The organism is Haloarcula hispanica ATCC 33960 (assembly GCF_000223905.1).
GTDB lineage: Archaea > Halobacteriota > Halobacteria > Halobacteriales > Haloarculaceae > Haloarcula > Haloarcula hispanica.
The window spans coordinates 1-226434 of the sequence record NC_015943.1 but is presented as its reverse complement, the minus strand read 5'-3'; the positions used below and the strand labels follow the sequence as shown (position 1 = coordinate 226434).

The following is a 226434-nucleotide window of genomic DNA, read 5'->3' as shown; positions in this document are numbered from 1 at the left end:
GACGGCCCTCGCGGTGCGTCGGGCCGTCCCCGCGAACCGGCCACCAGGCGACCGGTTCCACCGGTAACTCCCACCGGGCTAGCCAGCGGTGTGAGTGGCGACGCTGTCGCGTCGGCGACTGATCGCCGCCGACAGCGACCGTTGTCCGTCGATCCGCCTAATGATACTCTCGTTGAGACGATCAGTGCAACCGCTCCGACACAGAACTCAGGCTTCAGAAACAGCTAGCCGGGGATGCTTTGTGAGGTACTGAGGTTGACACACAAATTCGGTCCGCAGTGAGGATGCCCCATCAGAGGAATTCAGACACCCGAGCGGATTGTGAGTTGAGGTTTGGCTGTTTCTTCAGCAAGCGTTTTTTGAACAGACCCAAAGACTCGCTCTCGCACTGACGGTTCGGTCTCGCCGAGGACAACAAAGTCAAAGTCAGAAACACGCGAGAGGACTACATCAAGCCGTTTATTTTCCGTCGATTGTTCCCACTTGATTCGGTCGGGATCGATACCGAGTTCCGCAAGTCGATCTGCGAGGCCGCGGAGCATATACTCTGTTGCATCATACAGACGTTCATTGTCGTTCGTTGCGGCGTGAAAGAGAAGGAGTTCCACATCACTATCGGCAAACAGGGCTCCAAGGGTAGTGACAATCCGATTGAGATCGGCATTCGGTTTCACCAGAACAAGTCCACGTCTCGTCTCCGACGGCGACGATGTTGTCCCCGGAAGGAGGATTGATTCACACTCGTACTTGTTCGCGGCCCCATTGATTGATTGGTCCTTATCATTTGTAAATACCAATCGAGTCTGCACCGTGGCACCCTCATCGGTAAAACGGCGTGCCACTGTCTCAAGTCGCTCCTGAGCTTCCTCTTCGAACTGATTACGGACTTGGCTGGGGGCCGATTGGTCCGGAATTGGCCAGTATCCCAGAAGGATAACCTCTGATGATTGCACTATCTGAGTGTCTATCTCAGACCGAGATGTTGAATCGGACACATCAATCGGAATCAAGACCCTGTTGAGCGATTCCGGCATAACGTACGAAGATACGCTCCCCAGCGCTTATTTGTGTTTTCCCTGTCACCTCAGTGAGTCCAGTGGCTACATCACGTGGGTAGTTGTGCAACAGGACAGGCCCGACCACGGTTCACAGGCAGTCGAGACGGATGCCACGAGGCTTGACTCCGAGGTGATTGATTAGCCGCCTAGCCGCGCATCAAATTCATGACCTCATCGACCACGTCAGGTTCGACAGCGACGACGTAGCTGCTCCCTGGTGTCAGGGTCGTGTCGGCACGAGCGATTTGCTCACCGTTCGCGTCGGACACGACGAGGGTTCCCTCGGGAAAGCGTACGTCCGAGAGCGCTTTCCCAGCGGCCGGAGCGCCGTCAGCAACGCGAATAAGCATGATATCGAGGGAGCCCGTGACGTCGGCAAGTGTTTGGACATCGCTACCCAGGATTTCGTTGGCCGCCACTCTCGAGCCGGCCCGTTCGGGAAAGACCACCGCGTCGACGAATCGGGTGTAGGCCTCACCGCCTGTGCGGTCAATACGCGCGACCGTCCGGATGTCGGGTGTCAACTCTGCGGCAGCTAAACAGACCGCGAGATTTAATCCTGTTTCACCCGTAAGCGCGGCAATTACGTCCGCTCGCTCAAGGCCTGCCTGTTCGATGATATCCGGATTTGTCGCGTCACCCTGGATAACAGTCGCTATCCATTTATCGGCGATATCCGAGACAATCCGGTCATCGCGTTCGATAATCGTCACGTCGTGACCGCGGTCAGCGAGTATCTCGGCTGTCTGGAAACCGACGCGTCCACCGCCAGCGATGATAATGTCGAGGTCACTAGTCATGGTTAGTCTTCAGCTTCAGGTGTTATTTCAGTGGCGGCAGCCGCCTGTTCGCGGTCCGATTGCCCTTTGACCCGTTTAAGCGCGAAATACACGAGGGCTCCGAGCAGAATCCACGCCATGCTGAGTGCCAACGCCAATGGATCTGTTCGGAGCAGGTACTCCACGAGCACCCCTGTTAGAAGCAGATTGAGCGCGATACCAATCAGTGGTGGTGCCGGGTAGAACGGCATCTCGTACGGCCGGTTCATGTTCGGGCGCTCCCTGCGGAGTCTGATGACGGCGACGTTGACGATAATGAACGACAGCAGGAAAAACAGGCTCGACATGTTGCCAGCACTTTGTGTCGGCAGTGCCACTGACCCGAGCATCACGACTGCGCTGGCGAGGATTGCGACGAACGGCGTCCCGTAGCGGTGGTGAATCTGGCCGATCGACGGGAGCAACTGTCCTTCACGTCCCATCGAGAACGCCACGCGTGACGACGCGATGACGACTGCGTTGAGGGCGGTGAGTGTCGAGAACACGGCCCCGAAAACAATGAGTGCACCACCGTTCTGGATAATCGGTAACCCGGTCGGCATGAACGATGTTGCTGCCGTTGCGATGCCGGCTTCGCCAGCGTCGGCGAGTCCCTCAGCCCCGAGCGTCCCGATGGCGACTGTCACAACGGCCAGATAGACGACAACCGTAACGGCGAGACTGATGAATATCGCCTTGGGGATGTTTTCACGCGGGTTCTGTACCTCCTCGGTGACGGTGGTGATGAGGTCGTACCCCTCGAAGGCAATGAAGGTTAGCCCCATCGCCGGCAGAACCGCGGCCGCCCCGCTGCTCTGTGGAAACAGCGGCTGGAATTCGGCCCCGGAGAACATCGGAGACGCGAGTCCGAACGCGACGAAGACCACCAGAATGGAGACTTTGATGATGGTGAAAATCGTCTCAACACTGCCGCTGGCGGCCGTCGAGACAGCGTTGAGCGCTACGAGCCCGAGGACGGCCACGAACGCCAGCACGAAGGCCAGCGGGAGCGCCGCGTCAATGACTGGAACCGCGACAGCTCCCACTTGATCCGGTGGCGGGACCACACCGTAAACGTGCAGCAATTCGAGAAAGTTCGGTGCAAAACCCAGCGCATACAGCGCCCCCGCAATCATGTAGGCAAACCAGAGCATCCAGCCCATGATGAACGAGGCGAAGTCGTCGAATATCTCTCGCACGAAGGCGTATCCACCGCCGCTTTTCGGAATCGAGGCGGCAAGTTCCGCATATGAGAGTCCTGTGAACGCTGTGACGACGCCATTCAACGCAAAGACAAGAATCGCTGCCGGACCAGCGATTTCGGCAGCCAGTCCTGTCAGCACGAAGATACCGGCCCCGATCATCGCTCCCATCCCAATCATCGTCGCGTCAAGTAACCCGAGTTCAGCCTCAGGTGATCGAGTCTGGCTCTTACTCATTGCGTCCTGTTTTTATTCGGCGTGCCATCAATCGTACGCTGTATGCACTTTGTTCAGACCATTTGAGTACCGGGGAGAGTTCTTCCATTGGAAGAACGGTGAGTGGATTTTTTAAAAGCTTATTATAGCTGTTCCCCGGTACAATAGTGGTATTCTCGACCCATTAGAACTGCCGGGGCATTGAACATGACGCGTTTTAAACAATACTGCAATGACCCGAACAAAGCGATTTGTCATCGCCGGTGGCGGCCGTGTCGGGAAACAGACCGGCGAGAATCTCGCGGATCAGGGTCATGACGTACTGCTAATCGAATCCGACGAGGAGCGTGTTGAGACATTGTCCGATGCGTACATCGGCCCCGTTATCCACGGCGACGCCACAGCCCGTCAATTCTTGAACAGGCCGACATAGCCGATGCGGACGCCATCGCCGCACTCACTGACCAACCGGGCACGAACCTCGCAATCTGTATGGAGGCCCAGCAGTACGCCCCGTCGATTCGGACCATCGCGAGAGCGGAGACGGGGACGGAGCAGGAGTACGACGAGGTGGTGGATGCGACGCTGCTACCCGAGTATCTTGGTGGCGACTATGCGGCAGATATACTGACCGGCGAGGATATCCGCACCCTCGTCTATCCGACCGCTGAGCTCGACATCCTCGAAGTGAGTGTCGCCCCATCGGCCCCCGTTGCGGGGCGCCGTCTCGATGAAATCGCTCTTCCGTCCGGAAGCCTGTTGATCTCGACGGCGGACCGGACGGAACTCGCAGGAGCTGATACGGTGCTGGAACCTGATGAGCGCTATATTCTCGCTATCGAAACCGACGTGGTCGATGAAATGCTGAATCTCATGCGTGGCTAGCATTATAGAGATTAAGACAGAGTACAACCACGAGTGATTGGAATTCTATATATAACCGATAGGCGACTTCTGAGCGGTTCAGCCATCGCATAGCTTTCGACCAGGCTAGCGGAATATTTCTTCAGAGAACAGGTCGTATCGTAACCCAGCAAATATTCTACCTGCGGTATAAAAAGTACCGGCATGAACCCAGGGGTGGACGTCACAAGTCGGTTTCAGGGTCGAGGTACCTGAGATCCTCACGAGCCTATTAACGATTGTTTGGGAGTGGCCAGTGGCCCTGCCACGAAGACTCACATCCGCCATTGAGTATACCTAAGACTATATAAGTTGAAATAGTATCAGGAACTCTTTTCAAATCATAATAACTATACTGGTAGCACCCACCGATGGTTGACCCTCTGAAACGACTGACTAATATCCAGCTTTCTCGGCGAGACCGCCTCGTCACCTATTACCTCACCGGGCTCGCTGCATTGATTGTTGTCTATACGGTCACGTATAATTTCGCGCTGGCACAATTAGAGGGGGTCAACCAATCGATATTCGCGTCGTTCGAATTTATCGTCCAGACAATGACGACGACTGGATACGGCCAAGATTCGGGTATCTGGAGCCATCCATTGATGTTCTTGTTCGTTGCAGCGACACAGATCTCCGGCATCGCGCTCGGGTTCTTTACACTCCGGCTCATCATCATCCCGCTGTTTACTGGTGCAGAGGTCAATCTTGACAATCGTCTCACCTCCAAGCAGGACCACGTCATTATTTGTGAATACCGTCGGGATTCGGCCGTACTACTCGACGAGCTAAGAGAGCTCGGCATCGAGTATGTCCTGATCTCCTCGTCCGAAGAGCACGCCAAGGAACTCGCTGACGACGGGTACTCCGTCATTGACGGCTCACCGCAGGATACGTCGGCGTTCGAACGAGCCAGCATCGATTCCGCACGGGCCGTCATTACAGATGCCGGTGATGCGAACGTCAACACTATTCTGACAGTGCACTCGATCGACCCGGACATAGAAATCATCACCCTTACCGACGACAGCGATATGCGTGATATCCTGCTGGATACGGGCGCCGATACCGTGCTGTCACCACACGGCGTTCTCGGTCGCCGACTCGCTGAAAAGGCCATCTCCTCGTTCAGTTCGGACTTGACGGATACAATCGATATCGGCGGTGAGATAGAGGTCACAGAAGTCCCAGTCCAGCAGGGGAACCGACTCATCGGGACGCGAATCCGCGACTCGAAAATCAGGGAAGAGACCGGCGCAAATATCATCGGTGCGTGGATCGACGGGGAGCTACAACTCCCACCTCACCCGGATGCGATTATCCGCTCGAATACGGTATTGCTCGTCACGGGCGCCCACGATGCCCTAGAGGCGTTCAGTGACTTTACCCAGCCGGCCCGAACGCTCCGGAAACACGAGCGTATCATCGTTGCCGGACAGGGAGAAGTCGGCCAGGCTGCACGTGACGTTGTGTCCGAGAGAGGGCTTGATACCGTGACGATTGATATCGAAGACCGAGATGGCGTGGATGTCGTGGGTGATTCCGGATCTGACGAAATCTTGGCTGAAGCGGGTATCGAGAGTGCTGGTGCTATTATTATTGGTCTGCCGGATGACTCTGCGGCACTACTGACAACCGTGTTAGCTCGGTCGTTGAATCAGGATATCGAAATCCTCGTTCGGGTGAGTGACACCGATGCGACCCGGAAGGCACTCAGTGCTGGAGCGGACTACGTGCTGTCGGTTCCACGGGTGAGCGCTCGAATGGTCGCCAGGGAACTCCGCGGCGAGGATGTCCTTGCACCAGCGAGTCAGATTCGGCTACTCCGTGTTCCCGCCACACCGCTGGCTGGGTCGACACTCGCCAAGTCAGGCATCTACGAAAAAACGGGTTGTCGCGTCATCGCTATCGAGGACGAGTCTGGGTTCACCAGCGCGGTTGATCCACAACGGAAGTTCACTGGAACCGAGCACATTGTCCTCGTCGGCTCCGATGAGTCAGTCCAGCAGTTCAGAAAGCAGTTCGACGTCTCACCGATAAAGTCTTAGAGATAACAGCCTGGGGGGTATCTAACCCTGCTGTTCGATGGGAGTGGATCTCTCTGAGGCCGATGATTGCGCCACAGACCGACCCAATATCGAATCGATACCTGATCTGCTGTCAATCCGTAACCGACCGGTCTTATTACAGTAGACAAGTGAATGTAGGATACGGATTCTCATGACGGACCCGGATCCACTACGAGTCGAATACACGACAGTGAGAGAGCTGATTGATTTTCTCATGTATACGGTCGAGAGCATCAGCCTTGGCTTCGATCGGTGGGAGGAAGAGCACATCCGCGGCCCTGGATTGTATTTCGTTATCGTGACTGGGGTCCACTCCGGGGCATATGCTGACTCATTAGGCGAGAATATGTGGCCGACCGAAACCTGTCAGGTCGTGTCGGAAGATCTTGATAGACTCGTCGAGGCGGCACGCACGGTTGGGTTCACACGTGATGGTGCTGTTATCATCAGCACGGACGGCACCATCCAAGAGCAGATGGTCCGAATCAAAAGCCAAAGTGACGCCGACGAAGACACACCGCTTGATTATGCCGACTGGATGGGAACAAAGCATCTGAGCGCCATTGAGGTCTCGGTTCGTTCAGAGGTCGTTGCAGCTATCACACTCAGCGAAGAAGACGGACGGATGTCGCTTTTCCAAGATGGCAGTTACGAGGATTACAAGCGCCACGAATTAGGTGGTGTGTGGCGTCCATCAGACTAATCAAATCGTCTTTGTCCCCGCTCACAAGTCGATTCCAATTTCACTACCCCATAAAAAAGGCAGTTAGCTACCTCTACGACGGATACATATCGTCGGACGGTATATCGGAGACCAGAATTGCTTCGATCCCTCAGCGAGTATTTCCGTCGGTTGCGGTTGCTCGTGTGGAACCAGCAAAAGGAGGATGACACCCAGTGCGACTCCGATCGACTGGACAGCCGCCCCGATATCACCGCCCCCAAGCAGCAGTGCCGAGGCGATCATGAGGTACACCGCGATGACGAGGTCCTCGTAGACGAGCGTCCCCAGCATCGGTTCGGCCTCATCGTTGGCGATCCACCCGATGTCGATGAGGGATTTCATAATGATGGCCGACGAGGAGATGTAGACGATTCCCGCCACCAGAAACGCCGGCAGGAACGCCCGAAAGAGGACGAACCCGAGCACCAGCCCGCCCCCGAAGTTGACGACGAGGTCGACCGTCCCGGCTTTGCCGATGCGGCTCCGGTTGGCGAGCAGGCGATTGAGGTTGAACTCAAGCCCAAGGAAGAACAGCAGGAACACGATACCGAGTTTTGCTCCCAATTCGACGAACTCGGTCGCGTCAAGCGCGTAAGGACCGAGTCGCCTGGCAACATTTGGACCGAGAAGGATGCCAGCGCCGATATAGAACGGGACGACCGACTGCCGGAGCTGGCTGGCGATGCTACCGACGAGTGCAACCGCGGCAAATAACACTCCGAGTTCGAAAAGCGCCACTTCACTGACCACACCACATCACCTCCAGTTCGTTCGCCATGGAGTCACTCTGAGTTAGCGGCGGCGTTGGAGAGGAACGAGTCGAACTTCTGCAGATCCTCCTGGGAGCCTAATAAAAACGAGCGAGTATCCAGTGAAAATCAGACTATTCGCTCCGTCGGTGTCGTCAAATCGACCCCTGTCGATGGCACTAAAAACTAGGAGAACGGTAGTGGGCAATCATTATTTTTGACTTATTTGCTTTCCACAGTTTGGACAATACCTGACAGAGGACAACACAGGATGGAGAAATTTCACTTCGAATTCGTAGTCACAGTGTGGACAGGTATTATCGGGCGGTTCACGCATCCAAATTCGGAGATTGGGCTCTGGTTCCTTCTTTTGAATCCTCCCAGCCATGGTGAGACTTCGAAGGATCGACCACATGTTACCGAGAGATGTACCGATGCGGTCTGCCAACTCTCGGGTAGTATAGGGTACGAACGGTTCCATTTCCTCGTAGACCGTTTCATCTGAGATCTGTCCAGAATCGTGGTTGTCCGATGGGGGATCAGTGGGCATTTGATAGCAGTACACTCCGGACCGTTGTAAACGCCTATATTCACAGTGACTCCCTCAGATGGCGTTCATGACTTCTGAGAGGATATGGGTACTAACAAAGAGCACGACGTGGTCGCCAGGCTTGATAATGGTCTCACCCCGAGGGACAATGAACTCACGGCCACGGGTGACTGCGCCAATCACAACTTCGGATGGAAGGTCAGTGATGCTTTCGTTGATCGGACGGTCCGCGAGAACACTCTCCTCAGTGACTTCGATCTCGATAACCTCTGCTTGACGATTCTCAACTAAAGAGAGATTCTCGATCTGTCCTTCTTGAGTGAAGCGGATAATTTCCTCGGCAGTAACTTCCCGCGGGTTGACTGCGACGTCAACGCCCACCGCCTCAAACAACGGGGCGTACTCCCCGTCTTCAACGATTGCAACCGTCCGCTGGACGCCAACATCCTTGGCCAGCAAGGAAACGAGAAGGTTCTTTTCGTCGCTATCTGTCGCTGTGATGAGTGTCCCCACCTGGCCAGCGCCGACAATCACTACTTGCATTGGCTTCCGGGAACCGTTCATGCTCTGATTAATAGACGACACCCACTAATGGTCGTTCTGCATATCCCAGTTTGATGACGTATACTATATGGGGCTCTCGGCAGCATCGGGAGACGTGAAGACTTTTTATACTCCTCTCAACATGGTGATGACGGGAAGTTAAACGGAGAGAGTTGATTCTACTATGAGAAGCTACGTCGACTGGCGATCTGGGTTTAGCTTCGTTGGGACAATCCTGCGGAAACTATCTATGGCCCCGCTCGTTCCGGCTCTGGTTGCAGTGTATTACGGTGAGAATATACTCCCGTTTATTGTCACCACAGTAGCTATGTTTGGAGCTGGTTTCGTACTCGAACAACTTCGTGATGACCGGGAACTCGGCAAGCGTGAGGCGTTCCTAATGGTGAGTGCTACATGGCTAATTGTTCCTATTTTTGGTGCCATTCCGTATCTTATCGCTGGTCAGGGGACAATCGCACAACCCGTGAATGCCCTGTTCGAAAGCATGAGCGGATTTACGACGACCGGGTCAACTGTTCTGGCAGAAATCTCTTTTGAACAGCACTCCCACTCGATTTTGTTATGGCGACAACTCACACAGTGGATTGGGGGAATGGGGATTATCGTTCTCATGGTCGCAATTCTCTCTGAACTGTCTGTCGCTGGAGCACAAATCATCAACGAGGAAGCACCCGGTTTTTCACTTGAGAAGTTAACGCCACAGATTCAGGAAACTGCACGAGCACTGTGGAAGATCTATCTCGGATTCACTGTTGCCGCCGCTCTCGTTTATTATGCTTTGCACTTCGCCGGGGTCGCTCCAAACATGGGTGCTTACAATGCCGTTGCACACGCTCTTACGACAATGCCGACAGGTGGTTTTTCGCCCGAAGCACGGAGTGTCGAAGCCTTCGCTCCCATCGTCCAGTGGGCAGTGATGCCGTTCATGATCGTTGCCGGAACCAATTTCGCGTTATTGTGGTACCTCTTCAACGGTGAACCGAGACAACTAACGAAGAATCCAGAGTTCCGAACGTATCTCCTCGCTGTAGCTGCCATTGGCTCGCTCTTATCTGTCCTCTTAGTAACTGGATTAGGGATAGCGGAGATTCCGACCAATATCGGTCAGCTTTCCGGGGATCTGGAAAATTCGCTACGCCAGGGACTCTTTCAGACAATCGCGATCATCACGACCACGGGGTATGCCAGTATGGATTTCAATACATGGGGAGAGTCAGCTCAACTGGTTCTTCTGTTCGCCATGTTTCTCGGCGGGTCAGCTGGCTCAGCAGCGGGGTCTGTCAAAATCATTCGCTGGTATATTGTCTCCCGAGCGATGGGTCGACAGTTGTTCACGACAATACATCCGTCGGCTATTCGACCAATTCGTCTGAACGACGATACAGTCAACGAAGAGACTGTTCGAGACATATTTGTCTTTATATTCACATTCGTCTCGATATTCGTGTTTTCAACCGTGTTAATCTATTTAGACGCACTCCGTATCGGCCTCGATATCTCCGCACTCGAAGCAATCAGTGCCACGATTGCCACACTCGGGAACATCGGTCCGGGTGTGGGTATCGTCGGCCCAATGGACAACTTCCGGCCGTTCTCTGCGCCGGCCAAGCTCTATATGGTGGTTCTAATGTGGATCGGGAGACTTGAGATTATATCCGTGCTGGTAGTCTTCACGCCGAGCTTCTGGCAGCGATAGGAGTGAACCGCCTCGGGGTCAAGCTCCGAGGCACTCAGCCTGTCCCGCCTGTAGAGCACTCTGGATTACCGTATTACTCTCTTTGACTTCAAAATTCGCTGACCGATTTTCGAACGAGTATAGAAACTGTGCTCTCTGTAGATACATCCTATCTCCAGAAAGCGTCGTTGAGACAGAATCCGCTACCGATAGGCCCAGTATGAAACAAACGATAGGAAATGAGAGTTCACATAAGGATCAAAAAAATTGAATCGCCTGCGGGAGGGTAACTCGAAGTACTGCCCCGCTGCACCCGAGACTAATGAAACCAAACAGGATAGCAAGCTGTGATTTATCATCCTCTATCCCGACCAACATCTGGTACAAAACGAACGATCCGGAACTCTGTAGCATAAATAGTCCCATCAGTGCCCCACCACTTACAAAAAATGGGTCTGCTTCGAGTGAAAAGACTGGATACGATAGAGCAGGCCATCCGAGCAAAATTGCAGATATACCTGTAATGACGTAGAGAAAGAACGGGGCCAATACTACAAGAGTGGCACGGACCCCCATAGCTAAAGTGAATTTGAGAGACGCCTCCAGAAGAGTAGCTATCATGGCCATCCGTGATTGAGGCGAATCCAGCGTATCGGACACAGCTATCTCGTATCGGCGTTATGTGGGGAGAGCTTATCAAAATACTGTAACGACTGTATACCTATCGAAAAACATCAAACTGGTGAAATTTTTGCCTTGTAGTATTGAGTTGGCAGAGCCGCAATTCGTCATAGACTGGCCCCACACACTACGGAACTGGATACACACTCTTAACAGATAGTGGATGAACCTACCAGTATGAGCAGTGAGACCGACGACGAAGATATCCTTGCACACGTGCTTCTTCCCGTCGCTCACGAAGCCGACGCGTTAGCGACGGCAACCGCGCTTGAACCATACGGGCCAGCCAATGTGACCGCCCTTCACGTTGTAGAGAAAGGCGGTGGCGTTCCGGACAAGACGCCAGTCGAACAGTCCGAAGAACTGGCCGAGGAGGCGTACGCTGCCGTCCGGTCAGTGTTCCCCAATACCGGCGAACATACCGCATACGGTCGAGATGTCGTGGAGAAAATATTCGAGGCCGCTGACGAGGTCGACGCCAGTGCCATTGCCTACCGTTCCCGCGGCGGGAATCGCCTCATGCAGTTTCTGTCCGGCGACATTTCGGTGAAGCTGGTGACCCAGGCAAATCGCCCCGTCATCGCGCTCCCCCGAGAGGAAGAGTCATGAGCGAGGAAGACCTCGCCAAGGACCTCGGACCACTCGCGGCGCTGACCATCGGTGTCGGAACGATGATCGGTGCAGGCATCTTCGTTCTGCCGGGCGAGGCTATCCTCAAGGCTGGGTCGCTGGCGTCTGTGGCGTTCGTTTTGGGTGGCATCATCGCCATGTTCACGGCACTGTCTGCCAGCGAACTCGGCACTGCGATGCCCCGATCAGGTGGGGCCTACTACTACGTCAATCACGCGCTGGGGCCGATGTTCGGGTCGGTCGCTGGCTGGGCCAACTGGCTCGGACTGGCCTTCGCCAGTGCCTTCTACATGGTCGGGTTTGGCCGGTACATTGCCCGCATCTTCGGTCTCTCCGGTAGTGTCGGTGTCGGCCCGATATCGATCACCGTAGTGAAGATAATCGCGCTCGTCGGTGGCGCCTTCTTCGTCCTCATCAACTACGTCGGTGCGAAGGAGACCGGCCGGCTTCAGAACATAATCGTCGTCCTGCTGATTGGTATCCTCACGGTGTTTACGTTCCTCGGGACGCTCCGAGCCGAACCGTCGAACCTCCCGGCCGCGACGGACGTGGTCACCACCCTAGAGACGACGGGCCTCATCTTCGTCTCCTATCTCGGCTTCGTCCAGATTACGAGCGTCGCCGAGGAAATCAAAGACCCTGGCAAGAACCTCCCGCGAGCGGTCATCGGCAGCGTCGTCATCGTGACTGTCATCTATGCGCTTGTCTTGGTGATCATGAGCGCAGCCGTCCCACAGGGCTTCATCGCGGACATCATCAGCTCTGACGCCGAGAACCCCATCGCTGTCGTCGAGGTCGGGAGCTACATCCAGGGGGCCGCGATGGGTGGTGCACTCCTGTTCGGCGGCTTGCTCGCTACCGCTTCCAGTGCGAACGCCTCTATCCTCGCGTCCTCGCGTATCAACTTCGCCATGGGACGCGATCGGATCGTCACACCAGCTCTCAACGAGATACACCCGAAGTACGGAACGCCGTACAGAGCCATCGGTATCACTGGCGGTCTGATTCTCCTGTTTATCGTCATCGGGGACTTAACGCTGCTTTCGGGCGCTGCATCGGGACTCCATCTCATCATCTACGGGTTGCTGAACCTCGCACTCATCGTCATGCGGTACGTAAACCCCGAGGAGTACACGCCCGACTTCGTCGTCCCACTGTATCCCTTGATGCCAATTCTCGGTGTCGTGCTCTCCTTTGCGTTGCTGGTGTTTGTCGCCGGAGACGCCCTGTTGCTTTCGTTTGGTATCGCCGCCGCGGCGGTACTATGGTACGGACTCTATGCCCGCTCACGTACCGAAAAACAGGGGATCCTCTCGAAACACATCATTTCACGGTCCGAGAAGATGCCCGACGCGGCCGTCAACGCGGCGGCCGGCGTCCAACCCGATGGCGGACAGTACCGTGTGATGGTGCCCCTGGCCAATCCCGAACACGAGAAGGACCTCATCACACTCGCCAGCGCTGTCGCCAAACAGCGCGGCGGGAGTGTAATTGCCACCCACATCGTCACGGTGCCTGACCAGACGGCGCTCTCGGCCGCTGCCGAGCGGTCCGACGAGATAGACAAGAGCTCACAGCACCTGCTTGATAGCGCCCGTGAGGACGCTGAAACCTTCGGCGTCGATGTCGAGACACATACTATCCTTTCGCACAAATCCTACGAAGCCATCTTCGATGCCGCCCGCACACACACCGCCGACCTCGTCGTGATGGGATGGGGCCCGGACTCACACGGTTCACCAGGGCGGGCCGAATCGGCTATGGACGAACTCACCGAGGCGGTCCCCTGTGACTTCCTCGTCCTCCGTGACCGCGGGTTCGACCCCTCGCGTATCCTCCTTCCCACAGCTGGCGGCCCAGACTCTGAGCTGTCAGCCAACATTGCGAAGCTGCTCCAGTCCGAATACAACTCCGAGGTGACGCTGCTCAACGTCAACGACGACCGCGGGGCAGGCGAGCAGTTCCTCCAGGATTGGGCGGCCGACCAGGGATTAGAGGACGCCGAACTCCTCGTCAAATCCGGTGACGTCGAAACAGCTATTATGAATGCCGCTGATGACGCGACACTCCTGCTCCTTGGCGCGACTGAGGAAGGGTTACTTCGCCGACTCGTCTCCAGGTCGCTCGTGTTAGACGTTGTTGACGACGTGGAGTGTTCGGTACTGCTGGCGGAGAAACACCGTGACCGAGGCCTGATTGAGCGACTGTTCTGAATGGGGGACCTCCCCACATTATCCGTTCGGTTGTGCTAAAACTCGTTGAAATAGCGATTCGAAGACGTATGCATTGAGAGCGCCAGTCTCAACTAGCAGCCCCAAATTCTGACCTCTAAGAAACAATATATTAGCATAGATCGTGCAGGAGACCAAGATGGACGTCTGATGCGTGAGAATTTAGCCGTCTCAGCGGTTACAGTGGGCTGAGAATGAAGCAAGGTTGGTTCATGATAGGTTATATTTTAATACCTGCGAAGAAATAACAAATATGTGACTGATAGTTTTGATAAGCTAGGGGGCGAATATCTGCGTATCAAGTTGGCCCTTGTAGTGTGGGCATTTGTTACAGTTGCTGCTACCCTGATAGTGGAGATGTTCATCAAGAATGTATTTGATTTAGTTCTATCTCTGATAGTAGGAATTATATTCGCGTTCGTCACATACCGAGGAATTTAGATTTTCTTGACTTCCGATCTGACCTTCCCAAAGTGATCAACTTCATGATCGCACATTTATCCAGCTTGGTGACCTTCCGAACTGTTGAGAGGACTTCTTTGGTTTTCTCGTGAAGCGGTTCGAATGCTCTTGCACAGGTCGCGGCTGTGTGGGTCATCGTGACAGCTGATGACCCACACGCCACTCAGCCATTCATGGAAATTGACGGTTACAACAGTGCGTTCGTTCAGTTATCCGTCGAATCACACGCATTAGGAGCGTCATTCTGGACTACATATATGGGTCTTAGACAAGCATCTTAGATAACTGTCTTAGCTAACTGTCTTAGCTAAGACTCTTAGATTAGTTGTCTGACGAAGTTACTTATCTTAGAGGGACACAGAAGAACATATGCTGAGCTACACAGTGTACTCTGAAGCGGGGGGCGTCGGCAAGACATCGCTGACCGCGAACCTCGCCGTCGCACACGCCCGGGCCGGTCTCGATGTCCTGACCATCCCACTCGATCCACAGGATGGTGACCTCTCCAGACTGCTGGGCGTCGACGACGACCGCGCCGACAGTAGCGCCGACAACCTCGTCCGGCATATGGTAAACAGCCCCCGAGGACCGTTCGAGGATCTCATTTGTACCGCCGACGGCGTTGACGTGGTCCCAGAGCACAATATGCTTTCGGACCTCTCGGACCACCTATCCCGTGAGCAAGACAAAGCTGAGGATCTCGGCGACGCGTACAACATCTACGCGCAGTTGCAGCGTGTACTTCGTGACGCCGGCGTTGCCGACAAGTACGACATCCTCATCTGTGACCCACCGGCAACTGAGTCGGACCACCTCTACAACGCAATCTACGCGACGCGGAATCTCGTCATCCCCGTCGAACCTTCCTGGAAGGGGCAGGCCAGTGTCGAGGGGCTTGCCGAGCTCGCTAGTAACTTCGCTGACCAGCTCAATATCGATGTCGGCGTCCTCGGCGCCGTCCCGAACGGTGTCAAAAACACGAGCGACCAGCGCGAGATGCTCGATGACATCGAGTTCGCCACGCCAGAGACAATCGGCGACAGGACATCGCTCATGGAAGGCTGCTGGAAGCAGCAGTGCTCTGCATTCCGATATGTCCAAGAGCATCGCGACCGCCGCCGCGACTACGAGGTCGAGACGCTTGCTCAGTTTGACCGTCTCGCCCGGTTCTTTGAGGCCGAAGCCGGCGTCGATGCACCGAGTCCGCCCGAGCCCGGCGCACTGGAGGAAACAGCATGACGGGCTTCAAGAGCGGTGCGAGTAATGACGACCCGCTCGGCAACGATGATGATAGCGACGGAGACGACAACGATACGCCGGCGATGACCGACGCGGAGATATCTATAGAGTCAGACACCGATGTCACGGAAGAGCCGTCTACGTCAAGCCTGCCGTGGATCTACGCGCGCAATGGAATTACCGATGGCCGCGCACGGACCGTGCAGCTCCACCTGCAGCAATCGACTCTCGATAAGGAGCAAGCCGCGCTGCGAGACGTCGATATCACTGAATCAGTTAATAAAGCCGACCTCCGCGAAGCAGCGTATTTAGTGGGTCTTGCCAATTTAGACGCCGTCGCCGGCCAGTTACGGGAGTGGGGCTACGACGCAGAGTAACCAAGGGATATCTTGGAAAAATATACACCGGTCTCTCAGTTGCGGCAGTATGTACAGGACGATCAAAGCCGGCGCTGGCTTCGTGTTCGTTGGGACAATCGGCGTAATTGTCGAACAGACAATTTTGAGCACCAGTATCGAAGTTACCTCCGGACCGTTTTCAGGCGCAATCAGGGCCGTGGCGGCGCTGCCACAACTGAGTATCGTCGCCGGGTGTGCAGTTATACTGGCCTCTGTTTTGACAGATTGATTTATCAGAACCGGAAGCTCCTACTCTGGCAGCTCGCAGCAGACGGACGCTCGTTCTGTGGTATCCAGTTTATCGCTCGGGAGCGCGACTTGCAGGACGCTTCTATCGACGAGCAAGTCCAAGCCTTCGTCGACGATATGCTCTCTGACGGAAAGGTCCGGCCAGAGTACGACACGATGGCGGACTGGGAAGCCCTGGAAGCGAACCACGGCGACACCGCCGACCAGTACCTCTAGATCGGACTCCGCCGCAGGGCGATTTTGTGTCGCCTCCATGGCTGGAGGCTTTCCAGTATGTTGCCGACAACCGAACCACCGTTTGACCCGATCTTCGTCGATGAACCACTGCTTATCCCAAACTACAAAGAGACGATCATCAGCAAAGTCGGCTTGCCATTCTACGCCGACGTTGAGCGCCCCAATGAAGCGCCCGCTGACGAGCGCGAGCGAACCATCGACCTTGCGGAGCGAATCCTGCGCGCCGGCGGCGTCCGAACCGGCTTCGGACACCACGAGGAAGTCCGAACCTCAATGGAGTCGTGGGCTCCCGATGCCGACGAGGAATGCGACGCTGACCCCGGCTACTGGCGGTCGTCAGTTCTCTTGATGGCTCCCCAAGAGATGAACTTCGGACAGCTGGACGGCGAACCCGAGCAGAAGCACAAGAAGGCCAAGACCGTGCTTGCGTGGGCCGCCGACTGTATCGACAGCGACGTCCTTCAGGAGATCGAGCGGTCCCAAGCCGAGGACATCAAGCAAGCGTGGCGCGACGCCGCAGAAGCCGAGCTGACTCAGCGCGAAATCGAGCAGTTCGCCGAGGACCCGCCGGAAGCGCTCGATGGGTGGACGAGACTTGACGCCAACCACGACGCTGTCAAGGTCGCATACGTCGCTGACAACCACGGGACGCCATCGGTCGCGGCCGTCTTTGAAGACGCTGACAGCGAGTTGGAGGCGCTTGAGTTTACGCTGGAAGAGTGGCAAGAGAACGACGGCAATCCTCGTGAGGCCCGGCTGAACCGGTACTGCGTCACCACTGACGGCGACGGGGCCTACGCCCAACTTCGGTCGCATCTGCTGACATTCGAGGTCGAGCCGATGGAGCCACTCGAAGTGTAGGCCATTCCTGCGCTGAGCATGGTCACATCCCAGGTTCACCACACCGTGTGTCGAGTGTAAATACTACTGTAGTCTAGTGGTTTTCACCGGAAGCGGTGGTGTGTATGCACGCGTGAGCAGTAGTGGTTTGATGATGGCAGTGCTGGATCAAATATGTTGTTCAGTGTCAATTAACGGATTGTACCTTGGCGGGGTCGGTTTTCGGTAGCTTCAGTGCTCGGTGGACGCGTTCAACTACCTTTCTGGCGTGGCTAACTCCCACCAAGCACCCGCTTGAACAGGGTAAACGTGAGCAACGTGAACAGGAGTCCATTGAGCATCCCCTGACTCGCCGCGAGGAGCTTCGCTCCCCACCCGATAGGACCGATTCCGCCGTAGCCGATGGTAGAAAAGGAAATGTATGAGTAGTAGATGCCATTTCCTACTACTGCCAGCTGGTCCTCGGCATTCCAGACAACGCCTGCCCCAGTCTCCAAGGGGCCTCCGAAGACATACAAAATACCGTATACGAGTGGAAGAAGAAACGTAAGCGCAGCAATCCGCGGGAGTCGATTCCCGTAGCCACAAGTAAACTGCATCACACGGTTCAGGACGACACTAGCCCCCTTCTTTGCCTTCGTCGTTGCGTCCAGCGAGTATTCGTCTCTGATGAGACTGAGATTTTTTCGCCGGTTGTAGTGGAACCGCTTGTATTCGAACTCGCGACTCGCGGGCGTATCGCCGACGTCGTTGGCACTCGTCATTGCTTTCCGGTAGGTCTCTTCAATCACCTCGGGAGTCATTTCCACGCTGAAATCGCCGGTCGCGTTGTTCCCACTGAACTCGTGTAGAACCCAGTCGTTCCGCTCTAAGTACGAGTGGTGATCCGAGAAGTCGAAATGGTCGAAGTCAGTACGGCAGAACCGAAACTGATCAAGCAGTTCACCGGACCCGTTCTCGCTTCCCAACTGGACGTTTCCGACCGTGGCCTCGGTGAAGTCGAATGGAATATTGGAATCGCCGGGTTCGACGATTTGGCCGCCACTAATACTCGCTCTGACGAAATTCATATAGATATCATCGTCAAGCGCGTGGAGACGGATATGCACCTCACCAGTAACGGTCGCGCCGGTGAAATCAACCTCGACCGCGAACCTAGTATCCCATAGAGACAGGTTCGTGAACGTAGCCTCCCGAAACGTAGCGTTGGTCTCGAAGACCGCCTCCTCGAATGTAGCGTTATCTTCGAGCGATTTTGCTTCCCCCTCAAAGAGCGCACCCACGAAGCTGGCTTCGGACTTGAACGTCGCTCTCTTGAAGCTCACGTCCTCGTGAAACCGCACTTCATCGAAGGTCGCAGGCCCACCAAATGTCGCGTTCACGAAATCCGCGTCGCCGTAAAACTCCGTTTCGAAGGCACTAACAGAGCCCTCGAAGGTGGCGTCGTGGGCATGTACAGGATCGCTGAACACCGCCCGGTCGAGACAGAGGTCGCCGAGCACATGCATATCATGGCAGTCGACCCGGGCTTCGAACTCCGCACGGTCGAGGTTGAGCCGCCCATCGAAGGTGGTTTCGCTGAAATCAGCGTACCGGAACCGGGCTAGCTTGAAATCAGCATCTCCACGGAAATGCGCATTGTCGAATGCGATATCATCTTCAACGGTACGGGCGCCGCCATTGAACTCGGTTCCCCGGAAGTTGGCACGTCCATCGACAGTAACGTCGGTAAACGTAGCGTCTTCGTTGAACGTGGCCTCATTGAACGTTGCTGACCGGCGGAACTCTGTAGTCGCGAATGTGGTGTCATCGCCGAATATCGCGTGGGTAAACGTCGCATCATCGTCGAATTGCGTGTCGGCAAACGTCGCACACTCAACCGCTGCGCGATTGAACAATGCGGCTGACTCGAAGTGAGCGCCAGCAAAGGAGATATGATCGTCTAACTCGTGGCTGGAGCCACGTGCGGTGATGTTCCGAAATGAGGTCTCCCCGGTAAATGATGCGTCTCGGAAGCTCGTATCCTCGTCGAAGGTCGCTTCATCGCAGTCGACACGACCGTGAAACTGTGCCTGAGAAAAGCGGACATCTTCGTGGAACGTCGTCTCATTCGCCGAGAATTCGTCGGTGATCGTGACTGCTGTCGCCTCAAGAATACCCGATAGGATGGCATCGTCGAGCTTGAGACTGCCAATGGTCGCCTCCCGGAGATTGATTCCTTGCGCAATGTGGCCGTGGGTGACGTCTAGTGCCGCGATATCGGCATGTTGAAAATTGAGCAGATGGTTTGTCGCCCCGTCGATTTGCTGATATGTGAGCGACATTGTGGGAAGGTCGGCCCCGACGTACTCGTTACTTCGCGGGTCCTGGGATGTGAGGTTCTCACGGAGTGTCTGCACGATATCGTCGTCGGTCACATCGAGTGACCGGCGCTCGGCACGCGACATATGGAAGATGCAGTTGTCGCTCTCTGCGTGAGACTCGTGTGGGCACTCCCATGTTGTCTCGATATACGCGTCTGTCTCGTTTGACGGGTCAAAGCGATACGAACATGTCTCGGCGTCGGGGACTGAGCTCATACGTCGCTAGGGGAGAGTGAACTGGGCATTGGAGCAGCTATTCAGTAGCGTGATTGTTTATTTGGAGCATAGTCGTTCAAAAAATCTCACGCCGTTCCTCCGGAGTGAGCGATGTATCCGGGGCGGAGTGTGCGCAGTGTTCGCACTCGTAGCTGCCGCCCCCTTCTTCGTACGTAATGATTGGTGTCCCCAGTATGAAGAACGCCTCCTTTTGTTGGCGTTCGATGATCGCATCAGCGGCTTCACCACACCCTCGACACCAGTCCTCATCCTCGGCAACCGACTGATAAGTCACCTTCGCGCGGCCGAACGTGACCGCGCTGTACGCTTCGTCTTCGGTCGTCTCAATGAGATCGTCGGCCGGAAACGGCTGCACGTCGATCGTATTGTCGAACCCGGTTTCGACGGCCGTGTCGACGTCGATGTAGGGACCCAGGTCGACTCGATTGTCCCGACCGACAATATGGACCTCGACAGAGGCATCGCCGCGAACAATGAGTTCGTTGTTCGTCCCAATGAGATAGCAGCTGACACTGCCTGTCGCGCCTGTCACGTTAACGGTGGACTGACAGCCTGAGAGAACGACCCCAGTGTTGGGATCCGTTACCTCTCGCTGTTGTTGCCAGCCACTTACCGTGACGTCGTAGGTTGCGGGGTCACGAGACGGCGCATCGCTTGTGCCGGCGTCAAAGACCTGTTCGGGGCCACGCGCTGAGAGTGCCCCATCGACAGCGCCGTGGGCGATGAACACGTCTTCGGCTGTGCCAACCGCGAGGTCACCATGGACGCCATCCGGTTCCGTGTAGCCATCCTCCAGCGTACCGGTGATATCAGTCACCGGGTCAGCCACGTCAGCAGCCGGTGTGATTGGCACGCCGGTGAAGACGTACTCGACGTTCCGCAAGTCGAGATCGCCGTCAATCGAGTCGGGCTGTACATACATGTCTTCCAGTCCGGACATCCGAACCGGTGTCTCTATGCCGCCGTTGAGAGTCACGTCGCCTGTGTACTCGCTCATGGTGTGAATCGGTCCGTTAGATGCTAGTCGGGGCCCAGTACTGCGCGATGCTTGTGGTGGTAACCACCAGCAAGTCGTGCTCTGGGTAGGTGTGGTACGTCTCGAACGTCCTGTCGTCGGTCGTGATCGCCGTATAGGCACGTGGCCCGAACTCGTAGCAAAGGTCGTAGTCCGCTTCCGGGTCAAATTCCGATAGTGGGAGAGTCATTGCCATGCTAGACACACCGTGTGGACTCGCAAGTGAGTCCGTACAGCCCTGTTCGAGCGGAATTACCTCGGTATCCCGTTCGGAGATGGGTTTGCACGAGCAAATTTCATGGAACCCGAGCGAGTCGGCAGTAACGGCGTGTGAGTTGCCGATGACGCGGAAGGTAGCTGTCTCCCCACAGAAGGGGAGCGTCTGCGCTTGCTTTACATCCATCGCGTTGAACGACGGCGGCACATCAGGATGTGCCAGATAGAGTTCAGTCGTGGTCTGGTGTGTTGTGTCGCCCATTATTTAATGAGGATATCGTAGTTTGGATGGAACACGCTATTCGGCCGGACACCGGCGTATCTCGGCGTGTCTACCCACTCAACCGCTTGGTAGCGGTGCTGATAGCGGTTCATGTATGCTGTGCCGTTATGTGGCGAAAGCGAATCGCGCGGTGCCGGTGCGAGCAGTGTGAACCGCTCGACGCGCTCTGTCTCGCCATCTGCGTCAATATCTTCCCATGCGAAATACGGTGCTGCACTCGTCAGGCCGGCTTTGTGAACCGTGTTGTAGTACGCGGTTCTGTGCTGGGCGTAGCTGTACCGTGAATACGTCCACGTCGCGATCACGCCGTCTGCTGTAAGATGCTGGCGCAGCTGACTGTAAAACTCCACAGAGTATAGCGGGAGCTGGTCGTCGTCGGTCGCCCCAGGGATGTCCAGCAAGATTACGTCATAGCGCTGCTCGGACTGCTCGAGGTACTGGAACGCGTCTTGCACGCGCGTCGATTTGTTTTCGTATCGGTAGGCTCCATCGTGGTACTGCGCAAGGAACGGATCGGTCTTCGCCCGCTGCATGAACTCGCCGTCGATATCGACGTGGTCGACACTAACCCCGTGGCGTTGCAGTCGGTCCATCGCCGCCCAATCGCCCCCACCGATGAGGAGAACCTTCGTGTCAGTACTATTTTCGAACATCGACAGCGGGACGTCGACGAGCCCTTGATGATAGCTGTCTGCCCACGACTCACAGAGTTGGACAGCGGAATCCAATCTGAGACAGTGTTCCGTGGTGGCACCGAAGTACGGGTTGTCGCCGCTGCCGGTCCACGTTCGGTTGTACTCCGTGACGCGTTGGTACCTCGTCGTCCACGTGTCTGTGACAGCAACGTCCATCGCCCCCGGAGCGTACTCCAACTCAAATTCTCGTTCGAAGTAGTACTCAGAGACGTCCTCGCCAACCGGGCCCGCGTTGACAGCCGCGGCACCCGTGCTTGCTGTGACGAGCAGGCAGACTGCGAACAGCGCCTTCCCCGTTGATCCTACTGGCTGTGGGAGTCGGCTTCGAAGCGTTGGTCTGTGTGTGTTCGCCGTCGTGCTCGCGAAGATTAGCGCAGCGACGCCGTTCAGGAACGCAAGGACGAACACCGACGGTATGAGTCCAACTGCCGGATAGAGGAAGAACACGTAGACAAGTGAGCCGACTAACCCGCCAAGGTAGTCAAAGCCCAATACTGCTGCATAGGCACTTGTTTCATCGGCTGGGTCGCTCGGCTTGCCCTCTCGCCGCTTGATGCTAAAAGCGGCGCCCAACACCACTCCAAAGGCCCGATTCAGATGGCTGGTGAGTCGCCGAACCCCGCGGGCGATACTGGAGGGGGGCCGCGCCGTATCCCGAACGGATTCCGATAGTGTGGTCAACAGCGGTAACTCGAACCCTGAGAGGAACCCGATTGTGACAATCGGGAGCCGGGCAATCGCGCCGACTAGTGGCGCGTATGCAGCGGGGTATCTGAGCGTTCCGAGCAGGATGACGAGGAGGAACCCAAGCGGTGCAACGACGGCGAGGTACGTTTCGACACGGAAGAAATTCGACTCGGGGTCTGTCTCCAATCGGCCTGAGAGGAACGATCCTAGCCCCAGCGACGAAAAGAACAATCCGATGGTGAGGCCGTACTGAGTGACGCTTCCGCCGAAGACAACTGTGTAGAGCTCGGCAAAGACGAGTTCGTACGCAAAGCTACACAGCGCAACGATAAACGTGAGCGCGTGCAGCAGCGGGACGCTGTGGCGCGGATGGTGCGGTCGTGGTGTCATTGGGGACTCAGGGCGACGAACGGCGGACGGGCGAGCTGCGGGTCAAATTCGGGGTGAAACCTTCCACTTCTGGGCTATGCTGTAGGTATCATTGTCGTCCTTGACGAGGACATCGACGGCCTCCCAGCCGAGATTAGTGCCGTCGGCTGCGGTAGTGTGTGTGCCGACTCGGTACCAGCCTGCGTTCGTGACGTCGATACTAACTGTATCGTCGGGATTTTGCCACGTCTCATCCCACGAAACTGGCCCTGGCGCAGGCAGCTCCTCGTCGGTGTCGCTTACTGGGCCGATGCGGGCAATGCCCACCTCGGAGATTTCGGTTTCGGCCCGGCGCACCTCGTCATCGTGGTCATCGTACCACGTCCCAACGTAGGCGCCACCGTGGTACTTGGCACGGCCTCGTCCAGTACGAGGCGCATCAGAATAGGAGGAGCCTCGGCCACGACCAACAGCACCGCGGCCACCGCCACCACCGCCTTTCTGTGCTTGGGCCGCTCCAACGGGACTCAGCGAGCCGATGACCGACAGTCCACTCGGTGAATCCTTGGCGTTGCTGTCGAGTGACTGCGCGTTCTGTCCATTTATTGGGACGCCGTCTCGTCTGGTGGCTACCCACGGGTCGTCAACGAGCTCAGCCAGCAGTTGGGCGCTATCGATTGTAACTGTGCTGAGGACTCGGGACCGGCGTGGTGGCGGGCTCTCTGAGCTACTACAGCCAGAGAGTCCGACCAGACCGGCTGTCGGAAGGAGGGCTGCGCCATGGAGGAATCTACGTCGGTCCACAGTGGGCCTTTGTCGGTGCGTATAAAGAGTTTTTTGTTCAGAAGCGTGTTTCCTGCAAGGATACTCTTCCGCGCATGAAACTAGTGAATAGAGACGAATCCCCGAGCCGTCGGCTCTCGTGGCGAAACTGTGAGACGACGTGGCGTCGCGGGACGCAGTACTTTCACGGACTCATTCGACCTGGGAGCAACAAATCCATCCCAGGAATCGCAAGCATGGTTGGTATGAAATAAGAGAACCTTGAACGATTCGTCCGAGAGAGTGCTGGGAGTACGAAAACGTTGCGCAGCACCTTCGACAGACAGCGCCCGAGGCGGCTCTGTGCGACGCGTGGCTCTCGCCGCACCGAGGCGTCTCAAAAGATAAGTTCACGCCATATCTCAAAGCTTTCCGACTTCGCCGCCGAATCTTACGTTAACCTGGTCGAGAAGCTCTCAAAGAAATCGTCCGAACCGTTCTCTGACTCACCAGTAACGTGCTTCATATGAGCGTAGAGATTAAGTACAGCGAACCGTCACTATCGATTCCGTGCTAACTCGGATGAATCGGTCCGTTAGTAGAACTGCTCACTGAGAGCAAGTGGGGTTCAAGCTATACTGACCGTCAAGAGTAATTGTGGGAATTAATTTCTGCCGTCCTGCGATTTCGCTCACAATCTATCCGGATCCTAAGTATATACTACCAGTTGTTATTAGAGCAGATTGGGATTCTGTACCGTCAAAGCGTTCCTGGGAGCAGATATCCCGATTCGGCAATGTTCAACTGACGGGTAGCATAAGAGTGGACGGTAACTTCAGCGAATGAAGCCGGCAGGCGTCCCTGATAGGTATCCCAGCCGTTTCTCCGAGTGTGATGCAATCGAACCGCTCGCTGCTCGCACGACTCACGAACGAATATCCGGTTGTGTTGTTCTCCGCACTGGCAATCGGACTCTCTTGGGCGGTGTGGATCGCGACGTTTTCGATAACTACCTCACGGTCGGGACTATGGATGTTGGGAATAGTCCTCGGAGCCTTCGGCCCTGGAGCCGCGGGAGCGGTCGTGACACGCCTCCGTGGTGAATCAGTCCACGCTTGGCTCGCAACGATTTTCGATTGGCGACGACCACTCCGCTGGTACGGACTCGCAATCGCCGTCCCGGTGGTTGGGGCCCTTGGAGTCGCTGTCGTCGTCTTCTCGCTCGTGGGGCTTCCCGACAGCAGTTCCCTTGGGCAACTGGCCCCGCTCTTCCTGTTTAATCTGGTGTTGGCGACACTGTTCACCGGTGGAAACGAGGAGTTCGGGTGGCGGGGATTCGCACTCCCACATCTCCAGAAGCGGTTCAGTGCGCTCACCGCGAGTGTTCTCGTCGGTGGCGTCTGGGCACTCTGGCACGTCCCGATGTTCGTCTACGACGTGTACCCCCACTCACCGGTTCTGTACACTGCCAGCGTGGTCTGTTTTGCGGTCATCCTCACGTGGTACTACAACGCGTCGGACGGATCTGTTCTCGGTGCCGTACTGTTTCACGGGACGCTCAACGCCGCGGTGAACGTCCCCGGGCAGGCTGTCGGCGGCGCGGAAGCAGTGCCGGTCCCATACGCGGCGATTCTGACCGGCACGTTCGGGGTCCTCGCTACCTTGTTCGTCGTCCGCTACGGTCCTGAAACGCTTTCACACAACGAAGCCGTCCAGCCGCGCTGGACAGGTTCCCGGTCGACTGACGGAGCCGTGTCCAGTAATCCCTCCAGCGATGGACACGGAACTGAACCGTCCGACTGATACGGACTTTTGTAACGAATTACCGGTCATCCTGACCCCATCTCCGGCGATGACCGGCAATTGACTACAAAAATTCGTGTGACGCCCTGACCCAATCGTCAAATTCAATGTTCGACAGGCGGTATCAGTCCCGCCTCGGGGTCCACAAGCCGTAGAGAATCAGTCCCAGGCCGGCAAACTCAGGAATCTGAAGGAGGCTATTGAGTAGCGGGGTGGGGAGTTCCAGAATGTGAATAAATATCAGAGCCAGCGGAGCCTGCACGAACAACACCAGTATGAATCCGATCGCTATGTACAACATCGGGCGGCTCCGGTTTTGCCGGTACGCCGTGTAGGCAAGATAACTGATTGCCAGTCCGAGAATCATCGGAACTATCTCGCTGACCTGGCGGACTGTTCGTAACGTTTCGAGATCGAGTTGGAGTATGGCGAGCATATCAGCTACCCTCTACGAACTGTGTGAAGCGGTCGACCATCCGGTCCCGACGCGAGACCGTGATGTCGAAGCCGTCTTCGCTGAGATCGAGTTCGATGCCATCGAGTTCTGTCCGATAGAGTTTGTAATTCTTCCCATCGGTGACTGGCTGGATATCTTCGGTGACAAGATCGTACTCTCGGAGCCGTTCGAGTCGGCGGTAGACTGTCGGCTCCGAGACCCCGGCGCAGTCGCTGAGCTCTGCCGCCGAGCGAGGCTTCTTTTTCGCCTCGACGAGAATCGTGCGCACACACTCGTCACCGAGCAGGTCTGCGAGTGCTTCAGGATCTCGCACGTCGGACACTGTGAGCGGGCCATCTCTTGGTTCGTCAATATAGGTTGTGCCGTTCTGGGCTTTCTGTCTGGCTTCAGTCAGAGAAGTCATAAGAAACTACCATCCATATCCGCGCTCACGTTTCGAGTAGGGATGTCGAACAGACAGACACGCACGCCAACAAGTGTACTCCTCCCGACGGTGTCTTGGACCGCCGCCTGCGACGACGTCGCCGCACAGCTAGGTCCCGAAGACGAACTCCTCATCATCCACGATAGCAAGGACGACCCGGTTGTGGACCGAAAACCGCTCTCGGAGAACGTCCAGTTTATCCCTGCCGGCGACCCTGTCGGGTGTTCCGGGAAAGCAAATGCTATTGCCGCTGGGATGGAAGCCGCTAATCACGACCGTCTTGTCTGGACCGACAATGACTTTCATCACCCCCCGGACTGGCTTGACCGCCTCCACAAGGACTACGCCGAATACGGCCCGACAACAGAGTTGCCGGCGTTCGTCGGTCAAGATCCGCTTGCAGTCCTGTTAGAGCCTGTTTATGTCCTTGGGGGCACGCTCGGGACATACATCGGTGACCACGCTTGGGGCGGGGCTGTCATATTTGACAGAAGTGATCTTGACGAGGAAAGGTTCCTTTCGGAGCTCCGACAGACGATCAGCGACGATGGTCTCCTCGGGGAACACATTAGTGTGACATCAGTTCAACGCGTACGCCGGGTGCCAATGGGTGGAAGTCTCCGGCAGACGCTTGAACGACATATCCGGTTCAACCAGATTTTCTCAACGCATGATCCAACGGTAGCGAAACTCTCATTTGGTGTATTGGTCGCTGTTCTCATCGGTTGTGTCTTCTTCCCGCTCCTCGCGGTGGTACTAACGGTACTGACAGCCGGTGTCAGTGCTAGCTTCGGGGTTCGACGAGCCTCGCTACTGCTAACGGTACCAGCACTTGTAGCCGCTGTCCCCTTGGGGCTGTATGCTTTCGCCCGGGACACATTTGTTTGGGGAGGGCGACGGTACCGTTGGCACTCGAAGTTTGATGTTGAAGTACTGAACGAGTAGCGTTCTTTGGGCCACGTTAATCTGCGCAGATATCCGTGCCTGCCAAATCTGCTTGACTCTCTGGCTGTTTAATCAGCCGTAGTATGTTGGCCTTAGAACATACGCCATACCCCCTCTGTATAGCACAATGGCAACGATTTACCCTGGTTCTGTCAGGAACATCGTGGACCCGGAAGCTGTAGTCAGCAACAATCGTTCACCGGTAGCCGCCAGTACAGCGACAACAAACCCGACGAGAACCGTGAGACCCATCCAAGCAAACCAGAGTTCAAGATTGATAGAAGTCGAGTGCTGCATACAGAGCCAGAGCATGTGTTTAACGAAGGGAGATGCCGATAGTAGCATTTCAGCCAATGAAACAGCGGCTAGGTCTTTTTGCGTATGATGAGCGAAACACGATACTGAGACATGAGCGAACGATCCTGTCCGGATTGTGATGTCCTGATGGAGCAGACAAACGTAACTGCCGAAGGCGTCGGTGACCTCTACATCGAAACTGAGAGAGACGGCGGTATCCTCGACCGCCTCGGTGTCGGGTATCAAGCCCCACTTTCTGCATACCTCTGTCCGGAGTGCGGGTTTACTCGACTCTATGCGGACCTTTCTGAGTAGTCGGGTGAAGCGTGTGCTCCATAGAGTCGTTCCCGACGAAACGCGGCACAGCACGGCTCACCGAGGATTACGTGTACTTCGAGGAGTCGTTTTGGGGGTACATTAAGTCACTCTACCGAGACTACTGGCAGCGCGGAACGTGGTGGTCCAGCAGTGCCCTTGTCGGCTATTTGTTTGCGTTTCCAATCGGCACCTGGTGGGTAGTCAGCGCGGTCCGCGGTGGCAGCTTCCTCCACATCGCCGTCATTGGCGGGTTGACCCTCGTACTCTGGGCGGTGAATTACGCATGTGGGTTCCGATCACCAGACCGAATTCGACTTGCTACGATTGAGCAGGTCTCTGCAACAGATGGCATGAAGGGACTGACACGTCCTCGACTCGTCATTAGGTACACTGACGGGGAACAACCTGTAAACGCCGCGTGAACCTCCCGTCACTTTACACGAGCGGTGGAGAGACAGTATACGAACGGGCACAGGAAGCGTTTGCCGAGCGCGGATTCTGAATGGCGCCTTTTATTTCGAGAAAGTATACTTGAGAAAAAGGCAGTAATGCTGAATATGCGCGTCGTATCTTGCACGGCTATCAGAACATCTCTCTGAGTTGGTAGAACTCTCGGCGGTCAATTCGCAGGTCTACCTTGCGGCTGTTTCACTCGTCTCCACAGGTGAAGAAACTATATTCGGTGGCTGATGTTATAGACCAAGACCCATTTTTTGATCCCCCGGTCGGGTGCGGGGCGGTCCAGTGAGAGCGTCCCCGACAGTACCCATGGCATCGAAGACCACCAACAGCGATCAGACCGGAGAACAGCACCCAGCATCCAGCGAAGCGCAGTTCCCAGACCTTACAGTCCGCGCCGAGGGGACCGCAAACCGACTTCGGCGCGTGAATGAACCCGGGAAGGCCGATTGTCTCGAAACAATTGAGGTTAAGCCGATAGGGGCGGCTGAAAACTTGAAAGCGTGATTATAAATGCCGTCGCCAAGGGAGCATTCACCATGATATTTAGGTTCGTTCATTATAAATAATAAACTGGTTGGCTTGATTCCAGCGGGACTGTCCGAAAATCATAATATATAAATAGTTTTTAGGCCAGCCTAAAGTATGCAGAATAAAGATATCTTGGACTGCTGTCAACGTCGGAGGGAAATTCTGAAAGCTGGCTGTAGTATCGTTGGCGGCGGGATAGTTGCCGGTTGTCTCGGTACCACCGACGACTCGTCGTCGGATGACACCACTCCTACGTCCCCATCTGGTGAAGAGTCAATGACAGAAGCTGACGATCCAACACCGTACGAAGTGACAGTCAAACCAGCCGGGACCCATACGTTTGACTCAGTGCCCGAAACCTATGCAAGTTTTCCCGGAGCTTGGATGGATATTGCGATGGCATTGGGTATCAAGCCATCTGCAATGATGTCTCTTGAGGAAGAGCAGCTGAAATACTACAAAGCACTTCCTGACGTTGCTGTCGATCTGGGTTCCGTAGAGACTCTTTTGGATTCCAATGATTCGGAATTCGACAAGGAAGTGTTCTACGAGGTTGATGCTGACGTACACCTGATGGACCCGCGGATTCTCAAGCGGTACTCGGGGTGGAACGATGACGATCTTGAAGAGATAGAGCACAATGTCGGTCCGATACTGGGATCGATGATCCGCTTCCCATACGAACGTGATCCCTACTACACACTGTACGAAGCTGTCGAGAAAGCAGCAAAAATCTTCCAGCGGCAAGAACGGTACGATGCATGGGTCGATCTCAAAGACGAGGTGTTTGCCGAGATACAGTCTCGTCTGCCTGATGACAAACCGACTGTCGGCGCATTTATCATCGATTTCGATATTGAAGGCAAAAGCCTGCGGGCGGCAGAGATCGATGCATTCCGAAACGATACCAGAACCTTTCGTAAACTGGGCGTCAACAGTGCGTTCAAAGGGGACACCTACGTCCGATACAAAGAGATCGGTTACGAGAAACTCCTCGATGTCGACCCGGAATACATCGCACTCATCGATAATCTGACGACGGAAAATAACGAGTCCTTCCAGCAAACCCTTCAGGCAGCCAAGAATCACGAAACGTTGAGTGAGTTGACTGCAGTCCAAAACGAGAACTTCGTTCGGTCGGCTGGGACGAATATGGGACCGATCATTGACCTATTTTCGGTGGAAGCGGTTGCGATGCAGTTGTACCCGGATGAGTTTGGCGAGTGGCCTGGGTCTGTCGGCGACGTTCCCACCGAGCACCAGTTATTCGACCGACAGCGGGTTGCTGATATCATCAATGGAAGGGTGTAAATCGGCGATTGGGGGTGGCTCGTCTCCACAGGAACTGTGAGACTCTTCTCTGAAACAGCATCCCGATAAGAACTCGCGAACGAATTGTGGGGGTGTCGTTCGTCCTAACTTGAGATTGGAATTTCGACGCTATGTCAAAGAGAATACCAAGTATAACTGTATCAGTTATTCGTTTCGTTGTGACAGATCACTTCGACGCCATGGGATTCGAAGGCGTCGGACATCCCATCCAGATGTTTGTACCCAACAGACACCCAAATCTGGGTGTAGTCGTGTGCCGTCGCATCTTGTATTGTACGGTTCACCATCTCAATGTCCCGCCGCCCGAGTGTAGCACGAACAACGAGCCCGTGAGCCACGAACCCGGCGAACGCGAATGTGAGAGGAATAAAGTTCAGTGGGAGTAATAATAAAATTCCACCCCAGCCCAAAAGGACCGCAAGCGGCCGTTCATAATCCGATTCCTTACGGGCAAGATAGGTTAGACCGGTACCGAGTAGCAGAATTAGCACGAGTGCAAGTCCAACAGCAATCGGCTGTAACCAAAGAAATCCTCCGAATACTATCCACGAAACTCCGGTCCAAATTAACGAGAGTTCTGGAACGAGGTAAGAGGGGTGTGTATCGATTCGGGTTACTGGCGTGTCAGCCGCCGCGGCGAATTCTTTGATGACCTGGTTTTCTGCACCTTGTTGGTGGCCGCAGGTTAGTGCAACACGTGGGCCATAGATCATTTGCGTGACGAACACACCGACTACATAGAGTGGATTTCGAAGAGCCGTCTGTATATATCTCTTCATTCCTGGTACTTCTGATGGGAGCTCGTGGTAGAACGCGTCAATGTCGACGGAGGCGGTCAGTTTCTCAAGAGAGCGTTGTACAGCCTCATATGACCGAAAGTGAGATTCACCATGCAGATGGACTGTCAAATCAGTCGACTCCGAACCCATGAAAACCGATTATCCTACTCAAAGTCAACGTTTTTGTGGATGCTTTCACCAGTCATCACTGACTTCACTCTCGTCACAGAAGATGTCCTCATCAAGATAATCAACGAGTAACCGAGCAGGTCATGCTCACAGCCTCTTCCGTGTCGTCTGTATAAATATTGCCGCCGATCAGCGTGATGACGCCACGCAGTGGTGGACAACACGGGCGGCGAGTAGCCAACTCGTCCAGTTTCGCTCTCTGTCGGTTTGTGCTTCCCTCGGGGCCGGAGTTTAAATACGATGACGAACGCAACCAAGCGTGTGACTGACCGAAATCCTGAGTACGATCCCGCTGATATCCTCGGCGCAGCGAGTTCCGATCCTGAAACGAGGGGGAACGGACGGGAACGAGTCCTCGAATCCACCGGCTATCCCGACCGTACAGAGGATGAGACTCGTACCTGTCGGACCTGTGGACAGGATATCCCACGGGATGAACGCCAGTGTCCGTTCTGCGCTCAAACCGGCGTCCCCGAGACTTCGTCCGACGATCAAGGTAGTAGTCCACTTGGGGAGTGGACGTTCGGTCGGGTAGTACTCGCACTCGTCGAAGCGAACACTGATTTCCATGCACGAGCCCTCGGCGCTGCGGCCTTCTCCGTTTCCGACAGCATCGCAAGCGGCGAGGACGTCTCCCATGGAACCGTGAAGTGTCGAGCAGCCTTCGGGACCGAGCCAGCCGCCACTCTCACGAAGGGGTGGCCCGACCTGCCGACAGAAACCACGATCGACGAGGAATCCGGACAGGCGCTTCTAGAGACAGCCGACGAACAGACCAACTGGGACGGGAATGGGGACGACGTCCAGTCACGGATCTACCTCGAGGACGGGTCGCCGGTCACCGACCGCTCGGAGTTCCAGCAGCTCACGGATGAGTTCCGGGAGGCTGATGGGACGTACTGGCTTGTGCCCGGCGTTGTGAAGCGCCATCAGGCAAGAGCCGAACCGGAGATAGTTGGAATCGGGTTCCACTGTCGCCAGTGTGGCGCCGTGACGGGACACGAATCTCACGGGCTCGATGGCTTCGAGTGCCACCCACACCTTGACCGCATGATCTGGACCTGCAGAGAGTGTGGGCAGCACCGACACGAGCCCGAACAGGAGGATGACACGGAGGAAGTCACAGGGTATGAGCATCTTCCCGACGGCGTCTCACCCGAGGACATCCACGGCGACGAGCCAGACTTCCAGGAGCAAGAGTTTCAGGACCAGATCAGTGCCTATCGCGAGCGGAATGGCTTCTTCCCGTGGGAGCGGTAGCTGTCGAGTCAGCAGAGCGTAACGGTTGTTCAGGGTACCATAGAACCATTCGTAGCTCACATTGTAGTTCTCGCTGAGCAGTCGGTACAGAGTACAGCTTTACTCGGGTAAGAAAAACATCAGGAGCAAGGTTAGGAACCCGATTGCGACTGCTCCCGCAGAAACAAGGTAGAATCTGCTTCTTCCTGGCCTGTCCTCGTCAAATATAACGAGCCCAGCCTGTGCGCTTCGACCCATATGGATAAGGAGAATTCCACCCCAACTGATTGCCATCCACAGTGAATTCGTATCAAACATTGGTTGGATACGAGCAGTATACGAATCTGAAAGCAGTTGAGGAGCATACCCAACGGCGATGACGAGTAACAACTGAATGACTCCGACAAAGACTAAAAGATGTCCATATTCCGAATCATCCATGTACAGGGAAGAGAGGCTTCACGCAAAATAGCTCTGATGAAGTAATCGGTGGCTATGTTGCCGGAAACACACCAATCCTTGCCGTTGGAGGTTTCATATGTGCTGGAACTGTTTTAGGCTGTGCGATTAACGATGCAATTCGGGAGAACACTCCCTGTGGTGCCCAAAACCTTGAGTTCTATTGGAATGAGACAACTCCGAATCATCCACTGGTGGTCATGATAGAATGTACGGACATTTCTAAAGATGAGAGAGAACAGACCGCCGAAGACTTTGGAGAAGATCTGCAGGGTTTCGCTGACGATGCCGCTGACGTGACTGTTGAGGTAGGACAAGAAGCTGCTGATGAAATAGACGATCTACTTGATGAAGGAGCCGATGAAATAGATGATATAATAGATAAGGGTGAAGGCATCCTTCTCGGGTAACAGGATACCGTAATTAAATTCCCCACCACTCTACATATTGAACCAGATGGTTTCAAGAAATACATTAATGTGGATGACTGGATACCTGCTCTGCCTGCTCTCGGCGGCTGTGATGGCATTACCCCAGACGACCGGTTCCAAATCAGATGCAGTACTGCTAATAGCAGCGGCAATCGTCGGTCATATTCTGCATGGATTGCGGGTACGGTATTTTCGATAACGCCCGGGGACCTATTACCGAGGTGTCCGGATTCACAACGACGGCTAACTCGGCAGTAGCCGATCCAAAACGACACTCGTCCCGTCTTCGATCCGGGGCACTGTATTCTCCAGCAAGTGCTCATCATTTTCGTCGACGTCGAGAATGCCGGGTTCGACGAGACGGGGACCATCCTCCCGTTCGGCGGTGAGGGTCAGACACAGCTGGCCGTCAACCTTCCCACCAGCAACCAAGATCGTCGCAACTGCGTCGGGAAACGAGACGGTCGTCCAGCCATCTGGTTTCCGGACCCGCAATTCGGTCATCAGTTCTTCTTCTCTCGGCAAGCAGCATCAGCGCTCTGGCTGGCGTACGAGCCATTTTGTGTCTCCCTCGGAGCCGGAGGAGAGCATGAGTACGACAGCACCTTCCTTCGAGGAGTATGACTTCGACCACGGCGACCACGTTCGAGCCGACTGGACCGAGGGAGACGGCCCACTCGATGCAGTTGTCGGAACCGTTACAGAAATTTCGTGTTCCGGCGGCAACGTGATCGTCGCTGTCGAGGCTGACGACGACCAGTATCCCGAGCGCTCGATCTACGGCGGGACCCACGATTGCGCTCCCGAGTGGGTCGAGCCACTAGAGCAATCATAGTCTGACAGCAAGGAAACTCGCCCGTATTTTGTGAGCCTCCGTCGGGTGAGAGGCGGTCCAGAGAAAGCCTATCAGCCATATCCGAACAGGCAGGCGACCCAGACCAGTACCAAGATGGTTCTGTCACACCCGTTGTGACCACTGGAATCGCTGTGGTCGCTCCGTTCGTGTTACGAGTCCTCACTATACTCCTGACAACAGGGGGTCGCTCCCGGTTGCTGCAGCTAGCAAACAGCGGCGTCGACGGCGGCAGGGCACGTACCACCGCGTCCAGTAGCGTTGGTTCAGTGTCGGTTCGTGTCCTATCCGGCGTGTGTCACAGGGTTAGGGCGTGGACTCCACCACAACGGGTGTGACGCCACCTGTGGCGGCTTTGTGGTCGCTATTCTCTAGGAGATCGAGGCCGATGTAGCGTTTTTCGAGCAACCCTTCGGCTGTTGCCATATCCATCGCGAGAATGTCGGTTTGGGTCTGGTCCCGGCCGACCTGTCGGGTTTTCTCGACGACGTCGTCGCCGCCAATCTCGACCAGTGTCTCCCAGACGCGCTTGATCGTCTGGCGATGGGGTTCCTTCCCGAGTTCCGCGGTCAGGGCTGTCTGCAGGTCAGCTTTCGTCATGAAGACGCCGCTGCCGTCGGTTCGCTTCGTGGCAAATTCCGGCCAGCGCTTGGCGATGCTGATGGCGCGATAGGTGTTCTGGCGGTTCGACCGTTCGACAAACATCGTCTTGACCTTCGATTGGCGGCAGTTCGCGAAGAAATCCAGCGGCGAGGTGCTGGGTTCGATTCCTTCGGGGAGCTGCTCGGCGTCCTCTTGGCGGTCGGTGTCGGCTTCGAGTTGCTGGGCTTTGGCGATGGCACTCTTGGCGACATCGCGGGTGGTTTCCTGCTGTGATTCGAGGTCGTCAAGGCGCTGGTCGTTCGTGGCGGCGTCACCGACTGCCGTGGTGGCAACCTCGTGGGTCTGTTCGAGGTCGGCCTCTAGTTCGGTGACGCGTCCGTGGAGGTCATCGATAGTCGCGACCAGCGTCTCAAGAACACTCGAAACGAGGGGTGAGACGTCGCCGTCGAGGTCGTTGACGAGCGCTTGGAGTTCGTCGGTATCCGTCTCATCCTGTCCGATATCCATGTCGAGGTTGTCGGCGAGGGCTTGATCGGTCTCGTTGTCGTCGGGGTTTGTTTGTCGTGGCATTGTGACCACAGGACCCGTGCTCGGAATCGAACCGAGCAGTGCTGACCACAGCACGGGCTACCGGTGACGGAGCTGGCGCTCTCTAGACGCGGCGGTTGGCTCGTGGCAACCCCGCTCCGTCTAGTGGATTTGTGTCGTGGCACCGCGCCGACGACGAGCAGTGCGTGTATGCTGCCGTCGCCCGGACCGGCGTGACACTGGGTTCACCGGTCGCGGGACACCCCCGCTGGTGGCAGTGGTACAGTTGTGGGCGACACTGTGGGGGCTTCGAGTGGCTGGGCGGCCAGATGCGGATGGCCGTGGAGGTAGGCCGGGCAGTTTGATCGGTGCGTACTCATTGTGGGCCTCCGCTGACGGCGAGGAGCACCTGTCTGGCTTCGCGTGTTCGTCTGGTTGTGGTGTCTGTCTGGGCCAGTGCAAGTCGGGCTGCGCAGGCGTCGAGGCGTGCTTGGGTGTAGCTGCGCTCGTAGCCCGGCGGATCGAGGACGGTCTGGCAGTACTCGATGACGGCGGCGTCAGTGTCGGCGTTTGATAAGAGGCACTTGGCTGTCGATAGTCTACGCTCCTGGCGGTCCTGTGCGGTATCGTTTTGTGGTCTGATTGCTTCGGTCATGATGCCGTGCGCGACCGGGTCAGCGGGGCCCTAACCCCGGTGGCTCGATTTTGGTAGCCTATTGTTCCCCGGCGAGTCGCGCATATTCGGTGATGTACCATCACAAGCACTTAGTGGTTGGCATCGTACTGTGACAAATACAGTAGAACAATGCCACAAGTCATAGAACAAGGTATGCCCGACAAATCCGGCGGAAATAACAGCAAACCCGATGAAAATAGCAGTATGGGTAAGGAGGAAAGAGTGAGACAAGTGCTGGGTCTGTTGGTCGAAACAGAGCTTCACCTCCCGCCAAACGTTATTTTCCACAACTGTAAGGAGAGAGGTGCTACGTTCGAAAGACGGACTGTTAATCGATATCTGAAGGAACTGCTTAAGGAAGGATACGTAGAGAGAGTTGAGAGTACTGATGGGTTCTACAAAGCGACTGAAAAGGGACGAAGATACTACTACGGAGACCAATCTTAGCGCTTCTTTTTGGCATAGTACTATGACAAGCACTAAGTAGCCGGAAGCCGTGACTATTGAGTAGGAACAGACGCGCTGCTGGGCGATTTCGTGCCTTCGAGAACACGAGTTGCCCACCGTGGTCACAACACGGCAGGCGCGTCGGTTCCTGGAAGAACCATGAGTAAGTCTGCCTCGCCGACTAGTAAATCTGTCGGCACGACTGACGCACATCCACAGGAACGTATCGCTCGCGAACTGCTCACGCAAGGCCGCCCGCTCTTCTTGGGCGTCGACGGCGAAGGCGCGGCACACTACTGGGATAGCTATGAGTTCGCTGTGGCCGTCGTCGTCAGCGAAGACCACGCCGAGAAAGTCGCACTTGCCGAGACGCCGTATGAAACACTCGCAGGCTGGTGCGAGTACACGCAGGACGAACGCGGCTGGGCCGTCGGCCCGTACGTCGGCGGCTCCATCGTCGACGATCTCGCTCGGGGGCTGAACGCATGAGCAAGAGCGTTCGCTGTACGGTCGAGAACCGCCAGCGCGTTCGGCGGGCCGCCCGAGCGCTACGAGAGACGGCCCCGACCGCCGTGGTCGGGACGACGCCACCGGTGCGCTCCGAGTACGATGCTTGGACGCTCGACGCCGTACTTCGTGAGGCCGAGGGCGTCCCGCCGGAAGTTCTCCGGGAGCTCGCGCTGGCCGGGCTGACGCTCCAACCGACGCCCGCCCAGAACGAGCACCAGCACGTCGTGGCGACGGCCTAAGCTGGGTAGCTATACCTCTACCTTTTTGCTGAGTTGCGTGCGTACTTTGCATGGGTTGCGGTGGTTTCTGGACTTAGCCGCTGACTGACCGCGACCCCGCGCCGGGCCTGTTAGAGGCAGGTCCCACGACGGCGCGAGTGTGTATTCATAGCTGACGAGCGACTGGTATCTAAACCCCCCTTGGACTTCCGGGGTAGGAGCGTGTTGCTGAGATAAGCGGTTTCTAGCAGTCCTCAGACAGCGTGGTCGGCGAGTTCGTGGATCCAGTCGGGAGGCGTGGGTTACGTTTAAACACCAGATAGTCCTCATACGAATAATGGCTGAAATATTAGTTTTCACGCTCCTCGCCGCTGTTGCCGCTGTTTATCCTGTACTTCCACGGTACAAACAGCTGAGAGTTCGCTATAATCTATGGACCAAAGGGCGTCTGCTGTTTATTGCGAGTTTGATTCTCCTGATTCTCCTCTCCTATGCAGTCTCAGTGTATCTCCAGAGTATTGAACAAAAGTCTATTGAGGTGTCATATTTGATGGGGAGTATCACAATTACTCCGCTACTCGTTGAATACACTCAGTTGGGTGCAGTCGTCGGAATTGTCGCTCTTTTTTCGGTTGTTTTCCTCAAGTCCAATGTCCGTATTCAGAACGAAGAGAATCTGTTAGAGATACTCCGTAATTTGCAAAGCCAAGAAAACTACTCTACACTTACAAACCTCATAGAAGACAAATATCGGCCATTAGTAAATCATCCTCCTGCTCCAGAAAACCCAGAGAATCTGGCAGCGTCGTTCAAACGGGCACATAGAGAAGACTACGAACCGGTTGAAGGATGGAGGAAACTAGCTCGTGAGAAGAAGCGTTTAGTTAATTATTACCTTGGACGGATCGGATATAGATTGAAAGAGACAGCAGAGAGGTCATCGGAGTACACGAATGCTCTCTTGCTTGATTCAGATTTTTCCAAGCAATACCCAAGTGTTGCCACCGAACTAGGATTAAGAATATTGCGTGACGACTCGCTGAACGGGCGTCCGAGGAAAAAAGTTGTACATCGTTATTTAAGGGAATTGCTGAAAGTCGAGAACAGTTTGCTGTACCGCGATCTTGAACAGAACACCAATCAAGACGGGTTGTATCGGTACGATTTGGAGGAGCAAAATCGTCTATTATATGCATTATTCTCTGATTTCAATAGGGCAGTCGAATTAGACGTTTACAAGCCAGTCGGCGATAAAACTAAAGAAATTATTCGAGATCAGCGGAGAGAGGAGATTGATAGGTATAACGATCAGCGCCTAACGAACACAGATATTTCGGACGAGTATATTTTCAGTGATCCAGTTTTTCTCGGCGTTCAATATTTTGACGTGTTGGTGACGGAAGCATTTCATCAGAAGATCGACTGGCATGTGTGGCTCTCATATTATGAGTCGTTCACTCGTGAAATATGTCGGAATTACGAAATAAACGAATATAGTGACCCAGATGCAGAGTGGCCGAATGACTACTCCCGGCTCTTGTATGAGATGATCAGTAACATGCGGGACTGGATTAAGATGATGGATGAATACCTCAAACCGGACGTTGACAGTGGCGTCAGTGGACCTCCCTACCACCTAGATGTTGTTCCGGAAGATGTGGATGGAACACCTTCCAATAGCGAATCGCATGTTGATGATGCCGCTGGTGGAGAGGACGATTCCGATGAATCCGATGACGAAGACAAGCAAGAGGAGTACGGTGACCACGTTCGATTAGGGCGAATGAGTACAGGTAGGGGTCAGAGGAATATTCCGGAGATGACAGTGATTATCCTGTTCTCGTGCCATGAGAAAATTCTGTCAACGTCCGAGATTCCGCTACAGTTCAAAGCCTACATTACGAAGATTGTGTTCATGTGTCTGTTAGACCTCCGAGAATACGAGCAAGGGTCACTTCAGTGGGAGTACAGCGAGTTTATGCTGTATTGTCTTGAAGATAACCTAACTGGTAGGGCTTCAAAAGCGTCGTATCGAGAAGTCCTGAAGCAGGTTTATCAGGGCGAGTATGGTGGCCAGTCTGAATACGGTGTTCGACACGAAGTCCACGTCAAAGACACACAGATGACGGGTCTTGTGGATGCTTTAGATGATATCATCTAACTCGTAGAGACACTGTTCGAGGAATATCCACGCCGCCACAACTGGCAAAGTCCGGACCCACTTGAGGTTGGTCACGCAATCAGCGTCCAACACAGGGCGCCAGACACTCTTGGAGCGCTACCAGATAATCTCGAAACGTATCGCAGCTATCCGAACCCGCGAGCAGATATGTCTGAGCGACGCTGGGATATTGCAAAGAACCCATACAGGTGATGGCACTCTACCTCGCCACTCCTTGGCACCGCCTCTACAGTCTCAGTTTCCCATCAATTGAGCTCAACCCAAAATGACCAAGACGGACTACTCCTCTTCCGGGATGAAATCAGTGAGTGTCGTTGGTTCGGGCTCTGCTTCCATTTCGTTTTCAAGTGACTGTGGATCAGGAGCGGGGAAAACCATTTCAGGCTCATCTGCCGTGACCCCATCAAGCACTGATCGCATCTCATCGAACGCGTCGCACGAACCAGTCCCAGTAACGTGACACCACCCACGAGTCCGAGTCATCGCGACAAAGGCCTGATTGCGTCGCCGGACCAGTGATTGCCCACTAGAGACATTGTCGACATGCTCTAACCCAGAAATATAGACCATTGCCGCTTCGTTCCCTTTCGCACGGTTGATCCGAGTAACGGTTACTTCATCGTCGACCGCGAACACGCTCGATTCACCGTCCCACACTCGGTTGAAGACGATATCATCAGCCGTGGCTTCATCGAGACGATCCGTCGGCTCATCCGCATTCTCCTGTGTTTCTCGATCCAAGAGAATGACCATGATCTGCTCTGGGTCAAGCCCGTGAGCCGTAATATCCTGTGAGATACTCTCAGCAATCAGTTCTATTTCCTCGCGTTTCGTCTCAGCAGCGGAGAAGCGGACGAATGGACGAGCCTCTTCGTGTTCGCTCAGCGGATGTGGCGAATTCTCTTCAGGGCGACGAATTCGGACATCCTCGCCTGTGCGGCGGAAGTCACCATCAACGACCTCGTATCCGAGATTTTCCCAGCCGGGCTTTGTTGTGATCGCTTGCACGGCACCCTGCTCTCGTTTCAGTCCCATTCCAAAGTAGTGGGCCGCCATGAGAACCTCTCGCGGTGAGCGGTACGCTTTCCGCATTATCTGGGACTTCTGGATACCACCCTCATATGACCCGCTCAGATCAACAAGCAACTCGCCATCGTCGTTAGTCCCGAAGATATTCTCGGATCGAGGTGCCGTGAGTGAGTTCAGGCTCTGGGCCTCATCATACGCCCAGACAAGCCGTTTGGGCTCGCGAAGTGCTTCGCGACACATTTTGAAGAAATTCGGGAGGAAATCTTGGGCCTCGTCGATCAAGACCGCATCGAACATCGTGGGGACTTCTCCCGATTCGATAAGAGAGCCACAGCAGGAATCAAGCAAGTCCGGTGTTTTTTCGAATCGGCCAAACCGAGCACGAGCGTCGCCGACGTTGAGGAATTCGTGTGTTTGCGTGTTCTGTGAAAGAACATAGTACATCCCATCAAGCACTGTGTGGCCACCCCAGCCGTGGAGCAGTCGCAATTTGTTCCAGTTTGGCTCTTCCTCTGCGAAATGCCAGTAGAAGCGAGAAATAAGACTCTGGATCTGGGGATAGAGACTCTTGGTCATAAACGTGACCGCAATATCCCACTCTGGATGTTTTGCGTGCATCCGGGCTGCCTTCATCGCCATCAGAATGGTTTTGCCAGAGCCTGCAATACCCCGGATTCGCTGAGGGCCAGGGGGAATCTGAATCCCGATCTCCTCCTGTTTTTGATCAAGCTTCGGGAGGCGCTGTTCAACTGTATCATAGAACTCTCCTTTGGTAGTTGGATCTGGTGGTGCAGCAGTTCCCTCGTTGCCGATGACGGTTCCACCACCGAGGACTGACCGAGCAGCACGGAATTCCTCACTGGAGAGTGCCTCCATCTTCGGTGTCTTGTTTAACTGGTCACGAAGTGACTGGGGTGAAAGGTCGTCTGAGGTGAGTACCCGCGGTGTCGACGGGAGTTCATCATACCCGCATTCGGTCCACTCCTCACGCGAGATGTTGGGGAGCGCAATGAACACGTTCACTGGAATCTTACACCGGCCCATCTCGTCAGTGAGTTCGCTTTCCCGAGCGAAATACGACCGAATCTTAAACGCCTGATCCCGGGCTTGTGGATGAGGTTTCGCCTTCGACTGGGTTAGTCCCTGGAGATTCCATACCTGTCCTTGGATTGTATCAATGTGGTCAATCTGGTAGCCTTTACACTCGATAACAATGAGCCCCAGCTCTTGATGCAGAACCACAAAATCAGGTTCTCGAACATAGTCCTCACCGCTCTTGTCGATGACTGGATACTTGTAGTAGGCTATACCCAGATCGTCCGCTCCGAACGCGCTTTTGATTGCATCCCAGACCGGCAACTCAGCCTCACTACCTCTCTGCCCTGTATCGACTTCGGTCGGTATGAAATCCACAGTAATACGTCTATATATACACGGTAAAAAGTTGCCATGAAATGTATAAAAAATGCTATTTCATTACCGTACGAATTCCAGTAAGACTAGATATGACTACAGTGAGTACAGGAGAGCACTAGTAGTGTGGTGAGTTACGCTTGATTACCTCCAAGCGACTAACAGGCTGTGAAATGCTTCACAAACTCAGTATCCTTCTTGACTGGTGAATTGATCCGAGAATCAGCGGTTAGATCTGGTTGAGTTCAAATCAATGCAAGTGGATCTCTTGCCGGAGCCGGTTTATATCGTGGGCCAGTCGCTACTCTACTGGATTTCAGCAAATTCCGTCGATAAAAGGTGTGGTGTGGGAAAATAGGCGCTACTCCGCGATCGTTCTCTTATCTTAGCACCTATCCGAATTCAATCTCCGGGTCTGGCTCATCCAAGACTTCTGCTGCTACATCCTCTGTAACAGCCAAGTTGTACCCCTTTTTTGCGAGGGTTTCGGCTGCATATGCAAGTCCGCTCAGATCAATCTGCCACATTTCATCTTCGGAATCCCATTGTCTGTGAGTCTCACTCCAGTCCAAATCTTTGAGTGCGCCTTTAGCTCTGTATGGGCAGGTGACATAGACTTTATTACCGTACTCGGTACTGTGGGGTTCGCAAAAACATATGATTGAGTCGATCTGTGGAACTCGTGAGACGATATCTATCTTCCTCATCGCCATCTATAGCTGCCCTACGTGTGGCATCTTTTGATTATTGTAGAGATGCGATTGGAGGGGCTCACTGTTTGTAGATCGCGATTGTTCGTTCCGCTCAGGCTCTTCAAAGATTCCGTTGAGACCGGTCTCCGCACAAAACGTTCCAATTGCCTCTTTTCTCCTATCATCAAAATCCTGGCTTAGTTTCGATAGGAGCCACTGTACCGCGTGCAACGTGCGCTCAGAATACTCACTCATATTGATCTCAACATGACGAGCTTCCCCCAATACTGTTCTTTCTATCTTCGCTCTTGCGAGGTAGATTGTTGATAGCGAGAGCTGCAGCTGAAAGTCGAAGAGGGCAAGGGCACCGCGCCAGCGGTGCCCGATATGTTCCCACTACGCCGGTTCGTGTCGGAATCGGCTGCAGCGGACCTGCTCCAACAGGTTCGCTGGCGTGATGGCGTTGAGTGCCCCCGCTGCCGTTCTGACCTGACGGTCAGAAACGGCAGCTATCGGGTGTATCAGCGGTATTTGTGTAAGAATTGCGGTCGGACGTTCAACGACAAGACCGACACGATCTTCGCTCACTCGAAACTAAAGCTCAAAGAGTGGTACTTTACGATTTACGTGTTCTTACGGTTTAACACGAGCATTCGGCAGATTGAGGCCGAACTCAATCTTTCGTACAGAACAGTGAGACTGCGCGTCGAGCGCTTCGCCAAGGCGCTCGACGCGCCTTCGATCACGCTGTCTGGGCCGGTCGAAATCGACGAAGTGTACGTCTCTGCTGGGAAGAAAGGCCGCGAGCGCGACCGAGAGTCGCGCTCGCGTGGCCTGTCCACGCGTGGGCGAGGATCGTACGCCGGCGATAAGCCGCCGGTGTTTACGTTGGTCGATCGTGGCTCGGACGATCGGTACGTCGTGCCAGCGAAATCCGCCGACGAATCGACAATTCGACTCCTGCTCGAAAATCACGACGAGGAGTCACTGACTGTCTACACAGACGGATTTCGGGCGTACGAACCGCTCGAAGAAGACGACGCATTCACCCGCAAATACGTCGTCCACGGCGACGGAGAATACGCTGACGGCGACATCCACGTCAACACCTGCGAGAGCCACGCGTCGCTGACGCGACGGTGGCTCTCGCCCCACCGAGGAGTGTCAAAAGACAAGCTAACGCCGTATCTTAGAGCCTTTCAGCTCCGCCGCGAACTCTACAGAAAACCAGGTGAAGAAGCGCTCAAACTTGCTCTCAACGCCGTCCTCTGAAAATCAACAACGTGCTTCACAAGAGCGTTCTATCTTTGTTGCTTCTCTTTTTATTAGCTCATCATCCCGCTTCGTTTCAAGCCTGAAATCATCGTTTGTAGTCGTGCGATTATTTGTTTCAAGAACCATATATTTCTCTAAAGTATACAGCTGTTCGGTAAGTATACCCAGTTGGATTATTGTCTGACTGAACTGCTCACCTTCGGTTATGTAATTAAGAACTTTAGAGAATTGGGGCTTCGCTTCCAACGTGTTCTTTTGATAGCTGAATGAGACGGGATCGACTTGCTCACTCATTTTTATACTTGCTATTTATAGAACTGTAGTTACAATAAATGTTTGCCATGTTCCGAGATAATATCTAATATGATAATCTTGGCGCGGCCATTATTAACACTACACTCACGATTTCTAAGTGCTAAATTTATAGATCGCAGCTACCAGTTTTTCTAACTGAAATAAGATGGAAACGTTAAAATAAGACATAGCGGACACTACTCGTAATAAATCCGGATCTACAATCTAGATCTTATAATTGATAGCAGACGTAAGAAGTAGAGCAAAATATTTTTCGTATAAAATGATAATACGACATATACATGAAAACCACTCAAGATAATGCAGTGTTAATGTAGCATCCTTGTTATAATGACACTATCCAATCTTCCAATCGGGATTGACCTCGGCACTACCAACAGTGTCGTCGCAACCGTCTCCGACGGCGGATTTGAGGTTGTCCCAAATGCGCGTGGAGACAAGAAAACGCCCTCAGTCGTCAGCTACGATCAAGACTCCCAGAGTGTGTTTGCCGGCAGGCAGGCCGATAATCGAGCCATTCACCATCCTGAGAAGACGGTCAAATCAGTCAAGCGCCACATGGGGACAGACGAAACGTTCTCACTTGGACCAGATCAATATCATCCCGAAGAAATCAGTGGCCTCATCCTCAAGAAACTCATTGAAGACGCCGGAAATGAACTGAATCGACCCCTCTCTAACGCCGTCATTACCGTCCCAGCATATTTTTCAGATGCACAGCGCCGCGCTACCAAACGAGCCGGGGAAATTGCTGGGATCGATGTCGACCGCGTGCTTCCAGAGCCGACAGCCGCCTGTCTCGCCTATGGACTCCAATCTACAGCCGGAAAGCGGGTCCTCGTTTACGACCTTGGCGGTGGCACCTTCGACTGCTCGGCCGTGAAGATCGATGACGGTGTCATTGAAACTTTAGGCGTCGACGGAGCGACTGATCTTGGGGGCGACGACTACGATAGTCTCATAGTTAATTGGGTTGCTGATACCATTGCAGACGAATACGGGAGTCCTCCTGCTCTTAATAATCCGAAGGTTAATCAGCGACTATTCGGAGCAGCGAAAGAAGTCAAACACGAGTTATCGAGCCGAACATCGGCAATTCATCAACTCCCCTTCCTTGAACTTCAGAATGGGGACACCATTGATTATGAGTTGAACATAACCCGGGGAGAATTTGCTGAGATCACTGCCGGCCCAACTCAAGAAACAATCGACATCATGAACGGATTCCTCAACGACCTTGGACTCACCCCCAGTCAATTCGACGACGTCCTCTTGGTTGGCGGAGCTACTCGGATACCCGCCATCAGGTCTGCCGTCGAGCAGTTCTTCGGGCAGGAGCCTCGGACAGACCTCAACCCAGACCAGATCGTTGCGTTAGGGGCCGCTACACAGGCAGCCATCTTGAATGACATCGAAGTTCCAGCAGTTTCTACCACAAATATTGTTCCATCTACCGAAGTATCCCAAGGGGAAGCCGCTATCAACGAGGGTTCAAACCCAATCCTTATTGATGCACTGCCCCGGACACTTGGCGTTGAGCTTCAGGAGCCAAAAACGAACGATACCTACTTCCAACCGCTCATACAAAGCGGGGAGTCAATCCCAGCACGTGCTGAAATCAACGTCACCCCTGTTCGAGCACACCAAACTAAAACGAGGTTCACAATCTACCAGGGGGACGAAGGGACACTCGAAGGAAACGACGAAATCGGCGAACTCGTTCTTGGCCCGTACCCGCCGAAAGAATTAGACGAGTACAGCCAGCGTGCCACTATGGAGATCGATTCTGACGGAATTATCACTTTCACTGCCGTTTCACTTGATGCAGATGTATCGGACACGACCGAAATCGAAACTCGATTTAATAGAGAAGAAGAGACGCTCGGGGGCACGAATCCTGACCTTCCCGCTCTTCACCGATAGCTATCGATGGACAGTAATACAGCGCGTAACGTACTTGACCTCCCGCAGAATAGGTATCTCGATGACGACGATATCCAAAAGGCATTCAGGGAGAAATCAAAAGAATACCACCCGGATACGTCAGATCTGCCAAACGCTCGCAAGAAGTTTCTGGAAGTGAAAAAAGCACGCAAGGTTCTTCTCGCCGCTGAAACATCCAAATCATCACAATCCAACTCATCCACAACTCAGGGTGGCAATACCCAGTCAACCAGCCCCACCGGTAACGCTACGGACGCTCACAACTCGTCACCAAACTCTCGATCGGAGTCAAGGACGGAGAGTAAATCGCAAGCCACCCAGTCAAGCTGGCAAAACGAAACCCACGGCCAGACACGTAATCGGGAAGTCAGTAACGACTGGCGTACTAACAGAGCAGGTAGCTCAACGGGTAACCAAGAGTCTGCGAGTGACAAAGAACAGCATCAACGAAAGCAAACCAGCTCTGAGACGAAAGCGGAAACAGAATCTGGTGAGAAGACTGTTGACGACAGGACAAAGATACATCAACAGGCTTGGGAAGAGTTCACAAGCTGGGAGCCATTTTATGGCTTCAGGGGAGGGGGCTACCTTGGCGTCAAAGCGTTTCCAAAACGACCTCCTAGTCGGTCAAGGATTCTCCATCTCTTTGCAGTTATAGTTGGCTGTATCGCTACTGCGTTTCTCAGTAGGGGGCAGTACAACGCGCTGAGTGATTCAACTGCTGCATCAAGAGTCATTGAACCGGACATATCGCTACGTTTGTCGTTCACTATCCCATCGGTACTAGCTATCACAGGAACGTTTCGGAAAATAAAAGTCCTCTGGCGATTTCTCCGTCTCCCCCGAGTCTTTTTATCTATTCTAGGAGGAGTCGCAGCACCGATTACTGTCCAAAGTGTAGTGACAGACCTTTCAGTACCAACAGCCACTCTAGTTGCAGCCGCTGGGTCAGGGGGGCTGATGAGTGTTCTTGCAGTGAGTCGATATCCAAATAAGGACCAAGATATCCCAACTGTTGACGAATGGCTGAATATCTCACCGACCCTGACGTGGCTCCCCGGCGGTGTCTTCTTTCTACTAGCACTGCACACGCCGGTTTACATGGCTTCCCAGTCCTTCCATCTACTATACTATGGATCATTCAAATTCTATTTCGTCTTGATTGGTCCATCTCTCGCTCTGGCCTACACATACACAAGACTCATAGGGGGCAGAGAGGTCCCAACAGGAACTACGTTAGTCTCGATGATGGTTATCGGTCTAGTCGTTCACTTCCCATGGTTCGAGCCTATCATGCCTGGCTATCTACTGTCTGAGGGAGGTTACTATGCCGTCTCAAACGGGATCAGACCCCGTGGTATCCTACTAACTATCTTAGCACTGAGCTGGCACTTCCTCTTCGCAGCAATTGTCGAAGTACTATTCATGGGATGGGATGTCGGCTGGCACAAAATCCCATCTAAACAACAGATTCCATATACTGTCTGGAGCGCACTTACTGGCGCTGGAGTCGGTGTCATCATCTGGGCTATGTGGCCCACATATCAAGCGCCAGTGGCATATCCATTCGCTCACCAGTATCTCATCGGTGGGGTAGCGATATTCGCATATGTATACGGTATTATAATCGACCCCATCACCGATTAACCTGCTGCGTTGAATAGCGATCTAATCGGTGGTTATCACGGGTTAGAAGGACGAAGCCGAGGAAATCTGCTGTGTTGAATAGCGGGATCTTCGTGTTCGGTCGCAATTTGATTCGTCTTGTGAGCTGCTGACAGTGGTGGATTCAAGACCAGCATAGCTTCACCACGGTTCAGAGACCGCTATCAACACGGCGCTTAACAGGATGTCTGAACTAATTCAGGGTATGTACCAGCCTATGTTGCCGCTATATCTAAAACCGAGGCATATATTTTGATACTGATTTCATAGTAGTTCCGCGCATCTCCGGGGGTTCCAACCGGCCTGTTGCAGCCACTATTGATACTGGTCGGTGTCCGCGCTGTCACCCTTTAGGGATCGCAAGAGTGAGTAAAAACACTCCAACAACAGTCAAAATATACGATTTTAACCGTTGCCCATCGTATAGTGTGTGGTCCTCACCGGATCCGGGATAGATCAACCAAGAGGACGCAAGAATCACTAGACACCCCACAGTATATACTCCAAGGTCAAGGGTTGAGATATTTCGAAACTCCAGAATAACGCCGGTGATGAATGTGCCTACTGCGAGTATCGCGACGTCTTTAGCTACAGATTTGACATTAGGTTTCGACATAAATGAATCACTGCATGAAATGTTACATTTTAATATCAAATACAGACTCTTGTATATATCGACTCAGTGTTCATAGAGCTCAGAGCGGGCCAGACAGCCTCGGCTTTGGCACGTACACACGCAACCATCCTGCATACGTGAAAGAGCGCGTTGAGGCGCATCAGTCTCTAGCAGCCGGCGTCGTGGGCAACGTTAGGCGAGCCCGCCACATCGCTCGCGAGTACCACGGCTGGGATCTACCAGACGAAAGTGAGCTCCGTCACCAAGCGATGGAGGGCGATGCGTGATGTCTAGTGACTCGTCTCAGTATATGACCTGCAGAACCGACGAGTGCGACGCGCCGATCTTCGACGCCGAGCGCATCGCGTCTGTCGACGGAGCGTACGGGCCCTGCATGGCTGTCGGGCGTCACGCCGGCGTCTGTTCCAGCGGTCATCTCTCTGTCCGGGACGTCGCTGAGGCCTGAGTCCCCGTCGGCCGCGTACTCGCCCGTATTTTGTGTCCCCCCGAGAGGGCGAGGGGTTTCCCGAACATGAGCACTGAACAGCAGTCCGTCGACGAACAGTCTCCAAGCACCAAAGCCGACGACCGACCGGACATTCGTTCCCAGCACCAACGAGCACAGACGAGTGGCGAAGTTTTTGCGGGTCGTTCCCGTGGTGGGCAATGAGTTCCCAGATAGTCAGTGAATGTCTCTGTCGACGTATCCCATCTTGATAGGTTGATTTACACACGAACTCTCATTCGATTCGTGGTCACTGGGGGTCAGTACACCGGCTCATGAGACGACCAGCCACTAGAAAGCAACAGGCAGATGGATATGTGTCGATAAAAAATAACGACTCTGAATGACCGCCCTCCGTTCCCTCCAGAACCGAATCCGATCAAGTCGGGAAGGAGGAGTTCCGGCACCATTGTGCTACGTCTGCCGCATAAAGGATGCTAGTCAGTTTCCGTGACTCTGTGTGGTCATCTGGATACAGGTATTCGGAGCCTCTGGTGATTCCCTCGCCCGCACCGCCTCTCGGAGCCACTGCCGACGTGGCTGAGAGGTCCTGGGCCGTGTTGTCGGTCACGGATGACCCTGACTGGGAGTCGTCGTAACGGTCGCCGACTTTGGCTCAGAGCCACGGAGGACTGCGATTGTGTCAGAGTTCTAGGTCGCGCCAATGCCGTCGCCGACGATGTTGAGTTTCCCGATGCCTTCGACCCGGTATTCGGCTGGTGGGTCTTCGCCCATGTTGAGGTAGATGTCCCGTATCTGGGCCATCAAGTGTGACATAATCACGTCGGCGAATTCCTCTTCGTAATCGAACCCATCGGCGAATTCCAGTTCCGGCATCGCGAAGATGAGTTCCTTGTTGGGATAGGATGGCAGTGGGCCAGTGCGATGTTCGCTGCCGTCGGTGAGTTTGTAGTGGATACCCACATCTGAAACGTCGAGTACCTCGCCGTCATTGAAGTGCACTATCACATTGATGATGATAGACTCTTCGTTGACGGGACTATCGTCGATGTACTGCATCGGGTCTCGAAGGGCGTCGTAGTACTCCCGGAAGTCGTTGAGGAACTCTTCCATGGGATAGTTGCTGAACGCTTCGATGCCGGCCTTGATGTGGTCTGGCCGCCACATCGGGCTCAGGATATCCGCGTCCGGGAACTCCTGTTGGGCGGCGAACCGTGCTCGAGCCTCGACCTGGGTCATTATTCGTTGTTCTTCGTCTGTTCGGTCTTCGCGTTTGTGTGGATAGTCGCCAGTTCCGTGTTCCCACACTTGCCCGTCCCAGGACATGGTCACTGCATGGCGGTTCCCCCGTTCGTCAAACACTTCCACACCACAATCCTCCTCGTCATGACCGATGATGTTAGTATCCATATTCATTCGAATTTCGTGGTTTTGTCGGCGTTCCCGTCACCAGCACCACCAGATTGGACTCCACCGGTAACGGCATCGTATCCAATTTTGACGTCACTGGCCCACATATCAGCTTTGGTGGTGACGGTATCGACAGTGTCGTTGAATCGAGTGCGGACGCCGTCGGGCAGGCGCTTGGCGAGACCGCCGCCGTATCGCTCGACGCCTTTCTGGGTGGCCCAGCCTGCAGCGCCGCCAACGACTGTGCCGACTGTCTTTGCCGACGACGGATTTGAGCGCTTCGGCCGCCAGACTCTGGCCCACAGAGCCGTCCTCGTGTTTGCTGTTGTGTTCTAGGTTGCACCAATGCCGTCGTCGAAATCGAATACGAGCGAGAAGTATCTAGTTGAATATATTCATTCGTGATTTCATCATCTTTTCAGCTACTATGCGTAAATACATTTCTTCAGACACAATGTACCCGTCTGGAGTCTGTCGATATTTGTAGAAGTAATGTGATTGTAAACGCATATATTTCCGGAAACACTAAGTCGGTATGAAATACAAATTGATCGTTAGGATACATAATCAACATGCGACAGAATTTCGTTATTTAATGACACTGTCGCGTAATCAGAGATTCTCTTATCCAAGAGTATGACAGCGTATCAAGTTTCGTGGTCGGAAATGTCCGCTTATTCCTTTTCTTTGCTAATGATAGCTGGTCTGATATATGTTGGTGAGACAGCATTGGCAATGTTATATATTTCAGCAATAGCTGTTGGGTTATGCTTGTACGTTATGAGAACAAGATATATGCAATGAGTCAAGATTCGTTTTCAAGAGCCACCAACAGCCCAATCAACCGTTTTGTCGACAGACGAAACCGCTTCGTTACATCTCTGTATCAGGTCGAGCATCCAGACGTTTTCGTCAAAATGTAGTTGAAATATTGTACCGGCCAGTCTGGTGACGGTACTACCCCTCAATTTTGTGTCCCCCCGAGAGAGTGAGGGGTTTCCCGAACATGAGTACCGAACAGCAGTCCGTCGACGAACAGTCTCCAAGCACCGAAGCCGACGACCAACCAGACATTCGTACCCAGCACCGGCAGGCACAGACGAGTGGCGAAGTTTTTGCGGGGCGTCCTCACGGTGAGCGATGATACCCTAGATTGTTACCGGTTCCAAACAGCGGCAGTGTGTGTCCAGAAGTCCTATCTCGATAGGGTGATCTACGATCCGATCACCTGGGGAAGAAACACAGTCACTCACTCTGTTCATGATGTACATCGGCCAGTATAGAGAGCTATCCATCGCCTCTACAGATAGGTAAGGCGAGTGCCTTGGGGATTTACCCCGAGGTTCTTTACCTGAATTGAGAGAATTCCTTTACGGATTCATTTTCGATCGTCGCAGCTGCACCGGGAGTGAGCGTCAGCAAACTCCACAAGATATTGGTGGATTTCTTCCGCCAAGTCGTGCATTGCCATGGCGAAGTCTCGACCGGGCCGGTCGATGTCATAGTAGAAGCGTGCCCGATGTTCCGAGCGGAAGGCTTCGATCCGACCAGCGACGTCCTCGTCGGAGAAGACGTTTCGCACTGCGATGTCGTCGAATACTTCCTCGTGTTTAATGTAATCTGCTGACTCCGCCGCCGTCATCTCTACAAGGTAGAACTGGAACGAGCGCTCGATGGCGTTGAACGACAGTTCGACGATGCTCACGTAGTTGTTCGTTCCCTGCCGAAGCTGCCGGCACGTCCCCAGCATGGCACAGGCCTTCCCGAGTTGGATGTCAGCGTCGTCGTCAGCCCGCTGCCAGGAGAGCGAGTCCTGTGCCGGCCCGGTTTGGTCATCCTCTAGCAACTGTTCGGCGTGTTCGAGTGCGGCGACGACTTCATTCAGACCCATTTCCAAACACCTCCTGTTTTATCGCGTTGAGTGCTGGCGACTCTCGGAGCGTCAGCCCTTCGGCAAGAATGTTGCCGATCTGGTCGTGGTTCGCGGCCGACTCGCGGGGTTCGACGACGATATGGGCCTCGTACCGATCGCCGTCAAATTCCTCGTCGGCGATCTCCTGTTCGATGGTGTGGGCCTCACGCTGTGCCTGCATTCGGTCGCCCTCGACAACGACGAACAGGTCGATGTCGCTCGTTCGATCAGCGCTCCCTCGTGCGACGCTGCCGAAGAGGACGACGCCGATTTCGTCGGTAACCCGTTCTTCTAGTCTACTCAGAATTGCTCTGACTGGTGCGTGATACGCTGCTTGTGGAATGGTCGTCACTGGATCATCGGCCTTGACAAGCATTGCTGAATCCATCTGAACAGCATTCGCCCGGCCAGATCGGTCGACGGTAATCACGCCAAGTGCTTCGAGCGTATCGACGGCGGCATTCACGCTACTCAGTCCTTTTCCCGTCACCCGGTGGAGCTCTCGATTCGTGAACCTTCGATCTGGGTTGTCGACGAGGATATGGAGGATATCAGCAGTTGCCCCATATCGGAAAGCGTCGGGCTCACCGAGCGGGATGGGGAGCCGAACGTAAGATCCCTCTTTCGGATTCTCACTTTGAACTGCGTCACCATTCATGGCTGGTCTAATGGTTCAAAGGGCCAAAAATCTTGATACTGAAGAGATACAGAGTTCTCGGAGCTGTCTCGACCTATTGCATCGGCGACGCAGCTGCCGAATCGACGAGCGAGTACTTTCGGTCTCGACTCGTCCTCTCCGCCTCGAGGAGGTTGTACTGCGTCATTTTGGAGAGGTACGTCCGGACGGTCCGTTTCGTCCGTGGGTCGTCTCGGTGGCGTGAGAGTCGAAGAGAATTGCGAGCCGGACCGGATGCTCCCGAAGGACAGCTTGGAGGCCGTCGAGATTAAGGGTGGTCTCAGTCGTGGTCGAGTCCGCGTATCTCACTACTCGAAACGCGCGATTGGAGACGAGAGGGACACGACTCCACTCGCGCTGGCAGTCGGTCCCTCTCAGCGTGGGGCAGACGGCCGGGCGAAACAGAGGTATACCTGATTACGGTGTCATGGAACAGTTCATAGGGTAGTTTGTTTCACCACTCTTGAGAGAGAACTACCTTCTCAGTAAGTATGCGGACTAATTAGTATGGCAACTCGGGTCATCAATTGGACACTCAGCGTTATGCGCGTAAAATGATGTTCTCTGGTCCCGCCGTACTTGAGCTATGACACCTACACAGCCGTCTCTATCTTCTGTCTTGAAGTTATTCCACTCTCCATCTTGATGACGGACCATTACCGTTAAGGGTGCATCTGGCCAGACACAATCGATGATAATCCAACCAGGGTCTACCGTCAGTTCACGAGTCTCCGTATGAACTATTTCACCAGTATCAGTGTGTTCTATCCGTAATTCCACTGGAACCACAGTAGATCCTGTGTTTACCAAACTGAATTCCTGCATCGTCGCATACCCCTTACTGCCAGTAGAGGAACAGCCCGTCAGAAAGCCGATTCCCCCACCTGCAGTAACACGAAGGAACTGCCGCCGCTTCATGACTTAGCCCTCCGGCGACTCCGGTAAGTGCTTTGCCTGTACTGACCGTTTGTTGGGAGAGTCATGAGTGGTGTGGGGAACGTTGTATGGCACCCTCGGATGCCTGATGGATAGCAGCGTGGGGCTGGCAGGCGGGCTGAGAGCGCGAGAGACGAGTGTGTGTCAGCGTGGGACTGACGGCCGGGCAGATACGGGTGGCTGGCTGGTGTGACGCCTGACCGCCGGGCAGCCGCCGCTGGGCGGCACGCTCGCTCTTGCCGGAGCCGGTGCGTAGACCGAAGGCGGACAGAGAGGGTACAGGTGGCGTGTGTCTCGTGTGTGGCGGGCAGGAGGTTCTGGAACTGCTGGGGATGGAGGCGAGTCCTGTGGCACTCGTGACGATGGCGTGGGAGGCGACGGTTCGGACGGCGGGACTCGTGGGACTGCTGTGGGCGGGACTGCTGGCTTCGACGGGACTGCTGGGACCTACGGCACTACTCCGAACAGCATCGCGACGGCGGACTCGGTGTCGGCCCAGCAGCTCTTGAAAGCCCCACGCCGCTGGCGGTCGCTCAGCGACATATCCTCACTACGTTCGGATAGGGGCCGCTGACCCGACTACAACAAGCGCCAGCGGCGTGCCCCTTTCAGTCCCACCCGACTGCTACGGCACAACACAGCAGAATCGAACGCACGCGTCGGAGTCGCGCGCGATCCGGCTGAGGAACCCGCGCGGCCGGCGCTCCCTCGCCGGAACGAGGACGGGCACTGCGTGCCCTGTGTTCCGGGCTGCTCACTTCGTTGCGCTGCCGGGCTTTCACCCATCCGGCACTCGCTTGGCCGCGCGGGATGCTGGCTCACCGCAACCGCACACGATGGGACCGCCCGCCGGGGTGTCAACCACCTACGGTCTTTATATACTATTCTCTCTTGAAACGCGAAACACAAGACGCCGCTTAGAAACCACTCAGACACCCGAATATTGCACTTGAAACAATCCAAATGGTCCGTTATCTTTAAGTAGTCGGCACCCATGCCTTTACGTACGGAAAGACACGACGCACGCGGCGCTGGCAGGGCAGTTTCACGCCGCAGAAATCGGGTGCGGGAACACCCGACAAGTGTCTTTCCGTACGAGCTATGAAAGACAATGTACGCTAGCAATTCCAGCGGTAAGAAAGCATCGGCAAGCAACCAGACGGTTTCCCTTTCGGCCCACGTCGACGGTGGCCCCGAACAGCTTCTAGAGGCGGTTGCAGAGACCGAACACGGCGACGAACTCGATTTCAGGATGAATCGAGGTAGCGATAGCCGTGGCAACTTCTACGCCCGGCAGGAGGAGGCATATGATTGGACCCGCTCGACCGAGGTTGGTCCGGACCGGCGCTTTGGCGAAACGCTGGAACAGCAGGAAGAACGCCACGGGCGCGAAGCCGAGCAAGCCCGACACTCCGAGGTCGCACGCGCCCACGTCGACGGTGCCGACCGCGAAGCCTCGGCTCGCCAGCTCACCGACGCCGAAACCGGACGGGCTGACGGGTTCCGCTCTCCGGCTGACCCTCGGCAGTGGATGGACCGCGACACGCTGGCGCGAGTCAACCAGCAGGCCGCGACGCTGGCAGACAAAACCAGTCTGTCGCAGGCGGCGGCGAGCCGCCGACTTGCGGCCCTTGTGTCCGGGCAGATGGGCGACTGTAACAGCCTGTATGAGGCTTCCTTTACTGTCTTGGACGAGGCCCAGAACGAACTGGCAACTCCCACGCCTATCGCGGATGTCTCGCCCTACGGCTACGAGTGTACGGTCGAGGGCGAAGTGACCCACATCATCGCGGAGCCAGACGCCCGCAATCAGTATCAGGTCCTCTATATCGAGGACGACGAGGGAACGAGCGCGAAGGTCACGGTCTGGGGCAAGTCCATGCATGGCGGCGAGATGGTGCGCACGCTCCACGAGGGCGACCGGGTGCGAATCTCCGGGGGCAAGCCCGACGACTACAACGGTATCAAGACGGTGGCCGTCACGAGCGACACGCTCATGTGCATCATCGAGCGCGGCGACGGTCCCGCGCCCACCGGACACGGGGGCGGCTCGTTCGGTTCGTCCGGCGATAGTCGAACGGCGGCGTCGTGGGAAGCAGAATCAGACACCCATCAGTGGGCCAACGAGCGGGATTCTGACCGCGCGGTCGCCGTGACGCTCGGGAAGGCCCGCTGTCCTGAACCCGGATGTTCGGACCTGTTCGACACTGAGCATGGGGCCGCCACTCATCAGGGCATGGTCCACTCAGACGACGAGGCTGAGAACGAAGGTGATGGGCCGGTGACGGTCTTCACCTCGACCTACCGGGATGTGAAGAACGGACAGACGGCCGACTGACGCCCGACACCGGGGGCGTTCCCCATCGAGCGGGGGGCTTCCTCAGGCGGTGCGACGGTGCTCGCGCACGCGGCCTCGCCGCCGCCTCCGGCACAGCGGGCGGCGGCGAGACAACCGCGCGCACGGACTGGCACGCCACCGCACCAGCGCGTCAACGTGGGTCAGTCTGGTGGGGGCTGTGAGAGAGCCGATGTTCTGGTGTGTGTGTGAGCGTGGGCCAGCCGGCCCGGGAGAAACCGGGCTGGGTGGTTGGTGGGTCGCGACAGCGCGCGACGCCACCGACAGACTCCCGCTGGTCGTCTGTCGAGCCCTCGTTCGCTGTCGCTCACGAGGACGACGGGACGCTCCGCTCGGCGCTATCGCGCGCCTCGCGGCGGTCCATCGTGCCTGCGGTAGCGGGCGCGATCCCGGCCTGCCGCCGGGAAGTGGACGGGAACCGATCTTTCGCTAGTCCGTCTGCAGCGTGTGGCCCTTACTGGAGTCAAGTATCTGAGATAGCGGCGGGAAGAGCATCTCATAGAATAGTTCTCAGGCCTATCTGTCCGAGTATTGTCAAGATTGCGTGCAAGATCAAGGCTCACAGCCAGCACAAGATGGAAGTAAACGCAAACAGTTGATTGGTGAAGTATATTCGCGGCGATCAGTCAAGAAAGAGTAAATACTGATCCAATTGGCTTCTATTTCCAAACTACTACGAAAACATCGAAGACCTCTATCGGGAGAATATCTACCGATTTGTGATATAGCTAAATTCGGAACAGACGTTCAAGTTTTTCTTGGACCTCTTCCATCTTCTGCGGCGGAACTTTTCCGAGACGCCACGAATCCGAATCATCGCCCTCCGGTCTCACTCGCCCCTCAAATGATACAGTGGTTATCAAATTCAGAATAGCTACTGAGTCACTGTCTAGCCCATCAATTGTTCCAGGAAGTCTGACTTCACGAGAGAAGCTCTGTTTGTCACGCGATGAAACTGGGGCAACGACCACTGCCCTGTCATCGGAATTCGTATATTGGACTACAACTGCTGGATGAGGGTCCTCAAATTCGCCCGGCTCGGAGTCTTCAGAAGGTGTAAAGTCAACGTGAATGAGGTCCCCGTATTCTGGGAAACTCAATTGCTAATCACCTCTGCACCCATTTCGGAGACGCGTTTAACCATTTCCTCATCTAGCGACTGCTCGTCATCCTCTCCGTTTCCCCCCGACTCTAGTTTCTCCATATCCTCTATTTCTGGGTCCAATCCTACTGACTCTCTCCTCTCTGCCAGAGAGTTGAGCTCGGCTTTCCATGAGCCGTTCCGGTATTTTTTCGCATTCGTCTCAACCTTGGGACGAAGCTCATCAACATTCTCTCCCCTCATCGTCTCAAGAGAGATTTCTTGGCCCACGAAGTCCCAGACTGTGTTATAGAACTTCCGAATAGCATTATTAATAAAGGCTTGCTGGCTCGATGATAGTTCCTCTTCTGCGTCAGCTTCTGAAATAATACTGGTCAGCAACTTCCGGTATTCTTCAAGCGGCTCTAGAGTGTGTTCCAAGGAGTCAAGCTTCGCTATTTCCTCACTCACCGGAAGGAACTTCTTGTCCAGTTCATAATAGAACTCTGTCGAGTTCTGATGCCAATCTTTCCCGCCCCCAATTGCATCAAGTGTTTGTTGGAGGCGTGCGCTGGCCTTATATAAATCAGTAAATCGAGTGGCATACTCATCTTTTGGCGCATACTCATCGTAGAAGTCTACCAAGTAGACTTTCGTCTCCTCTGTAGTCACGATTCTATCAAATTCGTCGTCAAGTTCTCTCAGGAAATAGTACGCAAATGCTTCTGTCGAAAGATGGTCTTTGCTCGGCAGTCTACTTTCCTCTAAGTGTGCGATGTCATCTCCCGGCTGTGGACCTAACGCTACTCCGGTGTCTGTGGTAACATCCTCAGGGGCAGGACCGTATTTGAACCAGCCGAAAGTTAGCCCCAAGTCGCGGTCCTCGTTAACAATATACTGGAGCTTGTTCAGACGGATCTTATCGAGATAGATTTCGTCTTCAGTAAATCGCCCCTCCTGTTTACCGAGATAGAGTGCATACTGGATTCCCTCTTTTATATCCAAAAGAAGGGATTCCTCGTCTCCGGGGGTGAGCATATGTCTACACCTTAGCACCGAATCACTTTATCTCTTTCATCGTATTTCTTAGCCGGATATGGATGCTTCAGGGTCTCCAACCCATATTATTCTCTTTGTATAAGGGCTCGGCGGTTGGCAGGTATCAACATCAGATAGCCGCACATCAGGTGAAGTTATATATTGAGTACGGGGTGTGCCTACTAGTGGATACTGAATTTCGGGGTTCGACAGGCTTCTATTTCCGACGCTATCTGTTGCTGCATAGAAGCTCTATATCTTGCACTGGCTTTCATACACTCTCTATCTCAATACTTCCTCAGCCAGGGTGCGCCAAAGTAAATCAGCTGTGCATATTTCTATGACCCTCTCTCGAAAAGTACGCGACAAGCTCAGACCCGACCATGTGGTTGTGCTCGGAATCAGCGACGAGCGTGGGGATGCCAACCTGCTCTAACCCACATTAATCGGTTTGACCCCGCTCGTGTTGGTTAGCTGTTTTCTGGGCCCGGTGTCCCGGACAGTACTTGATTCAATTTTGTGTGGCCGCAGGCAGGTGGCGGCCAGACAGGGCCGCCGGGAGGTGATTTCTCAAATGGGAGACGTCCAGTGTCCACGCTGTGAGGAAGTCTTCAATACCCGGTACAACCCCGTGCGGTTTCGCGCCGGGTCCTTCTACGACCCAGAGCGCGATGAAGAGTACGAGCAGGTCTGTGAGGACTGCCATCGAGAACTGACAGACAAGTAAATCAGTCGTCTACTCCCCAATTTTTTCTCGTACTGGATCGGGTATCGTTCCGAGTTCCATCTTCAGGAGGCGTTCTGCTTCATCAGTGTGGGTATCCTCTTCGATCAGGAAGGCTTCGACGGTTTCCCGATCACTGTGATACTGGATTGCTGTCTCGTATCCATACCGGGTGTTTACGCCTGGTGCTGAGCCGTGCTTGACACGCACCAGAAACTCGCGATCCTCCCATGTTTTGATTTTCACTGACCGCGGTGCATCGAGTTCTTGCCGGGCGATGTCGATCACTTCGTCGACGACCGGCCCAATCGCTTCGATACTCGGAATCTGGCGCTGGTCGGATGGCTGTTGCTCTGGAGAAAGGTGTGGCTGTGACATGAGAACGGTGCGATGCACACTTGTCCGTCATCGCTCAAAAAGCTCCGGGTTGGGCTGGCTCCAGCTGGCACACGTCGAGGTCCTGATTCCACGAGTCCCGGATGTATCGCAGGCGTGGGTCTGTCGGCCGGGGCGCAACTGGGCTGGATGGCTGGTGGAGTGTCCCAGCGCGCGACGCCACTGACAGACTCGCGATGCTCGTCTGTCCTGTCCTCGTTCACTCTCGCTCACTCGGACGACGGGGCGCTGCGCTCGGCGCGGTCGCGCGCCTCACGCCGGTCCACTCGTGCCTGCAGTAGCGGGCGCGATCCCCGCCGGGAATCGGACAGTCCCCCGGCTGAATGCCGCACTAAATTACGATACCACGAAGATGCGAAAACAAGGCGTGTTGTACTTGTTGGGATTCGGATACAAAGCTCCGGACAAAGTGGTGTGGTCGCCGGCCAGTGGCTGCCGGGTTGTGCGCCACGAGGGCCGAAGCGAGCGAGGGTCGAGCGTGGGTCTGCCAGCGCTGGCTCAACTCGAGTGTGGTCGTGATCGGCGTGGCCCTAGACGTGCGTGGCCGGCGACGTGCGTGGCACAGTGGACTCGCATGACACTCGGTGGGGCTGGCCCGCCATGTGCAGTCCCGGTCGGACTCTGGGGAGTGAGGTGAGATATATCTGTTCTCCAATAGTTATAGCCGGGGCTGAGTGGGCGGGTTTTATTCTACCTGAAATCCGCTGTTCGTCACCGACTCTTATGTTTTATTTCTTATGTACCGCTGCTTCCAGCGCCCGCCTCACGACTGAATCTCCAAAGGACAAGATAAAGAGTGTGTTACATCGGCGGTTTTCGGTGAATAATTCGACCGCCGTCTTGCGATTTGGGTTTGTGTCAGTCGGGGGTGGTGATTCACTGCCGGTGATTCAGACCGGGTGAAAACCGCCGCAGTCTTGCGATTTCAACGATATAATGGTAGCAATAAAGGTAAGTGTCGAAATTTGATAGAATTGGAGATAGACGTTCTTGCAATCCACTCTTACCAGCGGCGTAGAGAGAATTACAGTCACAGAACAGCACAAAAGTATTAGATATTCTATACAGAGGAACGAGTTCACAACGGCGGATTACATGAACTCAGATACGTCGCGCTCTTCCTCTTTTGACTCAGTTTCGTCCCGCTCTTCAGTCTCGTTTGAGTCCCCCTCTGCATCTGATTCAGTGGGTGATTCACCACCTTCCTGCTCGGCAGATTCCGTCCCTCCTAAGCTGGGATCTGGGTCCGGCTCAGAGAAGAGTCCGCCAGTGTTGTCGTCGGACTGCTGGTCGTGATCGCCACCGTCATACTCATCTTCTGAATCTGATAGGTTCGGGTGATCTGTGTCCGGAGACGTGACGGCAGTGTTTGCTGTTGTCTGGTCGAGTGGGTCGCTCGACTCGTCGTCGCCCAACCCGTCTGTCGCGTCGACGGTCGGCTCGACTTCGGGGTCACGATCCGGGCCACTCTCTCTGGACTCATCGTCGTCGTCCTCACCAAGTGACCCATAGAGCACATCATCAAGTCGGGCCCGAGTGAACGAGAACCAGCTGTCACTCTCGATGTCGGTATCATCCTCGGTGGGTTCCGGTTCCGAACTGCCCGGTGACTCCGCACCTTGCGCCGGAAGGCTATCGCGAACGTCCGCCAGTTCATAAGACTGCCCGTGGACCCACGTCGTCCGAGAGACGGCAACGCACTCACCGGGCTGGAAGTCTCGGAGCAGGCCGGATGTGACCGGCGTCTTGTCCTTCTCTTTGTACGTGTCCCGAGCCTGTGTTCGGGGGTTCTCGCCGCGTCCCTGGTGGCTCATCGACACCATCTCGGAGCGATCATACTGCCGACTCTCGCCGAGTTCGTCGAGGATGAAGTCCGTCGACTCGCTGTCACCAGGTCCGAAGTAAACTCCCTGTGGACAGTTGCCGACAATGCCAGAGATTGTACTGTACGTGTCCTTGAGCTGGCCGATTGTTTGCACGCCGACTAGTGCCCGAGCCTTGTGTTTCCGGCCTCGGGCCGTGAGGTTCGTTACCTGAGTAAGCGCCGGCAGCGCGTCAATCTCGTCGAGGATATGGACCGTCGGGTTCGAGGCATTCATCGCGTAGCGGATCGACCAGTCCGCGAGCAGCTGATACATCGGCCCAAGCGTTTCCAGTTCCGTTGGGTTCGAGTCGATAATTAGGACCCGGCCTTCCGGGTTCTCGATGTACTCTTGCAGGGAGAACTCCCCGTAGTCTCCGAAGTCACCAGTGAAGACGGGATCGACGTTCTCTTTGATCGTCTGGTAGACGTTCTGTGCGCCTTTCCCCTTGTCAGGGTCGATGTGACCCGAGTCCAGCCGGTCGAATTCGTCAAGGGCTTTCTTGAGCGCGATGTGGCCCTCGTTGAGCAGCGAGACGATATCGGCATGACAGAGCGCGTGACGGCGACTGTTCTTTTTCGCGCTGAGATGGAGGTACATCAGCATCTCCGCGAAGGTCTGTTTGGCGGGCCGATGGAATGGGTCGTGGCCGTCGGCTTCGCCGAAGATCGCGCCGGCGACCTCGCGGAAGTCCGACTCTGAATCGGCGTCCTTGAACAGATTCCAGACTACGTCGCTGTCTTCGTGGCGGATGCGCTGAACGTCGAAGCCCAACTCCTCGTAGAATGCTTGAAAGTCCTCGCCGGTGTCGTGGGCGATGACTGCCGTGTTACTGTAGTACGGGAACTGGTAGGCCAGCAGCTTCATCATCGACGTCTTCCCACTCCCGGTTTCCCCTACGACGGCTGTAGAGACATCCTGATCGAGCGTGAACGGCATCTCAGCCTCTTCGTGTTCGTGAGAGACCTCTTCGAGTGGGACGACGGACTCTCCGTCGTCGTGGTCCCACTGGTTCATCGCGAGCATTTCCGGCGAGGTCCGGCGGAGCAGTTCCCCTGAGAACACGATACCGATTGAGATGGCATACAGGAGCACCGTGGTCGAGTACGAGACCATCGGCAGCGATAGCCCCGGCACGGTGAAGTCAGCGAATAGTGTTCCGACTGAGATGGCAGCCAGAACGTGTGCGAACGGGAACAACAGCGCTGCGCTGGGTGTCTGGACAAGCACGTCATAGAAGAACGCCGTGCTGATGAGTCCGAACCCGAGGTAGATGTAGCGCCACGCCCAGAACCGCTTCGGAAGGACCTTGTCACTATCGACGATCATCGGTGGGAACAACAGCATGAACCCGGCCCAGACGAACCCGACGACGTTGTCGTACTTGAGGCTATTCGGAACCTCTCCGGAGCGTTGTCCCGGTGGTGCAGAGGAACTAGAACTCACTGCCACCACCCGACTTCGCGTTCGGGTTCCTGCTCGCGTTCAAGCGCAGCTTCGGGTTCGCGTTCAGTTGCCGCCTGTTCTTCGGCTCTCTCCGCAGCACGTTCTGAGAGTGGCTCAGTTTGGCGCTCATCGCTCGCTTTCTCAGCCGTGGGTTGTCCGACGTCTTTCTGCTGGCCCTTCTCAGTCGCGCGCTTGAGGGCTTTTTCTGCTTCGGGGTTCAGCGACAGTTCTGCCTCGTGGTACTGCTCCCGAGCTTCTTGATCCACGACTCGGCCAATGTCCTCCGGAGCATCGCGAGGGGCAGCCGTTGGGTCGCGTGTTCGAGCGGGTTCTTCAAACGCGGTCGCTGCCTGTTCGCGCATCTGCCGGATATCTTCCCGACCCATTTCTAATTCCGCACGCTCGCCAGTCGCCGCGATATGTGCATGGGGAAACTCTGTGTCTCGGTGAACGCCATACACGCAGTCGGTTGTCGGCTGTTGAGCCAGCCCGCTATTCACCAGCTCCCGAGTGTTATCACGGACTTCTTCTGGCGAATATTGTCCTGTAGGGTCTGGCGAGACGATTAAATGCCGCTGGAATCCGAACTCGCGGCTCTTGTCGACAAACCGATTCACCTCTGAGTCAGACAGTTCTCGCCCGGCGGGGTTTCGGAGGTCGACCGTCGCGCCGGCGTCCTGTTCGCGATCACGCTGAATGTAATCGACGAGGTTCCCTGCACCACCCTCCTGATAATCTGTTTTCAGCATCATGCACTCTCACCTGCCGATTCAGCAGCGGTCGAGGCATCTGACTCAGGGTTGCTTTCCTCGTCTGGTGTTTGCGATTCTATGTCTGGATCTCTCCCAACATGCTCGCCGGCAAATTTCAGCGCAAGCCGTCGCTGTTCAGCTGAGTAGTCATCTTGAATCAGTTTCCAGATCGCGATGGTGTATGCCGTCCGGACTTTTTGGACGGTTTTTACCTCCTCCATTGTTCCAGACTCAAATTCTTCTAACAGCTCTGTCACCTCGCGTTTTGCCTCCTCCAGCAGAGCTTCGATTTTTGTGTTAGTGCTGTACCGCTGATACTGACTCTCTCCAGTCTCCCATTCAACGTAGTCCTCGATAACCTCGTGTCCATATTCGGAGGTGGATGTCCCCGCGGCGTCAGCCAGCTGGTCAAACAATTTTTTGTTCTCTTCGGTCGTGTAAATCTGGAGTAGAGTGCGTCTCTCAGTCATTCCTGACCCTCCTTGTTTCGGATGGTTTCAACCTCTTCCTCTAGTTTACCAGTCGCTTCCTCCATCGCAGTAGCGCGCTTGTCTGCCGGGAATTCTGAGGAGATTAAATCCCACAGAGCGACCGAGTAGAACAGTTCCTGATCCGTGTCAACGTTTGTTGCTTCCTCAACGTCTTCGACGACGGCATCAGCGATGTAGTCCAGTTCCGATCCAAGATTTAATTCCCCCGCACGCTGTTCCTGTAGTTCACGAGATATACGCTGTTCCGTAGCTTTCAGAATGTACTCTGAAACCCCTTCTCCCGTTTTGTTAGCCTGCTTCACGATCTCTTTTCGCTGCTCTGCACTCAACCGAACTGTAACTGTTTCATCCATGTGAATTACTCCGTAGTGTCAAACTCCGCATCAGTCTCTGCCTCGATACCACCGTCAGCGACAACTGCTTCTGGCTGTGTCTGGTCAAGCGCTACAGACACCACATCCACCAACTCGTCTTCGCTGAGTCCGTTGAGGACGTGTTCAGCCTTCTCAGGCGATAATCCGTGATTCGTTAGCTCTTGTTCGACTGCTTTGGAATGGACGAACTCTTCGAAATCAGCAGCGCGGGAGTCAGCCTCGTGAGCAACAACGTCGAGCGCATCTTCCGCGTCAGCGTCGAGGTCAATGATCTGCTTTTCCTCCCACGACGTCTTGATCGTCAGCGGGTAATCGCCATGTTCGTCGACGCGAACCAGTGCTTGCGAGTAGCCCTGTCCGTCGCCCAGCGACTCCTTGCCGGCTTCGGCGTGCTGGATGTAGGACTGCTGTTCGTCCGTCAGGCCAGCGCTTGTTGCGGTTTCATCGCCCAGTTCCGGCTCGCGGTGATGCACCTTGATCGGGCACATTCCTGCGATTTCCTCAGCGGCTCCCTTATCCTCGAACTCAGAGAGCGTCTGGGACAGCATCACTAGCCGGAGTCCAGCGTGGCGCTGGTGGCGAGCAATCTGGTTCAGCGACTCCAAGTTCGCGTCGTCGTTGAACAGGTAGTGAGCTTCGTCGATGATGATCTCGACCTTCTGCTGCATATTCTTGGCCTGCTGGTACAGCGTGCTCAGCAGCAACTGCATGATGAACGATTGCTTGCCGAGGCCACTGCCCGAGCCTTCGACCTGCTGGAGGTCCAGATAGACGGCCTTGCTGCTGTCGTCGATCAGCCGCAGGTCCGACTCTTTCGAGAGGTTGCCAAACGTACTCCCCGGTCGGAACGGATGCAGCGCAATCGAGAGTTCGTTTGCGTACTGCTGGATTTTCTGCTGGGAGGACTCCGTTGTCGCTCCGGGGAACATTCCCGGCTCTTCCTGGAGACGGTCGACCACTTCGAGGAAGTCACTCAGGTCCGGCGAGTTCTCCGGCGTGTGCGTCGACGGGTCCGCTGGGTCGATATCGGACTCGGAGAATATCGTGTCGATCAGGAACGTGATGAGGCCGCTGTGCATCTCCAGATCGACATCCCGCGATTGCAGGAAGTTCTCGATGACCCCGTACACTTCGTCTTTCTTGGCAGAGACCGGCTGCATATCCGGGGATTGTTCGAGGACATGCTGAGGCGTCGGATGCATCTCGCACGGGTTCAGCGGCGTCTCGCCGCTGATTGTGATCGTCTTTGCATCCAGCATCTTCGCGCTGCCGTGCATATCCCCGACCGGGTCGATGTAGATCTGCTTGACGTCCGACCGCTTTTTCAGCATCCGCATCGCCCGAGCCTGCGTGCCGTGGGTTTTCCCGCCGCCGGGCATTCCAGTCACCAGCTCCGAGTGGCCAGTTTCCAGTTCCCACGGGTCGATCAACAGCGAGGAGTCGTTGTGCCCGTGCAGTCCGTACTCGATGCCGTCCTCCATCCGCAGGTAGTTCGACGAGAACGGGAACAGCGACCCGAGCGCTTCCCCGGTCATTGAGGAGAGTCGGTTTTGTCCGAGTTCGTTGGCCCCGATCGGCGAGACAGTCACCAGTCCTGCTTCCTGCCGGCGGGTCGTTCGCTTGACGCCGCAGTTCGACGGCGAGTCGCGCAGCAGCGTTTCGAGCCGGTTCGTTTGCTTCCGGAGGTCTTCTTCGGTCTCAGCCGTCAGCCGGATGAACGCTCCGACACGGAACAGCGACGTGTGATTGCGCCGGACCATCTGCCGGATGTACTTTGCCTGGTTGACTTCCTGTTCGATATCCTCCGCTTCCAGCTCCCCCTTATCGTTTTGCAGCATCTTCAGGGAGGAGATCCACTCTTTCATCACCGACACTGCTGTATCAGCGTCGTATGGGTCGATGTGGATTGAGACGTCGACGGCAAGGTCCGTATCCAATAGCAGTTGCTCCAGCATCCCACTCGTCGGATGCTCGGGATACGTCTCGATCCAGAAGCACCGGGTGTACGTCTCTTGGTCGATGAGGGCGTGGTCGGCTTCCCACTCGATATCTGTCGGCGCGACCAGTGACCGATGGTTCTCACCGGGCCGGTGGAGTTGGGAGACGAAGTCGGTCTCGTCGACCTCGTAGTCGGTCCCACCGACGTCGTCGGTGTCCATCCCCTCCGCAGCGTCATGGGCTGCGGCACCCTCGCCGTGCTTGATGAGTTCCCGTGCCGAGTACGTCACCGGGGAGACGGAGGCCGCCTCTTCGTACTCCCGCTCGGACCGCGTTTCGCAGGCCCAGTAGTCCTCGGTCAAGTGCGCCAGTTCGTGGGGGCTGACCGACCGGCTACGGCACCGAAACATATTGTTGACTGCTCTGTCGACGGTTTCGAGCCGGTCGTGGAGCTTCTTGGCTTTGAACTCCTCTCGCTCGGCGTCAGTGAGCGTGTCACTGTCGAACCGAGTGAACAGCCGCCCAATGACCGGTATCCCAGTCAGGTAATCCGCGATGGAGTCGCTGTTCATCTGGAGATCATGGATATCGTCGTCAGTGACCCAGACGACGATGTAGTACTTGCGCTGGAGTTCAGTCTCAGTCTCAACGTTGCCGCTGTCGTCGGTGTAGCGGTTGACGAACTCCATGAGGACGCCCCGGAAGATCGAATGGCTCTTCGCATCGGGGTCGTCGAGTCGGTCGACGTGTGCCTGAATGTGGGACTCGTTGTCGACTTCGGCCGTCGTGACATGGAGTTTCGCCCGCCCAGTCAGGGATTCAGACAGGCGTGTGAGTGACTTGACGGCTTTGTCCCATTTCTCGTCATCTTGTAGCGACATATTGGCGGGCTCGACTTCGACCGCACCGACGTACGCTCCGTCGACGCGCTCAATGCCGTGGGGCATAACCCGCTCTAGTCGCGTGACCTGCCGAGTATCCTGATTCCCCTGGCCGTGAGTGTACTGGCGCTTTTTGACGAGCCAGAACAGTTTGACTCGCAGCCACTCAGTCAGGCGATAGTGATCTGGCCGGACTTTGTGCAGGATGTACAGGAAGACTTCCACGACCGCTGTGAGTGCCAACGTGGGGAAGAACAGCGCCGCCGGCACGAACGGCATCCCCATCGCAACGAGGAAGCCAAACGGCGGGATGAGGAACAGGATAAGTTCCCCGAGTGTGTAGTCGCCCCAGAAGTTGGTCGAATCTCCGAGGGATTCGTGGATAATGTTCGTATTGTACTCTTCTTCTGAGTCAGCCATTAGTCGTCATCCTCCTTGTGCGGCAGGCCGTCGCGGTACACATCCGGCCCTAATATATCGTCATCAGTCGCAAACACATCCTTGAGCGAGTCGTACGACTCGGACCCACCAGAGTCGGTATCGGTCCCGTTTTCGTCGGGTTTCCCATCCGAGAACGGCGGGTCTGAGTCAGACTCGTAGACTCTGGTATCGCCAGAGTTGATCTGCGTCTGGCGCTCCATCTTGGTTTGCTGCTCCATCTTCGTCTGGAGTTCACTAATCGGGGTGTCGTCACTCTTAGAGTCGCCGGACGAGCCGGACGAACCACCGTTGGTGAATCGGCTGTTGAGGGGACTTCCACTGCCGCTCCCGCCGCCAGAGGGCGGTGAGCCACCAGATCCACCAGACCCGCTACTGCCACTGCCGCCGCCAGAAGGCGGAGCGGAACCGCCTGAGCCACCGCCGCCGGAGCCACTGTTGCCGCCACCTCCGGAGCCGGTGGGACTACTGCCGCCACCGGAGCCGGTGGGGCCGCCGCTAGAACCCCTCTTCATGCCAGCGGGGTTAGCTGCCATCTGGCGGTGGACCATCTGGGCTCCCGTGGCAGCACTGCCGACACGCCCTTTTGCAGCGCCTGAGGCAGCTCGAATCGTGCCACCCGTCGCCATTGCTGCGCCGGGGCCGCCGACCGCGCCAGCGCCGGCTGTCGCCGCCGCACCACCAGCCGCCGCACCGATCTTGAGTGGTTTTTTGCCGCCGGCGAGCGCCTGTTCGCTGACTTGGATTGCCACACGGCTACTGCGCTGGATGAGGACCTTCTGAGACTTCGCCGCCAAGTACAGCGTCACGAGGCTGATGAACAGCGATAGCTTAGAGGGAAGTCCCCAGTTTGTCGCCTCGAAGCTCATGCGGATCAAGATTGCAGGCGGGATACCCGCAGCGAGGACTCCGGGATACGCGCCGGCGACCTGTTTTGCCAGTCCCGAGAAGCGGTTCAGCGGCCAGACTTCGACTGCCCAGAACGTCGCAACCAGTGGCATCGACAGCGTCAGCAGGAAGACCAGCAGCCACCGAGTGATGAAGATGAACGCCGCCTTGAGGTAAACGTACAGTCCGACGATCATCAGAACGACGAAGATCCCAAGGCTGAGATCCGCAATCTGCTGGGCTGAGCTGATTAGTGCAGCAATCTCTTCTTTCGACTGACCGGAACGGTAGATTACATTTCCGATAGCGTCGAAGAACTGCGTCCCCAGCGAGGCTACCGGGAGCCAGAAGAACAGCGAAAGAAATGCTACTCCGAGGCGACGTAGGAGTTTCTTCCGGATAATCGGGTTCATCGACCCGTATCTAAGCCCAATCATCGCCAAGACGATGAACTGCAGTCCGAGTGCTAGCCCGACTACCCCCTCAAAATAGATACCCGATATTAGCGAGTCCCATGGGACATTACTCGCAGACTCAAATGCAATGTCGACGGGGGCTGCTGAATTCGGTCCTTCAGGAGCAGGCGTCCGCACCATCGGATCAATAATGGCTTGGAAAAACCCATCAAGATAATTGATTATCTGCGTTTTAAGTTGAGCAAAGAAGCCGCTGATACCAGCTGTAATTGCCGATGAGAGTTCTCCAACCACTCTCTCGACAACCTCCTTCACGATTTCCCCAGCAATTCCCGACTGCATTGCTACGTCTCCGTCTCCGTCTTTGTCGGGGTTGTGGTGACCTCTTCTGGCTCACCAGCTAGGGTTCGTTTGCACCCGTTACCGGTGCTGTCAAACCTGTCAGTATACTTGATAGGTTGGATGACAGTAACCGGGTCACTCCAGAGGAATCCAACAGTCAATTCCTCCTCTCTTAGAGTCGTTTCTTCGACTTTTACGCAGTGTGGGCCATCGGAGAGGAGAAAAGTAAATTCGACAATCCCGGTTTCACCCGGCTTTATTGGTTCAAATGCTTTGCTGTCTTTGTTTTCTCCATTGAGGATTGTCCGCGTTGCTGCGCCAGTTCGCTGGCCCACATTCCGGACAACCACCCCTAAGCTATCGTCGCGGATCTTTTCGTGCTCAGTCCCAGGAACGGCTTCTTCAAACTCAAACGTGGTGCCCAGTTCGAGTGGGAGTTTAGTTTCGACGTCGTCACCACGGAGATAGAGTGTGTGCTGGCCCCGAGGCAGCGGCTCATTCGAGTCCTCGCCCTCTGTTAGCGAAAGGCGTGTCCGGGTTTCACCGGGGCTGAAATAGTCGCTGACGAACTCCCGCCCGGACTCTGTGATGATGCTGACCGATGAGGGCTCGATCTCATCGGTCACAGCCACTTCCAGAGCCAATTGACGGCCGTTCTCGACAATCTCAATCGACGTCTCTTCGATGTAGTCGGACTGCTCTTCTGGTGGGCCGGCGCTTCCGTCACCTCCGTCACCGCTATTAGACAGCCCGCCACTGCAGCCTGCAAGCGCGGCAAGGCTCCCGCTAAGGAGTCCAAGCACTGTTCTGCGGTCGATACTGCTATTTCGTGGTATATTTTGCTTTGTCATGGATTATACCAACCAACAAATTTGCCTCTCGTCCAGACGTCGTAGCCATACAGCGCCAGCACAGCCGGCAACACCGTCAGGAGCGTCACTACAGCGAGGTCGATGAACTCCGCAAGGTCGGGGAGATTCACTTCGTAGGCGACCCGCTCTTGGGTGTCTCGTACCGGGACAGCACGCCCTTGCTCCCACCAGATTTGGGCCGGACGATACGTGACTATCGCCGAGGAGACTTCGCCCTGGTCGACGGTGACCGTAATCTCATCATCGCCAGACAGTGGCCGTTCGACCCGGGACTGTCCCGTTGCGACGGTAACGTTCCCTGCCGCAATCGGGAAGCCAGCCGTCGGTTCGACCCGGACCAGCAGGTCCGTCGAGTTGTCAGTCGAGTTGACGACCTCAGAGGTGATGTTGACCTCGCGGATTAGCGTCGGGTTCGTCGAGTCCGCTGGCTGTTCGATGCTGTTCCCGCGAACCAGTCCGTTGATCTCGAAGTTCTCTGTCCGGAGTTGTTCCGCACTCCGTATCGTGAACCGATCTGCCGTCGTGAACGTCTCCGAACGGTTGATCCGAATCTCCGGCGGGAGCGTCGTCCTGTTGGTCGCGTTCGCCGTCGTGTTCACAGTCGCATTCGTCGGATACGTCGCTTCGAGCGACGGCACGAACCGCCAGCCGTCGGAACTCTCATTTTGGACGCGGTTGACCGTGACTGCCGGACCTTCCGTCGTCCGGACAGCATGGGTTTCGAGTGGCCGTACTGGCGTGGTCGTGTTCTCCGACCAGTTCGCCCAGCCGGGCGGTGAGCGGGTATAGAACCGCCACTTGCTCTGGACCTCGTATCCGCCATCGAACTGGACGCTCTGCCAGCTGCCGGGGATTACGGTCCCGATCCGATAGTCGTCGGTCGTGGCCCCTCTGCCGTTCGGGACGACGCCGGGCTCGACGACCATCTCCCGCTCGGAGAGGTTTTCCACCTGGACCGTCCGCGAGTCCGTAACCGTCAGTTCGTACTCGTCAATCTCGTCATCGCCAATCTCCGAGAGATTCGTCGAGATCGTCGTGACCAACTGGAGTTCCGTGGTCCCGTTGATCTCCGTGTAGTTGAGCGTGGGCTGGGCGGCAGTGCTGTTGTCCATCGCAGTGCCGTTGGCGTACAGCGTCGTGTTCGTCGACGTATTCAGGACGCGGAAGTCGTCCTCGAAGAACTCCGAGATGTACACCCGGTAGTCGTGAATGGCACGCACGGTCCCGTTCGCACGGACCAGCCGTTCCGTACCCGACTTTTTGTGGACGACCGTTGATGGCTCGATGCTGAAGAACGCGACGTAGGCGTCACGAATCCAGATGCCAGAGCGAGTGTCCGTGACGTTCACTGGGTGCGAGGCGTTCTCGATGCCAGTCCGGAACGAGTCGTGTTCGGGCCGGTTCCACAGCGTTGTGTTCGATGGTTCGCGAGAGACCATATCTCCCGTGCAAGAGGGGAGGACGGCCAGCGTGCCGTTCTCAGCCCCGGTCCGGTCGGCCCGCGTAAGGTTCGGATGGTCAGGGTCGCCAGACCACAGCGCACGGAAGAACGTGTGGTTGTGGTGGTAGGACCGGTTCGGGGGCACAACGCCTGCTGTCGCGTTTTCTCCCACTGACGCATTGGCCGGCGGGTTCGAGGCGTTCTCGTAGCACGAGACTTTCGCGCTGAGGTTCTGCCTTGCTCCGAGTTCGACGGATCTGTTTGCTTCTGTTTGGTTCGCCGCTGGCCCTCGATCAACGGACTCGTTGCCCTCGGTTCCGTTGGCTGTTGTCCTGTTGCCTGCTGTCTCGTTGCCTGCTGGGTCTTGGACGCTGGAGTCGTTGTTGTCAGTGCGATTCGTCTGTGTTCCCTCGCTGTTGGAGCCATTCGGCGCGGTGGCGTTCTGTTGGAGTATCCCCACGCCACCGTGACTCGCGTCGGGAAGGGAGTGTGCCGTCCCCCGCTCAATTTGGGCTGGGTTGCTGCCAGTGGCCGCCGGCCCCGCAGCTGCGGCTGTCGAGAGCAGCGAGCAAAGGGCCGCGATCATCAGCAGTGAGCGGAGTGATGGCATCGTATCTTCAGAATGGCGTCACGCAGTCAGAGAAGCCGAAACCGACGTTGTCCCCGAACTTCGTGATGAGTTCTGGAGCCACGATTGCCAGCACGACGACGCCGAGGCCGACCAGCGAGAGGATAAGGTCCCGGCGAGCCTCGTTTTGCTGGTTCGGGTTGCCAGAGGCTCGCATATACGACAGGCCACTGCGACCGACGAACACCATCGTCGCTGGCAGGCCAAGACCAGCCAGTGCGCCAAAGACGACGTCGACGCCGTCCTCGACAGCAGTGTCACAGTAGATGTTCCCGACGTCGGTCTGGCCCATCGCCGAGCCAGCAAACAGCGTGAGGATCAACAGCAGTTGGGTCGCCTGTCGCACGCCGGGCGTGAGCCACGCGTCAGCAAACCGCCGCTTCGCGTGAGTGTAAAGTGTTGGTTGTGTGTTCGATGCGTTCGATTCGTTGGTTTGCGTTGACATAGATGTCTCTGGTTTTGCGGTCTTGCTTGCCCACCGATTCCCCACAGGTGATCCGCTACCGCTGTTGTGTTACCTTTCTTACACAGTTGGTGAATCCTATTCTGAATTCGCCAGCACGTATTGACAGTGAGACTATCAAAAAACTTGTGAACAAGATGAAGGGTTCTAGATTGTGATAGGTAGTCTTACTCGGCAATGCCTTAATTTTCGAACCGCATGAATCCTAATGCTAAGTGGAATACGTATTAGTACATCAACTAGTAGTCTTGTTAACTATTCATTCAGCCTCAGAAATCCCAGATACTATGTCAGATATTACGGTAATTAAAGAGCTAATATTGACGGTGTCTGCTGGTGGTATATTTAACATAATTGGGTCAGCCAAAGATGACTGCAGTGAAGCTATAGAATCGGATCAATAGAACAGTCATTAGGTTAGTTTCATAGAAAGACAAAAGCGGGGCAGTAAACGAGCCAGATTGAAATCAGAGCTTTGGGTCGTCCATGTCGTGGACCACTCCCATGTCATCAATGTCGCCGCACACACCCCCATGTCGTCAACTCTGGGCGCCGGTAAACGATACCACAAGAGAAGTAAAACCGAGGAACTGGACCATAGTGAGTACGAAACCAAATCGGACGCGGAAGTGGCTGAAAGCCTCGGTCTGGCGCATCTCCCCGAAGCAGACCAGTCGGACAAGGAGCCAATTCCAGAGCTCGTTGACCGACGCACTGGTGAGGGCCTCGCCGGCTACGAGAAGCGTGTGGGTGAAGAAGCCGACCACACCCGGTTGGCCAATGAGACACGAGCCATCGTGGAATCCAGCGAGACGACCACGGCGGAGGCGTCCACGGAGGAACCCACCTTCGAGACTACCAAGTACACCGCAGCGTGGGTCACGGACAACAGCCGTCCCGACGAGGTTGACGAGCAGCAGGATGAGCTTCCGGACAACGTCCCGCCGAAAGCCACAGTCACGATCAAGGAGATCAACGACAACCGCTATTATTACTGGCAGTGGCGGGAAGACGATAAGGTAATCTCCAAATATAAAGGGCCAGTCAACCCGGACGAATAAGACGACAACTGTTGTTATTTCGTCGGATCACACCCCCCGTGTGCGAAGTGAATTCGCCGACGGAGTCGAGGTAGGGCTCCCCGTGTGCGATATGATTTTGGTCGCTTTCCGCGTGGACCCCGTGTGAGAGCTGAATTGACTGATCAGTCTAGAGGAGACACCCCGTGTGCGAAATGAAATCTTGCGTACTGTTGTCAGACATACTTAGTCATTCTAATAATACGCTCACCGAGGCCACTCCCCTGTGTGCGAAACGAATTTGATGCCGCCGTCGGCGTCTCTTCGTGTTAGTTCCCTTCGAAGAAATCGTCTATCTGCGCGTTGACAACAGATTTGACAAGATCTTCCTCGTGTTCAGCACCCTCAAGTCGGAAGTCAGTCTGGAGTGTCTCGGCGACCACTTCCGGATCGTCGACAAATGTGTACTCCTTGTGGACACCACTGCCGTAGCCGCGCCCACGTTTCTCAGACGTGACGAAATTATAGGTTTCAGCCTCATTCATATATCGCAAATAGGAGTCGCGCGATTTTTCAGCAGCATCTAGAATGTCGGTGAGATACTGGTACACTCGGAAGGCAACCGTACTGGGGACGGCATTCAAATTTCGCTGCGAGTAAACAGGAACAATCGCGGTGGCGTAAAGTGAGAGTTTCTTCTGCGTTGATAATCCCTGCATCTGCGTTAGCGTTCGGTCCCGTTCGGCCTCTTTCTGAGCATCGCGAACATGCGCTTCACGGACCGTATCTTCTTCAGCTCGGTCGGCGATTTCACCCGCCTTTCGGAACAGATCGATTGCTTTCCGTGCGTCACCGTGATCCTGAGCAGCAAATGCGGCACTGATCGGAATAATTCCGTCCTCAAGGACGTTGTCTTGGTACGCGTCGCGACGGCGTTCGAGAATCGCCTGCAGTTGGTTCGCATCGTAGTCGGGAAAGACGACGTCCTGCGGATTGAACGAACTCTCTGCCCGGCCGTCGAGATCCTCCATGAACCGGGGGTCATTCGTAAGCGCAGCAACGGATACGTGCCCCTCGATGCGACCAAGCTGGGAGGCTCGCGACAGTTGGTAGAGCAGTTTCGAATACGCCGGCTCATCGTTCGGATCACGTTGCCGACCCACTAGGAGGTCGACCTCGTCGAGAATGATGATAACTGAGTCGAAGTTATTGCTCAAAATCTCGTAGAATCGATCAAGCTTCTGGTCAGTCGAAATCCCACTCTCTGGGACGCCGACGTCGACGCCAGCTTCTTCAGCCGCGTTCTTCACAAGTCGATAGACAGCCCGATCGTGGGATTTGATCGTCTGGCAGTTGATTTTGATGACACCGAACCGATCTCCTTGCGAGGTCGCGAGTTCGAGAACCTGCTGACAGACCGCATTGATGATGAGTGACTTGCCGGTTCCCGACGGCCCATAGAGGAGCATATTGGGTGGTCGATTCCCCTGCAGTGCCGGTCGTAGGTAGGTGATAATGTCGTCCAGTTGGTCATCGCGACCGACAATCCGGTCCTCATCGATGACGGCATCCGGGTCGAGAAGTCCCTTATCTCGAAAGACAGAGTTCTGAACGCCCTCCTGAAGACGGCCTTTAATAGATTGTGAGAGGGATTCTTGATCGTCGCCGTCAGGCATGTTTGCGCAGTTAGGGCGAAACTATAAATAAATAGTGATACCGTGTGCGAGGTTAAATCATCCGAATTCAAGAGGTAGAGTGCATTTAGGCGAGGGTAGTAGATGAGATTGGGTAACCGCGGGCGAAATCAATTGGTCGTAGTCACCCCCCGTGTGCGATATGAAATCCCGAATAATTCATCAAACAGCTGTTGATGTCAAGGCGAGTCAAAAGAACTCGGCGGAGGCACCCCCCGTGTGCAAGATGAAATATCAGACGTAGTCTCGGGCCGGATAGTACCAAGAATATCTCTCGGCTATCCTGAGTGAGATGGGATCTCGTCACTAAGCTACCCCCACACCCCGTGTGCGATATGAATTTAGCGAGAGGGGGAACGGAGATGAATCATCTGAGGAACTTGGTATTCGCCCGGAGAACCCACGAGAAGACACAGGACCGGCAAAGACCGTCAACCCAGGAAAAAGCAAAGGAACAATTGAGAGTTGTTATGTCACGAGATATACTATTCCATTTCGACAGACCCTAGTTCCGGTACGGATATAGTTGACAGGGTAGCTATATAAAGATTTCCATAAGATGTAGTCAGCTTAATATTGCTGTCTTTGAGAATTCTTTTCCATGAAATCGCGGATTTCTGGTGTTTCGTTGTCTATCTCTTCGACCACCCCCTCCCACTCTCCTCCCGATTTCATATCGCACACGGGGTGTGGGGGTTCGACCTCGTGAGCCTCAAAATAACCAACAACCCACTCCGAACCACTCTCGTGCTGGTTAAAGACGTAGACGCCGACGAGATTTCGTCACGAGTCAACAACTCCGGCAACGACGATCCCCATGTCATTGAGCTGCTGGACCACGAGCAATCGGCCTTGGTGAGTTCAGTTCGGGATAGCTGTCGTGGTTCCTCGTCGCTACTCCATCCGTAAGCAACTGCCGAATCAACGAACGATCATTATCGGCTCAAATAGCGTCCTCGGCTCCAGGGAGGTTGTATCATCTTCTCTGAAGTGAAGAATATTATCGACATGGCCGATAGGATTGTGTTACTCGGTTTTGCGGAGTTGGCCATCGACCTCGTAGAGCCAGCCACGGTCAAGAAGCCGATCGATTACGTATACTGCATCAGTGTGCTCCTCGATATGCTCAGACTCAGCCAGAAGGAACTCATGTGCTTCACTCTTGGGGAGTTCGTCAGTGCCTGAGGCGTACGCCCTCTCCAGTGTCTGGTAGGCACTTTGGATCCAGTCTGGGAATGGGGGTTGACCTGTGTGTTTCATGGGCATAGTCAGTCAACTATATACTGTAATTGAGAGCCTGCAACTTTATTCCCCGGAGGGTTGGATAGGTAACTCTACTTTTGAGACTGAGACACTCTAAGTGTAAGATCTTGATTACAGAGATAATCACGATCAGTACGAATCGCCTCGCCATTGTCGGTGGATCACGAATCGTGGTGCCGGATTATCCCATAGACTGAACGTGCTGAGGTCCGCTCACAGAAGTCAGTCTCCCTGGGCATGGTAGTGTTGATCCCGAGTTAGATATTTATGAAAGGTCTGAAATACATATAATATTTTTATACTAGTGGTCCGTGTTACGGCATATGAACCGTCAGACGGAAGGCACTGATTTAATTGGTGCCTCTGTTTCGCTTCCGATACCCACTTCAGATCCAGATTTATTCAAACACAAAGCAACGAGCGATATTCTTCTATTTTTAACTAACCACCGATTTAGCGACTTTTCCTTGAGAGAACTCGCGACACAGATCGGCCATTCACACCAGTCCGTGCGACGAGCAGTAGATGTTCTCAGTTCGAATGACCTGGTGATTGAATCTCCCGAAAGCAACCAGCGACTCGTACAGATCAACAGGGACCGACTGTCTATCCCAGACGATCCTATTCTTCGGATTCCCCAACCGGAGTATCACAAGCCGGTCAAAACGGCGGTCACGAAGCTCCGTGACACCATCAGCGACGTTGTCGGAATCATCCTGTACGGTAGCGTTGCTCGGGGCGATGCTGACCGACGGAGTGATATCGATATCTGGGTCCTCACTCGTTCCGGGCGGGCAGAGAGCCAGCGGGAAGCGAACGCCGTCGCCCGGGACCTCGAAGACATGGTATTCGATGGGGACCGGTACGCCTACGATATCGACGTTGAGGCTGTCCAGGCGATTCCAGCCTACACGGATGATATTCGGGAAATTATCGTCTCAGGCATTCCGGTCTACAAGACGAGCGACTTCGAAACCGTCGAAAACCTCCTTCTAGAGGAGGGTGCCGACAATGAGTAACGGTTCGGACCCTGCTGCCGTGCTTGACGCCATTGGACGGGCGCAGGACGCCTTCGAGATGGTCGGCAGAGGGAGGACGGTATTCGAAGAGGGAATCAGCGCCGACGCAGACTGGGAGACGCAGCTGACCAAAGCCTGTCGGCTCCTCGAAGTCGTCGACACACTCCAAGCACAGGACGGGTACTACACAGCCGTCATAGAGGTCTGCTTCGGGGCGATAGAACGGTCAATAGAGGCGTATGCGCTCTCGATGACCAACGACACGCTCCAGGATTTCCAAGACCACCAGTTCAGCTACGACCGGGCACACCAGATCGGACTATTCGAGAGAGATACGGCTGTGGAAATGAAGGAACTCTACAGCGAGAATCGAACTGAGAGTTATTACGGTGGTGGTCGTCCGACCGAAGAACAAGCCGAAGCAATGACCGAACTCGCAACTGCTGTTCACCAGTTTGTGGTGAGCCAGATTCGAGAGGGTGGCGTCTGTCTCTGTGCCTGAGTCTCTTTGTCTTCTAAGAGAGTGCTATGTGCCCGAATACACTATCAGACCGAACAAGAGGAATTTCCATCAACGAATCCATTGAACGCTACCTCCAAGACAAAGGGAAAGGGCGTGGTGGCGATGGCGGGAACTACCGACGAAATGCAGCCAGGGAACTCGAACGGTTCACTCAGTGGGCTACCGGTGACCGTGGCCGGAGCGAGTGGGCGGGTATAGTACCAGATGATATCGACAGGGACCCGAATTTCGAAGATCTTGATGAACGAGTATTCCGGACATACGCCCGATACCTCGGCGGTGACCGCGCGCTCAAGCAAAACACCATACACACGTATTACCACTATATTTCTGCATGGTGTGGCTGGTGCGCGAACGAGGGATATCTTGAGGGGCACTATGCTTGGCGGGCAAGCTCGATGGCACCGCTCCCAGAGGACGACGGTCGCAAACCCGGCGACCAGCAGATATGGACACCCGAGCAACGCCACACACTCACCCGGTACGTTGATGACCGAGTCAACGATGCAATCGAGACGTATAGAGCCCTTTCAGATGATGTCGATTCGCTCGACAGGCAGCGAGCACGATATATGATTCTGAAGGCGGCTCGTGACCGTGCTCTTGTCTTTGTTATCGCATACACAGCTGTTCGAGTTGGTGAAATCCTTCGTGACCCAAACGACCCACGCCGGCGTGGGATCCAGTGGGGAGAGGTTTCGTTAGACGACGGGAGCATGGATGTCTACCGAAAGAAACAGCAATGGGACGTTGCGAGCCTCCCCGAGCCAGTGATTGCGCCACTCCGGAGCTATCAAACGCTGATGGACCCACCAACGGTACAATGGCCTGTGTTCCCAACGTTCGACCAGCGGACGCTCGCAACGCTCGTGCGGGACGAACTGGGCGAGCAAGGCGCAATAGATGACTACCGTGATGAGTACGCTCGGGACTTCTTGTTGGCTCTCGACGAGGATATCCACCCGCCATCGATTACGACAGATGGGGCACGGTCGATTCTCCAGCGGCTCTCAGAGGCAGCGGAGGTCGACATTGAGCATCCGAAACACGATTATCTCGCTCCTCATGGAGGCCGACGGGGAATGGGAGAAATCCTTGTCCGTGGGTTCGGATACACGGTTGCTGCTCGATATCTCGATAACTCGGAGAAGATGATTCGCAAGCGCTACTCGCACATCGAGGCCGATGAATTGGGTGCGCTCGCGACCGAAGCAATCAACAAGATAGATTGCATCTGACGAGGCTGAGAACGCGATTGATAGCCGGTCAATCGTGTCTATACGGTTGAATCCACCTGCATGCTACGATAATCACGACCAATAGGGCTATTCTCTCTCAAATTGATGTTATTGGTGTATAATATTTTTCAATACCACCTGTGTTTTTTATTGTACCAATATATATTACAGATTGTATGATTGGTAACGGTGAGTCATCCGAGTGCGTGTAATGGCTCATTTGTCGGCACGCACGGATGCAGCTTATCAGAACGATTATCACCACAAGCTCCGTGGCCGGCTCTGGGACGCGCTTGACGATACCAAGTATGACCAACGCCATGACGACGGCGAGCCGCCGGGATTCGTCTACTCCAACCCGTTTCCTCCCCACGATATGGAGGCAGGTGATGACCGGAAGCTATTGGTCGCCTCGCCAGAGGAGGAGCTACTGGCACACGTCGCTGCTGACTTGCTGGAGGAACCGGAACTGAACATCGGCGAAATGCCGTTTCGCGTTGACGACGTCACGTCGCTAGCGCCCGATGTCGGCGAACCGGGCACGCGCGGGACGATTGAAACCGGAACCGGTCTACTGGTTCGGATTCCACCGTGGCGATGCGAGGAATACGGGATCGACCATCCCGGCGGTGACACCGCCGTCTTTTGGCGGCCGGAACATTCGATGGCACCGCTCCGGAAGCAGCTGGAGGACAATCTTGATCAGAAACATGACCGCTTCGCCCACGATCACCTGCCGGGTCCGAGCGATGTTGACGGCGATCTGTTCGACGGCTACGAACTGCTCAAGACGTTCGCCGTCCCCCTGACTGTCACCGAGGGCCAGGAAATGACCTACGTACTGAGCAAGTGGAAATTCGAGTATACAGTTCGGGACGACCACCATCGGCGGCATCTCAACCTCGCGTTGGACTGCGGCCTCGGCGAACGGAACTCTCTGGGGCTCGGATTTATGAACGTCACGGAAAAAAACCCAGCCATATTGACTCAACGGAAGTAGTCTATTAAAATGAACTGGGATCGGGACAATAGCCCAAGGACTTCAACCCAACCTTTGTTCATCTGGAATGTCCCCGACCCAGTAAAACTACATTGTCTCGGGTAGCTATATATGATTGAGGGAGTTCTCCTATACTCCTGATCGTGGCTGGCATGAGTGTTTCCAAGGACAGATGCCAGCCAGAGTATCATCTTCTCATGTGATCACCCTTCTTGTCAACACATTCAACCGGCACTCACAAAATATTTTCCCTTGTGCTATACCCTAGAACTATATATGATGCGACAGAATATACGATTAGACGTCACTATGTGGCCAACCACAAATCAAAAAATAAAATGTTGAAACCAGAGAAATTCCGCGAGGAGTATCCTGAGAATCAATTAACCGATGAGTTGCCAGATTCTCCTATCGGTTCACTTCGGGACCTCCAGTATCTCTACGGGAAACTCTACACCCTCGCTACGACAGGCGGTGGAGAGTATGCTCCGTATCTCACACCCGACGCTGCTGGCGATCTCGTTGACACCAATAATAGCCTAATCGTGGCTCGGGTTGACGTGTCCGGTGATGAGCCACAACTGGCTGACGACAAACTCGGCCCGATACAGGTGACGAGATACACTGACGACCTGATTCAGCAAGTCGGTCACTGTAAGTATCCAGCCGCCCGCGGAATCGATCACAGTGTGACACATCAAGCTGGGCGAAACAGCGATCCGGAGAAATTAGCCCGCTATGCGAAAGAACGGCTAACCAAGTGGGCCACTGACGACGTGGTCACCGAAGCTGCCACCGAACATCCTGACGGCTGGATAATCGACCAGCTTGCCGAATTCAGTGAGAACGAGACCGCACTGGATACGATTACAGAAACACTCACGCGAAAACTGGGTGGTGAGTCGACAACCGCGCTGCTGACAGTGCAAGTGAAGACAGAGCCTGACGGCGAGTACCAATGGCCCGGTGACATAGACGTATTCCGCGAGGCCATGCGGCAGCGGAAACTCTCGAAACTCGTTACCAAAAATAAGGCAGATGACTCGTCCGGAGACGCGACCGATCTCGTCACAGGTTCGCCAGCTCGAACCGTCGGTACGTCCGAGGATCCGCAAAATTACTTCCTCGGCAAGCAGCTTGAGAAGTTTCCGGGACTTGATATCGAAGAAGCTTGGCGGTCACATCCGATTTCGGAAGATGCCGCAATCACGGTAATGAAAGCTGAGACGTTTGTTGAAGCCTGCACTTACCGGACGTTCGGTGCAAAAGTATACTACCTTCCGTACGTATTCGGTCGCTTGGCTCCTGAGAAGGTTTATCGATTATACGAATTGCTCTACCGGACTGTCGAAGACGAAGAGACGACACCAATCGAAGACGCATATGAGGAGGAACGTCGAAAAACCATTGAGGAGCAGGATTTCCGATTCTACGTCTCGGCCGTGATGCCGCATCAGATGTCTCGATACGACGTATTCGGCGAGACGCTGAACGGCCGCCTCCACTATCCTAAACAACTCGCAATCGCACACAACGAGTTCGTCCAAACCGTCTCGGCGTTTAATAGGGACCACTACACGAAGTGGACGGCACCGCTTCCAACCAATCAAAATTGGGGGCTGCTGGAAACGAACGACGAGCAGTTGCACGCGGTCTCGACTGGCTGGTATTTCAGACAGACCTTCGCCGAACGTGATGACGATAACGCTGATGCTGACGATCCGCGAATCGAAGCTCTCGTCAGCGTGCTGAGTGGCAAACAGATAGCCGTCGATGTGTTGCTCGAAGAGTACGTGAACCGAATCATTGACGATCAGACCGATGACAGCGAGCATGAAGGATTCCCCTCGTTCCTCGTTGCCAGTCAGTTCGCACAACTCTGCGTGCTTGCGGATGAAGACCTCAGACTACTGCAGACGACCGATGCGTCAAAAAACCAGATTACACAGCAACCGAGCTATGATACGAAAAGTATGCCATCAGTAGATGAAATCCTAATCGCGGATGGGGGACACCCCGCCGCACCGAAACTCGAATCGTTCATCAACGAAACACCTGCACTGTCTCCCGACCACGACGACGATCCGGACTCCGTAACGAGTCAGCGTCGTGGAGCGTTCCTGCTTGGTGCGCTTGTCGGCGACATCGGTAGCTATCAAGAGTACAGCGAGGATCGGTCGACAACGCTTGTCGATCAGTACCCGGTCAAATCGATCACGCGCTCACGGATCAAGAAGGTGACACAGGAAACCGTCGCCAAGACGCTGACCTACACGCGTCAGGAAAAGAAACAGCAGGGGAACTACCCCGGCACGAAGGCGGATCATATCGTCGACCGACTTCGTGATACGATTCTCAATCCCGATCCAGAAGAGTGGGAGATCGAAACCGACGATCTCCGCTTCTACTACGCCCTTGGCGTGACGTACGGGATGAACGACCACCCGTGGAACCGAGATGAAGCCGACGCTGACGACTCAACTTCCGAGGAGGAACATTAATATGTCCGACACAGTTGACCCCGTAACGAACCGCTCAGAAATCGTCTTTCTGTATGATGCCGTCGATGCCAACCCGAACGGCAATCCGCTGTCCGGTGCCAACCGGCCACGAATCGATCCACAGACACAGCAGGCCATCGTCACTGACGTTCGTCTGAAGCGGTATCTCCGCGATCAACTTGACGACGACGGCCACGGCGTCTACATTCGAAACGTGCAGGAAGACGGCGATCAGTACACGCGCGGCCAGCTCCTCGAAGATCGCCTCGAAGAGGTCGATCCCGACGACTACGATCTTGATGACGATGAGGAAGTCGAAGAGTTCCGCGACGATATCTTCGGCGAGTTTTTGAACCAGAGCGTCGATGTAAGGTACTTCGGCGCGACCATGTCTGTGGATACTGACGAAGCATATGCTAAGCACCTGCCAGATCATTTCACCGGTCCAGTTCAGTTCTCACCCGGCAAATCGATGCACGCGGTCAACGAAAACGAGGAGTACGATAGTCTGACGAGCGTAATCGCCACGCAGGAGAACAAACAACAAGGAGGATTCGATCTCGACGACCATAGGATTCAGTATGGGTTGATCCGGTTCCACGGACTCGTCGACGAACACGGTGCTGCCGATACAAACCTCACCGCAGCGGATGTCGAACGGCTCGACACTCTCTGCTGGCGGGCGATTAAAAACCAGACTATCAGTCGGAGCAAAGTCGGCCAAGAACCGCGACTCTACTGTCGCATTGAGTACGCCGATGAGAGTTTCCACCTCGGCGGCCTCGACCGCGATCTCGAAATCGACGGCGAGCATTCGAAACCCGACGAGGAACTTCGAACGGTTCGTGACCTCACGCTTGACGTGACAGATCTTGTAGACCGACTCGATGGGGCGAGTGACCGAATTAAACGTGTTCGAGTTGTCGCCAGCGACGTGCTCCAGCTCTCCTACGATGGCGAACTCGGAGGACCATCGATACTTTACGGTGCTCTCGAAGACGCAGTGGGAGCGGATGCCGTAGAGGAAATCGATGTCTATGACGAACAGACCGCGACACTCCCGAGTGACGACGACACGGCGTAACGATGTCACAACAATCGCTGGACAGCTGGACGGCAAACGGAAACGACGGCCAGCCTGACCGCTGTCTCTCGTTTACCGTTCGCGGCCCGTGGGGTCACTTCCGACGGATTGAGGGCAATATTGTCAAGCAAACTTATCGAATCATACCCCGGACCACCGTTGCTGGGCTCCTAGCAGCCGTTCTTGGGATTGAACGGGATAGCTACTACGACCTGTTCGCGCCCGATAGCTCGGCAGTCGCCATCGAACCCGTTCGGGAGATTAGGACGGTCAATATGCCGATGAACACACTGTCGACCGCTGATGGGAACTTACAGACGCTGAACAGCTATGGGAAGATCAGTGTAAGACTCCCAGATCCAACCACACTCCGGCAGCAACACAACTATGAGGTACTAGTCGATCCAGCCTACCGAATCGATGTTGCACTTGCCGACGAGCAGTGGTATACCGAACTGCGCGAGACGCTCGCCGCAGGCGAATCACACTACGTACCGAGTCTTGGCCTTTCGGAGCATCTCGCTGATATCGAGTATCACGGCGAATTCGATATCGCGGATGGACCGCTGACCGATACTGTGGAAGTCGACTCGGCTGTCCCAAATGCCGTTGACGATGTCGTTCTGGACGCAGGAACACGCTGTCAGATCGAAGAATCACCCGCGTTTATGGAGTCCGATTCCGGTGGTCGGACGACAACTGGATTCACGAACTACGCCTACAATCCTGATGCCGACTCGCTTAACGTGCGAGATACGACAGCAGCCAGTGTCGACGGTCGAACCGTGGTGTTCGTCTGATGACTATGTACTCTCATCCACCCGAAGAGGGCTATGAGGGTGTCTATCTTCGGACGCATCTGGATGATGTTGCCCGACGGGCCAACGAAATCGTTCCCGCTGAAGCGACAACACCTGATGATGAGTCGCTACAGCGAGTCGTTGAGACGCTTGCCTACGTTCACGACTTCGGGAAAGCGACGACGTTCTTTCAGGAGTACCTCCGACACAATACCGAGCCCGAGTACAAGCCGTGTCGGTATCACGCTCCAATCGGCTCGTTCGCCGCCTACTACGCCCTCGATGCACAGGGGTTTGAATCTGAGACCTGTCTGGCCGGCTTCGTCGCGGTCGCCAAACATCACGGCCGGCTTCCAGATGTGACCCAGTATATCCACGACCGTGCGTACAACTCAGAGAACTCAACGGCTGGAGCCCAAACCAACGCCGAACAACAACAGGCAGCAATCGCTATGCAGCTCAACAATATCGAGGAACACGTCCCCGAGCTTGCGGCCGACCTCTTCGTTGCTGCAACTGATAACGATGGATCGTGGGACGGATTTCGGCAGTCGTACAAAGAGCTTCTTGATGAAATTGCCGCTGCCGTTGCCACAGAGAGCGGGACGACAATCAATCGAGAGTCGCTCTCAGACTCTTGTTATGGTCTAGTCCTCGAAATATGGGGATCGCTCGTGCTCGCAGATAAGACGAGTGCAGCAAGTCGCAGTGAGAATACTGCCTCGGAGTCGGCGTACGAAGCAGTGCAGCCGTCACTACAGGTGTTAGACGAATATGTAGGGGATCTGGAAGCGTCCTCGCCTGCTGATCCGGACGGTTCCAGAACGGAGCGACTCAACCACTATCGTTCACGCGCACGGGCAGCTGTTACAGAAAACGCGAAGCAATTTGCGGAGGATGGCGGTGGCGTAGCGACGCTCACACTGCCAACCGGAATGGGGAAAACACTCTCCGGGCTGTCGGCCGCACAGACGGTTCGTGACGAACTCGACGGCGAACGTGTCGTCTATGCACTTCCGTTTACTAGCATCATCGATCAGGTCGTCGATGAAGTCAAAGATATCTACGAGACCGATACATTAGGACGATTACTGACGGCTCACCACCATCTTTCGGAAACCAAGATCGTTGACGAAGATGACGTAGACGCCGACAAAGCGGATAAGAACGACGACGTTGCTGGGATTCTCGCCGAAAGTTGGCGGGCTGGGCTCACAGTTACAACGTTCGTGCAGTTGTTCGAGAGCCTTGCTGGGCCAGCCAACAAACAGTCGATGAAGATTCCCGCTCTCCGTGACAGTGTAGTTATCCTTGATGAGCCACAGAGCTTGCCGCTCGACTGGTGGAAGCTCGTCCCCCGTCTTGTTGCAATACTGACCGAGCGGTACGATGCAACGGTCATCGCTATGACTGCAACGCAACCACAGTTGTTCGATGAAGCAACCGACCGAGGAGAAGAGGTGACTGAATTGGTCGACGAGCCTGATGTGTACTTCGAGGCCACCGAGCGCGTCCAGTACGAACTTGACGAGTCGACTGAGCGGTATATTGAGACCCAAGAAATCCCGAAACCATACGCCGACGCGAGTGCTGAACTGCTGACTGCAGTTGACGCAGGGGCGTCAACGCTTGCGGTCTGTAACACAATCGATAGTGCACGAGCACTCTTTGACGAACTCATCGACATCCAAGACTCGCTTCTTAATGTGGGTGATATCTACGCTGACGAACTCAGCAAAGTTGAATCGACAGCGGACATCGATCCACAAACTCTTGCAACTCGTATCACTAAGCGAAGCGATCAGTCGATTCTCCACCTGTCGACACGACTCCGTCCAGTGGATCGCCTCAAACTGATCGAAACCGCAAAAGAACTCACCGACAACGGACATGGTCTCATCACGGTCTCGACACAGCTCATCGAAGCCGGCGTCGACATCAGCTTCGACCGCGTCTACCGTGATCTGGCTCCAATTGACAGTATTGTCCAAGCAGCCGGTCGCTGTAATCGGTCGTTCGAGCGAGAACAAGGACGTGTTATTGTCTGGTGGCTTGATGTGCCGGATGAGCAGCAAAAAACGCCTGCAGAGGCGGTCTACAATCGAGGGGCGACACTGCTTCCTGTGGCGGCTGAAACGCTCGACACTGTTCGTGAAGCAGATGAATCGCTCTCCGAGACCACTGTTGCCCGCACAGCAGTTACAGAATATTACAAAAAACTACATACTGACAAGAACGTTGGCAAGCAAGAGTACGCCGAGTATGTCGACAATGCACGCGGGGACAAACTGGCGGAGTTGTCGCTGATCAACCAGCGTAACGCTGTGGACATCATCATTTGCCGAACTGAAGCCGAACGGCGGCAAGTAGAACAGGTGCGCGAAGCGTGGAAGCGGTACGAGTTCGACCGTGTCCGTCGGTTGATGGATGGACTCAAGGAGATACGAGTCTCGTTCCCTATCTATCACGGTGAGTCTGATAAAAAAGAAAAGCTGGGGCAATTGAATCCAGTCCATTCCGATACGGATGTACTGTGTCTTGATGTCCGCAAACACGGGTTGAGCCAGTATTTTGATCAGAATACCGGGTTCGTCATACCGGACAGCACTGCTGAGAGGCGGATCTTATGACCGATGCAGATCCAGTCAACCGCCTCCTCGCAACCGCTCGCGGCGAGCCAGTTGACGAACCGTTCCGCGTGACCGGCGTGATGGTGCAGTACTACTACGTTTGCAAACGCGAACTCTGGTTCGAAAGCCGAAACCTCGAAATCGACCGCGAGAACGCGACCGTCGTCCGTGGCACCCGTGTTGATGAGACAGCCTACAGCGACAAACGCGAGAACCTCCATCTCGGAATGATCTCACTGGATCTGCTTGACGACGGCCGTGTCGTTGAGGTCAAACCTTCATCAACGCTTACCGAACCCGCTGAAATGCAGTTGTCATACTACCTCTGGTATCTCGACCGCGTCGCCGATATCCAACGAGACGGCGTCTTGGCTCACCCACGCGAGCGGAAGCGTGAGCCGGTCGAACTTACGACGGAGCGGAGTGAAAAAGTCGAAACTGCGATCCGCGGAATTCACGATATCGTCAATCAGTCATCGCCACCGCCAGCCGAGGAGAAACCATTCTGTGACTCCTGTGCGTACCATGACTTCTGTTGGTGTTAACAATGGATAGGAACTACCACGTCTTTTCCGACGGTCGACTCGAACGCAGTGACGACACGCTCAGACTCGTCCCTGACGACGATGGGGACAAGCAATACATTCCAATCGAGAACGCTGAGGCGTTCTTTTTACACGGTCAGATCGATTTCAACACGCGGCTGATGTCGTTCCTCAACGATCGGACGGTCGCGCTACACATCTTCGGCTGGGAGGATTACTATGCTGGCTCGGTGATGCCGAAACGCGGCCAAACCTCTGGGAAAACTGTAGTCAACCAAGTTCGAGCATATGAGGACAGTCAACACCGACGACAACTGGCCGCCGCGATTGTGAAGGGGAGTATCCACAATATGCGAACCAATGTGGTCTACTACAACGGCCGAGATCACGATCTCGACAGTGTAATTGAGGACTTGGAAGCCGCAGCAACACGCGTTGACGAGAGTCTCCCGATTGACGAACTGATGGGTATCGAGGCGACCGCAAAAAAGGCCTACTACCGTAGCTTCAACCAAATTCTTCCGAGTGAGTTCCAGCTCTCCCAACGGGAATACAACCCACCACCGAATGAGATTAATAGCCTCATTTCGTTCGGCAATTCGATGGTCTACGCCAACTGCGTCTCAGCAATTCGAGCCACTGCACTCGACCCGACGATTAGCTACCTACACGAGCCCGGTGAGCGGCGGTACTCGCTATCTCTTGATATCGCTGACTTATTCAAACCCGTGCTCGCAGACCGGGTACTATTCCGGTTGGTGAATCGGAATCAAATTTCGGAAAGTGATTTCGAGACCGAGCTCGGCTCCTGTCTGTTGAACGAAGCTGGTCGGAAAACGTACACGAAGGCGTTCGAAGAAATGCTTGAACGTACTGTTGAACACCCGACGCTCAACCGAAAAGTTAGCTATCAGTACCTGATGCGTCTCGAAGCATACAAACTGAAAAAGCATCTCCTCACCGGAGAAGCATACGACTCGTTCCAACGGTGGTGGTAAAATGTACGTGGTGATGGTATACGATTTGGAAGCGGATCGAACGCAGAAAGCGCTCAAAATTGGTCGGCGATATCTGACTCACGTACAGAACTCAGTTCTTGAAGGCGAAATCTCCGAGGGTGACCTTTCTAACCTCAAGAATGAGATTGATGATTTGCTGAAACCAGGTGAATCGACAATTATCTACGAGCTGTCTTCTGATACACTGCTCAACCGGACAGTCTACGGCGACGATCCAACTGAGGATCAGCGGTTTCTATAGTCGGTTTCCGTCGACCCCCCGGGGGGAAGCACCTTATTGATGGTCGACGGAAGGTCTTTACTGTGACCCGCCGTTAGCAGCCTTATGGCCCGTATATCGGGCATGGTTTCAGACGAACCCTCGTGGGGTTGAAGCTTGCTTTCTGCCATCAGTCATCGCCTCCGATAACGTTGTTTCAGACGAACCCTCGTGGGGTTGAAGCGTCGAGAATCGCGTCTATATCCATCTGATCTGCCTGGTTTCAGACGAACCCTCGTGGGGTTGAAGCGAACGTCATTGCCGGCGGCCGGCGCGGACCTGCAGGGTTTCAGACGAACCCTCGTGGGGTTGAAGCACCTCGTTGTCGTGATCGGCGGTGGTTCCGCCGAGAGTTTCAGACGAACCCTCGTGGGGTTGAAGCCCTATCTCGTCACAGAACCACGAGAGCCAGATCGGAGTTTCAGACGAACCCTCGTGGGGTTGAAGCGCGAGTAACTCAATACCAATGGCAACAACGCTACTGTTTCAGACGAACCCTCGTGGGGTTGAAGCCTCGGCGGGAGCATGAACAAGACCGCCGCGCTCGTGTTTCAGACGAACCCTCGTGGGGTTGAAGCTACACTGGCGGTCTGGCAACGGAGGAGTAATGCCGGTTTCAGACGAACCCTCGTGGGGTTGAAGCGCCATCGGTGGCTTCGTCGCCGGGTTGCTCTACCCGTTTCAGACGAACCCTCGTGGGGTTGAAGCTGTGACGGCTGTGGTGAGGTGGCGATGGCGCAAGTTTCAGACGAACCCTCGTGGGGTTGAAGCCTCGCCGCACTGGCTGGTCGCCAGACCCATCACAGTTTCAGACGAACCCTCGTGGGGTTGAAGCAAGTACACGAATCTGAACGTTACGGACTGGTCGAGTTTCAGACGAACCCTCGTGGGGTTGAAGCTCGGCACACACAGTCTTACTTCGCGCTGGTCGATAGAGTTTCAGCCGAACTTTTGAAAGGCTGAAACTACGTCAGTGCTCCTGCCGTCCAAAGGTAGTGCTTTCTACGGTCCCGTATAAACCGCACCTCCTCATATACTCAACCGTCGCCGCAGAAAGTATATACAAAACTGGAATCTAAACTTGCATCGTGGTAGCATCCCAAGACCCGCAACGATTCAATTGGCGTTGGAGTTTGTCCTAAACACACGATTGGCTAGAGATCCACGCCTGGACAGATATCATCAACGGAACCGTGACCGACCGGGCGATAAAGAATGTCGCCCTCGTAGAGATACGCCTACAAGTCCTGTGGCATCACTGCTTTCAAGGATAATAATCTGTGAGTTCTTCGATGAGTGAATGTCTCTGGGTTCTGTGTAAGCCAGAGCAAAGAGCCATTCTGGCATTTATTAGTATATATTTATTATCCGTGATCTCCTCGTATCTCTTTGATTGGGTGTGGATCGATGAAGACACTGAAACATCATCACCGTGGGCAGATTGGTGGGCTATCGTATTATGGGCACTACTAGTCTACTTGTTTGGAGGCTTTGGCTCAAAATTTCTTTTCTTTTGAGTGAGCGAATCCCACTTTCAGTCGGCAAGCCCCTCTGAGATTCATTTGACGATTGGGAAGTAAGCATTAGGCGAACCGTCGGTGAAGACCGTGGGTGCTGCCGTCCGGGAGTCCGTGACTCCACCCGCGTCAGTAGCCCACCCTGGTGTTCGCTTCAGGCGACTTCGACCGTAATACTCCCACCCAGCTGGGTTGCCAGCTAGGGTTTTCTCAGAACCATGGTAATTCCCGACTGGCCGTGTATTCACGCAGGCGAAACCCGCCTGCCGTGGGACGGGGTCATCCTCGTCTCGTCCGCGATGTCTAGGTACATGAATGCGGATATTGACGTTTCGACCCCTCACTCTGGTCGGTGTCCCCGAAAATCACGGTTTCTTGCTATTGCCCAGCGTACGGGTGGGTAAGGTCTTAGGGAACTTCTCAGCCGACGGTGGAAGCGCCGGCGCTCGCGGGTAGTCGCGATGTCCCAGTCTTTGTTCAGACCATACCCTGATTCATTCGTCTTCTCCGTTATAGAATATAAATATCCTTCACTAGCCCGTACATCATCTACGACAGGGTGCCTATGGGGCTCAGTGTGTTTTGTGTTCCTCTGGCGGGTGAGAGGATGACTGACTTGACACTCGGCACGTTCGGAGACGGAGACAGCGCCGACGACGACCTCGATCCCGATGCTGCAAGCATCGCCCGATGCGCGACGACGTGTCGCGCTCCTGATCGTGACGACGGCAGTTGGGCGGCCCCAGACGAGGACTGGGGGCTGACAACGCAGCGGCCGGTGTCGTCGATCAACACGTCGGCTGGTCGAGCAATCAAACAGCAAACGCGGTGGGTCGTCGACGGGGACGTCGGAGACTACGTTGAACAGTACGCAACTGGCGACCTGTTGCAAATCCCAAGCACGTACGGCGACTTCAGTTCAGTCGACACCCAAGTCACATTCGTCGACGGGCTCGCTGACAGCTACGGTTACGGGATCGACGGCCAAGCACTCGAAAAGGCATTGCGAGTCCTCACTGGTGGTGGCCGATACACTGCATCGCAATATACCGCCATCCCGTGTGGGAAACAGCCGTGGATTCTGACGGGGCCAGAAGGGACGCTCCTGTGCAGTTGTATGCCCGTCGAACGGCCGGAGAACCCATACACAAGAGAGCTTCGGACGCCAGAGACAACCCTGCAGATCGAGGAACAGAACCAAACAGTCCGCACGGGAGCCGCTGAGTTTACCCACCTGCTATCCGACGCTCTCGGTGTCGATATCGAGAGCGTAGAGTACGCAACAGTACGCGGGCAAACCCAGCACTCGTTCGTCGGCCAGGAGGATGAGTTCACGATCAAAGCCAGTGACTTAGCACAACTGCATGGGTTGACGAATGACCCATCCGTCATCCAGGGGACAGTCAGCCGTGGAGTCCAGCCACCCAGTGGTGGCGACCCAATCTCGGTTGAGTGGGACGGGCCGGATCATCCGGTTGGATATCTCGACGAGGGAGACGTGATCGCCGGCTACGAGTTTACGTGGGAACAACCCGAAGAGTCGCTGGAAGACGTTGCAGTCGTTCGCGAGTACCGGATCACACGGAACTACTCGCGATGGACGTTCGACTACAATACTCATCGCCTGGCGTCGGTGGTCCCCTGACCGGCCGTTGTGAATACGGCGAACATATTCATGACGGCAGCAGTCAGCAGAAATCGGACAAGCAGGATTCGGTATAATACATTAGCTTCGCAAGGCTGATATTGAATCCATATCCGGCATACGTATGACGGATGAAGCCACGCTCCGTAACCTCCGTTCAATCCGCACAGCACTCGTCGCTATGGCGGTATCAATCCTCACAGCCGGACTCATCATCGCTGACGAAGATGGATTAGGATTTCCTCTATTTATTATCACACTACTCATCTGCGCCTATGCGTTTGTGTCCCCGTTCCTTCGCGGTCGATAAGCACGCTTCCAGAGCAGTTGTTTCACCTCCTCTGATGGATACAGAATCGTATTCACACCAAACGTGACATCGACGCCGCCACATTTTGTGTGCCCTCCGGCAAGTGGAGGGAAATCGAAATGTCACAGTCTACAGCGGCCAGCAGCACCGAAGCAGCAACCACCGACGCCGAAACGAGCGTGCCAGAGACGCCGGCGGACGGTGACGCAGAAATCGACACTGCGGACCTCCTGTCGCTCGATGCCCCACAGCACCTCCGGATCAGCGGCGAGGTCCAGTTGTTTGAGCGGATTTTCGCGGCGGCTGGCACGGTCACAGACAAGACACGGATAGGAATTACAGAGTCGGGAATCGCCATCCGGGCGGCTGACCTGCAGGGACACGCGATGGTCGACTTGCGTGTTTCTGGGAGTTCGTTCACCTCTTTCGATGCAGGGAGGGGGACGTTGGGGGTGGACGTCGGACGAGTTCGCGATGCACTCTCGGTCGGCGATGCAGGCGACCTTGCACAGTTCGTACTTGATGCAGCGAATAGCAAACTGGAAATCGATATCGACGGGATAACGCGCACTATTGATCTTGAGGCGGTTGAATCGCTCCGCTACCCTGTCGAGATGCCGGATATCAACATCCCGGCAACCGTCCATCTGAGTCCAGACGACATCTCGCTCGGTCTTGACGCAGCGGATATGCTCGCCGACCGGTTTGACCTCTCTGTTGACGCCGATGCCGGAGAAGTGCGGTTTGCCGCAGACGGCGACACTGACAGCATGACCTACCGGTGGGACGACACCGATCTCATCGCCTTCGAGCCTGCGGATGTCGAAGTGAAACTGGACGCATCGCTGGTCAAATCGGCGAATTCTGGCCTGCCAGACGGCACGAATCGGGTTCTCCATATCGGAGACTCAGTCCCGCTCGTGCTGAAATCGGAGTTCCCCGACGCCGATGGAGCGATGCAATTCGTTATCGCGCCGAAGCTCCCGAACTGACTCGGCTCCCCGTGGTTTTGCGGAAACGGTGGTGTGTCTTAACCAACACCGACCGCCATACTTCTCGACTGTTGGTTAGCGCTAATTTTGTGTCTCCCTGGCTGGGTGAGGGGATTTTCCTCTATGGACCAGACCGTTCCAGACTACGAACGCTTCGAGCGCGAACAGATCGCACAGGACCGTGACCGACGGCGTCTCGATACCGTCGAGATCGACGAGCCACGAGGGCGTGAGGTGGTCACCAGTCTGCTTGACGAGGGCGTCGTTGAGCCAATTCCAGAACACGAAGTCTTGCAGCACGTTCCGTCCGGACAGTGTTTCGACTCCGACGTGGCGCTGGTGTACTTCCACAAGGGGTGGGAGGCTAGAAGCGAGGAGTAGCCAACTCGAAGGCTAACCAACACAGTGCCCCACATTCTACTCGGTGTTGGTTAGCGTCAGGACCTCTTCTCTGATGCGGCGTATGGGCGCGTCCCGAGAGTTGATACCCCATCGGAATTTCCCCAAGCGTATGGACCGCACTGACTGGCCGACACCCGGCCCGAACGAGCCTGTCCCGGCATGGGACGAGTACCGACAGCTGCGCGAGGCTGTCCACGACTATCTGGATCACAAGCCAGAGGACCCAACGTGGGCGGACATTTGGAAAGCACTCGGCGCGATCATGGGCGAGTACCAGCGCGATGCGTTTGCCCAAGCCTTCGACCTCGATGCGCCTACCGAGACAGCCTGCATACGGCGTCTTATCACGGGCGACGACGAGTGCCCTCACTCGCCGCTTGACGCCGACAGCGACCCGAAGGGGCCGCCTCACAGCCCGCCAGCAGACGACCACTCGACACTCTGGCTTGACGATGGCGAGCCGGCGTTATACTCGATGCACGTCTATCCGGGGAATATCGAGCGATTGGATTCGCAAGAGCCGCCACACAATCTCTGGTTCGACGTCTTCGAGTTCGCTGCCGAGTGGGGACTAGAAGTCTCTGTCCTCCCGAAATCGTGGTACAACCTTGGCTCAGCTGTCCACGTCGTCTTCTATCCCCCGGAGCGGTACAGATAGCCAGCACACTCTGCTCTCGCTCAGTCAGCCAGTCGATTTTGTGACCCCCAGTGGAGGTGCGGGGGCGTGCCCGAGAGCGCGTCCCAGAGACAGATCAATGTCAACGATACAGTCAGAGACTCCAGAGCAGTCGTCCAGCCAGCAGACCACTTGCACCTTCGACGATTCGGACTCCCGGGACGAGGAGATGCGCGACCAACTCGATGCGTGGGTCGAGGATCTTGCCGACCTCACGAGCGAGGCCCAAGCTAGCGAGCAGTTCCAGCAGTGGCTCGATGTGCAGAGCAAGTTCCACGATTACTCGGCTCGGAACACGCTGTTGATCAAGCTCCAGTGTCCCGAAGCAACCCAAGTCGCCGGCTACAATACGTGGCAAGACGAGTTCGACCGCTACGTCCAGCAAGGCGAGGACGCGATCTGGATCTGGGCTCCGATCATCACGAAGAAGTGCCCCGAATGCGGCAATTCGCCGTCGTATCACGAGAACACTGATTGCGAGTACGATGAGACAGAGCCCGAACAATGGCGTCGAGGGCTGGTCGGGTTCCGGCCAACGTCGGTGTTCGATATCTCCCAGACAGAGGGTGAGCCGCTTCCCGAACTGGAGACAGAAGCACACGGCGACCCGGATGGACTTGTCGAGGACCTGTTGGACGCCACCGACGAGATCGGCGTCGACGCAAGAATCGTCGCTCCCGAAGAGTGGGAGCATGGGTCTGCACGGGGTGTCTGCGAGCGTCGGAACGTCATGACGACAAATCCGATGGTCGAAGCGGTCGACCGAGACAATCGGGCCGCCCTCGCGAGTACACTGATTCACGAGTTCGCCCATGCAGAGCTTCACTTCGATGTCGAGGATGAGGCGGAGCGGTCGAAACGCGAAGTCGAAGCCGAGGCAGTCGCCTACGTGGTCAGTCGTCACTTCGGGCTGGACCCCGACAACTCGGCGTTCTACCTCGCAGCGTGGGACGGCGACGCACCAGAGACGTTGCGGGACCGGCTGGACCGTATCTCGTCGACTGCGGCGGATCTGATCGACGCCGTCGAAGGTGCCAGCTGAGAGGGAGCGGTATCTTTCCAGACGTGCTTGAGAGGAGTGTTTTGTGACTCCCCTGGTGGGCGAGGGAGTCGAATATGCGTTCCACAGCAGCGTCAGGTGGCAGTCCTGTCGGACAGTTTTTGAGTGTCTTAGCTGACTTGCGTGACCAGATTGGAGGGCCGTACTACCTCGGAGATGCCAACGGGCGGTTGGAGTGGCCCGACCGAGGAGTGTACTTCTTTTTCTCGCCAGCAAGCGACCTCCGGGCAACGACAGCGGTCGACTGGCGACTCTCCCGAATCGGCACCGTCGGCGTCAGTACCGGTTCGTCGAACACGCTCTGGAATCGACTCAGGCAACATCGTGGGAATGTTCGCGGGAAGTACGCCGGCGGTGGCAACCATCGTGGTTCGATTTTTCGCTTGCACGTTGGACGGGCGCTGATCGAGAAGCACGGCTGGCACGACGAGTATCCTCACTGGGGCGAACCGAATCCCGACGCCGAGACGACTGCTGTTCGCGAGCAGGAACACGAACTTGAACAGCGCGTGTCGGAGTACATCCGGGATTTGCCGTTTCTGTGGGTTGACGTTCCGGGCGACCCCGGACCCGAGTGTGACAGAGCCGAGATTGAGTCACATACCATCGCGATGGTGTCGAGGTATCGTCGATCCGCAGGGCCATCGGACCTCGATTGGCTTGGATATCATTCACCGAAATCCGAGGTGTATCAGTCTGGACTGTGGAACGTGCGACACGTCTCCGACTCGTTCGATCCGTCGGTCGTGGACCAGTTGTCGGCGTATATCCCGTCAACGGAAGCGCTGGACCACCAGTCGCGGATCTGAGGGCAGGTTCCGCAGCGAGAACTCAGTACGCTCGGCTACGACTCCGTAGGCAATCCCAGTCAGTGGCGCAACCACGGGAACCCACGCAAACGGAGTCATGAACAGTTCTGTCGAGATGGAGTCCCAGACGGCAGCGTACATCAAAACAACGTAGACGGACGCAATGGCTGTTGACAGTCGCCATCGGACTCCCGCTACGAGCCCGGCCAGCGGGAGGCCGTAGAACGCTACATTACCCGCAATTGGGGACAGGAAGTAGGAGATACCAAACGCACAGAGATATCCCAGAAACATCGCTGTGCCTCCGATAGATGCGACGAATAGCCGTCGCCATCCAGCACGCCCGTCGGTGTCGTCCTGGACGGACTGCTCGTCGCCTCCCCCAGTCGTCGTGGTGACTGCAAGAGGGCTCCTCGACTGTGTCTCGACGTGGCTGGCTTCCAGCCGGGAGACACCACGAGACTGCCCGTTGCCCTCCGTTTCGCCCTCGACTTCCTCGGTGATCGGGACCTCGCTCTGCAATGCAAGCACTCTGTGGGAGTCCGTTTCGGGACTGCTTGCTGGCTCTTGTTTCGCTGACTCTGGCAGGTTCAGGCGTCCCGTCTGTGTGATGTCTTCTTCGCAGAACGAGCACACTGTCAGGAGGTTTGTGGTCTTGTTTGTCCCGCCGTTCTCGGCGGGGATTCGTCGCACGACTTCCAAATCCTCCGCAGGGAACCGCGTCCCGCAGTTGGTGCAAGTGTTGTTGTCCAACTGCTTCCGGAAGACGATCCGGTACGCCCAGTCTGGTGGGTAGTCGCCCCGGTAGCTGTCAGGGTCGTCGTACTGCGATTCGATACCTTCCTTCATTCTGCTCGACACTTCTTCCCGTCTCCGTATTTAAGCCGCCGGGTCGTTTTGTGCCGCGCCTGCCAGCTGGGCGCGCCGGTCGGTGCGCTCGGTGTTGTTCATGTCTTCTGAGGCTCGACACTCTTGGTCAGCGGCGGCTGTCGGCGATGCACAGCAGGCTGAGTACATCGGGTACCTTCACCGGGAACCGTTCGTAATCGATGCTTCCCGGCTTGGATTCGCCGTCGGCGTTCGCGAGGATTCTCGTATCAATCCAAACTGCGGAACGTCGACGTCCCGATTGAGATTCTGGATAATCATAAGCGTCGGGAGTACAAGAATACGCTTGCTACGCAGGGCTACGAGATTATAGCGTGGGATCGGCAGGTAGCGTCGCTTTTTCTAGGGATTAACCGGTTTCTGTCTTACCTTAGTGGCTCAACACCCGACGAAAGTAAAGGTGGACACTATAATGGGAAGAGTACGACTGCTGCGTGAGGGATTGTAAGAAGTGCTTGAATCGATGATTTTGAAGATACCACTGACTTCAGCATATCCATTGCTAACAATTGGATCAATAAACACTTTCATACGTCATTTATTAAGCTAATTTCGAGAATGTGCCCCAATTGAGGGCACGGTCTTGATGGGTTTAGACCTGAGATAGAGCCCTCTATTCTGACGACTACTGCTGATATATTAATCGACACGAGACCATATGGCCTCTTCAGCGTACTTTGGCACCTCGAATTCGATAGTAGCCGGCTGTGATACCCTAAGATGATCGAATTCTCGCCCTTTGTTAACTCGTCGGTCGGTCCACTCAATAAGACGGATATCATCAATTTCAGCCGTTCTACTTCCAAGCGAACCAGGTTCAAGTGCGAACAGTACATTGGCATGTGTTGCGCCGTCCGGCGGTGAGAGATCCTGGCTGAACCGCTGCCAATCTCCGGCGGTCGAGGGGAGGTCCCACACCTGCCGATCAATTTCAGATCCGCTCGTACCCTCGAACCAAGTTAGCTCACCAGTCAACCCATCATCGTTGGTACGATAGCCTGATGTCACAGTTACCGATCCGTCTACGGGAATTCGCCGGGAATTCGAAAGAACCGCACGCGATCGGTTCGCATCGACGCGACGAAGTTCGACACCACCGGAATCACCGAGGCCGTATCCCACGCTGACGGTCGGGTATGTCCGACCGTACCGCCATAGCGCCCCATCGTAGCCCTGAGAATCAACATTGATGCTCTCGAATCCACCGGTTAGTAGTAGGTCCCGTCCTAGACGAACCGATCCGGTAAGAACGTCACTAACCCATCCGACTTCGCGTCCGTACATCATGTTCTGTCCACTGAATTGCTCGGTCTTTTCCTGTGTCGACCCTGTCCCAGCCCCGAGCGCGAGTCCAGATCGCGTAACCGTCGTCATTTCTGATGACGACCCTAACGTTTGCCAAGTGATCTTTCGATTCGGTTTGCCAACGACTCCCTGTGGGACGAACCCATCAAGCAATAGTGGGTCTATATTCGCGCGAGCGACGCCATCAGCGGTGAGTGTTACGGTCAGTAGATACGAAGGGAACGTTTGCCAGATCTTCTGATCGAAAATGAAGTTGCCAAGCGACCATGCGACGAGGGCCCCTTCGATGCGTTCGATGCCTCCGATGACGTGGGGATGATGATTGACGATCAGATCGGCCCCGGCTACCGCTGCAGTTTCAGTGAGACGGCGGATTTCCTTCGTTGGGGAAGGCTGGTAGGATTCACCTCCATGAATCTGTACCACAACTACATCAGCGGCCGCCTCGCCGCGTTGGACGGCGTTTCGAAGTCGCTCGGCTGTAGCTCTGGCAACACCGGACCCAGCCGCTACAGTTCGCTGTTGCCCGTCGATAGTGATGCTTGTTGGTCGCTCCGTCGGCCCGTTCGCCGCCCAATCTACCTCATATTGGCGCCCATCGATTGTCGTACAGGACACGAATGCCACGTCGAGTTCGCCGGCCTGCTGAACGTGTGGTTCCCAAGCCGCTTCGGGCGTGGGGCCCGCACCGGAGTGACCGATGCCTGCGGCCTCAAGCGAATCAATCGTGTCCCTGAGTCCCGGACCCAGCGCGTCGAAGGCATGGTTATTACCAAGCGCTGTATAGTCAACACCGGCGGCCGAGAGTGCTTCGGCGGCGACTGGGTGTGAAGCGAATGCAAAGCGCTTTGTCGGATGGCGGAGCGACCGAGTGGTCAGTGGTGTTTCCAGATTTACTGACGTGAAATCTGCGGCAGCAAGTGCTGGCTTCACCGATGATAAGATAGCGTTGTGGTCCGCACGCCGATTCATTGGGTCTATCTGCACTCGTGGATTCAACGAATCCGTCGACTGAGTGTAAAATCGCCGTGCAAACATTGTATCCCCTCCGAAAGCGATGGTTGCCGATCCCGCGGCTTTCGATAGGACGAGGCGGTTTGAGGGACCTGGCGCGCAGGCTCTGACGCGCGAGCGATACGCAGACGCGCTGACTCGGATCCAAACAGGCCGACGCAATGCGAGAGAGAATTGCCCGTCCCCGTCGGTTCGGGTAGTAGCAAGTGTCGAGCCAGCAGCTCCGAGCGCGGTAACCCGTGCGCCAACAACTGGTGTACTATCAGTATCGACAACGCGACCGGTAATGGCATTACCCGTAGACTGTGGGCCGTCACCTGCTGGATCCGATGCTGGAAAGAGATCAGCGACTGAACTGCAACCTGCTAGTCCGAGAGTTCCAGCGAGGCTGGATATTTTAATAAAATCTCGTCGGGAAAAGTTATGCTCAGTCACCGTCGAAGTCCCTCCTACCTTGCTGTGTGATTGCCGCAGGTATCCGCCCGGTCGTCTGGTTTTCAATTTCGGCCTGCAGTTTCCGCATAGTGTCCGTAACAGTGTTCCCCATGAGGAACACGGGGTTACTGGCAGAGAATAATTCCTCCAGTAGCGTCGAAGGTGGCATTGTATCGTCGTGTTTCTGAACCGAGAAATCAGCCGTGTTTGCGAAGACATACTGGTCGTCTCCGAGCGTGTGTACCTGCTCGACATACCCATCAGTCACTAACGAGGCAAGGTATCGGCGGAATGAGGCGGTTCGGCCACGACGATCCGAGCGAAGGTTGACAAGCGGTTCAATAACTGTATCGGAGTTCCCGATGAGTGCGCGGCGGACGATCTCTGTGCTCTGAACATCATTGACAGCTGCAGCGTCATAGATTCGACCGTCGGGAAGAACCTGCCATTCAGGCATCATTGTGGAAAGCTTCCGGTCTACTTTGGAGGCTGGAAGCGGAGGCTCATCTAGTGCTTTGAGCACCTTATTTAGCCCAAATACCACTTCTGAACCAGGATACTCAACTGCCCAGTCTGGTGGATCAGCATATTTGACTGTCGCATTTCGTCGTTCAAGCTCTGCGGTCAGATATGACCGGAGCGCTGGATTTGACTCGCCAACAATCACCGTTGTCTTTTCAGAGACCGCTCGCGATAATGACCGTGCTATTGCTGTTCTGTTCCGTCCCATCGTGTCCATATGATCTTCTCTGACATTAATGAGGAATATCACGTCCGGCCTGACGAATGCTTCATTAACTAGTCGTGTCGTATATTGCCGAATTCCTTGGTTCTCAACAATGGCAATATCCGCACCAGTGGCCCGCCGGATTTCCCGCTCATTCTCGTATAGACGCACCTGCTCGCTTCTTGTTATTTTTCGCTTATTCCCGTTGTGCAGAGTAAAAGGTTCGTCTCCGGTAATCTTGGCGAACGTGTCGCTGCCACGTCGGTGGAACACATCATGGAGCCACCGCGTTGCAGAGGATTTTCCCCGGACGCCAGAGACGACAATACGGGTATCTATTGAGTCCAGCCGCTGTCGGTGAGCTGGACCAGCACTGATTGCGTTCATCGCACTTACCTTCGCTAAATCAAGAAGTTCTCCCGCAGTCTCAACACCTAGATCTGGTAGCCATTTCCGGCTCACTGTTGATCATCCACTCTCTCAGCAACACCTGTTGGAATCGCCGGGATAGTCTCGTTGGGGCGTATTCGCTCAAGATGGTATAGCTCATACAACGCTATAAGCCAAACGGCTGCTCCGATAGCTACGTGACTGCCTGAGACAGACACAAGCAATCCAGTCTGTGGCGGTATAACTAGAAACCTAGCCACTGCTGTGACGAGAATAAGGACACTGCCAGTTACAGATACAGTCGCCCGTCGTTCTGCCGGCGGGACGACGTGCAAATTATAGCCTGTAACACCGCCTAGGATTCCCGTAAAAAATGGCAGTAGTCCAGTCCGCGCGGGAATCACTGTCGTGGCCGAAATGCTCACTAGCAATCCCATGATGACTCCAAGTCCCAGTAACACCCTGCCATACAGTAAGGTCCACCAATGGACAATCGCCACGGCAACGTAGGCAAGAACGGCTGTCCCAACCCATAGAGAAAGCATCCAGCCGTTTCGGAACGCGATAATAACAATGAGTGGGACTACGATGACGCCCCCGACACGGAGTCCATACCGTGATCTGATCCCCTCTGAAAAGAGGATGCCCAGTCCAAGTAGTCCAACTGTCAGTAGATCCGACATTACTATTGGAACCACTTCGGTGTTGACAACCAGTCCGAACGCATTAGCGATATCTGAGTTGGGACTGAGTAATACTGGGGGCAGTGCTCCCGCAATCGGAGACAGTCCAACGAAAATAACTAGCGCAATCCCGGCGACACTCAAAAACAATACAATAGCTAGACTCCAGACCATGTCTAATACCCGCTTGTCACCATCTATACGGTGGTAGTTGTACGCTGCGATGCCCGGGAGAACACTCCCAATGAATCCGATTTGTGAGAGGCCGACTCCAATTCCAACAGCGTTTGACAGGATTTTAAATACTAGGACCGGTACAATAGCCCCGATTATCACACTGAGGACAAACAACGGGCGTCCGTAAACAAGCAATCTATTTTTCACAATACGGAGCGAAAAGTATGCTGCAGCGACACTAGCGATAAACACCGGAAGCGTTGCGAAACTCTGGAGAAAATACACCGAAACTAGCGGCACAACGATGACACCACCTAGACGAAGGCCAGCAAGCTGAGCGGCACCAATACCAAGTATTAAACCAACCAACATCATCGCGGTAGCGATTAACATACTAATTCTCTGCCGCTCCACATTCAATGGAGATTCAATCCAGTGTATACACTATTTTTGTCGATAGAAATAAACGGGTTTCGGATTGGCGGCTGTGCGATTAAGACGGATTGTCTGAAAATAGAAATTAATTAACCCAGACTCACTCGATCACATTGGGTTAGAGTAAGCGTCTGCTTGGAGAGGATGTGCAGTCTGGCGGCGCGCCGCCTCTTACAGTGGTCGTTCACGGAATTCTGCGAAATGACGCTTCGCGCAGCTTGGACAGCACTTGGTGTCCGCAAGTCTGTTCCAGCGAATCAACCACTTGACGACCGGTTCTTCCGGTAGCTGTCCATCGGGCCGGACAGCGATCGTCAGTGGTGACACTGTCGCGTCGGCGGCAGTCCGCCGCCGACAGCGACGGTCCATCCCGAAAATCATGCTCACCAGCGGTTCGAAGATGCTCCACAGCTAGTTCGGTTTGGTCCACCGTCATCAAACGGGGTTACGCGGCTGTCGATGTGATCGACTGAGACTTGCTTTTCATGATTTGACAGGCCGGTTTATCCGAATGCAGAACTAACTCTTTAGGTCGGTAATCAAGCCAATCCCAACTAACCCGGACTATCAAATCCTGATTTTGTGACTCCCTGTAAGGCGAGGGAGACAGATGACTACTGCACAGACTGAGCGAACTCGTGGCCGCTTCGTACTCATCGGATGCGGCGACGCGAAAACCGACGATCCAGCTGAAGCTCGGGACCTCTACACTTCGTCGTACTTTGCGGTCAAGCGATCATATGCTGAGGCAGCTGTCCAGTGGGCTCGAACCGCTGACCGGCAAGCGAACACCTGGGCGGTTCTCTCTGCAGAACACGGGATCTTGATGCCTCGGCAGACGGTCGCCCCGTACGATACGACCATCGAGGACCTGCGCGGCGACCCCATCGAGGGAGAAGCCAATTATTGGCTGCCGTCAGGGGAACAGGTCGAAACCCGCCTTGACCGCTGGGCGCTCCGTGTCCACTCGTCTCTTGGTGATTGGCTCCGGCAACCATACGCTGCCGAGCAACAGGAGTCACCCTGTCGGGAGTTGGTCGTTCTGGCCGGCAGCGACTACGTCGACGCGCTGCGTGAGCGCGACATCTTCGACGGCCGACCAACTGCGATTCGGGCTGGGCGAGAGACGTACACTTCCCTTCCGCCGAAAGCGACAGTCCGCTTCCCCTTCCAGGAGCGTGACTTCGACGGGATGTTCGACCAGATGGACTGGCTTTCAGACCGCGTCGAAGAACTCTCGTCAGCAGCGGCTCCAGCCCGACGATCAGAACTCTCGGCCTTTGACGGGGGCTTCGAGCGTGACTCTGCTACGTGGCAAACAGGCCACAGTGGCGTCGACGTCGAGGGGACTGAGCAGGCAGGGCTGGATGCATTCGAGAACGTCCCCGAACGGTTCCTTGCCACGAGACAAACGAGTCTTGCGACCGACGGCGGGGAAGGAGAACAGGGTGGATAGCACGCAAACCCACGATACCGACTGTGTTAACCAACACTCATCGCGTCTGTTGGTTACACGCTATGTCGGGCGATTTTCTGTTCCTCTGTCGGGTGAGAGGATGACGGAAACTGATCCGACTCAGACGCAGGACGGACAGCCAGACCAGCAAGCCGGCTTCGACTTCAGCAAGCCCGGACAGGAGCACGAGATCGAAGTGTCGTATTCGTGGGGGTATGTCGACACCATCTACATGGATGACGACGGTGAACTCGTCCGCTCACAGGATACCGACGGTTACTACCGCAACGACGAATCGTTCGAGTGTACCTGCGGGGAGACATTCGGTTGCGAGAGCAAAGCAAAATCACATATCCGAAGCGAGGGGTTCCGAGGCCCGCCGGTGCCGGTAGACGGCCATCCAGAAGCATTGCGCTGGGACAACGAGCCGATGACCGACTTCGGGGGGAATGTGGAATTCATTCCAGACGTAACGAACACCGCCGCGAAAGTTGTCGACGGGGCTGACTACCTGATCGCAACGGCCCGGACAACACTGACGCCACCAGCGGACCACGAGTTCGACAGCTGGGACCCACTCCAATCCGGCCGCCTGTCGAACCACAACGGCGACTCACTGTTCTCGGCGCGGATCTTGTCGAAGGCTATCGCGACGCTTTCGACCGGACATCAGTACGTTCCGGACCGCTACACCATCTATTTCCGAGGGCACACAGCACTGTACTTGGAGGGGCCGAGGGGCGGCATCATCATTGCTGAACGACTCCCCGGCCTCGACTGAGACGGCGGTTTTCTGTTCCTCTGGCGGGTGCAAGGATGACAGAACCAACCTCCAAAGCCCGTGACGGATCAGCCACGAACAGCAGCGAATCGCCCGTCGACGAGCAACCAATTCCAGTCGTCAAGCCACCATCGGCGTTTGTCTGGCAAGATGAAGTGGTCCCCGCGCTCGATGGAGCTATCACTGTTCGCCCGGAATCTGCCCGGTATCCGATAGCCGCACAGGTTGTCGACGGTGCTGAGTATCTTGTGGCAACAGCCCGAGAAACGTTCACACCCCCAGCTGACTACCAGTTCCAGTCGTGGGGGCCACTCCAGTCTGGCCGCCTTGCACTCCGGTCGGGCGAGCCACAGTTCCCGCCAGCCGACGTGAGCCGTGCAATCGCAACGCTTGCGAAGCATCCTGCGTATCAGCCTGAGCGGTTCACGATCTTCTACTGAGGGTGCGAACCAGTGTATATCGAAGGTCCCGACGCAGGCATTGTGATAACCCCGTGGTAACTCGATAGCGATTTTCTGTTCCTCTGGCGGGTGCGAGGATGTCCACACACTCAGCATCGACGCGAACACAGTCGTTCCAGCATCGCCCGCCAGCAGACACAGGGGAGTGTTCCTGTCCGATTCACGCCAACGGCGACCCGTTCACGGCACCTCTCGGGATTCGATTTGCCGATCATGTCGGCGTGGAGCCAATCGACAGAGAAACAGCGGCCGCCGTGTACGAGGCGCACCACTCCTACATGGGGTCACTGCCGTCGGTCAATCTCGCTCACCATGGGATGTACTTTCAGGACTCGCTAGTCGGGGCTATCACGTACCGCTACCCGCTCATCTCGAAGAAGCGAATCCGGTACGGCGTCGACGGCCAGCTCTGTCCCGAGCCCGTCGAGATCGACAGTCTTCCAGCGGAGATTCGAGCGACCGCCCGGCGGGTGCTTCCGTCGACGGACACACCAGTCGTTGACAGTGAGGTGATTTCTGGGGACTCGCTCGTCGAGGCCGCGCGTATCTGCATGGGCGTTCGGATGCCAAACCTCGCGTCGGCGGCGCTAGCCCGCTCACAGGAGCGATTCTTGCAGAGTGACGACCGTAACACTCGCTTCTTGTTGACGTGGGTACGCTCGGACTATGATGGCGCGATGGTTCGGGCACTGAAAGACAAGGGCTGGACCTGTACGGGCTACCGTGAACCGGGACAGGCAAGCAACCGCGAGGACAAGTCGATCCGTGAGCGATACAAGTGGCGCTTTCTCTGCCCCGTGGACACTGCTCGCGAGCAGTCAACACTTGCACGGTGGTCTCAGTGACCGACGTCCAGCCCGAGGCAACGGCTGAGTGCTGTCGCTTCTGTGGAGACAGAGCCGATATCTCCGGCGAGGCGTACACGTATGTCCGGTGGCCCAACGAGGTCGACCGAGAAGACGGCGTGTTCCGATTTACGATTTGCCGGGAGTGTGCGCTTCAGGACCGCGACAACGTCGAACAGGCCGCTTCGCTCTTCCACGAGGCAGATCGAGACTATCTCGTCACCTGCGATGTCTGTGGCGCTGTTGGCTGCCAGTCTGCCAGTACTCGTCGTCCAGCAGCAGAGACGTATCGGCTCGTGAGCGTTATCTCCTGGTCGGTGAGTATCAACGGCTTCGACGGGGCAACGCACTCTTGCAGTGAGTGCAGTCCTATCCTGCTGGTCGACTGTGTGAAACGCCCTGACCGGACATACGACGATGAAGTGCCGCGTCTCGTCGAGCCCCCATTTGACTCAGTTGGGAAGACAGCAGACGATGCTCCGGCAGACAGTACACAGGTCAAGATCGGCGGGTGGACTGGGTAGCCGGCGGTAGTTCCACGAAACTGGTGGGTCTGCTCCGCTAATGAGCAGTACAGCTTCTCTTAGTACAATCGGATTCTTGCTTTTTTGTCGTTGAATTTTGGACCTTTCTTGACAGTCTGTTCTTGTCTATCCAGCCTGACTAACCCTGTTTCTTCCAATTCTTCGAGCGAGTGGTGACGTAGCTTAAGACGGAGTTTCGCTACGTCCTCGTTGGCAGAGGGAAGGTCACTACGGGACGCAATGGCTGGTGTTTCACTCTTTCTCATTGGATCTAGTATACCACCAAGACACGGATAAACACACGCAGTTTTCACCAAGATTTGTCTTTCTAATCAATCGAAGACTCCCCGCGATCAGTGCGCCGTCCTATTGAGCAGGTATCTAACCAGTGTAATAAGCAAAATCCTATCCACGGCGGCAGCGACCCCCATTTTGTGTTCCTCTGGCGGGTGAGAGGATGTCTCGAAATATGTCTTGCCGTCGTTCGGAAGACCTGTCGCAGCCACCCACCTCGCGGTTCGTCGAGTCCATCGCGACGACTGTTCGAGGGCAGCCTGACAGCGCTGATGTTCAAGCAGTTGTCCTCCGTGCGGTGGCCCGGCGCTCGGACAGCATTGCCCTCCCGGATGTACTCGAACTACGCTCGCTCTTGGACGTCAACGGCGAGCAGGCAGACACGTTAGAGAAACAGGTCACAACCATCATCAGCGCCATCGACGCCGAACTCGCTGGTTGGGACCGCCGGGAGGTCGCTGCATGAACGCAGCAGGAACGGCCACGTTGGGCGACTTCGGTGCTGGTGGCCCACGCTCGGATGCGCTGATTGACACACAGAGCGCGGCACAGGAGGCCGCTGCGGGCGAATGGGAATTTCTCGCCGCTGGCAACGACACGGTCGGGTGGCACATCCCCGACACTGGAGCCACAGTCCTGCTCAAACACAGTGACGCTGGCTGGACGCTCGAACGGGCGACCAAACTGGTCGGGACGCGGCGGTCACTCGATGCTGGGCTGGAGCTTGCCAGCTCGTACATGGCGGATCGACCGGAGGGAGCGTCGGCATGGCGATGATTGAGCGTGAGCAGTGGCGTCGCGAGGAACGCCACCGAGTTGCGGCAGCACTGGCACGCGCCCGGTTCTGGCAGTCGGTTGCGCCACACAAAATCGGCTTCTGGGAGGCCGTCGACGAGACGCTGCTGGCTCACTACCCGGGCTGTCGGTACAAACGCAGGACGACACTCGATGACTTCCGAGAGGAGGATTCATGAGCGACACTCCTGACCCAATCCTCGACAAACTCCCTCCCGAGCGGTTGCTGGACGCCGACCATCTCCAGCCAATCGTCGCCGGCATCAACTGTATGCACTCAATGGAGACGGTCCAGCAGTATCTCGCATACGAAAACAAGCACCAGAACCGGACGCCGATCCAGTCTCGCCTCCGAGAGCGGGCACGCGAGATCCGTCGCGATGAATCGGATGCCGAGGAGCAAGCCATCGTGTGATTTCTGTGCCCCAGCGGGGTGAGGGGCGTCCCACAGAGGGCGCTCTGCCTACCGACTATGTGTGAAAACAAGACAGACGAGACGGCTGTACAGCAGTGCGACGACCTCGATATCGACCCTGATGCCGTGGATATCGGTGATGGACTGAAAACAGCCGAAGATGCGCCTGAAGTTGTTGTCGGCGGCGTTGACGCTAAAAAGGAGCGCGTGAAGGTGTATTCCCCGTCCGGTGAGCTGACGGTCAATCGCTGGGTGAGCATGGACCTGTTCAGCGTCCACTCCCCGAACGAGGACATCCAGACCGACGCCGACCGGGAAGCGTGGCTGAACGAGACGCTGCCGAAGAAGGCCACGCATATCGACGGCAACGTGTACCCACTCAGGTATGCCATCGACGAGGACGGGAACGTGATCGCGAAATAATCGAGGAGCCGTACCAGCCACTCTTTCGCTCACTCTCACGCTCACGGTTCCCGAGCGCAAGCGCTCGGGGGACACGCTCCACCTTGGACCGGCAGGCCGGTCCGGCGGTCCCGCTTCAGGAGGTAGGTGAGGCTCATCGCGATGAATCGGATGGCTGGGAACGAGCCATCGTATAATTTCTGTGCCCCAGTGGGGTGCGGGGCGTCCCACTGAGGGCGCTCTGCCGACTGACTATGAGTAAGAACAAGACGGACAAGACGGCTGCACAGCAGTACGACAACTACCCCGATCCCGACGCCATCGTTCACTTTGGCGATGTCTCGGAGGAACTGGTCGAGTTGGTCGAGGAAACGCTAGAGACGTCCGAGTTCCTGTCGACCTCTCGCGACGACCTGCCCGAAACGACGCTGCTCGTCGAGGCGGTCGAAAATGAGTGACGACCAGCTGTTCATCGTCGTGGAGGGTGTCGGGCCAGCAGATTTTCCTGAGAACGAGGCGAGTTCCAACAAGCAAGACGAGGCCGTTGCTCTCGCGAACGACATCCACGACCTGATTCGCGAGGAGTACGGCAAAGAGGAGATCGAGGGTGTCATCCCGGTAGTCAACCCCGACGCCCACGAGCAGATGCAGGCGACCGAACTCTGACAGGCGGCAAAAAGGCAGTTTCTTTAGCCATGATACTGGCTGTAACGCCTGTTCAATAGGTGTGCGAACTGACCAGCGATATTTCTACCAGCTCAGAGAGATGTTTTGATATCTGTACCAGATACAAGGCGCGTATACAACAATTACCGCTGATGCCTTCGCTTCCACCGATGACAAGGTTGTGTGTCATCAGTTGCTACTGCCGCTGTTGACTCCGTGCATTCGATATAAGCACAAAATACGCAATTACACCGATCGACCATATCAGCACGCCGACAACCTCAGATCCTTGAAGACCAACATATTCTATGAGTGCTAACGGGCCTATGCTCAATCCGAAGACACCGACGGCATGGCCAAGCCTGTCGTACCTATCGTAGAACGTGAATTGCTCACTGAGCAGTGTGACATCATACGCTAAAATGAAGTACGCAACCCCAATGTAGATCGTCGCTATGCTTAATACAAAGAACCAATCCGAAAGCAGGTATCGGTAAACTCCACCACCAATGCAGCAACCAATCAGGACAGCTAGTGGGAGGGACTTTTCGAATGACACACCTCGCTGTTGAAATCGAGTGTGCTTATTTTTGCTGCATAGAACCTCTAAATTCAGCAATTGCCCAATGGACCTGTCCGATAGCCGTTACAACGGCAAGTGCTGAATAGACAGTGTGAGTCAGCAACGCTATCAGCAGCGTTTCACAATCAAACCTGATACTCGTCTCAGCGGCGGGTACGTGAATACCCGAAACATTTCAACGTCGCGGGCGACGACACGCTCGATGCCCTCCATCATTGATAAAACCCTGTTCGGCGAATCTTCCAGACGTCTTGCATTAGTTAACCTCTGTGGCGCACTCCTGCTGGCCGGGCAGCAAGGGTACTACGTCGTGGTAGAAGGAGCGACACCGTTCTATGCTATACTGTTTCTGATCGTCGGGATGGCTTTCTCTGGTATTGCCGAGTCCTTGCCGGAACCTCGACGACGGGCAGCCGGCGTCTTGCGGCTCACGGCACTTGTCGTGCTGGTGAGCATGCTCATAATTATGATCGTCACACCCGAACTCCTCACCAACTGAGGCCGGTGATTGATTCGAACTCACTGCTGTCAACCGAGTATGTCCTTGGGGAAGACCCGGTACGGCTGCTGACGATTCACTCGGAAAGTTCGGCATGGAGCTGAGTCAAACCACATTCCGGACAAAGGAACGCATGAAGGGGTGTTTGATGTCCAACACCGAGTCGGTCAAGCACACCACCGTCTCTTTCGGTTTCAACGTAGAGGTCACCGACTCCTTCTGCGGTTACGTTCGTCTTTTCCATTTGGACATTACAATCTGGACAGTGGCGTTCACTCATTAGACTTACATTTGCTTGTATTCCCGATGCTTAAAGAAGCCAGGTCACCGTTCTATACTCGGAAACACCAATGTCGATACGCTTCTTTGCTGAATCCACTCGATAGTCAGCAGCCGACTTCTCACGTTGTCCGGACAGATTGTATCAACTTCGGTCACTGCATACCCTGTACTGCCCACTCCTACCTACGAACAGATTCACTCCACTCACAACAACTCTAGTCGCCGAATTTTCTGCGCCCCAGCGGGGTGAGGGGCGTCCCAGAGAGGGCGTGCCGCCTGTCATTCATGGCTACCACAGAATCCCGTAGCGACGCCAGCAGCATCGACGAGAGCGAACTGGAGGAGGCTGACCCGAACAACCGGACCGTTCGGGCGCTGACCGAAGTCATGACAGTGTTAGACTCGATTGGTCGGGCACGAAACGCCGACGACCTCTTTTTGGTCAACTCCGGGTCTGGCTCAGAGTACCTTGTCGACACTCGGACAGAGAGTTGTGAGTGCAAGTGGAAGCAGTTCAACCCCGGCGAGGAGTGCAAGCACCAGAAGCGAGTCGCCTTCGCGACCGGCGAGCGCCCCATCCCACAGTGGGTGGACGACGACGCTCTCGACGACCAGTTTGGACTACACGTCGACAGCGAACCCCGCAAAGCAGTCGCTGACGGCGGAGTCATGCAGGTCCGGTTCGACGACGGCGGTGTCACAGACCCCAACGAGGACCCCTTGGCTGTCACCTCCGAGGACGAACCGCGTACGAAACGAGCGAAGCAGGAAGATATCGATGTTTCCTTCCTCGCAAAGCCCGGTCGCTACGAGGTTCACTCAGCGTCGGATAGCCGGTACGAGGTCGACGTGCTTGAGGAGACGTGTAGTTGTCCCGATGTCGCCGAGCGGTGCAAGCACCGTCGCCGGGTCGAGATCGAGATCGACGCCCAGCGAGTCCCCCGCCCGGATGGAAAACTGCCAGACGCCTAACCGGGGGCCGCAGTGTGTTTTCTGACCCTCTGGTCAGGTGAGAGGATGTCTCGAAATATGTCTTCACAAACTGTCCAGACAGCGTTGTTTGCAGCTACGTCGGGTTGTCCCGAGTGTGGCGGCGAACTCGATAGCAGCGGGCGAGAAACGAACTGCAAGGACTGTGGCCTGGTGACCGACCAAGACCGGATCGACCGCAGGCCATCGTGGCGAACGTACGATCAGGAGGAACAGCAGCGGACGGGCGCACCTCGGACGGTCACTCGCCACGACCGAGGCCTGTCGACGAATATCGGGAGCGTCGATAGTGCAGACATCTCTCCGAGACGGCGTCGACGGCTTGCTCGCCAGCGACGACTCCATGGCCGGTCGAAGTTCACCAGCAAGCGCGACCGGAACCTCGCTCACGGGCTTGGCGAAATCCGACGCATCGCGAGTGCCCTGTCTGAGAGCAACGCGGTAAAAGAGCAGGCAGCCACGTTCTTCCGGGAAGCACAGGAAAAAGACCTCCTGATCGGACGGTCGATTGAGGGCGGTGCAGCGGCCGCTGTGTACGCCGCCTGCCGGTGCAATGGCCTCGTGACGATGGAGACGGTAGCCGATGTCGCACGGTGTTCAGACTCCCATATATGGAACTGCTACCGGACGTTCTTGGTGGAACTTGACCTTCCGATTCCAGTGTCGCTTCCGGTGGACTGGGTGGCGCGGATTTGTTCGGACCTTCCATTCAACGTTTCCCCGGAGATTCGCCAGCGGGCACTCGAACTCGCAGAGCAGGCAACTGAGTCAACAGCGGTCAACGGGCGACCAGACGGTGTCGCAGCCGGCGCTCTGTACCTCGCCGGGAAAGAGTCAGACATCCGGCTCACACAAGCGACGATCTGCGAGCCACTGGATGTGCATATTACGACGGCCCGGCAGTGGTTCCAAGAGATCGAGGAGCATATCGTTGCGTGAGCGCTCGCGACCGTTGTTTTGCGTGCCCCGGCGAGGGTGCAGGGCGAGCCAGCAAGCACGTCCTGAGTGAGACATTGTCAGTTACTGATACTCCCGAATCGGCGGCACAGCACGACTCTTCGAGTGTTTTTGCGCCGGTCCCAGCGCCACGGTCGCCAACGAAAGTCGCATCGTTTGTCGAACGAGTCCTTGTCGAACTTCGCCACGAAGCGGTGGCTGCTCGGTACGTGACTGATCTAGACCAAGCCGGAGCGAAGACGATCTGGTGTCGGGTCGAGCACACGCCGTTGGACGTCGACGCAGAGTACGTCCAGATTCGAGACGATCCGCGGCTAGGGGTTGACGTCGAGCCGTGTTCGCAGGTAACGGTTCGAGAACGACTGTGCCAGTGTCTTGACCACGATCGGACTGGGCACGTCGACGTTCGGCCGCTGGCCGACGTTTCGATGGGCGACGGCTGAGCTGTGCTTCAGGTCTGGTTCCGCATCGGCAGGTCGAGATCACCGAGGGCAGCGTGCTGACGGAGAACACAGAGATGCGGGCAGACAGTCGTCGCCTGGAAGACTTCGCAACTGCACCAGCCGGCGTGGGTTCCGTTAGGATGCTCGGCCAGCGAGCAGTTCACAGGACAGTCGTCGTCGACGGAGACGAGAAACAGGTCCGGGCGACCGCCCTTCGTTACGTCGACACTGGCATCGAGGGCGGCGTTCCACGTTGCTGACCGACGCTGTCGGATCTGCTGGAAGTCAAGATCACGGGTGCCACTGGGCTGGCGGGATATCCACTGGTCTGTGGCCGAATACTCGCTGGTCGTGGTAGGGGACTCGGCTGTTTTCATGGTGAGTCCGCGTACTAATACATATATTCTCAAACAGCAAAAAAGTTGCTATAGAGGCGATACAGAGCGGATTTTGTGTTTCTCTAGTGGCTGAGAGAATCCAACAATGAGTAGTGGATACCGACGAGGGAATACCGGTCCGAAAAAGTTGAAGTGGCGCTGGAAAGATGAGACGGAGAATCGGTCGTTGCCCCAGTCGTGGGCCGACAACGGGCGCACAGAATCTTCCGAAGAAGATGAGGTGCAACTGTATGCAATTGAGTGTCGGGCTGGGCTCTTACTTGAGTGGGTGGTGAATACACGAACTGGAAAGCTACTCAGGGGTCCGCTGAGCGAGAAACCGGGGATTCGTGTCCTGTACGTCACCGCTGACGGTGAGCACGCACTCGTCAAAGAGTCCGAAGCCCGCGAAACTGACGGCAGTTGGAAGCCACCCAAGCAGTTCACCAGCGTCATCGCGAAGGACATAGAGGAGGCTGATCCCGTTCCAGACTCCAGCCAGGACCACTACCGGCGCTCGGTCGAAGAACTGTACGACCCGCCGTAGCTGCTATGAGGTCTCTTTCGCTACTGAGTACGACAGAATCAGGTGTGTCGAGTCGGAGTACTGGTAGGGATGAGTGAGAGTGAGTACGCTGAGACGGTTGCGTGTCCACATTGCGATGCCCCGAACGGAATAGACCCAATTCATGATGGGGAAATACGACGTGGTACCACCTGTACCGAGTGCCGCGAGTGGTTCCCCGTCTTTTCCAGTGGGGACTCATGATCCGAACACTCGACAGGCATTCCTTCTAGAGTGGCACTCTCCAGCAGGCCAGATTTTGTGACTCTCTGGTGGCCGAGAGAGCATGGCTTCGCCACAGATCGACGTCGACGAGATTGTTGCAACGCTTGAGCAAATTCGCCAGCGCGGGCACAGCGCCCACACAGTCTTCCGAGACTGGGTCAACCTCATGTTGTTCGCACTGCAGGACCGAGACGATCCGTATCTGGAGATCGTCGACGACTATCGCGAGCGCGGCGACATGGCCCATCCAGACGGACAGCGCTCGGTCGACCTCTTCGCCAAGGCGTTCGGCCAGCTCCAAGAACGGATGGCGGCTACCGATGCTGACGTTCTGGGTGCTGTCTACGAGGAATACGGGATGTCCAGCGATGCGTTCGGCCAGCACTTCACGCCCCACTCTGTTTGCGAGACGATGGCCGAGATCGCCGGCGTCGGAGACGAAAGCGATACCGATGATAGACAGACGGTCCTTGACCCAGCCTGTGGGAGCGGTCGGATGCTACTGGTCGCCGGTCGAAAGCAGCCAGACGCGCTGTTTGTCGGGCAAGATAAGGACCCACTGTGTGCCCGAATGACGGCGCTGAACTGCTGTTTCCTGAATCTGGATGCCTACGTTATTCAGGGCGACTCACTGACTGTCGAGTTCCAGCGAGCGTGGCAGACCTCGTACTCTTCGCTGGGTGGGAGCGTTCGCGAACTCGACGACGATGAGGTCGAAGAGCTTCACGAGTGGGTGACCGACGCCTTCGAGAATACGGTTGAGGCGGAGAACCAGCCCAGTCCAACGCAGGGGGCAGATACGGACTCGGAAGATCGAACACCTCCCGTTGCGACATCTGTTCCGAGTGAGCAGGCCAGTCTGGGTGCGTTCGAGGGCAGCGATTGACGGCTGTTTTGTGTGCCCCAGTCGGGTGCGGGGCGGTCCAGTGAGAGCGTCCCGAGAAGACCCATGTCAGAAGAATCAGACACAGAGCCGGATGCGGCTCCAGACTCAGTTGAAAAGGTCGAACGAACGGACTTTGGGTGCAGTATGGAGGCCCGGATGAAACGAGGAACCGGGACGCGAGACGAAGACAGTATGACGGTCAAGTCGAAGGGTGAGACTGCTGCGGAGACGATTGCGGAGTTCTACAAGCTCTTGGAAGAGTACGACCAGGAGATCAGTGGTCGGCTTCGGGATGTTCAGCCAGGGGAAGACGAGGCAGGCGAGTAAGACGGGGATTGACAACCATTTAACATCAGATTTCAGCCGCTTTCGAGACCGGTCCTAGCCATCAATGCGTCTGGATTTTGGTCAATTTCAGTAAACTTAATGGCGCAAAGTTGTTAGCTATCCTGAGATGTTTGACCTCACCGGTTTTCAGCGTGATTTACTGTACGTGGTGTGCGGTCTAGACGGCCCACATGGCCTCGCGATCAAAGAGGAGATCGAGGAATACTACGAGGGAGAAATCCATCACGGGAGGCTATACCCGAACCTTGACACACTTGTCGACAAAGGGCTCGTTGAGAAGGCACAAAAAGACAGACGGACCAACATCTACTCAATCACGCGACGTGGCGAACGAGAGATAGCTGCTCGAAACGAGTGGGAACAACAATACAGAGCGGGTGAGCCTTCTGGATGACTTCCGACTCTGAATGGCCACGCCGCAGTCAAGATTGAGAACGTGGTTCACGCGGTCGTCTCAAAATACGATGAACAGGGTTATAAGGGGTAATTTACAGAGTGTGGCACCAGATTGGAAGACTTTCCAGACGGCGAAATCATCCGCGGTGATCGCAAGGAGGAGAGGGTGTGTGACGTACTCTATGACACGCTAGTATTAGACTAGTCTGCAGTCGCACCCCTCGTTGCCGCTGTAAACAATCGAGAACAGTTGCCTGTCTCTTATTTTTATGCGAGGTCATGTTTGTACACCCCTCATTGCCGCTGTAAGTGAATCGGCAAAGCAGCCACAGCGTGTTACCATATCAAGTTGATAACTCCGCGTAGCCACTAAATTAGGACAGGCATCATCAGTTTTATTATGATCTATGCTGTTTGGTACCGTACCACGCTTTAGCGTACTAAAATAACGACGCTTTAGCGTCGGTAGCGTGAAATACCGGTTTTCACCCCTTCTACACAGGATCTGTTCAAGCGCGTGTAGATAGCGTGTAGGTATGCTATCACTCATTATTGTGCCCGCTTTCATCTGGAAACTCATCTCAACTGTTACAGCGGCAACACGGGGTGTGGGAGTACTACTACCTTCTAAATTCACACAGTATCCTGGAGTAGGATATCACCAATAGATGGGAACTGAGCGACTGATATACGACTTTTCAAATATAGCATACCAATCTTACCTGTTTTACAGCGGCAAGGTGGTGGACAATATTAATATGAAGTCCATGAGATTGTGTTGGTATGAATGAGTCTGAGTCGTTCTTCGGCAATCCAGATCCAATCTTTGCTGACAAGGAACTCCTCAGAGTGAGCCACCTTCCGGAGAGTGACCGGATAATCGGACGCGACACTGAACTTCGAAAGCTCGCTAATGCTATCAAAGACGCCCAGCGGGGAGACACCCCGAACAACGTATTGGTTTACGGAAAAACGGGTACGGGCAAAAGCCTGTGTTCAAAGTATATAACTCGCGATCTCACTGAGGCGGCCGCCGACAACGGTGTCAAGATCGGCGTCGCATACGTGGACTGTTTCCAAGAATCAACTGAGACACAGACAGTCCGCACAATTGCTCAAGCACTCAATAGCCCAGAAGAGACAGAAATAACAGTTCCACATACTGGGGTGAGTACCTCGGACTATTACCGCCGTCTCTGGGATATTCTTGATGCACGGCTGGATGTTGGAATCATTATTCTTGACGAAATAGATAAATTAGAAGGTGACAACGTTCTAATGCAACTGTCACGCGCTGCCGAAGCAGGCAAGGTGACAGAAAGTACTCTTGGTGTGATTGGTATCAGTAACAAAATCCGTTACAAAGACTCTCTCAATGAACGAGTTAAATCAAGCCTGTCGGAACGAGACTTCGTTTTCCCACCGTATGATGCGAACCAGCTCCGGGAGATCCTCAAATCTCGTTCCGATGCTTTTCGTGAGGATGTTCTAGATGAAGATGTTATCCCGAAAGTAGCAGCACTCGCGGCGAAGGAACATGGAGACGCGCGCAAGGCAATCGATATCCTCCGATATGCAGGGGAGATTGCCGACGAACACGACGATGATACAGTAAAAATCGAATATGTTGATGAGGCGCATGACCGTGAAGAGCAGGCTAGACTCAGTACCTCACAAAACATCGCCAGTTAACCTGACCTGAGTCACCTGTTCTGTCGAGATGAGTCGTCGATAGTGGTCAAGGGACGCCAATCGAAGGGGAAGCTGCCGCTGTCGGCGGCGATCAGCCGCCGACGCGGCAGCGTTGCCACTCAAAAGGAGGCGTCCTTCCTGATGATTACCGGTGGAACCGGTCGTCCGGTGGCCGGTTCGCGGGGACGGCCCGACGCACTGCGAGGGCCGTCCACGCTGCCCGACACAGCATATTGATGAACTCCTCGAACGACCAGGACCAAAGGCGACGCCCGCCACGGCGGGGCGTCGCCACGTACTCCCAATGGAGATACCGCCAGACATTCTGCAAGAGTAGACTCACCACGACGTACAGCAGCCGTACGACTGGATTCTGCGTTGTGGTTGTCGCAATGCTTTGTTCGGAGAGTCGGTAGCTGGCTTCGATACCGAAGCGTTTCGCGTAGTGGTATCGAGCATCTCGTGGAGTCTCAACGAACGGCGCGTCAGCGGCGTAGCCGTGACGCGCCACTCCGTGTTCGTCGTACCGCCCGTTTTGGTAGGTGCAGTCTATGTAGACGGGAAAATCGACGGTCCAGCTGTGACCGTCGAGTTTTCCCGTCAGATCATGTTGGATGACACGACTCCAGCCTTCCGAGAGTTCCTGCTTGATCGTCTTTCCCCACCGGACAACCGGCATCACGTACGCGTAATTGTGGGCCTGAAGAAGCGTGAGACACTTGCTATCGTAGAATTCCCGATCAAGATAGACGGCCTTGACGCTGAGGTCAAGGCCGTCAAGGAGACCAAGAAACTCAGCGAGGACACTGCTGGCGGTGTCGCCGTCGAGGAGACGGCGCACCGCCAGCGTGTACCGTTTATTCTTCACACGCGCGTAGAGTGTCGTATAGGCGTGGAATGCGGTAGTTCCACGCTTTGCTTCTGAGTGATAGAGACCATCCGTCTCGTCTTTGTCACCGTAGTAGGGTCGCAGGTGGAGGTCTGCGCAGACCTCCACCTGCTTGGGTAGGATCTCTAGAACGTCCTTTTGGAGGAGTGAGTTCCCGACTTGTTCAACCGACGCTAGGTCGAACTTCTCACGGAGATGGTACAGAACCGTGTTTTTGTGGGGAGAATTTTCACTGGTCTCGCAGAGTTCAGATATCGAGGTCCCGTCGGCGCATGCGCCGACGAGGACCTCTAAGATGTCCACAGCATCGATTTCAGCATTGTTGCCGAGTCCAAGCACAACTTCCTCGTCAAGCGAGTTGACGAGAAAGTTAAGGAGCTGGTCCTCGTGGATTTCATCGTCTGCTTGCTTCTGGTGTTTGGACACATCCTCAGCAAGCAGACGTCTCAACTAACCAGCTTTGTGAAGTACTGATCCTGGATTACAGTCATGTCGCCGCAGGTGATAGAGCAGTTCGGCGGTCGTGAACACGTACTTGATACACCAGCATGGCGAGTCCGAGAACTCGACTCCGGGCATGTTATGCTTGTGCTTGAAGAAGATCCCTACGACGCGATGGAACCGAAACACGACCCGGCGGAAGTACATTTGTTCCAGTAATCCTATGTCTGCATCCGTACATACTGTGTTGGCTGCGTTTAGAATCGTATGTAGCAGCACTGATGCCGATGGGATGTTACCGATATGACTAACGCTCCTTTACTGGCTGACCCCTTCGCCGCTCTCGACATCGGTGAGTACGGTGCAGACGTGTGTGTCCACCGCGACGACATTAGCACAGAGTTCCCGAACGAGATTCTAGAACTGATTCGTGTCCAAGTCGATGAGGACCGAGACCTGCGCCGCGTCGACTCGGGACAATTCGTCCGTAACGTCGTTTACGCTGACTCCGACGACCGCCACTCAGTAATCAAGCAGATGCTCGCTGACGTTCCCAGCGACGCTACCGACGACAACCTCTACGTCTCGGCGTTGCTTCGGGACGTAATCCCGCCGGCGTTCGTCCGACTGGACGACCCCGACAACGAGAACGTCGTCACGAAAGTGATGCGTCTTGAGACGGACGTGAACAAAATCAAGCTCCTCGTGAGTCTAGGTCGTGTGGCCCAACAGGACGATTTCACGGCCGAGGACCTCGACTCGATGGAAGGAGCGCTGGATACGCTGAACGAACTCGATGACACCGAGAATATCGACCAGTACATCGAAGCGAAACTGCTGTAAGTAGTGACGAAGGCCGCGAGTGACAGTGTCCTTAGCGAGGGTTCGACGTAGTGTAATCCTGCAGACTTAGAATGCGATATGGACTCTCCAGCGATGATGCCTTTCCTGAGTCAGTGACAGCGCGGGGTTATCGCTTTGATACACACGCTGTGGCTGCTTTACCTATCCTCTTACAGCGGCAATGAGGGGGGCGACTGTAGACTATAGTAGCCATTGAAAATCAATGCACACCTGATCGCACGACGGCAGTGCGATCAGTGTGTAAACCGTTTCAATTGTTACTATAGAGGTAACTGTCTCACCGGAATTTACCTGAGTTCACGGCGAACGATATCATCGGCGGTGAGTAAGCTAATTGACTCGGACTATGAGGGTATAAATCAGTTCGAGAGGTGGTGTGTTTCATGACCTTTGCGAGAAGCTATCTGCTTAGTATGTCTGCGGATTGACCAGACTTATAGAGGAATATTGATATTGTACTGGTACTGTGAAACATCTCTATCGGCGTATAGATGCGCGGATACGGACTCTGTCGCGCGGAAGATACGCAGTTCTGACAGGTAGTCTAACCGGCATTGCTGTCCTTGTATTCACCCTGTTACTGGGTGATTGGGTCCCTTTTGAGGCGGTGTCGATGTCTGTCACAATAGCTGTGGTTTATTACATACTTGACCCAAATAACCAAGCCGAGTAAGGATCATTGAGCTGTTGGGAGAGCTTTCTCTTAGACGAACAGTAGGTACTTCCCCTGTACTGATCAAGTCGAAGACGCGAAAACCCGGTATGAGAGCGTTGTCTGAAACTCTCAATGCGGATGGCTAAAACACCGTACTGTCAGCCCGTACACTCAGTGGAATGCGCGGAGAGAATGTTGCGTTACTCCGGCGCAACGACATCTTCACACATTGGACACTCGGCCCAGATACCCTCCGTGCCATCGTCTTTCTCGTATTCAACCAGCAGCCACGGAGTTGTGATACGCTCGTCACAGTTTGGACAGCGACCGAGACTCTGCGTGTCATCAGGCATGGAAAGGGGATGGAAGGAGCGTGTGACAGTGTTCTGTCCACGCAAAAATTGCCTACCCTCGGATATAAGCGTTTAGCCACTGCCTCGCGCTAATTAACAGAACCGTGTGTTCCGCCCTCACGGTCACACCCACCCAACCGCTGGGCAGTATAATAGGGAGTCCTACTCGTCGTCTTACTCGCCTGCCGCGTCTTCTCTTGGCTGGATATCTCGAAGCCGACCACTGATCTCCTGGTCGTACTCTTCTAGGAGCTTGTAGAACTCCGCAATCGTCTCCGCAGCAGTCTCACCCTTCGATTTGATCGTCACTCTGTCTTGATCGCGAGTGTCTGTGCCTCGATCCAACCGTGCTTCCATACTGCACCCAAAGTCCGTTCGTTCGACCTTTTCAACTGAGTCTGGAGCCGCATCCGGCTCTGTGTCTGATTCTTCTGACATGGTTTTCCTCGGGACGCTCTCACTGGAACGCCCCGCACCCGACTGGGGCACACAAAATAGCCGTCAATCGCTACTCTCGAACGCACCTAGATTGGCCTGCTCACTCGAGACAGACGCCGCAACGGGAGGTGTTCGATCTTCCGAGCCCGTGCCTGTCCCCTGCGTTGGACTGGGCTGGCTCCCTCCTTCGACCGTATTCTCGAAGGAGTCGGTCACCCACTCGTGAAGCTCTTCGACCTTCTCGTCGTCTAGCTCGCGAACGCTTCCACCCAGCGAAGAGTACGAGGTCTGCCACGCTCGCTGGAACTCGACAGTCAGTGAATCGCCTTGGATAACGTAGGCGTCCAGATTCAGGAAACAGCAGTTCAGTGCTGTCATTCGAGCACACAGTGGGTCCTTGTCTTGCCCGACAAACAGCGCGTCTGGCTGCTTTCGACCGGCGACCAGCAGTGTTCGACCGCTCCCACAGGCCGGGTCAAGGACCGTCTGTCGGTCCTCGGTATCACTCTTGTCGCCAACGCCGGCGATCTCGGCCATCGTCTCGCAAACAGAGTGGGGTGTGAAGTGCTGTCCGAACGCATCGCTGGACATTCCATACGCCTCGTAGACAGCACTCAGAACGTCAGCGTCAGTGGCCGCCATCCGTTCTTGGAGCTGGCCGAACGCCTTGGCGAAGAGGTCGACCGACCGCTGTCCGTCTGGATGGTCCATATCGCCGCGTTCGCGATAGTCGTCGACGATCTCCAGATACGGATCGTCTCGGTCCTGCAGTGCGGACAGCATGAGGTTGACCCAGTCTCGAAAGACCGTGTGGGCGCTGTGCCCGCGCTGGCGAATTTGCTCAAGCGTTGCAACAATCTCGTTGACGTCGATCTGTGGCGAAGCCATGCTCTCTCAGCCACCAGAGAGTCACAAAATCTGGCCTGCCGGAGGGCACCGCTCTGGGAATTCTACTTGTGAAATGAGCTGGTCGGTACAACTAATGAAAAAGCCAGAGAGAATAGAACAAAAGCACGACGGAAACCCGTTCTCAGTTAGCTTCCCAAATGGCGATGGAAACGGAGAAAGAGGACACGAGATCTACAGGATTAGTATTCTTCTTTTCAATATGACTGGAATAAATTAACAAAATATTCTACGCGAACACGTACTATGCATACAAACCAGCCGACTGATTCAGAGTCAGAGTCTTAGCCGATCTTATATAGTTACAATTCTGTAATTGCTGATCTAGAGACGTTGCCATCTGGGCCAACTCGAAGAGAAATAGACACATAGTCAGCTATAGTCTGGTTATACACTGTCTGATTATTTGCAGATATTATAATATCGCAAGATTCGCCATCAACCTTCCGTGTGATCGTGATTGAGTCTCCTGATTGGAGTTTGTAGCTCCTCTCACGACATGCTGCTTCTACTACAACTGTACCCGAAAAGTCTGCGTCTACAACCACGTCTACAAGCTTTGTGCCTCTACAAAACTGTGGGTAGCAATCTCCAGCTGAGGGGGTAGATCCAGTGCTTGTACTGTTAGGGGTGGGTTCAGTGCTTGTACTGTTCAGTGTATATTGATCGTTTGAATCGGTGGTACACCCAGACAAGAATATTACGGATAGCGTAGATGTGATTATTTTTCGACGCTTCATGATTGCTTTACCTCCGAAAAACCAAAATACTTTGTGTAACCTGGTCACTGGTTAGAAAAAATGCGTCTTATTAGTTGTTAAAGTACACCAAATGGGATAGTTGGCCTTGTTGAAACCCTCAACCGGTAATAGGTTTCAGTAGTCCTGATGGTTTCAGAGCGCAAGTCGGTCACGGACAAGTGGCCGCTTCCAAGGCGGTCGGTTCGCTCAATACAGACAAGACATTTACTGATGACGGATCACCCGCCAAGTGATGAAGCGACGATCACTGCTGTCGCTCTCGGTCTTACTGATTCCATTTGCTGGCTGTTCCGCAGAGACTGACCCGGATGTTGCAGAAGACATTTTCGTCGTACTCTATAATGAGAGTTCGGAACAAGCCACAGTGGCGGTATCAGTCGTAACAGGCGATTCAAGCGTGTTTGAATGCGAAACAGCGGTCAATCCCAGTAACAGGAAAAATGTGTATTCAGGCATCACCGAGACTGGAGACTATACGCTCACAATTTCCCTCGGTGATGGACGTGAACAGGAGTATCCATTCAATATCGAAGAATACGATCTCCGGATGGGATCGAACATCATCGTCTCGATAAAAGAGACTGAGATTGAATTCAGTATCCAAGAATGAGTTGTGTTCCGTCTTTTGTCTGTTTGGTATTCCAATCAATCTGCACGCTCACTGAACGGTCGTTTCAATCGCTGTCATGAGCAAAGAAACCGTTCTACAGCGGCTACAACGGGTCGTACAGGTTTTCAACCCCCCGTCGATAGTAGTCTTGACTGGAATCTGGAACTGGATCAGCCTCCTCCGGGTGCTTCGCGATGACGCTGGCGAACTGCTTGGGCGGCTTCCAACTGTCATCAATTTCGCGGGCCTCCAACTGTTTCATGACCGCATGCTCACCGTCAGCGGTGACGTACAGAACACGAATTCCCGGCTTCTCGCTCAACGGGCCCCTGAGTAGCTTTCCAGTTCGTGTATTCACCAGCCACTCAAGTAAGAGCCCAGCCCGACACTGGATTGCGTACAACTGCACTTCGTTCTCCTTGGGAGATTCTGTGCGACCGTTGTCGGCCCACGATTGGGGCAGCGACCGATTGTCAGTCTCATCTTTCCATCGCCACTTCAACTTTTTCGGACCCGTATTCCCACGTTGGTATTTACTACTCATTGTTGGATTCTCTCAGCCACTAGAGAAACACAAAATCGGCTCTGTATCGACTCTATCGCAACTTTTTTGCTGTTTGGGAATATATGTATTAGTACGAGGACTCACCATGAAAACAGCCGAGTCCCCCACTACGACTAGCGAGTGTTCGCCACCAAACCAGTGGATATCCCGCCAGCCCAGCGGGACCCGTGATCTTGACTTCCAGCAGATCCGACAGCGTCGGTCAGCAACGTGGAACGCCGCTCTCGATGCCAGTGTCGACGTAACAAAGGGCGGCCGCCCGGACCTGTTTCTCGTCTCTGTCGACGGCGACTGTCCTGCGAACTGCTCGCTGGTCGAGCATCCCAACGGGATCCACGCCGGCTGGTGCAGTTGCGAGGTCTTCCAGGCGACGACCGTCTGCCCGCATCTCTGTATTAGGAGATGAAGATAGGCATCTGATGTGTGGGAAATCAGGTGGTTCAGTCGTTTCAGTGGAATTGAGACTGAGGCAAAATTAGTGCATGATGAGTTATGCTTTAATACCTAGAGAAAATAACATGAACATGACCAACAGTTTCGATAAGCTAGGAGGCGAATATCTACGTATCAAGTTGGCGCTTGTGGTATGGGCGTTTGTTACGGTTGCCGCTACCCTCATATTGGACATGTTCATCAAGGGTATATCTGGTTTGGTTCTATCTTTGACAGTAGGAATTATATCTGCGTTCGTCACATACCGGGGTATTTAGACATTCTCGACTCCCGATATGACCTTCTTGAAGTCTCTAACTTTATTACCATCCAGTTGTGCGGCCAAGTGTGGCGACCTTCCGAACTGCTGAGGTTCTTGTTTGGTTTTCATGAAACAGTTCGAATGCTTTGTACGGGCCGTGGCTGTGTGAGCTATCACGACAGTCGATGGCCCACATGCCACTCAGGCCATTCACCGAGACTAACGGTCGCAACAGTGCGGTCATTCAGTACTCCGTGGAATCCCACGCATTGGGATCGCTATGTCCGACCACATCTCTGTGTACTCCGCCAGCACGCTGCCCTCGGCCATCTCGACCTGCCAGAACGAACGAGCGACAGTCAGTCGTCGTCAGCCGTGTAAGCACCGCTCCGGTGTTCGATTCTGTGGATTTCAAGCACTGAGGCATCATGTGCAAGCACACATGCAAGGCGGTACGTTCCAACTCGGAGTTTCCAGAACGGCCCGCCAGTCAGTGGTTCTAGGAAGTCCTTGGGCTCGCGCCATGTTGAGTCGACAACTTCGTCTAGTTTCGAAACGATTCGATCCTGAACGTGCGTATCGAGATCACCAAACTGCTCAGTCGCACGCTCAGTGAACTTCCACGTCCACTCAGCGTCACTCGTCATTACCGTCTTGATCCATCATTGCACGGACTTCCTCACGCGAAACCAGTTCAGCACTACCCGACCGAAGATCGTGCTCGCTCGCGGCAATCTGTTTCCACCCACTCCGACTAAATGCAGGGTGCTTCACTGCATCCCGAGCGATGTGGCGAAGGAACTCACTCCGTGAATTGAATCCCTCCTCCTGCCACGTTGCATCGATGTCTTCGAGAAACGATTTGCTCAATCGGAGGTTTATTTGTACCATCTCTGGACCACCGTTTCCAGTATCGCTGTCTGCATCAGACATATACAAATGCTATACGCTCGTGTAGTATAATTCTTCACCTATTCTGAGACGTACAGCTGCTCTGTCGAGTAGTGGTATCGCCTCATCAGCCGTCGCACATCGAGACGCCGGCCAACGGCCAAACGTCGACGCGTCCAGTCCGGTCGTGGTCAAGACACTGGCACAGTCGTTCTCGAACCGTTGCCTGCGAACACGGCTCGATATCAACTCCTAACCGCGGATCGTCTCGAATCTGGACGTACTCTGCGTCGACGTCCAACGGCGTGTGCTCGACCCGACACCAGATCGTCTTCGCTCCGGCTTGGTCTAGATCAGTCACGTACCGAGCAGCCACCGCTTCGTGGCGAATGGCGAAGTTCGACAAGGACTCGTTCGACAAACGATGCGACTTTCGTTGGCGACCGTGGCGCTGGGACCGACGCAAAAACACTCGAAGAGTCGTGCTGTGCCGCCGATTCTGGAGTATCAGTAACTGACATATGTCTCTCTCAGGACGTGCTTGCTGGCTCGCCCTGCACCCTTGCCGGGGCACGCAAAACAGGTCGCGAGCGGTCACGCAACGATATGCTCCTCAATCTTCTGGAACCACTGCCGGGCCGTGGTAATATGCACATCCAGCGGCTCGCAGATCGTCGCTTGCGTGAGCCGGATGTCTGACTCTTTCCCGGCGAGGTACAGAGCGCCGACTGCGATACCGTCTGGTCGCCCGTTGATCTCGGTGGACTCGGTCGCCTGCTGTGCGAGTTTGAGCGCTCGCTGGCGAATCTCCGGGGAAACGTTGAATGGAAGGTCCGAACAAATCCGCGCCACCCAGTCCACCGGAAGCGACACTGGAATCGGGAGATCGAGTTCCACCAAGAACGTCCGGTAGCAGTTCCAGATATGCGATGCAGAACACCGTGCGACATCGGCTACCGTCTCCATCGTCACGAGGCCATTGCACCGGCAGGCGGCGTACACAGCGGCCGCTGCACCGCCCTCAATCGACCGTCCGATCAGGAGGTCCTTGTTTTGGGCTTCCTTGAAGAACGTGGCTGCCTGCTCTTTCACCGCGTTGCTCTCAGACAGCGCACTCGCGATGCGTCGGGTTTCGCCAAGCCCGTGAGCGAGATTCCGGTCGCGCTTGCTGGTGAACTTCGACCGGCCGTGGAGTTGTCGCTGGCGAGCAAGCCGTCGACGCCGTCTCGGGGAAATATCTGCACTATCGACGCTTCCGATATTCGTCGACAGGCCTCGGTCGTGGCGAGTGGCCGTCCGAGGTGCGCCCGTCCGCTGCTGTTCCTCCTTGTCGTACGTCCGCCATTCCGGCCTGCGGTCAATCTGGTCTTGCTCGGTCACCAGGCCACAGTCCTCGCAGTTCGTTTCTCGCCCGCTGCTATCGAGTTCGCCGCCACACTCGGGACAGCTCGGCGTAGCTGTAGACAACGCTGTCTGGACAGTTTGTAAAGACATATTTCGAGACATCCTCTCACCTGACCAGAGGGGCAGAAAACACACTGCGGCGGCCGGTTAGGCGTCTGGCAGTTTTCCATCCGGGCGCGGGACTCGCTGGGCGTCGATCTCGATCTCGACCCGGCGACGGTGCTTGCACCGCTCGGCCTCATCGGGACAACTGCACGTCTCCTCAAGCACGTCGACTTCGTACCGGCTATCCGACGCTGAGTGAACCTCGTAGCGACCGGGCTTTGCGAGGAAGGAAACGTCGATATCTTCCTGCTTCGCTCGTTTCGTTCGTGGCTCGTCCTCGGAGGTGACAGCCAAGGGGTCCTCGTTGGGGTCTGTGACACCGCCGTCGTCGAACCGGACCTGCATGACTCCGCCGTCAGCGACTGCCTTGCGGGGTTCGCCGTCGACGTGCAATCCGAACTGGTCATCGAGAGCGTCGTCATCTACCCACTGCGGGATAGGTCGCTCGCCGGTCGCGAAGGCGACTCGCTTCTGGTGCTTGCACTCCTTGTCGGGGTTGAACTGCTTCCACTTGCACTCACAACTCCCTGTTCGAGTGTCGACAAGGTACTCTGAGCCGGAGCCAGAGTTGACCAGGAAGAGGTCGGCGGCGTTTCGTGCCCGACCAATCGAGTCCAACACGGTCATCACTTCGGTCAGTGCCCGAACGGTCCGGTTGTTCGGGTCAGCCTCCTCCAGTTCGCTCTCGTCGATGCTGCTGGCGTCGCTACGGGATTCTGTGGTAGCCATGAATGACAGGCGGCACGCCCTCTCTGGGACGCCCCTCACCCCGCTGGGGCACAGAAAATTCGGCGACTAGAGTCTGTGCAAGCGTAATTCTATTCCCAGACAGGAGTGGTCAGTACAGGGGAGACAGCGACCAGCTAGCTGTTTGCGAAATGCCAATATTCGCAGCGTCAAAAAACGCTATCAAATAGCCTGCCAATCAGGAAGACAACGACGAATGCACCGAACAAAATCACCACCGCTAGAAGGAAATCGGTGGGACTTCCCGACCCCTCAAGACCAATTTGTAAAGCGGGATACATCGTGTTCGGAAGGTTGGGTTAGAAGAGTAAATAGCCAGTGGGTGACGTGCTAAATTCGCATACTTACTGAGTGGGCGTTCCAGCCAGCACCGAGGCTAAAGAAACTGCTTTTTCCAACCCGATCAGAGTTCCGTTGCCTGCATCTGCTCGTGGGCGTCGGGGTTGACTACCGGGATGACACCCTCCATCTCCTCTTTGCCGTACTCCTCGCGAATCAGGTCGTGGATATCGTTCGCGAGAGCAACGGCCTCGTCTTGCTTGTTGGAACTCGCCTCGTTTTCGGGAAAGTCTGCTGGCCCGACACCCTCCACGACCATGAACAGCTGGTCGTCACTCATTGTCGACCGCCTCGACGAACAGCGTCGTTTCGGGCAGGTCGTCGCGAGAGGCCGACAGGAACTCCGAAGTCTCTAGCGTTTCCTCGATCAACTCGACCAGTTCCTCTGAGACATCGCCAAAGTGAACGATGGCGTCGGGATCGGGGTAGTTGTCGTACTGCTGTGCAGCCGTCTTGTCCGTCTTGTTCTTACTCATGATCGGTTTGCGGCGCGCCCTCTGTGGGACGCCCCTCAGCCCGTTGGGGCGCAGAAAATACACGGCGGCTCGTTCCCTGCCACCCGATTCATCGCGATGAGCCTTACCTGCCTCCAGAAGCGGGACCGCCGGACCGGCCTGCCGGTCCAAGGTGGAGCGTGTCCCCCGAGCGCTTGCGCTCGGGAACCGTGAGCGTGAGAGTGAGCGAAAGAGTGGCTGGTACGGCTCCTCGATTATTCCGCGATTACGTTCCCGTCCTCGTCGATGGCGTACCTGAGTGGGTACACGTTCCCGTCGATATGCGTAGCCTTCTTCGGCAGCGTCTCGTTCAGCCACGCTTCCCGGTCGGCGTCGGTTTGGATGTCCTCGTTCGGGGAGTGGACGCTGAACAGGTCCATGCTCACCCAGCGATTGACCGTCAGCTCGCCGGACGGGGAGTACACCTTCACGCGCTTGTTTTCGGCGTCAACACCGACGACGGCGAGTGCAGACGTGCCCTCGGTCGTTTTCAGTCCATCACCGATATCCACGGCATCAGGGTCGATATCGAGGTCGTCGCACTGCTGTACAGCCGTCTCGTCTGCCTTGTTTTCACACATAGTCGGTTTGGCGGCACGCCTCTGTGGGACGCCCCTCACCCCGCTGGGGCACAGAAATTATGCGACGGCTTGCTCCTCGGTATCCGATTCATCGCGACGGATCTCGCGTGCCCGCTTTCGAAGGCGAGACTGGATCGGCGTCCGGTTCTCGTGCTGGTTTTCGTATGCGAGATACTGCTGGATCGTCTCCATTGAGTGCATACAGTTGATGCCGGCGACGATTGGCTGGAGATGGTCGGCGTCCAGCAACCGCTCTGGAGGGAGTTTGTCGAGAATTGGGTCAGGAGTGTCGCTCATGAATCCTCCTCTCGGAAGTCGTCAAGTGTCGTCCTGCGTTTGTACCGACAGCCCGGGTAGTGAGCCAGAAGCGTCTCGTCGACGGCGTCCCAGAAGCTGATTTTGTGTGGTGCAACCGACTGCCAGAACCGGGCCCGTGCCAGTGCTGCCCCAACTCGCTGGCGTTCCTCACGACGCCACTGCTCGCGCTCGATCATCGCCATGCCGACGCTCCCTCCGGTCGATCCGCCATGTACGAGCTGGCAAGCTCCAGCCCGGCATCGAGTGACCGTCGCGTCCCGACCAGTTTGGTCGCCCGTTCGAGCGTCCAGTCAGCATCGCTTCGTTTCAGCAGGACTGTCGCTCCGGTGTCGGGAATGTGCCAGCCGATCGTGTCGTTGCCAGCGGCGAGAAATTCCCACTCACCGGCAACTGCTTCTTGTGCCGCGCTCTGCGTGTCAATCAGCACATTCGAGCGTGGGCCACCAGCGCCGAAATCGCCCAACGTGGCCGTTCCTGCTGCGTTCATGCAGCGACCTCCCGGCGGTCCCAACCGGCGAGTTCGGCTTCGATGGCGCTGATGATACTCGTGACCTGTTCCTCTAGCGTGTCTACCTGCGCACCGTCGACGTCCAAGAGCGAACGAAGTTCGAGTACGTCCGGGAGGTCGATACTGTCTGATCGCCGGGCCACCGCACGGAGGACAACCGCTTCAACATCGGCGCTGCCGGACTGCGCTCGAACAGTCGTCGCGATGGACTCGACGAACTGCGCGGTGGGTGGCTGTGACAGGTCTTCCGAATGACGGCAGGACATATTTCGAGACATCCTCTCACCCGCCAGAGGAACACAAAATAGGAGCGTGCAGCAGCCGTAGATAGAGGGTAGTGGGTATCAGACCCGTTTACGGGTGACTAGTACATACCCCAAGAAAATGATAGCCGTAGCCAAGGAACGCCTCAATTCTTGCAACCCACTTCATTACTTCTGGCTATGATGACGACGGTGGTGAGGTAGTGAACGTGACTATACTGTAATACAGATTCTGTTGAACGTTCATTCCGGCCCACCAATAAATACTCGCAGAGCCGAGAAACAACGCTGACATCAGTACTCCTATTGGAAGCAGGTGAACGCCATTGGCGGTAGTTATCTGCGATATTCGCGAACTGAGGTATTTCAGCGTCCCCTGCAGTGTATCGTCAGTCCTTGCTTTTTTCCTCCGTGCCTTTCGTTCCCGGACACGGGCTTTCCTAGTTTGGTTGATTAGACCGTCTTCACTGCACGCTAACCAGAGTTCGTGATTTATCCGAGCAACCGCATCATGGAGCTGTACTGTATCAAGCGAAGCGTCTACGTCCCTGTTATTGGTATACTGCTCAAGTCCTTGGCGAGGTGGGGTCAAAGACGGTCTCACGGGATAGCAATACGCTGAAAGGGTTGTGTCATAGCCATCCGCTTCAAAGCGTGTTACAGACCAGTTAGCATGGTTTTCTGATATTGACTGAGAGGACTTCTCTAACCGTTTCTGGACAGCAGTAACAACCTCCCTCTCTCAGATACTGGCTTTCCGGAAGCTACTGAGGTGTGTGAATCGTTTTATGAGACCCTGGTCCGGTTCAGACAAGTTCTCCATATATAACTATATTAATATTATATGTTTTGCCATTATATTCAATAAACAATCCTGAGGTAAAATTTGGTTCGCTGGAGGAATGATACTCATGTTTAGAAAGCGCCTGACGCGTTCGGTTATACTGTTTTTCCGTGAGATTTTGCCTATATTCGGTTGAATTCCCGATCTTGCGTAGCCCTTCGGAAATGATCTGTGACTCAACTTGTTCATGATTAGCAACCTCTTCACTCTTAGGAACCGTTTCTGGGGCGGTTATGTGTAGGAACCCCATAGGTTCGCTATCTGAGGAACTCGTAGTCTGCATATCAGTCGACATGTCTTCATCAGCAGTTGACTTGTCAGGTACACTTAACATATCAACGCATCCTGTTATTGCAAGTAAAACAACCAGACTAAGAATTGCAATTCTCCTCACAGATATTGATAACTCGGGATAAATGTAGTTCTTCTGCATTACAATTCAAACATATAGTTGCCGTATTAAATATTTAAATATATAGATGAAAATATTTTATTTCTTGAATAAGACATTAGATGTGTGGTAGAAAATAGTCCTCCAACTAGTCGTCGCAAGTATCTCAGTGTGCCTCGTGGAAGAGCGAAGCGGCCTGTTCGACGTTGTCGCGGTCCTGAAGCTCACACTCCCGGCAAATCGTGAACCGGAACACGCCGTCTTCTCGCCCCACTTCGTCAGGCCACCGGACGTAGGTGTCGCCTCGCCGGAGATATCGGCTGTCCTGTCACCGCAGAGTCGACAGCACTCAGCCGTTGCCTCGGGCTGGACGTCGGTCACTGGGACCACTTCATCTTGCCAGACAAACGCCGATGGTGGCTTGACGACTGGAATTGGTTGCTCGTCGACGGGCGATTCGCTGCTGTTCGTGGCTGATCCATCACGGGCTTTGGAGGTTGGTTCTGTCATCCTCGCACCCGCCAGAGGAACAGAAAACCGCCGTCTCAGTCGAGGCCGGGGAGTCGTTCAGCAATGATGATGCCGCCCCTCGGCCCCTCCAAGTACAGTGCTGTGTGCCCACGAAAGTAGATGGTGTAGCGGTATGGAACGTACTGGTGGCCGGATGAAAGCGTCGCGATAATCTTCGACAAGATATGCGCCGAGAACAATGAGTCGCCATTGTGATTCGACAGGCGGCCGGATTGCAGTGGCTCCCAGCTGTCGAACTCGTGGTCCGCTGGTGGCGTCAGTGTTGTCCGGGCCGTTGCGATCAGGTAGTCAGCCCCGTCGACAACTTTGGCGGCGGTGTTCGTTACGTCTGGAATGAATTCCACATTCCCCCCGAAGTCGGTCATCGGCTCGTTGTCCCAGCGCAATGCTTCTGGATGGCCGGCGACAGGCACTGGCGGGCCTCGGAAGCCCTCGCTTCGGATATGGGATTTTGCTTTGCTCTCGCAACCGAATGTCTCCCCGCAGGTACACTCGAACGATTCGTCGTTGCGGTAGTAGCCGTCGGTATCCTGTGCTCGGACGAGTTCACCGTCATCGTCCATGTAGATGGTGTCGACATACCCCCACGAATACGACACTTCGATCTCGTGCTCTTGACTGGGCTTGCTGAAGTCGAAGCCGGCTTGCTGGTCTGGCTGTCCGTCCTGCGTCTGAGTCGGATCAGTTGCAGTCATCCTCTCACCCGACAGAGGAACAGAAAATCGCCCGACACAGCGCGTTAACCAACAGAAGCGATGAGTGTTGGTTAACACAGTCGGTATCGTGGGTTTGCGTGCTATCCACCCTGTTCTCCTTCCCCGCCGTCGGTCGCAAGACTCGTTTGTCTCGTGGCAAGGAACCGTTCGGGGACGTTCTCGAATGCATCCAGCCCTGCCTGCTCAGTCCCCTCGACGTCGACGCCACTGTGGCCTGTTTGCCACGTAGCAGAGTCACGCTCGAAGCCCCCGTCAAAGGCCGAGAGTTCTGATCGTCGGGCTGGAGCCGCTGCCGACGAGAGTTCTTCGACGCGGTCTGAAAGCCAGCTCATCTGGTCGAACATCCCGTCGAAGTCACGCTCCTGGAAGGGGAAGCGGACTGTCGCTTTCGGCGGGAGGGCAGTGTACGTCTCTCGTCCAGTCCGAATCGCAGTTGGTCGTCCGTCGAAGATGCCGCGCTTACGCAGCGCGTCGACATAGTCGCTGCCGGCCAGAACGACCAACTCCCGACAGGGCGACTCCTGTTGATCGGCAGCATAGGGTCGCCGGAGCCAATCACCGAGAGATGAATGGACACGGAGCGCCCACCGATCTAGTCGGCTCTCAACACAGTCGCCTGACGGCAGCCGATAATTGGCTTCTCCTTCGATGGGTTCGCCCCGCAGGTCCTCGATGGTCGTATCGTACGGGGCGACCGTCTGCCGGGGCATCAAGATCCCGTGTTCTGCAGAGAGAACCGCCCAGGTGTTCGCTCGTCGGTCAGCGGTTCGAGCCCACTGGACAGCCGCCTCAGCATATGATCGCTTGACCGCGAAGTACGACGAAGTGTAGAGGTCGCGAGCCTCAGCTGGATCGTCGGTTTTCGCGTTGCCGCATCCAATCAGTACGAAGCGGCCACGAGTTCGCTCAGTCTGTGTAGTAGTCATCTGTCTCCCTCACCCCACCAGGGAGTCACAAAACTCTCTGAGACGACACGTTCGGCTTTAGCCGTAGACCTCGATGGGAGTGAGTCCTGCCCGGTATTCCACTCTGTCTCGCTCGTGTTGGCTCCGGTACGCGAGCGTCTGTCCTTTCTCATACTCGACGACAATCGCATCCTCAAGGCCATTTACAGTTGCTCTCGAACCGTCAGCAGCCCAGACGGGGTCCATCGGTTCCGCTGTTAGCGCGCTCCGGTCTGTCTCCACGGTCGGCCACACACCCCGCGATTTCCAGTAGGACCTGATGTGCCGCAAGCTCTGTTGAACCGTCTCCCGTATCGAGAGGTGGTCCGCACTCGCGTAGCCGTGTGGCGAAAAATACTCGCCGTGAAGCGCCGCCAGATGAATCCCGTTCCAGTCGACGCCAACGATATCGGCTGGTTCTTCACCGGTCACACGCGGCTGTGTCAGCTCCTCAATCACCGGATACTGCTTTGTCGGACTTGCCCCCAACAGATGCACTCGCCGTCCCCGCCAGTCCACAATATCCGTGTACTCGTCGGCGGTCTGGTCGGAGTAGCCCATCGGGTATCCCAAGACGATATCCTCGTCGATCACGTCGATTGCGTCGCGGCACTTCGGGACGATAATGACCTCCGTCCCCGGAAACTTCCGTTTCAGCTCCCGTGCGGCTTGGTTGTACCGGCGCGCCTCCTGTCGGTCGTATGCGTCGCCAAGCATCCCGACCGACGGCTCGTACTGCTCGAAGCGTTCGATGTACCGGTCCAAGTCTGGATTCCGGAAGTCGTTGTCCAGAATCTCAATCGGGACGTCGACGTTCCGAAGCGAGGACTGGTAGGTGTAGTCCTCGCGAATGCCGACGGCGAATCCAAGCCGGTAAGCATCGATTACGAACGGCTCCCGGTGAAGGAACCCAATGTACTCAGTCTGCTGTGCATCGCTGACAGCCGCCGCTGACCAAGAGTGTCGCGCCTCAGAAGACATGAACAACACCGAGCGCGCCCACCTGGCGCGCCCACCTGGCAGGCGCGGCAAAAACTACTTTCCCGTGTAGATTACCCCATCTAAGTCAGGGAACAGGCCACCGACGGTATGGCGTGGAGAGAACCCAGAAAGCCCTTCACATATAGGATCACATTCCAAATGATGCCCTCCAGGCGCGAACTTCTCGGCGGCCTTAGTGGCGTGGCTCTCATCGGAACCGCCGGCTGTCTCGAATCCAGCGAATCACAGTTCTCACCCGGGAGCGATACGACGACTGACTGGCCAATGCCCCGCCACGATCCCCACAACACGGCGTTTACACCCGATGCCGTGGCACCCCGAACGGACGTCCGAGAGCGGTGGGCCGCCGATATTGGTTCCGATATCAGCACGCCGGCCATTGCGGACGGGATAGTCTTCGCACCGGATGCAGAGGGACTGCTCGCGCTCGATGGAGAATCGGGTGAGGAGTTATGGCAATTTGCACCGACCCAGCATCCTTGGCCCTCACCGCCGGCGGTCCACGACGGGATCGTCTACGTTACGACGAGCGATGATGACACGGTTTTCGCTGTCGATGCTGACACTGGCGATAAGCTATGGTCTCTGACTGGTGCCGGCCACATCCACAGTCCGCCCCATCCGATCACCGGTCGACTCGTCAGCGAACCGTTCGTACTCGTCGCAAACGACGATGGGACCGTTCGCGCGCTTGACCCAGCGAACGGTGACGAGCACTGGCAGATCGATGTATTCGGTGCGGTTAGGACAATGGCGTTCCGCAGCCCTCGATTATATATTGGTACTGTCGGCGGCGAGGTGTATGCATATTCCCTCAATGGCACCGGAGAAGAACCGGGAGAACGCTGGCGTCGTAAAGTAGGGAGCCAGATCGAAGGAATAGTACCGACGGACAACGGCATCGTTGTCAGCACGTTCAGTGGCCCACTCCGGAACCTACAAGATGGAGCCAACGCCGGCATCAACGACTGGATAGCCACCGAGAGCCACACCGGATCACCGCCCGTCTACGCTGGGTCGTGGGTATACAGTACGGGCTGGGAATCACTTTCGTCGCTCCGAGTCTACGACAGGAACCGTCACTGGCAGGTGAGCGCAGACTTCGATAACGCGGCCCCTGTCGCGGCCGGCGACACCATCTATGCTCCGGTGAAAGGTGATGTTCACGCATTCGATCTATCAGGTGGTGTCGGGGTCGGAGGAATAAGGGTTGGTGCAACACGATGGACTCATACCATCGAGAGTGGTGGGATTCAGGGACTTGCCGTCGGTGATGGGGCGCTGTTCGTCGCCTGTGAATCACACAATGAGGCCGATTCGACGCTGGTCTGTCTCGAACCACCCTGATTCTCGACAGTTCTTCACAGAGTTGTACGGGGAAGATACATTGATTGATACCCGGTAGCAGAGATTGTCTTCCCTTCATAGGTGAGATATGATTGGCACTCAGTTGTCCTTTGAGCCTTGCGGGAAATCATGTCATGCGGAGATTTTTCAGTCATAGATGTGGCCACTTTGGATCGGAGTCTCATCCGTTTTCGTTATTCTTGAACGGACCTGATTGATATCCGTGGGAACCTACCAGAGGCGTCGTGGTATCCCCTGTGGCGTTCCGTCCCTTCAACGGGTACGTCGCGTGCAAGGCCAGAGCACCGGACATAACAGCTGTCCGAGTGGATCCCCGGAACACGTCGAAGAGGTGTTCGATGTGTGGGTTTACTGCTCTCGGCTGTGGTATCGGTGTTGAACGCATACTTGACTCTCTCCACCCAGCAAGGAAGACACAAAAAACGGCTCTCAGGCACGTCTGGAAGGACACCGCTCCTTCTCAGCTGGCACCTTCGACGGCGTCGATCAGATCCGCCGCAGTCGATGAGATTCGGTCCAGCCGGTCCCGAAGCGTCTCTGGTGCGTCGCCGTCCCACGCCGCGAGGTAGAACGCCGAGTTGTCGGGGTCCAGCCCGAAGTGACGACTGACCACGTAGGCGACTGCCTCGGCTTCGACCTCGCGTTTCGACCGCTCCGCCTCATCCTCGACATTGAAGTGAAGATCCGCATGGGCGAACTCGTGAATCAGTGTACTCGCGAGGGCGGCCCGATTGTCTCGGTCGACCGCTTCGACCATCGGATTCGTTGTCATGACGTTCCGACGCTCGCAGACACCCCGTGCAGACCCATGCTCCCACTCTTCGGGAGCGACAATTCTCGCGTCGACGCCGATCTCGTCGGTCGCGTCCAAGAGGTCCTCGACAAGTCCATCCGGGTCGCCGTGAGCTTCTGTCTCCAGTTCGGGAAGCGGTTCGCCCTCAGTTTGGGAGATATCGAACACCGACGTTGGTCGGAACCCGACCAGTCCCCGACGCCATTGTTCGGGCTCTGTCTCATCGTACTCGCAATCAGTGTTCTCGTGATACGACGGCGAATTGCCGCATTCGGGGCACTTCTTCGTGATGATCGGAGCCCAGATCCAGATCGCGTCCTCGCCTTGCTGAACGTACCGGTCGAACTCGTCTTGCCACGTATTGTACCCCGCAACTCGGGTTGCTTCGGGACACTGGAGCTTGATGAGTAGCGTGTTCCGAGCCGAGTAATCGTGGAACTTCGATTGGACGTCAAGCCACTGCTGGAACTGCTCGCTGGCCTGCGCTTCGTCGGTGAGGTCGGCAAGGTCTTCGACCCACGCATCGAGTTGGTCGCGCATCTCCTCGTCCCGGGAGTCCGAATTGTCGAAGGTGCAAGTGGTCTGCTGGCTGGACGACTGCTCTGGAGTGTCTGACTGTATCGTTGACATTGATCTGTCTTCGGGACGCGCTCTCGGGCACGCCCCCGCACCTCCACTGGGGGACAGAAAATTCGCTGTTTAATTTAAGACACATTGATATCGTGTCTCCCCAGTCTACGATGCTTCGAGTTGTTCAGTTCAGGTGGCGCTCACAGCAGCTGAGTAGACCACCCCAATCCGAGTGAGCGGGTGGCTAACTCCTTCAGCGCTGGACTAAATAGCGTAAAACAGTAGTGAAGATTCCCAATGCAGTACCTGCAAGAAGGCTGAACTGCAATGAGCTCTCGTCTACTAAGAGGACGACCGTGACGCAGAGAAACGCTAGGATCCCAATAACTACGCACTCAGCTCCTAGCCCGAATCGGCTCCGAAGGAATTGATTGCTAGTGGTTTCACTCATTGCTATCTGATATATATCTCTGCAGACAAGTCCTTTACGTGTGCTATATATGTGTTTGTGACAATTGATTCTTTCCGAAAGTAGTTAACGCAAATAGATAGTCTTGTAGCTCGTTCTGTTGGCTTAAGAGTCTAACAAACGCGAATCCGCTACTCCTCGCCTCTGGCCTCCCAGCCTTTGTGGAAGTACACCAGCGCCATGTCGGAGTCAAAGCACTGCCCGGAGGGAACGTGCTGCAAGAGGTTTTGTTCTGGGGTCGGTTCTACCACACCCTCATTGAGTAGACTGGTGACCACTTCCCGGCCTCGTGGCTCGTCGATCTCGACGGTATCGGGACGCTGCCGGTCACGGTCCTGTGCGATCTGTTCGCGCTCGAAGCGCTCGTAGTCTGGAACGGTCGGATCCATAGAGGAAAATCCCTCACCCGACCGGGGAGACACAAAATTAGCGCTAACCAACAGTCGAGAAGTATGGCGGTCGCTGTTGGTTAAGATACACCACCGTTTCCGCAAAACCACGGGGAGCCGAGTCAGTTCGGGAGCTTCGGCGCGATCACGAATTGCATCGCTCCATCGGCGTCCGGGAACTCCGATTTCAGCACAAGCGGGACTGAGTCTCCGATATGGAGAACCCGATTCGTGCCGTCTGGCGGGCCAGCATTCGCCGATTTGACGAGCGACGAATCCAGTTTCACTTCGACATCCGCAGGCTCGAAGGCGATGAGATCGGTGTCGTCCCACCGGTAGGTCATGCTGTCAGTGTCGCCGTCTGCGGCAAACCGCACTTCTCCGGCAGCGGAGTCAACAGAGAGGTCAAACCGGTCTGCAAGCATATCTGCTGCGTCAAGACCGAGTGAGATGTCGTCTGGACTCAGGTGGACGGTTGCCGGGATGTCGATATCCGGCATCTCGACAGGGTAGCGGAGCGATGCAACCGCCTCAAGATCAATAGTGCGCGTTATCCCGTCGATATTGATTTCTAGTGTGCTATTCGCTGCATCGAGTGCGAACTGTGCAAGGTCGCCTGCAACGCCGACCGAGAGTGCATCCCGGACCCTACCGACGTCCACTCCCAGTGTCCCCCTCCCTGCATCGAAGGAGCTGAACGAACTTGCAGAGACACGCAGGTCAACCATCGCGTGCCCCTGCTGGTCGGCCGCCCGGATGGCGATTCCCGACTCTGCAATCCCGAGTCGCGTCTTGTCTGTGACCGTGCCAGCCGCCGCGAAGATCCGCTCAAACAACTGGACCTCGCCGCTGATCCGAAGATGCTTCGAGGCATCGAGCGACAGGAGGTCCGCAGTGTCGAGTTCTGCGTCACCGTCCGCCGGCGTCTCTGGCACGCTCGTTTCGGCGTCGGTGGTTGCTGCTTCGGTGCTACTGGCCGCTGTAGACTGTGACATTTCGATTTCCCTCCACTTGCCGGAGGGCACACAAAATATGCCGTTGGCGGCGTCGGTCAGGGGACGACTGACGCAAGGCGGTGGGTATGGTAGTCAACCGTCCAGCGCGAGTAGTTCTGAGTTATCCGATACTCGCGAACGACTGCAACGTCTTCCAGCGACTCTTCGGGTTGTTCCCACGTAAACTCGTAGCCGGCGATCACGTCTCCCTCGTCGAGATATCCAACCGGATGCTCCGGCCCGTCCCACTCAACCGAGATTGGATCGCCACCACTGGGGGGCTGGACTCCACGACTGACTGTCCCCTGGATGACGGCTGGATCATTCGTCAACCCATGCAGTTGTGCTAAGTCACTGGCTTTGATCGTGAACTCATCCTCCTCGCCGACGAACGAGTGCTGGGTTTGCCCGCGTACTGTTGCGTACTCTACGCTCTCGATATCGACACCGAGAGCGTCGGATAGCAGGTGGGTAAACTCAGCGGCTCCCGTGCGGACTGTTTGGTTCTGTTCCTCGATCTGCAGGGTTGTCTCTGGCGTCCGAAGCTCCCTTGTGTATGGGTTCTCCGGCCGTTCGACGGGCATACAACTGCACAGGAGCGTCCCTTCTGGCCCCGTCAGAATCCACGGCTGTTTCCCACACGGGATGGCGGTATATTGCGATGCAGTGTATCGGCCACCACCAGTGAGGACTCGCAATGCCTTTTCGAGTGCTTGGCCGTCGATCCCGTAACCGTAGCTGTCAGCGAGCCCGTCGACGAATGTGACTCGGGTGTCGACTGAACTGAAGTCGCCGTACGTGCTTGGGATTTGCAGGACACCAGTTGCGTACTGCTCGACATATGCTCCGACGTCCCCATCGACAACCCACCGCGTTTGCTGTTTGGTTGCTCGACCAGCCGACGTGTTGATCGACGACACCGGCCGCTGCGTTGTCAACCCCCAGTCCTCGTCTGGGGCCGCCCAACTGCCGTCGTCACGATCAGGAGCGCGACACGTCGTCGCGCATCGGGCGATGCTTGCAGTATCGGGATCGAGGTCTTTGTCGGCGCTGTCTCCGTCTCCGAACGTACCGAGTGTCAAGTCAGTCATCCTCTCACCCGCCAGAAGAACACAAAATTTTGCCGGCGAGGCCAACCGCTACAGTTGTTTCGACTGGCTTGATAACCCGTGGCGGTTGTGCGCCTCGTCTGAAGAGTGCAAAGACGAGTTCGTTTGGGTAATCAGCGATACTCTTCAACGTCGACGACTTGTTTGGTCTCCTCATGAGTGAGGTCACCGTCGACCGAGACCACTGTCGCATCAAGTTCTCGTCCGACCGCGGCAACGAGCGCGTCAACGCCGTCAAGATATGGTCCCTGTGATCCAACCTCGTCAGCGATTCGTCCCGCTTCAACCGACAGATCTTCGCTGGTTTCGTATATTTCACCCCACGACAGCGCTTCAACCGCCTCTTCGAGATCGCCCGATGGGAGGTTTCCGACACCAACGAGTGCTTCAGCGTGGGCAGGAGCAGGCATTACCCATAGCTCTTCCTCACCGCCGTTCGATTCGTAGTACGTTTCTGTGGCAGGGTGACCGCTCAGGTAATCGATAAGGAAGTTCGCATCAAGAACCCTCATGTATCCTCGCCTAACCGTCGCATCCGCTCTTTCCGCTTCTCTTTCGAGTTCTCGCGCTTGTCTCGAATCCAGTCGGCGTCCTCATCAGAGAGAATCCCAAACCCGTCGTAGAAGTCAGCATCTTCACTCTCATCAAGGACGCGTTCGAGCACGTCGTTGAACGATTCACCCTCACGTCGACGGCGGTCAAGCTGTCGCTTCACTCGATCGCTCACTCGTATCTGCTCATCTGCGGTCGCCATTGATACGTCAACGTTGGCGTTGACATTGGTTAATCCTTGTGGGAAAACACAAGGACGATTTGTTTTATAGTCGTAACAAACAGCCCCTTTCACTCGAAACTCGGCGTGTAGTCAGCGATATCGACGACCTGAGTGATGGTTACTAAACTAATCGTAAAAAAGTCGGGAGGCCTCTATATCGAACACACCTAGATGTGGCCCACAATCGACACCATCGCCGGTTCCTGCTTCAACTTCCTAGTTCTGATAGTCGAAACCAACGCTGTTTAACGGTTCACCAGAGGTCGCCAGATCGGAGTTATATACAAAGATGTGCTCCGCTGCCTCAGAGAAGGAGCGGATTATCGTTGGCCCCAATATATATTATGTTATGTATTGTAGTAGTACTTTAGCAAAACGGATATATACACTGTTAGCATCTAGTCATCAGATGGATGTGGAGGGTTATTTGACGACGAACGAAGAAGTACGTCTTCAGTGGGATGGCCAAGTAAAATCTGGTCTTACCAATGCGATCAAGGGCAGTGTAATCTTTGCAGCAACTAATATGAGGTTATTGGCAATAACCGATTCTGGCAACTCGAAAGATATTGAATATTCACATATCAGTTCGGTTGAAGTTGAAACAAGTCCTAAGTATAGTTCAACGGGGACTCAGCGTGACCTCATTCTAGGTTTTATTTCACTATTTGGTGGGCTACTTATTTTGCTTGTAGCAGAAAATAATGCTCAAATTCTACTGGCTGGGATAGGTTTCATTCTAGGACTAGGATTTGTCGTTTTTAATTGGGATGATTTCGAGGGGTTTTCTAGTTTATTTGATTTTGAAGAGACCACTGTATACAATATAACATTGATAACTGGCGACGAAGAAAATAACCAGATTAGTTTCCAGACGGAGGAAAATATCGGTGCTGAACTGTCACGGATTGTCAGGGAAACGAACTGAGAAATAAGGGATACACATGGAGTCGGTAAGTACAGGGGATATCTGTGTCAAAATAGCCTGTGAAATGGGGTTTACGCTATGTGTTTGACTAGTTCGTGAATTCATAGGACTGAATAGCACATTCAATACCGTCGATACTGAGTAGTGATTCACATGATCGACGAAACCGTCACTGAGGCCGAACTCTGACCGAAGCAGAACTTCAGCGATAAACTACGGTGCAACAGTACCAGTGTTCCCGTTCGACCCTGTGAATGGAATGTCGATTTCGAGACCGTCGTAGGCCAACATCGGCTTCTTTGCTTCGCCCGGTCCACCGCCCTGAAATTCGATAACGTCGATATCTGCAAGTTCAGAGAGGTTCCGGTGTACCTGCTTGTAGTCTCGGTCAACCAGTTCAGCAGCCTCGCGGATGCTCGCCGGTTCATGTTCGGAGATCGCCTCCAACAGCTCCAGATTCTTCGGACTGAGGAGACGACTGAGTTCGGCGTACGAGTCGAAGTTCAGTGTCGGTTGGGCGTCGTCAAGGTCTTCGCCCTCCTGAGCGGCCTTGAGTCGACTACGCGTGCGCTGGTCGAGATGGTCGCTATTTCCGACGGTGACTTTGAGTGTGGGCATTGTGTTCCTCCCGGCAGCGTCCTACGGTGACCAGTTCCACGAAACGGGCGATAGTTCGGTAGCCTCCTCCTTGAAGCGGTCGTAAAGCGTCAGCATCCCCGGAAACTCGATGTATTCAACATCGTCGTGAATGTGGCGCTCGTGCCCTTTCGTCCGTTCGTGGGCATTGTCGTATCGGAGGATCGTGTCTCCGCCGACCTCCCCAAGACGGAGGCTGTAATCCCAACCACACGGGTACTTATTCATCGTCCGTCTGTCGGATGGTCACAGCAACGACGTAGCCGTCTTTGACATCCCGCCAGTCTTCGATGGTAGTGTAGGACGCCATCCGCTATCCTATGTTATTACCTCCATAGATATAAGCCTATGGAGACACCTCCATAACAGGGTCAAAAGACCACAATCGAGATTTTGTGTGCCGCCGGTCAGGTATATAAACGTCCAATTTCGCAGGACCGTAGAAAGCACTAGCTTTTAGCCTTCATCTGGAACAAATTCGTCCTGTTGAATCCGAGCTACCATCTTACAGCTCCTTATTGTGGGGATTATCTTTCGCATCTTGCACGTTCTCTCGCTGCACCATCTCGTACGCGCTCTTGTCCCCGTGTTTCCGGACCGTGTTCGCGATGCGGTCCTTTGTCTGCTGGAAGGACTCGTCAAGCCGCATCTTTGCCTGCTCATACCCACTCATGTATCGCTGGCCTTTCTCAGTCTGCTCTATCTCATGCGGTTCGTCATCATCATCTACCTCAAGCAGTCCAAGGTCCATGTATCGCTGCATCGCCTGAGAAAGCCCCGGGTCGTATGGACCCCGCTCCTCAGTTATCATTCGTAACGAAGTCTCTTCTGCCTCTTCATCGGCATAATTGAACAGGAGCTTGTGGTACTTTGTCCTCCCTTCAATCCGACCACCAGCTTCGCTCAACATCATTAGACGTGGGTGGTGGTTCTTGTCGTCACTCATCGAGATCATCCCACGTTAGCTGGACAGTCATCGTCTGCAGGCCCTCCACTTGGTGAGGGTCGAAGTGCCGTTGTAGAGACTCATTTGAGGACGCGATGATGTACTGGATATCCGTGTCCCGAATGAAATCTATTGCGCTGTCACGCTGGTCATCTTCCAGATTAGCGAACGGCTCGTCAAGGACCACAACCTCGAAGCTGTCATCCGAATTTTCGTTCTCTCTCGCCACAGATGCGACCGTGTGTGCGAACGCCAAGTTCAGCAGTCGCGATTCACCCGTACTCAATTCACTGTATTTCCGCGGTCCCCCGTTACCCGGAAGGAGAATCTGACCGTCTTCCTCTACCCGGACCTCAAGGCCCAATTCTCCAGCAAGGGCTTCATAATTTTCTGACCACTTCTCTTGGAACGACATCACGATCTCTTCGAAGCTGTCTCGTTCGAGTTCATCAATGCGCTCCGTCACCTGTTCCAGCGATTCATCCATCTCGTCCAAGGAGTCCTGAATCTCATCACGCTCCTCTTCGAGCGACTGTTTCTGGGTGTTGAGGCGATCTACCTCGGCACGGTGCTGCTCAAGTTCATTTTTGGTTCGCTCAGCAACGGCCTCAATATCATAGTTGTTGTCCTCAAGCGTGAACTTGGTAAGGTCGTTTAGATCCGATAGGTCCGGGATGGATGCCTGAATTGAATCGATTTCATTTTCTATCTCAGCTTGTTCCTCTTTCAGCTCCTCAATCCCCGCTTCTAGCTGGTTTACTGTGTCGTCAGCGGACTCAACACGGCTGCGAAGATTCGTTTTCAGATCATCCAGAGACCGATCTTGCCCACAGTGTGGGCACTTGCCTCGATCTAGCCTATGATTAGCAGTACTCTCCGCGACAACTTGGTCACAGACAGGACAAGACAGCTCTTCAATCGCGTTGAGGATGAGGTCGTTGACCTCTTGTGTATACCGGCGGGCCTCACGCAACTGGCGGTCTTTCTTTCTGAGTTCCTGTTCTATCGTTCGCTTCCGGTCGTAGAGGTCCTGTAGTTCCTCGTTGAGTTCCTCGTTTTCTAAGAGCCGATCTCTGATGATTTCGATTCGCCCGGTGTCAATAAGCGACTGAAGCTTCTCGATTTTCTCAAGCCGGCTTTCGACCTGCCCAATATCAATTTCCTCCAACTCTCGCTGAACCGGTGCCAGCTCGGTACGTCTAACCTGCTCGATCTCCTGCTCAAGAGAGTCTCGTTCGTCTCGATAGTCCTCAAGTTCTTGTTGAAGATTGCTTCCAATTATCTGGCGGATAGACTGAATCAGTTGTGGTTTCGAGAGCCGAGAGAGTGGGAGTTTGTCGGTCTCGGAGTGAACGAACTGGAGAGTGGTGATGTCCTCTGGCCCGATTAGCTCTTCGAGGAGATCCTCAGCGGCTTCTTTTTCGACTTCCTCTGTACCATCATCGTAGGAGCGACCTCCCCCACCGCGATGGAGTTGGTGCCCGTTATCGAACTGGATTTCTACTGTGCTCGTTCGCCCGGGCTGGATACCGAGTGTAGCCCGGGGGCCGTAGAGTGCATACAAAAGAGCGTTAATTGTCAGGGTTTTACCTGAACGGTTTCCGCCCTTGAGGAGGAGATCACCACCAGCGATATCCTCTTTCGTGATTGTCTGGTAATCCTCAACCGCGAACCCATCGATGTGGAGTCTACTGATTTTCATATTTGGCTGTATACGGCTCACTGATGTTCTGTGCGAGTCTGTTGAGTTCCTGGATACTCCGCCGGGTCAGGAGTTGAGTAGCGAGAAGGCCGATGACCAGCCCAATACCCAGTCCGAAAGTACCACCGAGGTAGAACCCGACGAAGGGAGTGGTCAAGGCAATAATCAAGCCTGCGAGGATAGAGATATTCTTCTGGTAAGCGCGGCGGTCGAAGTCATCCACTCGGTTCTGGAGTTCTTCGGAAGCGGATTCGTAGAAGTCGTCGTGTCCCGTGATTTTCTGTATTTGGTCTGTGGACCGTCTCAGTTCGCCTCCGGCGAAGAAGTTGATTAGCCGGTTGTTCTGCTGATCGGCTAGGAACATGACCAGTATTGTTGGGAGGACGGACAGTGTTTTCAGGAAGAGTGGTTCTGGCCTGACGAGTTGAATGGCCACGCCTGTGTAGACGGTTAGGAAGACTGCTCCCCACCCACTATCCCAAATTTTCGTCGCAATTTGCATTCAATTCTAACCTTCAGAACTAACCAATAGATTGCCAAACATAAATCATGTGCCGTGATTACAATATCCGAGATGAATCAGCAGTAGTGAGGTCATAATTATCGCCACAATCGGTGACGACCGCCGACCTGCATCTGTCCACGAAGTCATTAATATGCTCTCTGAGAATTGTCCGATAGCAAGATGGGGCACGTCTACTACCATCACCCTGTAGACAAGCAGTTCTCTCTCAATTTCGTCAATCCAGACGCCGAGAATATCGTGTCACAAATCGTCGACTACGACGGGGATGTAGCTGTGAAAGTCGTGGAATACGAACTTGAAACAGAGTTCTACGGTGTATACACATCTCGGGTTGGTGGCGGTGCAGTGAGCGAGATCGAACTTGACCTCAGTGACGCTCTCGCGGACATGACTGAGGACAATGGGACGATTGTCGCACGTCTCCTAGAGATATATCGTGCGCTCCTCTCACAGAACGAGGAAGAAGAGGGTACGCCTGTGGAGGCTTACAAGAACATCGACATTGAGGACCTCCCCGATGTGTTTGACGAGACGTCGTGGGAAGGGACGGCAACAGATGTCGCTGGTCGCCTCGCGTCGAACCTGATTCTCAAGCACGCTCTTCCTAACGCCAATCATCGGACCGCTGTGGCGCTGCTACAGTTCTACCTGCGTCGCATCAACAGCGACTTTTCGATGCCCGAAACAAAAACCGAGATTGAGCCCGATACCTACGACTGGCGAGAGTGGGTCAACGAGTATATTAACGAATCAAAGCGTCTCCTGACTGTTCGACGGAAGAACGTCCTGTTCAAACATTTGCGTGAGTTCGGAGCCACAACGCTTGAGCGGAAACACGAAGTCATGATCGATTTGTCAGAGTATGAGCTTGATATGTATCCGCATGAAGCGAAGGTATTCTACGCCGAAAAACACCAAGACCTCTGGATAGAATTTGTGGAGAAAGCAGTTGAGCGAGCCGGCTTTCCAGAATTGACCGACACTACGGGGATATCTAAAGCAGAGTTCGCAGAGAAAATCCGGCGGCTTGACTAGCGGACTGCGTTAGTCTTGGAGAGTAGCGACTAATCGGCCAGTTTCTTCGGCCTCTTCGCTACGCGACATCCCATATGTCGCAAGCGCCTCGTCCACCGCTTCATCAAGACTCATAGTTCACTTCAATATTAGCTGTGTGATTGTATAAACTCTTGCATCACCCTGCATGTGCGCCATACAGACGTGAGAGATGTTCCTGATTATCCCTGTAATCGGAGCTGCCTGAGCAGATAGAACAGAAACCCAGAGAAACAGCCAGAATGCCGGATTCATGTCTAATTTGCAGAGCTGACGAGCGAAGCTGAGTCGTCGTCGGATCGGGGTCAAGCCCCAGCATGACCGATTTGGGGGGTGGTAACGCACTGTTCGGCCCCGTCGGTCTGCCGTTCCAGCGTCGTCCCCCGCAGGTGAGCGACCAGCGACAGCACCTGCCTGACATCTGGATGCAACGCCAGCCACTCCTCAAGTCGATCAGCACGTCCAGTCACAGCCAGCGTCAATTCATCGCCGTAGTCGATCTTCCGATGCCCCAGATCATAGAGAACTTCGGCGATGACAGCCATCTTGTCGGCAAACTCCGGTCCGTAGTCGTCGATGTCCACGTCAGCGCTGGGGGTAGAGCCTGCGAACTGCTGCCCTCGCCACCGAATGGCAGGCAAATCCATCCTTATGATTTGGGACCCCCGCCCCCGGGTGTTTCCGCGTAAACCCTAGATAGGCAAGACAGGCTAAATGAGAATAACCAAGATACACATATAAATACAGGAAAATATTAGAAGAGATATTTAATTCTAGAGAGAGCAGAAAGCTGATACAGAGGTTTGAAACGGATAGCAGACCGTTTCTCTCTTTCTTCTACTTTAGGCAATAACTAGCTAGAAAGAAAGAGATATAATAGATGTGAGAAACAGGAACTGATTCAGTTTATGCCGATAGGAAAATCCGCGTTAGAGGGCATTCTTAATCGCAGTATCGCCAATAATTCTCTCTTGTCGAGACTCATTATGCTCTTCTGCACCTCACACCATCTATAGAATTACGCGGAAACACCCGGGCCCCGGGGAGGGGACGCCGATTCAGAGTCGGACTTCCGTGAGGTCGCCGGCGCGATCTTCGGCGAAGCCGACGGCCACGACCCATTCCATCGGCCCGCCAAACAGACCTTCGCGGAGATGCTGATGTATCTCCATCTCAACGCGAAAAAGAACAGTCGCCGCCATGCGCTCTGTCATGCCGATATCGTCTCACTCCTCAACGAGGGCCATATCGCGCTGAAAAAGGCACTCGATGAGTTCGACCGACTGGATTCGGGTCATATCGACCCTGACAAGAAAGGCGCACAGAACGTTTACCAGACGATCAAGGAGAACGTCGATCCCGTCTTCACTGGTGACTTCGGAGACTACGGGGAGTTCTCCCTGCAAGAGTACATCGAGAACCCGGAAGGCCGGGTCCTCATCATTGACTCGAACCCGACGGAACTGGAAACGCTCGGGCCGATGTACCAGCTGCTCGTAGACTGGTCAATCCGCTACGCGATGAACGCCTCGAACCCGACGGTCCATATCCTCGACGAGATTGACGCGCTGCCGGCGCTCACTCAGGTAACGAACCTCACGGCCCGAGGTCGGAAACACAAGGCCCGGGCACTAGTCGGTGTACAGACAATCGGCCAGCTCAAAGACACGTACAGTACAATCTCTGGCATTGTCGGCAACTGCCCGCAGGGCGTTTACTTCGGTCCGGGTGACACTGAGTCGACGGACTTCATCCTTGACGAACTTGGCGAGAGTCGACAGTATGACCGGTCCGAGATGGTGTCGATGAGCCACCAGGGACGCGGCGAGAACCCCCGGACGCAGGCTCGGGACACGTACAAAGAGAAGGACAAAACACCGGTCACATCCGGTCTGCTCCGAGACTTCCAGCCCGGTGAGTGCGTTGCCGTCTCTCGGACGATGTGGGTTCATGGACAGTCCTACGAACTAGACGACGTTCGCGATAGCCTCCCGGCGCAGGGTGCGGAGTCGCCGGGCAGTTCAGAACTGGAACCCTCTGAGGATGACACCGACATAGAGAGTGACAGCTGGTTCTCGTTCACTCGGGCCCGACTCGACGATGTGCTCTATGGGTCACTTGGTGAGGACGACGACGGTGAGTCCAGAGAGAGTGGCCCGGATCGTGACTCCGAAGTCGAACCGACTGTCGACGCGACAGACGGGTTGGGCGACGACGAGTCGACCGACCCACTCGACCAGACAACAGCAAACACCGCCGTCACGTCTCCGGACGCAGACCATCCGAACCTATCAGATGAAGAATGTGAGTGCGTCGGTGGCGATCACGACCAGCAGTCCGACGACAACAGCGGTGACTTCTCCTCTGACGAGTCACCGAACCCCACCACTGATGAGACGGAAGCCGCTGAGAAAGGAGATGCTGAATCGGCCTCAGAATCAGACGCTACTGAGACTGATGAGCAAGACAAAACAGAGTCAGAAGAGAAGGGGCACGACCCGGCTGGGTTCATGTGACTGCCTCTCTACAGAGTAACGATAGCATCTAAGAAAATCTATACTTTTGCAGATAATCTCTTGATCTCCCTTTGGTTGTTGACTGATAGAGTCCTTTGGCTGTAGCCCCTCAATAGAGCTATTATCAGATATCCGATAAAGTCTCCCCAGCTAACTGATTCTGGGTGAAATCGCCAGACGGAATCGGTTTTGCTCCTATGTGAATCTATTAGCTAAGTGACTGATTCGTACAAAATCGCAATACGTGGCGGGTGTGATTCACCGAATAATTGGTCCTTTAACTTGCCGTGCTTTGCGGGGCGTTCTGAGAGCGATTTTTGCGAGAAATGCATAGGCAATCTAACAGTGGGAGAGCGGGTCGATAGACCCGACACAAACAGGGGTACGAATCCGCTCAGGCCACCTGCACTCTCACCTATTGGAGAACAGATATGTCTCACCTCACTCCCCAGAGTCCGACCGGGACTGCACATGGCGGGCCAGCCCCACCGAGTGTCATGCGAGTCCACTGTGCCACGCATGTCGCCGGCCACCGACGTCCCGGGCCACGCCGATCACGACCACACTCGAACTGAGCCAGTGCTGGCAGACCCACGCTCGACCCTCGCTCGCTTCGGCCCCTCGTGGCGCACACCTTGTCGCTCACCGGTCGGCGAGCACACCATCATGTCCGGAGCTTTGTGTCTGAAACCCAATAGGTACAATGTGCCTTGTTTTCGCATCATAGTGTAGTCGCAAATTAGTGTGCCACTCAGCTGGGAACTGTCCGATTCCCGGCGGGGATCGCGCCCGCCACTGCAGGCACGAGTGGACCGGCGTGAGGCGCGCGACCGCGCCGAGCGCAGCGCCCCGTCGTCCGAGTGAGCGAGAGTGAACGAGGACACGACAGACGAGCATCGCGAGTCTGTCAGTGGCGTCGCGCGCTGGGACGGTCCACCAGCCATCCAGCCCAGTTGTGCCCGGGCCGGCAGACCCACGCCTGCGATACATCCGACACTCCGTGGAATCGGTATCTCGACGTGTGCCAGCTGGGGGAGCCAGCCCAACCCGGAGCTTTTTGAGCGATGACGGGCAAGTCTGAATCGCACCGTTCTCATGTCACAGCCACACCTTTCTCCAGAGCAACAGCCATCCGACCAGCGTCAGATTCCGAGCATGGAAACGATCGGGCCGGTCGTCGACGAAGTGATCGACATCGCCCGCCGAGAACTCGATGCACCGCGGTCAGTGAAAATCAAAACATGGGAGGATCGCGAGTTTCTGGTGCGTGTCAAGCACGGCTCAGCACCAGGCGTAAACACCCGGTATGGATACGAGACAGCAATCCAGTATCACAGTGATCGGGAAACCGTCGAAGCCTTCCTGATCGAAGAGGATACCCACACTGATGAAGCAGAGCGCCTCCTGAAGATGGAACTCGGAACGATCCCCGATCCAGTACCAGAAAAAATTGGGGAGTAGACGACTGACTTATTTGTCTGTCAGTTCTCGATGGCAGTCCTCACAGACCTGCTCGTACTCTTCATCGCGCTCTGGGTCGTAGAAGGACCCGGCGCGAAACCTCACAGGGTTGTACCGAGTGTTGAAGACTTCCTCACATCGCGGACACTGAACGTCTCCCATTTGAGAAATTACCTCCCGGCGGCCCGGTCTGGCCGCCACCTGCCTGCGGCCACACAAAATCGAGGTGTTCCGCCTGCGATGCCGGTCTCAGCCGCCGATCGCTCTTATGCAAGGCTGCGGAAAGACCGTATAGTTTCACTGAACCGTCGCTAATTTGGCTAGATAGCTTCTGCTCCGCCACGCCGACGTTGACGATGAAAATAGGCGGCGAAGTATGGCCTCAAAGACGAAACCGACGCCTTGCGCCGCTACCTTGGGACACACGACAAAGTCGATAAAGAGCGTCTTCCGAAGTGGGACGAGTGCCGGGAGCTGGCGGTTGACTATGAGGTACAACTATCCTGAGACCGAACTTCGTCGGCGGCCCTGGCGTCTACCAGTGTCAGTCCGGATCGTAGGGATTCGTTGCGGTATCGAGCCGATAGACTTCATCGACAGCGTCAAAATCGTCATCAAACGCATACAGGTAACCGAGTCCCTCGGTTTGCATATACGCGATAATGCAGGCATCGACGAAGGAGAGCGGTTCGTGTTGGCGAAAAAGGGCCTTCCCTGTCGAGAGGGCGTCGGTGGTGAGGGAGTCGATGTGGAAGCGGGCGTTTTCTTCGATACGATCAAGGAGATCGACGGCTGCGTCGTGGCCGGCGTGGGTCGTGAGGCCGTTGAGTGTTTCTGCGAGAACGTAGTCGAGGATGACTGCCTCCGGGAGCGTTCCATTGTCGATTCCCTGGAGCACGGGAAGCGCGGCATCGTGGGATCCATCCCGTCGGTATGCGACTGCAAAGAGGACTGTCGTATCAATGAGTGCACGAGGCATTTACTCGACGTTGACGCCCCAGGCGTCGTGATCGCTCGTTACGTTGGTCGACTTCTCACCAGCGTAGCCGTCGAAGTCGGCGAACGTGCCCGTTTGCTGTTGGACAACTTGGACCCGTATGCTGCCGTCGTCTTCGAGATGCCAACGGAGTTGATCACCATCGTCGATATCGAGCTCGCGCCGAATCCGGGCGGGAATATTTGCCTGGTTTCCAGACACCTTACTTTCGGCGTCGACTCTGTCGCTGCTCATACCACAGTGTATGTGATCGGCTGTGAAATACCTAGTGTGCGGCCACACTACTCAGTAGCAGAAGAGCGATTCCGACGGAGAGGATGGCAATCTACTATGAGGCCATTGGGAGCCGGCCGGCGCACCTCGCCCAACCCGTATGCGAGATTCCGTTCTGCTTTGGATCGCCAGCGGCCCCGAGTCAGCTCATGGCGCATTCGGGCGAGCTACCGGCGTTTCTGCCCTGAAAGTCCGTTCCCGTGTGTATCGGTTCTGCGTCCGACCTCCGTCGAGAGGCCTCTATCGTGGCGGGCCGCAGTTAGTGGTGCGCCTGTTCGTTCACGCTCGTCCGCATCGTACGACAGCACCAGCTTGCGCTCTCGATCCGCCTTTGAGAGGGATCTCGAGTGTGTCGCTCCGATCAAGGACTATAGATTCGATTCAGTTCGACTGTGTGAATCCTCGTATGAGGCGATTTCTCCAATGCAGAAAGCTGCCGATGTTTGTTTCGTACCTTTGATTGAGAGTTGAGCGTTAATTCGTGTGTCTACTCATCAACTCAACCTCTGAAAATTGCTTCCTAACCGATATGATTTTGAAAATAGTGTGACAAGATCCAGTATGAAATTACGAGAGTTGGTATCCAATTATCTCCCAGACGCCGTAGTTGCTGCGATTATATTCACGCTTTACAATACCTATACGAGCGATATTGCTGGTCCACTCGCAATAGGTACCAATTTTATTTTTTACGTCGTCGTGATCTTCATCGGGTTTGTAGTAATCACTCCAATTTTGAACAGAATATTCGATCGCAGTACAACGTGAGATCCCTGTATCTATCGGTCAAACATCTAATTCTGTAAATGCCGGGCCGGGCGGACGGGGTTTCTCGTTCAGTTCCCACTTGACGTTGTACCTATCTAGAAAAACGCGGTGATGGGAGGCGTTCTCTTTGACGTCACACCCAAGGGAGTCGGCATGTTCAGTAATTGCCTCGAATGCGTCATCATCAACGGCGAGTGCGATGTGGTCGAGCCGGCCAGTGTCCTGTTGTCCCTTTGCATTAGCGACCGCCACATGGAACCCGTCTCGTCCAAGGAACGACATATACGGTGTCACTCCTTCGTCGAGGGCCTCTTCCCATGAGACCTCTTCGGGGACAGTTCCAAGTTCTCCATCAAGGGTGCCCTCGCGGAAATGCACTTCGAGATCAAACAGTTCCCGGTAGTACGATTCACCTTTCTGAACGTCGTCAACCAGCAAAACAAGGTGATGGATACCGTCGATGTGCATGCACTATTGTTGTTGGCTCAATAACTGAAGCTACTGGTCATATGAAAATTTGTCATTTTCTATAGCGGAAAGGATCCTATCCACACGAACTATATGCCGAATCCACAGTACCGTATTTCTAGCGGACCAGAGCAGACGAGGTTATACTTATTAGCCAGTTTGCCTTCCTCCGAATAACAATTGAGATGATAGTATCTTGGGCTTAGTTATTGAGTTATGCTACAAAGAACGGCGGTTTTGGGCACTGCTTGTTATTATTCGGTGCCTGCCACTCGTTTATAATCAGGAATCCCACGCTCTGTAATTCGTCACGAGTTGCTTGTGTGCCCACCATTTTCCAAGTCATCTCAACGTCATCAGGCTGCCAAGTTCAGAGACAATCCCAGATGCTATCAGAATTGCTCAGTGGGACCGGAGACTGCTCCAAATCAAGTAGGGACACTTGTCCTGACCATTGCAGTATCGCTGTAGATCGTCGTTATGGCTCAACACGTCGCACCGCAGGCCGACGATGTCGTTCACGTCTATCTTGCGATATCAGCATCTGCTGATCTGACACTTTTTACCTATTGGACGTCCCTCACATAGGCACCCACCTATTATTAGCCTCAAATGTGTCTCATCAGCCATACGAGAATTGGTATTTTCAACAAAGCTATTTCTATTGTTTGGAAACCATCCTCCAGCTTTTTTTATGTTACTCTGTCACTATCCGCATGCAATGCCCTCCAGTAATCGGCGTACATTCCTTGGTGCAAGCGTTGTCGGACTCGGCTCACTAGTCGGTTTCAGCCGTGTTCGGGCAGAAAGCTCCAGTGATCCCTCAACACCTCATGAGACCGAGGATACAGAGTCGGCAAGTACAATGGATCCGTTAGATGAATGGCTCTTAAGTGCGAACGACCCACAAGGCCAGACAATTCGCGATCTCCGGTATAATGACCCGCCAACAGTATATCTCGGGATAACGGGTACAAAGTCATTTGCACCGCCTGCGATCAAGGTTACACCAGGCACAACCGTAACCTTGGACTGGATTGGAGACAAGACGGAGCACAATGTTGTAGCAATAGACGGTACGTTTGACAGCGGACAGCCAATTGCAGAAGCAGGCAATACTTTTGAGTATACAAAACTGAAGGGACGTACAAATACGTTAGCGAGCCACATGAAGAGGTGGGAATGAAGGGGGTCGTTGTGGTGGCTTCCGCACCATCGAGTGGGTACCCCACTGTGGATAAGTGGCTTGCTGCAACAGATGAATATGATGGCTCAATCACTGACGAAACGGGGACGGACTTCGTCGAAATCGTGTCAGGGGCAGAAGGTAATGGTGGAAACTTCGCGTTTGATCCGCACGCAATAAAGGTTTCAACTGGGACAACAATTCGATGGAACTGGATCGGGAAGGGAGGTGCGCATAACATAGTCTTCGATGATAGTGAGATTGGTGAAGAGTCCATATACGCCAAGTCTGGGGTTCACTTCGAAGAGACCTTTACCAAGGCTGGCATTTACCGGTATTCATGCGAACCACATCATTCTATAGGACATCGGGGTGCAATTATCGTTGAATGATCTGGGGACGTAAATAACGGAACAGCAACCAAACGGATCGTCTACCTCGCATACCCACTCGAGATCGATTGTCCCACCGGCACAGCTCTCGTCGAGTTGTTCACAGGTGGGGCCTCCCTTCTGGATCCGATGCACCCTAAACAGGCCAAACAATAGCACGCATCGTCGCCAAATCAACGTCGAGCCAGCGAACCTGGAACCGATAGCGGCCGTGAATTACTGGCATAGGATACTGCCCTACTACTTGACGACGCCACCTATAGTAGCCATTGAAAATCAATGCACACCTGATCGCACGATGGCAGTGCGATCAGTCTGTAAATCGTTTCAATTGTTACTATATTTATATGCTGTTGCACAAAATCAGATAGTGTCTGAAATAGCGAAACGGGATATAACGGTCTGCATCGATACGTATCCTGACCCGGATACCGATGTCTTTCGTATCGGTGCCGCAGACGACATCCCCCGACTGCTCGCCGACGCCCACGACACGGAGATTACGATCCCCGAATTCGTTGACGCCACGGGTGTCACCCGCTCGACGGTGTGGCGGGCTGTCGCCCTCCTCGACAGTATTGGTGCCATACAAATTCGAGAGACGCCACAACGAAACCACATCACGATCAACCCAGATCGACTCTAGAAAGACGACCCAATCCTCGCCATTCCGCAGTCTGAGTTCCATGCGCCGATCCGGGCCTTCATCGATCGTGTGCAAGCCGCGATCACTGACGCCGACGACGTCGACGAACTACTCCGGGGGGTGTATTAGCGCTCACAACAATCGGTTTACTCGTGGCTAATTGGGAGTAGTCGCTCTATTTGTACACTTGCTGAGCAAGTAGTTCTCGCTCAAGAGCGTTGAAACAAACGACCCAGTGAACCGTTCTATGACACCGTAGAATACATCAAACGAATAGAAGTTTCGAGTTGAACCCTCCAAATACATAGAGTATCACTGTGACTAGTACGAGTATCCACCACTCATCTATCCACGGAAATCCGTTGGTCTCTTTTTCAGCACTCCATGCCCAGTTTGTGAGTTGGATTCCGATAACCGACGCACCATACGTAATACAAAAAAACAAGATAGCCCGCTGCTCGGGCTTACACACAGCCCAGATACAATCACTCATGAGAGTCTGTATTATTTACGGGATTCTAAAGACTCAGGTATTGAGACTATAGATGAACGCAATTGGTCTTGGGTTGACAACGACCTCGACTGCATCCGAATCTCAGCGGATTCGGTAATGAATCCGTCCTCACGCCATAGACAGTGAATATCATTCACCGGAGATATTACCTCCCAGCGGCCCTGTCTGGCCGCCACCCGCTTGCGGCCACACAAAACCGAGGTGTGTCTACCCGGGCCACTGGGCCCAGACACCGACTAACCAACATTTCCCCAGACTGCGCCGACTTTGTTGGTTAAGACAAAAACGGATGAGCTAGGCGAATAGATCCTGAATCGCTTCCGTGGAAACAATCGTACCGCAATTGGAATACAAAATGTCGAAGATAAAGTAGGGAGATCTCGACAGAGTGTTGAGAATCGACTAGCTATCGCCCGGGAGTAAATCTTCGAGGAACCGGAAGCCGTTCACGAACGTCACCGAGTCACCGTATCCCTCACTGGTGAGCACAGTTTCAGCCCCTTCGCCGGCGGCAATATCGGTCGTATAGATGTACACTTCGCGTACCGTCCCTGCGCTGAGATGCTGAGCAGCTAGGGCCGCAAGCGCGGCGTCGGCTCGCTCGACCTCGTCTGCGGGTCGGTCATCGGCGCTCGCAATGTATCTCTGGACGCCATCCATCGCCCTCGAGACGATGGGTTTGGAAAAATCAAGTGGCGCTGCGACGTCAGCCCACTCCTCGTTGATCGCAGCATCGACAGGTGGCGCTTCAACGTCGGAGTCGTCGACTGTCAGCTCCTCGTACACTCGCTCTGGAAGGACGAAGGTGATGTCGTTCTGGCGGGCAAATCGACGGACGGCCTTGTACCGCCTGTTCGACAGCTGCCCCATCGCGACGAACAGGCCGGTGTCGACGATATGGAGGCTGCTCACATGTCATCAGCCGCGTCGCTGTCGTCGCTGTCCAACTGGTCAAGCGACGCGCCCGACGCCTCGATGTCGTAGTGCTCGTGGACGACGGACCGGAGCGCCTGCAGGATCATCTCCGCAGCCAGCGGCGAGATATCGAGATCCTCAGCCATCAGCCGGTGGGTTGTTTCCCCACGTTCGCGGGCGACCGCGTAGGTGAGCGCCGTTGCGAGGCCGGCGACGCTGTGGCGGTCGATGTAGGTGTCGATGTCATCGTTGGACTCACGGCGACCGACCGCGTCAATGAGCGCTGGCGTGATCGTGTACTCGCGGTCGCCCGCGACTGTCGTCACAGTCAGATTGATCTCGCGGGCTGCATATCGACGGGGCTGCTCGTCGTGAGTGAGCTCAACGACGTCGGCGTCAACGAGCCGGTTAACGTAGCTGTAGGCAGTTCCCTGTGCGAGGCTGAGTTCGTGCATTACGTCTTGGACAGTCGCCTCGTCTTTGCGAGCGAGGTATGCGTACAGCTGTGCCAGTTGAGGCTCTTCGAGGAGATCCGCGACTGAGAGGAAGTCGCGGACAATGTCGCCGTCGGTTTGGTCTGAGGTGCGTGACATAGTGTACGTTAATTACAGTTTACAGAGAAACAGTAAAGAGTGTTCTGGTCACTATCACGGTATCGCGATAAGCTTCTCTTTGAGGTAGTGCATCCAGTAGCTGGTCCACTGGGACTCTCTTGATCAACGGTCGACCAACTATGAGTAAAAACGATTCCAGTCTCTGCTTCCAGCTGCAGGCCGGGATCGCGCCCGCTACCGCAGGCACGATGGACCGCCGCGAGGCGCGCGATAGCGCCGAGCGCAGCGCCCCGTCGTCCTCGTGAGCGGGAGCGAGCGAGGGCTTGACAGACGACCAGCGGGAGTCTGTCGGTGGCGTCGCGCGCTGTCGCGACCCACCAGCCACCCACCCTTAGTTCCTCCCGGGCCGGCTGGCCCACGCTCACGCACACACTAGGACACCAGCTCTCTCACAGCCGCCACCAGACTGACCCACGTTGACGCGCTGGTGCGGTGGCGTGCCAGTCCGTGCGCGCGGTTGTCTCGCCGCCGCCCGCTGTGCCGGAGGCGGCGGCGAGGCCGCGTGCGCGAGCACCGTCGCACCGCCCGAGGAAGCCCCCCGCTCGGTGGGGGACGCCCCCGGTGTCGGGCGTCAGTCTGCGGAGTGGACGATACCGCGATGGGTGGCGGCCCCATGCTCAGTGTCGAACAGGTCCGAACATCCGGGTTCAGGACAGCGGGCCTTGCCGAGCGTCACGGCGACCGCGCGGTCAGAATCCCGCTCGTTGGCCCACTGATGGGTGTCTGATTCTGCTTCCCACGACGCCGCCGTTCGACTATCGCCGGACGAACCGAACGAGCCGCCCCCGTGTCCGGTGGGCGCGGGACCGTCGCCGCGCTCGATGATGCACATGAGCGTGTCGCTCGTGACGGCCACCGTCTTGATACCGTTGTAGTCGTCGGGCTTGCCCCCGGAAATCCGAACTCTGTCGCCCTCGTGGAGCGTGCGAACCATCTCGCCGCCGTGCATGGACTTGCCCCAGACCGTGACCTTCGCGCTCGTTCCCTCGTCGTCCTCGATGTAGAGGACCTGATACTGATTGCGGGCGTCTGGCTCCTCAATGATGTGGGTCACTTCGCCCTCGACCGTACACTCGTAGCCGTAGGGGCTCACCTCGTCGATAGGCGTGGGAGTTGCCAGTTCGTCACGGGCGTCCCTGAACACGGTAAAGGAAGCCTCATACAGGCTGTTACAGTCGCCCATCTGCCCGGACACAAGGGCCGCGAGTCGGCGGCCTGCTGCCGCTCGTGACAGACTGGTTTTGTCTGCCAGCGTCGCGGCCTGCTGGTTGACTCGCGCCAGCGTGTCGCGGTCCATCCACTGCCGGGGGTCAGCCGGTGAGCGGAACCCGTCAGCGCGTTCGGTTTCGGCGTCGGTGAGCTGGCGAGCCGAGGCTTCGCGGTCGGCACCGTCGACGTGGGCGCGTGCGACCTCGGAGTGTCGGGCTTGCTCGGCTTCGCGTCCGTGGCGTTCTTCCTGCTGTTCCAGCGTTTCGCCAAAGCGCCGGTCCGGACCAACCTCGGTCGAGCGCGTCCAGTCGTAGTCGTATGCCTCCTCCTGACGGGCGTAGTAGTTGCCACGGCTATCGCTACCCCGATTCATCCTGAAATCGAGTTCGTCGCCGTTTTCGGTCTCTGCGACCGCCTCTAGAAGCTGTTCGGGGCCACCCTCGACGTGGGCCGAAAGGGAAACCGTCTGGTTGCTTGCCGATGCTTTCTTACCGCTGGAATTGTTAGCGTACATCGTCTTTCTCGGACCTACGGAAAGACACTTGTCGGGTGTACTAGCACCCGATTTCTGCGGCGTGAAACTGCCCTGCCAGCGCCGCGTGCGTCGTGTCTTTCCGTACTTAATGGCATGGGTGCCGGCTACTTAAAGTTAACGGACCATTTGGATTGTTTCAAGTGCAATATTCGGGTGACTGAGTGGTTTCTAAGCGTCGTCTTGTGTTTCGCGTTTCGAGGGAGAATAGTATATAAAGACCGTAGGTGGTTGACACCCCGGCGGGCGGTCCCATCGTGTGCGGTTGCGGTGAGCCAGCATCCCGCGCGGCCAAGCGAGTGCCGGATGGGTGAAAGCCCGGCAGCGCAACGAAGTGAGCAGCCCGGAACACAGGGCACGCAGTGCCCGTCCTCGTTCCGGCGAGGGAGCGCCGGCCGCGAGGGTTCCTCAGCCGGATCGCGCGCGACTCCGACGCGTGCGTTCGATTGCGCTGTGCCGTAGCAGTCGGGTGGGACTGAAAGGGGCACGCCGCTGGCGCTCGTTTGAGTCGCGTCAGCGGCCCCTATCCGCGTGCGGTTTGCGCGGATATGTCGCTGAGCGACCGCCAGCGGCGTGGGGCTTTCAAGGTGTGCTGGTCCGACACGGAGTCCGTCGTCGCGATACCGTTCGGAGTAGTCCCGTCGAAGCCAGTAGTTCCCCCGGAGTCAGTCGTGCCGCCGAAGTCAGTGTCAGTAGTCCCGCCCACAGTAGTCCCACGAGTCCCGCCAGCCGAACCGTCGCCTCCCTCGACACCGTCACGAGTGCCACACGACTCGACTCCAGGCCAAGCAGTTCCAGAACCTCCCGCTCGCTATACACGAGACACACGCCACTCGTACCCCCTCCGCCGGCCCACAGCCCACGTACCGGCTTCGGCAAGAGCGAGCGTGCCGCCCAGCGGCGGCTGCCCGGCGGTCAGACGACACCCCAGCCAACCACCTGTATATCTGCCCGGCCGTCAGTCCCACGCCGACACACACTCGTCTCTCGCGCTCTCAGCCCGCCTGCCAGCCCCACGCTGCTATCCACCAGTCATACCTCTGTTTCGCCCGGCCGTCTCCCCCACGCTGCTATCCATCGGGCATCCGTCTGTTTCGCCCGGCCGTCTGCCCCACGCTGAGAGGGACCGACTGCCAGCGCGAGTGCAGTCGTGTCCCTCTCGTCTCCAACCGCGCGCGACCCCGACGTGCGCGTCGTCACTCCTCGGAAACGCAGACCAGCGATTACATAACTCGCTGGTGGCCCTCCGCGCAGGTGACGACAGGCTCGGTACGCGGGTCACGAGCGCGTGGGTCTGCCTCGACGTCGACAGTCTCTAAGCCCATGTGAGTACTGCTGTTCCCTCTTGATTTACTCGGCTTCGCTGAAATCCTAGTTTAGAAATATCACATTGTGTGAATTGTACCTACAGAACTCACCCTTTGAGGCAACCCCTCACAATAACTGTCTGCGAGACACAGGTAACCCTTCTGAAGCACTTAATTGTCCTAGTTCCCCACCAGATCTTTTGGCTAAGATAGCAAACTTAATAACTTAGTTCCAATTTATATATCTGGTAAGAATAAATGAAAATAATATCGGAAACGTTTGTGCTCTTCACCATCAGTCTGTTACTCATGACTGCTGGCTGTTCAACGCTCGCCGGATCCAGCCCGGAATCAACCCCGACGCCCGAACCAACTGTAACAGAAATACCAACACCAGAACCAGTTGTCACAGAAACACCAACGCCAACACCCACAGAAACCGAGACACAAACTCCTGAACACACTCCCATGGAGACAGAGTCTGATCTTCTCGCTGAACGACGACAAAAATACGCAGCCTTCAATGAGACGTATCGCTTCCTGCTCCGGGACACTGGTACGGAAGTTATGATACTGGACTCACAGGCATATCCCAAAAACGAGACGTATCATCTCACCTACCAGCTGAACGCGTCAATGAACCACTCCGAAAAGGTGGCCATCCGTCGGGATGTTGCTATCTCGTATATCGTCGTCGCGGACAGCTGGAACACAGATGAGTATCCGGACAAGGACCACACATGGCTCCCGGATACGGTTTGCCTTACGGGTGTTACTTCGGACGGGACGGTGTACGGCCACAATTACATCAGGTATAACTGGGCTTTCAAGTACAACGAAGGACTCTGGAGTAGTCTGGTTTATATGGGTCACTATGGTGGGACCCTCGAAAAGGGACCAGCCGATCCGGACTACGGAAGCAATGAAACCGGTGCAGATCCTGATTATCCAGAACCGTACGATAGCGTCTGCCGTGGAACCTGACGCTACTCTCAGTCTTGACGATATCTGCGTCACACTCCTCTCTCGGGCATGAATCAGGAGTCTCCGACATTCGTGTTCCTCGCCCGCCAGGAACACACAAAATCGGGTTCGACGAAAACTGACTGCCGCAGCTCTCCCTCAGAAGTGGACGTCGGCGGGGACGATCCAGAGGTTATCACTCTCGTCCAGAAGCCGGTCAAGCTGCGTCCGATCGCGAATCCCACATCCGTGTTCCTCATACAGTGCAATCTCTGGACCCTTGGCGGCTCCGACTCTCTGGAACGCACATCGAGCGAGGTCTTTGTCGCGCATAATCTCCTCGTCTGAAAGCTCGTTGAGGGCGTCTTTGACCGTCTGGAGATTACGTTCGAACGCTGACTTCGTTGTCTCCCAGCCATCGCCAAGCAGTTCTTGGCCGACCTCGGAGTCGACCGGAGCCGCGGTCGGACGCTCGCCCCACCGGGATTGGCCTGCGACGGTGGAACTCTCGTCGAACGTGACGTAGTAGTCGAACACTGCGTTTGAGTGCCTGTCGACGCCGACTAGGGTGTCGAAAACGCCTTTGCCAGCGGCGAGTGCTGCGTCTGCTGTCGATGCCTCAACGAGCGCGTAGATGAGCATATGCATTGGTAGACCGTGACCTGCCGGCGCTCCACGCACTGCAGTCAGTGCGACGCCGGCACCCTCGTCGGCGCACACAAAATTCTGACCACTGGGTCTGGTCTTGCTATCGACCACAGACCTCCACGATGGTCCTACTTATACGAGACGAGCGAGGGACTGCTTGAGACGACCCTTCACGCCAGATGATGCAACGACTTCAATCTCGACGACACAAGAACACAGTAGCAACAGCTCGCCACACGCGGGGCACTCCTCGTAGTCACAGAGCCGATGATGTATCTCGCCGTGCTCGACATCACACGCAGGACACGACTGGTCGCGCCACCGTTCGAGGTCGACGGTAACGACTGGTTCGTTGCTCTGGAGGACCTGTAGCTTGTACGCGAGATACTGGCTGCCCTCGCCCCACGGGATCGGGTCATGGGCTTGCCCGTCGACGTAGTAGCGTTTGTCGACACACGCCGACGCTGACCGTGGCCGCCGGCAGTCGGGACAACACATCATCTCTCACCTCGGGGACGCCCCGCAAAAACCTCGCCACTCGTCTGTGCCTGCCGGTGTTGGGCACGAATGTCCGGTCGGTCGTCGGCTTCGGTGCTTGGAGACTGTTCGTCGACGGACTGCTGTTCGGTGCTCATGTTCGGGAAACCCCTCACCCTCTCGGGGGACACAAAATACGGGCGAGTACGCGCCGTCAGACTGCCAGAGTACGACCGAAGCGCCCGTTCGCTGAAACGGTTAGATGTAGTCCCTCTCAATTTCTAATTAAGCGCTGCTGGTGCTTACCGGCCTCGGACAGCCTCCATTCAGCCGGGGGCACTGGGTATGTGCAGGTGGGCCACCCGGGCGATCATCGACGATGTGCGAGCAGGTCTTCGTCAAGCGAGGTATGCAGTCATGTGGGATCGGCGGCACCTGTCGCAGCGACCAAACGGGTTCTGGCGTGGCGTGGTTGGTCGACTTCCTCGAAGGGGGTGACGAGAGCGCGGAGGTGGTACATCTGGGTACGATGCCGCCGGCATCTCACCACACAACGGACTACTTCTCTCAGTCACCGAAAGAGATACCAACAGTTTGTACACAACGTATACACATGAGTACTATTCGAGTCACCGACGAAGTGAAAGAACGACTGCGTGACCTGAAGCGGGACGACGAAAGCTTCAACGACCTGTTGGACCGCCTTAGCCGAAGCGAGAAAGACGTAGAGGAGATGGCTGGGTTCCTCAGTGAGTTCGATGATGGAAGTCTTGCAGACGATATGCGTGAGACCCACGAGGAACTGAACGAATCGCTGGACCGTCGCAGTGACGAATGATCGTACTGGATAACGACATATTGGTGAAAGTCGGCGGTGCGAACCCTGACCCTGAAGTTGTCAGCCACCTACAGCAGTATCGTAGTGAGGAGTGGACAATCCCGTCGCTCGTCGCCTTCGAGTTCTACCGCTCCTGTAGCAGTCGGTCGGAGATGGAACGCGCACGAACGCGCCTCACGTCGACGTTGGACCGCATCATCGACTTCACCGGGAACACTGCGCTTGAAGCCGCCTATCTCGAAGAACGTCTACAGTCGCAAGATATCTCTCTTGACCCTGTCGACCTCTTGAACCTCGCAACTGCACACACCGAGGGTGGTACCTTTATCACCCACAATAAGAATGATTTCGACACGGAGCCTCTTCTGGAGCTTGCTGACGTAGATATTGTACATACCGCTTAATTGTGCTGGTCTGCATATATCGGATTCACTGGACGGTATGATAGGCTGTGACTGGGGCCAGTTGGCCACCTAGGCGATCACCGACGACGTGCGAGCAGGCATTTGTCGAGCACGGCTACGCGGTCACGGTTCGGGATTGGTAGCTGACGGTACCCGTCGCAGGGACCGAACAGGTTCTGGTGTGTGGTGGGTGGCCGACGCATGGTGGTGAGTACAAGTGGGCGATGGAGCGTGAAGAGTACGATGGCAGCGGGGTAGTGTCCTCCACCGAGTTAGTGAGTAATCCTACGGGATGAATGAAGATAAATTTGAACGGGAAAATTTATTAATTTAGGAACTTTGTAAAGAAGTATAGATGAAAGCGGTACCGATTCCGGGAGAGATTCTCCGGACAGACGTTTTCATGGGACTGACATTTGATGAGTTAGTCATACTTGGCTCAGTACCGCTTGTAATGGTATTTCCCAGCCTGTTCATAGACCAAATTCCGCTGGTGGCTACTCTGGCGTTGATTGGGGTGTCGCTTCTTGGTGTGATCGCAGTCGTAATCAGAACACCTGAGGGTCAGAAACCACTTGAATGGGCTCCTGCAGCAATTAAGCGACGACTTACACCAAACGAGTATTACCTGAAACCGCGAACGCGTGAACGCGATTCTGTGCCAATCAAGAATCGCGTTCACACAGCGTCGCAAATTCAGTCAGAAACGTGTGAGGAAGATTTTGAATGGGATACATCCGTGTCTGACAGGCTCTCCATTCCCTACCAGAATGAGTCGAGTCACACTGGCAATGAGAGCAACTCGGATAGGGACAGCAGGCAGGCATAATTAGCGGCGACAAGACACAATAACACTATGACACCTAAGGAATCAGGTTCCGGAATTGCAGGGGGCGAAGAAACGGCGACTGAGAAATCAGAAGAACGCGGCAGGGACGAGCCAGCTATGAACAATGACACAGAAGTACAGGAGGCAACATCTGAAAAAACCGGATCCGGTTTCGACGGAGTATCGGCGACCACCGACAGTCAGTCTCATCACGAGTCAGGTCGGGCAGATTCACCAGCCAGAGGCTCAAAGGAGAGTCTGACTGAGACCGACAGTTCCGGGGCAGTCGGGGTTGCAGATTCTGCGACAGAAACGAGTGTAATTGCACCACCCCAGCAGACCGATTCGACAGAGCAAGGAGCGTTAGCGATACCAAACTACGCGCAGGATTTGATTGATTTCGAGTTTGTACTCGAATCTAAAGACGACTACCTCCCAACTGGAGTCAATGGTGCCGGGATGATTGTCAAGGATGAGGATGAGTACGTCGGCATTACTGAGGTTCAACCTCGTTCGTGGTCAATACATACGGAAGAAAAGAAGTCCGAAATTATCGAGGCATTCAAATCGAGTTTCCTTGCAACACTCGATTTCCCGATACAGATAGTTGCCTATCCAACAAAGTTCGATATTTCCGATCACGTTGACCGGCTCAATGATGTCATCTCTGAGGACCGGAATCGATCAACTGATAGCAAACTGGTAAATTTGGGTCGTCAGCTGTATCCGAATTGGCTTGAGCGTTTTATCCTCGATAACGATATGAAACAGCGACGATTCTACATCGTGATTCCAATATCGGCCGAACAAATAAATCAATTCCAGAATGTTGACTCTGGATTACTGGATACGGCCGCTGAAAAGTTCGGTCCATTGGCACCAATCGCCGACTTCTTCGGCAGTTCAGACAACAGAAATATCAGTAAGCAACAATGCCTTCGGGAGCTTGATACGCGTCTAAATAGAGTTGAGCGAGCGCTCCAGCGGTTCGATGTACAGACTGAGCGTCTAGATGACCGTGACCAAGTCATGAGCGTGCTATACCACTATTACAACAACGAACAACCCCTTAATGACGTATTCCTGAATGGTCCGTATTCTGTTGAGTCTGGGGACGAGCAGACACTGACTGCCTACATGGAGGACTGAATTTCCTATGCAACACCTGATAATGTTCCAGACTGGCGGCATCGCGTCAATGACGAAATCCGTGTATGCACTGTTCGGGTTCGAGTGGGTGGTCAACACGTATGGCGTCTGGCCATCTTTCGGATTGCTGTTTGGCGGGGCTATGATACTTGGGGCAGCTGGAATCGCTATTTCAGAGGTTCTATCTCAGGATGGAAGACAGTCGGCAACAGCAGGCACCACGCTTTCCTCAATGCTGGGTTCCAACGGCTCCAAGACCTCAGTCGATACTGCCGACGACGACGTAGTGACTGAGGCCGCACGCCGGCTACAACAGTCAGACGAAACGATTACTCAAGAAAAGCTGTCACATTATATTGAAAATGTCAAACGAGATCAAAACAGCGATCAAAACGGACGGACGGGGGTAATCAATGATCCTATTGAGCGCTCTGAATCGGCCGGATTGGCTGTGTCTCCTGAGCGAATAATCGAATCAAAGAGTTATATCAAACGGCTCGGAGACCAAGGAGCTGAAAAGTACGCTCGATCACTTATCATCGCTGATTACCCGAGTCGTGTGGCCCCCGGCTGGCTGGATAAGCTGTTCACCAACGGGCTGTCAGTCAATGGAACCGAGCTCCGCTTGTCCTATCACATTTTTCCCCGCGACTCTGACAAGATGCAACAGAAACTCAATGTTCGGGCAACGCGGCTTACCTCGCAGATCCGGCGGAAGAAGAGCGACGGGAAACTCAATACCATTGAAGAAGAAAACCAGTTGCAACACGTTGAGCGTCTCCGAGAGGGGCTAACAGAGGGGTCAACGAAGCTATTCGACTTCGGGGTGTATTTCGAGATTCTAGCTGACGACGAGGATACCCTCAAGGAAGGCACGCAGGAACTCAAGCAGATTCTTTCACAAGTGAACGCAAAGGTGACAACACTCTACGACCGGCAGCTTCAGGCACAACAGTCGATGGCACCATTAGCAAATGATCAGATCCGGAACACGCAGATCATGGATCTTGATGCATTGGGTACTGCGTTCCCGTTCACTGATAGGTCAGTCGTGGAATCGACCGGTGTCCTGATGGGGTTCCATATGTCAACAAACGCTCCTATTGTTGTAGACCGGTTCGAACAGTCGGGGCATAATATGCTAATATCTGGGAAAATTGGATCCGGAAAGTCATATCTGGCCAAGCTTACTCTCTGGCGGCGCCTGATGATGGATCCGGAGACAGAAGTCCTGATTATTGACCCCGTCGGTGGTTTCAGTGATGTTGTCGAAGCTGTGGACGGTCAGCGCGTGACCATCGACGGGCGGTCACGAATCAACCCTCTCGATATCAAACAGGTCGATAATATTGATGACGTTGAAGGGGACCCATACGACGACAAAATCCGGAGTGTAATGGGATTGTTCGAGTCACACTTCCAGGGAAAACGAGAGCTCAGTAAAGAGGAAGAGGGCGTGCTCCGCCGTGCAATCCGCTACGCATACCTTGAGCGAGGGATTACCAAAGACGTTAGTACGCACAACCAGCAAAGCCCTGTAATTCAGGACGTGTTAGACGTTCTTGCACGAATGGCGAATGGTTCACCACCCGGTGAGTTCCTCAACGTGCCAGAAACCGTTCAGTCAGAGATCACGACAATCAATACCGAAACCAGTATCGAGGACCGCGAACAAGCTGAACGGCTCGCAGACTATGCTCAAAGTGTTCTCCTTGGATTGGAGGAGTTTAAAAAGGGAGGACAGCGGGCAAATCTCAATGGAGACACAAACGTTCATCTGCAGGACCGGGTTGTTCAGTTTGACCTTTCGAGTGTTGCTGATGGATCAAACGAAGGGCTGATTATGCATATCGTTCTCGACTGGCTCTTCCAGCGGGCAAAGGCCAATACTGGAAAGATGGTCGTGATGATCGACGAGGCGCACTATATGCTCGGTCACGAACAGGCGCTGGACATGCTAAACCTGTTTTCTCGGCACAGTCGCCATTACGGGAGTGGTCTGACGCTTATCAGTCAAACTGTCGACGAGTTCATGACTGATCCGAAGGCCAAAGAGATCTACGACCAGTGTGACATTCGAGCACTGATGCGACACCAAGACATCGGCGAGGAGGCCATTGATGCCCTTGACTTGACACCGCGTGAACGGGACTTCGTGCTGCAAGCTCAAGCCGGGAACTCGGCGGACTACTCTGAGTCGCTTCTTTCCGTGTCTGATGCCGGGAAAATGCGAATGCGGGTGATGTCGAATGACTTCGAGCACCACGTCATAGATGGTGATATGAACGTGTGGGCTTTCTTGTACGATAACGATCTTATTGACTGGGGAGATATTCCGGACCACGAAGAGCAGGCAGTCGAGCAGATTCTCAATATGAACGCTTCCAGCGCTCTCTCCTGACAATAATAGCGATGGTCCCTCGTCGATATACAGGCTTGGAACGGAGTAATTCCGAGAGTTCAAGCAACGCTTATCACATTCATTCTTTCACCGGTGACTCCTTCTTATCAGTTGTTGGCAGCCAGCACATACCCACGGAGACATTTCCTGACCCCAACAGTTCAGCTGGTATGGTCCTCGTTGGTGGCGACCCTTTCACGGTGAAAGTGTGATATCTCCGACGAAGTATGGTTGTCCCACTGACTGTCCATACAGTAGTGCTCTTCAACAAACTCCGTGTTTGTCGGTTTCTTTCATGTCGTATACCGAATGAGACCTCCTTCAGCAGATTTCACTGCTGTATTGAAGCGCCCTCCGAGCTAGGGTGGAATGATACCAGATTTGAAGCAACAAGCCTCAGCCGCTCACACGGCGATCTGAGCAGTTCTTTCCGAGCCAAGCGCCACTATCCACTGGAGCAGATCTCACCGAACACCGTATACTCGTCTGTACAGTCTGTACGGCGCATGAACTGACAGTAAATGAATATACACGCAACCCCTCTTTCAGTCGTGTGCGAACTGAACGAGTAATGATCTGAGACGACTCACTCGAAGAAGCCAAAGTGACGGATGTAACCGTACAAGAACAAAAGCGGTGTTATCAATGCTAGTGTTAGTACAAGTGAATGGAGGCGAGATAATAAGATAACGTCCGGGATGAATGTCCGCTCTGCTGATGACTTGTCATAGAATGCCCCGTTTGAGATTGATTGAAAGTCGTCGTGGTCTACAGTGGCCTGAACATAGGCGTTTACACGGGTGGCCTCCACATTTCCGTTTGCATCTGTTACAGCATTACCTGAGGCAGTAGGTGACTTCGGGACTGCCCCTTGAAGATTCACTTTACGGCCTGAAATAGGCTGGCCTGTCTTTGGGTCCTCAACATGTATCTGCAACGAATCCCCGGAGTTGACTTGTCGTATAGTCACACTGGGTTTGCGCCGCTCCACTCGCGTATCAACATCGACAGGTACCGGTTGTCCATGGATCGTGACTAGGTCTGTCACAGGCTGTTTCGCATCGGTGATAACAATGCGTTCGTATGCAACTGGCTGTCTTGGCGTAATTTTCACGTTAGCGTGGAGCGATTGTGAAACGTCGACATTGTACCCCTGATGTCCGATAACCTGAGTCTTATCCGAGCTAGATCCCACTGCTGTCACTGTCGGTTTTCTGTCCATCCCAACCAGCCGCGTCTGTGGAACGTGCGGCGGACTCGGGTCAGTCGAAACGTCACCATCTGGTTCATATAACGTCACTGAATCATACTGTCGTGTTGAATACGTCCGCCACGTACCATCTACTGAATGGTCGGAACCCATCGCCAGATAGCTCCAGAGCTTCCGATCTTCGAGTTTCGATTGAGATACAGTTCGTCCGTTCCGTGGTCCTTGTATCTCAAGAATAAGATGCTTCGTATTACCTTCGGTTTCAACAACGGTCTGTTCCACATCAATATCTCCCGCGTCTGTCACGACCACTTCTTGACTATCACTAACCTGGATGCGATCAAACCGGTACCTATCATCAACCCTCTGTGATTGGTCCCAGCTTCCGTCAGATGGACCACCGCCATATCTACCGTGTGGGTCCCAGTCGTATTTTTCTGTTATGCGCTCAACTCTGACTGTGATTTCGGCATGAACAGTGAGTTGCTGGGGCGAGTTCGACGAGAGTCCGCTGTAAGAAATCGTATCTCCCCCAGAGATACGCTTACCATCGACAGTGACCCAGCGATCCATCTTCGTGTGCAGTTCATACTTCTTGCACGTCTGGGAGCCATCGAGGTAGACTTCCTCGTCTCTCCCGTCTTTGTCAACATCCCAGTCAGCAGTATCGTAACTTTTGCCCGAACACCAGTCGTCTTTCGGAATGTCTTCTGGGACGCGATAATCCGCGTGGTTTAGGACTGTGCCGTCGGCGCCAATGAACATCGGTGACGAGCCAGAACTGAACTGAGGTTGTGCACCACCGTAGATCCCAAGTAGGGTTACGTGTGCATTTTTTATCAGTGCAGTGTTTCGTTGATCTGATTGTGGCATGGTCCGTGAGTGACGCACGTTGGTGTCTAGTCGAGATAAACTATTACGTTGATACTCATGCAGCTTGGTGTCGCTAATTTCGTACTGTGGCTTACTTGTCCGAAACGTAAGGTCGCCAATCTTCGCAAATGTCTTCCCACCATCACTCAGGTCACCGGACACTGAATCTGGATCTTTATCGATATCCCCAGAGAGAAAAACCCGCTCTTCCGCCCCTGATAGCGACCCCTGTGCGGGTAACGACAGGGCGAAAACCACCAAAAGGATGAGTCCTGTGGTCTGTGCGAATCGATGCATGCTGTTGAAACCGATGTGGCCGCTGTTTCACACCTAAATGAGGGCGTTCAACAACTGCACCGCCGTCACCACAGCGGTGGCCCCAGCGACGCCAATGAAGGAGTTGCGGATTCGCTTCCGGCCCTTGTCGCTCTGTTCACTGTCAGTCCCAGCTGTCATGTACTGAAACACACCGAAAGCGCCGTTCGGAATTGCCACCGCACTGATGACAATCGCGAGGAAATCGCCGACCTGATTCATCTGATCTTTGAGTTGTTGTTGCTGTGCGGGCTGTGCTGCGGCGGGACTTGCGAAGACGGTAAGAAGCACGAAGGTCAGAACCATGACCTTGCATATTTGTTTCATGTCAATCCTCTCTATTCCAGCTCTCCACTGTGCCATATTATCCAGATAGATCTACTATAAAATAAGTCTAATGATTTCTTAGACTATTAAGTATTTATTAACATATATTAGAAGTCTTAGTTTAATTTTGCCGTCTCAGTCGGGCATTCGGCAGTACGTTCCAGAGTATAGTTGGCCGCTTCACCAAAGGTGGCAACCTCGACGACTCTAATGCCTTCTACATTTACCGCTTGCCCCTGCGGAACCGCAAATACAGTAACACCACGTTCTTTTGCTGCAATGGCCTTCTCACGCACGCGTTTTACTTCAACGACTGTTCCAGACCGCGTCAAACCACCAGTCATTGCGACGCTTCTGTTCAATTCAACACAAGGGTTTGTTGCGGCAAATCCAGATGCCAACGAAAGTGCAGCACTCCCACCACCAACAGTATCCCAGCTCTCTGGGGGCTTGATCTGGATGACAATTCCATCATATGGTGGTGGATACTGACTCGCGTTGGCTACTGACCAGGCACGCGCGATGGAGCGTTGAACCGTAGCAGTATGTGCGACCGGCGACACATCGAGATAGATACCGCTTGCTGGGATAGCTTCTATCTCCGCTGGCACGACTGTTGCTTTGCCTTTGCCCGTGTTGTACGCATACAATGATGACGTGGCAGATGTCGCACCGCTGCGTGATTGGTTCGCACCTGCAAAGACGGCTATAGACGCTTGCTCCTGTTCAACAGTCTCAACACGATTTTCAAGCGAACCAGCCCGATTATTGACTGCGCCTGTCCAGCTCAGATTTAGAACGACTATGGCAATCAGCAACAAGATGAGTGTACGCTCCGTATTCACGGGACAGTCCTCTATATCTACGAAGTAATAGCTAGTATATAATAACCTTTAGGTTAGTGGAATAAATATCTAAATACACGAGTAGAATATTTGAAATGCCGTCTAACAGGAGCAAAAAAAGGCCGAAGCCGACAATGAAGCAGGCTGCTGTGACTCATGCAGTGGTGCCTGCAGCGTTGCTCCTTCAAATTGACTTCCCGGGCATCCCCGACCTGTACCAACTATTCAAAAACGGAATCGAATGGTTCCTTACGAACGTCGTTTCGGGGCTTCTAGATGCTCTTTCAGCGATATTTTCTCTCGGTTATGAGATGTTCCTTTTCTACCCGAACCCGGCGGACGTTAGCGTATTGAATACGCTCTGGGAAATCTCATTCAGTGCATATGTAGCAATGGCTGGCCTGTCGTTTCTATACATCCTCTTGATGGCACAGTATTTCGCGGGAACGGATTCGGCTGACCTACAGCTACATCTCGAAAAAGTGACAAAGTACTTTGCAGTGATTTTCATCTCACGCGAGTTAATAGCGTTTTTTGTTGCCTTCACGCACACACTCACCGGGCTGTATTATCAAACATCGTATGATCTCAGTATTGGCGTAACTATTACTCGGGCTATAATAGATGAGGTCGGCCTGTACGTCGGCTACAACTGGGGAGTACTTGCTGTGGGTCTTATGCTCATCGCCGGGCTCGGCCTGATACTGATACTTGTCCTACGTATGTTAATAATCTACGTGACATACGCGTTGCTCCCACTCTTACTCGCATTCAAGCTCGTGAATGTCGGGCCATGGAAGCGTGTCAATGTTATGGGTGAGAAATTCATCAAAGTGAGCGCGAAATTAATGCTGTTTGGAGTATTGGTAACAGCGTTAATCTGGTCAAGTACACTGCTGACTGATTTCAGCACGTACGATAGTGCCTCCAGCGGAACGTTTGCCGGCGGGGCCGCGGTTGATGACTCTCTGCCTGATGGTAGATTTTCGACGCACGGACAACTTGCACAGTATATTCAGGACTTCTTTTTGCTCATCACACCTTTGCTGATGATCGACTTCGTTGGGTTCAAACTAATCATGGATCTGTTATGACGGGACCCTGTCCAGCCGACGCGTATCGACAATTCTGCAACGGAGGGAATCAATGAGTCTCGCGTTTCGGATCCAGTCTGTGCGAGAACACACGCAATTGCCTCTCACTGTCGGCTCCGACGCTACCGGACGGTCGGTCCCACTCGCTCTCGTCGGTCTCAGGGATCCCTTTCGGGACTTCGCCAATAGCGTATTCGCTGCCGTATTCGATCTCATCGTGAAGTTATTTGCAGATATCATAGATGAGTTCCTCCGCATCAGTCCTGCGCACCTCCAGCAGTTGGAATCCATATATCAGATCAGCGTTACTATACATTTCGCACTGCTTTTGGTGTATGCAGTATCGGTCTTTGGGTCGTTCCAGCTGTTCCCCAGCACAGAGAAGACGGATCCCTATCGGTTCGGTGTTCGCGCTCTCGCCGCAACGACATCAATCTGGATTGTAAATCCACCGGGAGGGGGCGCAAATCTCTTTGGGAAGGGTGCATTTGCGTGGGCCTTTGTGGTCACGAATAATCTCTCCACATGGTATCTCAGTCAAGTTGGTACGTCTATCTCCTTCCAGAGTAGCACAATCGCTGGTGCGCTGAGCGGGCCATTTATGTTGCTTGCAGTGGGTATCCTCATCGGCAAGGTCATACTTCTCGCTGAGATCATTTTGCTGGTCCTGCTCGTGGCACGGCAGGTGTTAGTTCTAGTCACATATGGGTTGTACCCGGTCCTCATCCTGCTCTGGGTTGTCGACCACGGGCCACTGAAATACGGGAATAAGCTCGCATCGAAGATGTTCAAGACTGCAGTAATGCTGTTGGCTGGTGGTGTCCTCATAGCAGCCGTATTTACCGTTGGACTCGGTCTCATCGGTGGCAGTAGTCAGATATTCGCCGGTGGGACGCCACCGACCCACCCAACAGCGCAGGGACCACCAGTCCAGGGCGGTGTGTTCGCTAGCTCAGGTGGTGGTGATGTACTGCTGAATTTCCTCATCAAGGCCGTCATCATCATCGGGATTCTCGTCCTCCCGACCCTGATGCTGACACAGATGTTGGGCGCCGTCGGAACTGCTGTTACAGGCATTGCACAGGCTGGTGCCGCGGTTGCAACAAGTGGTGCAAGTGCTGCCGCATCAGTCGCTGGACAGGGCGGGAAAATGGTGGCAAAGAAAGGTGTCAAGAAGGGCGTCAAGGCGACTGCAAAGAAAAGCATGAAGCAGGCGAAAAAGGGCGTCAAAAAGCGTGCGAAAAACGGCTTCAAGCCGGGTGGAAAAGCTGGAAAGTCAGGCACAGGTAGGTCTTCCAGTACGATGTCGCCTAACGCACAATCACTGACGGATGTCTCGACAGCACAATCCGCGCAACAGGCTGAACCGGATGATTCCGAGGCGGATAGTGAAACGGGCTCGCGACCACAGCGAGGGCCGTCCGATTGACCGTATTATTTCATATCCAGATAGAAAATATTAATATGAGAAGGAAAAAAGGTGAATTAGATGGCGGAGTCGGGGCCAGAGCGTCTGGAGATGGAGTCAACGTACGGCCAGGTGCTGGCTGTACCATTCGTAGCTCCGCTGCTGGTCGTTGACGTCGGGCTTGAGAGCCTCATCCAGTGGATTAATGAGCAACTGTTCAACGCAGTGTTCGAACTCATCGAGATCCTGTTTTCAAGCGTTCTCTCCGAGATGCTGAAGCTGGAACCGTCGATGCTTGATCAGTTCCAGAGTATGTGGGACCTCTCGATGGTGATCTACTTCTCGTTGTTGACTATTTTCGGCCTGTCCTATCTGGGACTGTTCCAGTTGTTCCCGGACAACGAGAAGATGGATCCGTACCGGTTCATGTCACGCGCGCTGGCAGCGACGCTCTCGCTGTTCATCGTCAATCCGCCTGGATCTGGCACACTGTTCAGTCGCGGGGCCTTCGCGTGGGCGTTCTCGATATCCAACGCGAGCATCGATCTGTTCCTCAAAGGCGTCAATCTGAACGCTAGCTTGCCGAGCAATCCCGTCGCACAGACCTCCGTAGGGTCGTTCGTGATGTTGCTGTACGGAATCGGGATTTTGCTCGTCGTGGTGCTCTCTCAGATTGTGCTGTTCGTCGTTCTGGTCGCCCGGCAGGTCCTGGTGTATCTCACCTACGGGCTGTTCCCGCTGTTAATCATCTTCTGGGTGGCTGACGTCGGGCCGCTCAAGTACGCCAAAGAACTCGCTGAGCAACTGTTCAAGGCCACGGGAATGTTGATTCCGGGCGGGATACTCGTTGCCGGGATCTTCGCTGTCGGCACGAAGTTCACCACCAGAACGCTCTCAACGTTCAGTGGCGGTGGCACGGGCGGAACGACGACGGCTGTCTTCGCCAGCGGGCCGAACCCACTGATTCAGATGGCAATGCCGGCCATGGCAATCGCTGCGATGTGCCTGCTAAGCAACGTGCAGCTCTTCATGATGTTTGCCGGCTCCCTCGGCGGTGCTGCAGGGGCCGCTGCCGGTAAAGTGTCAAAAGGCCTGTCCGCGGGCAAAAACAAAGTTACCGGTGCAGTCGGCATCGGCAGCACCGGCGGCACCGGCGGTTCAGGCCCGACGCCACCGTCTCAAACGGGCGTTGTCGCATCGACTGTCCCGATGGAGGGCGGTGCTACCGACTCCCAGTCAGGGTCATCCGTGACCGACAACACGGCACAGGACCTCTCAGCCACGTCGGCAGTGGCTCCGGAGGGCGGCGGTACTGATTCGCAGTCCAGGACTGAGACTACTCGGCCAGAGAATCCATCTCAAACCAGTGGGTCATACAAGATGGCACCAGTCTCGGAAATGAAATCGGGGAGTTCTGGTGGAGGCGCAGACGACAGTGGGCAAGAGTCACCGCCAGACCTCACAGAAATGGATGCCGACACCGACCCAGAGCAACTCGGCACGGCCTTCGAAAACGCTACTGCCGAACAGCGAGGGGAGTTCCTCCAGCAAAATATGCAGCAGGATTCAATGGGGTCGGGCCGCAAACTCCTCGGGAAGATGATGGGGCCAGCTGGCGGCGCGGTGGCCGGTGCCGCCGTCACCGCACTCGGACTCTCTGGTGGTCTCGCTGTCACCGCCGGGACTGTCGCCCTTGCCGGCACAATCACCTTCGCTGGCGAGCAAATGAACAAGAAAGGGATTCGAGACGGCATTTCCAACACGGTCTCTGCCGTCTCAGACCTGACCGTTGGCTCCTACTCCGAATTCAAGGAGAGCATGGCCCAAGCCAGAACTGCCTACGAAGAGGCTTCTAGCGGTGCCAAGACCGGTTCCAGTACAGAAGATTATCGCTTCGATTAATAACCATGAAAATACAGCATGATGGACATGACGAAGAAGGAATCGGCATCAGTGTGTATGATGAGAATGATTTTAGACACACTATAGAAATTTCCTGGGATGGAGAGGTTTCATTTCACGGAACTGACGACTATCCACACAGACGCGAAGACCGAACAGACGAAGAACAGCGAATAATGACCCAGGTCGAGGCTCGGGCACGGTTCGCCGCCCAACAGGAGTTCCCCGAGGCGGACATCCTGAGCCCGATGTGGCGGCCAGAACATATCAAGGCCGGCATCGAAGCGTTCAGCAACTATCCCATGGAAGAGTTCCTGGAGGACTTCCGGGAGTACTACGACGCCCTTCGAAACCCGATGCAGTACATCGACGATAGTCCCGTTAACGAGGAGTCGATTATCATCAACCTAGCCGTCCACTTCGATGACGGTGAAGTCCTTGAGGTTTCAGATGTAGTTATCGACTACAAACTCACCGATGGTAGTGAACACCGCATCGGCTCTCCACCATCCTATCCCAACAAGGAACTCATCTTCGCGATGCCGGAACTGGAATTCGCCGATGGGTTCGAGTACGAAGAGGAATTTGCCGACGTGATCATGTCCCATCTGATGGCCCAGATACGGGACATCTATCTTAACATGGGCGAAGACCCGCCAGCCGAATACCGGGTCGAAGGCATCGGGAAACTCAACATCGTCGGCGACGGCATTGGCGCAACCTAGAACACAACGGCAAACACGAGGACGGCTCCGTGGGCCAGAGTCTGGCGGCTGAAGTGCTCAAATCTGGTGCGGCAAAGACAGTCGGCACAGTCGTTGGCGGCGCCGTCGGCGGGCTTCCAGGCGCGCTCGTTGGCGGCGCTGCAGGCTGGGCCACCCAGAAAGGCGTCGAGCGATACGGCGGCGGTCTCGCCAAGCGCATTCCTGACGGCGTCCGCACTCGCTTCACCGACACCGTCGATACCGTCACCACCAAAGCTGATATGTGGGCCAGTGACGTCAAAATTGGATACGATGCCGTTACCGGTGGAGTCCAATCTGACGGTGCTGGGGGAAGCGGCAGATCGGATAGCAATGATAACAGCATTTTCTGATAACACATGAAAGTAGAATATCTTGGTAAGAAGCAGGGTAGAATCGGAATAAAAGTCATTGATGAGAAAAGTAGCGTTCATAAAGTCGAGATCGGTTTGGATGGAGAGATTGTATTTCATGGTAATGATGACTACCCTTACCAACCTGAGGAGCGATCAGAAGAAGAACAGCGAATAATGTCCCAAGTCGAAGAGCGAGCAAAGTACGCTGCCCAGCAAGAATTCCCCGAGGAAGACATCTTGGAACCGATGTGGGACCCGGAACATATCAAGCGGGGAATAGAAGCACTGAAAGCGTACCAACTCGATGACTTCCACCGGGAGTTCCGGGATTACTACAAGGCGTTGCAGGACCCGGCGAAATACGCCTCGGACCCCAGAGAATCCGTCGTAGTCGAATCAGCTCGTATCTACAAGGCGTTCACTATCACACCGGACAACCGTATCGATGAGATCGACGATGTGGCCTTGAGTTACGAGTGTCAGGACGGTAGCGACGGCAGCGCTGGGCGCGTCCGCGAAATGGACGATAGCCTCATCGTCTGCGCAATGCCCGCTCTGGATATCGGCGAGAGCTTCGACTACGAGGACGAGTTCCACAAACTCGTTTTGACCCACCTCGTCGCGCAGATTCGAGATATCTATCTCGATATGGGCGAAGAACCGCCGGACGAGTACAAGGTCCAGGGCGTCGGCAAACTCAATATCCACGGTGACGGTATCGGCGAGACGTAACAGTGGTATGTGGAAATCATCTGCGACCACTGATAGCCTGATCCAGCGTTGCCTGTGCTACCGACTCCCAGTCAGGGTCATCCGTGACCGACAACACGGCCCAGGACCTCTCAGCCACGTCGGCAGTGGCTCCGAGAGGCGGTGCGGGCGAGGGAATCACCAGAGGCTCCGAATACCTGTATCCAGATGACCACACAGAGTCACGGAAACTGACTAGCATCCTTTATGCGGCAGACGTAGCACAGTGGTACCGGAACTCCTCCTTCCCGGCTTGATCGGATTCGTGCTCGTGATGATTGCGGCCTACGCCGGTTCACTTCGGGCTCTGGAAGTCTACTTTCATCCGGAACAGGACAGTATCTTTCTCTCGGACGACTAAGAACCCCCGGTGAGCAGTAGCCCGCTGTATCGACCACGAGCTGAAGGTTATGCTGAAAGCTGGAGGCAGATGTCCCTCTGCTTCAGACTCATCGACAGATGTGTGTTCAAGTGTATCCACCGTTCATGCTGTCGAGCCGAATACCGCCTATGACAGACTATCGGCACTCATCTGGGGGGGAGTTTAGTGTACTATTTGACGTAGGAAGTGCCACGGATGGATTGATTACGTTCTGCGACCACTGAGCACCTCTGGTATACTGACCAGCGATTGGGTGAACAATTTTGTTGTCGTCTGGGTGATTGAGCCAGCTATCCTGACCCGAAGAGAGACCTCTTCTGACGAAATACGGAGAGCAATCCGAGAACACCGCAGATGATAAACAGCCCAGCGAGGAGGAACCAATGACCATCAAGATACTGTAGCGTACCGACTAGAACAAAACCAGCATACAGAAGCGGCTGATAGAGTGGATGATCTTGAACACCGTCCACCGTCGTTGCGAGCAACATTGGAACGACAACTATCCAGAGGACAATGGAATATACCGTTGGTGGCCCGTGGTATATGAATTCAAAATAGGTGGCTGCACCGATCACCCCCAGCATCAGTAGTGTGGCTTCTGGACGGATTCGGTTCTGGAGGGAACGGAGGGCGGTCATTCAGAGTCGTTATTTTTTATCGATACACATCTATCTGCCTGTTGCTTTCTAGTGGCTGGTCGTCTCATGAGCCGGTGTACTGACCGCCAGTGACCACGAATCGAATGAGAGTTCGTGTGTCTTCGCCGTACGAGATCGGGTTTGACTTCCTCCACACGCCTGAAGTCGTGGGATTCCCACGGCACCGCACCGCTTGATTGGGATATTATGGTTCACGGAACGACCCGTTCTTGTGGGGCTACTTGCCCCGTGGATTTGTCGAACAGGTATACCGATGGCTGAGCCAAGCAGCCGTTACTCCTATCCTTCGCAGGACTCGGAGTTACCGTTTTTCGCATATTCTCTGCCGCGTTCAGGTCACTGTTCGCAACTAAGTCGCAGTTTGCACACACGTACAGGCCACGTTCAACCCGGTTTGAGTTAGCTTCCGTCCCACAGTCACAGCAGGTTTTCGATGTTTTCAATCCTGCTTCGTCCACACGCACTACGTCGATACCGCGTTCGTGGGCTTTGTACTCGATGTGGTTGAGCAGTGTTTCAAACGCCCAGTCGTGCAGGCGTTTGTTGCCGTGTCGTCCCCAGTCTTGGTCGTCACGGATGTTCTTCGGATGGCCGACTGCAATTGTCTCAACACCTCGGTCAGCACACTGCTCAACAATGTCTTTCGAGAGAGCGTGTAGGAAGTGTTCTTGTCGCCGGGATTTCTTCTGTCGTGCCCACTCTGCGTGGTCGCTGGGGCCATTCTCGCCTTCCGTGTCGTATTCCTGCTGTCGGAAGTAGTGAGCGTCTTCTTTCAGGGCGTTCCCTGGATACAACAGCGTCTCGTCACCGACAGAGACAGCCGCAGTGTTGCAGATACCGAGGTCAACACCTGCTGTCTTCTCACCGGGCGTCTCAGGCGCCTCAATCCGCGTTTTACAGACGAAATGTAGCTCCCACTGCTCACCAGTCCAGACAGCACGCACCGTCTGGACGTTTTCAACAGCGTCAAGCGTCTGGTCGTCTGCTTGGAGTGTGTATTCACAGAGTATGTAGTCGGCGGCGTAGCGCGACTCTTTCATGTTCGTGCCCTTGGAAAGTCGGACACGGTTGTACTGCGTGTCGAGTTTGAAGCCCTGGTTTTTCCACGTCATCGTCGAGCGTGGGTGGTCGTCGCCGTGTTTGCGGTAGCCGGGTGGGTTCGCCTCCGGGTCGTCTTGTTCGTACCACGAGACGAACGCCTCACCGAGTTCCTGAAGAACTCGCTGACTAGATTGGCTGTGCAAGTCTGCATAGCGTTCGTGGGTTTTGAGGTACGAACAGAGTTCGTCGGCGTCTGGAATGTGGCCGATAGCGTCCCAGACACGCGAGATTGTCCATCGCCCGACGTTCCACAATTTCGACGCGGCAAAGCCATGCGAATCGAGGTCGTCACAGACTTGCGAGTGGTTGCAGATACTCGCTTTGAGTGTCCGAGTGACAACCTGATTCGACATATGTAAGCATAGTATTTTTAATTACATAAACGTTGGACATCTCGGCGTGGAATATCCAGCCGTGGCTACGAGCGTAGAGAGATGCCCAGTTGTCGGCTTCAGCCACACCCGTAAACGGGTGGGCTTTCGCCTCGCTACCGCTGTAAATCAACCTAGCAAGATGGAATACGTCGACAGAGACATTCACGGACTATCTGGGAATTCATTGCCCACCACGGGAACGCCCCGCAAAAACCTCGCCACTCGTCTGTGCTCGTTGGTGCTGGGAACGAATGTCTGGGCGGTTGTCGGCATCGGTGCTTGGAGACTGTTCGTCGACGGACTGCTGTTCGGTACTCATGTTCGAGAACCTCCTCACCCCACCGGGGACACAAAATTGCTTCCAGTACCGCCGTTAGACCGGCATCACTACAGCGGTTCGACCCACGCAGGAGCAGCGTCGTGTATGCCACGGAAACCCAAGTTGTCGGCAGCCTCGACAAACACGACCACGTCGCCGACGCAACACGAGCATAGACCACGAAACGCAGATGTGCGCGACGATTGTGCTGTGCTGTCGTATTGGAAGCAACCGCTATCGGCGTGGAGAGTTCAAGATGGGTTGATCCTTCTACGAGAGGGCAAAGGCGTTCACAAAAGGCGACCGAGTAGCCACTAGTCGCGAACGACGCTGGACACGAAAACGCAGAACGTGGGGCTTCTCACTCGTTTTCGAGCGCTGCGTAGATATCTGCGTGGCGACGTCCATCGAGCTTCCCCATTTCAAGCGCAATCTCGCGGCGTTCGGCGTCGCTTTCGGCCGCCTGATATCGCTCGTACAACTGCCGGACTTCCTCGTCAATCGCCGTCGAGGAATCGGTGCTAGACGCCATTTCTCTATCTATCATTATCCAGTGTATCGGTTTATCAGTTGCGGCGAGCACATGCCCGGAAGTAGATGACTGCAGTGTCTACGTCGACTGTGGTTTCGCCGGTCGCAAACCGGTGTAAGAGCGCTCGAATTTCATCACCGTACTCAAACGTGTATCCGTTCAGCATGTAGAAAACGACCACTGTTCGGAGTGCCGTTCGCTTGTTTCCGTCGACGAACGGATGCTCCGAAACGAGTAGTCGCATCAGATGGACCGCCTTTTGATGGATCGTCTCAGGCACTTCCCCGAAGAACCCCTCCGAAACGTACTGTAGTGCGGATGCAATCGCGTCCTCTGACCGGGCCCCCGGTTCCGTGATGTCGCCTTCTGTCACGACCTGGTCGTGGAGCTCAAGGATGAGTTCGACAGAGGGATACGCGAGATCGTCAGTCACAAGCCCGACTTTTGCATGCTCCTCGTTAACCGTTTCTCAACTGTCGAGGTTGAGTCTCTCTTGTGGGGCCTACTGGCAGTCGGGGCAACACATCTACCTCTCACCTCGGGGACGCCCCGCAAAAACCTCGCCACTGGCCTGTGCCTGCCGGTGCTGGGCACGAATGTCTGGTTGGTCGCCGGCTTCGGTGCCTGAAGGCTGCTCGTCGACGGACTGCTGTTCGGTACTCATGTTCGGGAAACCCCTCACCCTCTCGGGGGACACAAAATACGGGCGAGTACGCGACCGACAGCACTCAGGCCTCTGCGACGTCCCAGACAGAGAGATGGCCGCTGGAACAGACGCCGGCGTGACGCCCGACAGCCATGCAGGGCCCGTACGCTCCGTCGACACACGCGATGCGCTCGGCGTCGAAGATCGGTGCGTCGCATCCGTCGGTTCTGCAGGTCATATACTGAGACGAGTCACTGGACATCACGCATCGCCCGCCATCGCTTGGTGACGGAGCTCGCTTTCGTCTGGTAGATCCCAGCCGTGGTACTCGCGAGCGATGTGGCGAGCTCGCCTGACGTTGCCCGCGCCGCCGGCTGCTGGAGACTGCTGTGCCTCAACGCGCTCTTTCAAATACTCGGGATGGTTGCGTGTGTACGTGCCAAAGCCGAGGCTGTCTGGCCCGCTCTGGCTCATGACGACGTAGCCCTTCAACTTGGTCTGGATCGCGTGTTTCTCTGACATAGCTGGTGGTCAAGACGCTCTCTCTGGAACGCCTCTCACCCGGTGGAGGGTCACAAAATAGGGGTGAGTCCGCGCCGTCAGACTAGGATTGCTCTATCGGTTCAACTCAGGCACTCGCGCCGTTGTGGGACCCCCCGCAGGCCCCGGCATGGGGTCGCAAACTGTCAGGAGTAGTCTCGAAACCATCGCGACCCATGCAAAACAGGCACGCAGTTCGACAGAAAGATAGGGGAATCGCCTGTCAAATACCCCGTTATCGAGGTGTCGCGTCAGCGCTTCGACTCGAGGGACTCGCAGCCGACGGTGACGAATTGGTTCGCCTACGAATTGCGGTCGAGCCACTCACAGAACGCCGCAAAATCGTTCGCGCCAGCATCGTCGGCGATGCTTCGGAGCGTTCCCGTTTTGAGTTCGTCGTGCAGCGGAACGGTAACGTGTCGTCGGTCGCTCTCGTTGGTTGGGTGCTGGTAGTAGAGTTGGGCGTGATCGCCAGTCGTCCGACGCCACTCGAAGCCACCGACATTTACCAAGACCTTCACGACGTCCCGACCAGAAAACGTGCCCCGAGGCATTTACTGCATGAAGTCGGGCAGGTCGCCATTACCGGTGGTATTGTCTTCGGGGTCAATCCCCAACTCTCGGAGTTCTTCGTCGGTGGGTTCGTGGCCGCGTTCGCCCTTGTAGCCCGCGACCGCATCGTCAAGCATTTCGAGAGCCTCCTGACGCGTCTCACCCTGCGTGGTGATGCCGGTTTCGACATCTGTGATGATCCAGGAGTCCCCCTCGCGCCACATCCGAATCTCATCCTCGTGGGGCTCTCTATCGCGCGTCGAACTGGCCATACCTCTAATTGCTGTATGAGTGGCATAAGCGTTCGGTCAGCGCAAACGGAATGAGGGATAGGGGAACTGGAACCGAAGTATGTTAATAAAAAAGAGTAAAGTATTCGGTTCTGTCAGGCTGTCGCGACGACGTGTTGATACTCGGCTTGAGATTGCAGCGGCTGGAGCGTTAGGCCGGCCAGCGTCAGTTCCCGGAGGACCTCGGCTGGGACGCCGTCGGTGTCTCGCGGCACGGCGTCGAGAAACAGCGGGCACTGAGTCAATTGCTTGTAATGATCAAGTCAGTCCAGTTAATTGACTGCTCAGAGTCCGTCAGCGTCTTTCAGCAACCGGAGTAGCAGACCGAGAGTCAGAGTCATCACCACAAAGACTGTGAGAATTATAAGTAGCGTCCCCAGCCCAATCATATGTGAGTTCGAGTGGTCGGTCATAAGAGGGTACCGCCATGGCTTCCTCTACTCAGTATAGCGGACTCATGTATAGGCGAACCCGATCACTCGCTTAGAATCTGTCAGTAGCGGCGTGACCGATACGGCAGATCTCCCCGTGAATCGTCAGCGGTCGTGGCGGTTCCCGTTGAAGAACACACCCGGCCGGCAGCAGTGAGTTCGAATCGATCACCGCTCTTAGTTGATAAGGAGGTCGGGTGTGACAAACAAAATTACGAGCATGCTCACCAGCACGACGAGTGCTGTGACCCGCAAGATGCCAGCTGCCCGTCGTCGAGGGTTCGGCAAGGACTCAGCAATGCCGGAGAGGGCCATCCCGGCGCTCAGAAACAGTCCAGCATAGAACGGTGTTGCCCCTTCTACAATGACGTAGTACCCTTGCTGCCCAGCCAGCAGAAGTGCGCCACAGAGATAAACCACTGCAAGCCCTCTGGAGGGTTCGCCGAACACGGTTTCATCGATGATGGAGGGCATCAAGCGTATCCTCTCCCGCGACGTTCAAGTGTTGCGGGGATTCGCGCTCGGTGCAACCACATCAACGGACTCAGTCGGCACTTCCTTCTGAATCGCCCGCGCAGCACGCCGAACGCGCTTCCGTTCTTCCACAGTGCAGCTCACGCTTCAACGCCTCGGACAAGATCGTCGACGAGCGACCCACCGACATTCGGACCAGTCTCCCAACCGCGCTCCAAGTGCGTGTATTCGCACCACTCCGAAAGCGTCTCGGAGTAGCATAGTTCGACAAGAATTGGACTCAAATACCGCTTTGACTCTTCCCCAAGCACATACTCCTACAAGCGAATCAGACAACAATGTCCTCATTATTACCCCTGAAACCCACCCCACAAACAGCTTCGGATCGTAGTTTGGAACCGAAGCTCGTTGACTTCGAAGATGAATCAGCGGAACAGATCATCTCAGCAGTTTCCTCAACAACTGCACGCCGCATCCTCAGCCAGATATACGCGGAACCAACGACAGCATCGGAGATCGCAACTGAACTCAATTCCTCGGTACAGAATATCAGCTATCATCTCGACCGACTCCAGGACGCAGACCTGGTGGCGGTCGTCGAGACGTGGTATTCCGAGCAGGGCCGCGAAATGGACGTGTACGCGCCGACCAATAGCGCGCTCGTTCTCTTCGCGGGGGCAGAACGAACAAGCCCGTCGCTCAAGACGGCGTTGAGTCGCGTCTTCGGCGCAGTGGGTCTCGTCGGAGCCGTCAGTGTACTCGCCCATATACGCCGGTCAGTACCGACACCAGTATCATCGCCCCGGGCTGGTGCGTCCCCTGTTCAGCAACCCGACCCAACCATGTGGGAGACGCTCGGAACGTTTGCGACCGGGCCTGGTGGAGTTGTGCTGGGAATTGGCATCTTCCTGATTCTGTTGTTCTTCGTTGCTTGGTACTGGGGAACGTATCGGCCAGCACGGAATCACGCCCACTCGGCGTGAGTGAGTAGCCGGGACTCAAAGACGTATTTGAATCTGGGATAGCGCGATACTTCCCCCTTCCAATGGTAGGGTATGAAACGGCGAACGTTTCTGGCAAGCACAGGAATTGGTCTCACAACCGCAGTCGCCGGTTGCACCACTCAAGCTGGATCGAGTGACTCACCGCCGACAGATTCCGAGACGCCAACCTCTGAGGACACGCAAACCAACACTGAACAACAGACCGAGCGTACACACGTCGCCGCCGATGGCACTGTCGAGCGAACCATCGGCGCTGAGTCGCTCGATGAGCGCGGTCTCAGAACTCCCCACCACGTCGCGTTCGGGAATCCGACGGCGGAGTCTCACCAGGGGACGGTGACGGTTTCGACGGCGGACGAAACCGTGTTCAAGGAATCGGTGGAACTCGAACCGAACGCGAGCATTGTGGCGTCGCTCACTGATCTCGACACGTACACCGCTCGTGTGTCCGTCCCCGAGTTGGATGCGACGGAACAGATTACCGTCGAACCCAGCCAGTTCACCTGTAACGTGACCAAGACGACGATCAGCGTCCAGGACGACGGGACACTTGACTCGCTGGGTATTTCCACGCGGATGGCGTGCCAAGGCGTCGTGAGCGACCACGTTGCTGCTCGTGAATCTGCGTCGGAAACGCTCGGTGACGACCCGATTCCCGCAGACACGGGGAAAGGCAGCCACACGCTCATGCTCCGGAACCCATCGGAGGAGACGTGGACGACGCGAATCCTCGTCGAGAAGGACTCGACAGCGCACTTCGACGGCGTCTACACGGTCGAACCTGAGGGCACTGTACTGATTACGCTCAGCGAGTCCGATACGTACTCCCTATCGGTAGGTGTGCTCGAAACCGAGACGACCGTCACCGAACAGGTCACGCCCGAAAACTTCGATTGTAACCGATCCTCGACGCGCGCGGAGATCGACGATACGGGAGAACTCACGGCAAGCACCGTTTCGACGCTCATGGCCTGTGACCTCGAGACAAACTCGACGAGCGAGTCCCCTTAATAGCGGGACGACTGTCGCTGCTGTTCTCATCCCAATTGAGAGTTCCAGTCGCATACTCACTGAGCGGATATTTCTGGTGAGCTCGTGACAAACGAACGCCGGGCAGCAACCAATCGCTTCTCGACTAACCAACAGTCGTGAGTTCTGAGCAGCTATTGTTGGTTAGCGGCTTCTACACCGTCGCCGCAACGTGCTGATACTCAGCATGTGCCGGGACGGCCGTAACGTCAACCCGGCCAAACCCTGCCGCGGTGCCTGATAGACACGTTAGATGAGATGCTCTATAGATTTGCCGTCCCGAGCTAATTCGGACTGCTCAGGCGAGGCGTCCGTAGCATGTGTGGAGAACGACTCCGGTGAGACGGCCTCTTGCATCGCTTTGAGCTTCGACCGCAGTTGGCCACTCGTCGAGCGGACCAACTCATCGTCTGGCCAGGAATGGACTTCGAGCCCGTCAAAGCGCGTTGCGACTTGCTGGACCGTGTTCAACTGTTCAAGAGCGTACTCGACCCAGTACTGGTGGCTGTCCTGCATCTGCTGGAGTTCTTCGACCACGTCGTCGTAGCCGGCTTCTTTGGCGGCGCTGAGGCACTGCTGGAAGTTCGCGCCGCGTGGGTTGATTGGCTCGTGGAAGACGACGACCTCACCGAGTGCTCTAAAGTAGCTGAGTAGCTCGTGAAAGTCATCTTCGCCCATCGTGGGGTATGTGGGTGACATCGAGACGAACACGGACACACCGGCCTGCTGGAGTTCGTCTAACGCCTGCCAGCGTGTCATCGGTGGTGGGGCGTTCGGTTCCATCGCTCTGACGAGCGTCGCATCGAATGACGGAATCGACGAGCCGACGGTAATGCGGTCACCGGCGGCCTGGAAGAGATCGATGTCCCGAGTTACGGCAGGGCTTCGCGTGAGGATTCGGATGGGAATGTCGTGTGTGATGAGCTCGGCAACAGCGCCGCGGGTAATCTGAGCAGTCCGTCGGTCCTGGTAACAGTCCGTGCCGCTGGACAGCATCACGACGCCGCGACCGCGCTCAGTCTGCTTGCGCTCGCTGGGATCACGCTCGTCGAGGATATTGCCTAGTCGCTCTGGGAGGTCATCCCGGTATAGGAGATAGCTCCCCCAGTCGGTCTGTGGATCGTCGACGTTCGCTTGCTCGGCGAGCATCTCATCGCGGCTATCGATAGCTGGCGTGGTTGGCACGTAGCAGAACTCACAGCCGTGTCGGCATCCGGTGGCGACGTTGATAACGTGGTCACAGAGGCTCTTGGTGTGGAGATGGGACTTGCTCATCACCGACTTCGTCGGGTCAGTGTTAACCGTAATCCCATGCTCATCATGGCTTTCGGTGTCAGTGGCACAGTCCCAGCATAGCAGGTCTCCCTGTGGATTGGCGGCAAAGCGGTCGTTGATTTCGTCGTTGCACTGGGTACACAGCAGCCCGGCTTGCCAGAGATCGAGTCGTTCGGTCGGGGCACCGTAGTCCCGTGAGAGTGCACGGAGGTCGTCCAGCGATGGCTGGTCATCGAACGCCGCGACTGTCTCTCCAGCGTGTTCGACGGCGTAGGTTCGCTCGAACCAGCTATCGCCGGTGTCCCAGGTGAGGTCCATGCGTCTCTCTCCTACCTGTCTTTTTATACTGGACCCCATTAGAAGTCAGCCACGCGGAGTGAAAGTGGAACTGAACGCAACATTTGATGTATGTATTTATATCTAGAAGTAGACGAGAAAGACAAGATAACATATGACAGACGACCACGAAGACGTTCGAACAGGAGAAGACCCTACAAAGGCGATTCTCAGTGAGTCGGGCCTCAACAGCAAGCATCTGTGTGACTACGTTGTCAACGTAGCGACAGGCTGTCGGCATGGCTGCAAGTTCTGCTATGTTCCCTCGACGCCGAACATCCGGACGCGGCCGGATATGCTCAAAGAGGAAGCCGACGTTGACAACGGCCAGAAAGAGTGGGGGAACTACGTGCTCTACCGGGATGGATTAGGTGAACGGCTTGACGAGCACTTAGATCGGAAGCGAACGTGGCGAAACACCGACCGCGGACAGGGCGTTGTCGGCGTGTCGTTCTCTACTGACTGCTATATGGATGGTCGTGCAGGGAAGATTACTCGGAACGTCGTAGATGCACTTGCAAGCCACGAAGAGTATGTACGAGTCCTAACGCGGAATCCGATTCTGGCGCTGCAAGACCTTGGTGTGTTTCAGGAAGGTGGGAAGCACGTCACTATCGGCTCATCGATTCCGTGTATGAACGCTGATCACGTTGGAGCAATTGAACCAAGTGCGCCAGCGCCGGAGTTACGCTTAAAAGGACTGAAAGAATTCAACGAGCATGGTGTTCAGACGTTCGTCAGTATGAGTCCAACATACCCCACACAAGGGAAAACCGATCTTCGGGAACAGTTGGAGCGGGTCGCAGAGTGTGACCCGGCTGTGGTGTTCCACGAACCGATCAATCCCCGTGGTGGGAACTTCGAGATGACTGTCGAAGCAGCGCGGGACGCAGGAGAAACGGAATTGGCTGAAGAGTTGGATGCGCTGCGGTCTCGTGAGCAGTGGGTCGAGTATGCGACGAATCACCTACGGTGGGTCCAAGAGATTGGGCGTGAACTGGATTTGCCTGTGCATCTGTGGCCCGACAAGCAACTGATCAAGCACGTCGACGAACAGACGGCAGCGTGGTTGCAGTCCTGGCGAGATCGGCAGTCGCCCGAGGAGTTTGCGGAACGAGAAATTCCAACAGACAACCCTCCAGAGTACCCAGTACAAACAGCATAATTTGTGGCAAAGACGCCCGTCTCAGAAGTCAGCTAAGCTCGTTTGACTCTCCGCTTCTTTATCCGGAATCTCGTCATCAACATCTTCATTTGGAAGGTACTGCTCAAACGATGACTGGTCGTCGTGGATTACATCAAGGAATGCATCTACGTCACCTGCGTGAACATCCTCAATAAACTCCTTCACATACTCAATTACTCTTATGTAGCCGTTTTCCCCACCAGTTTCCCGTGTAGCATATAACAAATCGTACTCGTAGCTTCCAACATTCGCATCAATATTGGTGATTCGCTGAATGGGCCGGCCATTCTGTGTGAGGCATTTCCGGTAAAGTGCCTTCATTTTCGGTCTGACGTTGCTCTGTGGGAGATCCTCCTCATTCAGGTCCGTGCAATAGAAATCGTTCAACTCCTTGGGGACTGGCCTTTTAGTTGCATTCCGGCCTATTCCGCTGGCGGTAGGCAGGTTAATCAATAAATCCCCCCAGGGCTTCGGCGTTAGTGAGTCAATCGCATCCCACTTGACATTGAGTTCTTGATTGTCAATAAAACAATAATAATTAAAGCCACCTTCCCTCACCTCTGAAATATCATCCGCCACCTTGGGTAGGTGCGTATTGGCATCACCTTGTATCACTTCCCATTCTTCCGGTTCAAGAGCATCAGCATGATTATCGAAAATATACTGCAGTCGGGTTTCGAGCGCAGCTGCCTTGTCTTCATCCCACTCAATCAGGTACATTTTCTTGAATGGCTCTTGAGCGACTTTTGCTGCAATTATTGGCGAGCCAAGGAAACAGGTATCGTCGTCTCCGTATGTTGAGACGCCTGAGCCGGCGAGTGCATCAATGTAGAAGAGGTCCTGGAAGTAGTCAGTGTTCTCCAAGACTGTGGTATACATGTTCACTGCAGCGGAATGGAGGATCAGTTTCAACGCGGACCAGCTATCGAAGTCATTTGTGACCGGAGAGAGGCTACGTATCTCGTCGGAGTCTTCGGTCAGTGATTGAATTCGTTTCTTGATATATTCCGACGAATCCATCGTATATTCCGACAAAGATATACTACCAGTTAATTGTTGCTTAGTCAGAGGTCAGACTTCGACATTCCTATTCGGGTCGTGGTTGCCTACCTCGGTGACTTGTGAACCTCTTAACGAAGACCGATTTGCTGGTATATCTGCTTCAGAAGATGATATTGTCCACCGTCGACGACGTTCGCGATGGACTGGCGAGTTGCAGGGACACCTCTCGCTACGGCCTCCTTGCTTCTCAAACTTCTTCAACTAGACAGTGCCATATTGAGATAATAGTGGATTTTTATAAAGATTAGGTTTCAGTTGTTAATTTCGTCAACTATCTCCTGTGCAGTCTCAATTCTTTCAAGTGTCTTGTGGAGATCGTCCTCATTATGAATCAATGTCCGATTTGCGTGCATGATTTTCTTACGTAATTGATTAATACTGCCCAGTTTATTCCGGCACTTTGTCTTAGATTCAAAACCGCATTGTTCAACGAAGCCATCATCAGAACTGACGATTATTTGTTTCATTTCCATCAGATTCATGTATTCAGCAATATGAACATCTAAGCCTTCCTCCTTATTTTGAATCCAATTTCCGATTGTAGCTGGTTTCAATTGAGGGTATAGCGGCTCGGGGTTTGGGTATTCAGATTGTATCTGCTGCGATAGAACATCTGCAAGTTCTGCTACCGAAGGATAGGCGATCTGCTTGACTGTCCGTCTATTCAAATCAGCTAAAGTTATAATATCGTATAAGCTACCCAACTCTTCATTGGCAAGTTCAGGATATTGTTGAAAATACTCTTTTGCGGTAATCATATCATCATAAATTTCAGAATCAGGGTCATCAACTAAATCACCAGTTACCTCTTCTGGCCCTTTGATAGTATATTCAACTTCTATACTTGTCGTGTCCTCTCCGCTCTCCGAATCATCGCCTCTCTCCTGATCTTCTTTTGATTCTATTCTATCGTTTGGTTGCTCTCCTCCATCCGAATCTTCATTATCGTTTAGACTAGGGCTGGCTTCGTTATTGGGTGCCGGGTTAAAATAGGCGTTTTCAAACTTTTTCACCAACAGAAACGGGTGGTTTTGGAGTTTTTCTAAGACTTCGTCCAGTCCGCTCCGTTCATCAACCCATTGATTATCGTCAATATCTTTTAAAACACCTTCATCTCTGTCATAGTACTTATCATCCTCTGGCATCGGGATATACGTGTAATTATTATCTATGTAGTAATCTAAATTCTGGCCGTAGCTCTGTAAACGCTCTGTATCAGCCTCAGACGCTATATCAATAGCCGTAAAGCGAGCGGATTCCACCATAGAACCAATTTGAAGACGGAGGTTTATGAAGTCAACGAAATTATAATTATATTAACACTGTCTGGGCATATCAAATATAGCTGTCAACAGATATATTTCTCGTAATTCTTCACCTTTAGATTTTTGGTATCTCTTGTGCTATAGTGAAAATAACTTGGCTATTGGTTTATGTTGTCGCCGCCACGTGCTGATACTCAGCTTGCGACGGCGTCGGCTGGAGCGTCAACCCAGCGAGCGCCAACTCCCTGAGCACTTCCGGTGGCACACCCTCCGAACCACGCAACACAGCGTCAAGTGTCCATGCACCGTACTGACTCGCGCTCGGTGCGAGCACGTCGACCGACTCGGTCGGCACTTCCTCTTGAATCGCTCTCGCTGCCCGACGAACCCGCTTGCGCTCTTCCACAGTGCAGCTCACGCTTCAACACCTCGCACGAGATCGCCGACGAGCGAGCCACCGACGTGCGGCCCGATGTCCCACCCACGCTCGCCACGAGTGTACTCGCACCACTGTGCGAGCGTCTCAAAGGGCGTCTCGGCTAACACAACTTTTTCTGCCTCACTATCAGCCTCGACAACAGCCACAGCAAATTCATAACTGTCCCAGTAGTGCGCTGCCCCCTCGCCGTCGACGCCGAGAAACAGCGGTCGGCCCTGGGTGAGTAGTTCGCGTGCGGTACGTTCTTGTGGATTGGATTGCGTAGTTGCCATTGGTTCTTATCTGGAACCACGCGCCTCGGTGTCTCAGCACCGGGGCGATTTCGTAAGAAATCGACCAGCAGCGCGTGTGTTCCTATCTAATCTGTTGTGGCGACACACCAATAAAACTATTGTTCTGATACAACAATAGTCGGTTAGACACCTATGTCTACGAAGGGTCCGGAACCAACGGTCAGTGATAACGAGCTAATCAAGGCAATCAGTCAAACCGGCAGACCATTCGCAACAGCTGGGGAGGTTGCTGAATTGGTCGATTTATCCAACTGGAGAGTACGCCAGCGGTTGGAGAGGCTCGACGAACAAAATAAAATCAACCGTTCGCGGATCGGCGGCGGGCCGTTTATTTATTGGCTGGATGGCTCTTTTTCGGACGAATCTAAGTAACGACGGCCGTTATCAGTGAGCCACCATGCTCTGGCATTGCCAATTTTATCCGATTCAATCAGTCTCTCTTCCTCTAATCGACTGAGTCGTTTTGATGCCGCCTGTTGGCTGATTCCAACCATATCTGCTATCTCCGTCGTCCCAAGAGCCGGTTTGTAGGCCATATGCATGGATCTAAGCAGTTCTTCGTCAGAGACAGTCGGGTCTGGCCCACGACGGTTAGTCACATCCTATTCGTATCTCTCCTCAGTAAAAGGGATATTTGTTCTAAAACCATTGTGTCTACACAACCTATAAGTGGGCCCAACTGCCTTGATTATCATATACGACGCTGACCGAAGCGGTTGCTTCGGGAAAGTGTCGCACTGAACCCATGACAGCAGCCCAGCCCACCCACGAAGAGTCGCATCGCTCGCCACCGACCAGCACTTCCAGTCATTCGGAAACCACCAGACAGCGGTACATCCGATCACTTCCGGTCATCTTCCGGTCATCGACTGAGCGGCCCACGAACACGCCACAGCGGGCCAGAGACGAAAATCGGACGCCAAAAATCCACTTCCGGTCACGCGCGCCCCAGACTCTTACCAAGTCACGTCTCAGTTTCGTCCAGATGCATACCACCGGAGGCGACCGATGACGACCTACCACGATCTGACGGGCTTCCAGCGCGATCTCTTGGAAGCCATCGCCGCCGTCGAGGACGATCCCTACGGGCTCGCGCTCAAGGACTACCTCGACGAGCGCTACGCCGAGCCGATTAACCACAGCCGCCTCTACCAGAATCTCGACCAGCTCGTTGACCAGAATCTCATCAACCGGGACGAGCTCGACGCTCGCACCAACGTGTATACGTTGACTGACGCTGGCAGACACAAGCTCCAGTGCCACGCCGAGACGCTCGCAGGGCTCTGTGACCACCTCCGTCTGACCAGAGGTGCCCAACAGTGACGGTACCTGTACACTCCCGTGGCTCTGATATCACGCGGCTTTTATACAGCTACCCGAAGGCGAGTGTGGGGTGGCAACGGGCACAGAATTTGCCACCCGTCTGTCAGAGGCACGGGCGGGTTCTGGACCCTGCTCACGGCATGGCCCAACTGAAACCATCCTGGGATCCAGCCTGTAGCGGGGATCAGAACCCGTGTCTACGCTATGCACTCCTCCTAATTAATTTTAATTTGCCCCTGTCACGCAGTTTCAAGCCTCCAGCTGCCCGATTCGCTGCCCACTCAGACTCCGGTGGAGTCCATACTCAGAGACGTAATTCCGCATATCGGAACCAGACTACACACTGGCACCAGTCATCTCAGGAGAAGAATGGGGGACAGCCACGGGGAAATGGCGTATCACAGCCCATTCAGCGTCGCCTGAATCGGCGACGGGTTCTGGACCCAGACTACTTGATGAATCAGATGGGTCCTATGGGGATGCTGAGCGGGGACCAGAACCCAACTGAAGATAGCACGATTCGGAATAAAATCGCTTGCGGTTTCCGTCGAATCGCAAGCAAGCACCGGTATTATCCTCGTACCAGTCGGCCCCGATGCCAGCAACCTCCAGTCTCACTGCCACGTAGACAACTGACTCGTCAGGAGAGTGGGTCGTGGTATGAAAGTGGTGGGCTGCTGGGGGGTGTAGGAAGTGGCGTGCAACGCACCACCGGAAGTCGTCATCCACGACGACGGGTTCTGGCCTCGGGCAAATCGATGATTCGGGGTGGGTCCATGGGGGGATGGAATAGAGACCAGTACCCAACCGACCGGTATGGAGTTGGTATCAAAAACAGTTGTGACTCAGACTCACAGTTTGTCCGCTCATGGAGTACGACACAGCCGCAAGCGTACCGGCGACAGAATGGTGGCCAGCCGGGGGACAGCCGTACTGAAGCTAGCGCTTCCGCCACCATTCGAGCTCATCGGCCCCGACACCGAGTTCCGGATCCGGACCAACTACTACCTCCGATTGGCACCACTGACAGTCACTCCGGCCTCGGGAACTCATCCGATTCATTGGTAAGTACACATAAAAGTCGTTTTGGCCATCAGTTATCCGGTACTGCGTTTCCGAGTGGGTATCAACGCCCCATCAATTGCTCACTCTATTGGGAGGTGGGGCGATGACTACCCACCCGACCGTCAGCGAGATCGTCGCCATTACGACCACCAATAGTAACCCGCTGTTGCTGGTCCGTACTGTCGACGACGAACACGTCACGGGCGTGTTACTGGCCGACCTCACGACAGAACCGCTCCGTCGGTTGCAGGCGTCTGAACCAGACACGACCACGCGCCGACGGCTGGTCGACGCAATCGGTCAGACTGGCGAGCTGATGTCGTTCACCGTTCCGGTCACAGATTGTGCGCTGGTTGAACGCGAGAGCAGCCGTCCTGAGCCATTCGCAGGAGGGGATGACTGATGGCCCGCGCTGATCCATCACCGGAACCTGCCACCGAGACAGCGTCATCAGACACAGCCCAGTGGCGACTCCACTACCACGTCGGCGACCTCGAACATTACACCGAATGGACGGCTGACTTCCCCTCCATCGAGAACTACTACGACCAGTACCATCACGGGGACCACGCCCACGATGTCGCCATCGAGCGCCGAGCAGTGATCGAAACGTGACCCACCATAGCACCCACTCCGGTCCCAGCCACGACTGTACCCCTGCCACCAGCGGAGCCCGACCGGTGAACCCAGCGCCACGCTGGTTCGGGCGACGACAGCACACACGCACTGCTCGTCGTCGGCGCGGTGCCACGACGCAAATCCACTAGACGGGGCGGGGTTGCCACGAGCCAACCACTCGTCCAGAAAGCGCCAGCTACGTCACCGACAGCCCGTGCTGTGGTCAGCACTGCTCGGTTCGATTCCGAGCACGGGTCCTGTGGTCACAATGCCACGACAAACAAGCCCTAACGACGACGACGATACAGCCACCGACCAAGCCCTCGCCGACCACCTCGACATGGACATCGGACAGGCTGAGACGGATACCGACGCACTCCAGGCGCTCATCAGCGACCTCGACGGCGACGTGTCACCCCTCGTTTCGAGTGTTCTTGAGACGCTAGTCAAGACCATCGATGACCTCCACGAACGCGTCGCCGAACTAGAGGCCGACCTCGAACAGACCCACGAGGTTGCCACCACAGCCGTCGGTGACGCCGCCACGAACGACCAGCGCCTCGACGACCTCGAAGCAAAGCAGGAAACCACCCGCGACGTCGCCAAGAGTGCCATCGCCAAAGCCCAGCAACTCGAAGCCGACACCGACCAGCAGGAAGACGCCGAGCAGCTCCCCGAGGGCATCGAACCCAGCACCTCGCCGCTGGATTTCTTCGCGAATTGCCGCCAATCGAAGGTCAAGACCATGTTCGTCGAACGGTCGAACCGCCAGAACACCTACCGCGCGATCAGCATCGCCAAGCGCTGGCCGGAATTTGCCACGACACGAACCGACGGTAGCGGCGTCTTCATGACCAAGAGCGATATGGAGACCGCCCTGACCGCCGAACTCGGGAAGGAACCCCATCGCCAGACGATCAAGCGCGTCTGGGAGACACTGGTCGACATCGGCGGCGACGACATCGTCGAGAAAACCCGGCAGGTCGGACGGGACCAGACCCAAACCGACATTCTCGCGATGGATATGGCAACAGCCGAAGGGTTGCTCGAAAAACGCTACATCGGTCTCGATTTGTTGGAGAACAGCGACCACAAAGCCGCGACAGGTGGCGTCACACCCGTTGTGGTGGAGTCCTCGCCCTGACCCTGTGACACACGCCGGATAGGACACGAACCGACGCTACTGGACGCGGTGGTACGTGCCCTACCGCTGCCGCCGCCGCTGTTTCCTAGCTGCAGCAACCGGGAGCGATCCCCTGTTTTCAGGAGTATAGTGAGTGGTCGTAACACGAACGGAGCGACCACAGCGATTCCAGTGGTCACAACGGGTGTGACAGATCCATCTTGGTACTGGTCTGGATCGCCTGCCTGTTCGGATATGGCTGATAGGCCTTCTCTGGAACGCCTCTCACCCGGTGGAGGCTCACAAAATACGGGCGAGTTCCCTTGCTGTCAGACTAAGATTGCTCTAGTGGCTCGACCCACTCGGGAGCGCAATCATGGGTCCCGCCGTAGATCGAGCGGTCGGGATACTGGTCGTCGTCAGCCTCGACAGAGACAACCACGTTGCCGCCGGAACACGAAATCTCTGCAACGGTTCCGACAACTGCATCGAGTGGGCCGTCTCCGTCAGTCCAGTCGGCTCGGACGCGATCGCCGTGGTCGAAGTCATACTCCTCGAAGGAAGGTGCTGTCGTACTCATGCTCTCCTCCGGCTCCGAGGGAGACACAAAATGGCTCGGATGCCAGCCAGAGTGCTGATACTGCTTGCCGAGAAAAGAAGAACTGATGCCCGAATTCCGGGTCCGGAAACCCGATGGCTGGACGACCGTCTCGTTTCCCGACGAAGTTGCGACGATCTCGGTTGTCGGTGGGAAGGTCGACGGCCAGCTGTGCCTGACTCTCACCGCCGAACGGGAGGATGGTCCCCGTCTCGTCGAACCCGGTATTCTCGACGTCGACGAAAATGACGAGAACGTGCTAGAGAATGCAGTGCCCTGGACCGAGGACGGGACGAGTGTCGTTTTGGATCGGCTACTGCCGAGTTAGCCGTCGTTGTGAATCCGGACACCTCGGTAATAGGTCCCCGGGCGTTATCGAAAATACCGTACCCGCAATCCAGACAGAATATGACCGACGATTGCCGCTGCTATTAGCAGTACTGCACCTGATTTGGAGCCAGTCGTTTGGGGTAATGCCATCACAGCCGCCGAGAGCAGGACGAGCAGGTATCCAGCCATCCACGTTAATGTATTTCTTGAAACCATCTGGTTACATATGTAGAGTGGTGGGGAATTTGATTACGGTATCTTGTTACCTGAGGGGAATGCCTTCACCCTTATCTATACTCTATTCCTGCGTCAGTCAGTCATTCATTCAGCGAATTATTCGGGTTATCAATAATACTACACAATCGGTCCACCTTCACCTCATTAAGATACAGGGTTATCGGTCTCCCCAGAGGATTTCCCGGTGATAGTCGTGGTAGTACTTTCCGTATCCAATAGGTGTTTTTACCCTCCGGAATATAACCAAAATGCATGCCAAGCGTGCAATTTATTACCTTTGCTTGTGATGAAGTGGAACAACTGGCAGAGTTCTGGTCAGTCGCTCTCGGAGGTACACGACGTGAGCTGCCAGAATCGCTTGAACCTGAAATCGTTGACCTGCCTGGAGATGGTCCGGATTTGCTGTTCAAAGAACAACCGAAAGGAACGGAGCGAGATCTCCCCATTCATCTTGATGTCTCAACCGAGAATCGAAGGGAGACAGTCGAACAACTCTGTAACATAGGTGGGTCTGTCCGCGAAACCAAGACCGAAGAATACGAAACGCACACCGCCACTTGGACAGTGATGTCAGATCCCGAGGGTAACGGATTCTGCGTCAGCGAGTACCAACAATAGCTACTACAGCGCTCTCAGCTACCACAGGCTGACCGAACAGGTCTCCCGGACGGGGTACGTCGTCACACGACCCGGACACAAAGCCGGGTGATTCACAGCGCCTTGTTTCGCATCACGACGGTCATAGAGCAGAAATTCTTCGGCTTTGAGCCGACATCTATCGAGGGGACGACCGTTCGGGTCAGCGATTTAGAGAACCACTGGTCGACTGTGCGGACCACTCCCAGGTTCTACGGTGTCCGTCGAGAACTCGCAACTACGATGCGAACCAGTTGCGCGAAATTCCCGAAAATCGACGTGATGCGTTCCACCGAGATGCTCTCGAAGCCGATGTGATTCCGCTCGTGGCGGCGTTCGCTGTACAAAGTCACGGTGACGCACGGAAGGCGATCGACCCTCGTCGCCGGTTTTCGATCCTTCCGGCCGGACTGTGTTCGATTGTAGCTGACCCTGTCGGCGTAGAGGAAAGAGTTTGAGAGGGGTCCCGTCGTATGGAATGCATGGACAAAGACCAACTGCCGGAACTCGCGCTGTACTATATTGCGTTATTACTTCTGGTGTTTTTCATCCTTGAAGTGCTTCAAGCGGCTGTGGGTGAGATTTCATTCTGGATTGAAATGGTGATTATCCTCGGCATTGTCTTTACGTATCGATATATCGCGGTCTGGCTCGGTATCGCCCCCAGCAGTGAAGAGTAGTGGGATCGACCAGCGAGCCATGCCAATCCTGACACGGTGAGAACCTTGCCGTTCTTACCGAACACCGATGTTCCGGTGCTAGCACATCTACGATTCTGTGGACGGTACACCGTCCTAATTCAGAAGCGTCTGTGGGGAGGCCACATTGGCAAGACCGAGCGTAGTGGTTCAACTGCTGCGAGCGTCAGAGGGTATTTGCTGTCCGCGTGGCGACGCTTCCTCTGTCGGTCTAACTCTGTCGCAAGTCGAGCAGCGGGAGTTCTGATATACGTGTATCCCAATGCAGTAACTGATGCCGACGATCTATATCACAGCTCCACAAGAGGCTGCAACGGAGATCGCGCAGACACTCGTTGAGGAACGACTTGCAGCGTGTGTGAACCGTGTGGCCTGTGACTCGATATATCGATGGGAGGGCGAAATCCATACCGATGCTGAGGAAATCCTTCTGGCGAAGACGACAGCCGACCGGTATCCCGATCTTCGCGACCGGGTTGTTGAGTTGCACCCCTACGAGGTCCCGTGTATCGAACGCTTTGACGAAACTGATATTTTTGTGCCCTTTTCGGACTGGCGAACCAGGAACGTGGACGCTGAATAACCGCTGAAATGGAGCCATCTTTTTGCCACTGGTTATACTCCTACCAGTGTGCCTATTCAGCGTGCAAGATCACTTGCGGATCTGTATACATCGGTCGCCGACTATGATCTCGTCTTGGTTCCTGAGGCCCCGGTTGCGAGCGCCCTCAACCGCCGGCTCGACCGGCCACAGTTCGGGACGTTTGCAACCACTCCACGCCGACTGGCCGCTGGGCGGCGCGAGCAGGCCGAAGACCGGACGGCGTTTCTGGAACTCGCCGACACTGTCGACGACTCGTGGAAAGCTCTGTCCTACGCTATCGGGAACGTCCTCCAGTGCTGGGAGCACCACGGACAGGCCGCGGGGATCCTGGAGTATCCAGCCTACGACGATCCCACCACGCGCACTGTGGTGGACAGGCTCGCCGCACGCCAGTCGACGTCACAACAGCTGACAGAGTTCACGGTTGACGCGGACCAGTCGGTTGCCGTCGTTGGGCTCCCGGAGTTCACTGAACTCGAACGATCGATCCTGCCAGCGGAGTATGACACGTATCCCCTGTTGACTGACGACACCTTCGACTATCCGGCGTTCAACATCTTCAGGTCCCCATCGGCGATTGTCGACGCGGTCGTGGATACCATCGACGAGGAGTCGGCTGACAATGTCGCAGTGGTGCTGGATAGTTCGAGCCAGTACTCTCCGCTGGTCGAATCTGCGCTTGAAGCGGCAGATATTCCCTATTATGGGGGACCGGGGTTCATCGACAACCTCGATGTGCGAGCAGTACTGCGGCTCTTGCGCGTCGCCTATCGTGGTTCCGAGACGACTGTCAGCGATATCGCCCCGATACTGTCACGACTCGGGACCGATGTCGATATCGAGCACAGTGAAAAACGTCTGGCCGCGACCGATCTGCCAGCAACCGCGTGGATTACCGAGGTGTGTGAGACAATTGAGGGCCGTACCTTTGGCTCGCTCCTCACGGCCTACGAATCGAAAGCCGGCCGAACACTGGACCGTCTCCGGGACGAACTCGAGTCGCTCGGGCTCCACGACACTGTGGTCACCGAATCGCGGGTTAGTGATCTGGCCTTCTATCTGGATTTCTACGAGGTCCCAGTGGACAGAGAAAACGAGGGCGTGTTACTCGCAGATGCCAAATCTGCCGGCTACGTCGACCGACAGGCCGTGTTCTTTCTCGGGCTTGACGAGGGCTGGACCAACAGTGCTCCACAGCGCCCCTGGGTCGACACGGAGGCGCAGTTCGATCGGTATATCCGCCGCTTTCAGCGACTAATCCAGAGCGGCAGCGACCAGTACTATCTGGTCGAGGATACCGCTGGGGGCCAACCGGTGACGCCGTGTCTCTACTTCGAGGAACTCCTCGAAGAGCCCTTTGAGCGATTCAGCGACCTCGAATCTGTCAGGTATGAACGAACAGTCGATGGTAACCGTGATGGCTTTGCGAAAACGGCCGTCGAACCCCCGGTCGAGTCGGCACCCATCGAAACGATCAGCCAGACCAGTCTCAACAATTTCGTCAACAGCCCACGGGAGTATCTTTTCAGCCGGCTGGTCGATTCCCCCGACAAGGACTATTTCCGCGAGGGGAATCTGTTCCATGACTTCGCGGAGTTCTACGTCAACTATCCCGAGATCATCGACACAGACACGCTCTCGGAGGTGGTCGATGTCATGCTCGAGGAAGCCAAACCCTTCTACCCTGAGACAGACCGAATGTTACGCCGACGCCAGTATCGGATCGGGCTGGAAACCATCGTCGAATATCTGGATGCCAATCCACCGACGGCACCTGCCGATCTGCCCCCGGCCGGGGAGCCCGATGAGAACTTCTTCGCATCGTATTTCGACCGCCCCGTGGACTCGCCGCTTACCGAACGCCAGTTCACCAACCCGGACCTCGGTATCAACGGGAAAATCGACCTCGTGGAGGGACCCACAGCCCTGCTCGACTACAAGAGCGGGTCGAAGAAATCAGCCTACGATGTCTGTAAACAGGCTGCGATGGACCCGCCCAATGATACAATCAACTATCAGGCAATCGCCTACCTGGCACAGTTCCGTACACACCAGCCAAACGCGGAGCTATCCTTCTCGTTCTTCCACTTCCTCGAAACGCTCGACGATGCGATCACCGGCGACGCGGCTGTGGATGATACGCTGACAATAGTCTCCTACTACCCGCAGTCATTCGACGAGTTCGTCGGGACGCGCCCGGCGTACGAGGTCCTCTTGGATGGCTACAAGGACTGCGTGGCGACCTTCGAGGAGCTTGGCTTCGGGGGCTACAGCGATATCATGACAGACCTCACGTTCCCGGACACGACGGAGCGGTCGGCATTACGGGAGTCTGACTTCGCCGACCGATTTGCCAAGGCCGTGCGTCAAGAAACCAGCGACGACGTCGATGCCGAGAAAGGGGCTGACCAGGCGATTCGAGCGCTCAACGGCGTCAGGAAGCGCAACTTCTTCAAAGATGATCTCGACCAGTTCGAGGAATTCGTCGCCGACCGACTGACCGAGATCAATCGCTACCGGGCGGGCGAGGAGCGATTCCCGATTGAGGGGCTGGGTGGCGAACCCAACTATCGCCGGATCGATCATCGCGATATGTTCCTGGAGGGCAGCCGATGAGTGACGACACACCGAACGAGGCCCAGCAACAGCTGATCGATGAGACCGAGGGGATCTACCATGTCGACGCCGGTGCTGGCACCGGCAAGACCTTCGCCATCACACGCCGGTATGCGAACATCGTCGACCAGCCCGACGTCGAGCCAGAAGACATCCTGCTGGTTACCTTCACCCGCAGTGCGGCCACCGAGATGCGTGAGCGCATCGTCGAGCACTGTTCGTACGGAATGCGTGAGCTGGCCGACGCACCGATCCAGACGTTCCACTCGTACTGTCACGACCTGCTCGACGAGCACGGCTATCGCGCCCCGACGCATCTGGGCATCGACGACCGAATCACTGGCGGTACCCAGATCCTTGAGGATAGCCAACTCGAGAATGAGCTGTTCCGTGAGTTCTTCGGGCAGTTCCGGGATCGCCATCCTGAGTACAACGACATCTTTCGGGCACTCTCAGAGCCTACCGAGCCGCTCTCGCTCATTAACGAACTCGCTGCGAAGGGTATCTTCCCGACTGCAGATGGCTGGTATCGAGAGGGGAAACAACATCTGCTGGGGGACTACGAGCTGTTCAAGCAGTATTTCGATGCCCAAAATCAGGCCCGCAACGATGGGCGCAAGCAGTCCCCGCTCCGGGACGATCTCTCGCGGTTCGGGACGAACAAAACCTACCGCTCGGCGGCTCCTTCCAAATCGGAGCTTCGGGGTGGCCGGGGAACCAAGGAACTCGACGATAGCGTCGCTCGCGAGGTCTTTGAAGAGGATCGGAATGAGCTACTGGCATTCGTTCACGACTGTTACTTCGAGTATCTGGAGTTCGCCCTGGAACGGAACTACCTGAACTTCGGGTTCCTCCAGCTGTTTGCTTTCGTGGCACTGTGCGAGGAGCCAGCGCTGCGTGACCGCGTCGGGTTCGAGTACGTGATGGTCGATGAGTTCCAGGACTCCAGTGAGATTCAGTTCAAGCTGGCGCTCCTGCTTGCCGACACGGACAATCTCTGTGTCGTGGGCGACTGGAAACAGAGCATCTACTCGTTCCAGTACGCCGCCGTCGAGAACATCGCGGAGTTCGACACCCGGCTGGAACGATTCCGGAGCGAGTTGAACGCTGATTCCGAGCAGGTCGAATTCGGGACGGATGGGATAACATACATCGAACTAACGGAGAACTACCGATCGACACAGACACTGCTTGACTTCTCGACAAATGCATTGACCACGCCAGCGACCAGCTCGGAAACAATCGATGAGCCCGTCGACATCGACTCGCTGTCCTCGAATGCCACCTTCGACGAGACCAGCATCGAGGCCGTTCAGCATGAGGATGAACACGAGGCGGTACTGGCCAGGATCCAGTCAATTGTCGATAGCGACGACTACCGGATTGAAGACGAGAACGGCGACCCCACAACCCCGAGCCACGGCGATATTGCGGTCCTGACCAGAACACGCGATTACGGACGAGAACTACTGACTGCAGCCGAGGAGCACGGGCTCCCGATGGCCTACGACGGGGAAGTCGAACTGTACCGCAGTGACCCCGCGAAGCTACTGCTGGCGTGGCTGCGGATCGTCGAATCCGATGGCGACCGTGGCTGGGCCGTTGTTCTAGAGCGGGCGGGCTACACGCTTGACGAGATCGATGCGCAACTGGAGCGAGAAGACTACCCGCCAGCGATGACCGAATTCCGGGACACTCTGCGGGAGCTTGAGGCAGTAAGTTCGCTGGCCCGGCGCGTCTTCGATCGTTACGGGCTGACTGGCGATTATGCACGGGAACTGCTGGCGCATATCCAGTCCGTCCACGACGCCACAACGCTCACTCGCGGGGACCTGATCCAGTTTATCGAACGCGCGATTGACAAGGGGAGTACCCACGCGATCAACACCACTACTGATACGGATTCGGTGACGGTCCAGACGATCCACGGCGCCAAGGGCCTGGAGTATCCGATCGTCATCCTGGCCAATATGAACGACGGGCGGTTCCCGCCGCGTGGTCGGACCAGTGGTGTGCTGCAGTACGACGAGGCGACGGGGCTCCGACAGCGCAAAACCTTCGCTGACGAAGGCCGGTATCCACACGTCTACGATAACTGGCGCTACGATGTCTTGCGGCAGTGCCTCCCCGATAACTACGACGAAGAACGCCGGCTCCTGTATGTGGCCATCACCCGAGCCGAGAGCCACGTCGTTTTTGCCAGTGGGGCCGATCCAAATACGTTCCTCTCTGAGCTGCCAGTCGAACTTACCGAGGGGGCGACAGAAATTGAAGCGAGCCAGCCCGACGAGTCAGTCCAGGCACAGCTGCCGTTCAGCATTGCAACACCCGATGGGCCGGTTGGCTACAGTCCACATTCACTGATGGATGACTCCGTGTTTACTGAATCGGAGGCCAATGCCGGTGAGGCCGACGCGGATAAAGAAAGTGGGGTGGACTTTGGTTCGCAGGTGCACGACTTCGCCGAGGCCTATGTGCTGGGTGAGGCGGTCTCACCATCGAACCCGCATGAGGAGCGCATCAAATCGCTGCTGGATGGGCTGGATGGAGAGTTGTACGCCGAAGAGGATGCCATCCTGCCACTCGAGATCGATGACCAGCGTGTCTCAATTACGGGTATCGTGGACCTGGTCCACATCACGCCCGATCGAGTCGAGATAATCGACTACAAGACTGACCGAAGCCGACGGGCACAAGACGAGTATCGCAAGCAACTGAGCGTGTATTATCACGTACTCTCCAGTGAGTATCCGGAGCGAGCGGTAACCACAAGCCTATTTTATTCTGCTATTGGGGAGCTGGTGTCAGTTGAACCGCTATCGAAGGGGACTCTTCGTAAGCTTGTGCTGGACCATCAGTAGATAAGAATAGGGTTCACACAGAGTTTGGGGAAGTCCTACGGCACGGTACTCGTCTCCCAGGGGCTTGGTGCAGTATGCTGGATCGTGGCGGTGTTTGCGCCAACGACTGCACTGACTATCACGCTGTTCGGTCTCGCGTGGATTCCTGTTGGCGTATCGGGCGTGCTCACCGCAACGCTGAACCAGCGCGTGTTCCCGACTGACCTACTTGGACGCGTCTCTGCGACGAAGGGAACCGCCTCGGGAGCGACGCTCCCGCTTGGCTCACTCGTTGGTGGAGGAGTTGCTGAAGCGTTGGGGACCACGACGACGATGGAGCTGGCCGCGAGCGGCTTCGGCTTTACTGCCGTCTACGTCCTCCTACGGCCACGGATCCGTCGGCTCCCCGCCGTCGAAACGGCAACTCCCGACGACTTTGATCTGGAGACCGAGACGCACTAATCGGCCGATTAGTGGGGCCTCCCACGCCCGTTCCAGCCAGAGGAACGCCCATCCCAGGTACAATCGTGAAAGCAGTCGCCATACCCCGTGTGGACACCATATTCCGCTCCATGAGGAGCGTTCGGCGATGGAATCGGGTATACAATCCCACGTTGCGGGACTTTCGTTGTCGAATACCATCGAAGTACTCGAAGATCCGGGTGTCCAACGCGGTCGCAAAGCCGTCCACAATTGGGTTCAGAAAGCCGATCTACAGCCAGAATCTGGGAAATCTCTGAATTAGATTGCGCTCGACGAAACAGTGATTCGCATCACCGATCAGCAATTCTATAGTAACAATTGAAACGATTTACATACTGATCGCACTGCCGTCGTGCGATCAGGTGCGCATTGACTTTCAATGGCTACTATAGCTGTACGCCGCTGCCGATCCGCAGTCGAACGTACTGCTTCACGTTCGGCTGTTTGCGACGACTACGACCACCCTCACAGAAATTTTCCTGCGCGAACTTCGTCAAAAGCACGATGTCGAAACTACTGTCTTTCTCGTCGATGGCGCTCAACACCTCCAAACTGCACTGCAACGAGCTGGCCTCCGATTTCAGATACGTCCCCACGGAAATTGGAACGCTGTCGAACGGATTTTCGAGAGTTGAAGCGTCGAACCTCGTCGTTTTCGAACTGCTTCAGTCACGCCGACCCGGAAACCGCCGAAAGCTGGTTGCAAACTTCCGCTCGATGGCTCAATGCCACTAACTAAACACTACCCAATTGAGAGACAGCAACTTTACTTATCCTGTGAATTGGATGGGGGGACTCTGATTCTGTGACTGAGCCGCTCTGATGTTGACATGTCGGACGACAGCAGACAGTAGCTTCGTCTATCACAATCCCTGAGATTACACCCAGAATATTGCGTGACCAGCTTTCGAGAGTGAGACACACCCTGTTTCGAGTGTAATTTGGGGCTGTTACGATTAATCGAGTTCTCCGTATCCATCTCCTCTCATGAGTTCTGCAACGTCCTCTACGTTGTCGAACGCCGCGAGAAGCGCATACTCACGGGCGTCCGTCTTCGCGATGTCGTCTGCCCCGAGTTCCGAAGCGAGCTGGCTCCGAAACTCCGCTTCTTGTGAGACGACTTCATCGCGAGCGAAGAGCTCGAGGCGATTGTCTCGTTCATCCCCGACGTTGCTCCGACGCACGAAGTACGGATACTTGTGGCCACTCGTTTGGTGTGATCCAGTATCGCTGGCTGTCGAGTTGCTCGTCGTACTCTCTTCGCTGGTACTATCCGCTTTCTTCGCTTCTGGGGAGTCCCGGCTGTCAGCTGCTTTCTCAGAGACGACCTCTTTGGATTCCAGATCATCCGCCTCCTCGTCTGCGGTGTCATCGATCTCCTCACCGGCTTCCTCTGTCTCGTCGTCTCCTTCTTCCTCATCGTTATCTCCGAAATTGAGGTTACCCGATCCCGATTTGAATGAATCGCCCCCCATTAGTCAGCCACCTCCGGTTCAGCGGGAAGGTCGAACTCTACGGTCTCGGTTCCATAATCGTCAATATCTAAGACGAGTTCATGATCAATGTCGACGTCGAACGTCTCAGTCGCAATGAAACCCGCCAGTTGCCAAAGTTTATCAAGCGTCTGGAGTTCACGGTCGGGAACTCTACGCTCCCCTTTCTTCGAGACCATCTCGCCGTCTTCCTCGTAGGTCTTCCACCGCTCCTCTACTACTTTGAATGCAGAGCCACGGGCTTCCCACATGGCGTCCATCAAACTTTCTCGTGACCCAATGGAGACTGGCGTTGCGAAGGCGTCTGTATTTTCGAACTGATCGCGATACTGCTTGTGGGCGTTCGTCTGGCCGACTCCGGATGGAACCACGCACGAAAGCCCGATTTCGATGTCCAACGCAGTCTCCATGTTTCCGACCATCTCCTCAAGGCCATCAAGGCTGAGACTCCCCTTTCCAGCTGGCTTGACGGGCGCCACCAGTGTTCGAAGCGCGTAGATAGCATTGTAGAGGAGGTCTTCAGCGCGTGCGTTGGGGTCGATGAGGACCGCGTCGTACTTTTCGTTTAATTGCTCCTGCTCCCAGAGAAGATTGTATAGTAACTCAAAGCGGGGGTATTCATCGCGAGAAATCCCCTTCATTCCAGTTTCGTAGGAAATCTTCTGCTCAAGATTTGAGGTGAAATCCCCAAGCATGTCGTGGCTCGGAATGACGTCGACGCCCTCCTCAGCGGTCTCGATGAGGTCATCAAAGTCTCCATCAGGCATTTCGAGAATGTGTTTTACGAGATTGTCTGCGTCCGGGTTGCCACGGTTTTCTCCGACGTCGAAGAGTGAGGTAAGATTCCCAGTCTGCGGGTCCAAGTCAATCACGAGAACATCAAGTCCCATCCGCTTGAATGCGACCGCGAGATTCGCTGTCATAGTCGTTTTGTACGTCCCCCCGGATTCAGCGTAGACGACGGTCGTTATCATACACTTCCTCATTTGGATCCCTGTTACATATATCTGTGTCAGACATGTGGGCCAATTGTCTGTACCACTAATCTACACCATTTATCTGTACCTCCCTTCTGTAATGCTTGTCTGTACTATGATAGAGACTGAGTTGGATCGGATCTGGAATCGCCGTCTGTAATTGTAGCACGTAGCACCTACCTGTGACACATATCTGTACTAATCATATGCAACAGGGATCCGATACAGACATCAATCTGTAGTTGTTTTAGATCGCAACGTCCATGACTTTCAGAACAGATATCTGTTACAGACTGGTGCTACAGTCATCTGTCTGGAAATAATAGGCTGTGCACCGACAAGATAGCGCGGAGTGATTCACACTTCAGAACCTGTTCCAGATTTCCATTACAGAAGACTGTAACAGACGACACACCTTTGAAAATCCAGAGGTTATGACCTGCGCTGTCTCATAAACACCCAAACGCTATATAGTCTTACAGACTTGGAAGTTGAGACTACAGGGGGTTTAGCGGGACTGTAATGCGTGATTTCGGAAGGTTTAGTGAAGAGGAACAGACTCAGATCGCTCTCCAAACGTCCAAGCTTGTCGAACTTCCAATCATATCCGCGGATGTCGGAGACTTCCGACAGCGTTGCCACTCAGACGGCCCTCTATCACGGGTGGAGAACCTCACTATCCGATTCCTGTCTCCTTTTTCAGCAGCGTCAGCGTATTATCTGCCGTCACCATCGGAGAGTGCTCGTACTCACCGGTCAATTCGACCTGCACGAGTAGATCTACTGCACGCCAAATCGAGTACAGCAGACACGCGAATGCGAAGTAGAAGAACCGCAACCCGAAATTGGTTTGCATCCGCTTCGGCACGACGTACGAGAGCCCGCACTGGCTGATCATCTCCAGAACGTGCTGGCTATCGAACTCCCGGTCCATCAGCACGTTATCGACGTGAACGAGGTTCTCGGCTGAGTTGAGCAGGTCTTCGACGATTTCTAATCAGGCGTTTTGAACTCCGAACAAGCCCATCATCGATACTCCGAGGTCGTTCGATACGGGACGTAGTAGCCGATCTCATCGATCCACTTCGACAGCCACTCGTCAGCAGTGGCTTCATCGATCCTCCCAGCATCGATTGCAGCCAACAGAGCCAACCGACCCCACAACGGTCACGCCCTGGGCTTTCGCAAACGACCGGGCATCTCCGTCGTCTGTCAGCAGTCAACCGTCGTGTGCGTCGGCGAGAGCGAACGCCTGTGCTCCCCAGGATCGAGATGCCCCCAACAACGGCTTCTCTGTTTGCGACAGTATCCGAAATCGCCGCAACTGGGATTTCGTCATCAAGCGTATCGAGTGCTTCCTGAAGATATGGGTGTTAGCAACGCCGTGTTCAAGCTCCCCACGAACGACTGGTACCGTACAGATTCCAGAAAGGTCAGCAACTATCCACAGCTGATCGATGTACGCAAAATTCGAGAGGACAGTCGTGTTCAAGACGCTCGGGTTCGCTGGGAGATCGTTACCTGTCATTTAGCACGGGGCTCCTCATCAGACGAGTCCTCATCATCAAATTCGAGTTCGCGTGCTGCCTCTACCTCGTAGGCTGCGTCGTCTTCGTTAACGAGCCCGAGGCGAAGTTCAACACCGTGCTCACGGAGGATGTTGCATCGGTTGTTTTTGCGACGCCGTCCTTTTGATTCGAAATGGCAATCCGTGTCGGCGGTAGATCATCTGGAAAATTGGTACTATCTGGATTATCTAGATTATCTGTGTCATGTGGCATATCTTTACTCACCAGATTATCCAGATAATCTGGATGTTCTAACTTAATTCTTCGTCAGACACATCGCAGACATCGAGTCGATATGAGTATCGAAATATGAGAGATGTCGATAGCGACTACCCCTCAGCTGCCCCCAAGATCAGGGCTTCACGCCGATACTGGCGCTAGTCGTCAAGGAACGCATCGAAATCCCGAGCAGGTGAGTGGAACCCAGCCTCATCAATCCAGCGTTTAAGATGCGTGTCTGCAGTCGTTGCTGTAATTCGATCATCCTCAACAGAACGGGCAAGCAGCCCAATCGAACCAGTTAGTTCGATGCCCCGTTGATTCGCAGTCGCACATGCATCACCATCATCAGTGACGATCGTTCCATCAGTGTCGTCTGCAACTGCCAGTGCTTGAGCCTCACCCGGATCAAGCATTTCCAAGAGGGACTGCTCGATTTGGTGCGCCTCCGCTGATGCCTCAATGACGGGAATTTCTTCTTCAAGCGCAGTTACTGCACGTTCGAGATAGCGATGGGTTTCAACACCTTCAGTGAGTTCCATCTGGACAGCAGGAACCGTGACGAGTCGTAGCAGGTCCGCTATGAGTTCGATATGATCCACCTGCGCGAAGTTCGAGAGAACAGTTGTATTGAGAACCGTCGCATTAGCAGGCACACCTGTCATTCGAGATTCCGAGCCACGTCTATTTCATCGCGTGCGGCATCCATATCCTCCGGTCCAAATCGAAGTTCAACACCCTCCTCACGCAGGATGTCTCGCATCTCGAAGCGGTTAAACCCAGCAAGCCGAGCAGCAGTCCCAAGCGTAATTCGTTCCTCTTCATACAATGAGACAGCAGCCGCAACCCGTGCATTCTCGTGTTCTTCGAAGTATTCACGGAGTACATGGCGGATCGCGTCGCTCTTATTTTCGAAGATGCCCGCTTTGACCGCCCCCTCCATGAGGTCCGTTAGATCATCCGGAATGGTGGCAGTGGTTCGAGACATGGCTTACTAGATCCTAACTCTGCATACATTATATGAATTGCGACGAAGTTCCGCTGAGTTGTTAGGGTGCCTGTCGGCAGGTGAAATAGTGTCGTCGCAGTCGAGCCCCACATAGGTACTCCCAGCGAAGACGTAGTTGACAACGCTTGCAGCGCCGTTGATTCCTGATACCCACCGGTTGTCGGTTGGTTCCGGCGCAACACTTCGCGTAATGCCACGCAACGTGATCACTGTAGGCAGTTCCTTGATCTAGCATCCCCGATACCACCGTCCAAACGGAAACACCCGACGCAGTCCCCGAGCAACATTACTATCCTGCTGACGACCACAGGCGATGAAAAATCCGGTATCTGCGACCCACGCTACCGACCCCTGAAGTGGGTCGAATGGCGTACTGATAGTGGCTCGTTAGTCCTCCGCTGATGGTAGTTGGTCACGAGCGTTCCGAATATCCTCGAAGTATGGATCAACGGCTTCCATGTGTTGAACCACATCCTGAAGCGCATGCAAGACCGCAATAGCGAGGGCCTGCTGTAGATCAAGCTCTCGAGCTGCGACTCGTTCAGACATCTCGTCGTTGGTATAGGGAATGGCATACGTAAGCGCAGCCGCGAGTTTGCCGAGCCCATATCTCTCCAAGAGGAGGTTGAGGTCTTGGTCGTGTGGTGAGCGACCGACAGCCTCGATGAGAGTGGGAGTGACGGTATACTCGTCACCGTCCAAATCTGCAGTGAGCGTAATCGGGACAGTAGAGTACGTGTGCGTCTTCTGCGCTTCATCTCGGGTCACGACACCGAGGTCGACGAGCGTCCCCATATCCGAGTACGCTGTCGTGCGGGGGATCTCTAACACAGCGACGATATCGTCGATAATCACTTCACCCTCACGAAGGACGAACGTGTAGAGCCGGGCCAAGCGTGGCTCTTCCAGCAGTTGTGCAATCGACAGCAGACCATTGATAGCCCGTTCTGGGTCCCCGGCGGCTTTCGACATACAATTCATAATTCATGTATTGAGTAATAACGGGTAGGACGATGCCAACCAGTGAGCCAGTCACTGATAGTTGGATAATTACCAGCGTGCCACAGACGACTCACAGAGTGCGAAAGCTATCTGTTCACTGAGTGGGTCAGTTGCTTAGAAATACGGAAGGCCCACCGGGGAGAGATGTCTCTCCTGAGTGGGCTATGTAAGTATGAATGGTGGCGGCGAACCGCGTTTCCCAGAGGCTCGCGCACTCCAGTACTCCCCGGAACGCTGGTGGGCTTATCTTCCGTGTTCGGGATGGGTACGGGAGGCAACCCCACCGCTGTGGCCGCCTAACGTCGAGTCGTGGAATCGAACCACGAAAGTACCAGTCTCGATCAACTTTTCCACCGTGTGATTACGTGCGATCCAGTTTGCGCCTGGACTCGTTCAGCGACGAGTAAATCGTCGGTGAATGAGTCACAGTGCGTATGAATGATGGCTTTGGTCTGTTAGTGCTCGTGGGCTTAACGTCTCGTTACCTCGACGCGCACACCCCGAGTCTATCGACCGCGTCTTCTACGCGGGACCTCAACGGTGTCTCTTTTCCAGGTGGGTTTCGAGCTTAGATGCGTTCAGCTCTTACCCCGTGTTGCGTGGCTACCCGGCACGTGCTCTCTCGAACAACCGGTACACCAGTGGCAACCAACCGTAGTTCCTCTCGTACTATACGGTCGTTCCCGTCAGACACCATGACACACCCAGTAGATAGCAGCCGACCTGTCTCACGACGGTCTAAACCCAGCTCACGACCTCCTTTAATAGACGAACAACCTCACCCTTGCCCGCTTCTGCACGGGCAGGATGGAGGGAACCGACATCGAGGTAGCAAGCCACTCGGTCGATATGTGCTCTTGCGAGTGACGACTCTGTTATCCCTAGGGTAGCTTTTCTGTCATCAATTGCCCGCATCAAGCAGGCTAATTGGTTCGCTAGACCACGCTTTCGCGCCAGCGTTCCTCGTTGGGAAGAACACTGTCAAGCTATCTTTTGCTCTTGCACTCTTCGCCGGGTCTCTGTCCCGGCTGAGATAGCCATAGGGCGCGCTCGATATCTTTTCGAGCGCGTACCGCCCCAGTCAAACTGCCCGGCTATCGGTGTCCTCCTCCCGGAGTGAGAGTCGCAGTCACCGACGGGTAGTATTTCACTGTTGACTCGGTGGCCCGCTAGCGCGGGTACCTGTGTAATGTCTCCTACCTATGCTGCACATCGGCGACCACGTCTCAGCGACAGCCTGCAGTAAAGCTCCATAGGGTCTTCGCTTCCCCCTGGGTGTCTCCAGACTCCGCACTGGAATGTACAGTTCACCGGGCCCAACGTTGGGACAGTGAAGCTCTGGTTAATCCATTCATGCAAGCCGCTACTGATGCGGCAAGGTACTACGCTACCTTAAGAGGGTCATAGTTACCCCCGCCGTTGACAGGTCCTTCGTCCTCTTGTACGAGGTGTTCAGATACCTGCACTGGGCAGGATTCAGTGACTGTACGAGTCCTTGCGGATTTGCAGTCACCTGTGTTGTTACTAGACAGTCCGAGCTTCCGAGTCACTGCGACCTGCTCCGTTCCGGAGCAGGCATCCCTTCTTCCGAAGGTACGGGACTAACTTGCCGAATTCCCTAACGTTGGTTGCTCCCGACAGGCCTTGGCTTTCGCCGCCATGGACACCTGTGTCGGTTCTCGGTACGGACATCATGCTCGTCTTTTCATGGGCCCCAGGTTGAATCACGTTTCCCTATGCCGCCGTTCGTCCGCTTCCTGCCATTACGGCTTCCACGGAGTTGGACGGTTCGACCGGGCGAATGCCCGGTGTGATCGACCCCAGGGCGTCAACTTTCACTGCATGATGGCACAGGAATATTAACCTGTTTCCCATTTCGTCATAGTCGAGTTGCGGTACGACTTAGGACCGGCTAACCCTCAGCTGATCAGCAGTGCTGAGGAACCCTTATCCATTAGGCCGTCGGGGTTCTCACCCGACTATCGCTGCTACTATGGCCAGGATTTTCGTCACGCATCGGTCCACAGGAATTCTCATCCCTGCTTCCACCCAATGCGAGCGCCAATCTACTCGATTACCAGTATGAGTGGTACGGACAGGTCTCGGTGGTGGATTTGAGTCCCGATCATTTTGGGCGCCTCAAACCTCGGCCGGTAAGCTGTTACGCTTTTCTTAGAGGGTAGCTGCTTCTAAGCTCACCTCCCGGCTGTCTAGGGCTCGAGACCACCTTCAGAGGATTACACTTAATCCACACTTGGGGACCTTAACCTATCTCTGGGTTGTTCCCCTCCTGGTACACAGGCTTACCCCGCGCACCGGAATCCCCGCGTCAAACAGCGTCTGTAGGTTTGGAGTTTGACAGGTGTGCCGACTCCTCTCGGAGGCGGACACACCAATCGGTCGCTCTACCCCACAGACTACCTCGGCGGAGGTCATGCTTCGACATGTTTCGATTGGAACCAGCTGTTGCCGGACTCGATGGGCCTTTCACCCCTACACATAGATCACGAGAGGGTATTGTAGGACACCAACTCTAACAGACTTCCACGTGCCTTTCGGCACGCTTCATCTTGTCCATGCGTAGATCGTCCGGATTCGGGTCGTGTCCACATGGCTCCCCGCGCTTGAACACGGCGGCCCTCGGGCAAAGCCCTGCGGCCATGTCGGTTTCCCTGTGCCTCCCCGGATGCTCCGGTTAGACTTGCCATACAGACACACTCCCTGGCTCGTTTTTCAAAACGTACGACAGAACATCGGCTTCCTGTAAGTCTTACTGGAGACTCGCGTCTCGGTCATTCGTTACAGGACCTTGTATGCCCTGTCGCTCGATCGCCAACTGATTTCATGCTCTATTTCGCCTCCCTTCTGAGGGTACTTTGCAGCGTTCGTTCACACTACTTGTTCACTATCGGTCTCAGGTTGTGTTTAGCCTTCGCAGTCGATGCCTGCGTTATTCGCGAGGGATATCCAACCCCCGCTACTCTGGCACTACCGCACAGCGTACTGATTTCGAGTACGGGGTTGTCACCCTGTATCACGCTCTGTTCCAAGAGACTTCGTCGAAATGGTCGGCTGATGAGAGGTAGCCCGGACACCACATTGCCCGTGAGGGCTTCGGTTTGGGCTGTATCGCGTTCACTCGCGGTTACTAACGACATCACGTTGCGTTTTCTTTTCCTCCCGATACTGAGATGTTTCAGTTCTCGGGGTTCCTCATTGCGCGAAGCAATTGTTAGAGAGATTCTCATTCGGAAATCTGTGGTTCTTCGCCTCCGTGCGGCTCCCCACAGCTTATCGCAGCTTGGCACGTCCTTCATCAGCGCCTGAGCCGAGCAATCCACCAGCTGGCATAGTAGCCAACGTCGTTGTGACTCGTTCAACTGAACGAGTCCAGTGGACGCCTGGATCGCACGTACACACGGTTTCATACTCGCCCCCAAGGTGGAGATGGTGGGCGAATCGACCCTTCCCAGGCGCGGTTTCACCCGACCTGGTGCATCTGTCGTCGTATCACAGTCGAACGCCGTCCCATACTTAAGGGGACGGATTCGAAGCGATACGGAGTACGGACCCGTCGGGAGTTGCACCCGACATCCCCGTGAGGGGATATCCGCCTCGGATAGGTCTTTGTGAGCCCAGCGGGCCCATGCAGTAGTCGGCGCTTGCCGACTCGCGGTGACTTGTGGTCACCAGTCAATGTAGGTGGGTCAGGCCAGAGGCCTGATCCCGGTCAGTAGGAGGTGATCCAGCCGCAGATTCCTCTACGGCTACCTTGTTACGACTTAAGCCCCCTTGCGGAGCCCAGATTCGACCGTCGCATGACGGCCTCATCCGGACCCCACTCGGGTGCTTTGACGGGCGGTGTGTGCAAGGAGCAGGGACGTATTCACCGCGCGCTTCTGACACGCGATTACTACCGAATCCAGCTTCATGCGGGCGGGTTTCAGCCCGCAATCCGAACTACGACTACGTTTGGAGATTAGCTTCGCCTCTCGGCGTCGCATCCCACTGTCAGAGCCATTGTAGCCCGCGTGTTGCCCGGTCCATTCGGGGCATACTGACCTACCGTTGCCCATTCCTTCCTCCATTTTAGCAATGGCAGTCCTCCTAGTGTACCCAACCACCACAAGGGTGTTGCTGGCAACTAGAAGTGTGGGTCTCGCTCGTTGCCTGACTTAACAGGACGCCTCACGGTACGAGCTGACGGCGGCCATGCACCTCCTCTCAGTAGCGTCGAGTAAAGTCGTCAACCTGACTGTCATTACTACTGTCGGGACCGGTGAGATTTCCGGCGTTGAGTCCAATTAAACCGCAGGCTCCTCCGGTTGTGGTGCTCCCCCGCCAATTCCTTTAAGTTTCATCCTTGCGGACGTACTTCCCAGGCGGCTCGCTTATCGTCTTCACTACGGCACATCACGTGCTCATGGCGCGTGACATACCTAGCGAGCATTGTTTACAGCCAGGACTACCCGGGTATCTAATCCGGTTCGAGACCCTGGCTTTCGTCCCTCACTGTCGGGTCCGGTCTCTCAACGTGGTTTCCCCATTGGTGGTCCGTCCAGGATTACAGGATTTCACTCCTACCCCGGACGTACCCGTTGAGTCTCTCGGCCCCAAGCTGTGTAGTTTCCACCGGACGCCGACCAGTTGAGCTGGTCGATTTCCCAATGGACTTACACAGCAAGCTACGGACGCTTTAGGCCCAATAATATCGGCCATCACTTGGACTGCCGGTATTACCGCGGCGGCTGGCACCGGTCTTGCCCAGTCCTTGTTCCTGTACCACCTTACGGTACAGAAAAGCGAGGGCTATATGCCCTCACACTCGGAGTCCCCCTATCGCACTGTCGTGCAGTGTAAAGGTTTCGCGCCTGCTGCGCCCCGTAGGGCCCGGTATCTTGTCTCAGATACCGTCTCCAGGCTCTTGCTCTCACAACCTGTACCGATTATCGGCATGGTGGGCCGTTACCCCACCATCTACCTAATCGGCCGCAGCCACATCCTACAGCGCCGGAACGTTTCTAACTCTCGGCACTCCAGCCTGAGAGTTATATCCGCTATTGGCCTCAGTTTCCCGAGGTTATCGCGGTCTGTAGGGTAGTTTGGCCACGTGTTACTGAGCTATATGCTACGAGTCTAAACTCGTGCAACTAGCATGGCTAAATCGGACTCCGATAGCAATGGCCTCCGGCAGGATCAACCGGAATGTGCTGATATACATCAGCGGCGGAAGTGGTTGCACTCCGTCGGAAGCTAACACACTGGTTCCTACGCCAGTGTTGACTACTGCATGGGTCCGTGGGCTCACATCAGATTCCATCTTAACGGCGGACCGCAGGGGTGGAATCCTCATACACGAACACAAAGCCTCAGTGGCCTCGCGTTCTAAGCGAGTGACCCAGGCCACCACGACGGTGGCGTTGGGGTGTCGTTCCGAGAGCGCTGCCCGGCGCGACCTTCGCATTACATCCGATGGGAGGGGAGTATATAAATGGACGGTCTCGAATCCACCGTGTTTAGGCACCACACAGAACATGTGTCGCATACACACTAGAGAAATAGCCACATTGTCTAATCCAATACAACAATCATGTCATTCAAGTAGTGTATTGAGCACATAGCTGGCGACGATGAGAAATCCTCGCGAGATCGGGTTACGCTGGCTCATGAAGATGTTGCGTTTTACGACCCGAACTACTACCAGATACAACTCATTCGAACTGCTGAGAGCGTTCTCTCATCACTTGGATTTGACCGGACGGACATCCAGCCACATTACAGAAACTCGAGATACGACCCTGAGCGAGTGGTCATAGTCCAAGAGAGAGCTACCAGTCCTGCAATACACCGTTAGTTCATGTGAAGACATACCGAAACACACCACTGTTTCCGGAGCTACACACCACCATTTCCGAAGCTATTGGTGAAAGCGTGATTCAGTAATTCGAAAGATTTGCTTGCAGCATATTCATATCCGATAGATGGTCACGGACACGCCGTTCGCTGACGCTATCGGCGTCGAGCCGGTCGCAAATTTTGAGGTACCGGTCGTAAAGGTCACGAGAACGGATAGGAACTTCGTCAAGCGCCTGTTGATATGCAAGCGCACACAAGACAGCGTGTCCCTGTGTCGTGAGTTCTTGCATACCCCCGTAGAGTTGGTTCTTTTCGAGTTCATCCTCACACCCTGTCTCAGAGCGTTACTGCTTCGAAAATGCGTCCGCCGAAAACCCGGCGACGAAGCGCTCAAAATCATCCTTGAAACAGCGCTATGACGCCACCAACAATCGCTTACCCAAGAGCATTATTTATTTGAAACAACCCGACGTCCGAGCAGTCGTCCGCCATACCGCTGCCCGAACTGCAGAGGCGACCGGTGACACCGACTTCGAGAGAGTCCGTCTAATCGGTGAACGAAATCAGTCTATGAAATCCTTCTCATAGATCTGAAAAATTGATGCGAACTCAGGTCTGGCTCTGATAGAGAAGAACTAAAATGGCAAGTCCGATAAAGAAGTCCGGGAGAAACACGAACGCGCCGATGTTTGGGCGAGGTCGGAAGCCGAAGACATTGTGTACTACTGGATTTGACGTACCCGCGTATAGGAGCAGTGCGAGGCTTAGCACAAGCAGGCTTGCTGTGTACTTGTTCGGAAGGTCGCGATAAAGCTGCATGTAGATGGCTGCGAGTGCCACCAGTAACACGAGGTTTAGGGTTGTAAAGAAAACCTCCATCCGAATGAGCAGTTCAACTTGGGAGGACAGCGCCCTCGACGGAGGGCCATGGGATGGAACTGATGTGAAGAGTGCGACTAAGAGTGCGATACCACTCGCGGCAGTCGCACTCGCTACTGTCGTTCCAAGTGGACTCTTGATCCAGTTACGAATCATCATCAACTCCGGCCTGTTCCGCCACGTCTTCCATGATGTCGAGGTTGTTCATCATTCGGTCTGAGAGAAAGTACATCTGCCCGTAATTGTCGCCCTCCGTGGTCACGATATTGCTCTCTTCGAGGACTTCGAGGTGGTGCTGCACTGTTTTGTAGTTCAAATCTAGGTCATTCGACAATTGGTTGGTGTTTCGTGGCTGGTCGTTGAGTGCGCGGAGGATACGAAGCCGATTGCGGCCTCCACGAGACCCACCAATGAGCCACCAGAGCAACTGCCGCATCTATTGAGTATTCATTTGGTCGGTGCAAATACATTCTGTCTCGGTCCGAACGATACTATACCCCGAATTAGTCACTGATCCAGGAGACAATTCGATCAGCGATTTCACCGTTATTGTCGTCTTGCATCATGAGATGTGTATTTCCGGATATCCCTTCATCCGGAAGGCTAAGTAGCGTCGATGCGGGACTTGTCTCTCCTGCGAACTCTGCAGTTGTCTGGGTCGCTTCCTTGCGACCAGTCTGTCCGCGCTCGTCGACATAATCGCCATACACACCCATAAACGGTGCATCACCACCCATCTCCGCTACAGTTTGCGGGTCAGTCGGCGCACCGACCGGCTCAACTGCGATGATCCGTTCAACGAGGTCTGGCACAGCTTGTGCAACCGTGAATCCGGAACTACCGCCCGCTGAGTGAACGAGCAGCACTGCCGGACCAACACGATCGAGAAGCGCCTCTAGGGCGGCAGTCTCTTGGGATGGTGTGAACCGGCTCCCACCGCCACCTCCAGTAGTCGACCCAGTCTGGGTTCCAGCTGTGGTCTCAGTGGAATCCGCAGGTGTGGAGTTCTGGTCGCTGCCACGTCCACCCGTCTGGCTTCCACTTTGTCTACCGCCACCTCCGCCACCAGTGCTAACGTATGCGGGGAATGACGCAACGAGTTGGTCGACCGACTCGACCGGGTATCGAACGTCCTCGTATGGGTCACCGGCTTCAGGTCCGAACCCCCACGTCGGCCAGGCTCGATCGATAGACCACCGGGAGAGTGACGCAGAGTCAGAGTTCTGGAGGGCAGCAGTGTCTAAGCCACCTGAATCGACGTTTCGAGGCGGGTTAAATACATACACTGGATGGCCAGCTTCGGCAAAGTACTCCACCCAGCCGCGTCGACCGTCAGGTGTCGTCCGGTAAATGTACGGTGACAACCCAAGGCCGGGCACCATTACGACGGGTGACTTGTTGGTGGCTGTTTCGGGCTGTGTATATACGACTTCAGCACGTCCGTCGATGACCGTACTACTGCTTGTGTTTGCGTTGCCGACGTAGAAATTACCGAACGTCGGAGAGTCGTCATTCTGTTGTTCAGATTGCGGAGAGGCCTCAGAAGCGGACTGTGTATTGGTGTTCGGTCCGCTGTTGTCGGTTGTGCTATTGCACCCTGCGATAGTCGCAGCAAGTGCGACCCCAGTTGCGCGAAGAAACGCTTTCCGAGAGATACCCGATGACATACAGATCGTACTGGCCGGGGATCTGACTTAGTCGATTGCCGAAATCGGCCACAGGTTAGGCACAAATTCATTCCAGTTCATGCAGAACGCCCGATATTGACAGATGATAGTACGTTGAGGTAACTACTGTGTCGCTCAGAGCATATACATTGAGAGCACCGGTCTCAACTTCTGGCTCAGTTGTGATGTTGAGACTACAGCGAGTTTAGCAGGGCTGTGAAGCGTGAATTTGACCGATTCGGTCAGCGGAAACTGCCCAAATGGCTCTCCAAGCGGCCATTCTTGTCACACACCCATCCATATGGACAAATTTTCTAGACTTCCAGCAGCGTAGCCACTCAGACGGCGCGCTAACCCGAACAGAGTACCTCACTACCCGATCCCGGTTTCCTTCTTCAGTAGCGTCAGCGTGTTGTCCGCTGTAATCACCGGTGAGTGCTCATACTCGCCAGTCAATCCGGCTTGGACGAGGAGATCGATAGCGCGCCAGATCCAGTACGCTTCATTCCGTACGCAGGGCAAACAGGGGATTGCCAGTAGTGCCAGTTGCTCGATAACGAAGTCACATACATACTCAGAATCCACCTCGCGCTCTGAATCGATTCGATAGCCGTGCGAAAATTCGATGGTTGGACGCGAACGCCTTACTAAGCCTGTCTCAACCCTCTATCTGCAATGGCAGAATGCAACGACCGCCACGCCGAAGATAGCGGTTCTAAACAGAGGGGTAGCTAATTATGCGCGTTCCTATCCCGAAGAACAAACTCGTCGCATTCACTCCCGTCGGTGCGCTCCTCACAGCTGGTGTCGCTGGGGAAGAGTGACTGAGATGACGGGTCCGCTCGCATCGGTCTATGAACGGTTCGGGAACACCTACCGCGAGTTCGAGTGTTGTGACACGACGTTTCGGATTCAGGCGATGGGCGTTCGGGCCGAGGCTGGGGCAACTGCGGCCCGAAAAACGGCTGAATCACTCGAAGCCCAGCTGAACACCTTCGATGCGGCGAGTGCCGTCAACCAGCTCAACCGTGAAGGAGAAGTCAGGAACGAACACGTTGTCCGAATCGTTCGCCGTGGAATCGAATACAACGACCGAACCGGCGGGGTGTTCGATATTCACCAGGGCCGCGTCGAACAAGGCCTCAAAACGTTCTTGCGTGGTGACAGTGAGACACTACCAACAGAGTTTGATACCGGAACTGACGATTCGCATGCGACGATCACGTTCTCGGCGCCACGCGAGGAGGCTGAGGACGCTGAGGCCCCCAGCGAGGACGAAGATACCGAGACTGACGTACTGTTCGAGGAGTTGCGCGAGTGGCATGCTTCAGGCGATGGACGCTTCGAGTGTGAACTACTCGGAGGTCGATACAACCAAATCGAGGGAGCAGGTTGTCAAAACGATTGGCGTTCAACCGTCGAATCCAAACGAGTGATGCTCCCCAACCCGATTCATCTGAACGCTCCAAGACGAATTGTCGTCGCACAACCCACTGAGCAGTACATTCATTTCAATTCAGCATCAAATAGTTTCTCATGCCTGTCAACGTTCTCATCGCCTTCGACGGCTCCCCGCTTTCAGAGCGGGCGCTCACATACGCTATCGAGACCTTCCCGGACGCTCCCATCACCTCGATTTACGTTATCAATCCTCTCGACTCCGTTATCGATGTGGAGGCTGGCGGCTTACCAGTTGCCGAGGACTGGTACGACAATGCCAAAGAACGAGCAACCAGAATCCACGCGACGGCCACGGACCTCGCGGCGGAACGTGATACCGAACTCGTTACCGTCACGGAAGTCGGAAAACCGGCACGAGCAATCCTCAAATACGCTGACGACCACGATGTCAATCAGATCGTCATGGGCAGCCACGGCCGCTCAGGAATCGACCGTGCACTTCTCGGGAGCGTTGCCGAGACAGTTACCCGCCGAGCGCGAATCCCGGTAACGATCATCAGCTGAAGCATTCGGACCGGGGGGCAGACGAGAATCCACCGTGTGAAACTCCCGCTTCGTACGCAGTCAGACAGAAACACAATGACAGACCGACAATACAAAACCATAGTACAGTACATAGGGAGATCGCGTGACCGTTACTGAGTCGCCTCCGCTATCGACCTGTACCATCCAGATCGAACGACGAGGCGGTCGCGGCGAAGGGGGTGCGCGCGCTCTCGAACGCTACCTTGGAGACACACCCGGTGTCCACGATGTCGACGTCTCGTTCCGAACGGGGAACGTTCGAATCACCTACGACGAGAGCGTCACCTCGGGGGTGCAACTTCGAGAAGCGGTCCGCGACCGCAACGTCTCGATCGAGAACGAGCGCGACACGGCCCCCGACGAGGTGACCACACGCTCGGAACTCAGTCAGGAGGCCGTATTTGTCGGTCTAACCTTGCTCGGGATGGTAACCGGCCTCGCGACAGGATGGCTTAATGGCCCGCCACTCCTCATGTGGGGCGGCTACGGCGTCGCGTACGTCTTCGGCGGGTGGTACGGACTCAAAGGGGCCATCGAGACGCTCCGCCACCGTGCGGTCGACATCGACCTGTTGATGATCGTCGCCGCGCTCGGGGCGCTCTCGATCGGAGCACCCTTCGAGGGTGCGATGCTTCTCTTCCTGTTCTCGCTGTCGAACACGCTCCAACACTACGCAATCGGCCGCTCGCGGCGGGCGATCAAGTCGCTCGTCGAGATGCGACCGGACGAAGCGCAGGTCCTTCGTGACGGTGAGGAGGTCACAGTACCCATCGATGACGTCGATGTCGGTGACGTGTTCGTCGTCCGCCCCGGTGACAAGATTGCACTCGACGGCGTCGTCACGTCCGGCGAGGGAACGGTCGACCAGGCCTCGCTCACCGGCGAATCCGTCCCGGTACCGAAGGAACCCGACGACGAGGTGTTCGGCGGCACGATCAACGAGAGCGGGAGCCTTGAAATCGAAGTCACTCGGCAGGCCCACGAATCGGCGATCAGCCGCCTTATCACCATGGTCGAAGAAGCCCAGAGCGAGAAAGCCCCGACACAGCGGCTCATCGACCAGCTCGAACAACCGTACGTCCTCGGGGTGTTCGGGCTCACAATCGCAGCTATCGCAATTCCACTCGCGCTCGGAAGTGAGTTCACGGGGACGTTCTACCGCGCGATGACGCTCATGGTCGCCGCCTCGCCGTGTGCGGTCATCATCTCGACGCCCGCGGCAGTCCTCTCAGCAATCGCCTCCGGTGGCAGGCAGGGCGTGCTGTTCAAGGGAGGCGAACACGTCGAGACAGCAGCGAATATCGACGCAGTCGCCTTCGACAAGACCGGCACACTCACACAGGGCGACACGCAGTTGACCGACGTATTCGTCCGTGATAGTGCGGGGGACGAGACACTAACCGAGGACTCGCTTCTCTCGCTCGCGGCCGCAGTGCAGGCCCGCTCGGAGCATCATCTCGCTCGTGCGACCGTGGCGGCGGCAGACGAACGATCACTCGACACACCCGACGCCGCACGGTTTCAGTCGGTAGCCGGGAAGGGGGTTCGAGCTGACGTCGGCGAGGAAACCATCCATATCGGGAACCGAAGCTACTTCCAGACAGTTCTCGGAGACGAATCAGTCGACGGTCTCAAACCCGGCCTCAGCCGGCTCGAAACCTTAGAGGAAGAGGGAAAAACGAGCGTCCTCGTTGCCCGAGAGAGTCACGTCGACATCAGCGTCTTGGGGTGGCTTGCGTTCACCGATACCGTTCGCCCTGACGCGGCCGAGATGATCGACAAGCTCCGATCGCTCGGCGTGGAGCATATCGTCATGCTGACGGGCGATAACGAGCGCGTCGCACAGCGCATTGCCGACGAGGTCGGCATCGACGAAGTCCAGGCGGAACTGCTACCGGAAGAGAAAGTGGCGACTATCGAAGAGCTGGTCGAACAACACGAGAACGTAGCGATGGTCGGTGACGGTGTTAACGATGCCCCAGCCCTCGCCACAGCGACCCTCGGCATCGCGATGGGGGGTGCAGGGACTGATGTCGCGCTCGATACTGCTGATGTGGTACTGATGGGCGATGATCTCAGCAAGATTCCCTACGTACTCGGCCTCGGCCGCAGGACTCGCCGAACACTCACCATCAATCTCGCCATCGCCTTCGGCGCGATTGCACTCATGGTCGGTACGATCCTCCTCCGTGGAATCCCGCTCCCGCTTGCCGTAGTCGGACACGAGGGGTCAACGGTTCTCGTCTCGCTAAACGGCCTTCGGTTGCTCGGCTTTCGTGGATGAGAAATTGGCCGGTGGGCAAGAGACAGTCATCAACACAGAGGGCGAGTGAACAATCGAAAACGCCTGCATTCGATGGACATTATTATTTCAAAAGGAGTCTTAACCAACAGCCAATTGTAGCCGATCTTGTTGTTGGTTAATCCGGATCACGACAGAATCAGAACGAGTCTAGCGTCGTCGATGTCTCATCTGTAGCAAACAACTCCGCTAACCGCTCGTCCTCTTGAAGTACTTCCTGTGCCAAATCCGCGCGAATCGAAAATTCGTACTCATAGTATGAGCCGCCTTTGGGGCCCTTATTCTGTTCGTCTACGTCTAGGAACCCTTTCAACGTCAACTGTGACAACCGGTCATGAATCGTTCTGTCAGTCCGCACATCCGCATCGATACGCTTTGCAGCCATTACATACCGCTCGTAAATTCGGTTACGCTTGGACGGCGTTTCATCCTCCCGCTCCAACAGTAATAGGGAGTAGAGAGTCAGTTTGCTCTGTGTTGGCAAGCGAGTTAATTCGTCGCGAACTTTATCGCGCTCAACAATCTCGTCTGCCTGTCGCACATGCGCTTCGGTGATGACATCGGACTCCTTATCTCGTGCCAGATCTCCAGCCTTATACAATCGCTTCAGCGCCTGTCGGGCACTTCCAGAGTCTTGTGCGGCAAACGCTGCACACAACGGAATCACATCGCCCGCCAAAATGTCAGACTGTAACTCATAACTGCCATCATCAAGTCGCTGAGCCGAAGTATCGTGAAACGCCTCACCAGCACGCTGTTTCAAGATGTTCCCGAGTTCGTTCGCATCATACGGTGGAAAATGGATCTCTTCGTCAGCGAGACTGTCCTTCACACGCGCTGAGAGGTTATCGCGGAACGTGAAGTCATTCGAGATACCGATTACCCCAACCAGTGTATCTTCAACGTTCTCGTTATCGTTCGCCCGTGGAAGCTTATACAGGATGTCGTCATCATTCCCAATGGCATCAATTTCATCAAGTACGATCAAGCAATGTGTTGCATCGAGTGCTTCCAGCTCATCGAACAACATATTGTAGATCATTCCGCTCGGATACCCGGTCGGTTTGATTTGCTCGGTTGCCGGACGAAATTGATTAATGAGGTTTGCAGCCACCTGGTAACTGCTGTTCAGCGATTTGCAATTTAGCTCAATTACTTGAACGTCGACACCGTCGATATTTTGCTGATCCTCGATCAGTCGTTCAACGACCATCCTCAAGGATAGTGTCTTTCCGACTCCAGTCTGGCCATATGAAAATAGGTTTTTCGGCGGCGCACCGTTAATCACAGGTTTGAGCGCACTCTGGTACTGCTCAAGTTCTGTGTCGCGCTCAATAAGACGGTGCAC

At 55.2% G+C, this 226434-nt stretch carries 218 protein-coding genes, 3 rRNA genes, 25 pseudogenes and 1 CRISPR repeat array (1 of these 247 only partly in view); of the genes and pseudogenes, 120 read left to right on the top strand and 126 right to left on the bottom strand.

Going from position 1 to position 226434, the window contains the following annotated elements; genetic code table 11:
- Nucleotides 1-67: pseudogene (locus tag HAH_RS16240) on the top strand (ISH3 family transposase); it begins 1099 nt to the left of the window's first position.
- Nucleotides 68-302: 235 nt separating this feature from the next.
- Here HAH_RS16240 and HAH_RS16235 read toward each other — a convergent pair.
- The 3 genes from HAH_RS16235 to HAH_RS16225 form a co-directional block, all read right to left on the bottom strand.
- On the bottom strand, nt 303-1034 hold the full coding sequence (locus tag HAH_RS16235; RefSeq protein WP_014030787.1) for a hypothetical protein: 732 nt from the start codon (nt 1032-1034) through the stop codon (nt 303-305).
- 170 nt (nt 1035-1204) lie between these two features.
- Entirely contained in the window at nt 1205-1858 is a 654-nt protein-coding gene (locus tag HAH_RS16230; protein WP_014030786.1) for a potassium channel family protein, read from the bottom strand.
- A gap of 2 nt (nt 1859-1860) precedes the next feature.
- Nucleotides 1861-3315 carry an APC family permease gene (locus HAH_RS16225; protein ID WP_014030785.1) on the bottom strand — a complete coding sequence of 485 codons (1455 nt, stop codon included), beginning with the start codon at nt 3313-3315 and terminating at the stop codon, nt 1861-1863.
- A 211-nt stretch (nt 3316-3526) separates the two neighbouring features.
- Between HAH_RS16225 and HAH_RS20510 the strand changes: the two are divergent.
- The 4 genes and pseudogenes from HAH_RS20510 to HAH_RS16210 all read left to right on the top strand — a co-directional run.
- A pseudogene (locus HAH_RS20510) lies at nt 3527-3795 on the top strand (NAD-binding protein); the annotation flags it as partial.
- Nucleotides 3787-4179: a TrkA C-terminal domain-containing protein gene (locus HAH_RS20505; protein ID WP_370457914.1), complete on the top strand. Its 393-nt coding sequence runs from the start codon at nt 3787-3789 to the stop codon at nt 4177-4179. The pseudogene HAH_RS20510 and the gene HAH_RS20505, both read left to right, overlap by 9 nt.
- Nucleotides 4180-4568: 389 nt before the next feature.
- Nucleotides 4569-6248 carry a potassium channel family protein gene (locus HAH_RS16215; protein WP_014030784.1) on the top strand — a complete coding sequence of 560 codons (1680 nt, stop codon included), beginning with the start codon at nt 4569-4571 and terminating at the stop codon, nt 6246-6248.
- 172 nt (nt 6249-6420) lie between these two features.
- Nucleotides 6421-6972, top strand: a complete 552-nt coding sequence (locus tag HAH_RS16210) for a diadenylate cyclase (RefSeq protein ID WP_014030783.1) — start codon at nt 6421-6423, stop codon at nt 6970-6972.
- Nucleotides 6973-7140: 168 nt separating this feature from the next.
- Here the strand turns inward: HAH_RS16210 and HAH_RS16205 are convergent.
- Together HAH_RS16205 and HAH_RS16200 are read right to left on the bottom strand one after the other, a co-directional pair.
- Nucleotides 7141-7731: pseudogene (locus tag HAH_RS16205) on the bottom strand (cation:proton antiporter); the annotation flags it as partial.
- A 615-nt stretch (nt 7732-8346) separates the two neighbouring features.
- A pseudogene (locus tag HAH_RS16200) lies at nt 8347-8796 on the bottom strand (TrkA C-terminal domain-containing protein); the annotation flags it as partial.
- Between the two features lie 223 nt (nt 8797-9019).
- On the opposite strand from HAH_RS16200, the gene HAH_RS16195 reads away from it, so the two are divergent.
- The 8 genes from HAH_RS16195 to HAH_RS16155 all read left to right on the top strand — a co-directional run bounded on the left by HAH_RS16195 (nt 9020) and on the right by HAH_RS16155 (nt 17519).
- Nucleotides 9020-10552, top strand: a complete 1533-nt coding sequence (locus tag HAH_RS16195; RefSeq protein ID WP_014030780.1) for a TrkH family potassium uptake protein — start codon at nt 9020-9022, stop codon at nt 10550-10552.
- A gap of 837 nt (nt 10553-11389) precedes the next feature.
- Nucleotides 11390-11821, top strand: coding sequence for a universal stress protein (locus HAH_RS16185; RefSeq protein ID WP_014030778.1), 432 nt, complete (start codon nt 11390-11392; stop codon nt 11819-11821).
- Nucleotides 11818-14055, top strand: a complete 2238-nt coding sequence (locus HAH_RS16180) for an amino acid permease (protein WP_014030777.1) — start codon at nt 11818-11820, stop codon at nt 14053-14055. Before HAH_RS16185 ends, HAH_RS16180 begins: the two co-directional genes overlap by 4 nt.
- Nucleotides 14056-14904: 849 nt before the next feature.
- Nucleotides 14905-15774, top strand: coding sequence for a ParA family protein (locus HAH_RS16170; RefSeq protein WP_004966493.1), 870 nt, complete (start codon nt 14905-14907; stop codon nt 15772-15774).
- A complete protein-coding gene (locus HAH_RS16165) occupies nt 15771-16151 on the top strand; it encodes a hypothetical protein (protein ID WP_004966492.1) in 381 nt (126 codons plus the stop codon). Before HAH_RS16170 ends, HAH_RS16165 begins: the two co-directional genes overlap by 4 nt.
- A 49-nt stretch (nt 16152-16200) precedes the next feature.
- The gene (locus HAH_RS19740; protein ID WP_144443782.1) at nt 16201-16401 is read left to right on the top strand and encodes a hypothetical protein; all 201 of its coding nucleotides are present in this window, start codon (nt 16201-16203) and stop codon (nt 16399-16401) included.
- The gene (locus tag HAH_RS20420) at nt 16365-16637 is read left to right on the top strand and encodes a hypothetical protein (protein WP_014030776.1); all 273 of its coding nucleotides are present in this window, start codon (nt 16365-16367) and stop codon (nt 16635-16637) included. Before HAH_RS19740 ends, HAH_RS20420 begins: the two co-directional genes overlap by 37 nt.
- A gap of 57 nt (nt 16638-16694) precedes the next feature.
- Nucleotides 16695-17519, top strand: a complete 825-nt coding sequence (locus tag HAH_RS16155) for a hypothetical protein (protein ID WP_014030775.1) — start codon at nt 16695-16697, stop codon at nt 17517-17519.
- Between the two features lie 251 nt (nt 17520-17770).
- Here the strand turns inward: HAH_RS16155 and HAH_RS16150 are convergent, their stop codons facing one another.
- The 5 genes from HAH_RS16150 to HAH_RS16130 all read right to left on the bottom strand — a co-directional run bounded on the left by HAH_RS16150 (nt 17771) and on the right by HAH_RS16130 (nt 24167).
- Nucleotides 17771-20077 (bottom strand): pentapeptide repeat-containing protein, encoded by a 2307-nt coding sequence (locus tag HAH_RS16150; protein WP_014030774.1) that lies wholly within the window; start codon nt 20075-20077, stop codon nt 17771-17773.
- Nucleotides 20078-20153: 76 nt separating this feature from the next.
- The gene (locus HAH_RS16145) at nt 20154-21095 is read right to left on the bottom strand and encodes a hypothetical protein (RefSeq protein WP_004966854.1); all 942 of its coding nucleotides are present in this window, start codon (nt 21093-21095) and stop codon (nt 20154-20156) included.
- Nucleotides 21096-21111: 16 nt separating this feature from the next.
- A complete protein-coding gene (locus HAH_RS16140; RefSeq protein ID WP_014030773.1) occupies nt 21112-21591 on the bottom strand; it encodes a DUF2617 family protein in 480 nt (159 codons plus the stop codon).
- Nucleotides 21591-23384: a spermidine synthase gene (locus HAH_RS16135; protein ID WP_014030772.1), complete on the bottom strand. Its 1794-nt coding sequence runs from the start codon at nt 23382-23384 to the stop codon at nt 21591-21593. The genes HAH_RS16140 and HAH_RS16135 overlap by 1 nt, the downstream gene beginning before the upstream one ends.
- A 42-nt stretch (nt 23385-23426) precedes the next feature.
- A complete protein-coding gene (locus HAH_RS16130) occupies nt 23427-24167 on the bottom strand; it encodes a hypothetical protein (protein WP_014030771.1) in 741 nt (246 codons plus the stop codon).
- 319 nt (nt 24168-24486) lie between these two features.
- Between HAH_RS16130 and HAH_RS19620 the strand changes: the two are divergent.
- Both HAH_RS19620 and HAH_RS16125 read left to right on the top strand, forming a co-directional pair.
- Nucleotides 24487-24585 (top strand): annotated as a pseudogene (locus HAH_RS19620) (IS1595 family transposase); the annotation flags it as partial.
- A 572-nt stretch (nt 24586-25157) separates the two neighbouring features.
- Complete coding sequence (locus HAH_RS16125) at nt 25158-25928, top strand: CPBP family intramembrane glutamic endopeptidase (RefSeq protein ID WP_233425872.1); 771 nt, start codon at nt 25158-25160, stop codon at nt 25926-25928.
- A gap of 124 nt (nt 25929-26052) precedes the next feature.
- Here HAH_RS16125 and HAH_RS16120 read toward each other — a convergent pair whose 3' ends face one another.
- The gene (locus HAH_RS16120) at nt 26053-26364 is read right to left on the bottom strand and encodes a DUF7521 family protein (protein WP_014030769.1); all 312 of its coding nucleotides are present in this window, start codon (nt 26362-26364) and stop codon (nt 26053-26055) included.
- A 1-nt stretch (nt 26365) separates the two neighbouring features.
- Complete coding sequence (locus tag HAH_RS16115) at nt 26366-26788, bottom strand: ArsR/SmtB family transcription factor (protein WP_014030768.1); 423 nt, start codon at nt 26786-26788, stop codon at nt 26366-26368.
- Between the two features lie 42 nt (nt 26789-26830).
- Here HAH_RS16115 and HAH_RS16110 point away from each other — a divergent pair, with 42 nt between their 5' ends.
- The 3 genes from HAH_RS16110 to HAH_RS16095 all read left to right on the top strand — a co-directional run bounded on the left by HAH_RS16110 (nt 26831) and on the right by HAH_RS16095 (nt 30670).
- On the top strand, nt 26831-27754 hold the full coding sequence (locus tag HAH_RS16110) for a glycosyltransferase (protein WP_014030767.1): 924 nt from the start codon (nt 26831-26833) through the stop codon (nt 27752-27754).
- Between the two features lie 408 nt (nt 27755-28162).
- Nucleotides 28163-28366, top strand: a complete 204-nt coding sequence (locus HAH_RS16105) for a hypothetical protein (RefSeq protein WP_014030765.1) — start codon at nt 28163-28165, stop codon at nt 28364-28366.
- 1107 nt (nt 28367-29473) lie between these two features.
- Entirely contained in the window at nt 29474-30670 is a 1197-nt protein-coding gene (locus HAH_RS16095; protein WP_014030762.1) for an ABC transporter substrate-binding protein, read from the top strand.
- Nucleotides 30671-30831: 161 nt separating this feature from the next.
- Here the strand turns inward: HAH_RS16095 and HAH_RS16090 are convergent, their stop codons facing one another.
- Nucleotides 30832-31620 carry a hypothetical protein gene (locus HAH_RS16090; protein ID WP_014030761.1) on the bottom strand — a complete coding sequence of 263 codons (789 nt, stop codon included), beginning with the start codon at nt 31618-31620 and terminating at the stop codon, nt 30832-30834.
- A gap of 279 nt (nt 31621-31899) precedes the next feature.
- On the opposite strand from HAH_RS16090, the gene HAH_RS16085 reads away from it, so the two are divergent.
- A complete protein-coding gene (locus HAH_RS16085) occupies nt 31900-32919 on the top strand; it encodes a hypothetical protein (RefSeq protein ID WP_014030760.1) in 1020 nt (339 codons plus the stop codon).
- 99 nt (nt 32920-33018) lie between these two features.
- Here HAH_RS16085 and HAH_RS16080 read toward each other — a convergent pair whose 3' ends face one another.
- Nucleotides 33019-33339, bottom strand: coding sequence for a hypothetical protein (locus HAH_RS16080; protein ID WP_023842953.1), 321 nt, complete (start codon nt 33337-33339; stop codon nt 33019-33021).
- 212 nt (nt 33340-33551) lie between these two features.
- On the opposite strand from HAH_RS16080, the gene HAH_RS16075 reads away from it, so the two are divergent.
- Nucleotides 33552-33767, top strand: coding sequence for a hypothetical protein (locus HAH_RS16075; RefSeq protein ID WP_158307640.1), 216 nt, complete (start codon nt 33552-33554; stop codon nt 33765-33767).
- Between the two features lie 264 nt (nt 33768-34031).
- Here the strand turns inward: HAH_RS16075 and HAH_RS16070 are convergent, their stop codons facing one another.
- The gene (locus tag HAH_RS16070) at nt 34032-34292 is read right to left on the bottom strand and encodes a hypothetical protein (RefSeq protein ID WP_014030759.1); all 261 of its coding nucleotides are present in this window, start codon (nt 34290-34292) and stop codon (nt 34032-34034) included.
- Between the two features lie 85 nt (nt 34293-34377).
- Here HAH_RS16070 and HAH_RS16065 point away from each other — a divergent pair, with 85 nt between their 5' ends.
- On the top strand, nt 34378-34623 hold the full coding sequence (locus HAH_RS16065; RefSeq protein ID WP_014030758.1) for a hypothetical protein: 246 nt from the start codon (nt 34378-34380) through the stop codon (nt 34621-34623).
- 324 nt (nt 34624-34947) lie between these two features.
- On the opposite strand, the gene HAH_RS16060 is transcribed toward HAH_RS16065, so the two are convergent.
- The 3 genes from HAH_RS16060 to HAH_RS16055 form a co-directional block, all read right to left on the bottom strand.
- Entirely contained in the window at nt 34948-35814 is an 867-nt protein-coding gene (locus HAH_RS16060; protein ID WP_044952744.1) for a hypothetical protein, read from the bottom strand.
- Nucleotides 35815-36017: 203 nt separating this feature from the next.
- A complete protein-coding gene (locus HAH_RS20365) occupies nt 36018-36152 on the bottom strand; it encodes a hypothetical protein (RefSeq protein ID WP_255356219.1) in 135 nt (44 codons plus the stop codon).
- Nucleotides 36149-36427 (bottom strand): hypothetical protein, encoded by a 279-nt coding sequence (locus HAH_RS16055; RefSeq protein ID WP_014030756.1) that lies wholly within the window; start codon nt 36425-36427, stop codon nt 36149-36151. The genes HAH_RS20365 and HAH_RS16055 overlap by 4 nt, the downstream gene beginning before the upstream one ends.
- Nucleotides 36428-36601: 174 nt before the next feature.
- Here HAH_RS16055 and HAH_RS19615 point away from each other — a divergent pair, with 174 nt between their 5' ends.
- From HAH_RS19615 to HAH_RS16040, 4 genes are all read left to right on the top strand, one after another.
- Nucleotides 36602-36895 (top strand): hypothetical protein, encoded by a 294-nt coding sequence (locus HAH_RS19615; protein ID WP_144443783.1) that lies wholly within the window; start codon nt 36602-36604, stop codon nt 36893-36895.
- Between the two features lie 159 nt (nt 36896-37054).
- On the top strand, nt 37055-37384 hold the full coding sequence (locus HAH_RS16050) for a hypothetical protein (RefSeq protein ID WP_014030754.1): 330 nt from the start codon (nt 37055-37057) through the stop codon (nt 37382-37384).
- Nucleotides 37381-37644 (top strand): hypothetical protein, encoded by a 264-nt coding sequence (locus HAH_RS16045; protein ID WP_014030753.1) that lies wholly within the window; start codon nt 37381-37383, stop codon nt 37642-37644. The genes HAH_RS16050 and HAH_RS16045 overlap by 4 nt, the downstream gene beginning before the upstream one ends.
- Before the next feature lie 316 nt (nt 37645-37960).
- On the top strand, nt 37961-39784 hold the full coding sequence (locus HAH_RS16040; protein WP_014030752.1) for a hypothetical protein: 1824 nt from the start codon (nt 37961-37963) through the stop codon (nt 39782-39784).
- Between the two features lie 300 nt (nt 39785-40084).
- Here the strand turns inward: HAH_RS16040 and HAH_RS16035 are convergent, their stop codons facing one another.
- Nucleotides 40085-42247 carry an NERD domain-containing protein gene (locus HAH_RS16035; protein WP_014030751.1) on the bottom strand — a complete coding sequence of 721 codons (2163 nt, stop codon included), beginning with the start codon at nt 42245-42247 and terminating at the stop codon, nt 40085-40087.
- A gap of 392 nt (nt 42248-42639) precedes the next feature.
- Complete coding sequence (locus HAH_RS16030; RefSeq protein WP_023842955.1) at nt 42640-42960, bottom strand: hypothetical protein; 321 nt, start codon at nt 42958-42960, stop codon at nt 42640-42642.
- A 366-nt stretch (nt 42961-43326) separates the two neighbouring features.
- Here HAH_RS16030 and HAH_RS16025 point away from each other — a divergent pair, with 366 nt between their 5' ends.
- Nucleotides 43327-44211 carry an IS1595 family transposase gene (locus tag HAH_RS16025; protein WP_014030749.1) on the top strand — a complete coding sequence of 295 codons (885 nt, stop codon included), beginning with the start codon at nt 43327-43329 and terminating at the stop codon, nt 44209-44211.
- A 3-nt stretch (nt 44212-44214) separates the two neighbouring features.
- Here HAH_RS16025 and HAH_RS16020 read toward each other — a convergent pair whose 3' ends face one another.
- Entirely contained in the window at nt 44215-44508 is a 294-nt protein-coding gene (locus tag HAH_RS16020) for a hypothetical protein (RefSeq protein ID WP_023842957.1), read from the bottom strand.
- Between the two features lie 351 nt (nt 44509-44859).
- On the opposite strand from HAH_RS16020, the gene HAH_RS16015 reads away from it, so the two are divergent.
- The 3 genes from HAH_RS16015 to HAH_RS20050 all read left to right on the top strand — a co-directional run bounded on the left by HAH_RS16015 (nt 44860) and on the right by HAH_RS20050 (nt 49220).
- Nucleotides 44860-46452 carry an Hsp70 family protein gene (locus HAH_RS16015; RefSeq protein ID WP_014030747.1) on the top strand — a complete coding sequence of 531 codons (1593 nt, stop codon included), beginning with the start codon at nt 44860-44862 and terminating at the stop codon, nt 46450-46452.
- Between the two features lie 6 nt (nt 46453-46458).
- On the top strand, nt 46459-48120 hold the full coding sequence (locus HAH_RS19315) for a DnaJ domain-containing protein (RefSeq protein ID WP_014030746.1): 1662 nt from the start codon (nt 46459-46461) through the stop codon (nt 48118-48120).
- A 944-nt stretch (nt 48121-49064) separates the two neighbouring features.
- The gene (locus HAH_RS20050; protein ID WP_169313213.1) at nt 49065-49220 is read left to right on the top strand and encodes a hypothetical protein; all 156 of its coding nucleotides are present in this window, start codon (nt 49065-49067) and stop codon (nt 49218-49220) included.
- A gap of 690 nt (nt 49221-49910) precedes the next feature.
- Here the strand turns inward: HAH_RS20050 and HAH_RS16005 are convergent.
- The 4 genes and pseudogenes from HAH_RS16005 to HAH_RS19295 form a co-directional block, all read right to left on the bottom strand.
- Entirely contained in the window at nt 49911-50630 is a 720-nt protein-coding gene (locus tag HAH_RS16005; protein ID WP_023842961.1) for a hypothetical protein, read from the bottom strand.
- A gap of 1378 nt (nt 50631-52008) precedes the next feature.
- A complete protein-coding gene (locus HAH_RS15995) occupies nt 52009-52521 on the bottom strand; it encodes a hypothetical protein (protein WP_014030740.1) in 513 nt (170 codons plus the stop codon).
- Nucleotides 52508-53200, bottom strand: a complete 693-nt coding sequence (locus HAH_RS15990) for a nucleotidyltransferase domain-containing protein (RefSeq protein WP_014030739.1) — start codon at nt 53198-53200, stop codon at nt 52508-52510. The genes HAH_RS15995 and HAH_RS15990 overlap by 14 nt, the downstream gene beginning before the upstream one ends.
- Before the next feature lie 73 nt (nt 53201-53273).
- Nucleotides 53274-53423, bottom strand: a pseudogene (locus HAH_RS19295) (AAA family ATPase); the annotation flags it as partial.
- A gap of 1842 nt (nt 53424-55265) precedes the next feature.
- Between HAH_RS19295 and HAH_RS15985 the strand changes: the two are divergent.
- Nucleotides 55266-56492 carry an SOSS complex subunit B family protein gene (locus HAH_RS15985; protein ID WP_014030737.1) on the top strand — a complete coding sequence of 409 codons (1227 nt, stop codon included), beginning with the start codon at nt 55266-55268 and terminating at the stop codon, nt 56490-56492.
- Between the two features lie 746 nt (nt 56493-57238).
- Here the strand turns inward: HAH_RS15985 and HAH_RS19290 are convergent.
- Both HAH_RS19290 and HAH_RS15980 read right to left on the bottom strand, forming a co-directional pair.
- Nucleotides 57239-57610, bottom strand: coding sequence for a type II toxin-antitoxin system PemK/MazF family toxin (locus HAH_RS19290; protein ID WP_008313532.1), 372 nt, complete (start codon nt 57608-57610; stop codon nt 57239-57241).
- Entirely contained in the window at nt 57607-58629 is a 1023-nt protein-coding gene (locus HAH_RS15980) for a hypothetical protein (RefSeq protein WP_014030736.1), read from the bottom strand. Before HAH_RS15980 ends, HAH_RS19290 begins: the two co-directional genes overlap by 4 nt.
- 574 nt (nt 58630-59203) lie before the next feature.
- On the opposite strand from HAH_RS15980, the gene HAH_RS19735 reads away from it, so the two are divergent.
- A complete protein-coding gene (locus tag HAH_RS19735; RefSeq protein WP_023842963.1) occupies nt 59204-59356 on the top strand; it encodes a hypothetical protein in 153 nt (50 codons plus the stop codon).
- 9 nt (nt 59357-59365) lie between these two features.
- Here HAH_RS19735 and HAH_RS15975 read toward each other — a convergent pair whose 3' ends face one another.
- From HAH_RS15975 to HAH_RS15930, 10 genes are all read right to left on the bottom strand, one after another.
- Nucleotides 59366-59731: a hypothetical protein gene (locus tag HAH_RS15975; protein WP_174878672.1), complete on the bottom strand. Its 366-nt coding sequence runs from the start codon at nt 59729-59731 to the stop codon at nt 59366-59368.
- Between the two features lie 1109 nt (nt 59732-60840).
- Nucleotides 60841-63057 (bottom strand): type IV secretory system conjugative DNA transfer family protein, encoded by a 2217-nt coding sequence (locus HAH_RS15970; RefSeq protein ID WP_014030734.1) that lies wholly within the window; start codon nt 63055-63057, stop codon nt 60841-60843.
- On the bottom strand, nt 63054-63809 hold the full coding sequence (locus HAH_RS15965; RefSeq protein WP_023842965.1) for a hypothetical protein: 756 nt from the start codon (nt 63807-63809) through the stop codon (nt 63054-63056). The genes HAH_RS15970 and HAH_RS15965 overlap by 4 nt, the downstream gene beginning before the upstream one ends.
- Nucleotides 63806-64279, bottom strand: a complete 474-nt coding sequence (locus HAH_RS15960) for a hypothetical protein (RefSeq protein ID WP_011222345.1) — start codon at nt 64277-64279, stop codon at nt 63806-63808. Before HAH_RS15960 ends, HAH_RS15965 begins: the two co-directional genes overlap by 4 nt.
- Nucleotides 64276-64653, bottom strand: a complete 378-nt coding sequence (locus HAH_RS15955) for a plasmid mobilization protein (protein WP_014030732.1) — start codon at nt 64651-64653, stop codon at nt 64276-64278. The genes HAH_RS15960 and HAH_RS15955 overlap by 4 nt, the downstream gene beginning before the upstream one ends.
- A 5-nt stretch (nt 64654-64658) precedes the next feature.
- A complete protein-coding gene (locus HAH_RS15950; protein WP_014030731.1) occupies nt 64659-67913 on the bottom strand; it encodes a VirB4 family type IV secretion system protein in 3255 nt (1084 codons plus the stop codon).
- Complete coding sequence (locus HAH_RS15945; RefSeq protein WP_014030730.1) at nt 67913-69577, bottom strand: hypothetical protein; 1665 nt, start codon at nt 69575-69577, stop codon at nt 67913-67915. The genes HAH_RS15950 and HAH_RS15945 overlap by 1 nt, the downstream gene beginning before the upstream one ends.
- 2 nt (nt 69578-69579) lie before the next feature.
- A complete protein-coding gene (locus HAH_RS15940) occupies nt 69580-70428 on the bottom strand; it encodes a hypothetical protein (RefSeq protein ID WP_014030729.1) in 849 nt (282 codons plus the stop codon).
- The gene (locus HAH_RS15935) at nt 70425-72500 is read right to left on the bottom strand and encodes a hypothetical protein (protein ID WP_014030728.1); all 2076 of its coding nucleotides are present in this window, start codon (nt 72498-72500) and stop codon (nt 70425-70427) included. The genes HAH_RS15940 and HAH_RS15935 overlap by 4 nt, the downstream gene beginning before the upstream one ends.
- A gap of 7 nt (nt 72501-72507) precedes the next feature.
- Nucleotides 72508-72963 carry a pilin gene (locus HAH_RS15930; protein ID WP_014030727.1) on the bottom strand — a complete coding sequence of 152 codons (456 nt, stop codon included), beginning with the start codon at nt 72961-72963 and terminating at the stop codon, nt 72508-72510.
- A gap of 647 nt (nt 72964-73610) precedes the next feature.
- Between HAH_RS15930 and HAH_RS20080 the strand changes: the two genes are divergently transcribed.
- The gene (locus tag HAH_RS20080; protein WP_174878669.1) at nt 73611-74042 is read left to right on the top strand and encodes a hypothetical protein; all 432 of its coding nucleotides are present in this window, start codon (nt 73611-73613) and stop codon (nt 74040-74042) included.
- Between the two features lie 287 nt (nt 74043-74329).
- Here HAH_RS20080 and HAH_RS15920 read toward each other — a convergent pair whose 3' ends face one another.
- Nucleotides 74330-75676 (bottom strand): orc1/cdc6 family replication initiation protein, encoded by a 1347-nt coding sequence (locus HAH_RS15920; protein WP_014030725.1) that lies wholly within the window; start codon nt 75674-75676, stop codon nt 74330-74332.
- Nucleotides 75677-76702: 1026 nt separating this feature from the next.
- On the opposite strand from HAH_RS15920, the gene HAH_RS15915 reads away from it, so the two are divergent.
- From HAH_RS15915 to HAH_RS15830, 18 genes are all read left to right on the top strand, one after another.
- The gene (locus HAH_RS15915) at nt 76703-76879 is read left to right on the top strand and encodes a nitrate ABC transporter ATP-binding protein (RefSeq protein ID WP_233425870.1); all 177 of its coding nucleotides are present in this window, start codon (nt 76703-76705) and stop codon (nt 76877-76879) included.
- 401 nt (nt 76880-77280) lie between these two features.
- Nucleotides 77281-77976: a nucleotidyltransferase domain-containing protein gene (locus HAH_RS15910; protein ID WP_014030722.1), complete on the top strand. Its 696-nt coding sequence runs from the start codon at nt 77281-77283 to the stop codon at nt 77974-77976.
- Nucleotides 77969-78478 carry a hypothetical protein gene (locus HAH_RS15905; protein ID WP_014030721.1) on the top strand — a complete coding sequence of 170 codons (510 nt, stop codon included), beginning with the start codon at nt 77969-77971 and terminating at the stop codon, nt 78476-78478. The genes HAH_RS15910 and HAH_RS15905 overlap by 8 nt, the downstream gene beginning before the upstream one ends.
- Nucleotides 78479-78504: 26 nt before the next feature.
- Nucleotides 78505-79737 (top strand): phage integrase SAM-like domain-containing protein, encoded by a 1233-nt coding sequence (locus tag HAH_RS15900; RefSeq protein ID WP_014030720.1) that lies wholly within the window; start codon nt 78505-78507, stop codon nt 79735-79737.
- Nucleotides 79738-79948: 211 nt separating this feature from the next.
- Nucleotides 79949-80737: a CRISPR-associated endoribonuclease Cas6 gene (gene cas6, locus HAH_RS15895; RefSeq protein WP_014030719.1), complete on the top strand. Its 789-nt coding sequence runs from the start codon at nt 79949-79951 to the stop codon at nt 80735-80737.
- A gap of 338 nt (nt 80738-81075) precedes the next feature.
- Nucleotides 81076-83238 (top strand): type I-B CRISPR-associated protein Cas8b/Csh1, encoded by a 2163-nt coding sequence (gene cas8b / locus HAH_RS15890; RefSeq protein ID WP_044952751.1) that lies wholly within the window; start codon nt 81076-81078, stop codon nt 83236-83238.
- A 1-nt stretch (nt 83239) separates the two neighbouring features.
- Nucleotides 83240-84322 carry a type I-B CRISPR-associated protein Cas7/Csh2 gene (gene cas7b, locus HAH_RS15885; RefSeq protein WP_014030717.1) on the top strand — a complete coding sequence of 361 codons (1083 nt, stop codon included), beginning with the start codon at nt 83240-83242 and terminating at the stop codon, nt 84320-84322.
- A 2-nt stretch (nt 84323-84324) separates the two neighbouring features.
- A complete protein-coding gene (cas5b, locus tag HAH_RS15880; protein WP_014030716.1) occupies nt 84325-85122 on the top strand; it encodes a type I-B CRISPR-associated protein Cas5b in 798 nt (265 codons plus the stop codon).
- Nucleotides 85122-87752: a CRISPR-associated endonuclease Cas3'' gene (locus HAH_RS15875; RefSeq protein ID WP_014030715.1), complete on the top strand. Its 2631-nt coding sequence runs from the start codon at nt 85122-85124 to the stop codon at nt 87750-87752. Before cas5b ends, HAH_RS15875 begins: the two co-directional genes overlap by 1 nt.
- A complete protein-coding gene (cas4, locus tag HAH_RS15870; RefSeq protein WP_014030714.1) occupies nt 87749-88297 on the top strand; it encodes a CRISPR-associated protein Cas4 in 549 nt (182 codons plus the stop codon). The genes HAH_RS15875 and cas4 overlap by 4 nt, the downstream gene beginning before the upstream one ends.
- Nucleotides 88298-88299: 2 nt before the next feature.
- Entirely contained in the window at nt 88300-89295 is a 996-nt protein-coding gene (cas1b, locus tag HAH_RS15865; RefSeq protein ID WP_014030713.1) for a type I-B CRISPR-associated endonuclease Cas1b, read from the top strand.
- A gap of 1 nt (nt 89296) precedes the next feature.
- Nucleotides 89297-89557 (top strand): CRISPR-associated endonuclease Cas2, encoded by a 261-nt coding sequence (gene cas2, locus HAH_RS15860; protein WP_014030712.1) that lies wholly within the window; start codon nt 89297-89299, stop codon nt 89555-89557.
- A 105-nt stretch (nt 89558-89662) separates the two neighbouring features.
- Nucleotides 89663-90474: direct repeats of the CRISPR family, unit length 30 nt; unit sequence GTTTCAGACGAACCCTCGTGGGGTTGAAGC.
- A 1225-nt stretch (nt 90475-91699) separates the two neighbouring features.
- Entirely contained in the window at nt 91700-92737 is a 1038-nt protein-coding gene (locus HAH_RS15855; protein ID WP_023842968.1) for a hypothetical protein, read from the top strand.
- A gap of 429 nt (nt 92738-93166) precedes the next feature.
- The gene (locus HAH_RS15850; protein WP_014030709.1) at nt 93167-94039 is read left to right on the top strand and encodes a beta clamp domain-containing protein; all 873 of its coding nucleotides are present in this window, start codon (nt 93167-93169) and stop codon (nt 94037-94039) included.
- A 123-nt stretch (nt 94040-94162) separates the two neighbouring features.
- Complete coding sequence (locus HAH_RS15845) at nt 94163-94420, top strand: hypothetical protein (protein ID WP_014030708.1); 258 nt, start codon at nt 94163-94165, stop codon at nt 94418-94420.
- 130 nt (nt 94421-94550) lie between these two features.
- Nucleotides 94551-95099 (top strand): hypothetical protein, encoded by a 549-nt coding sequence (locus HAH_RS15840; protein WP_014030707.1) that lies wholly within the window; start codon nt 94551-94553, stop codon nt 95097-95099.
- A 97-nt stretch (nt 95100-95196) separates the two neighbouring features.
- Nucleotides 95197-96159, top strand: coding sequence for an ArdC-like ssDNA-binding domain-containing protein (locus HAH_RS15835; protein WP_014030706.1), 963 nt, complete (start codon nt 95197-95199; stop codon nt 96157-96159).
- Between the two features lie 74 nt (nt 96160-96233).
- Entirely contained in the window at nt 96234-96986 is a 753-nt protein-coding gene (locus tag HAH_RS15830) for a hypothetical protein (protein ID WP_014030705.1), read from the top strand.
- Here HAH_RS15830 and HAH_RS15825 read toward each other — a convergent pair.
- The gene (locus HAH_RS15825) at nt 96951-97835 is read right to left on the bottom strand and encodes an HNH endonuclease (protein ID WP_014030704.1); all 885 of its coding nucleotides are present in this window, start codon (nt 97833-97835) and stop codon (nt 96951-96953) included. The genes HAH_RS15830 and HAH_RS15825 overlap by 36 nt on opposite strands.
- Before the next feature lie 100 nt (nt 97836-97935).
- Between HAH_RS15825 and HAH_RS20415 the strand changes: the two are divergent.
- A pseudogene (locus HAH_RS20415) lies at nt 97936-98141 on the top strand (DUF6610 family protein); the annotation flags it as partial.
- Between the two features lie 372 nt (nt 98142-98513).
- Here the strand turns inward: HAH_RS20415 and HAH_RS19280 are convergent.
- From HAH_RS19280 to HAH_RS15810, 4 genes and pseudogenes are all read right to left on the bottom strand, one after another.
- Nucleotides 98514-100217: a CapA family protein gene (locus HAH_RS19280; protein ID WP_233425868.1), complete on the bottom strand. Its 1704-nt coding sequence runs from the start codon at nt 100215-100217 to the stop codon at nt 98514-98516.
- 141 nt (nt 100218-100358) lie between these two features.
- Nucleotides 100359-100628: pseudogene (locus HAH_RS20500) on the bottom strand (carboxypeptidase-like regulatory domain-containing protein); the annotation flags it as partial.
- Nucleotides 100621-101817, bottom strand: coding sequence for a Mur ligase family protein (locus HAH_RS15815; protein ID WP_014030702.1), 1197 nt, complete (start codon nt 101815-101817; stop codon nt 100621-100623). The gene HAH_RS15815 and the pseudogene HAH_RS20500, both read right to left, overlap by 8 nt.
- A complete protein-coding gene (locus tag HAH_RS15810; RefSeq protein WP_014030701.1) occupies nt 101814-102998 on the bottom strand; it encodes a poly-gamma-glutamate biosynthesis protein PgsC/CapC in 1185 nt (394 codons plus the stop codon). Before HAH_RS15810 ends, HAH_RS15815 begins: the two co-directional genes overlap by 4 nt.
- 204 nt (nt 102999-103202) lie before the next feature.
- Between HAH_RS15810 and HAH_RS19595 the strand changes: the two are divergent.
- The 13 genes and pseudogenes from HAH_RS19595 to HAH_RS15750 form a co-directional block, all read left to right on the top strand.
- A pseudogene (locus tag HAH_RS19595) lies at nt 103203-103328 on the top strand (ISH3 family transposase); the annotation flags it as partial.
- A gap of 322 nt (nt 103329-103650) precedes the next feature.
- Nucleotides 103651-104496, top strand: a complete 846-nt coding sequence (locus HAH_RS15805) for a DUF6884 domain-containing protein (protein ID WP_014030699.1) — start codon at nt 103651-103653, stop codon at nt 104494-104496.
- Between the two features lie 100 nt (nt 104497-104596).
- The gene (locus tag HAH_RS15800; protein WP_014030698.1) at nt 104597-105277 is read left to right on the top strand and encodes a hypothetical protein; all 681 of its coding nucleotides are present in this window, start codon (nt 104597-104599) and stop codon (nt 105275-105277) included.
- Nucleotides 105278-105312: 35 nt separating this feature from the next.
- On the top strand, nt 105313-105717 hold the full coding sequence (locus HAH_RS15795) for a hypothetical protein (RefSeq protein WP_014030697.1): 405 nt from the start codon (nt 105313-105315) through the stop codon (nt 105715-105717).
- Nucleotides 105718-105815: 98 nt separating this feature from the next.
- Complete coding sequence (locus HAH_RS15790) at nt 105816-106583, top strand: hypothetical protein (protein ID WP_014030696.1); 768 nt, start codon at nt 105816-105818, stop codon at nt 106581-106583.
- A complete protein-coding gene (locus tag HAH_RS15785) occupies nt 106580-107107 on the top strand; it encodes a hypothetical protein (RefSeq protein WP_014030695.1) in 528 nt (175 codons plus the stop codon). The genes HAH_RS15790 and HAH_RS15785 overlap by 4 nt, the downstream gene beginning before the upstream one ends.
- 469 nt (nt 107108-107576) lie before the next feature.
- Nucleotides 107577-107867 (top strand): hypothetical protein, encoded by a 291-nt coding sequence (locus tag HAH_RS15780; protein ID WP_014030694.1) that lies wholly within the window; start codon nt 107577-107579, stop codon nt 107865-107867.
- Nucleotides 107864-108178 (top strand): hypothetical protein, encoded by a 315-nt coding sequence (locus tag HAH_RS15775; protein WP_014030693.1) that lies wholly within the window; start codon nt 107864-107866, stop codon nt 108176-108178. The genes HAH_RS15780 and HAH_RS15775 overlap by 4 nt, the downstream gene beginning before the upstream one ends.
- Nucleotides 108169-108375, top strand: coding sequence for a hypothetical protein (locus tag HAH_RS15770; protein WP_023842974.1), 207 nt, complete (start codon nt 108169-108171; stop codon nt 108373-108375). Before HAH_RS15775 ends, HAH_RS15770 begins: the two co-directional genes overlap by 10 nt.
- Complete coding sequence (locus tag HAH_RS15765) at nt 108372-108611, top strand: hypothetical protein (protein WP_014030692.1); 240 nt, start codon at nt 108372-108374, stop codon at nt 108609-108611. Before HAH_RS15770 ends, HAH_RS15765 begins: the two co-directional genes overlap by 4 nt.
- Before the next feature lie 57 nt (nt 108612-108668).
- A complete protein-coding gene (locus tag HAH_RS15760; protein WP_014030691.1) occupies nt 108669-109034 on the top strand; it encodes a hypothetical protein in 366 nt (121 codons plus the stop codon).
- A gap of 233 nt (nt 109035-109267) precedes the next feature.
- A complete protein-coding gene (locus tag HAH_RS15755) occupies nt 109268-109471 on the top strand; it encodes a hypothetical protein (RefSeq protein ID WP_004966200.1) in 204 nt (67 codons plus the stop codon).
- Entirely contained in the window at nt 109464-109679 is a 216-nt protein-coding gene (locus tag HAH_RS15750) for a hypothetical protein (RefSeq protein WP_014030690.1), read from the top strand. Before HAH_RS15755 ends, HAH_RS15750 begins: the two co-directional genes overlap by 8 nt.
- 196 nt (nt 109680-109875) lie before the next feature.
- Here the strand turns inward: HAH_RS15750 and HAH_RS15745 are convergent, their stop codons facing one another.
- The gene (locus HAH_RS15745) at nt 109876-110238 is read right to left on the bottom strand and encodes a hypothetical protein (protein ID WP_023842975.1); all 363 of its coding nucleotides are present in this window, start codon (nt 110236-110238) and stop codon (nt 109876-109878) included.
- A 226-nt stretch (nt 110239-110464) separates the two neighbouring features.
- On the opposite strand from HAH_RS15745, the gene HAH_RS15740 reads away from it, so the two are divergent.
- The 4 genes from HAH_RS15740 (at nt 110465) to HAH_RS20180 (ending at nt 113433) form a co-directional block, all read left to right on the top strand.
- Nucleotides 110465-110761 carry a hypothetical protein gene (locus HAH_RS15740; RefSeq protein WP_014030689.1) on the top strand — a complete coding sequence of 99 codons (297 nt, stop codon included), beginning with the start codon at nt 110465-110467 and terminating at the stop codon, nt 110759-110761.
- 567 nt (nt 110762-111328) lie between these two features.
- A complete protein-coding gene (locus HAH_RS15730) occupies nt 111329-112015 on the top strand; it encodes a hypothetical protein (protein ID WP_014030687.1) in 687 nt (228 codons plus the stop codon).
- Nucleotides 112016-112072: 57 nt separating this feature from the next.
- The gene (locus HAH_RS15725; RefSeq protein ID WP_014030686.1) at nt 112073-112972 is read left to right on the top strand and encodes a transcription initiation factor IIB; all 900 of its coding nucleotides are present in this window, start codon (nt 112073-112075) and stop codon (nt 112970-112972) included.
- Nucleotides 112973-113199: 227 nt separating this feature from the next.
- Nucleotides 113200-113433, top strand: a complete 234-nt coding sequence (locus tag HAH_RS20180) for a hypothetical protein (protein WP_233425867.1) — start codon at nt 113200-113202, stop codon at nt 113431-113433.
- A gap of 8 nt (nt 113434-113441) precedes the next feature.
- On the opposite strand, the gene HAH_RS15715 is transcribed toward HAH_RS20180, so the two are convergent.
- The gene (locus HAH_RS15715; RefSeq protein ID WP_014030684.1) at nt 113442-113810 is read right to left on the bottom strand and encodes a hypothetical protein; all 369 of its coding nucleotides are present in this window, start codon (nt 113808-113810) and stop codon (nt 113442-113444) included.
- Between the two features lie 106 nt (nt 113811-113916).
- On the opposite strand from HAH_RS15715, the gene HAH_RS20495 reads away from it, so the two are divergent.
- From HAH_RS20495 to HAH_RS15690, 5 genes and pseudogenes are all read left to right on the top strand, one after another.
- Nucleotides 113917-114357: a hypothetical protein gene (locus tag HAH_RS20495; RefSeq protein WP_014030683.1), complete on the top strand. Its 441-nt coding sequence runs from the start codon at nt 113917-113919 to the stop codon at nt 114355-114357.
- Nucleotides 114358-114661: 304 nt separating this feature from the next.
- Nucleotides 114662-115486, top strand: a complete 825-nt coding sequence (locus HAH_RS15705; RefSeq protein ID WP_014030681.1) for an N-6 DNA methylase — start codon at nt 114662-114664, stop codon at nt 115484-115486.
- Nucleotides 115487-115549: 63 nt separating this feature from the next.
- Nucleotides 115550-115813 (top strand): DUF7389 domain-containing protein, encoded by a 264-nt coding sequence (locus HAH_RS15700; protein WP_014030680.1) that lies wholly within the window; start codon nt 115550-115552, stop codon nt 115811-115813.
- Between the two features lie 127 nt (nt 115814-115940).
- Nucleotides 115941-116228: a PadR family transcriptional regulator gene (locus HAH_RS15695; protein WP_014030679.1), complete on the top strand. Its 288-nt coding sequence runs from the start codon at nt 115941-115943 to the stop codon at nt 116226-116228.
- Nucleotides 116229-117013: 785 nt separating this feature from the next.
- Nucleotides 117014-117898, top strand: a pseudogene (locus HAH_RS15690) (AAA family ATPase); the annotation flags it as partial.
- A 169-nt stretch (nt 117899-118067) separates the two neighbouring features.
- On the opposite strand, the gene HAH_RS15685 reads toward HAH_RS15690, so the two are convergent.
- Nucleotides 118068-119237, bottom strand: coding sequence for an ISH3 family transposase (locus HAH_RS15685; RefSeq protein WP_049891334.1), 1170 nt, complete (start codon nt 119235-119237; stop codon nt 118068-118070).
- Nucleotides 119238-119555: 318 nt separating this feature from the next.
- Between HAH_RS15685 and HAH_RS15680 the strand changes: the two genes are divergently transcribed.
- The gene (locus tag HAH_RS15680; protein ID WP_014030676.1) at nt 119556-120095 is read left to right on the top strand and encodes a hypothetical protein; all 540 of its coding nucleotides are present in this window, start codon (nt 119556-119558) and stop codon (nt 120093-120095) included.
- Nucleotides 120096-120971: 876 nt separating this feature from the next.
- On the opposite strand, the gene HAH_RS20045 is transcribed toward HAH_RS15680, so the two are convergent.
- From HAH_RS20045 to HAH_RS15670, 3 genes are all read right to left on the bottom strand, one after another.
- The gene (locus HAH_RS20045) at nt 120972-121124 is read right to left on the bottom strand and encodes a DUF7837 family putative zinc-binding protein (RefSeq protein WP_004516568.1); all 153 of its coding nucleotides are present in this window, start codon (nt 121122-121124) and stop codon (nt 120972-120974) included.
- A 174-nt stretch (nt 121125-121298) separates the two neighbouring features.
- Nucleotides 121299-121562 (bottom strand): DUF7389 domain-containing protein, encoded by a 264-nt coding sequence (locus HAH_RS15675; RefSeq protein ID WP_014030675.1) that lies wholly within the window; start codon nt 121560-121562, stop codon nt 121299-121301.
- Between the two features lie 63 nt (nt 121563-121625).
- Nucleotides 121626-122450, bottom strand: a complete 825-nt coding sequence (locus HAH_RS15670; protein ID WP_014030674.1) for an N-6 DNA methylase — start codon at nt 122448-122450, stop codon at nt 121626-121628.
- Nucleotides 122451-122544: 94 nt separating this feature from the next.
- Here HAH_RS15670 and HAH_RS19730 point away from each other — a divergent pair, with 94 nt between their 5' ends.
- Together HAH_RS19730 and HAH_RS15665 are read left to right on the top strand one after the other, a co-directional pair.
- Entirely contained in the window at nt 122545-122688 is a 144-nt protein-coding gene (locus HAH_RS19730; RefSeq protein ID WP_155120735.1) for a hypothetical protein, read from the top strand.
- Between the two features lie 773 nt (nt 122689-123461).
- On the top strand, nt 123462-123839 hold the full coding sequence (locus HAH_RS15665) for a hypothetical protein (RefSeq protein ID WP_023842915.1): 378 nt from the start codon (nt 123462-123464) through the stop codon (nt 123837-123839).
- A 103-nt stretch (nt 123840-123942) separates the two neighbouring features.
- Here the strand turns inward: HAH_RS15665 and HAH_RS20410 are convergent, their stop codons facing one another.
- Nucleotides 123943-124383, bottom strand: a complete 441-nt coding sequence (locus HAH_RS20410; RefSeq protein WP_014030672.1) for a hypothetical protein — start codon at nt 124381-124383, stop codon at nt 123943-123945.
- A gap of 106 nt (nt 124384-124489) precedes the next feature.
- Here HAH_RS20410 and HAH_RS19265 point away from each other — a divergent pair, with 106 nt between their 5' ends.
- Nucleotides 124490-124810, top strand: a complete 321-nt coding sequence (locus HAH_RS19265; RefSeq protein ID WP_014030671.1) for a hypothetical protein — start codon at nt 124490-124492, stop codon at nt 124808-124810.
- A 647-nt stretch (nt 124811-125457) separates the two neighbouring features.
- Here the strand turns inward: HAH_RS19265 and HAH_RS15645 are convergent.
- From HAH_RS15645 to HAH_RS15570, 17 genes and pseudogenes are all read right to left on the bottom strand, one after another.
- The gene (locus HAH_RS15645; protein WP_004966184.1) at nt 125458-125745 is read right to left on the bottom strand and encodes a type II toxin-antitoxin system RelE family toxin; all 288 of its coding nucleotides are present in this window, start codon (nt 125743-125745) and stop codon (nt 125458-125460) included.
- Nucleotides 125735-126031, bottom strand: a complete 297-nt coding sequence (locus HAH_RS15640) for a ribbon-helix-helix domain-containing protein (RefSeq protein WP_014030670.1) — start codon at nt 126029-126031, stop codon at nt 125735-125737. The genes HAH_RS15645 and HAH_RS15640 overlap by 11 nt, the downstream gene beginning before the upstream one ends.
- An 85-nt stretch (nt 126032-126116) precedes the next feature.
- A complete protein-coding gene (locus HAH_RS20165) occupies nt 126117-126350 on the bottom strand; it encodes a hypothetical protein (RefSeq protein WP_233425864.1) in 234 nt (77 codons plus the stop codon).
- A 233-nt stretch (nt 126351-126583) separates the two neighbouring features.
- Nucleotides 126584-127483 carry a transcription initiation factor IIB gene (locus HAH_RS15630; protein WP_014030668.1) on the bottom strand — a complete coding sequence of 300 codons (900 nt, stop codon included), beginning with the start codon at nt 127481-127483 and terminating at the stop codon, nt 126584-126586.
- Nucleotides 127484-127540: 57 nt separating this feature from the next.
- On the bottom strand, nt 127541-128227 hold the full coding sequence (locus HAH_RS15625) for a hypothetical protein (RefSeq protein ID WP_014030667.1): 687 nt from the start codon (nt 128225-128227) through the stop codon (nt 127541-127543).
- Nucleotides 128228-128648: 421 nt separating this feature from the next.
- Nucleotides 128649-128864 (bottom strand): hypothetical protein, encoded by a 216-nt coding sequence (locus HAH_RS15620; protein ID WP_014030666.1) that lies wholly within the window; start codon nt 128862-128864, stop codon nt 128649-128651.
- A complete protein-coding gene (locus HAH_RS15615; RefSeq protein WP_014030665.1) occupies nt 128857-129060 on the bottom strand; it encodes a hypothetical protein in 204 nt (67 codons plus the stop codon). Before HAH_RS15615 ends, HAH_RS15620 begins: the two co-directional genes overlap by 8 nt.
- Before the next feature lie 233 nt (nt 129061-129293).
- A complete protein-coding gene (locus HAH_RS15610; RefSeq protein WP_014030664.1) occupies nt 129294-129659 on the bottom strand; it encodes a hypothetical protein in 366 nt (121 codons plus the stop codon).
- Between the two features lie 57 nt (nt 129660-129716).
- Entirely contained in the window at nt 129717-129956 is a 240-nt protein-coding gene (locus tag HAH_RS15605) for a hypothetical protein (RefSeq protein ID WP_014030663.1), read from the bottom strand.
- The gene (locus HAH_RS15600) at nt 129953-130159 is read right to left on the bottom strand and encodes a hypothetical protein (RefSeq protein WP_023842910.1); all 207 of its coding nucleotides are present in this window, start codon (nt 130157-130159) and stop codon (nt 129953-129955) included. The genes HAH_RS15605 and HAH_RS15600 overlap by 4 nt, the downstream gene beginning before the upstream one ends.
- Nucleotides 130150-130464, bottom strand: a complete 315-nt coding sequence (locus tag HAH_RS15595; RefSeq protein WP_014030662.1) for a hypothetical protein — start codon at nt 130462-130464, stop codon at nt 130150-130152. The genes HAH_RS15600 and HAH_RS15595 overlap by 10 nt, the downstream gene beginning before the upstream one ends.
- Nucleotides 130461-130751: a hypothetical protein gene (locus HAH_RS15590; protein WP_014030661.1), complete on the bottom strand. Its 291-nt coding sequence runs from the start codon at nt 130749-130751 to the stop codon at nt 130461-130463. The genes HAH_RS15595 and HAH_RS15590 overlap by 4 nt, the downstream gene beginning before the upstream one ends.
- 803 nt (nt 130752-131554) lie before the next feature.
- A complete protein-coding gene (locus tag HAH_RS19585) occupies nt 131555-132025 on the bottom strand; it encodes a hypothetical protein (protein ID WP_144443772.1) in 471 nt (156 codons plus the stop codon).
- Nucleotides 132026-132155: 130 nt separating this feature from the next.
- Nucleotides 132156-132364: pseudogene (locus HAH_RS15585) on the bottom strand (hypothetical protein); the annotation flags it as partial.
- 164 nt (nt 132365-132528) lie between these two features.
- The gene (locus tag HAH_RS15580; protein WP_014030658.1) at nt 132529-133209 is read right to left on the bottom strand and encodes a hypothetical protein; all 681 of its coding nucleotides are present in this window, start codon (nt 133207-133209) and stop codon (nt 132529-132531) included.
- A gap of 101 nt (nt 133210-133310) precedes the next feature.
- On the bottom strand, nt 133311-134156 hold the full coding sequence (locus HAH_RS15575) for a DUF6884 domain-containing protein (protein WP_014030657.1): 846 nt from the start codon (nt 134154-134156) through the stop codon (nt 133311-133313).
- A 57-nt stretch (nt 134157-134213) separates the two neighbouring features.
- The gene (locus HAH_RS15570; protein WP_023842907.1) at nt 134214-135155 is read right to left on the bottom strand and encodes a DUF6610 family protein; all 942 of its coding nucleotides are present in this window, start codon (nt 135153-135155) and stop codon (nt 134214-134216) included.
- A 108-nt stretch (nt 135156-135263) separates the two neighbouring features.
- Between HAH_RS15570 and HAH_RS15565 the strand changes: the two genes are divergently transcribed.
- Together HAH_RS15565 and HAH_RS20490 are read left to right on the top strand one after the other, a co-directional pair.
- The gene (locus tag HAH_RS15565; protein WP_174878667.1) at nt 135264-136523 is read left to right on the top strand and encodes an outer membrane protein assembly factor BamB family protein; all 1260 of its coding nucleotides are present in this window, start codon (nt 135264-135266) and stop codon (nt 136521-136523) included.
- A 245-nt stretch (nt 136524-136768) separates the two neighbouring features.
- Nucleotides 136769-137113, top strand: coding sequence for a zinc ribbon domain-containing protein (locus HAH_RS20490; RefSeq protein ID WP_144443771.1), 345 nt, complete (start codon nt 136769-136771; stop codon nt 137111-137113).
- On the opposite strand, the gene HAH_RS15560 is transcribed toward HAH_RS20490, so the two are convergent.
- The 6 genes from HAH_RS15560 to HAH_RS15535 all read right to left on the bottom strand — a co-directional run bounded on the left by HAH_RS15560 (nt 137005) and on the right by HAH_RS15535 (nt 141623).
- Nucleotides 137005-137967 (bottom strand): ArdC-like ssDNA-binding domain-containing protein, encoded by a 963-nt coding sequence (locus HAH_RS15560; protein ID WP_014030653.1) that lies wholly within the window; start codon nt 137965-137967, stop codon nt 137005-137007. The two genes, HAH_RS20490 and HAH_RS15560, sit on opposite strands and share 109 nt — an antisense overlap.
- 540 nt (nt 137968-138507) lie before the next feature.
- Nucleotides 138508-138765 carry a hypothetical protein gene (locus HAH_RS15555; RefSeq protein ID WP_014030652.1) on the bottom strand — a complete coding sequence of 86 codons (258 nt, stop codon included), beginning with the start codon at nt 138763-138765 and terminating at the stop codon, nt 138508-138510.
- Nucleotides 138766-138887: 122 nt separating this feature from the next.
- The gene (locus tag HAH_RS15550) at nt 138888-139760 is read right to left on the bottom strand and encodes a beta clamp domain-containing protein (RefSeq protein WP_014030651.1); all 873 of its coding nucleotides are present in this window, start codon (nt 139758-139760) and stop codon (nt 138888-138890) included.
- 56 nt (nt 139761-139816) lie between these two features.
- Nucleotides 139817-140851 (bottom strand): hypothetical protein, encoded by a 1035-nt coding sequence (locus HAH_RS15545; RefSeq protein ID WP_023842905.1) that lies wholly within the window; start codon nt 140849-140851, stop codon nt 139817-139819.
- A 131-nt stretch (nt 140852-140982) separates the two neighbouring features.
- On the bottom strand, nt 140983-141381 hold the full coding sequence (locus HAH_RS15540; RefSeq protein WP_014030649.1) for a PIN domain-containing protein: 399 nt from the start codon (nt 141379-141381) through the stop codon (nt 140983-140985).
- Nucleotides 141378-141623: an antitoxin VapB family protein gene (locus HAH_RS15535; RefSeq protein ID WP_004966369.1), complete on the bottom strand. Its 246-nt coding sequence runs from the start codon at nt 141621-141623 to the stop codon at nt 141378-141380. Before HAH_RS15535 ends, HAH_RS15540 begins: the two co-directional genes overlap by 4 nt.
- A 430-nt stretch (nt 141624-142053) precedes the next feature.
- On the opposite strand from HAH_RS15535, the gene HAH_RS15530 reads away from it, so the two are divergent.
- Complete coding sequence (locus tag HAH_RS15530; protein ID WP_023842904.1) at nt 142054-142572, top strand: PH domain-containing protein; 519 nt, start codon at nt 142054-142056, stop codon at nt 142570-142572.
- A gap of 213 nt (nt 142573-142785) precedes the next feature.
- Here HAH_RS15530 and HAH_RS15525 read toward each other — a convergent pair whose 3' ends face one another.
- From HAH_RS15525 to HAH_RS15505, 5 genes and pseudogenes are all read right to left on the bottom strand, one after another.
- Nucleotides 142786-143190 (bottom strand): HVO_A0114 family putative DNA-binding protein, encoded by a 405-nt coding sequence (locus tag HAH_RS15525; protein WP_014030648.1) that lies wholly within the window; start codon nt 143188-143190, stop codon nt 142786-142788.
- A gap of 21 nt (nt 143191-143211) precedes the next feature.
- Nucleotides 143212-143518, bottom strand: a pseudogene (locus HAH_RS15520) (toxin-antitoxin system TumE family protein).
- Between the two features lie 195 nt (nt 143519-143713).
- Entirely contained in the window at nt 143714-144154 is a 441-nt protein-coding gene (locus HAH_RS15515; RefSeq protein ID WP_014030646.1) for a hypothetical protein, read from the bottom strand.
- Nucleotides 144147-145856, bottom strand: coding sequence for an SbcC/MukB-like Walker B domain-containing protein (locus HAH_RS15510; RefSeq protein ID WP_014030645.1), 1710 nt, complete (start codon nt 145854-145856; stop codon nt 144147-144149). Before HAH_RS15510 ends, HAH_RS15515 begins: the two co-directional genes overlap by 8 nt.
- A complete protein-coding gene (locus tag HAH_RS15505; RefSeq protein ID WP_014030644.1) occupies nt 145843-146358 on the bottom strand; it encodes a hypothetical protein in 516 nt (171 codons plus the stop codon). The genes HAH_RS15510 and HAH_RS15505 overlap by 14 nt, the downstream gene beginning before the upstream one ends.
- A 183-nt stretch (nt 146359-146541) precedes the next feature.
- Between HAH_RS15505 and HAH_RS15500 the strand changes: the two genes are divergently transcribed.
- Nucleotides 146542-147417: a hypothetical protein gene (locus tag HAH_RS15500; protein ID WP_014030643.1), complete on the top strand. Its 876-nt coding sequence runs from the start codon at nt 146542-146544 to the stop codon at nt 147415-147417.
- Between the two features lie 323 nt (nt 147418-147740).
- Here HAH_RS15500 and HAH_RS15495 read toward each other — a convergent pair whose 3' ends face one another.
- Nucleotides 147741-148082 (bottom strand): hypothetical protein, encoded by a 342-nt coding sequence (locus HAH_RS15495; protein ID WP_023842902.1) that lies wholly within the window; start codon nt 148080-148082, stop codon nt 147741-147743.
- Between the two features lie 402 nt (nt 148083-148484).
- On the opposite strand from HAH_RS15495, the pseudogene HAH_RS15490 reads away from it, so the two are divergent.
- Together HAH_RS15490 and HAH_RS15485 are read left to right on the top strand one after the other, a co-directional pair.
- A pseudogene (locus tag HAH_RS15490) lies at nt 148485-149951 on the top strand (type IV secretion system DNA-binding domain-containing protein); the annotation flags it as partial.
- A gap of 1155 nt (nt 149952-151106) precedes the next feature.
- Nucleotides 151107-151412: a hypothetical protein gene (locus HAH_RS15485; protein ID WP_014030640.1), complete on the top strand. Its 306-nt coding sequence runs from the start codon at nt 151107-151109 to the stop codon at nt 151410-151412.
- A 9-nt stretch (nt 151413-151421) separates the two neighbouring features.
- On the opposite strand, the gene HAH_RS19725 is transcribed toward HAH_RS15485, so the two are convergent.
- From HAH_RS19725 to HAH_RS15465, 5 genes and pseudogenes are all read right to left on the bottom strand, one after another.
- Nucleotides 151422-151574: a hypothetical protein gene (locus tag HAH_RS19725; protein ID WP_023842963.1), complete on the bottom strand. Its 153-nt coding sequence runs from the start codon at nt 151572-151574 to the stop codon at nt 151422-151424.
- 382 nt (nt 151575-151956) lie between these two features.
- A complete protein-coding gene (locus HAH_RS15480) occupies nt 151957-152391 on the bottom strand; it encodes a PIN domain-containing protein (protein ID WP_014030639.1) in 435 nt (144 codons plus the stop codon).
- Entirely contained in the window at nt 152392-152643 is a 252-nt protein-coding gene (locus HAH_RS15475) for an AbrB/MazE/SpoVT family DNA-binding domain-containing protein (protein ID WP_023842898.1), read from the bottom strand. It abuts the gene before it with no gap.
- Between the two features lie 116 nt (nt 152644-152759).
- Nucleotides 152760-152984, bottom strand: a pseudogene (locus HAH_RS20160) (transcription initiation factor IIB family protein); the annotation flags it as partial.
- Nucleotides 152985-153468: 484 nt separating this feature from the next.
- Complete coding sequence (locus HAH_RS15465) at nt 153469-153918, bottom strand: VOC family protein (RefSeq protein ID WP_014030637.1); 450 nt, start codon at nt 153916-153918, stop codon at nt 153469-153471.
- 1182 nt (nt 153919-155100) lie between these two features.
- On the opposite strand from HAH_RS15465, the gene HAH_RS20115 reads away from it, so the two are divergent.
- Both HAH_RS20115 and HAH_RS15460 read left to right on the top strand, forming a co-directional pair.
- Nucleotides 155101-155496 (top strand): halocyanin domain-containing protein, encoded by a 396-nt coding sequence (locus HAH_RS20115; protein ID WP_233425875.1) that lies wholly within the window; start codon nt 155101-155103, stop codon nt 155494-155496.
- Between the two features lie 379 nt (nt 155497-155875).
- Nucleotides 155876-156256 (top strand): annotated as a pseudogene (locus HAH_RS15460) (helix-turn-helix transcriptional regulator); the annotation flags it as partial.
- 802 nt (nt 156257-157058) lie between these two features.
- On the opposite strand, the gene HAH_RS15455 reads toward HAH_RS15460, so the two are convergent.
- Together HAH_RS15455 and HAH_RS15450 are read right to left on the bottom strand one after the other, a co-directional pair.
- Nucleotides 157059-157568: a hypothetical protein gene (locus tag HAH_RS15455; protein ID WP_014030634.1), complete on the bottom strand. Its 510-nt coding sequence runs from the start codon at nt 157566-157568 to the stop codon at nt 157059-157061.
- A complete protein-coding gene (locus HAH_RS15450; RefSeq protein WP_014030633.1) occupies nt 157565-158164 on the bottom strand; it encodes a DUF7437 domain-containing protein in 600 nt (199 codons plus the stop codon). Before HAH_RS15450 ends, HAH_RS15455 begins: the two co-directional genes overlap by 4 nt.
- A gap of 140 nt (nt 158165-158304) precedes the next feature.
- On the opposite strand from HAH_RS15450, the gene HAH_RS20360 reads away from it, so the two are divergent.
- Nucleotides 158305-158430, top strand: a complete 126-nt coding sequence (locus tag HAH_RS20360; RefSeq protein ID WP_255355532.1) for a hypothetical protein — start codon at nt 158305-158307, stop codon at nt 158428-158430.
- A gap of 326 nt (nt 158431-158756) precedes the next feature.
- On the opposite strand, the gene HAH_RS15445 is transcribed toward HAH_RS20360, so the two are convergent.
- Nucleotides 158757-159908: an SOSS complex subunit B family protein gene (locus tag HAH_RS15445; protein WP_014030632.1), complete on the bottom strand. Its 1152-nt coding sequence runs from the start codon at nt 159906-159908 to the stop codon at nt 158757-158759.
- A 1634-nt stretch (nt 159909-161542) separates the two neighbouring features.
- Between HAH_RS15445 and HAH_RS15440 the strand changes: the two genes are divergently transcribed.
- Nucleotides 161543-162217: a hypothetical protein gene (locus tag HAH_RS15440; protein WP_233425863.1), complete on the top strand. Its 675-nt coding sequence runs from the start codon at nt 161543-161545 to the stop codon at nt 162215-162217.
- 138 nt (nt 162218-162355) lie between these two features.
- On the opposite strand, the gene HAH_RS15435 is transcribed toward HAH_RS15440, so the two are convergent.
- Together HAH_RS15435 and HAH_RS15430 are read right to left on the bottom strand one after the other, a co-directional pair.
- Complete coding sequence (locus HAH_RS15435) at nt 162356-162844, bottom strand: hypothetical protein (protein ID WP_014030630.1); 489 nt, start codon at nt 162842-162844, stop codon at nt 162356-162358.
- 132 nt (nt 162845-162976) lie between these two features.
- Nucleotides 162977-163342 (bottom strand): hypothetical protein, encoded by a 366-nt coding sequence (locus tag HAH_RS15430; protein ID WP_023842894.1) that lies wholly within the window; start codon nt 163340-163342, stop codon nt 162977-162979.
- Between the two features lie 592 nt (nt 163343-163934).
- Between HAH_RS15430 and HAH_RS15425 the strand changes: the two genes are divergently transcribed.
- From HAH_RS15425 to HAH_RS15405, 5 genes are all read left to right on the top strand, one after another.
- Nucleotides 163935-164159 (top strand): DUF7557 family protein, encoded by a 225-nt coding sequence (locus HAH_RS15425; protein ID WP_004966782.1) that lies wholly within the window; start codon nt 163935-163937, stop codon nt 164157-164159.
- Nucleotides 164156-164563: a type II toxin-antitoxin system VapC family toxin gene (locus HAH_RS15420; protein ID WP_008313606.1), complete on the top strand. Its 408-nt coding sequence runs from the start codon at nt 164156-164158 to the stop codon at nt 164561-164563. Before HAH_RS15425 ends, HAH_RS15420 begins: the two co-directional genes overlap by 4 nt.
- Nucleotides 164564-164918: 355 nt before the next feature.
- Nucleotides 164919-165392, top strand: coding sequence for a PrgI family protein (locus tag HAH_RS15415; RefSeq protein ID WP_023842893.1), 474 nt, complete (start codon nt 164919-164921; stop codon nt 165390-165392).
- Nucleotides 165393-165419: 27 nt separating this feature from the next.
- A complete protein-coding gene (locus tag HAH_RS15410; protein WP_014030627.1) occupies nt 165420-166541 on the top strand; it encodes a hypothetical protein in 1122 nt (373 codons plus the stop codon).
- 7 nt (nt 166542-166548) lie between these two features.
- Nucleotides 166549-168942: a VirB4 family type IV secretion system protein gene (locus HAH_RS15405; protein WP_014030626.1), complete on the top strand. Its 2394-nt coding sequence runs from the start codon at nt 166549-166551 to the stop codon at nt 168940-168942.
- A gap of 586 nt (nt 168943-169528) precedes the next feature.
- Here HAH_RS15405 and HAH_RS19570 read toward each other — a convergent pair.
- The 3 genes from HAH_RS19570 to HAH_RS19235 all read right to left on the bottom strand — a co-directional run bounded on the left by HAH_RS19570 (nt 169529) and on the right by HAH_RS19235 (nt 172512).
- Nucleotides 169529-171025 (bottom strand): Ig-like domain-containing protein, encoded by a 1497-nt coding sequence (locus HAH_RS19570; protein WP_144443770.1) that lies wholly within the window; start codon nt 171023-171025, stop codon nt 169529-169531.
- 330 nt (nt 171026-171355) lie between these two features.
- Nucleotides 171356-171703 (bottom strand): hypothetical protein, encoded by a 348-nt coding sequence (locus HAH_RS15390; protein WP_023842890.1) that lies wholly within the window; start codon nt 171701-171703, stop codon nt 171356-171358.
- An 80-nt stretch (nt 171704-171783) separates the two neighbouring features.
- Nucleotides 171784-172512, bottom strand: coding sequence for a S16 family serine protease (locus HAH_RS19235; protein WP_014030623.1), 729 nt, complete (start codon nt 172510-172512; stop codon nt 171784-171786).
- A 134-nt stretch (nt 172513-172646) separates the two neighbouring features.
- Between HAH_RS19235 and HAH_RS15385 the strand changes: the two genes are divergently transcribed.
- From HAH_RS15385 to HAH_RS15370, 4 genes are all read left to right on the top strand, one after another.
- On the top strand, nt 172647-173606 hold the full coding sequence (locus tag HAH_RS15385; RefSeq protein WP_014030622.1) for a hypothetical protein: 960 nt from the start codon (nt 172647-172649) through the stop codon (nt 173604-173606).
- Nucleotides 173607-173658: 52 nt separating this feature from the next.
- Nucleotides 173659-175035 (top strand): hypothetical protein, encoded by a 1377-nt coding sequence (locus tag HAH_RS15380; protein ID WP_014030621.1) that lies wholly within the window; start codon nt 173659-173661, stop codon nt 175033-175035.
- Nucleotides 175036-175095: 60 nt separating this feature from the next.
- Nucleotides 175096-176916 carry a hypothetical protein gene (locus HAH_RS15375; protein ID WP_014030620.1) on the top strand — a complete coding sequence of 607 codons (1821 nt, stop codon included), beginning with the start codon at nt 175096-175098 and terminating at the stop codon, nt 176914-176916.
- A 176-nt stretch (nt 176917-177092) separates the two neighbouring features.
- The gene (locus HAH_RS15370) at nt 177093-177641 is read left to right on the top strand and encodes a hypothetical protein (protein WP_079891637.1); all 549 of its coding nucleotides are present in this window, start codon (nt 177093-177095) and stop codon (nt 177639-177641) included.
- Here the strand turns inward: HAH_RS15370 and HAH_RS19775 are convergent.
- The gene (locus HAH_RS19775) at nt 177638-178132 is read right to left on the bottom strand and encodes a hypothetical protein (protein ID WP_162470423.1); all 495 of its coding nucleotides are present in this window, start codon (nt 178130-178132) and stop codon (nt 177638-177640) included. The two genes, HAH_RS15370 and HAH_RS19775, sit on opposite strands and share 4 nt — an antisense overlap.
- Before the next feature lie 57 nt (nt 178133-178189).
- On the opposite strand from HAH_RS19775, the gene HAH_RS15360 reads away from it, so the two are divergent.
- Nucleotides 178190-178747 (top strand): hypothetical protein, encoded by a 558-nt coding sequence (locus tag HAH_RS15360; RefSeq protein ID WP_233425862.1) that lies wholly within the window; start codon nt 178190-178192, stop codon nt 178745-178747.
- Between the two features lie 244 nt (nt 178748-178991).
- Nucleotides 178992-179126 (top strand): hypothetical protein, encoded by a 135-nt coding sequence (locus HAH_RS20355; RefSeq protein ID WP_267879383.1) that lies wholly within the window; start codon nt 178992-178994, stop codon nt 179124-179126.
- A gap of 311 nt (nt 179127-179437) precedes the next feature.
- On the opposite strand, the gene HAH_RS15355 is transcribed toward HAH_RS20355, so the two are convergent.
- The 10 genes from HAH_RS15355 to HAH_RS15320 all read right to left on the bottom strand — a co-directional run bounded on the left by HAH_RS15355 (nt 179438) and on the right by HAH_RS15320 (nt 185068).
- Nucleotides 179438-179788: a hypothetical protein gene (locus tag HAH_RS15355; RefSeq protein ID WP_023842887.1), complete on the bottom strand. Its 351-nt coding sequence runs from the start codon at nt 179786-179788 to the stop codon at nt 179438-179440.
- A 212-nt stretch (nt 179789-180000) separates the two neighbouring features.
- Complete coding sequence (locus HAH_RS15350; RefSeq protein ID WP_014030616.1) at nt 180001-181263, bottom strand: RNA-guided endonuclease InsQ/TnpB family protein; 1263 nt, start codon at nt 181261-181263, stop codon at nt 180001-180003.
- Nucleotides 181264-181964: 701 nt separating this feature from the next.
- A complete protein-coding gene (locus tag HAH_RS20040; RefSeq protein ID WP_004592295.1) occupies nt 181965-182135 on the bottom strand; it encodes a hypothetical protein in 171 nt (56 codons plus the stop codon).
- Nucleotides 182136-182169: 34 nt separating this feature from the next.
- A complete protein-coding gene (locus HAH_RS15345; protein ID WP_014030614.1) occupies nt 182170-182568 on the bottom strand; it encodes a type II toxin-antitoxin system death-on-curing family toxin in 399 nt (132 codons plus the stop codon).
- Nucleotides 182569-182863: 295 nt separating this feature from the next.
- A complete protein-coding gene (locus HAH_RS20035; RefSeq protein ID WP_014030612.1) occupies nt 182864-183019 on the bottom strand; it encodes a hypothetical protein in 156 nt (51 codons plus the stop codon).
- 23 nt (nt 183020-183042) lie between these two features.
- Nucleotides 183043-183303, bottom strand: a complete 261-nt coding sequence (locus HAH_RS15335; RefSeq protein ID WP_014030611.1) for a hypothetical protein — start codon at nt 183301-183303, stop codon at nt 183043-183045.
- A 320-nt stretch (nt 183304-183623) separates the two neighbouring features.
- On the bottom strand, nt 183624-183875 hold the full coding sequence (locus HAH_RS15330; protein ID WP_023842884.1) for a type II toxin-antitoxin system HicA family toxin: 252 nt from the start codon (nt 183873-183875) through the stop codon (nt 183624-183626).
- Nucleotides 183876-184145, bottom strand: coding sequence for a type II toxin-antitoxin system HicB family antitoxin (locus HAH_RS15325; RefSeq protein WP_007189808.1), 270 nt, complete (start codon nt 184143-184145; stop codon nt 183876-183878). It lies immediately after the preceding gene.
- A 113-nt stretch (nt 184146-184258) separates the two neighbouring features.
- Entirely contained in the window at nt 184259-184408 is a 150-nt protein-coding gene (locus HAH_RS20030; RefSeq protein ID WP_014030608.1) for a hypothetical protein, read from the bottom strand.
- A gap of 363 nt (nt 184409-184771) precedes the next feature.
- A complete protein-coding gene (locus tag HAH_RS15320) occupies nt 184772-185068 on the bottom strand; it encodes a hypothetical protein (protein WP_014030607.1) in 297 nt (98 codons plus the stop codon).
- A 338-nt stretch (nt 185069-185406) separates the two neighbouring features.
- Here HAH_RS15320 and HAH_RS15315 point away from each other — a divergent pair, with 338 nt between their 5' ends.
- On the top strand, nt 185407-186051 hold the full coding sequence (locus HAH_RS15315) for an ArsR/SmtB family transcription factor (RefSeq protein ID WP_023842882.1): 645 nt from the start codon (nt 185407-185409) through the stop codon (nt 186049-186051).
- 72 nt (nt 186052-186123) lie between these two features.
- Nucleotides 186124-187083: a hypothetical protein gene (locus HAH_RS15310; protein ID WP_014030604.1), complete on the top strand. Its 960-nt coding sequence runs from the start codon at nt 186124-186126 to the stop codon at nt 187081-187083.
- 267 nt (nt 187084-187350) lie between these two features.
- On the opposite strand, the gene HAH_RS15305 is transcribed toward HAH_RS15310, so the two are convergent.
- Nucleotides 187351-188694 carry an SPL family radical SAM protein gene (locus HAH_RS15305; protein ID WP_014030603.1) on the bottom strand — a complete coding sequence of 448 codons (1344 nt, stop codon included), beginning with the start codon at nt 188692-188694 and terminating at the stop codon, nt 187351-187353.
- Nucleotides 188695-189007: 313 nt separating this feature from the next.
- Between HAH_RS15305 and HAH_RS15300 the strand changes: the two genes are divergently transcribed.
- Nucleotides 189008-189877 (top strand): radical SAM family protein, encoded by an 870-nt coding sequence (locus tag HAH_RS15300; RefSeq protein WP_324603370.1) that lies wholly within the window; start codon nt 189008-189010, stop codon nt 189875-189877.
- Between the two features lie 21 nt (nt 189878-189898).
- Here HAH_RS15300 and tcmP read toward each other — a convergent pair whose 3' ends face one another.
- From tcmP to HAH_RS15285, 4 genes are all read right to left on the bottom strand, one after another.
- The gene (gene tcmP / locus HAH_RS15295) at nt 189899-190918 is read right to left on the bottom strand and encodes a three-Cys-motif partner protein TcmP (RefSeq protein ID WP_014030601.1); all 1020 of its coding nucleotides are present in this window, start codon (nt 190916-190918) and stop codon (nt 189899-189901) included.
- A 293-nt stretch (nt 190919-191211) separates the two neighbouring features.
- On the bottom strand, nt 191212-192225 hold the full coding sequence (locus tag HAH_RS15290) for a hypothetical protein (protein ID WP_014030600.1): 1014 nt from the start codon (nt 192223-192225) through the stop codon (nt 191212-191214).
- A 166-nt stretch (nt 192226-192391) separates the two neighbouring features.
- Nucleotides 192392-192643, bottom strand: a complete 252-nt coding sequence (locus HAH_RS19225) for a hypothetical protein (RefSeq protein ID WP_023842881.1) — start codon at nt 192641-192643, stop codon at nt 192392-192394.
- Nucleotides 192640-192936 (bottom strand): hypothetical protein, encoded by a 297-nt coding sequence (locus HAH_RS15285; RefSeq protein ID WP_014030598.1) that lies wholly within the window; start codon nt 192934-192936, stop codon nt 192640-192642. Before HAH_RS15285 ends, HAH_RS19225 begins: the two co-directional genes overlap by 4 nt.
- Nucleotides 192937-193089: 153 nt before the next feature.
- Between HAH_RS15285 and HAH_RS20485 the strand changes: the two genes are divergently transcribed.
- Entirely contained in the window at nt 193090-193329 is a 240-nt protein-coding gene (locus HAH_RS20485) for a FaeA/PapI family transcriptional regulator (protein ID WP_044952568.1), read from the top strand.
- Here the strand turns inward: HAH_RS20485 and HAH_RS19215 are convergent.
- Nucleotides 193290-193451, bottom strand: a complete 162-nt coding sequence (locus HAH_RS19215) for a hypothetical protein (RefSeq protein WP_004966292.1) — start codon at nt 193449-193451, stop codon at nt 193290-193292. The two genes, HAH_RS20485 and HAH_RS19215, sit on opposite strands and share 40 nt — an antisense overlap.
- A gap of 514 nt (nt 193452-193965) precedes the next feature.
- Between HAH_RS19215 and HAH_RS15280 the strand changes: the two genes are divergently transcribed.
- From HAH_RS15280 to HAH_RS15265, 4 genes are all read left to right on the top strand, one after another.
- The gene (locus HAH_RS15280; protein WP_014030597.1) at nt 193966-194280 is read left to right on the top strand and encodes a helix-turn-helix transcriptional regulator; all 315 of its coding nucleotides are present in this window, start codon (nt 193966-193968) and stop codon (nt 194278-194280) included.
- A 1168-nt stretch (nt 194281-195448) separates the two neighbouring features.
- Nucleotides 195449-195748 carry a hypothetical protein gene (locus HAH_RS15275; RefSeq protein ID WP_014030595.1) on the top strand — a complete coding sequence of 100 codons (300 nt, stop codon included), beginning with the start codon at nt 195449-195451 and terminating at the stop codon, nt 195746-195748.
- The gene (locus tag HAH_RS15270; RefSeq protein WP_014030594.1) at nt 195748-195960 is read left to right on the top strand and encodes a hypothetical protein; all 213 of its coding nucleotides are present in this window, start codon (nt 195748-195750) and stop codon (nt 195958-195960) included. Before HAH_RS15275 ends, HAH_RS15270 begins: the two co-directional genes overlap by 1 nt.
- Nucleotides 195961-196231: 271 nt before the next feature.
- Nucleotides 196232-197107: a hypothetical protein gene (locus tag HAH_RS15265; RefSeq protein WP_044952566.1), complete on the top strand. Its 876-nt coding sequence runs from the start codon at nt 196232-196234 to the stop codon at nt 197105-197107.
- A 313-nt stretch (nt 197108-197420) separates the two neighbouring features.
- Here HAH_RS15265 and HAH_RS15260 read toward each other — a convergent pair whose 3' ends face one another.
- Nucleotides 197421-197666, bottom strand: coding sequence for a hypothetical protein (locus tag HAH_RS15260; protein WP_014030592.1), 246 nt, complete (start codon nt 197664-197666; stop codon nt 197421-197423).
- An 85-nt stretch (nt 197667-197751) separates the two neighbouring features.
- On the opposite strand from HAH_RS15260, the gene HAH_RS15255 reads away from it, so the two are divergent.
- The 10 genes and pseudogenes from HAH_RS15255 to HAH_RS19200 all read left to right on the top strand — a co-directional run bounded on the left by HAH_RS15255 (nt 197752) and on the right by HAH_RS19200 (nt 206867).
- A complete protein-coding gene (locus HAH_RS15255) occupies nt 197752-198012 on the top strand; it encodes a hypothetical protein (protein WP_014030591.1) in 261 nt (86 codons plus the stop codon).
- A 491-nt stretch (nt 198013-198503) separates the two neighbouring features.
- Nucleotides 198504-198869, top strand: a complete 366-nt coding sequence (locus HAH_RS19210; RefSeq protein ID WP_023842880.1) for a VOC family protein — start codon at nt 198504-198506, stop codon at nt 198867-198869.
- Between the two features lies 1 nt (nt 198870).
- Nucleotides 198871-199142: pseudogene (locus tag HAH_RS20480) on the top strand (type IV toxin-antitoxin system AbiEi family antitoxin domain-containing protein); the annotation flags it as partial.
- Nucleotides 199124-199264 (top strand): annotated as a pseudogene (locus HAH_RS20475) (cell division control protein Cdc6); the annotation flags it as partial. The pseudogenes HAH_RS20480 and HAH_RS20475, both read left to right, overlap by 19 nt.
- 105 nt (nt 199265-199369) lie before the next feature.
- On the top strand, nt 199370-199567 hold the full coding sequence (locus HAH_RS15240) for a hypothetical protein (protein ID WP_233425861.1): 198 nt from the start codon (nt 199370-199372) through the stop codon (nt 199565-199567).
- A gap of 292 nt (nt 199568-199859) precedes the next feature.
- Nucleotides 199860-200168 carry a divalent-cation tolerance protein CutA gene (cutA, locus tag HAH_RS15235; protein ID WP_014030587.1) on the top strand — a complete coding sequence of 103 codons (309 nt, stop codon included), beginning with the start codon at nt 199860-199862 and terminating at the stop codon, nt 200166-200168.
- Between the two features lie 48 nt (nt 200169-200216).
- A complete protein-coding gene (locus tag HAH_RS15230) occupies nt 200217-202805 on the top strand; it encodes a PD-(D/E)XK nuclease family protein (RefSeq protein WP_023842878.1) in 2589 nt (862 codons plus the stop codon).
- Nucleotides 202802-205666, top strand: a complete 2865-nt coding sequence (locus HAH_RS15225; protein WP_014030585.1) for a UvrD-helicase domain-containing protein — start codon at nt 202802-202804, stop codon at nt 205664-205666. The genes HAH_RS15230 and HAH_RS15225 overlap by 4 nt, the downstream gene beginning before the upstream one ends.
- Nucleotides 205667-205693: 27 nt before the next feature.
- Nucleotides 205694-206107, top strand: a pseudogene (locus tag HAH_RS15220) (MFS transporter); the annotation flags it as partial.
- A gap of 127 nt (nt 206108-206234) precedes the next feature.
- Nucleotides 206235-206867: pseudogene (locus HAH_RS19200) on the top strand (IS6 family transposase).
- Nucleotides 206868-207084: 217 nt separating this feature from the next.
- Here the strand turns inward: HAH_RS19200 and HAH_RS15210 are convergent.
- From HAH_RS15210 to HAH_RS19195, 12 genes and pseudogenes are all read right to left on the bottom strand, one after another.
- Nucleotides 207085-207603 carry a hypothetical protein gene (locus tag HAH_RS15210; protein ID WP_014030580.1) on the bottom strand — a complete coding sequence of 173 codons (519 nt, stop codon included), beginning with the start codon at nt 207601-207603 and terminating at the stop codon, nt 207085-207087.
- Nucleotides 207603-208595, bottom strand: coding sequence for a ParA family protein (locus tag HAH_RS15205; protein ID WP_014030579.1), 993 nt, complete (start codon nt 208593-208595; stop codon nt 207603-207605). Before HAH_RS15205 ends, HAH_RS15210 begins: the two co-directional genes overlap by 1 nt.
- Before the next feature lie 679 nt (nt 208596-209274).
- Nucleotides 209275-209592, bottom strand: a pseudogene (locus HAH_RS15200) (hypothetical protein); the annotation flags it as partial.
- Between the two features lie 32 nt (nt 209593-209624).
- Nucleotides 209625-210126, bottom strand: a pseudogene (locus HAH_RS20470) (twitching motility protein PilT).
- Nucleotides 210123-210260 (bottom strand): annotated as a pseudogene (locus tag HAH_RS20405) (UPF0175 family protein); the annotation flags it as partial. The pseudogenes HAH_RS20405 and HAH_RS20470, both read right to left, overlap by 4 nt.
- 283 nt (nt 210261-210543) lie before the next feature.
- Entirely contained in the window at nt 210544-211050 is a 507-nt protein-coding gene (locus HAH_RS15190) for a twitching motility protein PilT (RefSeq protein ID WP_014030575.1), read from the bottom strand.
- The gene (locus HAH_RS15185; RefSeq protein ID WP_014030574.1) at nt 211047-211373 is read right to left on the bottom strand and encodes a UPF0175 family protein; all 327 of its coding nucleotides are present in this window, start codon (nt 211371-211373) and stop codon (nt 211047-211049) included. Before HAH_RS15185 ends, HAH_RS15190 begins: the two co-directional genes overlap by 4 nt.
- A gap of 408 nt (nt 211374-211781) precedes the next feature.
- Nucleotides 211782-212366 (bottom strand): DUF7437 domain-containing protein, encoded by a 585-nt coding sequence (locus HAH_RS15180; protein WP_014030573.1) that lies wholly within the window; start codon nt 212364-212366, stop codon nt 211782-211784.
- Between the two features lie 207 nt (nt 212367-212573).
- Nucleotides 212574-212696, bottom strand: a 5S ribosomal RNA gene (gene rrf / locus HAH_RS15175).
- Between the two features lie 135 nt (nt 212697-212831).
- Nucleotides 212832-215762: ribosomal RNA gene (locus HAH_RS15170) — 23S ribosomal RNA — on the bottom strand.
- 369 nt (nt 215763-216131) lie between these two features.
- Nucleotides 216132-217603: ribosomal RNA gene (locus HAH_RS15165) — 16S ribosomal RNA — on the bottom strand.
- The 16S, 23S and 5S rRNA genes sit together here, the layout of an rRNA operon.
- Before the next feature lie 753 nt (nt 217604-218356).
- A pseudogene (locus HAH_RS19195) lies at nt 218357-218578 on the bottom strand (cell division control protein Cdc6); the annotation flags it as partial.
- Between HAH_RS19195 and HAH_RS19555 the strand changes: the two are divergent.
- Nucleotides 218576-218671: pseudogene (locus HAH_RS19555) on the top strand (IS1595 family transposase); the annotation flags it as partial. The pseudogenes HAH_RS19195 and HAH_RS19555 overlap by 3 nt on opposite strands.
- 605 nt (nt 218672-219276) lie before the next feature.
- Here the strand turns inward: HAH_RS19555 and HAH_RS15150 are convergent.
- Both HAH_RS15150 and HAH_RS20150 read right to left on the bottom strand, forming a co-directional pair.
- Entirely contained in the window at nt 219277-219567 is a 291-nt protein-coding gene (locus HAH_RS15150) for an ArsR/SmtB family transcription factor (RefSeq protein ID WP_008308706.1), read from the bottom strand.
- 67 nt (nt 219568-219634) lie between these two features.
- A complete protein-coding gene (locus HAH_RS20150) occupies nt 219635-219943 on the bottom strand; it encodes an alpha/beta hydrolase family protein (protein WP_225306838.1) in 309 nt (102 codons plus the stop codon).
- Nucleotides 219944-221423: 1480 nt separating this feature from the next.
- Here HAH_RS20150 and HAH_RS20400 point away from each other — a divergent pair.
- Nucleotides 221424-221879, top strand: a pseudogene (locus HAH_RS20400) (hypothetical protein); the annotation flags it as partial.
- Nucleotides 221880-221972: 93 nt separating this feature from the next.
- Here the strand turns inward: HAH_RS20400 and HAH_RS19715 are convergent.
- A complete protein-coding gene (locus tag HAH_RS19715) occupies nt 221973-222122 on the bottom strand; it encodes a hypothetical protein (protein WP_023842875.1) in 150 nt (49 codons plus the stop codon).
- A 212-nt stretch (nt 222123-222334) separates the two neighbouring features.
- Here HAH_RS19715 and HAH_RS15135 point away from each other — a divergent pair, with 212 nt between their 5' ends.
- Together HAH_RS15135 and HAH_RS15130 are read left to right on the top strand one after the other, a co-directional pair.
- On the top strand, nt 222335-222763 hold the full coding sequence (locus HAH_RS15135) for a universal stress protein (RefSeq protein WP_023842874.1): 429 nt from the start codon (nt 222335-222337) through the stop codon (nt 222761-222763).
- Between the two features lie 124 nt (nt 222764-222887).
- On the top strand, nt 222888-225068 hold the full coding sequence (locus HAH_RS15130; protein WP_014030566.1) for a heavy metal translocating P-type ATPase: 2181 nt from the start codon (nt 222888-222890) through the stop codon (nt 225066-225068).
- Between the two features lie 157 nt (nt 225069-225225).
- Here HAH_RS15130 and HAH_RS15125 read toward each other — a convergent pair whose 3' ends face one another.
- Nucleotides 225226-226434, bottom strand: a complete 1209-nt coding sequence (locus tag HAH_RS15125; protein ID WP_014030565.1) for a Cdc6/Cdc18 family protein — start codon at nt 226432-226434, stop codon at nt 225226-225228.

What these genes read in the sequence shown, in the direction of transcription:
- HAH_RS16235 (WP_014030787.1), bottom strand. Translation starts at nt 1,034, where the DNA reads ATGCCGGAATCGCTCAACAGGGTCTTGATTCCGATTGATGTGTCCGAT.
- HAH_RS16230 (WP_014030786.1), bottom strand. Translation starts at nt 1,858, where the DNA reads ATGACTAGTGACCTCGACATTATCATCGCTGGCGGTGGACGCGTCGGT.
- HAH_RS16225 (WP_014030785.1), bottom strand. Translation starts at nt 3,315, where the DNA reads ATGAGTAAGAGCCAGACTCGATCACCTGAGGCTGAACTCGGGTTACTT.
- HAH_RS20505 (WP_370457914.1), top strand. Translation starts at nt 3,787, where the DNA reads ATGGAGGCCCAGCAGTACGCCCCGTCGATTCGGACCATCGCGAGAGCG.
- HAH_RS16215 (WP_014030784.1), top strand. Translation starts at nt 4,569, where the DNA reads ATGGTTGACCCTCTGAAACGACTGACTAATATCCAGCTTTCTCGGCGA.
- HAH_RS16210 (WP_014030783.1), top strand. Translation starts at nt 6,421, where the DNA reads ATGACGGACCCGGATCCACTACGAGTCGAATACACGACAGTGAGAGAG.
- HAH_RS16195 (WP_014030780.1), top strand. Translation starts at nt 9,020, where the DNA reads ATGAGAAGCTACGTCGACTGGCGATCTGGGTTTAGCTTCGTTGGGACA.
- HAH_RS16185 (WP_014030778.1), top strand. Translation starts at nt 11,390, where the DNA reads ATGAGCAGTGAGACCGACGACGAAGATATCCTTGCACACGTGCTTCTT.
- HAH_RS16180 (WP_014030777.1), top strand. Translation starts at nt 11,818, where the DNA reads ATGAGCGAGGAAGACCTCGCCAAGGACCTCGGACCACTCGCGGCGCTG.
- HAH_RS16170 (WP_004966493.1), top strand. Translation starts at nt 14,905, where the DNA reads ATGCTGAGCTACACAGTGTACTCTGAAGCGGGGGGCGTCGGCAAGACA.
- HAH_RS16165 (WP_004966492.1), top strand. Translation starts at nt 15,771, where the DNA reads ATGACGGGCTTCAAGAGCGGTGCGAGTAATGACGACCCGCTCGGCAAC.
- HAH_RS19740 (WP_144443782.1), top strand. Translation starts at nt 16,201, where the DNA reads ATGTACAGGACGATCAAAGCCGGCGCTGGCTTCGTGTTCGTTGGGACA.
- HAH_RS16155 (WP_014030775.1), top strand. Translation starts at nt 16,695, where the DNA reads ATGTTGCCGACAACCGAACCACCGTTTGACCCGATCTTCGTCGATGAA.
- HAH_RS16150 (WP_014030774.1), bottom strand. Translation starts at nt 20,077, where the DNA reads ATGAGCTCAGTCCCCGACGCCGAGACATGTTCGTATCGCTTTGACCCG.
- HAH_RS16145 (WP_004966854.1), bottom strand. Translation starts at nt 21,095, where the DNA reads ATGAGCGAGTACACAGGCGACGTGACTCTCAACGGCGGCATAGAGACA.
- HAH_RS16140 (WP_014030773.1), bottom strand. Translation starts at nt 21,591, where the DNA reads ATGGGCGACACAACACACCAGACCACGACTGAACTCTATCTGGCACAT.
- HAH_RS16135 (WP_014030772.1), bottom strand. Translation starts at nt 23,384, where the DNA reads ATGACACCACGACCGCACCATCCGCGCCACAGCGTCCCGCTGCTGCAC.
- HAH_RS16125 (WP_233425872.1), top strand. Translation starts at nt 25,158, where the DNA reads ATGTTGGGAATAGTCCTCGGAGCCTTCGGCCCTGGAGCCGCGGGAGCG.
- HAH_RS16120 (WP_014030769.1), bottom strand. Translation starts at nt 26,364, where the DNA reads ATGCTCGCCATACTCCAACTCGATCTCGAAACGTTACGAACAGTCCGC.
- HAH_RS16115 (WP_014030768.1), bottom strand. Translation starts at nt 26,788, where the DNA reads ATGACTTCTCTGACTGAAGCCAGACAGAAAGCCCAGAACGGCACAACC.
- HAH_RS16110 (WP_014030767.1), top strand. Translation starts at nt 26,831, where the DNA reads ATGTCGAACAGACAGACACGCACGCCAACAAGTGTACTCCTCCCGACG.
- HAH_RS16105 (WP_014030765.1), top strand. Translation starts at nt 28,163, where the DNA reads ATGAGCGAACGATCCTGTCCGGATTGTGATGTCCTGATGGAGCAGACA.
- HAH_RS16095 (WP_014030762.1), top strand. Translation starts at nt 29,474, where the DNA reads ATGCAGAATAAAGATATCTTGGACTGCTGTCAACGTCGGAGGGAAATT.
- HAH_RS16090 (WP_014030761.1), bottom strand. Translation starts at nt 31,620, where the DNA reads ATGGGTTCGGAGTCGACTGATTTGACAGTCCATCTGCATGGTGAATCT.
- HAH_RS16085 (WP_014030760.1), top strand. Translation starts at nt 31,900, where the DNA reads ATGACGAACGCAACCAAGCGTGTGACTGACCGAAATCCTGAGTACGAT.
- HAH_RS16080 (WP_023842953.1), bottom strand. Translation starts at nt 33,339, where the DNA reads ATGGATGATTCGGAATATGGACATCTTTTAGTCTTTGTCGGAGTCATT.
- HAH_RS16070 (WP_014030759.1), bottom strand. Translation starts at nt 34,292, where the DNA reads ATGACCGAATTGCGGGTCCGGAAACCAGATGGCTGGACGACCGTCTCG.
- HAH_RS16065 (WP_014030758.1), top strand. Translation starts at nt 34,378, where the DNA reads ATGAGTACGACAGCACCTTCCTTCGAGGAGTATGACTTCGACCACGGC.
- HAH_RS16060 (WP_044952744.1), bottom strand. Translation starts at nt 35,814, where the DNA reads ATGCCACGACAAACAAACCCCGACGACAACGAGACCGATCAAGCCCTC.
- HAH_RS20365 (WP_255356219.1), bottom strand. Translation starts at nt 36,152, where the DNA reads ATGAGTACGCACCGATCAAACTGCCCGGCCTACCTCCACGGCCATCCG.
- HAH_RS16055 (WP_014030756.1), bottom strand. Translation starts at nt 36,427, where the DNA reads ATGACCGAAGCAATCAGACCACAAAACGATACCGCACAGGACCGCCAG.
- HAH_RS19615 (WP_144443783.1), top strand. Translation starts at nt 36,602, where the DNA reads ATGCCCGACAAATCCGGCGGAAATAACAGCAAACCCGATGAAAATAGC.
- HAH_RS16050 (WP_014030754.1), top strand. Translation starts at nt 37,055, where the DNA reads ATGAGTAAGTCTGCCTCGCCGACTAGTAAATCTGTCGGCACGACTGAC.
- HAH_RS16045 (WP_014030753.1), top strand. Translation starts at nt 37,381, where the DNA reads ATGAGCAAGAGCGTTCGCTGTACGGTCGAGAACCGCCAGCGCGTTCGG.
- HAH_RS16040 (WP_014030752.1), top strand. Translation starts at nt 37,961, where the DNA reads ATGGCTGAAATATTAGTTTTCACGCTCCTCGCCGCTGTTGCCGCTGTT.
- HAH_RS16030 (WP_023842955.1), bottom strand. Translation starts at nt 42,960, where the DNA reads ATGGCGATGAGGAAGATAGATATCGTCTCACGAGTTCCACAGATCGAC.
- HAH_RS16025 (WP_014030749.1), top strand. Translation starts at nt 43,327, where the DNA reads ATGTTCCCACTACGCCGGTTCGTGTCGGAATCGGCTGCAGCGGACCTG.
- HAH_RS16020 (WP_023842957.1), bottom strand. Translation starts at nt 44,508, where the DNA reads ATGAGTGAGCAAGTCGATCCCGTCTCATTCAGCTATCAAAAGAACACG.
- HAH_RS16015 (WP_014030747.1), top strand. Translation starts at nt 44,860, where the DNA reads ATGACACTATCCAATCTTCCAATCGGGATTGACCTCGGCACTACCAAC.
- HAH_RS19315 (WP_014030746.1), top strand. Translation starts at nt 46,459, where the DNA reads ATGGACAGTAATACAGCGCGTAACGTACTTGACCTCCCGCAGAATAGG.
- HAH_RS20050 (WP_169313213.1), top strand. Translation starts at nt 49,065, where the DNA reads ATGACCTGCAGAACCGACGAGTGCGACGCGCCGATCTTCGACGCCGAG.
- HAH_RS16005 (WP_023842961.1), bottom strand. Translation starts at nt 50,630, where the DNA reads ATGGATACTAACATCATCGGTCATGACGAGGAGGATTGTGGTGTGGAA.
- HAH_RS15995 (WP_014030740.1), bottom strand. Translation starts at nt 52,521, where the DNA reads ATGGGTCTGAATGAAGTCGTCGCCGCACTCGAACACGCCGAACAGTTG.
- HAH_RS15990 (WP_014030739.1), bottom strand. Translation starts at nt 53,200, where the DNA reads ATGAATGGTGACGCAGTTCAAAGTGAGAATCCGAAAGAGGGATCTTAC.
- HAH_RS15985 (WP_014030737.1), top strand. Translation starts at nt 55,266, where the DNA reads ATGTACGCTAGCAATTCCAGCGGTAAGAAAGCATCGGCAAGCAACCAG.
- HAH_RS15980 (WP_014030736.1), bottom strand. Translation starts at nt 58,629, where the DNA reads ATGCTCACCCCCGGAGACGAGGAATCCCTTCTTTTGGATATAAAAGAG.
- HAH_RS19735 (WP_023842963.1), top strand. Translation starts at nt 59,204, where the DNA reads ATGGGAGACGTCCAGTGTCCACGCTGTGAGGAAGTCTTCAATACCCGG.
- HAH_RS15975 (WP_174878672.1), bottom strand. Translation starts at nt 59,731, where the DNA reads ATGTCACAGCCACACCTTTCTCCAGAGCAACAGCCATCCGACCAGCGC.
- HAH_RS15965 (WP_023842965.1), bottom strand. Translation starts at nt 63,809, where the DNA reads ATGATGCTGAAAACAGATTATCAGGAGGGTGGTGCAGGGAACCTCGTC.
- HAH_RS15960 (WP_011222345.1), bottom strand. Translation starts at nt 64,279, where the DNA reads ATGACTGAGAGACGCACTCTACTCCAGATTTACACGACCGAAGAGAAC.
- HAH_RS15955 (WP_014030732.1), bottom strand. Translation starts at nt 64,653, where the DNA reads ATGGATGAAACAGTTACAGTTCGGTTGAGTGCAGAGCAGCGAAAAGAG.
- HAH_RS15950 (WP_014030731.1), bottom strand. Translation starts at nt 67,913, where the DNA reads ATGGCTGACTCAGAAGAAGAGTACAATACGAACATTATCCACGAATCC.
- HAH_RS15945 (WP_014030730.1), bottom strand. Translation starts at nt 69,577, where the DNA reads ATGCAGTCGGGAATTGCTGGGGAAATCGTGAAGGAGGTTGTCGAGAGA.
- HAH_RS15940 (WP_014030729.1), bottom strand. Translation starts at nt 70,428, where the DNA reads ATGACAAAGCAAAATATACCACGAAATAGCAGTATCGACCGCAGAACA.
- HAH_RS15935 (WP_014030728.1), bottom strand. Translation starts at nt 72,500, where the DNA reads ATGCCATCACTCCGCTCACTGCTGATGATCGCGGCCCTTTGCTCGCTG.
- HAH_RS15930 (WP_014030727.1), bottom strand. Translation starts at nt 72,963, where the DNA reads ATGTCAACGCAAACCAACGAATCGAACGCATCGAACACACAACCAACA.
- HAH_RS15920 (WP_014030725.1), bottom strand. Translation starts at nt 75,676, where the DNA reads ATGCCTGACGGCGACGATCAAGAATCCCTCTCACAATCTATTAAAGGC.
- HAH_RS15915 (WP_233425870.1), top strand. Translation starts at nt 76,703, where the DNA reads ATGGCCGATAGGATTGTGTTACTCGGTTTTGCGGAGTTGGCCATCGAC.
- HAH_RS15910 (WP_014030722.1), top strand. Translation starts at nt 77,281, where the DNA reads ATGAACCGTCAGACGGAAGGCACTGATTTAATTGGTGCCTCTGTTTCG.
- HAH_RS15905 (WP_014030721.1), top strand. Translation starts at nt 77,969, where the DNA reads ATGAGTAACGGTTCGGACCCTGCTGCCGTGCTTGACGCCATTGGACGG.
- HAH_RS15900 (WP_014030720.1), top strand. Translation starts at nt 78,505, where the DNA reads ATGTGCCCGAATACACTATCAGACCGAACAAGAGGAATTTCCATCAAC.
- cas6 (WP_014030719.1), top strand. Translation starts at nt 79,949, where the DNA reads ATGGCTCATTTGTCGGCACGCACGGATGCAGCTTATCAGAACGATTAT.
- cas8b (WP_044952751.1), top strand. Translation starts at nt 81,076, where the DNA reads ATGTTGAAACCAGAGAAATTCCGCGAGGAGTATCCTGAGAATCAATTA.
- cas7b (WP_014030717.1), top strand. Translation starts at nt 83,240, where the DNA reads ATGTCCGACACAGTTGACCCCGTAACGAACCGCTCAGAAATCGTCTTT.
- cas5b (WP_014030716.1), top strand. Translation starts at nt 84,325, where the DNA reads ATGTCACAACAATCGCTGGACAGCTGGACGGCAAACGGAAACGACGGC.
- HAH_RS15875 (WP_014030715.1), top strand. Translation starts at nt 85,122, where the DNA reads ATGACTATGTACTCTCATCCACCCGAAGAGGGCTATGAGGGTGTCTAT.
- cas4 (WP_014030714.1), top strand. Translation starts at nt 87,749, where the DNA reads ATGACCGATGCAGATCCAGTCAACCGCCTCCTCGCAACCGCTCGCGGC.
- cas1b (WP_014030713.1), top strand. Translation starts at nt 88,300, where the DNA reads ATGGATAGGAACTACCACGTCTTTTCCGACGGTCGACTCGAACGCAGT.
- cas2 (WP_014030712.1), top strand. Translation starts at nt 89,297, where the DNA reads ATGTACGTGGTGATGGTATACGATTTGGAAGCGGATCGAACGCAGAAA.
- HAH_RS15855 (WP_023842968.1), top strand. Translation starts at nt 91,700, where the DNA reads ATGACTGACTTGACACTCGGCACGTTCGGAGACGGAGACAGCGCCGAC.
- HAH_RS15850 (WP_014030709.1), top strand. Translation starts at nt 93,167, where the DNA reads ATGTCACAGTCTACAGCGGCCAGCAGCACCGAAGCAGCAACCACCGAC.
- HAH_RS15845 (WP_014030708.1), top strand. Translation starts at nt 94,163, where the DNA reads ATGGACCAGACCGTTCCAGACTACGAACGCTTCGAGCGCGAACAGATC.
- HAH_RS15840 (WP_014030707.1), top strand. Translation starts at nt 94,551, where the DNA reads ATGGACCGCACTGACTGGCCGACACCCGGCCCGAACGAGCCTGTCCCG.
- HAH_RS15835 (WP_014030706.1), top strand. Translation starts at nt 95,197, where the DNA reads ATGTCAACGATACAGTCAGAGACTCCAGAGCAGTCGTCCAGCCAGCAG.
- HAH_RS15830 (WP_014030705.1), top strand. Translation starts at nt 96,234, where the DNA reads ATGCGTTCCACAGCAGCGTCAGGTGGCAGTCCTGTCGGACAGTTTTTG.
- HAH_RS15825 (WP_014030704.1), bottom strand. Translation starts at nt 97,835, where the DNA reads ATGAAGGAAGGTATCGAATCGCAGTACGACGACCCTGACAGCTACCGG.
- HAH_RS19280 (WP_233425868.1), bottom strand. Translation starts at nt 100,217, where the DNA reads ATGTTTGCACGGCGATTTTACACTCAGTCGACGGATTCGTTGAATCCA.
- HAH_RS15810 (WP_014030701.1), bottom strand. Translation starts at nt 102,998, where the DNA reads ATGTTAATCGCTACCGCGATGATGTTGGTTGGTTTAATACTTGGTATT.
- HAH_RS15805 (WP_014030699.1), top strand. Translation starts at nt 103,651, where the DNA reads ATGACTACTGCACAGACTGAGCGAACTCGTGGCCGCTTCGTACTCATC.
- HAH_RS15800 (WP_014030698.1), top strand. Translation starts at nt 104,597, where the DNA reads ATGACGGAAACTGATCCGACTCAGACGCAGGACGGACAGCCAGACCAG.
- HAH_RS15795 (WP_014030697.1), top strand. Translation starts at nt 105,313, where the DNA reads ATGACAGAACCAACCTCCAAAGCCCGTGACGGATCAGCCACGAACAGC.
- HAH_RS15790 (WP_014030696.1), top strand. Translation starts at nt 105,816, where the DNA reads ATGTCCACACACTCAGCATCGACGCGAACACAGTCGTTCCAGCATCGC.
- HAH_RS15780 (WP_014030694.1), top strand. Translation starts at nt 107,577, where the DNA reads ATGTCTTGCCGTCGTTCGGAAGACCTGTCGCAGCCACCCACCTCGCGG.
- HAH_RS15775 (WP_014030693.1), top strand. Translation starts at nt 107,864, where the DNA reads ATGAACGCAGCAGGAACGGCCACGTTGGGCGACTTCGGTGCTGGTGGC.
- HAH_RS15770 (WP_023842974.1), top strand. Translation starts at nt 108,169, where the DNA reads ATGGCGATGATTGAGCGTGAGCAGTGGCGTCGCGAGGAACGCCACCGA.
- HAH_RS15765 (WP_014030692.1), top strand. Translation starts at nt 108,372, where the DNA reads ATGAGCGACACTCCTGACCCAATCCTCGACAAACTCCCTCCCGAGCGG.
- HAH_RS15760 (WP_014030691.1), top strand. Translation starts at nt 108,669, where the DNA reads ATGTGTGAAAACAAGACAGACGAGACGGCTGTACAGCAGTGCGACGAC.
- HAH_RS15755 (WP_004966200.1), top strand. Translation starts at nt 109,268, where the DNA reads ATGAGTAAGAACAAGACGGACAAGACGGCTGCACAGCAGTACGACAAC.
- HAH_RS15750 (WP_014030690.1), top strand. Translation starts at nt 109,464, where the DNA reads ATGAGTGACGACCAGCTGTTCATCGTCGTGGAGGGTGTCGGGCCAGCA.
- HAH_RS15740 (WP_014030689.1), top strand. Translation starts at nt 110,465, where the DNA reads ATGCCCTCCATCATTGATAAAACCCTGTTCGGCGAATCTTCCAGACGT.
- HAH_RS15730 (WP_014030687.1), top strand. Translation starts at nt 111,329, where the DNA reads ATGGCTACCACAGAATCCCGTAGCGACGCCAGCAGCATCGACGAGAGC.
- HAH_RS15725 (WP_014030686.1), top strand. Translation starts at nt 112,073, where the DNA reads ATGTCTTCACAAACTGTCCAGACAGCGTTGTTTGCAGCTACGTCGGGT.
- HAH_RS15715 (WP_014030684.1), bottom strand. Translation starts at nt 113,810, where the DNA reads ATGAAAACAGCCGAGTCCCCTACCACGACCAGCGAGTATTCGGCCACA.
- HAH_RS20495 (WP_014030683.1), top strand. Translation starts at nt 113,917, where the DNA reads ATGAGTAGTGGATACCGACGAGGGAATACCGGTCCGAAAAAGTTGAAG.
- HAH_RS15705 (WP_014030681.1), top strand. Translation starts at nt 114,662, where the DNA reads ATGGCTTCGCCACAGATCGACGTCGACGAGATTGTTGCAACGCTTGAG.
- HAH_RS15700 (WP_014030680.1), top strand. Translation starts at nt 115,550, where the DNA reads ATGTCAGAAGAATCAGACACAGAGCCGGATGCGGCTCCAGACTCAGTT.
- HAH_RS15695 (WP_014030679.1), top strand. Translation starts at nt 115,941, where the DNA reads ATGTTTGACCTCACCGGTTTTCAGCGTGATTTACTGTACGTGGTGTGC.
- HAH_RS15680 (WP_014030676.1), top strand. Translation starts at nt 119,556, where the DNA reads ATGACTAACGCTCCTTTACTGGCTGACCCCTTCGCCGCTCTCGACATC.
- HAH_RS20045 (WP_004516568.1), bottom strand. Translation starts at nt 121,124, where the DNA reads ATGCCTGATGACACGCAGAGTCTCGGTCGCTGTCCAAACTGTGACGAG.
- HAH_RS15675 (WP_014030675.1), bottom strand. Translation starts at nt 121,562, where the DNA reads ATGTCAGAAGAATCAGACACAGAGCCGGATGCGGCTCCAGACTCAGTT.
- HAH_RS15670 (WP_014030674.1), bottom strand. Translation starts at nt 122,450, where the DNA reads ATGGCTTCGCCACAGATCGACGTCAACGAGATTGTTGCAACGCTTGAG.
- HAH_RS19730 (WP_155120735.1), top strand. Translation starts at nt 122,545, where the DNA reads ATGAAAAAGCCAGAGAGAATAGAACAAAAGCACGACGGAAACCCGTTC.
- HAH_RS15665 (WP_023842915.1), top strand. Translation starts at nt 123,462, where the DNA reads ATGAAGCGACGATCACTGCTGTCGCTCTCGGTCTTACTGATTCCATTT.
- HAH_RS20410 (WP_014030672.1), bottom strand. Translation starts at nt 124,383, where the DNA reads ATGAGTAGTAAATACCAACGTGGGAATACGGGTCCGAAAAAGTTGAAG.
- HAH_RS19265 (WP_014030671.1), top strand. Translation starts at nt 124,490, where the DNA reads ATGAAAACAGCCGAGTCCCCCACTACGACTAGCGAGTGTTCGCCACCA.
- HAH_RS15645 (WP_004966184.1), bottom strand. Translation starts at nt 125,745, where the DNA reads ATGACGAGTGACGCTGAGTGGACGTGGAAGTTCACTGAGCGTGCGACT.
- HAH_RS15640 (WP_014030670.1), bottom strand. Translation starts at nt 126,031, where the DNA reads ATGTCTGATGCAGACAGCGATACTGGAAACGGTGGTCCAGAGATGGTA.
- HAH_RS15630 (WP_014030668.1), bottom strand. Translation starts at nt 127,483, where the DNA reads ATGTCTTTACAAACTGTCCAGACAGCGTTGTCTACAGCTACGCCGAGC.
- HAH_RS15625 (WP_014030667.1), bottom strand. Translation starts at nt 128,227, where the DNA reads ATGGCTACCACAGAATCCCGTAGCGACGCCAGCAGCATCGACGAGAGC.
- HAH_RS15620 (WP_014030666.1), bottom strand. Translation starts at nt 128,864, where the DNA reads ATGAGTGACGACCAGCTGTTCATGGTCGTGGAGGGTGTCGGGCCAGCA.
- HAH_RS15615 (WP_014030665.1), bottom strand. Translation starts at nt 129,060, where the DNA reads ATGAGTAAGAACAAGACGGACAAGACGGCTGCACAGCAGTACGACAAC.
- HAH_RS15610 (WP_014030664.1), bottom strand. Translation starts at nt 129,659, where the DNA reads ATGTGTGAAAACAAGGCAGACGAGACGGCTGTACAGCAGTGCGACGAC.
- HAH_RS15605 (WP_014030663.1), bottom strand. Translation starts at nt 129,956, where the DNA reads ATGAGCGACACTCCTGACCCAATTCTCGACAAACTCCCTCCAGAGCGG.
- HAH_RS15600 (WP_023842910.1), bottom strand. Translation starts at nt 130,159, where the DNA reads ATGGCGATGATCGAGCGCGAGCAGTGGCGTCGTGAGGAACGCCAGCGA.
- HAH_RS15595 (WP_014030662.1), bottom strand. Translation starts at nt 130,464, where the DNA reads ATGAACGCAGCAGGAACGGCCACGTTGGGCGATTTCGGCGCTGGTGGC.
- HAH_RS15590 (WP_014030661.1), bottom strand. Translation starts at nt 130,751, where the DNA reads ATGTCCTGCCGTCATTCGGAAGACCTGTCACAGCCACCCACCGCGCAG.
- HAH_RS19585 (WP_144443772.1), bottom strand. Translation starts at nt 132,025, where the DNA reads ATGCAGAAGAACTACATTTATCCCGAGTTATCAATATCTGTGAGGAGA.
- HAH_RS15580 (WP_014030658.1), bottom strand. Translation starts at nt 133,209, where the DNA reads ATGACTGCAACTGATCCGACTCAGACGCAGGACGGACAGCCAGACCAG.
- HAH_RS15575 (WP_014030657.1), bottom strand. Translation starts at nt 134,156, where the DNA reads ATGACTACTACACAGACTGAGCGAACTCGTGGCCGCTTCGTACTGATT.
- HAH_RS15570 (WP_023842907.1), bottom strand. Translation starts at nt 135,155, where the DNA reads ATGTCTTCTGAGGCGCGACACTCTTGGTCAGCGGCGGCTGTCAGCGAT.
- HAH_RS15565 (WP_174878667.1), top strand. Translation starts at nt 135,264, where the DNA reads ATGGCGTGGAGAGAACCCAGAAAGCCCTTCACATATAGGATCACATTC.
- HAH_RS15560 (WP_014030653.1), bottom strand. Translation starts at nt 137,967, where the DNA reads ATGTCAACGATACAGTCAGACACTCCAGAGCAGTCGTCCAGCCAGCAG.
- HAH_RS15555 (WP_014030652.1), bottom strand. Translation starts at nt 138,765, where the DNA reads ATGGATCCGACCGTTCCAGACTACGAGCGCTTCGAGCGCGAACAGATC.
- HAH_RS15550 (WP_014030651.1), bottom strand. Translation starts at nt 139,760, where the DNA reads ATGTCACAGTCTACAGCGGCCAGTAGCACCGAAGCAGCAACCACCGAC.
- HAH_RS15545 (WP_023842905.1), bottom strand. Translation starts at nt 140,851, where the DNA reads ATGACTGACTTGACACTCGGTACGTTCGGAGACGGAGACAGCGCCGAC.
- HAH_RS15540 (WP_014030649.1), bottom strand. Translation starts at nt 141,381, where the DNA reads ATGAGGGTTCTTGATGCGAACTTCCTTATCGATTACCTGAGCGGTCAC.
- HAH_RS15535 (WP_004966369.1), bottom strand. Translation starts at nt 141,623, where the DNA reads ATGGCGACCGCAGATGAGCAGATACGAGTGAGCGATCGAGTGAAGCGA.
- HAH_RS15530 (WP_023842904.1), top strand. Translation starts at nt 142,054, where the DNA reads ATGGATGTGGAGGGTTATTTGACGACGAACGAAGAAGTACGTCTTCAG.
- HAH_RS15525 (WP_014030648.1), bottom strand. Translation starts at nt 143,190, where the DNA reads ATGCCCACACTCAAAGTCACCGTCGGAAATAGCGACCATCTCGACCAG.
- HAH_RS15515 (WP_014030646.1), bottom strand. Translation starts at nt 144,154, where the DNA reads ATGAGTGACGACAAGAACCACCACCCACGTCTAATGATGTTGAGCGAA.
- HAH_RS15510 (WP_014030645.1), bottom strand. Translation starts at nt 145,856, where the DNA reads ATGAAAATCAGTAGACTCCACATCGATGGGTTCGCGGTTGAGGATTAC.
- HAH_RS15505 (WP_014030644.1), bottom strand. Translation starts at nt 146,358, where the DNA reads ATGCAAATTGCGACGAAAATTTGGGATAGTGGGTGGGGAGCAGTCTTC.
- HAH_RS15500 (WP_014030643.1), top strand. Translation starts at nt 146,542, where the DNA reads ATGGGGCACGTCTACTACCATCACCCTGTAGACAAGCAGTTCTCTCTC.
- HAH_RS15495 (WP_023842902.1), bottom strand. Translation starts at nt 148,082, where the DNA reads ATGGATTTGCCTGCCATTCGGTGGCGAGGGCAGCAGTTCGCAGGCTCT.
- HAH_RS15485 (WP_014030640.1), top strand. Translation starts at nt 151,107, where the DNA reads ATGGAAACGATCGGGCCGGTCGTCGACGAAGTGATCGACATCGCCCGC.
- HAH_RS19725 (WP_023842963.1), bottom strand. Translation starts at nt 151,574, where the DNA reads ATGGGAGACGTTCAGTGTCCGCGATGTGAGGAAGTCTTCAACACTCGG.
- HAH_RS15480 (WP_014030639.1), bottom strand. Translation starts at nt 152,391, where the DNA reads ATGCCTCGTGCACTCATTGATACGACAGTCCTCTTTGCAGTCGCATAC.
- HAH_RS15475 (WP_023842898.1), bottom strand. Translation starts at nt 152,643, where the DNA reads ATGAGCAGCGACAGAGTCGACGCCGAAAGTAAGGTGTCTGGAAACCAG.
- HAH_RS15465 (WP_014030637.1), bottom strand. Translation starts at nt 153,918, where the DNA reads ATGCACATCGACGGTATCCATCACCTTGTTTTGCTGGTTGACGACGTT.
- HAH_RS20115 (WP_233425875.1), top strand. Translation starts at nt 155,101, where the DNA reads ATGAAGGGGGTCGTTGTGGTGGCTTCCGCACCATCGAGTGGGTACCCC.
- HAH_RS15450 (WP_014030633.1), bottom strand. Translation starts at nt 158,164, where the DNA reads ATGTCACGCACCTCAGACCAAACCGACGGCGACATTGTCCGCGACTTC.
- HAH_RS20360 (WP_255355532.1), top strand. Translation starts at nt 158,305, where the DNA reads ATGAGTAAAAACGATTCCAGTCTCTGCTTCCAGCTGCAGGCCGGGATC.
- HAH_RS15445 (WP_014030632.1), bottom strand. Translation starts at nt 159,908, where the DNA reads ATGTACGCTAACAATTCCAGCGGTAAGAAAGCATCGGCAAGCAACCAG.
- HAH_RS15440 (WP_233425863.1), top strand. Translation starts at nt 161,543, where the DNA reads ATGACTGCTGGCTGTTCAACGCTCGCCGGATCCAGCCCGGAATCAACC.
- HAH_RS15435 (WP_014030630.1), bottom strand. Translation starts at nt 162,844, where the DNA reads ATGCATATGCTCATCTACGCGCTCGTTGAGGCATCGACAGCAGACGCA.
- HAH_RS15430 (WP_023842894.1), bottom strand. Translation starts at nt 163,342, where the DNA reads ATGTGTTGTCCCGACTGCCGGCGGCCACGGTCAGCGTCGGCGTGTGTC.
- HAH_RS15425 (WP_004966782.1), top strand. Translation starts at nt 163,935, where the DNA reads ATGAGTACTATTCGAGTCACCGACGAAGTGAAAGAACGACTGCGTGAC.
- HAH_RS15420 (WP_008313606.1), top strand. Translation starts at nt 164,156, where the DNA reads ATGATCGTACTGGATAACGACATATTGGTGAAAGTCGGCGGTGCGAAC.
- HAH_RS15415 (WP_023842893.1), top strand. Translation starts at nt 164,919, where the DNA reads ATGAAAGCGGTACCGATTCCGGGAGAGATTCTCCGGACAGACGTTTTC.
- HAH_RS15410 (WP_014030627.1), top strand. Translation starts at nt 165,420, where the DNA reads ATGACACCTAAGGAATCAGGTTCCGGAATTGCAGGGGGCGAAGAAACG.
- HAH_RS15405 (WP_014030626.1), top strand. Translation starts at nt 166,549, where the DNA reads ATGCAACACCTGATAATGTTCCAGACTGGCGGCATCGCGTCAATGACG.
- HAH_RS19570 (WP_144443770.1), bottom strand. Translation starts at nt 171,025, where the DNA reads ATGCCACAATCAGATCAACGAAACACTGCACTGATAAAAAATGCACAC.
- HAH_RS15390 (WP_023842890.1), bottom strand. Translation starts at nt 171,703, where the DNA reads ATGGCACAGTGGAGAGCTGGAATAGAGAGGATTGACATGAAACAAATA.
- HAH_RS15385 (WP_014030622.1), top strand. Translation starts at nt 172,647, where the DNA reads ATGAAGCAGGCTGCTGTGACTCATGCAGTGGTGCCTGCAGCGTTGCTC.
- HAH_RS15380 (WP_014030621.1), top strand. Translation starts at nt 173,659, where the DNA reads ATGAGTCTCGCGTTTCGGATCCAGTCTGTGCGAGAACACACGCAATTG.
- HAH_RS15375 (WP_014030620.1), top strand. Translation starts at nt 175,096, where the DNA reads ATGGCGGAGTCGGGGCCAGAGCGTCTGGAGATGGAGTCAACGTACGGC.
- HAH_RS15370 (WP_079891637.1), top strand. Translation starts at nt 177,093, where the DNA reads ATGACCCAGGTCGAGGCTCGGGCACGGTTCGCCGCCCAACAGGAGTTC.
- HAH_RS19775 (WP_162470423.1), bottom strand. Translation starts at nt 178,132, where the DNA reads ATGAAATACAATCTCTCCATCCAAACCGATCTCGACTTTATGAACGCT.
- HAH_RS15360 (WP_233425862.1), top strand. Translation starts at nt 178,190, where the DNA reads ATGTCCCAAGTCGAAGAGCGAGCAAAGTACGCTGCCCAGCAAGAATTC.
- HAH_RS15355 (WP_023842887.1), bottom strand. Translation starts at nt 179,788, where the DNA reads ATGACCGCCCTCCGTTCCCTCCAGAACCGAATCCGTCCAGAAGCCACA.
- HAH_RS15350 (WP_014030616.1), bottom strand. Translation starts at nt 181,263, where the DNA reads ATGTCGAATCAGGTTGTCACTCGGACACTCAAAGCGAGTATCTGCAAC.
- HAH_RS20040 (WP_004592295.1), bottom strand. Translation starts at nt 182,135, where the DNA reads ATGGCGTCTAGCACCGATTCCTCGACGGCGATTGACGAGGAAGTCCGG.
- HAH_RS20035 (WP_014030612.1), bottom strand. Translation starts at nt 183,019, where the DNA reads ATGACCTGCAGAACCGACGGATGCGACGCACCGATCTTCGACGCCGAG.
- HAH_RS15335 (WP_014030611.1), bottom strand. Translation starts at nt 183,303, where the DNA reads ATGTCAGAGAAACACGCGATCCAGACCAAGTTGAAGGGCTACGTCGTC.
- HAH_RS15330 (WP_023842884.1), bottom strand. Translation starts at nt 183,875, where the DNA reads ATGCCTCGGGGCACGTTTTCTGGTCGGGACGTCGTGAAGGTCTTGGTA.
- HAH_RS15325 (WP_007189808.1), bottom strand. Translation starts at nt 184,145, where the DNA reads ATGGCCAGTTCGACGCGCGATAGAGAGCCCCACGAGGATGAGATTCGG.
- HAH_RS15320 (WP_014030607.1), bottom strand. Translation starts at nt 185,068, where the DNA reads ATGCCCTCCATCATCGATGAAACCGTGTTCGGCGAACCCTCCAGAGGG.
- HAH_RS15315 (WP_023842882.1), top strand. Translation starts at nt 185,407, where the DNA reads ATGTCCTCATTATTACCCCTGAAACCCACCCCACAAACAGCTTCGGAT.
- HAH_RS15310 (WP_014030604.1), top strand. Translation starts at nt 186,124, where the DNA reads ATGAAACGGCGAACGTTTCTGGCAAGCACAGGAATTGGTCTCACAACC.
- HAH_RS15305 (WP_014030603.1), bottom strand. Translation starts at nt 188,694, where the DNA reads ATGGACCTCACCTGGGACACCGGCGATAGCTGGTTCGAGCGAACCTAC.
- HAH_RS15300 (WP_324603370.1), top strand. Translation starts at nt 189,008, where the DNA reads ATGCTCAAAGAGGAAGCCGACGTTGACAACGGCCAGAAAGAGTGGGGG.
- tcmP (WP_014030601.1), bottom strand. Translation starts at nt 190,918, where the DNA reads ATGGATTCGTCGGAATATATCAAGAAACGAATTCAATCACTGACCGAA.
- HAH_RS15290 (WP_014030600.1), bottom strand. Translation starts at nt 192,225, where the DNA reads ATGGTGGAATCCGCTCGCTTTACGGCTATTGATATAGCGTCTGAGGCT.
- HAH_RS15285 (WP_014030598.1), bottom strand. Translation starts at nt 192,936, where the DNA reads ATGGCAACTACGCAATCCAATCCACAAGAACGTACCGCACGCGAACTA.
- HAH_RS20485 (WP_044952568.1), top strand. Translation starts at nt 193,090, where the DNA reads ATGTCTACGAAGGGTCCGGAACCAACGGTCAGTGATAACGAGCTAATC.
- HAH_RS19215 (WP_004966292.1), bottom strand. Translation starts at nt 193,451, where the DNA reads ATGGTTGGAATCAGCCAACAGGCGGCATCAAAACGACTCAGTCGATTA.
- HAH_RS15280 (WP_014030597.1), top strand. Translation starts at nt 193,966, where the DNA reads ATGACGACCTACCACGATCTGACGGGCTTCCAGCGCGATCTCTTGGAA.
- HAH_RS15275 (WP_014030595.1), top strand. Translation starts at nt 195,449, where the DNA reads ATGACTACCCACCCGACCGTCAGCGAGATCGTCGCCATTACGACCACC.
- HAH_RS15270 (WP_014030594.1), top strand. Translation starts at nt 195,748, where the DNA reads ATGGCCCGCGCTGATCCATCACCGGAACCTGCCACCGAGACAGCGTCA.
- HAH_RS15265 (WP_044952566.1), top strand. Translation starts at nt 196,232, where the DNA reads ATGCCACGACAAACAAGCCCTAACGACGACGACGATACAGCCACCGAC.
- HAH_RS15260 (WP_014030592.1), bottom strand. Translation starts at nt 197,666, where the DNA reads ATGAGTACGACAGCACCTTCCTTCGAGGAGTATGACTTCGACCACGGC.
- HAH_RS15255 (WP_014030591.1), top strand. Translation starts at nt 197,752, where the DNA reads ATGCCCGAATTCCGGGTCCGGAAACCCGATGGCTGGACGACCGTCTCG.
- HAH_RS19210 (WP_023842880.1), top strand. Translation starts at nt 198,504, where the DNA reads ATGCCAAGCGTGCAATTTATTACCTTTGCTTGTGATGAAGTGGAACAA.
- HAH_RS15240 (WP_233425861.1), top strand. Translation starts at nt 199,370, where the DNA reads ATGGACAAAGACCAACTGCCGGAACTCGCGCTGTACTATATTGCGTTA.
- cutA (WP_014030587.1), top strand. Translation starts at nt 199,860, where the DNA reads ATGCCGACGATCTATATCACAGCTCCACAAGAGGCTGCAACGGAGATC.
- HAH_RS15225 (WP_014030585.1), top strand. Translation starts at nt 202,802, where the DNA reads ATGAGTGACGACACACCGAACGAGGCCCAGCAACAGCTGATCGATGAG.
- HAH_RS15210 (WP_014030580.1), bottom strand. Translation starts at nt 207,603, where the DNA reads ATGGGGGGCGATTCATTCAAATCGGGATCGGGTAACCTCAATTTCGGA.
- HAH_RS15205 (WP_014030579.1), bottom strand. Translation starts at nt 208,595, where the DNA reads ATGATAACGACCGTCGTCTACGCTGAATCCGGGGGGACGTACAAAACG.
- HAH_RS15190 (WP_014030575.1), bottom strand. Translation starts at nt 211,050, where the DNA reads ATGACAGGTGTGCCTGCTAATGCGACGGTTCTCAATACAACTGTTCTC.
- HAH_RS15185 (WP_014030574.1), bottom strand. Translation starts at nt 211,373, where the DNA reads ATGTCTCGAACCACTGCCACCATTCCGGATGATCTAACGGACCTCATG.
- HAH_RS15180 (WP_014030573.1), bottom strand. Translation starts at nt 212,366, where the DNA reads ATGTCGAAAGCCGCCGGGGACCCAGAACGGGCTATCAATGGTCTGCTG.
- HAH_RS15150 (WP_008308706.1), bottom strand. Translation starts at nt 219,567, where the DNA reads ATGCGGCAGTTGCTCTGGTGGCTCATTGGTGGGTCTCGTGGAGGCCGC.
- HAH_RS19715 (WP_023842875.1), bottom strand. Translation starts at nt 222,122, where the DNA reads ATGCCACTCGCGCAACTCCTCGAACAGTACGTCAGTCTCGGTATCTTC.
- HAH_RS15135 (WP_023842874.1), top strand. Translation starts at nt 222,335, where the DNA reads ATGCCTGTCAACGTTCTCATCGCCTTCGACGGCTCCCCGCTTTCAGAG.